The sequence below is a fragment of the Pseudomonas sp. MPB23 genome (assembly GCF_046605395.1).
In the GTDB taxonomy this organism is placed as follows: domain Bacteria; phylum Pseudomonadota; class Gammaproteobacteria; order Pseudomonadales; family Pseudomonadaceae; genus Aquipseudomonas.
This window is the reverse complement of the sequence record NZ_CP176771.1, coordinates 743,599-974,284: the sequence shown is the minus strand read 5'-3', so window position 1 is coordinate 974,284 and position 230,686 is coordinate 743,599. Positions and strand designations below refer to the sequence as shown.

The window sequence follows — 230,686 nt, the reverse complement described above, 5'->3', positions numbered from 1 at the left end:
GGGCGGTGAAGCCTTTGCGACGTTCTTCGGCAGTAATCTCAACGATGGGCGTGGTGCCCATCTGAAAGGTGCGGATCTGCTTGAGGTGCTGTTCGCCATCCGGGTCGCGGGCCATGAACCACTGGGCCAGGCCGCCCTTGGAGTTACCCACGATCAGCGAGATACCGCCCACCAGTTGGGTACTGGCGGTGATTTCGGCGTCGGCGTCTTCCACGAGTTTGTAACGACCGTTGAGGCTCTTGTCGCGCAGGCTGAACACATCGGCCAGGGCACGGCCGTTGATCACATACAGCCACTGCTGGCGCGGGTCGATGAAGATCGCCTTCACCGGCTCGGTCATCTGCGGCAGTTCGATACGCGTCTGCTCGCTGGTGACTTCGCCGGTCATCATGTTTTCTTCACGGCTCAGGGACAGCACGTTCAGGTGCGAACCGGCGGAACCGGCCAGCACCAGGGAAGAGTCGGTGGCGTTGAGGGCGACGTGTTCCAGCGGGCGACCGGCGTCATCCAGCACGATCGGGGTGTCGCCGTAGGGGTATTCGATTGCCGGAGTAATGGTTTTCTTGCCGTCCGGGTAGGACACCTTATAGGTGTGGCGGAACACCAGGGACTGGCCATTGGACAAGCCGAGGATCACCAGCGGGCTGCCTGGCTGGTCTTTACCGATGGACACGACACTGGTACCGGCCGGAAGCGGCAGGTCGACCCGCTTGAGCTCGGCGCCGGTGGCGATATCAAAAAACAGCGCCTGGCCCTTGTCGGAAACCCGCATGGCGACTTGGTTCTGTTCTTCCAGGGAGATCATCAGCGGCTTGCCGGCATCCTGAATCCACGCCGGTGTCAGCGCGTCTTCCTTCGTCAGAGAAGCACCCTGGAACAGTGGTGCAACGACATAACCGAGAAAGAAGAAAATCAGGGTAATGGCACCGAGGACGGCAAGGCCGCCCACCAGCACGTACCAGCGGGTCAGGCGATCCTTGAGCGCGCGGATACGGCGCTTGCGTTGCAGCTCAGGCGTATTGAAGTCAATACGCTTGGGGGGAGAAGTCGTCGTCATGGTGGAATTGGCCAGATCATTCATGCGCACACCCTAGCGATCCTGTATGACAGAAAGATGACAATGCAGTGACGCACAAAATCCGCCGCGAAGCAGTGCTGGCAGCGGACTAAAAATTAGGAATTTCTGTAGGAGTGAGCTTGCTCGCGAAGATCGCTAACGATAACGCGCCACTTCTGAATAAACGCGCGGCTCTATCGTCTTTCGCGAGCAAATTCGCTCCTACAGAAAGGCCGGTTTTACCCAGCCCGGCAACTTAGTTGCCTTCTTTCAGACCCAGGTCAGCCAGGGCCTTGGCGGCCACTTTGGCTGGCAGTGGGATGTAGCCGTCTTTAACCACAACTTCCTGGCCCTGTTTGGACAGAACCAGTTTCACGAACTCAGCTTCCAGCGGGGCCAGTGGCTTGTTCGGGGCTTTGTTGACATAGACGTAGAGGAAGCGCGACAGCGGGTATTTGCCGTTCAGGGCGTTTTCTTCGCTGTCTTCGATGAACTCGGTGCTGCCTTTCTTGGCCAGGGCCACGGTCTTCACGCTGGCGGTCTTGTAACCGATGCCCGAGTAACCGATGCCGTTCAGCGAGGAGCTGATCGACTGCACGACCGAAGCCGAGCCTGGTTGTTCGTTCACGTTAGATTTGTAGTCGCCTTTGCACAGGGCTTCTTCCTTGAAGTAGCCGTAGGTGCCGGATACCGAGTTGCGCCCGAACAGTTGCACCGGCTTGTTGGCCAGGTCGCCGGTCACGCCCAGGTCGCCCCAGGTTTTCACGTCGGCTTTAGCGCCGCACAGACGCGTCGAGGAGAAGATCGCGTCGACCTGTTCCATGGTCAGGTGCTGGATCGGGTTGTCCTTGTGCACAAACACCGCCAGAGCATCCACGGCCACCGGGATAGCGGTTGGTTTATAGCCATACTTCTGCTCAAAGGCCGCCAGTTCGGTGTCCTTCATCTTGCGGCTCATCGGGCCCAGGTTGGAGGTGCCTTCAGTCAGCGCAGGTGGGGCGGTCGCGGAGCCGGCAGCTTGAATCTGGATGTTGACGTTCGGGTATTCCTTCTTATAACCCTCAGCCCACAGGGTCATCAGGTTAGCCAGGGTATCGGAACCGACGCTGGACAAGTTGCCCGACACACCAGTGGTCTTAACATAAGCCGGAATTGCCGGGTCAACACCAGCGGCCACCGCGTGGGCAGTCGCAACGCCAGCAGCGACAAAAGTCATTGCCGCCATCAAACGCTTCAGTTTCATGCCTTACTCCTAGCAGAAAGGGATAGTTGGATCGGGGCCAAGTATCGGGAGGCCGTGTGAACACTCTATGTCTGAAATATGACAATTGGATGAAAGGCCAGCATGGAGAGAGAAGGTGGTCAACGGGCGAATGACTGCAAAAAACACGGGGTAATGCGCTGGTTGTGGCGAGGGCGCTTGCTCCCTCACCACAGGGGGAATAGGGATGGTTTTAGCGACCACGCATCCACAGATACCCACCCACACCCATCCCCATCACACACAGCACGGCAACGTAGTAGGCCGGGCCCATCGGGCTTCCTTTCATCAACAGCGACACCGCCAGCGGCGTCAACCCGCCGAACACGGCGTAGGCGACGTTGTAGGAGAACGACAGGCCGCTGAAGCGCACCACCGGCGGAAACGCTTTGACCATGACGTAAGGCACGACGCCGATGGTGCCGACGAACAAACCGGTCAAGGCGTACAGCTCGAACAGCCACTCAGGGTGGGCGAACAGGCTGTGATAAAGCGCCCAGGACGTCGCCAGCAGCAGCGCGCAACCGATGACCAGGACGCGACCGGCCCCGAAGCGGTCGGCCAGGGCGCCGGAGGCGATGCAACCCAGGGTCAGGGTGACGATGGCCAGGCTGTTGGCTTGCAGGGCAACGGTCGGGCTGAAGTTGTAAACGGTCTGCAGCACGGTCGGGGTCATCAGGATGACCACCACCACGCCGGCCGACAGCAACCAGGTCAACAACATCGACAGCACGATGGCACCACGGTGGTCGCGCAACACGGCGCGCAACGGTACCTCGGCGGCCAGGGCCTTGCGTTGCTGCATCTCGGCGAATACCGGCGTTTCATGCAGCCAGCGGCGCAGGTAGGCCGACAACAGGCCGAACACGCCGCCGAGCAGAAACGGGATACGCCAGGCGTAATCCGAGACCTGCTCCGGGGTATAAAGAGTGTTGATCGCGGTGGCCACCAGCGAACCCAGCAGAATGCCGGCGGTCAGGCCGCTGGTCAGGGTGCCGCAAGCGTAGCCGATATGGCGCGCCGGCACGTGTTCGGAGACGAACACCCAGGCGCCCGGCACCTCACCGCCGATCGCCGCACCCTGGATCACGCGCATCAACAGCAACAGCAGCGGCGCCAACAGGCCGATCTGCGCATAGGTCGGCAGCAGGCCCATGATCAGGGTCGGCACGGCCATCATGAAGATGCTCAGGGTGAACATTTTCTTGCGCCCCAGCAGGTCGCCGAAGTGCGCCATGACGATGCCGCCCAGCGGGCGCGCCAGGTAGCCGGCAGCGAAGATGCCGAAGGTCTGCATCATGCGCAGCCAATCAGGCATGTCGGCGGGGAAGAACAGTTTTCCGACCACAGTGGCGAAAAACACGAAGATGATGAAATCGTAGAATTCCAGCGCCCCGCCCAAGGCAGACAGCGACAGGGTTTTGTAGTCGTTGCGGGTCAGCGGGCGCGAGGGTTGCGCACTGCTTGCGGGCACGGAGGACATGGCAAGGCTTCTCTTATTAGTCAGAACGGCAGACCCGAGAGGCGGTCTGAGCCAGAACGGGTTGGGCAAGATAGCAAATCGCTTGTAAAAGCACATCACAAGCACCGCTGCGGGAAAAAGCCGCAATACAGCGGCTAATTGCCGACCAAATGAACGCCGGGAGGTCGTCGTGACGCATGTGTGTCGATATACTCGGCCCTTGCGAGCGCCAGACCCGCAGTCTTGAGGGGCTACTGTGCCAAAACGTCGTTGGGTGCGATCCAGCCGATTTGGCAGAGTTTCCCTTTAGTACGCCTTACGAGAAACGCATTGAACCTCGCGTGTTGGTGCTGAAACGTTTTTCTACAAGACGGCTATCCACTTGATATACCCATGAAGCGTCACGGGTAAGAGGCACCCTCGGCATGATCGAACTCGAACAAGAAGATCCTATCCCGCAAGGCGATCTCGCCCTGCAAATCACCGCGCTCCCACGTGAAACCAACGGTTTCGGCGACATCTTCGGCGGCTGGCTGGTCTCGCAGATGGACCTGGCCGGCACCGCCATGGCCAGCAAGGTCGCCGGTGGACGCGTAGCCACAGTGGCCATTGATCGCATGGCGTTCCTGGTGCCCGTGGCAGTGGGCGCACAGTTGTCCTTTTATACCCAGGCCCTGGAAATCGGCCGCAGCTCGATCCAGATGATGGTCGAAGTGTGGAGCGACGACCCGCTGTCCAGCGAATGGCGCAAGGTCACCGAGGCGGTGTTCGTGTTCGTCGCCATCGATGGCAGCGGCCGCACGCGCTCGGTGCCGTCCCGCGCGCGTTAAACCTCGCCGGGTTTTCACGGTCAATTGCCCATTGCCTGACATTGAGAGTGCTGTGTATGCCTACGCCCCACGTTGAAAGCGTGAAAATCGACGAGCTGGACTGCTGGCGCATCCGCCACAACGGCGCCGAACTGATGGTGGCCCGCCAGGGCGCGCATCTCTTCAGTTACCAACGCGCAGGCGAGCAGCCGTTGATCTGGCCGAACAAGGCCGCCGTGTTCAAGACAGGCAAAGGCATCCGTACCGGTGTGCCGGTGTGCTGGCCCTGGTTTGGCGTGTTTGACCGCAACCCGCAGAGCGTCAAGGCGATGCGCCAGAGCGACCAGCCGGCGGGCGCCCACGGTTTTGTGCGTACTGCGCTGTGGGAATTGGCCGGGAGCGAACGTCAAGGCGAGACCTTGCGCGTCGACCTGGTGCTGCCGGTGCCGGCAGATGGTTTCCCCGGCTGGCCCCATCAGGTTGACCTGAAGCTGAGCCTGCTGCTCGACGATCAACTGCAGATCCGCCTGACCAGCCACAACCGCGGCACCGACACCGTGACGCTCAGCCAGGCGCTGCACACCTATTTCGCCGTGAGCGATGTGCGCAACGTGCAGGTCGAAGGCCTGGACGCAACGGCCTATATCGACACCGCCGATGGCTGGGCCGAGAAGACCCAGGCCGGCCCGCTGCACTTCAGCGCCGAGACCGACCGCATCTACCTCGACACGCCCGCGCAGTTGAACATCGTCGACAACGACTGGCAGCGCCGCCTCCAGTTGACCGCCGAGGGCTCGCGGTCGACCGTGATCTGGAACCCCTGGACCGAACGCGCCAAAGCCTTCGACGACATGGCCGACGACGGCTGGCAGGGCATGTTGTGCATCGAGACGGCGAATGTGCTGGATGACGTGGTGACCCTGGCGCCGGGCGAAAGCCACACACTGGGCGTGAGCATCGCCAGCACCACGCTGTAAACCCAATCAAAATGTGGGAGGGGGCTTGCTCCCGATAGCGGCCTATCAGCCACAAATGTGCTGACTGACCCTCTGCTATCGGGAGCAAGCCCCCTCCCACATTGTTACGTGTTGGGTTTTAGAGATCGGATTCCTTTACAGCCCGCACCTTCGCCGCATCCAGCGCATACGCCGCATCGGCCAGGTCGTTGTTGACCGTCTCCACCTTCAGCGTGCCCGTGACCCACAGCGGCGTGTAGATATCATCCAGCTTCAGCCCCTTGGGATAGCGCACCAGCACCAGTTGGTTGGGCGGCGGTGGCGGCACGTGGATGCAAGCGCCGGGGTACGGCACCAGGAAGAACAGCGTGCTGCGGCCCTTGGCGTCGGTTTCCAACGGCACCGGATAACCGCCGATACGGATGTTCTTGCCGTTCATCGCGGCCACGGTCTTGGTGGAATACATCACCGCCGGCAAGCCTTTGCTCTGCTTCAGGCCACCTTTGTCGGTGAACGTGCCTTGGGCTTCGGGGGAGTTGTGGTCGATCTCGGGCATGGCTTCGAGGGCTTTCTGATCCGACAGCGGCATCAGGTCGAGCCAGTCGGTTTCCGGCAGTTCGCCAGCATGAGCCAGGCCTGAGCCCAGCAGGAGAAACATCAAGAGGAGACGGCGCATGGAGGAGCTCGACAAGGTAAACAGTGCCGGCATTCTAGCCCTCTGCGCCTGCGCAGCGCAGAGGACTTTGTGGCTCGATTACTTCTTTTTGATCAGGCCGTAGATCACCAACAGCACAATAGCGCCCACCAATGCGCCGATGAAACCCGCGCCCTGGCCAGCCTGGTAGATACCCAACGCCTGACCGCCATAGGTGGCAGCAAGGGAGCCGGCGATACCCAGCACAATGGTCATGATCCAGCCCATGCTGTCGTCGCCGGGCTTGAGGAAACGCGCCAGCAGGCCGACGATCAGGCCGATAAAGATGGTTCCGATGATACCCATTGCATGCCCCTCTGATTGAATGTGAGTCATGACAAAGCCTAGTCAGGCTGCGTCATCCTGCAATCAGAGGGACGGCGGTCACCAATGGTTCCCGCCGCGCCCAAGGATTATTGCTCGGCGATCAACGTTTGGACCTTGAGGATCTGCGCTTGCAGCGTCGCACGGTCCTGGCAACGCAGGTTGGCGTGGCCGACCTTGCGCCCGGTCTTGAACGCCTTGCCGTAGTGGTGCAGGTGGCAGTCGTCGATGGCGATGACCTGTTCAACCGGCGGCACCACGCCGATGAAGTTGAGCATGGCGCTCTCGCCCACCTTGGCCGTGGAGCCCAGCGGCAAGCCCGCCACCGCGCGCAGGTGGTTCTCGAACTGGCTGCACTCGGCGCCTTCGGTGGTCCAGTGCCCGGAGTTGTGCACACGCGGGGCGATTTCGTTGGCCTTGAGGCCACCGTCGACTTCAAAGAACTCGAATGCCATCACACCGACATAATCCAGTTGCTTGAGCACCCGGCTGGAATAGTCTTCGGCCAGTGCCTGCAACGGATGGTCGGTGCTCGCCACGGACAGCTTGAGGATGCCGTTTTCGTGGGTGTTGTGCACCAGCGGGTAGAAGCGGGTTTCGCCATCGCGGGCACGCACGGCGATCAGCGAGACTTCGCCGGTGAACGGCACGAAGCCTTCCAGCAGGCAGGCCACGCTGCCCAGTTCGGCGAAGGTGCCGACCACATCGGCGGGGGTGCGCAGGACTTTCTGGCCCTTGCCGTCGTAACCCAGGGTGCGGGTTTTCAGCACAGCCGGCAGGCCGATGCTGGCGACGGCGGCGTCCAGGTCTGCCTGGGACTGGATATCGGCGAACGCCGGCGTCGGAATCCCCAGATCCTTGAACATGCTCTTCTCGAACCAGCGGTCACGGGCGATGCGCAAGGCTTCGGCGCTCGGGTACACCGGCACGAACTGCGCGAGGAAAGCCACGGTTTCGGCCGGAACGCTTTCGAACTCGAAGGTCACCAGGTCGACTTCGTCGGCCAGTTGGCGCAGGTGGTCCGGGTCGCTGTAGTCAGCACGCAGGTGTTCACCCAATGCGGCCGCACAGGCATCCGGCGCCGGGTCCAGGAAAGCGAAGTTCATCCCCAGCGGCGTTCCCGCCAGGGCCAGCATGCGACCCAGTTGGCCGCCACCGATTACACCGATTTTCATGGTCAACAACCTCAGGCGATGCGTGGGTCTGGATTGTCCAGTACGCTTTCTGTCTGCTCAGCACGGAATTTTTTCAGCACCGCGTGGAACTGCGGATGCTTGGCGCCCAGGATGCTGGCGGACAGCAACGCGGCGTTGATCGCGCCGGCCTTGCCGATCGCCAGGGTGGCCACCGGGATACCGGCCGGCATCTGCACGATGGACAACAGCGAATCCACGCCCGAGAGCATCGACGACTGCACCGGCACACCGAGTACCGGCAGGTGGGTCTTGGCCGCACACATGCCTGGCAGGTGCGCTGCACCGCCGGCACCGGCGATGATCACCTCGATGCCACGGGATTCTGCTTCATCGGCATACTGGAACAGCAAGTCCGGGGTGCGGTGGGCAGAGACCACTTTCACTTCATACGGAATGCCGAGTTTTTCCAGCATATCGGCGGTGTGGCTAAGGGTGGACCAATCGGACTTGGAGCCCATGATCACGCCAACCAATGCACTCATCGTCGTGCCTCTTCTCTCTGGGCGCCCGCGGGCGCGTCAAAAAACAACAAGCCACGCGGGAAATCCGGCGTGGCTTGGTGTACGAATTTAGGCCGGTTGGACCGGCCGAAGGCCGCGCAGTATACCGTAATAACGCAGATAAACAGCCCCTCGGATGACCATCTGTCGAGCGGCGCAAACCAGCGACTTTATTGACTTTCAAGTCAGTCAAAAGCACCGCGAAATTGTGTGGGAGGGGGCTTGCTCCCTCCCACATGCCCCTTCCACAGTTAAGCGGTATCGGGCTCAGGTGTTTTGCGCCGCCCCACCTTCGAGTTTGCGCCACAACAACCGCACATTCGCCTTACGCACCAAGGCACAGCGATACAGACGAATCTCCAGCGGCACATGCCACTGCGGCCCGCCACACACCACCAGTTCGCCCCGCGCCAGTTCCGCGCGCACGCTCAGTTGCGGCACCCAGGCAATGCCGAGGCCTTCGAGGGCCATGCTTTTGAGGCTGTCCGCCATGGCGGTTTCGTAGATGGTGGTAAAGCGCAGGGCGCGCTGGCGCAGCAGCAGATTGACGGAACGCCCGAGAAACGCACCCGCGCTGTAAGCCAGAAGCGGCACACTGCCCTCACCTTCCAGGTCGAACAGCGGCTTGCCGTCGGCGTCGGCGCCGCACACCGGCAGCATTTCCGTGTTGCCCAGGTGCAGCGAAGGGAAGATCTCCGGGTCCATCTGCATCGCCGCGTCCGGGTCGTAGAACGCCAGCATCAGATCGCAACCGCCTTCGCGCAGGGCATGCACGGCATCGCCGACGTTAGTCGCGACCAGCCGGGTGGCGATGTTCAGCCCTTCGTTACGCAGTTGCGCGATCCAGCGTGGGAAAAAGCCCAGCGCCAGCGAGTGCGCCGCCGCCACTTGCATGACTTCGCCCTGCCCACCTTCCAGGTGATGCAAATGGCGCAGCACTTCGCCGAGCTGCTCGACCACGGTACGCGCGGTCACCAGGAACAGTTGGCCCGCCGCCGTCAGTTCCACCGGCGTGCGCGAGCGGTTGACCAGGGTCAGGCCCAGCGCGGCTTCGAGGCTGCGGATACGGCGGCTGAACGCCGGCTGGGTGACAAAACGCCGCTCCGCCGCCTGGGAAAAACTGCGCGTCGCCGCCAGGGCGCTGAAGTCTTCCAGCCATTTGCTCTCAAGGTTCATTACGTCCTCCCACGGATACGCACCGTTTTGGCACACACGCCCGCTATGATAACCGGGTCACGCGCGCATTATGCCGTTTGTGCATAGGCCAGTGCTTAACAGCATTGGCCCAAAAACGCCCACAAGCCTAGCATTCGCAGCGTTCCGGCCAGTTCCGGGTCCATATCGAGATGATTTCCGTCATGTCCTCCGCTGCATCATTCCGCACAGAAAAAGACCTGCTTGGCGTACTCGAAGTACCTGCCCAAGCGTATTACGGCATCCAGACCCTGCGAGCGGTGAATAACTTCCGCCTCTCGGGCGTTCCGATTTCGCATTACCCGAAACTGGTGATCGGCCTGGCCATGGTCAAGCAGGCCGCCGCTGATGCCAACCGCGAACTCGGCCAGCTCAGCGAAGCCAAGCACGCGGCCATCAGCGAAGCCTGTGCCCGCCTGATCCGCGGCGACTTCCACGAAGAGTTCGTGGTGGACATGATTCAAGGCGGCGCCGGCACTTCAACCAACATGAATGCCAACGAAGTCATCGCCAACATCGCGTTGGAGGCCATGGGCCACAACAAGGGCGAGTACCAATACCTGCACCCCAACAACGACGTGAACATGGCGCAGTCGACCAACGACGCCTACCCGACCGCGATCCGCCTGGGTCTGCTGTTGGGCCATGACGCACTGCTGGCCAGCCTCGACAGCCTGATCCAGGCGTTCGCCGCCAAGGGCGTCGAGTTCAACCATGTGTTGAAAATGGGCCGCACCCAGTTGCAAGACGCCGTGCCGATGACCCTCGGCCAGGAATTCCGCGCCTTTGCCACCACCCTCAACGAAGACCTGGCCCGCCTGAAAACGCTGGCGCCGGAGCTGCTCACCGAAGTGAACCTGGGCGGCACCGCCATCGGCACCGGCATCAACGCCGACCCGCGCTACCAGGCCCTGGCCGTGCAACGCCTGGCCACCATCAGCGGCCAGCCGCTGGTACCGGCGGCGGACTTGATCGAAGCCACCTCCGACATGGGCGCCTTCGTGCTGTTCTCCGGCATGCTCAAGCGCACCGCGGTCAAGCTGTCGAAGATCTGCAACGACCTGCGCCTGCTGTCCAGCGGCCCACGCACCGGCATCAACGAGATCAACCTGCCGGCCCGCCAGCCGGGCAGTTCGATCATGCCTGGCAAGGTCAACCCGGTGATCCCGGAAGCCGTCAACCAAGTGGCCTTCCAGGTGATCGGCAACGACCTGGCCCTGACCATGGCAGCCGAAGGCGGCCAACTGCAGTTGAACGTGATGGAGCCGCTGATCGCCTTCAAGATCTTCGACTCGATCCGCCTGCTGCAACGCGCCATGGACATGCTGCGCGAGCACTGCATCGTCGGCATCACCGCCAACGAAGCGCGCTGCCGCGAACTGGTGGAGCACTCCATCGGCCTGGTCACCGCACTGAACCCGTACATCGGCTATGAAAACGCCACCCGCATCGCGCGTATCGCCCTCGAAAGCGGCCGCGGCGTGCTGGAACTGGTGCGCGAAGAAGGCTTGCTCGACGACGCCATGCTCGACGACATCCTGCGCCCCGAAAACATGATTGCCCCACGTTTGGTGCCGCTGAAGGCCTAACCGTTGGTTGCACCGCTCACCAGGTTGAGGGACTAGACACCTCTCACCTTTTGAGGGCCTGAAGACTCGTTCTCCAGGCCCTTTTTTTGCCTGTAGGCGCGAGCTTGCCCGCGAAAACCCCGAGAACGCCGCAGAGATTCAGGATCCCCGCATCATCATTGACGTTCCCGCATGCTGAAACCTTTAATCAGCTCAGGAAGACGGATTACGTTCGCCTAGGTATAGTGCCGCCCCTCTTCGCGCCAGCGGCCGTCGGTAACGAGGCCCGGATACACGCGAAACCGCATGAATAACAACACCCGCAAAAGGATCGGGTCGAGCCGTCGCGCACTGCCTGGTGCCCGGCGACAGCGTCGAACCGTCCTGCGTTTGCCATTAGAAAAATCAGCGAGGAACACTCCATGCTCGAACTCATCAACGGCTTCCTCTCCGGGAAAGTCCTGATCGTGCTCATTGTCGGGCTCGGCGGCTACTTCACGATCCGCTCGCGTTTCGTTCAGTTGCGTCACTTTTTCCACATGTTTTCGGTGTTTCGCGACAGCCTGAAAAACAGCTCCGACCAGCTCAGCTCGTTCCAGGCGCTGATGCTCAGCCTCGCCGGCCGTGTCGGTGCCGGTAACATCGCAGGCGTCGGTATTGCCGTGACCCTCGGCGGCCCGGGCGCCGTGTTCTGGATGTGGGTCACTGCCCTGGTGGGCATGTCGTCGAGCTTTATCGAGTGCTCCCTCGGCCAGTTGTACAAGCGCACCGACACCGAAGGCACCTTCCGTGGCGGCCCGGCCTATTACATTCAGCACGGCCTGCAAAAACGCGGGCTGGCCATGCTCATGGCGTTCCTGCTGCTGGTGACCTTCGGGTTTGCCTTCAACGGCCTGCAAGCCCATGCCGTGACCCACTCGCTGAACAACGCCTTTGGCCTGGACACCACCTACACCGGTCTTGCGCTCGCAGCCTTGCTGGGCCTGGTGTTCATCGGCGGGATCAAGCGCATCGCCTCGATCGCCGACCTGCTGGTGCCGGTCAAGACCTTGATCTACATCGCCGTGACCCTGTACGTGATCGTGCTGCAATTCGACCACGTGCCGGCCATGCTCGCGACCATCGTCAAGAGCGCTTTCGGCCTCGACCAAGCCTTCGGCGGCCTGGTGGGCAGCGCAATCATCATGGGCGTGAAGCGCGGCGTGTTCGCCAACGAAGCCGGTTTGGGCAGTGCGCCTAACGTGGCCGCCGTCGCGTCGGTGGAACATCCGATCGCCCAGGGTGTGGTGCAGGCGTTCAGCGTGTTCCTCGACACCTTCGTGATCTGCACCTGCACCGCCTTGCTGATCCTGCTCTCCGGCTTCTACACCCCGGGCTTCGAAGGCGACGGCATTGCCCTGACCCAGAACTCCCTGGCGGCCGTGGTCGGCGAATGGGGCCGGATGTTCATCTCGGTGGCCCTGGCGTTATTCGTGTTCACCTCGATCATGTACAACTACTACCTCGGCGAGAGCAACCTGCGCTTTTTGGTCGGTCACAACCGCTGGGTGCTGATGGGCTATCGCGCGCTGGTGCTGGTGCTGATTTTCTGGGGTTCCATCGAAGACCTGACCACCGTGTTCGCCTTCGCCGACATCACCATGACCCTGCTGGCATTCGTCAACCTGTTCGCCCTGGCGTTCCTGTTCAAGATCGCCATGCGCATCCTGAACGACTACGACAACCAGCGCGCGGCGGGCATCAAGACCCCGGTGTTCGACTCCAGCCAGTTCCCCGATCTGGACCTGGACCGCAAGGCCTGGCCGGCCAATCCGGTGAAACCGCAAGCCGCTCCATCGGCTGAACTGAACGCTCAAGTGCAACACTGAGCGTAGGCAGATGACACGCCGCCCGGCCTTGGGCATGCTCTGGGCCCGGCGGCGTTTTTCGTTCAGGAGAGTCTTCAATGCAATCAGCTAACCACGTCATGGTGCTCTATACCGGCGGCACCATCGGCATGCAGGCCAGCGCCAACGGCCTGGCCCCGGCATCCGGTTTCGAAGCGCGCATGCGCGAACAGCTTGCCGATGCCCCCGTGCCGGCCTGGCGCTTCCGGGAAATGTCGCCGTTGATCGACAGCGCCAACATGACCCCCGCCTACTGGCAACGCCTGCGCAGCGCGGTGGTCGAGGCGGTGGACGAGGGCTGCGATGCGGTGCTGATCCTGCACGGCACCGACACCCTGGCCTACAGCGCGGCGGCCATGAGCTTTCAACTGCTGGGCCTGCCGGCACCGGTGGTGTTTACCGGTTCGATGCTGCCCGCCGGCGTGCCCGACAGCGATGCCTGGGAAAACGTCAGCGGTGCGCTGGCGGCGCTGGGCCAAGGCCTGGCCGCGGGCGTGCACCTGTTCTTCCACGGCGCGCTGATGGCGCCGACCCGCTGCGCGAAGATCCGCAGTTTCGGTCGCCACCCGTTCGCCGCGCTGCAGCGCAACGGCGGCGTGGCCAAGGCCGAGACGCTGCCCGCCGCCCTGGATTACCGTCAACCCAAAGCCCTGGCCAATGTCGGCGTGTTGCCGCTGGTGCCGGGCATCGCCGCCGGGCAACTGGATGCGCTGATCGACAGCGGCCTCCAGGCGCTGGTGCTCGAATGCTACGGCAGCGGCACCGGGCCCAGCGATAACCCGGCGTTCCTCGCCAGCCTCCAGCGCGCACAGGATCAGGGCGTGGTGGTGGTGGCGATCACCCAATGCCATGAAGGCGGCGTGGAACTGGATGTGTACGAAGCCGGCAGCCGTCTGCGTGGCGTGGGCGTGCTGTCCGGCGGCGGCATGACCCGCGAGGCCGCGTTCGGCAAGCTCAATGCCTTGATCGGCGCCGGGCTGGCCAACGCCGAGATTCGCCGCCTGGTCGAACTGGACCTGTGCGCCGAGCTGAGTTGAGCGTCGATACATAGTCACACCGGTTTCTGAGCGGTTGGTGCTTAGCATGGAAAACCCGAGTCTTTCTCTCGGGTTATTTCCATCCACCGGCCCCCCAGGAACGCCCCATGACCTCTTCAACTTCCACCGCCCAGGACCCGCCCGCGAACAGCGACCCGACCCAGGAACTGATCGCACAGTTCTATGCCGGGCCGTCCTTTCGCGAGGTCGCCAGCGAGTTATTGCGCCAGGCGCTGAACGAGCAATATCCGACCCTGAACATCGACCCGGACAGCACGCTGATGGGCGCGCCTACCTGGTCGCTCGTCGACGACCAGATCGTGGCCGGGCCGCCCGAGTATCACGCACTCAGCGACTTGTTGGCGCGCCAGGCCGTGCTGGCAATACCGACGCAGTGCATCGAGGGCGAGCACTTTCTCACCCGGCAACCGCTCACCGAGCCGCCGCTGCATTTGCCCGTGCGCATGACCGATATCGCGAAAATCCTCAACACCCGCGCCCCGGTGATGCTCAGTGGCTACCAGGCGCACTTGGTGGATTTCTGGAACGACAGCAGCACCAAAGGGCCGCGCTGGCAGGAACTGTCCAACACCCTGCGCAACGGCTGGAATGCCCAGGGCGTCGAGGCCTGGAATGAAACCGACTGCGCCATGGCCCGCCGGCTGTTTCGCCTGCCCGACCGCGACAGCCGACAAGTCGATGACCCCTATGGGAGCAAAGCCTGCATCGTCGAAATCGAACAGACCGACGGCACTCGGAGCAAAGGCTTCACCCCGCTGAAAATCGCGGTGCTGTCAGGTCGCCACGAGGGCCGCACGATCATCCTCTGTTACTCCCTGCTCAAGGGCTACGAGAAGTTCGACTCGCAGGAACAACTGGGCAAATCGCTGCCGGACCATCTAGGGCCACAGACGAACCGCACCACGCTGCAATGGCGCTTGTTCGAGCCCGAAGGCGATTTTTTCGATCATCTGGCCTGTGCATTCATCGGCCAGCAGGTGCGCGCGGTCGGCGCCATGGATCTTTCGCAACTGCGCCAGAGCAGCCCGGACCGCATCAACACGGCCTTGAACTCGACCCCGGGCGCCCATGATGTACCCGCCACCACGGGGCCCGGCCTTGAGTGGTATCGCAGCGCCCTGCCCGACTGGTTGAGCAACGCCGCCACCAGCGACCTGAACAACTATGCCCGCCACCTCAAGGACCTCGCGGCGCTCAACACCGCGAACGCCGGCCAGACGTACCTGGACGATATCCCCAGCATCGAGCAGTACGCCCTTGAGCAGATCAAGGACCAGATCCTCCTGGACCATCCCGATGCCCAACACCTGCCGGTGGAGAACATCCGCGTGCGCGTGCAAAGCGTGGTGGTCTGGGGCGCCTTCACCGTGCCAGGGGCCTACGACACGCGCACCTTCACCCTGGTGGAGCTGGCCCTGCAGAACTTGATCGCCCTGCCCTTGGGTAATAAAACGATCCAGTTGGAAAACGCGGCAACGCTGCCCGACTGGATGACCGTGGACTACGCGGAACGCATCATCCAACAGGTCGATGTCGGCAAGTATTACCCGGAACTGATCAAGACCAAGTTGCTGGATATCCGCCAGGAATCGACCCGCCGCAACACCCTGTACACCCAACAGTTGCGCATCCAACTGCCGCTGATGGCGCTGCAGAGCAAGCTGCGCCAACAGAACGGGATCAATGAGCAGGGCTACCGTTACATCACCGCGCTGATGGCCATCGATGCCCATGAGCACAACGTGAATGGCCAGGCCGTTGTCATGCGTAAGCTGGCCTTTGCGCCCACGCGCCGCCGGGATGGGTCCTACGACGTGGTGACCAACATGTACGTGATCGGCCCTCAGGATATGGCCGCCGGACCGTGCCTGCTCTATCGCCCCATGCTCAACCCGCCGTTGGTGCAATACGCCTCGCCGGCCAACCTGATCTACGCCGTGGCGCAATCGCCCGAATTGCGCGACTCGGTACTGGCGTGGCTGCCCGATGCGGCACGCGAGGACTACGCCAACTACGTGTTTCCAGGAAACCTGCCATCGCCTTGGGCAGTGGCCGACTATTTGGTGGAGCCCGACAAGCTGTGGACCCTGAGCGGCCCGATGACGCTGGCCAACGTCGTGCTCAGCGGCGACCTGCCGGCCACGCTGTTCAAGGCCAATGCCCAGGCATCGGCGACCCTGGCTGATCGCCAGTCGGTGTCCAACGCGGAAAGCCGCTGGGCGACGCTCAAGCAGGCCGGCTGGACACTGCTCAGTGCCGTGCTGCCGTTCCTCAGCCCGACCCTCGGCACCGCCGCCTGGATCTGGCAGATCTTCGATCAACTGCAAGAGTGGGTCGACGCCGAAAACCGGCGGGACAACCGCGCCCAATGGGCGGCGCTGACCGATGTGCTGCTCAACCTCGGCCTGGCGATCACCCTGCATATCGCCACACGCCATCAGCCAGCCGGCAAAGCCCTCGCCGCGCGACCGGAAGCCGAACGGCCGGTCAAACCGATCGTGCTCAAACAGCTCGCCACCCACTCATCCTCCGACCTGCCGCCCGGCACCCTTTCACCGCTGAACATCAGTGGCGCCGTCAACCGCCGCCCCGAACAGCTGATCAGCGTGCTGGACAGTTTCAAGGTGCAAAAACCCACGACCTTGAGCGCCGCCATCACCGAAGAGGGCACCTACCAACACCTGTACCGCTCGGGGCAGCGGTACTACGTCCCAGTCGGCCAGCGCTGGTTCGAAGTGTCGGCGCAAGCCGACGAGCCGGTATTCATCATTGATCCGAACCAGCCGCAACGCAGCGGCCCGGCGCTGCTGCGCAATGCCGCCGGCCAATGGTTCATCGACACGCGCCTGCGCCTGCGCGGCGGTGGCCCCAAGCGCGCACTGCGGCGTGCGAGCCTCAAGGCCGAGGAAAATGCCATGCAGATGCGCGACAAATTGCAGGCGTTCGAAAAAACCAAAAGGACGTTGTCCCTGGAATTGCAACAAGCCCGCGCGGACATGAGCGACGCGCCAGGCACCTCCGCCGAGGCCAAGCGCGAGCTGTATCTGCAAAAGCTCCAGGCCCAGCGCACGGACTACGAAACAGCCCTGCAACATCTCAAGCAACTGAACGTGTTCGATCCCGTCTCCGACTACCAGCCCAGGGCCCTGGCCTATTTGAACGCGCAGCTGGATTTATCCGAAGCGGGTATCAATGAAGCCCTGCGCACCTTCACACCGGCGTTTCGCAAGGTACTGGACCAGATCGAGCGCCAGGCCCAGGCGCCTCGGGAGCGCCATATCGGCGACGCACGACGATTGATCGACACCACCCAGGACATGATCGAGCGCCTGGACTATGTACAGTCGCGCTTCGATCAACTGCGCAAACTGCCGTCCGAGGGCTTGCGCCAGATCCGCGAACGCAGGAAGCGCTTGCCCGCCTACACCAGCGATGAACTCAAGGCCGTGCAGGTGACCTTGTCGCGCAACCTGTGCCTGACCGAAGCCTCCCTGGAGAGCACGCCCGAGGCCTGGGCGGCACTGGACACGATCGTCAACAGCGCCGACATCGCGGTCCAGGCCCTGCGCGATACCTTGCAGGAACGCAACGAAGCGCGCCTGGATGAACGGATCGAAGCGCTGGGCAGCCTGACCGGGCAATTTGCGCTGATCAGCGAGCGCCTGGAAGACCTGCCCCAAGACTTTGCCGACGCCATCATTCCCGAACAGTTGGAAAAACTGCGCAGCAAAATGCGCGACTACGCCAGGGACACGCAGGCACAGCTAGCGCAGTTGCATCTGGACCGGGACGCGCTCAGAAACCGACCCACACCGCCTCACACACCGCCCACGCCGCTGAAAAAATTCATCCACACCCGCTACGACGGTGTGTTGATCGGTGAGCCGCGCCACAGCGGAGTCGGACCTGAAAGCGACCTGGTGGACATCAAGTCCCCCATCACTCAGCAGATCATCGCCACCTATCACAAGAAGGATCAGGACGTGTGGGTACAGCGGATTACCACGCCGCCGGAGCCCCGTCCGCCGACACCGGATATCCAGGTCGCCCTCGATAAGGCCCAGGCCTTTATCGATGGCCTGAAAACCTTCAAGGCCCGCGCCGACGAGCAAGCGCAAAAGCCGACACGCAGCGCCGTCGGCGTCGAATACCTGTATCACCAGCACGCCCTGCTGCTGGAAGAAACCGACCAAGCCCTCGAACACGCCTCGTCACAGCCCCAACTCAGTACTGAACAGCAGCGCCGCGCCGCGATCCTCAGTCGAAAACTCAAGGAGGCGACAGCCGAACTCTATCAAGCGGCCAACCAGCACATGCTGCGCATGATCAAGGACCAGCCACCCACCGTTGCCGGAGTGGAATGGCTGCAGCAGCGCCGTGAGATCACCCTGTATAAAACCACGAGCCGGCGGCGGCTCAAGGGCGCCAAGCCGGACTTCCTGGATGAATACACCATCGTTGATCACATTAACGACGAAGTGCTCTGGTACGCGCACTTTCATTATTCGACGTCCTGGACACCGGCCAAGGCGTTTATTTCGGCGCGGTTGAAAACACCGGAGGAGCGCAACCTGGGTGCGGCGGCCGACTCCCTCAATCGCTTGAATTCACAGCAACGGCTTGATTACTACCGCAGCGAAATCAACCTGGAGCAGGCCCGCCGACTGTTCTTCAACCTCTGACCGGCCTGTGCCCACGGCATGGGAATTGCTCGTTCCAGGCATCATTGGCTGGGATTGGCCCCTATGCTGCACTCGCACCTGACCACCCTCAACGCCGTCTCGCTGGTGCTGGAGGCCTTCAGCACCCAGGGCATCGCCCCTGAGGTGCTGCTGGCCGGCAGCGGCATTGCCGGGGCGGACTTGCACCAACCCGATACACGCATCACCACGCGCCAGGAGATGCAGGTGTGCGCCAACGCCGTGGCCCTGCGCCAGGACATCGGCCTGGACCTGGGCCAGCGCATGCATGTGTCGGCCTACGGCATGCTCGGCTATGCCCTGCTCACCAGTGCCACCTTCGGTGACGCTTTGCGCCTGGCCCTGCGCTACCCGGCGCTGTTGGGAACACTTTTCGAGCTGAGCCTGGAGGAAGACGGCCAGCGGGTCTGGTTCACGGCCGGCGATTATCGCGAAGACCCGGCGCTGGCCGCGTTCAATATCGAGTTGTGCCTGGCCTCGCTCAAGGTCATCTGCGACGACTTGCTCGGGCGCCCGCTGCCCTTGTTGGGCGCGCGCTTCGACTACCCGGCGCCGGCTTACCAGGCGCGCTATGGCGAACGCTTCGCCTGCCCGTTGCACTTCGAGGCCGGTCGCAATGCGTTTGCCTTCGACCGCCAGTGGCTGGATCAACCGCTGCCCCTGGCCGACGCCGTCACCCACCGCGCCATGGCCGAGCGTTGCCGCAAGCAGAACACCGAGTTCACCGGACGCCAGGCATGGCTGGGCCGCGTGCGTCAGCGCCTGGCCACGCAACTGCACGCCGCGCCGGGCCTGGACCGGCTGGCCGAGCAATTGAACTGCTCGTCGCGCACCTTGCGCCGGCACCTGCACGACCTGGGCAGCAGCTATCAGGAACTGCTCGACGAGTTGCGTTTCGAGCAGGCCAAGCAGTGGCTGGCCGACGACGCGATGCCCATCCACTGCATTGCCGAACGCCTGGGCTTCAGCGAAACCGCCAGTTTCCGCCACGCCTTCGTGCGCTGGAGCGGGGTCGCGCCGAGCCAGTTCCGGCCCTGAGCCCCGCCAACGGGTGGGGTGAATACGGACAGTGCATTTGGCCATATCCATCCCCTTTTGGCCGCTCCTGCCGTTCTCTTGCCGCGCCGGCGAGGCAACACTGCAAGGCACCGACCCACGCCTGCGAGAACAACAATATGCTGACGATCTACTCGGACGATCACCATCTGCACCACGGCCGCTGCGAATTGATCGACGGGCAACTGATGCCCTGTTTCGAAATGCCCTCCCGCGCCGACCATGTGCTGCAACGGGTCAAGGACCGCGAACTGGGCCCGGTGCAAGCGCCCGAGGACTTTGGGCTGGCGCCGCTGCAACGCATCCACAGCCGCGACTATCTGGATTTCTTCAAAGGCGCCTGGGAACGCTGGACCCACTTCGGCCAGGACGGCGACCTGCTGCCCTACACCTGGCCCGCGCGCACCTTGCGCCAGGTATTGCCCACCAGCCTGCACGGCCAGTTGGGTTACTACAGCTTCGACGGCGGCGCGCCCATCACCGCCGGCACGTGGCAGGCCGCCTACAGCGCCGCGCAAGTGGCACTGACCGCGCAACAGGCGATCCAGCAAGGCGCCCCGGCGGCGTTCGCCCTGTGCCGACCACCGGGACACCACGCCGCCGGCGACTTGATGGGGGGTTATTGCTACCTCAACAACGCGGCCATCGCCGCCCAGGCGTTTCTCGATCAGGGTCGCCACAAGGTGGCGATCCTCGACGTCGACTATCACCACGGCAACGGCACCCAATCAATTTTCTACGCACGCAACGACGTGCTCTTCGCCTCCATCCACGGCGACCCCGCGGCGGAATTTCCGTTTTTCCTGGGCTATGCCGATGAGCGCGGCGAAGGCGCCGGCGAAGGCTTCAACTTCAATTACCCGCTGCCGGCCGGGTCCGGTTGGGCGCGCTGGAACGCGGCACTGGAAAGCGCCTGCGCCGAGATCGACCGCTACGGCGCCGATGTCGTGGTGGTCTCGCTCGGCGTGGATACGTTCAAGGATGACCCGATCTCGCAGTTCAAGCTCGACAGCCCGGATTACCTGGCGATGGGGCAGCGCATCGCCCAGTTGGGCAAGCCGACGCTGTTCGTGATGGAAGGCGGTTATGCGGTGGAAGAAATCGGCATCAATGCCGTCAACGTTCTCGAAGGTTTTGAAGGGGCTACCCAATGAAGATGCTCAAGTCACTTGTGCTTTGCGCGGCCGTTCTGGGCGGCGCGGCCCATGCCGAAGAAAAAACCCTGCGGGTCTACAACTGGTTCGACTACATCACCCCCAAAGCCCTGGAGGACTTCAAGGCGCAGAACCCCAACATCAAACTGGTGTACGACATTTTCGACACCAACGAGGCCCTGGAAGCCAAGCTGCTGACCGGCAACTCCGGCTATGACGTGGTGGTGCCGTCCAACGTGTTCCTGGCCAAGCAGATCGAGGCCGGCGTGTTCCAGCCCCTGGACCGCAGCCAGTTGCCCAACTGGAACCACCTGGACCCCAAGCTGATGAAGCTGATCGAGGCCAACGACCCCGGTAACAAATTCGCCGTGCCCTACATGTACGGCACCATCCTCATCGGCTTCAACCGCGACAAGGTCAAGGCCGCACTGGGCGACAACGCGCCGGTGGACAGCTGGGACCTGATCTTCAAGGAAGAGAACATCAGCAAGCTCAAGGCCTGCGGCGTGGCCCTGCTCGACTCGCCGTCGGAGATCCTGCCCCTGGCCCTGCAACACCTGGGCCTGGACCCCAACAGCAACAACCCCAAGGACTATGAAAAAGCCGAAGCACTGCTGCTCAAGATCCGCCCCTACATCACCTACTTTCACTCCTCCAAGTACATGGCCGACATCGCCAATGGCGACATCTGCGTGGCGGTGGGCTACTCCGGCAGCTTCTCCCAGGCCGCCAACCGCGCCAAGGAAGCCAAGAATGGCGTGATCGTAGACATGCGCCTGCCCAAAGAGGGCGCACCGATCTGGTTCGATATGCTCGCCATCCCCAAAGGCGCGAAGAACCCGCAGGATGCCTACACCTTCATCAACTACCTGCTGCAACCCCAGGTGATCGCGCCGATCAGCGATTTCGTCGGCTACCCCAACCCGAACAAGGACGCCACCGACCAGGTCGACCCGGCGATCCGCAACAACCCCAACCTGTACCCGACCGAGGCGGCGATGGCCACGCTCTACACCTTGAAACCGCTGGACAGCAAGGCCGAGCGCGCCAGGACCCGGGCCTGGACCAAGATCAAATCGGGCACCTGACCGCCCCGCCACACCGGGCTCAGACTAACTAATTACCCCTCTCGCCAGCCCTCGCCGCTTTACCTTTTGTCCTCTGCAACGGCGCCGCACTCCGGCGCCGTACTCCCCAAGGAAAGGCCCCTGAGCCCTCGCCGCTCACGCCCTCCTTCATCTCTGCAAAGGATGTGCATATGCCCGACAGCCCGCCGGCCGCCCTTAACAATCGGCCCCCCAGCACCTATGAGTTACTGACCCAACTGACCTCCGGCCCCACCAGCCGGGAAGTCGCCGCCGTCACACTGCGAGCGGCGCTTAAAGCGTTGTACCCGACCCTGGACATCGACCCGGACCTGGCCATGGTCGTCACGCCGGATTGGCGCATCGTCGACGATCAGGTGGTACCCGGCCCGGCCTATGCCACATCGCTCACCTCGGTGCTGGCGCGCCAGACACTGACCCCGGAGCCGGTGATCTACCTCGACGGCGAACACTTCCTGACACTGCAACCCAACGCCCAGCCCCCCGTGCATCTGCCGGTAAAAATCGATGCCATTGCGCGCATGATCAACGAGCTGTCCGAACTGATGCTCTTTGCCTTCCAGGAGCAGTACCTGAAGTACTGGAACGCCTCCAACGGCATGGCCGGGCCGCGCTGGAGAGTGTTCGCCCAATCGCTGCGCAAGGTGTGGAATGTGACGACGCAAGAGGGCTGGGACGAACACGATTGCGCCATGGCGCGGTCGTTGTTCCATTTTCCGGAGCTGGCCACACGCTCCGCCCAGGACCGCTACAACACCCACGCCTATCTGATCGACATTGATGCGCTGCAAGGTAGCCAGACCGCTCACGTCGCCCTTATGGACATGGCCGTGCTGATTGGCGAGCACGAGCAGGGCCAGCGAATCCTGGTGTATTCGCTGGTCAACGGCTACGAAAAATTCGATTCGCTCGAACAACTCGGGAAACAACTGCCCGACCGCCTGAAGATGTGGTCCAACGAGGTGAGCCTGCAGTGGCGACTGTACGAACCGCCGGGCAATTTCTTCGACAGCCTGGCCGGCGCGCTGATTGCGCTGCAGTTGGAAGCGATCGGCGCGATCGACAGGGACGAACGCAAAGCGATCAACACTGCCGCCGTCGCCACCCCTCCCATCGCAGTGGCCAGCGTCCTGCCGGTGGTCGAGGATTTGAGCAACCACACGTTATCCAATATCCGTGACATCCACGAGCGGTTGCCCGATTGGCTGGCCCAGGCCTCGGACCTGGATATTTCCACCTACAGTCGCTACGTGATCGATCTTGCCGAACTGCATACCCTCCAGCATGGCTTGTGCTTCAACGACGGCATCGCGCCGATCCGCGAATACGCCCGCGATCAGTTGCAGCGCGAGATTCGCACGCATGCCCAGGGCGCGAGCATTAACGTGGAGAAGCTCGCGGTCCGCATCGAAACCCCGGTGGTCTGGGGAAGCACATTCATCGTGCCCACCGCGCCGGACATCACCCGCCACAACGTGATCGACCTGGCCCTGGAAAACCTCACCGGCCTGCCGACTGGCCAGCCCAGTGTGCTTTATAACGGCGGCGCGGCCCCGTCGTGGCTGTCGTACACCTACCTGAAGGGCGTGATTGAAAAACTCGATATCGGCCAGCACTACCCGGCGCTGATCAAACGCACGTTGCTCGAGGACGCGGTCCAATCCAAGGCCCGACAAACCCTCTACACCACCCATTTGCGTGTGCAACTGCCGCTGTTGGCGCTGCAACTCAAGATTCGCCGGCAATACGGTGTCGATGAACGCGGGGCACGCTATGTCGCTGCCGTGATGCAGGACGAGGTGCCCGGGCGACGCGTCGACGGGCAGGAAATCGTGATTTGCCCCCTGGCATTCCTGCCGACCTTGCGCCCTGGCAATGAGCAGGACGTGGTCGCCAATATGTTCGTGATCGGCCCCAAGGACGCCGCCGCCGGCCCCTGCCTGCTGTACCGTCCCCTGCTGGAGCCGACGCTGCTGCAATACCCGTCACGGCAAAACCTGCTCTATGCCATCAAACACACGCGCCCGCTTCGCGACTCGGTATTGGCCTGGCTGCCGGAGGCGGCGCGCTTCAACTACGCGCAGTATGTGTTCCCGGATAAGTGGCCATCGCCGTGGACGGTCATCCGAGGGCTGGTCGAGCCGCAGGTCATGGTGTACATGAGCGGCCCCATCACCCTGAGCGATCAGGGACTGGGCACCGATCCCCTGGCCGCGTTGTTCAAGGCCAATGCCGAGGCGATGGTCGAACTGGCGAGCAGGCAGTCGGTCGCCAATACGCAAAAACGCTGGGCCACCCTGCGCCAGACGGGCTGGCAAATCTTCAATGCGACTTTGCCGTTCCTGGGCCGCACCGCCGGGATCGCCGCCTGGATCTGGCAGATCATGGATGACTTGCAGGACATCGCACAGCAGGACAGCCCCGAGCCTGACCCCAAAGGCACCTGGACAGCCCAGGTCGACCTGCTGCTCAACCTGGGCATGGCCCTGGTGCTGCACGCGGCCTTGCGCCACGCCCCGGTCGAAAAACCCAGCGAAAAAACCGGGTTGGAAACAGAATCGCCAGCGGTCGAGCCGGCCGAAAATAATCTGCCGTCGCCCAGCGAAACCGTCGTGGCCCGGCAGGCGAATGTACCCGGCACCGAGTTGCCGAGCCAGCACCAGGGCCTGCTGAACGTGCGTGGCGCGATCCCCACTGACCGTCCCAGCCTGGAGGCCACGCTGGACAGCTTCAAAATCGACAGGCCCGCCGGCCTGGAGCCCCAGGTCACAGAGCCCGGTATCTATCTGCACCTCTACCCGCGCGCCCGGAAATGGTATGCCGTGGTCGGTGCGCGCTGGTTCGAGGTCAGCGTGGACGAGGGCGATAGTGTGGTCGTCATCGACCCCAAAGACAGCACGCGGATCGGCCCCGTGCTGCTCAACAACCGAGCGGGCCAATGGTTCGTGGACACGCGCCTGCGCCTGCGCGGCGGTGGCTTCAGAAACCGGCGCAAGGCCGTGCAGACCCGCAACGCGTCGCGCATCGACGAGCTGCGCCGGCAGCTCAACGCGTTCGATGCCGATGAGCGCGGCAAGCAGTCGGAAATCGCCAGCGCACACGCGTCGATAGGCGATGAGGCCGGCCCGTCCACCGAGTCGCGTCGCCAGAGCTTCATCGACAAGGTCGACGCCCGCGTGGTGGACTACGACGTTCCGATCCGCCAGCTCAGGTCGCTCGCCATCATCGACACCGTGCCCAACTACCAAAGCTCCATGATCGACTATCTGCACAAACAGCTGCTGTTGACGCGCTCCGCCATCAACCAACGCTTGCCGCTGTTCAGTGAAACCCTGGAAAGCACTGTCCAAACGCTTGAAGCGGTCGCCGACATCGATGCCAAGGCCCAGGCAGAAACCGCCCAGGCCATGTCGGACATGACGGCCGATATGATCCGGCGCATGGAATACGTGGAGACCCGTTTTCGCGAACTGGAAACACTGGGCATCGAAGGCAACAAGGTCATCCAGACCACCCAGCACGCCATGCCCAGGCTCAAGTTGCGCGACCTGAAAGCGTTTCGAATCACCCTGGCCCGCTACCTGTGCGTCCGCGAAGGCGCCGGCGAAGCGTTCGAGACGGCACGGGCCCTGATCGACACGATTGTCGAAGCCGCCGAGCTGCCCATTCAAAGCTGCACGCAGGCGCTGACCGACAGCGCCATCCGCTCGTTGGAGGACCGAATCGAGGTGCTCAACAGCCTGGTCGATCAATTTGCCATCGTCGACCAGCGCCTGCTGGACCTGCATGCCGAGTACCCCGAGCAGGTGCAACGCGAGCCCCTGGAGGCGCTGCGCCAGCAGATCGACGAATTCAACCAGCAGGTGGTTCGCGAACTGGCCCTGTTGCTCAGGGAAAGCAGAGCCCTGGAGCCCAAGCCCGGCAGCTCGAAGACCGCGTCGCCACCCAAGCGCAAAATCATCAAGACGCGCTTCAACGGCGTGGTGGTCGGTGAGCCGCGCGCCGCCGAAGCCGGGCTGGTGGATGTCAAGGCGCCGCTGACCGGCAAGGTCATCGCGACCTTCCATGAGAAAGAGCCTGGGGTGTGGGTCGAACGCGCCAGCCATCCTTCCCTGCCGCGCCCCTCCCAGGCGGTCGACCTCGACGTGAGCCTCAACGAAGGCGACCAGTTGCTGCAGAACGAACCGGCCGCGACCTTGCGGACCCTGGGCCACTCAAAAAAGGCCGGGCGCATTCCGGTGGAAATCGAGGAGATGTTCCATCAGTACGCCGCACGCATGGAACGCGCGGTCAGCCGCATCGAAGAAGCCTTGACCCAACGCAATCTGACCGAGAGCGATCGCCCTTCTGCGGCGTCGACCAACAAGCAGCTCAACGACGCCGCGCAGCACCTGTATGAACTGGGCACGACGACCCGGATCAGCATGACCAAGCAGCAACCGCCCACCGCGGCACGGGTGGAGTGGCTGTTCGACCAGGGGCTGGTGAGCATTGCCAAGGTCGTCACCCGGCGGCGCTTGAAGGGACCGGGCAAAGACTTTCTGGATGAGTACGAGATACGTGACCATCAAACCCACAACGTGCTGTGGTATGCCCACTTTCACTACCCCTCGGCGCAAGCGGCCGCCGAGGAGTACCTGGCCGGGCACCTGAAAACGCGCGAACAACAGAAGCAAGGGGGAAGCCTGCAACGCACCGGGTTGAACGACCGCGACCAGATCGCGATTTACCGCAGTCAGATCGGCTCGAAACTCGCCAGATCGCTGTTTTTTGACAACTGACCCGGCGGCTCTTCGACGCTCCAGGCCTTGCGCAACCGCGCCAACGCGTCGGCAATCGCGGCTTCAGGCACGGCGGCGAACCCCAGCACCAGGCCGGCGCGTTGATCCGCCGGGGTGGTGGAGTGCGCCAGCCAGTAACTGCTCAAACCGTTGACCTCGACGCCCACGGCGCGGGCCTGCTCCAGCAGTTGCTGCTCGCGCGCCAGGCTGTTCACGCGCACGGTCATGTGCAGCCCCGCCGCGACGCTGGGTAACTCGTCCAGCCCCGGCAGGCCGCGCGGCCAACCGGCCAGCAAGGCATTGCGCCGACTCAACGCCGCCCGGCGCATACGGCGGATATGCCGCTGGAAGTGCCCGGCCGCCATGAACTCGGCCATCACCGCCTGGGTGCTGACTTCCGAATGGCGCATGTCGACGGCGCGGCGCTGGGAGAACGCATCGACCAGCCCCGGCGGCAACACCAGATAGCCCAGGCGCAACGCTGGGAACGCCACCTTGCCGAAGGTGCCGACGTAGAGCACACGCCCATGCCGATCCAGCGCCGCCAGCGGTGCCAGGGGGGCGCCGCTGTAGCGGTATTCGCCGTCGTAGTCGTCTTCGACGATCCAGCCACCCTTGCGCTCGGCCCAGGCCAGCAGTTCCAGACGCCGCGCCAGGCTCATCACCACGCCCAGCGGGTATTGATGGGACGGGGTGACGTACGCCAGGCGGCAATCGCCCAAGCGGTCGAGGGCCTGGCAGTCGATGCCGTCGCTGTCCACCGGCACGCCATGCAGGCGCCCGCCGGCCAGGGCGAACGCATGGCCCGCGGCACGATAGCCGGGGTTTTCCACCGCCACCCCGTCGCCGGGCTCCACCAGCAACTGTGCACAAAGGCTGATGGCCTGCTGTGCGCCACTGGTGATCACAATTTGTTCAGCCGTGCACTGCAAGCCACGGGAACTGCGCAGGTAAGCCGCGATCAGCCCGCGCAGGCGCGCCTCCCCGGCCGGGTCGCCGTAGCACAGTTGTTGCAAGTCCGGTTTACGCCAGAAAGCCCCATTCAGCTTGGCCCACACCTCGAACGGGAACAGATCGAAGGCCGGCACGCCCACCCGAAAGGCCTTCGGCGGCCCCATCGGCGGCTGGGGCAGGTGGTTGTTTTCCAGGCGGTCCAAGGCTGCCCTGTGGATAACTTCCTGCGGCGAATTCACCGGCAAATCCAACCAATTTGTGGATAAGGCTGGGGATAAGCCTGTGTGTAACCCTGTGGATACTTTTGTGGATAGTTTTTTTGTGGTGGGCAATTGGGCGACGTAGGTGCCATCCCCGACGCGGCCTTCGATAAACCCCTCGGCGTACAACTGGTCGTAGGCGCGCACCACGCTGTTGCGGGAAATCGACAGCGCCGCAGCCAGGTCGCGGCTGGCTGGCAAGCGCGTGCCGCTCACCAGCCGTCCGTCCAGCACCCGTTGGCGCAGGGCTTCATAGAGTTGGCGCGTGAGGCCCTGGCGTCGGTCCAGTTCGATACCGGCAGGGTTGAAGGACAGTGGCGGCGAGACAGGCGACATATTGGACCTATGAAATTGGGCATAGATGGCTCTTACAACAGACCATTAGCCTGCCTAGGATGCAGGCATTCGCCAAGGAAAATATCCATGTACACACCCCGCGCCTTTGCCCTCGAAGACTTGCCCGAATTACAGCAGCTCATCCAGCACACGCGCCTGGCACAGCTGGTGACCTTTGGCGAGCAAGGCCTGCAAGCCAGCCACCTACCGCTGCTGCTCAACCCCGATGAAGGCCCCAACGGCACGCTTTACGGGCACCTGGCCAAAGCCAATCGGCAGTGGCAAGAGCTGCAGAACGGCGGCGAAGCCCTGGTGATCTTTGCCGGTGCCGACGCTTACGTCAGCCCGGCGTTTTACCCGGCCAAGGCCGAGCACGGCAAAGTGGTACCCACCTGGAACTACCTGGCAGTGCACGCCTACGGCAGCGCCGAGGTGTTCACCGACCCTGAGCGTCTGCTCAGGCTGGTCAGCGCCCTCACCGACCGCCACGAAGGCAAGCGCGCCGAACCGTGGAAAGTCAGCGACGCCCCGGCCGACTACATTGAAGGCATGCTCAAGGCCATCGTCGGCTTCGCCCTGCCGATCGAACGCCTGATCGGCAAACGCAAACTCAGCCAGAACCGCAGCGCGGCAGACATTGCCGGCGTACGCGAAGGTCTGGCCGCCAGCGCCGATGTCCGCGACCAGACCCTCGCCCGCTTTATTCCTCAAGGAGCTTGCACATGAGCCCGATCGACATCCGCCCGGTGACCGCCGCCGACCACGCCGCCTGGCTGCCGTTGTGGCAGGCGTATTTGACCTTCTACAACACCGAACTGCCGGACGCGGTGAGCCAGAGCACCTGGCAACGCCTGATCGATCCTCAGGAGCCGACCCATTCAGCGCTGGCCTGGCAAGACGGCAAGGCGGTGGGCATGGTCAACTTCATCTACCACCGCTCCAACTGGAGCATCGAGAACTCCTGCTACCTGCAGGACCTGCTGGTGGACCCGGCCCAACGGGGCACCGGCATCGGCCGCAAACTCATCGAATTCGTCTACGCCAGCGCCAAGGCCGACGGTTGCTGCAAGGTGCACTGGCTGACCCACGAAACCAACGCCACCGCGATCCAGCTCTATGAGCGCATCGCCGAACGCCCGGGTTTCATCCAATTTCGCAAAGGCCTTTAAGGAGCACAGCATGTCCACTTCCCTCGCCGACTGGAAAGGCGCCCCGGCGCCCACGGCTGAACGGCTCGACGGGCGCTTTATCCGCCTGGAAAAACTCGATCCGGCGCGCCACGCCGAGCAACTGTGGCAAGCCCTCGAAGGCCCCGGCGCCGACCCCAAATTGTGGGACTACTTGCCTTACGGGCCGTTTGCCGAACGCGCCGCGTTCGATGCCTGGCTGAACAACCACGCAGCCCATACCGACCCGTATTTTTTCAGTGTGATCGACCGCGCCAGCGGCGAGGTGCAAGGCATCCTCAGCCTGATGTCCATCGTTCCGGCCCAGGGCCGCATCGAAATCGGCCACGTCACCTTCGGCGCACCGATGCAGCGCTCGCCGAAAAGCACCGAGGCGGTGTACCTGCTGGCCAAGTACGCGTTCGAGCAGGGCTACCGTCGCCTGGAATGGAAGTGCAACAACGGCAACGCCCGCTCCAAATACGCGGCCGAACGCCTGGGATTCAGTTTTGAAGGGGTGTTCCGCCAGCACATGGTGGTCAAGGGGCAGAACCGCGACACGGCGTGGTACTCGATCATCGACGTGGAATGGCCGACGGTGGAGGCAGGGTTTGAAGCCTGGCTGTCCGAGGCCAATCAGGCCGGTTCCGGGCAGTTGAAGAGCCTGGCGGAGTGTCGCCGCCAGGCGTCTTGAGGCTTAACCGAGCTGCCGGGCCAGCACCGCAATGTGCTCCGGCCCGATCCCGCAGCAACCGCCCAGGTGCGTGGCGCCGCGCGCCTGCCAGTCGGCCGCCCAGTGCAGGTAGCCCGGCGGGTCGAGGTCGTCGCGCAGCGGGTCCAGGCCATCGTTGGCCGTAGCTTCCTTGGGCTGTGGCGGGAAGGCGTTGGCATAGGCGCCGATGTGGATCGCCACCCCCAGCCGCTCGAAGGTCTGGCGGGCGGCGTCGATCGCGGCGCCGATCACTTCCGGCTGGCTGCAGTTGAACAGCAGCACCTGCACGCCCAACTGCGCCGCCGCCTCGGCCGCGTCCGCCACCGGCTCGCCGGAGCGCAGGCGCGGGACGTCGTCGGTGTCTTCGTCTTTCAAGGTAAACGACAGCCAGAACGGCTTGCCGTCCTGTGGCAGGCCGGCATGAATCGCCCGTGCCTCGGCAATCGAACTCTGGGTTTCCGCCAGCCACAGGTCGACATAAGGGGCCAGGCCTTGCACCAGGGGTGTCAGCAGCTCCGACACGCGCTGGGGCTCGAACAGGTCGGGGCGATACGAGCCGAATAACGGCGGCAACGAACCGGCCACCCGCACGGCTTTGCCGCTGGCATCCACCGCACGACGCGCCAATTCACCCGCCAGCGCCGCCAGGGCCTGGCCTTCGGCAGCGAAGCGCGCCTCACCGATATGGAACGGCACCACCGCGTAACTGTTGCTGGTGATCACGTCGGCACCGCTGTCGATATAGGCCGCATGCACCGCCTCCACCGCTTGCGGCGCTTCGCTCAAGGCCAGCGCCGACCACTCCGGCTGCCGGAAGGGCGCACCGCGGCGTTGCAGTTCACGGCCCATGCCGCCGTCCAGGATGACTGTGCTTTTTGCGCCCATATACTTTTTACTCATAAGCTTATGAAAATAACTCACTATGAGAGTCGTTCTTATAACTATTTAATACGTTCCATTCGGTTCATAACAACTTCTTTTTTTATTCGGGTGTCCACTTTGAAACTTAAACCGCTACTGGCCCTGGGCCTGACGATTCTGGCTGCCTCCACCCAAGCCTTCGGTGGCGCGACCCTGGACCGGATTGAGAAGAAGAAAGAACTGGTGGGCGTGCTGATGGAAAGCTACCCGCCGTTCTCGTTTCTCAACGAGCAAAACCAGCTCGACGGCTTCGACGTCGATGTCGCCAAGGCCGTGGCGCAAAAGTTGGGTGTGAAGCTGCGTCTGGAAACCCCGTCCTGGGACGTGATCGCCGCCGGGCGCTGGAGTGGCCGCTACGACATTTGCATCTGCTCCATGACCCCGAGCAAGGCCCGCGCCGAAGTGTTCGATTTCCCGGTGGAGTACTACGCGTCTCCGGCCGTGATCGTGGTCAACGCCAAGGATGATCGCATCCACGGCGCAAAAGACCTGAGCGGCAAGAAGGTCGGCCTGACCAGCGCTTCCAGCTATGAGAGCTACCTGAACAAGAACCTGGTGATCGAAGGCGCTGAAGACACGCAGCTTCAGTACCCGTTCGAGAACGTGCAGATCGCCCCGTACGACACCGATAACGTCGCCTTCCAGGACCTCGGCCTGGGCGCCGGCGTGCGCCTGGACGCCATCCTCACCAACCTGGTCACCGCCCAGCCGCGTCTGAATCAGGACCCGCGCTTCAAGCTCGCCGGCGAGCCGCTCTACGCCGAGCCCAACTCGGTGGCCATCGAAAAAGGCGACGCCGAATGGGACGGCAAAGTGCGTGAAGTGTTTGCCCAACTGAAAAAGGACGGCACATTGAGCGCGCTGTCGCAGAAATGGATCGGCGCCGACATCAGCCAATGACACCGTCCAAACCACCCGTGCTGCAGAGACTGCTGGGCTTTCGCACGCGGCTCTACCTGACCTGGGCGGCATTGTTCGCCCTGTTCGCCAGCTTCTTCCTCAGCTTTGACCTGAAGTTCTCGATCATCCTCGACAAGCTGCCCAACCTGGTCGGCGTGCACCTGGCGCCCAACGGTTTCCTGCAAGGCGCGGCGTTGACGCTGTTTTTGTGCCTGTGTTCGATGGCCGCCTCGTCGGTGCTGGGCTTTATCACCGCCCTGGGGCGCTTGTCGAAAAGCGCCGTGGCCTTTGGCATCGCCAGCTTTTACGCGTCGTTTTTCCGCGGCACGCCGTTGCTGATCCAGATCCTGCTGATCTACCTGGGTTTGCCGCAACTGGGCCTGGTGCCAGGGGCGATCGTCGCCGGGATCATCGCGCTGTCGCTGAACTACGGCGCTTACCTGAGCGAGATTTTCCGCGCCGGCATTCTGGGCGTCCCCCACGGACAACGCGAAGCCGCCCTGGCCCTGGGCATGCGCGACAGTGCGATCTTCTGGCACGTCACCCTGCCCCAGGCGATGCGCACCATCATCCCGCCCGCCACCAACCAGTTCATCTCCATGCTCAAGGACTCGTCCCTGATCTCGGTGATGGGCGTGTGGGAAGTGATGTTCCTGGCGCAGTCCTACGGCCGCTCGAGTTATCGCTACATCGAGATGCTCACCACGGCCGCGATCATCTACTGGGTGCTGTCCCTGGGCCTGGAACTGATCCAGGCACGTATGGAGCGCCATTATGGCAAGGGGTATGTAAAACGGGGGTGAGGGCCCGGAAAATGGCAGCCAACCGCCACTTTAACGTGCACAGGCCACTGAGTTTTTTATCGCAGCAGACTAGAGACTTCTCCCGCGAGCAAGGGATGCTTGCCCTGACATTTATCCCCGCGCAGCCCGGCTAAATTCCCCCACCTCATACATCAAGAGGTGGGTTTACATGCCGCTCCTACAGAAACAACTCGCACTCGCCATCACCCTGTCCCTCGGCGCCGCTGGCGCTCAATACGCCCAGGCGCGAGGCGACATGGAGCCCGACAGCGAATGGCTCGAACAGTTGGCTGTGCCCAGTGAAAATAGGTATTTCGAGCCGGCCACCCCAGCACCTGAGGACTTCTACTTCGCCGACCGCGCGACGAGTCGCAACGGCCTGAGCGTCGCCCGTGTGCTGGACGCTGCGGTGGATGATCTGTTGACCTCGGACGAACTGAGCGATTGGGTAATAGACGAGCTTGAGGATTACGGCCAATACCTGGCCAGCCTGGAGCCAGGCCGCGTGGGTGCGCTGCTTGAACAGTTGGCGGGCAGCCACAACGCCAACCTCGGCACCGCCACCCAAAACAGCCTGAAGCCCTTGACCTCCGGCCTGCTGTCGGCCGTCCGCCAACTGGATAACGCCAGCGACGAGGCCGCCCGCGTGTGGGTGCAGGCCTTGGGCAGTGCCGGCACCCTCGATACGCAACACGGCAGCGCTGGCTTGAAGCAACGCCACCAAGGCCTGTTGCTGGGTGCCGACTGGGCCATCGACCACGCCTGGCGAATCGGCGTGGTGGGCGGCAAGTCGGGCGGCGACCTGAGCGCCAGGCGCTTCAAGGGCGAATTGGACAGCTGGCACGTGGGCGCTTATGCCGCGCGCCTGGACGGCCCGCTGGCGCTGCGCCTGGGTGCGCTTTACAGCCGCCATAGCGGGCAAAACAAACGCACGGTGGATTTCGACTTCCTCGATCAGCGCGAACACCTCACGGGCCAATACAAAGCCCGCAGCCAAAACGCCTTCGCCGAACTGGGCTATCAGGTGAACACCGCCGGCTGGCGCGCCGAGCCCTTTGCCGGGCTGGGCTTTGAGCGTTATCAGCGCGACCGCTTTCAGGAAAAAGGCGGCTACAGCGCACTGAACGTCGGCGCACAGACCCAACAGAACCTCAGCAGCACCTTCGGCCTTCGCTTGGCTCACGACGTGACGCTGGGCAACCAAATGGTCCTCAAACCGCACCTGAGCACGCACTGGAAACACCTGTACGGGAACGTCGACAGCCGCGTGCGCCAGTCCTTCGCCTGGGAAAAACGCGAGGATTTCAACAGTGAGTTCACCATCGGCGGCACGCCCCTGGACCGTAACACCCTGGCGCTGCGCACCGGCCTGGACGTGGCACTGTCAGCCGAGCACAGCGTCGGCCTGGCCTACTCCGCCGAGTTCGGCAGCCAGAGCCGCAACCAGGGCGTGATGGGGCAGTGGGCCATGGCGTTCTGACGCGTCGAACCACCCGAACAGCCGGACCCAAAAGCCTGCAGCGATGCGGGCTTTTTTGTCTGGCCTGACCAGGGGTCACACCAGAGGCCCCCTGCTTAACCCTCATTCTCTTCTGACCAACCGTCGTCGCTTGCGCAAAAAACGTGCAAAGCCGCCTATGGGTCATCACCGCACAAAAGTCAGCCCAGAAACATTTTGGATTGCGGAAGTTTCATACGCACTTTCGAGGCCTTTCCTGCATCAATCTGTTTTTCTCCTTTGCTAGCGTGCTCGCATGTTTAAACACGCTTAAGGCCGACACCGCTCTGGCCTCACATTTTGTTTAGTCTTTCGTCTTAAGGATAAGCCCATGTTTGCGCCTGACCCTCCTGTGCACTTCACGCAGCAGGCCCCTTCTGTTCGCAACGGATTAAAGGGCTTGCGGCTCTTATGTATAAGCGTAATAACCTGGGCAGTTTCGGGCTGTTCACTCCTGCAAACCGAGAGTTTTAACTTCCAGGCCGAGTTGCCGGAAAACTTCACGATAAGTGCCACCACCTATTACGACGCCGCCTCGGGCGAGTCGTGTCCGGGGCATAAAGTGGTCAAAAGCGAACAACCCAAGGGCACACAACTGATTGAACTCAAGTTGCCACTCGCAGAAAGGGTGAAGGGGTGTTCCAGGGTGTTGAAAAGCGTTGTGCTGAATATCAAAGGGCAATGGGGCAAGCGGGAACTGGACATGAGTTTGGAAAGTGGCGCGCTATCCATCCGCGATGAACCCACTGAAACAACTCGCCCTTTTCCCGCGTCGGGGCCGCTGGTCTTTCAGGGCCAGTGCCAGTGGTTGTTTCGCACCTCGGGACCGAACCGGGTTATCAGGAAAATCCTCCAGTGTCGGGCACTCGACGCGAATGGCGTCGTCCAGAAACGCCTGGTGGGTGGATCGATGCTGCGCGAAGGGTTAGCGGGCAGGACCGTGAAGCTGGTGCTTAGTGTCGCGCAGAAGGAGAAGCCTTATTACAGAGGCTGGTGGCTCGAAACGCCCAAGGGCTGGAGACCCTGCACTGGTTTGTGGGGAACGAATAACGAAGAGTACTGCACCGAGCCATACAAGTTCCTTGAGTCTTTCAAAATGCCTGATGGCCGTGACTGCACCGTCTATCCCAACTGCACTGAATAGGGACATAAAACAATAGCTCGTATAAGCGCGCACCAGGAGAAAAATCAATATGAAACACATGCAACACTTTACTCGCCAATGCCTGCGAGCCGTATGTATAAGCGCAATGGCCTGGGCAGTTTCAGGCTGCTCACTGTTGCCAACCGAAAGTTTTAACTTCCAGGCCGAGTTACCGGAAAACTTCACGATAAGTGCCACTACTTATTATGACGCCGCCTCGGGTGAGTCGTGTCCGGGGCATAAAGTGGTCAAAAGCGAACAACCCAAGGGCACACAACTGATTGAACTCAAGTTGCCACTCGCAGAAAGGGTGAAGGGGTGTTCCAGGGTGTTGAAAAGCGTTGTGCTGAATATCGAAGGGCGATGGGGGCAGCGTGAACTGGATATGGATATGGACTCTGCCGGTTTATCAATCCGTGATGAACTTTCTGAAACAACTCAGCCTTTTCCCGCGACGGGACCACTGGTCTTTCAGGGCCAGTGCCAGTGGTTGTTTCGCACGATGGGACCGCATCGGTATATCGTCAAAATCCTCCAGTGCCGGGCGTTCGATGCGAATGGCGTCGTCCAGAAACGCCTGGCGGGTGGATCGATGCTGCGCGATGGGTTAGCGGGCAGGACCGTGAAGTTAGTGCTGGTGGAGGCGAAAGAGGAACGGCCGGCATTTGGTGATAGTTGGGTTAAGTTCCCAGCGGGTTGGAAGCGTTGCATGGGTAAAGGACCCAACGATTTTTATGGGTTTTGCCATGGAAAAACTACGGATTTCGTACCTTTCAAAATGCCTGACGGCCGTGACTGCACCGTCTATCCCAACTGCACTGAATAGGGACATAAAACAATAGCTCGTATAAGCGCGCACCAGGAGAAAAATCAATATGAAACACATGCAACACTTTACTCGCCAATGCCTGCGAGCCGTATGTATAAGCGCAATGGCCTGGGCCGTTTCAGGCTGCTCACTGTTGCCAACCGAAAGTTTTAACTTCCAGGCCGAGTTACCGGAAAACTTCACGATAAGTGCCACCACCTATTACGACGCCGCCTCGGGCGAGTCGTGTCCGGGGCATAAAGTGGTCAAAAGCGAACAACCCAAGGGCACACAACTGATTGAACTCAAGTTGCCACTCACAGCAAGGGTGAAGGGGTGCTCCAGGGTATTGAAAAGCGTTGTGCTGAATATCGAAGGGCAATGGGGCAAGCGGGAACTGGACATGAGTTTGGAAAGTGGCGCGCTATCCATCCGCGATGAACCCACTGAAACAACTCGCCCTTTTCCCGCGTCGGGACCACTGGTCTTTCAGGGCCAGTGCCAGTGGTTGTTTCGCACGATGGGACCGCATCGGTATATCGTCAAAATCCTCCAGTGCCGGGCACTCGACGCGAATGGCGTCGTCCAGAAACGCCTGGCGGGTGGATCGATGCTGCGCGAAGGGTTAGCGGGCAGGACCGTGAAGTTGGTACTGACGGAGGCGAAAGAGGAAGAGCCGTATTTTGGGCGGTCATGGCTGGAAACACCTAAAGGCTGGAAGCCCTGTATCGAAACCAAGGAAACGTTCCGCTGCCAAAATCCGCCAACTTTCACTGATTTCAAAATGCCTGACGGACGTGACTGCACCGTCTACCCCAACTGCACTGAATAAAGGACATTAAAAAATGAGCCGATATAAACCTATGGAAGATGAGGATAGGCCATTCTTTAACGGAAAGATGTTGGCCTGCCCATTAAACGGTCACTTTATTAGTTTTCAGTTGGTGGATGAGTTCGGTGATGGCAAACCTTATGCCGGCCTTGCCTATACCCTTCAAGACAGCGCAGAGCAACGTTATACGGGAAGGTTGAATGCCGATGGGTTTGCCAAAATTGAAAACTGCTATCGGGGACCTGTCGTATTAATGATGGATAGCAAATATCAAGGTGGCGCTGATACTTGGTATGAAAAGATCGTAGATAGAAAATTCTATCCACTCCCCATCACCGAACTCCAAGTTCGCGCCGAACAAACCCGCTTCTTTCACACAGACGGGCTCCCTCGCGAGCACAACCCCGCGCTAAAACCGGGAGATAAGTTCATCCAGGTCGAAGTGCGAGACCTGGTCAAACACAGCGCACATCTACCGCCACCGATTGTTGACCGTAAATACCCGCCCGAGGACATCCTGATAAGAGCGCTCAATGAGCTGAGGTTCAGTCCCGAACCCGTCGTGACGTTCGGTGTCGGGCTGTTATCGAACCGGCACACTGTGCTCCAGGTGCGCCCACTGCGGGCGTTCCGGCCCATGTTCTCGACCGACAACAAGTTCTGTGCCTTGAACCTCTACCAACTGGCGATCATGGCGAACTTGAGTTATTGCGATTTCGGCCAGCACCCCGCCAAAGACCCGGTGGACCGGGTGAGTTTTCCGTTGGACCCCAGCGTCGGTCACTTCTTTGGTGAAGCCCTTTCGAACTTCCGGGAAAGCTGGAAAGTGGACAATTCCCAATCGCCAGTTCACCGCTATTACCCCCTCTACGAAGAAGTGCCTTACTCGAAACGCTTCGAGATCTTGCCGTTCGATCCCACCCTGTATGAGCAAAACAAACCGGGCGAAGAACAGGAACATCCCGCCAAGCTGCACTTTTTCGATGACACCAGCACCCATTGGCTGAGCGCGAAGAGCACACAGGCGTTCATCACCCATCACGATGAGGTCATTCTGATCGCCATCCGTGGCACCCTGGAGTTGGCCGATTGGTGGCGTGACCTGGATGCGGAACAAGTGCCTTTTGAAGAGGGACAAGGCAAAGTTCATCGTGGCTTTTACGAGGCCTACAAGGCGTTGAAAAAATTTGTCCAAGACTATCTTTTTCGATTTTATATCGGGCAAAAAATCATCATCAGCGGCCACAGCCTCGGTGGCGCAATTGCATTGCTGCTGGCGGAAGCATTGCGATGCGATAAAGCTCAGAAATACGACATCCTCCTCTACACCTACGGCTCCCCCCGCGCCGGCGATGCCACCTTCGTCGCCGCTGCCGAACCGCTGGCGCACCACCGCACGGTGAACAACAACGACATGATCCCCAGCGTCCCCGCGCCGTGGATGAATGCACGACGAAACATCTGGATCCCGGGGTTCAAGTCCCTGTTCATTACCAACCCGGTGCTGGGCGCCTTGATCTTCGTCGCCGGCCTGGTGCGCGTCGGCGGCGCGCCTTATCAACACCACGGCAAGCTGCATCACTTCATGCTCGTGCCGTTCAACCCGAAGGAAATGTCATCGATTCTGTGGCAGCCGGGCTGCGACTCCATCGAGCAAGCCGCCTGCACCCGCGCGCTGGCCCAGGATGGCGACCTGCCCTACCGCGAGGGTTGGATCACCCAACTCATGAGCCTGGGCGACCACAGCATCCCGGGCGCCTATATCCCGTTGTCCTGGGTGACCCTGCGACGCTGGCAGCAAACCCAGGAAACCCGCGGGACGCTGGTCACTGACCGTGAATACGCCCTGTTGGAAAAGGCATTGAAGGCCATGCGCGCCAAGGTTCAGGATAAATCCTGGCACATGCACAACAGCCAGCGGGATCTCAACGACCCCGACTACCTGCAGGCGGAGGCGGACTTGTCCCGCGAGTCGGGCAAGCTTGTCGCCTCGCTGCAACGCCTCAGTCTGCTGAACGCAACCAAACTGACCCTGGCCAATGTGTACGGCAGCGCGGCGCAGTCGCCCACTTTTGACGTCGCGTTGGCGCGCTGGAAAGACCAGCGCGAGAACACCCAGCAGGTGCAGATTGCAATGATTCCCGAGCCGAACCGCGTCGAGGAAATGCTTGCGGGTACCCGCATCAAGCCTTATGTGCGGGACCTTGATTCGCTGATCTAGTGGCCGGGGTAAATTCCAGGCAAAAAAAGGGGAGCACCTGCTCCCCCGAGGATTAAACGGTTATGTCGAAGGCGGTATCAGCCTTCGATCTCAATCAGGATTTCGCCAGGATTCACCCGGTCGCCCTTGGCCACGTGAACGGCGGTCACCTTGCCGGCAATCGCAGCCTGCACTTCGGTTTCCATCTTCATCGCTTCGGTGATCAGTACCGCCTGGCCGGCCTTGACCACGTCACCTGGCTTAACCAGCACGTCGACGATATTGCCCGGCATCGCGGTGCTCACATGGCCCGGCTCGGTGGCTTGCTTGCGCTTGCTGCCGCCGCCGCTGACGAACTCGTTGAGCGGTTCGAACACCACTTCTTCAGGCATGCCGTCGATCGACAGGTAGAAGTGACGCTTGCCTTCAGCCTTCACGCCGACACCGGTGATGTCGACACGGTAGCTTTCGCCGTGTACGTCGATGACGAACTCGGTCGGCACGCCTTCGCCACCGACACGGGCCAAGCCGCCGGCTTCCGGGATCGGCAGCAACACTTCCGGCGTCAGGGTGCCGGCTTCGCGTTCTTCGAGGAACTTGCGGCCAATGTCCGGGAACATGGCGTAGGTCAGCACGTCTTCTTCGGACTTGGCCAGCGCGCCGATTTCACCGCGCAGCTTGGTCATTTCCGGCTTGAGCAGATCGGCCGGGCGGACGTCGATCACCTCTTCGCTGCCGATGGCCTGGCGACGCAGCTTCTCGTCCACCTTGCCCGGCGCCTTGCCGTAGCCGCCTTGCAGGTACAGCTTCACTTCGTTGGTGATGGTCTTGTAACGCGTGCCGGCCAGCACGTTGAAGAACGCCTGGGTGCCGACGATCTGCGAGGTCGGCGTCACCAACGGTGGGAAGCCGAGGTCTTCACGCACCCGTGGGATTTCGGCCAGCACTTCGTTCATGCGGTTGAGCGCACCCTGCTCTTTCAACTGGTTGGCCAGGTTGGAAATCATCCCGCCCGGTACCTGGTTGACTTGCACACGGGTGTCGACGGCGGTGAATTCGCTTTCGAACTGGTGATACTTCTTACGCACGGCGTAGAAGTACAGGCCGATTTCCTGCAGCAGTTCCAGGTCAAGACCGGTGTCGAATTCGCTGCCTTTAAGGGCGGCGACCATCGACTCGGTACCTGGATGGCTGGTGCCCCAGGCGAAGCTGGAGATCGCGGTGTCGATGTGGTCGGCACCGTTTTCGATGGCCTTGAGTTGGCACATCGCGGCCAAGCCTGCGGTGTCATGGGAGTGGATGAACACCGGCAGGCTTTGCTCGGCCTTCAACGCCTTGACCAGTTCGCCGGTGGCGTACGGGGTCAGCAGGCCGGCCATGTCCTTGATCGCCACCGAGTCGCAGCCCATGGACTCCATTTGCTTGGCCTGGGCCACAAACGCGTCGATGGTGTGCACCGGGCTGGTGGTGTAGGCGATGGTGCCCTGGGCGTGCTTGCCGGCGGCTTTCACCGCTTCGATGGCCACGCGCAGGTTACGCACGTCGTTCATGGCGTCGAAGATGCGGAACACGTCGATACCGTTGACGGCGGCCTTGGCGACGAAGGCTTTGACCACGTCGTCGCTGTAGTGGCGGTAGCCCAGCAGGTTCTGGCCGCGCAGCAGCATTTGCAGGCGGGTGTTAGGCAACGCGGCGCGCAGTTTGCGCAGGCGCTCCCACGGGTCTTCTTTCAGGAAGCGCACGCAGGCGTCGAAGGTTGCGCCGCCCCAGACTTCCAGGGACCAGTAGCCGACTTTGTCGAGCTTGTCGCAGATCGGCAGCATGTCGTCGGTGCGCATGCGGGTCGCCAGCAACGATTGGTGAGCGTCACGCAGGATGGTGTCGGTGACAAAGATCTTCTTGCTCATTGTTATATTCCTCACAGGCCTGCGTGGGCGGCGATGGCGGCGGCGATGGCCAGGGCCAGCTCTTCGGGTTTGCGCTTGATCGAGTAGTTGGTCAGCTCAGGGTGGCTTTCCACGAAACTGGTGTTGAACTGGCCGCTGCGGAATTCCGGGTTGCGCAGGATTTCCTGGTAGTAGGCGGCGGTGGTCTTCACGCCTTGCAGGCGCATGTCATCCAGGGCACGCAGGCCGCGGTCCATGGCTTCTTCCCAGGTCAACGCCCACACCACCAGTTTCAGGCACATGGAGTCGTAGAACGGCGGGATGGTGTAGCCGGTGTAGATCGCCGTGTCGGTACGCACGCCGGGACCGCCGGGCGCGTAGTAACGGGTGATCTTGCCGAAGCTGGGCAGGAAGTTGTTCTTCGGGTCTTCGGCGTTGATGCGGAACTGCAACGCGAAACCACGGTGCTGGATGTCTTCCTGTTTCACCGACAGCGGCAGGCCCGAAGCGATACGGATCTGCTCGCGGACGATGTCGATCCCGGTGATTTCTTCGGTGATGGTGTGTTCCACCTGCACCCGGGTGTTCATCTCCATGAAGTACACCTCGCCCTCGGCGAGCAGGAACTCCACGGTACCGGCGTTCTCATAACCCACGGCCTTGGCGGCGCGCACCGACAGGTCGCCGATGTAGGCACGCTGTTCAGGGGTCAGCTGGGGGCTCGGGGCGATTTCGATGAGCTTCTGGTTACGACGCTGGATCGAGCAATCGCGCTCGAACAAATGCACCACGTTGCCAAAGCTGTCACCGAGGATCTGCGCTTCGATGTGCTTGGGATTGACGATGCATTTTTCCAGGAACACTTCCGCCGAACCGAAGGCCTTGGTGGCTTCGGAAATCACCCGGGGGAAGGCTTGTTCCAATTCTTCACGGCTGTTGCAACGACGAATGCCGCGACCGCCACCACCGGAGGTGGCCTTGAGCATCACCGGGTAACCGATGCGGTCGCCTTCGGTGAGGGCTTCGGCGATGTCGGCGACGTTGCCTTCGGTGCCGGGGGTGACCGGGACGCCCGCCTTGATCATGCTGCGGCGCGCTTCGGTCTTGTCGCCCATGCGGCGGATCACTTCAGCCGACGGGCCGATGAACTTGATCCCACGTTCGGCGCAGATGTCTGCCAGTTCCGCGTTTTCCGACAGAAAACCGTAGCCGGGGTGCAACGCATCGCAACCGGTTTCCACCGCCAGGTTCACCAGCTTGCGCGGGTTCAGGTAACCGGCCAGGGGCTCGGCACCGATGCTGTGGGCTTCGTCCGCACGTTTGACATGCAATGCATGGCGGTCGGCGTCGGAATAGACCGCGACCGAGCGAATGCCCATCTCGGCGCAAGCGCGCACGATTCGTACGGCAATCTCACCACGGTTGGCGATCAGGATCTTTTTTATCACTTGGAAATTCCCTTGAGCCGATTGCTGCGTTCTTCGACCCGCTAGACCCGGGTCGGCGCGTGACTAAATGTTTCAAGCCAGTCGCGAGGCACACACTAAGCCCGTGAAGGGATTAACAAAAATCAATAATTATTGGGTCGTGCATAAGTAAAGACTTATAGTTGGCCGGACGACCTGGGGCGGGAGGCTTAAAATAATGCGTAAGTCATTGATGCGTATGACGTTGCGTCAATTGCAGATCTTCAATGAAGTGTGTGATTTACGTTCCTACAGCCGTGCGGCCGAAGAAATGTCTCTCACACAACCGGCTGTCAGCCTACAAATTCGGCAGTTGGAAGAGCTGGTCGGCCAGCCGTTATTCGATTACGTCGGCAAAAAACTCTATATGACCGAAGCCGCCGAAGCCTTGCAGCGGGCCAGCCGCGACATCTTCGGGCGTCTGGAAAACCTCGATATGCAGTTGTCGGACATGCAGGGTTCGCTACAGGGCCAGTTGAAGCTGGCGGTGGAGTCCAGCGCCAAATACTTCGTCCCCCACCTGTTCGCCGCCTTCAAGCGCCAGCATCCGGAAGTGCAACTGCACTTGACCGTGGTCAACCGCGCCCAGGTGATTCGCAGGCTGTCGGACAACCGCGACGACCTGGTGATCATGTCCATGGTGCCTCAGGACATGGGCCTGGAATTCCTGCCGTTCCTGAACAACCCGATTGTGGCGGTGGCGCCGGCGGATCACCCGCTGAGTCATCAAGGACCGCTGCACCTCAAGGATCTGGAACCTTACACCCTGCTGCTGCGCGAGCCGGGTTCCGGGACGCGGATAGCGTGCGAGGAGTACTTCAAGGAAAAGCGCGTGCACTTCACCCAAACGGTGGAAGTGGCTTCGGCCGAGGCACAACGCGAGTGCGTATGCGCCGGATTGGGCGTGGCCTTGCTGACGCGCCACGCCGTCAACCTGGAGCTGGCCACCGGCGGGCTCAAGGAGCTGCCGGTGGAAGAACTGCCGCTGTACCGCAGTTGGTGCCTGGTGCAAGCCAAGGCCAAGCGCCTGTCACCGGTGGCCCATGCGTTCCTGGGCTTTATCCGCAGCGAGCGGCTGCAGATCAGCGCGTTGGCTGAGCGCTTCGCTGGGCAGCCGCGGGTGCCTGCCAGTGCAGTTCGGGGTAGTCCGTGATGCTCTGGAGCAGTTGGCGCTGATCACAGCGATCTTCGATTGCGCGACGGAACGCCATGCGGCGCTGGTCTTCCTGCTGACGACGGGTTTTGACGGAGCTGTTGCTGTCTTCGTAGGGCCGGGCCATTTGGAGTCTCCCAATGCGAGTACGGGAGTTCAGAGTGAGCGCGAGGGATGACGGTTTGGCGGCGTGGGGGTTACAGGACGATGAATCTTCTGGATCGGTGAGACATGCAAATGTGTGGGGGTTTGCTCCCGATAGCGGTGGTTCAGTCGACGCACTCAGTGACTGACACACTGTCATCGGGAGCAAGCCCCACACATTTAGTCGTCGAGGGCTTTGACGGATTTGGGCGAGAGACGAAGGCTGCGCAAGCTGCGCTTGACGCTCTTGAGGTGGTTGACCAGGCTCGGTCCGCGCGCCATGGCCACGCCCATCGCCAGCACGTCGATCACCACCAGGTGGGCGATGCGTGAGGTCAGCGGCGTATAGATTTCGGTGTCTTCGTGCACATCGATCGCCAGGTTGACCGTGGACAGTTCCGCCAACGGCGTCTGACTCGGGCACAACGTAATCAGCGTGGCGCCGCTTTCACGCACCAGGTTGGCGGTGATCAGCAGGTCCTTGGAGCGGCCTGACTGGGAAATGCAGATGGCCACGTCGCTCGGCTTCAAGGTCACCGCCGACATCGCCTGCATGTGCGGGTCGCTGTAGGCGGCGGCGGTGAGCAGCAGGCGGAAGAATTTGTGCTGGGCGTCCGCCGCCACCGCACCGGAGGCACCGAAGCCGTAGAACTCGACGCGCTGGGCCTGGGACATGGCGGTCACGGCTTTTTGCAGCGCCACCGGGTCGAGCTTCTCACGCACTTCCATCAGGGTGTGCAGGGTGGTGTCGAAGATCTTCAGGCTGTAGTCGGCGACGGAATCGTCTTCGTGAATCGCAAACTGTCCGAAACTCGCACCGGCGGCCAGGCTTTGCGCCAACCGGAGTTTCAAGTCCTGAAACCCGGAGCAACCAATCGCACGGCAGAAGCGCACGATGGTCGGCTCACTGATACCCACGCTGTGGGCCAGATCAGCCATGGAGCTGTGCATTACAGCCGCAGGATCAAGCAGCACGTGATCGGCAACCTTGAGTTCCGATTTGCGTAACAGGTGACGCGACTGGGCGATATGTTGCAACAGGTTCAAAGGGCAGGACTCTTGTGATTGGCAAGTGCCAGGGATGTAGCAAGCTTGTAGTTATACTACAAGAATTGCCGTTTTGCCCGTCCGATGCATCACTAAATCGCCCTGATCGCCTTTGAATCTAAGGGGGGCCATGTTGTAGCCACAGGGGCTGAGGGCACGTTGCTAAGGAAAATCTGCATTTTCCCGTAACAAATCTGCCAACCCCTCGGCCTCCATCGGCCGGCTGATCAAATAGCCCTGCACCTCGTCGCAGCCCTCCCCTTCGAGGAAATCCAACTGCTGCTGATCTTCCACGCCTTCGGCCACCACTTTGAGCGACAGCCCGTGAGCCATGGCAATGATCGCGCGGGTAATCGCCGCATCTTCGCGGCCCTCGCCGAGGCCGCGGATAAAGCTCTGGTCGATCTTCACGTAGTCCACGGGAATGCGCTTGAGGTAACTGAGCGACGAATAACCCGTGCCGAAGTCGTCGATGGCCAGCTTCACCCCCAGGTCGCGCAGTTGCTGGAAGGTGGCGATGATGTGTTCGACGCTGTCGAGCAACTGGCTTTCGGTCAGTTCCAGCTCCAGGTATTGCGGGTCCAGGCCGGTTTCTTCCAGCACCTGGCGCACCAGGCTGACCAGCTTGCCTTGACGCAGTTGATGCACCGACAGGTTCACCGAGACCCGAATCGGCGCCAGCCCCTGGCGCTGCCACTCACACGCCTGCCAGCAGGCCTGGCGCAGCACGAATTCGCCCAGCGGCACGATCAGGCCGGTTTCTTCGGCCAGGCCGATGAAGTCGCCCGGCGGCACCGAACCCCACTGCGGATGCTCCCAACGGATCAGCGCCTCGGCCGCGTTCAGCTTGCCGGTGGCCAGGCACAGTTTCGGTTGGTAGAACACCGTGAGCTGGCGCTCATCAATGGCCTTGCGCAGATGGTTTTCCAGCTGCAAGCGCTCCAGGGTGCTGGCTTGCAGGCTGTCGGTGTAGAACTGGAAATTATTCCCGCCCAGGTGCTTGGCGTGTTGCATGGCCATGTTCGACTGGCTGACCAGTGCGGAAATTTCCCGCGCATTGTCCGGCAACAGGCTCACGCCTATCGAGGCGCTGACGACCAGTTCATGCCCGTCCACCGTCACCGGTACCCGCAGCTTGGCCAGCAACCGCGTGGCTACCCGCGCCAGGCTCGACAGGTTGCCGTAGGCGTCGAACAGCACCGCAAATTCATCGCCGGACAGCCGCGCAATGGTGTCGGCCTCCGGCAAGGCATTGATCAGGCGACGGGCGATCTTTTGCAGCAACTGGTCAGCGACTTCGTGACCCAGGCTGTCATTGAGCAACTTGAAGCGGTCGAGGTCGATGTGCAGCAACGCCAGGCTGCGCCCGCCCTGGCGTACGCGCTGGTGGGCTTCGCGCAGCCGTTCGCGGAACAGCGAACGGTTGGCCAGGCCGGTCAATTCGTCGTAGTGGGTGAGGTAGCGCATGCGCTCCTCGGATTCACGCCGCGCGGACAAATCGGCGAAAAAACCCACGATATGGCTGACGTTTCCGCGCACATCGCGCACCACGTTCAGTTGTAGCCACTGTGGGTAAAGCTCGCCGTTCTTGCGGGTTTCCACCAGTTCGCCCTGCCAGGTGCCATGGCTGAGCAGCGCCTGGCGGATCACCGGGAAGTGGCGCCGGGCATCGCGGCTGCATGGCAGTTCCACCACATTGCGTCCGAGCATGTCGTCGATATCGAAGCCGGTGACCCGGCTGAAGGCCTGGTTGACAGCGATCAGCGCGTAATCCGGGTCCAGGATCACAATGCCTTCGCTGGCCGCTTCAAATACGGTCGAGGCCAGGCGTTGCTGTTCTTCCAACACTTTGCTCGCGCTGATATCGCGGCGCGTGCCGAGCATGCGCGTTACGCGACCGCTGGGCGTACGTTCCACGGCGCGGCCGCGGTCTTCGATCCACACCCAGTGGCCATCGCCATGGCGCACGCGGTACTCCACTTGATAGTCGTCGCTGCGGCCCTTGAGGTGCTCCACCAGGGCGCGCTTGAGTAACGGCAGGTCATCGGGGTGCAGGCGCGGCTTGAGGTGGCCGAGCATCGCCGTGACGTACTCGGGCTCCAGGCCGAACAGCTCCTTGAGCTGGGTGTGGTGGACTTCGTCGGTCTGCAGGTTCCAGTCCCACAGGCCAAGCTCGCTGGCTTGCAGGGCCATGGCCAGGCGCGCCTCGCTTTTATTCAGGGCCAGGCTGGCGGCGTCCAGCTCCTGGCTGCGCTGCGCCACGCGGTCCTGCAGGCCGATTTGCGCTTCACGCAGTTCCTGCTCGACCTGGCAACGTTGCTCGACTTCGCGCAACAGATCCTGGTTCAACTGCTCGCTGCGCTGTTGCGCCTGCTGTAGATGTTCGATCAACGCCTGGTTCTGGAAGCGGCGCAACAACTCGCGCTGGATCAGGCGGTTGACCTGCCACGCCACCACACTCAGGGACGCCAGCAGGATCAGGCCGAGCACGCCCCATCCCTGTTGTTGCGCGGCGCCGTTCCAGAAGAGAAAGACGATGGCCGGCACCAGGCACGGCAGCGCAAATGACAGGAACGCCGACAGGCTGACCGCGTAGGCGACGCTGGCAGACAACGTCGCCGCGCCGATCAGGCCGAACACCCAGGCCTGCTGCGTAAAGCTGTCCACCGGCACCAGGGCAATGGCGGCGGTGGCCAGGGTCAGGCCGCTGGCCGCCGAGCCGAGCATGAACATGCGCCGCCAGATCGGTTGGGCCTGGCGGCTGGGCATAGCCGAATCAAAGGCCGCCACCTGGATCACGCGCAACGCGACCAGGGTCAGCAGCCAGACCAGCCAGATGCTGTCGAGCAGGTAGTGTTTGGGGTTCCAGATCAACCAGGCGCAGACCAGGCCGTTTACCAGCATCAATAAAGTCGGCAGCAGCGACCCCTGGTAAAGCAGACGCGTGCGTTCGACCGCCATCTCGGTAGCGTACTTATTTCGGATAACCTGCGCGGGCGCCGCCGTGGGGCTAAACAGGTCGGTGCTGAGGGTCATAGGCAGTGTTCTTATAATGGTGAGCCCGAAACGTCGACGGAGCATACACAAGCAAGCGCTCGGGCCAAACTGCTCCCTGTCATAAAAAATCCGCGTCGCGGCGCGCAAACCTTTGGGCCAGACGGCTTGAGCAAGACGCTGCGCGGCCTGTGGCCCATGACCAACCGGTCATCAGCCCTGACAGAAAAATCACCCGCTGCCGATGGCCGCGGATTTTTTCCGTCGACCACCGGGCATTGAGATTTGCCCCACTCCCCCGGGGGCCATAGAATGCGCCGATGCGCGATGACCTCTCCCTTCTGCTGAACTCCCTCAACGATGCCCAACGCCAGGCCGTAGCCGCCCCCGTTGGCCGTCAGTTGGTCCTGGCCGGTGCTGGTTCCGGTAAAACCCGAGTGCTGGTGCACCGTATCGCCTGGTTGATCCAGGTCGAGAACGCGTCCCCGCATTCCATCCTGTCGGTGACCTTCACCAACAAGGCCGCTGCCGAGATGCGTCACCGCATCGAGCAGTTGATGGGCATCAGCCCGGCCGGCATGTGGGTCGGCACCTTCCACGGCCTGGCGCATCGCCTGCTGCGGGCGCACTGGCAGGAAGCGGGCCTTGCCCAGACCTTCCAGATCCTCGACAGCGACGACCAGCAACGCTTGGTCAAGCGCGTGATCCGCGAGCTGGGCCTCGACGAACAGCGCTGGCCGGCGCGCCAGGCGCAATGGTTCATCAACGGCCAGAAAGACGAAGGCCTGCGCCCGCAACATATCCAGGCCAGCGGCGACCTGTTCCTGGCCACCATGCGCAGCATTTATGAAGCCTACGAGGCCGCCTGTGTACGCGCCGGCGTCATCGACTTCTCCGAGCTGCTGCTGCGCGCCCTCGACCTGTGGCGCGACAATCCAGGCTTGCTGGCCCATTACCAGAAACGCTTCCGACACATCCTGGTGGACGAATTCCAGGACACCAACGCCGTGCAGTACGCCTGGTTGCGCCTGCTGGCCAAGGGCGGTGACAGCCTGATGGTGGTGGGCGACGACGACCAGTCGATCTATGGCTGGCGCGGCGCGAAAATCGAGAACATCTACCAGTATTCCGAAGACTTCCCGGACGCGGTCACCATCCGCCTGGAGCAGAACTACCGCTCCACCGCCGGTATCCTCAAGGCCGCCAACGCCTTGATCGCCAATAACACCGGGCGCCTGGGCAAAGAGCTGTGGACCGACGGCGGCGAAGGCGAAGCGATCAACCTGTACGCGGCGTTCAACGAGCACGACGAAGCGCGCTACGTGGTGGAAACCATCGAAAGCGCGTTGAAAACCGGCCTGGCGCGCAGCGATATCGCGATCCTGTACCGTTCCAACGCCCAATCGCGGGTATTGGAAGAGGCCTTGCTGCGCGAGCGCATCCCGTACCGCATTTACGGCGGCCAGCGCTTCTTCGAGCGCGCCGAAATCAAGAACGCCATGGCCTACCTGCGCCTGCTGGAAGGCCGTGGCAACGATGCGGCGCTGGAGCGGGTGATCAATATCCCGGCCCGCGGCATCGGCGAAAAAACCGTTGAAGCGATCCGCGACCATGCGCGCCATGCCGATGTGTCGATGTGGGAAGCCATGCGCTTGCTGATCGCCAATAAAGGCCTGACCGGCCGTGCTGCCGGGGCGCTGGGTGTGTTTGTCGAACTGATCGAGAACCTGGCGGCCAAATGCGCGGACATGCCCCTGCATTTGATGACCCAGACCGTGATCGAGCAATCCGGGCTGATCGCCTATCACGAAGCGGAAAAAGGCGAGAAAGGCCAGGCTCGGGTGGAAAACCTTGAGGAACTGGTCAGCGCCGCCCGTGCGTTCGAGAACACCGAAGAAGACGAAGAACTGACGCCGCTGGCGGCGTTCCTCGGCCACGCCTCGCTGGAAGCCGGCGATACCCAGGCTGACGAGCATGAAGACAGCATCCAGTTGATGACCTTGCACAGCGCCAAGGGCCTGGAGTTTCCGTACGTGTTCCTGGTGGGCATGGAAGAGGGCCTGTTCCCCCACAAGATGAGCCTGGAAGAGCCCGGCCGCCTTGAGGAAGAACGGCGCCTGGCCTACGTGGGCATCACCCGGGCGATGCAGAACCTGGTGATGACCTACGCCGAGACCCGACGCCTGTACGGCAGCGAGACCTACAACAAGGTGTCGCGCTTCGTACGTGAGGTGCCGAAGGGGCTGATCCAGGAAGTGCGCTTGTCCAACAGCGTCAGCCGCCCGTTCGGCGGCGGCCAGCAGCAGAACTCCAGCAGCCTGTTTGCCGGCTCCGAGATTCCGGAAACCCCGTTCAGCCTTGGCCAGCAGGTCAAGCACGCGATCTTCGGCGAAGGGGTGATCCTCAACTTCGAAGGTTCGGGCGCCCAGGCGCGGGTACAGGTGAACTTCGCCGAAGGCAGCAAATGGCTGATGATGGGCTACGCGAAGCTCGAAGCGGTCTGACGCGCTGACCCCTTCCCCTCTGTACAGGGGAGGGGTCAGCATGAAGGTTTCGCGTCCACCCTTGTTTTTGACGCGTGCGGGCCAATATCTGTAACTAGTCCTACAGACCCTTCGGATTCTGTCTTACGCAAAAGCCCGAAACATTATGCCGCTAGCCACTGTCACTCCACCTGTGCAACATGGCGCGCGTGCAATCCACAAATGGGAATTCCCTTTATGAAACGTTTTCTTAGCATCGCCATGGCGTTGTGCATCGGCCTGACGATGAGCCTCGACGCCAACGCCAAGCGCTTCGGTGGCGGCAAAAGCATGGGCTCGGCACCGACTCACCAGACCAGCCAAATGGCCCCATCCGCCGGTGCCGGCGGTGCTGCCGCTACTGCAGGCGCAGCCGGTGCCGCTGGCGCTGCTGCCAAGGCCGGCGGTGCTTCGCGCTGGCTGGGCCCTCTGGCCGGTATCGCAGCCGGTGGCCTGCTCGCTTCCATGTTCATGGGCGGCGGCTTCCAGGGTATGCAGATCTTCGACATCCTGATCATGGCAGTCATCGCTTTCCTGATCTTCCGCTTTATCGCCGCCCGTCGTCGCAAGCAGCAGGAGCACATGGCTCCAGCCGGCGCGCCGATGCAGCGTGAAGTGTTCGAGCAGAAGCCAGTCATGGGTTCGATCTTCGGTGGTTCGGCAGCCCCTGCCGCCGCCCGCCCGGTGATCAACGCACCGGCCTGGTTCAACGAAGAGCGTTTCGTCGAAGCGGCCCGCAGCCACTTCCAGTCCCTGCAGCAACACTGGGACGCCAACGAAATGGACAAGATCGCCGAGTTCGTGACCCCGCAATTGCTGGAGTTCCTCAAGCGCGAACGCGCCGACCTGGGCGACGCGTTCCAGTCGACCTACATCGACGACCTGCGCGTGCAGTTGGAAGGTGTGGATGATCGCGCCGACAAGACCATCGCCACCCTGACCTTCAGCGGTGTGTCGAAGACTTCGCGTTTCGACCAGGGCGAAGTGTTCAGCGAAAGCTGGAACATGGAGCGTGCCCAGGGCGACAACCAGCCATGGCTGGTCGCCGGTATCCGCCAGAACGGCTGATACCCACGCTTGAGCAAGCTGTAATAAAACCCCGGACCTGTCCGGGGTTTTCTATTTCACGGTTGCACTTACAGCAAGCTACTGTATAAAACGCCCCTATAAACCGCGCCATCTAGCAAGAGGATCCCGGCCGTGGAAGAAGTCATCGAACAATTGCGTGAAGCCAACGAACCGGTCCCGGTTCCTCTGGAACTGCCTGACGAAGACCAACTGGTGGAGATCGAAGAACAACTGTTCATCGATATCCCGTATGTCTTCCGCGAATTTCTACTGCACGTTAGCGATGTGGTGTACGGCAGCCTGGAGCCGGTGACCGTTACTGACCCGCAGTCCCACACCTACCTGCCCGATGTGGCGGCCAACGCATGGGATGCCGGCGTCGATCGCAGCATGATCCCGATCTGCCAGGACGGCGACGACTACTACTGCGTCGAAGAAGACGGCACCGTGGTGTTGTGGTCCGGCGAAGAAGAAATCGTCGTCGAAGAAACCTGGGAATCGGTGTGGCACTGGGCGCGGGACGTCTGGCTGGAAAGCTGAGACCTGTGTATGTGGCGAGCAAACTCGCTCGCCACGGCGAATACGCCAGGCCAGCCTGCCGTCAATGCTCCGGCGTATCCTTGTGGTTATCCAGCGTCTCCAGCAACGCGACCTGCATCCGCGTATGCACGCGGATAAACCAGCGCCAAAGCACGGCCGCCACCGCCGCCGCGACTATGGCGATCAGCACGAGCAGCTTGTTGGTCGGCAGAATACTGGCCGACAACGCCGCCAATAGCAGGAAAATCACCAGCAGCGACAGGATCGGAATCACCTCGGCGATCACCCGTCGCACACGCTGGGTATGCCGCCCGGCCATTTCCGGCTTCACGCTCATCTCCGCCAGCAGCATCGACAGCGCCTTGAGCTTGCGGTAAGCCGCAATCAGAAACGGCAGCGACAACAGTAATGCGCCCCCCCAGATCAATGCCTTCTGCCAGCTCGGATCACCGATCCAACCCTCCAGATACCCGCCAATACGCGCCGCAAAATAGCTGCCGGCGAAGAAGATCGCCACCACCAACGCCAGGTTCACCCCCACTTGCAGGATGATCCTGCGGATCATCGACGCCAGCATCGCGCCCTCGCCCTGAGGCTGAATACTGCGCAGCCATTCACCATACATCCCGAATACCCGGCTCATGCGCTTGGGCATCATGGCGGCAATCTTCAACGACAGCGGGTCGGCACCGCGAATCAGGTACGGCGTGAGCAACGTGGTGATCGCCGATACGGCCACCGCCACCGGATAGAGAAAGTCGCTGGTCACCTGCAAGGTCATGCCCAGCGCGGCGATGATGAAGGAAAATTCACCAATCTGTGACAGCCCCATGCCCACCCGCAGTGAGGTGCGGCCATCATTACCCGCGATAAATGCGCCGAGACCGCAGGACAGCATCTTGCCCAGCACCACCGCCACGGTAATCACCGCGATCGGCCAGGCGTATTGCAGCAGGATCTGCGGGTCGATCATCAAACCAATGGCGACAAAGAAGATGGCGCTGAACATGTCGCGAACCGGCTCGATCAGGCGTTCGATCTTAATCAACTGACGGGATTCGGCCATGATCGCGCCGATCAGGAACGCGCCCAGCACCATGCTGTATTCCAGCTTGACCACCAGCAGGCAGAAGCCGAAACACAGGCCCAGCACGGTGATAAGCAACATCTCGTTGCTTTCGAACTTGGCCACATAGGCGAGCAGGCGCGGCACCAGCAGAATGCCGATGACCAGCGCGACGATCATGAACAGCGAGAGCTTGCCGACCGTGGAGAACACCTCGCCGGAGCTGACCGTGCCGCTGACGGCGATGCTCGACAGCAAGGCGATGATGCCGATGCCGAGGATGTCTTCCACGATCAGCACACCGAAAATCAGCTGGGCGAAGCGCTGGTTTTTCATCTTCAGGTCATTGAGTGCCTTAACGATGATGGTGGTGGAGGAAATCGCCAGGATGGCGCCGAGGAACAGCGAGTCCATGGTGTTCCAGTCGAACCAGCGGCCGATCTCGTAGCCGATCCAGATCATCAGGACGATTTCCAGGAAGGCCGCTATAAACGCCGTGGCGCCGACCTTGAACAGTTTGCGCAGGCTGAACTCCAGGCCCAGGCAGAACATCAGGAAGATCACCCCCAGCTCGGCCAGGGTCTTGATGGTGTCTTCGTCGTGGATCAGGCCGAACGGCGGGGTGTGAGGGCCGATAATAAAGCCGGCGACGATATACCCCAGCACCACAGGTTGCTTGAGGCGGTGAAACAGGACGGTGACTACCCCGGCCACCAGCATGATCACGGCCAGATCCTGGATAAAGCTGATGGCGTGCATGGCGAGGGGCTCCTTGAGGGTACTGGGGCTTTTCCCACTTCTGCACGCGCCTTTGTACGGTCGCAAAGTGCGGAAGGAAAAGTCTGCCTTGATCGTAAGAAAATGCCCCGAAACGGGCTTTTGAAGGTTAACACCGCGACTTCTGCCGAAAAGCCGGTGCAATATATGGAAACAGATCGCTGCACGCGTGACGGCAAGCCGCCCGCCGGCGTCCCGTTAGGGATGACGCTGCAAAGATTCCAGCACCCGCAGAGGTGCACCCCAACCAATGCCTACAGACCGTGAGTGTGTTATGGAACCCGGAAATGCCCAGCTGTCGATGACCGTATTGATGACCCCCGACATGGCCAACTTCTCTGGCAATGTCCACGGCGGCACCCTGCTCAAGTACCTCGACGAAGTGGCCTATGCCTGTGCGAGCCGTTATGCCGGCCGCTATGTGGTGACATTGTCGGTGGACCAGGTGATTTTTCGCGAGCCGATCCATGTCGGTGAGCTGGTGACCTTCCTCGCGTCAGTCAACTACACCGGCCATACGTCGATGGAAGTGGGCATCAAGGTGGTCACCGAGAACATCCGCGAGCGTTCGGTACGCCATACCAACAGTTGCTTCTTCACCATGGTGGCCGTGGACGACCAGCGCAAACCGGCGGCTGTCCCACCGCTGCAACCGCACAACAGTGAAGACAAGCGCCGGTTCGTACAGGCCAAGCAACGTCGGCAGATTCGCCAGGAGTTGGAGAAGCGCTACCAGGAAATCAAGGACGACGCGCCATAAGTCTCGAAGTGTAAGCCCGCTCCCACATTGGGTTTTGTGGGGTTACAGGCTGATCGGCGTGGCCTCGAACCGTACGCGAGGATGGGCAATGCGGTCCTGGGCGCGCACCAGTTCCAGTTCATAACTGGCACAGGCCTGGGTTTCCAGCAACACCTCATGCACCGCCGCTGCGGTGAACTCAAAGGCCGCCAGCAGGCTGTCGCCCAACAGCACCCGCGCCAGAAACAGGCCCGAGGTCAGGTCGCCCACGCCCACCGGCTGACGCGGGAACGCCAGCAGCGGGCGACGCAGGTGCCAACTGCCTTCGTTCGTCACCAGCAGCATCTCGAAACCATCCGGCAGCTTGCCTGGGTAATCCAGGTGCTTGACCAGCACCGCTTTCGGCCCACGCACCAGCAACGCCTTGGCCATCGCCAGGCAGTCGAACAGTGATTGCGGCTTGCGCCCGGCGAAGCTGTCCAGTTCCAGTTGGTTGGGGCACAGGAAATCGGCCATGGCCGCGGCTTCATCCAGCAGGAAATCGCTGACCTCCTGGGGCACGATGCAGCCTTTTTCCGGGTGGCCCATGACCGGGTCACACAGGTACAGCGCCTTGGGGTTGATGGCCTTGATGCGCGCCACACCGGTGAGGATCGCCCGGCCCTGATCCGCACTGCCGAGGTAGCCGGACAGGATGGCGTCGCAGTTGCCCAATTCACCGATCGCGGCAATGCCTTCGATCAAGGCCGGAATCTGCTGCGGCGCCAATACTTCACCGGCCCAATGGCCATACTGGGTATGGTTGGAGAATTGCACCGTGTTCAACGGCCAGACGTTCACCCCGACTCGCTGCATGGGGAACACGGCGGCGCTGTTTCCGGCGTGGCCAAAGACCACATGAGACTGGATCGCAAGCAGATGAGGTGTGCGTTTCATGCAGGAGATTTCCGTAAAGCCGTTGAAATTCTGGCCGCGCAGTATGCGACCAAACGCATCCTGTACGACAGACCGGCGACACAGTTAAGCTGCTCTCACTTTGTTGGAGTTTTTCGCATGCTGACCCTGGGAAATATCTTCGTGTTGATGCTGCTGGCGACCGGCGCCGCCTGGGTGTGGCACAACCACGGCCTGCGCGAACGTGCGCTGGAGCGGGTCAAGCAACATTGCGCCAAGCTCGATATCGAACTGCTCGACGGTGCGGTCGCACTCAAGCGCATCGGCTTTGTGAAGGATGCCAGCGGTCGGCGGCGCCTGGCGCGGGTCTACAATTTCGAATTCACCGTCACCGGAGACGCCCGTCATCCGGGAACCATCACCCAATTCGGCGCCCATAGCGCGCAGATCGAACTGGCGCCCTACCCGTTCGAGATCAAGACGCCGCTGCCCAGCGCCGAAGTGATCGAGCTCAGCCAATGGCGCCAGGACCACGCCACCAAGAATCGTCACTGACGGCAGGCCGCCAGCGCACGCTGCAAGGTGGCCACGTCCTGGGGCGTGCTGAAGATCAGCTCCATACGTGAATCGCGCCGCCATTCGCTGGGTTGCCAGGTGATAGCGCTGTTATCCACCGCATTGCACGAAACCCAGCCTCCGACGCTGTGGATAACCAGCTTGGCGCGGCGCCACTCAAGGCTTTGCAGCCACTGAGACAGGCGCCCGGGATCGAACTGCTGGCTTGGGTGCCAGCGCCAACCAATACTCCAGCCTCCCTCCTGGGCCTGGCTCAAGCAGATCGGTTGCATGGGGTCGCTCCAGATCGCCGGCATTTGCGCCAGGCCTTTGGGCGCATCGAAGTTATCCACAGCCGCTCCAGCCTGCGCGCCCAAGCCGGGCAACCGTTGCAGAGGCAGGTGCGCCTGATGCGTCCAGAACAACGGGCAATCGGGTAACTGCCGCTCGATCGCCTGGCGCTGCAAGGCGTCCAGCGTTTCATCCTTGTTCAAGACCAACAACCCGGCGCTGCTCAGCGCCTCCTGCTGCGCAGGCGGCAAGGCTTTGCCCGCCGCCAGGGCCTGGGCATCCAACACCAGCACGCAGGGCTGAACCGCCAGCACGTTCTGCCACGGCGCTTCCCGCAGTTGCTTGAGCAATTGCGCCGGATGGCCCAGGCCCGAGGGCTCGATAAACAGACGATCAGGCCTGGCTTTACGCAGCAAGCGCCCGAGTCCTACCTGGAACGGCGCCCCATTCACACAGCACAAACAGCCTCCGGCGACTTCACCCAGGGCAATGCCGTCGTCATCCAGGGTCAACAGTGCGGCATCCAGGCCGATCTGCCCGAACTCGTTGATCAATACAGCCCAACGCTCGTTGGCCGGGCGTTGGGCGAGCAGGTGCTTGATCAGGCTGGTCTTGCCGGCGCCCAAGGGCCCGGCAATCACGTGGGTGGGAATATTCTGCAGCATGAGAGGCATCATTCGGACCGTGTAGAGAGCTTGATCCTACCCGGTTATGCCAGCCAATCCAGCGTCAGGATCAAGCGTCGTTCATCGGCCTTCAGGGCCGGCGAGCGGTGGATCAGGCCGTAGCCTTCGTTGCCGTGCCATTTGGTACCTTTGAGCAGGGCAACTTCGCCGCAATGAATCTGCTCGATGCGTTCGGTAGGTTCGGCCTCCGGCTGGCTCAATGTGCGACGGTCCATCACGCCTTCGCGCAACCATTGGCTGCCGATACCGGCATAGGTGGTGATCAACCGCACCGGCACATGATCCACGTGAAAACGCGGGCACATGGCCTTGTCCAACAGCCGCAGGCGCACGCCGATGCGCTTGGCGCCAAGCAGGCAGGCAAAGGCGCTGACCAGCCACGACACATCGGCGATAAAGCCTTCGTAGCCTTCAAGATCGCGACAACCGGGCGCCAATTCCTGCAAGTTCGGCGCGTCGTCTTCGCTGTTCAGCTCGATCACCAGGGATTCGGCCAACGGCTCATTGAGCGCCACCAGCAAGGCGCCGAATTCGGCGATGTGCAACGGTAACTGGCGCTGCCACAGCGCCAGGTTGACGCCGTCTTCGAGGATGTCGGACAGCGCCAGCGGGGTGTCGCCGCGGGTCTGGCGGACCACGGCGCGCAGCGGAATGGCCGGTGCCAGCATCAGGCGGCCGCCTCTTCATACCAAGGACCAAACGGGTCAGCCAACAGGCTCCAGCCTTCGACGCCGAGGGCCATTTCCTCGTCGGTGAGCAGGCACGCGTCCAACTCGGCCCGCATTTGCGCGAAGTCGATGTTTTGCCCGATAAACACCAATTCCTGGCGGCAATCGCCGGTGCTCATTTGCCAGTTGCCCATGATCGCGGCGACGCTTTCTTCGTCCTGGGGCCACTGGTTTTTCGGCACAAAACGCCACCAGCGCCCGGCAAACCCATGGCGCATCAGCCCACCCGCCTGTGACCAACTGCCCGCATCCCGGTGCTTGCTCGCCAGCCAGAAAAAGCCCTTGGAACGCAGCAGTTTGCCGTTGACCCACGGGCGGTCGATAAAGTCGAAGAAGCGCTGCGGATGAAACGGACGGCGGGCCCGATAGGCGGTGGACGCGATGCCGTACTCTTCGGTTTCCGGCACGTGCTCACCGCGCAATTCCTGCAACCAGCCCGGGGCCTGGGCGGCGCGTTCAAAGTCGAAGCGGCCGGTATTGAGGATCTTGTCCAGCGGCACTTCGCCCATGACCATTGGAATGATTTGCGCCTGGGCATTCAGGCGTTCAAGGATCGCCATCAGTTCTGCACGTTCGTGGCTGCTGATCAGGTCGATCTTGCTGATCAGGATCACATCGGCGAATTCGATCTGCTCGATCAGCAAGTCCGTGATGGAGCGCTCATCCTCTTCGCCGAGGGTTTCGCCGCGTGAAGCGAGGCTTTCCGCCGCCTGGTAGTCGAGCAGGAAGTTCACGCCGTCGACCACGGTGACCATGGTGTCCAGGCGGGCGATATCGGCCAGGCTTTGCTCGTTTTCGTCACGGAAGGTGAAGGTTTCGGCCACGGGCAACGGTTCGGAAATGCCGGTGGATTCGATCAGCAGGTAATCGAACCGACCTTCCTTGGCGAGTTTTCCGACTTCTTCGAGCAAGTCTTCACGCAAGGTGCAGCAGATGCAGCCGTTGCTCATCTCTACCAGTTTTTCTTCGGCGCGATTGAGGGTGACGTCGCGCTGGACCTCGCTGCCGTCGATGTTGATTTCGCTCATGTCATTGACGATGACCGCGACGCGCAGGTTGTCGCGGTTGCGCAGCACATAGTTGAGCAGCGTGCTTTTACCGGCGCCGAGAAAGCCGGACAACACGGTAACGGGAAGGCGATTGGGCATCAGGTCATTCTCATCAGGCTGCCCGGTCAAGCCAGGCTTTGTTTAATGTTATAGTATAACAATACAAATAAGCCAATCCCCCCTTGCTCGTCACGACGAAGGGCGCAATGCTTAAGCCCTTCCCGACTCCGAGAAACCCTATGAAATACCTGGTGTGCGCCCTGTTATTGGTAGCCGCAGGCCCGGCCTGCGCCCAGGTTCCGAGTCTGCTGGCCAACTGCACGCGCAGCGCCAACCTGCTCGCCTGTGTGGACCCACTGGGCAATGCCTACAGCGTGGCGACGGTCGGCACCACCACGTACCTGCGCGGTTTCGAGGCGATCGGCAGACGCTATTGGGCGCAGACCAACAGCCGCTACGGGCAATTGACGTTCTTCACCGGGCTGGCGTCGGACGGTGAAGCGTGGGTCGGCTACACCCGGCGTGTGGGCTGGACCACGATCAACCGGTTCTCCAGCTCCGGTGGCGCCAGCGCCAAGTTCACCTGCAACCGGATGACCGGCTGCTAGGCCTGGCCGTTCTTCTGTTCCTGGACCCAGGCCATGTAGCTGTTCATCGGCGGATTCTTCTGGAAGTATTTTTTCAGGCCCTCGAACAAGCCATCCGCCACCGCTTGCTGATACCGCGCGGTGACCAGCCGCGCACTGTCCCGTGCATTGGAGATAAACCCGGTTTCCACCAGGATCGACGGCACATCCGGTGATTTGAGCACCGCGAACCCGGCCTGTTCGACGCGCTTCTGATGCAGCGAGGTGATGCCTTCCAGGCTGCCCAGGATCGAGCTGCCCAGTTGCAGGCTGGAGGCGATGGTGGCGTTCATCGACATATCGAGGATCACTCCCGCCAGCATCGGGTCCTTGTCCTTGAGGTTCAGCAGGCTGGTGGCGCCCAGCAGGTCGGCGCCGTTTTCCCGTTGCGCCATGAAACGCGCCGTGGCGGAAGTCGCGCCGCCTTCGGACAAGGCATACACCGAAGCCCCCGACGCAGTGATGCGTGGCGCCGCATCCGCATGCACCGAGATAAACATGTCGGCGTTGTGCTTGTGGGCGATCTCCACGCGCTTGCGCAGCGGCACAAAGAAGTCCTCGTTGCGCACCAGCTTCACATCGAAACCTTTTTCGCGCTTCAAGCGTTTGGCCAGCAGTTGGGCAATGGACAGCACCACATCTTTTTCGCGCTGGCCCTTGGAACCGATGGCACCGGGGTCCTTGCCGCCGTGGCCGGGGTCGACCACCACGATGATGTCGCGCTTGGGGTGCGCCTTATCCATCGGCGCCTTGGGCTCAGCCGCTATCGGGCGAGGTACATGAGTGGCGCTGGTGAGATCGAGCACCAGGCGGTGCCCTTGCCCGTCCTGGGGCGGCAACAGGAAGCTGTTGAGCTGCATCGGCGCGGCCAGGTCCAGCACGATGCGCGTATCGCCCTTGCCGAAATGCCCGGAGCGAATCGAGCTGATTCCGCTGCCCTTCAACATCAATTGCGAGAAATCACCACTGAGCCCGGCGCCACTGAGGTCAATGATCACGCGTTCGGGGGCACTGAGGGAAAAGGTCTTGTATTGCACCGGGCCGCTGAGGTCGAACACCAGCCGCAGCTTGTCGTCCGAGCGCCACAGGCGTGCGTTGCGAATCTGCGTGGCCGACGCGGCAAAGGGCAAAGTGAATAGAGGGCTGACCAGGAGCAGGTTCAGGAGCTGACGTCTGTGCATGACAAATACCGCAGATAGAGGAGCGTCCTTACTCGACATGACTGAAAAAAGGCGGGAGAAGAAAAATCATCGTCGACTCAATGGTTATAATATAACATGTCTTTTTATTTCCAACGATGGACCTGCCCATGAATGCGCTGACTCTGCCGGATATCGCCGCGCAGGCTTCACGCCAAGCCTTGCCACTCGACTGGGTGGGTATGTGCGGCATCGCCCTGCCGATCCTCCTCGACGGCCAGCGCCTGAGCGCCACCGCCGATGCCGGCGTCAGCCTGGACGACGGCACCGCCCGTGGCATTCACATGTCACGCCTGTACCTGGCGCTGGAGATGCTCGACCAACAGCCGCTCACGCCTGCACTTCTGCGCAATGTACTGCAGCGTTTTCTCGACAGTCATGAAGATTTATCTAAGAACGCCTACCTGCGCATCCACACCGATCTGCTGCTGAAACGCCCCGCGCTGGTCAGCCCGTTGGCTGGCTGGAAAGCCTATCCGGTCAGTATCGAAGCGCGTTTGGAAAAGCAGATGTTCCACGTGGAACTAAAAATTGACGTGGCGTACTCCTCAACCTGCCCGTGCTCCGCTGCCCTCGCCAGGCAGTTGATTCAGCAGCAATTTCTCCAGGACTTCGGCAACACACCCTTGCGGCATGAAGACGTGCTGGCCTGGCTCGGCAGCGCCAATGGCATCGTCGCCACGCCTCACAGCCAGCGCAGCAGCGCGCAATTGCACGTGCATTTGCAAGGCGACCAACTGGCCCTGGTCGAGCTGATCAACGACGCCGAGGCCGCCCTCGGTACCGCCGTGCAAACTGCGGTGAAACGTGCGGACGAACAAGCCTTCGCCCTGGCCAACGGGCAGAACCTGATGTTCTGCGAAGACGCCGCCCGCCGCCTGAACCTCGCCTTGAAACGCTCGGATGCCGTCAAAGCCTTCCACCTCAAAGTGATCCACGCCGAAAGCCTGCACGCGCACGATGCCGTGGCTGAAAGCCGCTGGACGAGACACTCCGCATGATTACCTGCACCGCGTTGCGCTGGGGCGCCCCCGGCCAACCACTGACCCCAGCGATGGATTTGACCCTGATAAAAGCCAGCCTCACCGGCGTCATCGGCGCCAACGGCAGCGGCAAAAGCAGCCTGCTCAAAGTCATCGCCGGCCTGCAGAAACCGTTGTCGGGCAAGGTGACGGTGGACGTTCCGCGCCGTGGCGGCGTGTCGTTCCTGCCTCAGCAGCAGCACCTCGACCGGCAGTTCCCCATCAGCTTGCAAGAACTGGTCGCCGCCGGTTTCTGGGGCACCCGACTCACGCCGCAACAACGCAGCGAACGCCTGCACGCCGTCCTGGAAGACTGGTGCCTCAGCGGCCTGGAACAGCGCCCGTTGATGGCCTTGTCCGGCGGCGAACTGCAACGCGCCTTGCTCGCCCGCATGAGCCTGGCCGAAGCGCCGGTGTTGCTGCTCGATGAACCCCACGCCGCCCTCGACGAAGATGGCCAGGCCTTATGCTGGAAGCATATCCACGCCTGGCATGACGCGGGCCGCACGGTGGTCGTGGTCTGTCATGACTTGGCCTCGGTGCGCCAGCACACCCAGCAAGTGGTGCAGATCAAAACCACGGGCTGCCTGTTCGGGCCGAGCAAAGAACTGATCCGCCCGCAACCGCACATGCAGGTGGCCTGATGCACTTCACCGCCCACCTGTGGATGCCGTTTCTCGATTTCGTGTTCATGCGCCGCGCACTGATCGGCGGTCTGGTGCTCGCCTGCAGCACCGCGCCGCTGGGGGTGTTTCTGATCCTGCGGCGCATGAGCCTGATCGGTGACGCCGTCGCCCACGGCATCCTGCCCGGCGCCGCGCTGGGCTTCTGGTTCGCCGGGTTGAGCCTGCCCGCGCTGACCATCGGCGGCCTCGGTGCAGGCCTGAGCATGGCCGGGTTGTCGGCATGGATCACGCGCCGCACCGGCCTGCGCGAAGACGCCAGCCTCGCCGCCATCTACCCCATCTCCCTCGCCGCCGGCGTGCTGATCCTGGGCCTGGCCGGCAAGCGCCTGGATTTGCTGCACTTGCTGTTCGGCTCGGCCCTGGCCGTCGACGAAACCACCCTGACCGGCATGCTCTGGGTCTCCGGCTTCAGCCTGATCGCCATGGGGTTTATCTACAAACCCTTGCTGCTGGACACCCTCGACCCGCTCTTCCTGCAAACCGTCAGCCGCCTCGGCCCATTGGCCCACGGCCTGTTCCTGACCCTGGTGGTGCTGAACCTGGTGATCGGTTTCCAGGCCATCGGCGCGTTGATGGTGGTGGGCTTGATGATGCTGCCGGCCATCGCGTCACGGTTCTGGAGCCGGCGCCTGCCGGTGTTGATCGCAATATCGGCGGTGCTGGGATGCCTGTCGGTGTGGTTCGGTTTGTTGCTGTCGTTCTACTACTCACTGCCCAGCGGCCCGGCGATTGTGCTGGTGGCTGGCGGTGGGTACCTGCTGTCCGTGGTCTTCGGTCCGGTGCACGGCTTGCTGCGCCGCCCGCCTTCGCTGTCATCCCAATGAGGTGTTTCCCGATGCGCGCTCTATTCGTGCTGTTCAGTTTCGTCATGGCGTTATCGACGGCCCAGGCCGCCGACAAACTCCAGGTGGTCACCAGCTTCAGCATTCTCGATGACATCACCCACCAGATCGGTGGCGATCACATCCAGATCAGCAACATGGTCGGCCCCGACGCCGACGCCCATACCTATGAGCCCACCCCGGACGACGCCAAGGCGCTGCTCAAGGCCAAACTGATCATCAAGAACGGCCTTGGCTTCGAGCCGTGGCTGGACCGCCTGGTGACCAGCACCGAAACCAAGGCCACCGTGGTCACCGCCAGCAAAGGCGTGATTTCCCACACCATGGACGAGGACGGCGAAACCATCCCCGACCCGCACGCCTGGCATAACCTGGCCAACGCCGAAATCTACGTGAACAACATCACCAAGGCGCTGGTGGCCGCCGACCCGGCCAACAAGACCGATTACCTGCGCAACAGCCAGGCATACCTGAAAGAGATCTACCGCCTGCTGGCCGAAGCCAAAGCCAAGTTCGGCGCGCTGCCGCCGGGCAACCGTCGCATCGTCACCTCCCATGACGCCTTCGGTTATCTGGGCCAGGCATACGGTATCGAGTTCCTTGCGCCACAAGGCTTGTCCACCGAGCGTGAACCGTCCGCCGCCGAAGTCGCCGCACTGATCACCCAGATCCGCAAGGACAAGGTCAAGGCCGTGTTCATGGAAAACATCAAAGACTCGCGCCTGCTCAAGCAGATCGCTGACGAAAGCGGCGCGCAGATCGGCGGCACGCTGTACTCCGACGCCCTCGCCGCAGAAGGCCCGGCCAGCACCTTCACCGGGCTGTTCGAATACAACCTCAACACCTTGTGCGCGGCGTTGGGCAAGCCATGATCCGCAAGAACCCTTCCGGTGATCTGCCGGTCATCGCCGAATCGGCCTACGTCGACAAGACCGCAATCATCTGCGGCAAGGTCATCATCGGCGAGAACGTGTTCGTCGGCCCCTACGCCGTGATCCGCGCCGACGAAGTCGACGCCAACGGCGATATGGACCCGATCACCATCGGCGCCAATTCCAATATCCAGGACGGGGTGGTCATCCACTCCAAGTCCGGTGCGGCGGTGACCATTGGTGAGTACACCTCCATCGCCCACCGCTCCATCGTCCACGGCCCCTGCTCCGTGGGCGACCGCGTGTTCATCGGCTTCAACAGCGTGCTGTTCAACTGCGCCGTGGGCGATGGCTGCGTGGTGCGCCACAACTCGGTGGTCGATGGCCGCGACTTGCCCGACGCGTTCTACGTGCCCTCCACTACCCGCATCGGCCCCAATACCGACCTGGCGCAATTCCCTCCGGTGAGCGTGAGCGCTTCGGAGTTTTCCGAAGACGTGGCGCGCACCAACGTCGATCTGGTGCGCGGCTACAAAGCCCTGCAAAACGAGTTCTGAACCATGAGCCGCCTGCTGATCCGCAACGCCCGCCTGGTGAACGAAGGCCAAGCATTCGACGCTGATCTGCTGGTCGCCAATGGACGCATCGAAAAGATCGCCAGCAGCCTTGAAGGCTACAACGAAACGGTGGAAATCGACGCTGAAGGCCAGTGGCTGCTGCCCGGCATGATCGACGATCAAGTGCACTTCCGAGAGCCCGGCGCGCCGGACAAAGGCAGTTTCTACAGTGAGTCCAGGGCGGCGGTCGCTGGCGGCATCACCAGTTTCATGGACATGCCCAACACGTCGCCAGCAACGTTGAACCTGGACGCGCTGGCCGATAAAAAGCGCCGCGCGGCCCTGCACTCGGTGGCCAACTACGGATTTCACTTTGGGGTGAGCAACGAAAACCTCGGCACCGTCGCGGCCTTAGATCCGTGCGAAGTGGCCGGGGTCAAAGTGTTCATGGGCGCGTCCACCGGCAATATGCTGGTGGACGACCCTCGGATTCTCGAGCGGCTGTTCGCCGAGGTGCCGACCGTCCTGCTGGCCCACTGCGAACACACACCCAGTATCCAGGCCAACGAACAACGCCTGCGCGAACGCTTCGGCGACAAGATCCCGGCCGTCGCCCACCCGCTGATCCGCGACGCCGAGGCGTGTTATCGCTCATCCTCTTTTGCCGTGGAATTGGCCCGGCGCCACGGTACGCGCCTGCATGTGCTGCACCTGACCAGCGCCCGCGAACTGGCGCTGTTCGAGGACAAACCCCTGGCGCACAAGCGCATCACCGCTGAAGTCTGCGTGCATCACCTGCTGTTCGATGACCGCGACTATCACCACCTGGGCCATCAGATCAAATGCAACCCGGCGATCAAGACCCGCGCCGACCGCGACGCCCTGCGCCTGGCCTTGCTGAGTGATCGCCTGGATGTGATTGGCACCGACCATGCGCCGCATACCTGGGCGCAAAAACAGTTGGGGTATCGAGAAGCGCCGTCGGGTTTGCCCCTGGTGCAACATGCGTTGCCGGCGTTGTTGGAGTTGGTCGCGGACGGGCTGCTGCCCTTGACGACACTGGTGGCGAAGACCAGCCATCGCGTCGCCGACCTGTTCGCCATCCCGGACCGCGGTTACCTGCGCGAAGGCTATTGGGCCGACCTGGTGCTGATCAAACCCGAGCCCGAGGGCAAGCCGGTCAGCAGCCAGCCGATTCTCGCCCGCTGCGGCTGGACGCCGTTTGCCGAGCGCCGCTTTCGTCACAGCGTCAGCACCACGTTAGTGTCCGGCCACCTGGCCTGGCACAACGGCCAGGTGGTCGACGGCTGCCAGGGCTTGCCGTTGCAGTTCCTGCGTTAAGCGCGCGGTTTGACCGTACCGCAATTGTTGCCCAGCCATTGCGCGTGGCTGTCCAGGCTGCCCTTCTGCTGAATGCCGGTGGCATTGAAGGTGCCGTTGACGGTGGTGGTGAATTCCTTCTGGCCCTTGAAGGTAGCAACGCCGGTGCCCTGGGCTTTCGGGCAACTAAAACGGAATTTCCACTGGTTGCCGCTCTTGTCGGTCACTTCCTGCTTGCAGCCCGATTGCGGGTCGGTCAGGGGGATCGAGTCAGAGGCAACCTGGGCGGGGGTCAGGCACACCTGCACGCCTTTGCCGGCCATGGTAACGCCCTGTTTTTCCAGCATGGCGCGCTGTTCGGGGGTCATCTGTTGCTTGAGCTGACCGAGGATCAGCGACAGGTCGGGCAGGTCCTGGTTATCGACTTTCATATTGCTGGTGGTCAATTCCCACAAGCCCGGCGCCAGCATCTGCGCCTGCGCCGCCACGGGCAGCGACAAACCAACAACCATGGCCAAACCTAGCAGACGAGCATTCATCGGGTAACTCCTGAACAATTGTGGGCGTTAGACGCCGCAAAAGTGCCAGTGTTGCATGGCAAATAAAATAGCGACATTCCTGACCGAACATGGTCTGTTAGGCACTGGATTGCCTGGAGTGACATCGTCCATGGATTTTTTTGGCCCGCACCTGCTCGCCTACTTCATCGCCACACTGCATTTTCTCGGCACGCTTGCCGCGATCCATGCAGTGCTGACGGTCAGGACCGCCCAAGGCTCGATTGCCTGGGCCTTGTCGCTGATGTTCATCCCCTACCTGACGCTGATTCCCTACCTGATCTTCGGCCGCAGCACCTTCAACGCGTACATCCAGGCACGGCGCCAGGCCAACCAGGAAATGCACACCGCGATCAACGAATTGAACTGGCGCCCGTGGGTCGAGGAAGCACTGGCCGCGCGCAACTCCAGCGCCTACGCCTCTCTACGGGCGATGCCCAAGCTGGGCCGCATGCCGTGCCTGGCAAACAATGAAGTGCGTTTGCTGATCAACGGTGACGCCACCTTCAGTGCGATCTTCGACGCGATCCGCCACGCCAAAACCGCCGTGCTGTTGCAGTTCTTCATCATTCATGACGATGAACTCGGTCGCCAGTTGCAGGCCTTGCTGAAGGAAAAGGTCGCTCAAGGCGTAGCCGTCTACGTGCTCTACGACGGCATCGGCAGCCATGCCCTGCCTTCTCGCTATGGGCAATCGCTGCGCGACGCCGGGGTGCAGGTCAAGGCATTCGCCACCCGCAGCGGCTGGCTCAATCGCTTCCAGGTCAACTTCCGCAACCACCGCAAGATCGTGGTGGTGGACGGTGTCACCGGGTTTGTCGGCGGGCATAACGTGGGCGATGAATACCTGGGCAAAAAACCGCCGCTGGCGCCCTGGCGCGACACCCATGTGCAGGTCACCGGTCCGGTGGTGGCGTGCCTGCAGGAATCGTTTGCCGAGGACTGGTTCTGGGCCGCACGCGCGTTGCCGCCGTTGATCCTGCCGGACGCGTATCCCGAAGACGGCGTGCTCTGCCAGTTGCTCGCCAGCGGCCCGGCCGATCCGTACGAAACCTGCTCGCTGTTTTTCGTCGAGGCCATTCACGCGGCGACCGAACGCGTGTGGATCACCAGCCCGTATTTCATCCCCGACGAAGCCGTGTTTGCCGCGCTGCGCCTGGCAGTGCTGCGCGGAGTGGACGTACGCCTGCTGCTGCCGTCGCGGCCCGACCACCGCATCGTGTATGCCGCCTCCAGCCTGTACGCGATCGAAGCGGTACGCGCCGGCGTACGGGTGTTCCGCTATAAGCCGGGCTTTCTGCATCAGAAGGTGGTGCTGGTGGACAACGAAATCAGCGCCATCGGCAGTGCGAATATGGACAACCGTTCGTTCCGGCTGAATTTTGAAGTGATGTTGCTGACCGTCGACGAAGCCTTCGCCGGGCAAGTGGAACACATGCTGCTGGACGACTTCGCCCTGGCCCATGAAGTCAGCCAGGAAGAAAGCCGCGACACTCGGCGCCTGCAACAACTGGGCATGCGGGTCGCGCGGCTTATCTCACCGATTCTCTGAGACACGACGCGGGAAAAAAATGTGGGAGGGGCAAGCCCCTCCCACATTCAGCCATTGCGTATTTCAGCGGTAGATATCTTCCCGCGTCCACGGCAGTTCATGGCTGCCATCGGCGTGGGGTTTCACCGCGAGAATCTGATGCAGGTTGATCCAGCCTCGGGCAAACGCATAGGCGCAACCGGCCAGGTACAGCCGCCAGATGCGCAGCGCCTGTTCCGGCACCATTTTCGCCGCCGCTTCCAGGTTGTCTTCCAGGCGCTCGCTCCAGTGGTCCAGGGTGCGCGCGTAGTGCAAGCGCAGGCTTTCGACATCGACCACTTCCAGCCCGACTTCGCTGATCTCGGCGGTCATCATCGCCAGGTGCGGCAGTTCGCCGTTGGGGAAGACATAGCGCTCGATAAAGTCCCCGGCGCCACGGCCCACGGGGCGACCGTCAGTGTGTTTGGCGGTAATACCATGGTTCATCACCAGGCCGCCTTCACGCACCGCGCCAAACAGGGTCTTGCAATACTGCGCCAGGTTCGCGTGGCCGACGTGCTCGAACATGCCCACGCTCACGGCTTTGTCGAAGCGGCCATCTTGTGGCAGGTCGCGGTAATCCAGGAGTTGCAGGTCCACCTGATCCTCCAGGCCCTCGGCTTTCACCCGCTCACGCGCCAGGGCCAACTGCTCCTTGCTCAAGGTGATGCCGAACACTTTGACCCCGAACTCCCGCGCCGCATAACGCGCCAGCCCGCCCCAACCGCAGCCGACGTCGAGCAAGTATTCCCCCGGCTGCAAGCGCAACTTGCGGCACAGATGGCGGAATTTGTCTTGCTGAGCCTGGTCGATGGACTCGCTGCCGGTTTCGAAATAACCGCAGGAATACGCCATGTCCTGGTCCAGCCAGAGCTGGTAGAACTCGTTGGACAGGTCGTAATGGTAGGAAATCGCCGCTGCGTCAGTGGCCTTGTCGTGGATCGAGCGCACCGGACGACTCCCCTCGTCGTCATCGATCAGGGCGTGACTCAATTCGTCACACACCCGGATCACTTCGGTGATGGAACCTTCCAGCTCCAATTTGCCCTCGACGAAGGCCTCGCCCAATAAATCGAGCGTGGGATGGGAAAGCCTGGAGACGACCGTGGGGTCCTTCACCACGATGGTCACACTGGGCTCGGGGCCCAAGTTGAATTCATGGCCATCCCAGAGTCGAAGACGCAGCGGTAACTGAAGTTTCTGTAAGGCCGGTGGAAGTTGCGCAAGCATGAGTAGTCCCCCCTTTGTTTCAGACTGTTTCAGACGTCTGGAATGAGGGTAGACCATCCGACGACAAAGTAGGAGGCTATCGAATTAATCGCGCGCTTCTATGGGCCTCGACGCTCGAGCAGCCCATCCTGGACCCACTGCTTCAGCCACGTAACGGCTTGCAGTGGCGCACCCTCTGCATAAGTGACTGCCAACTCGGCACACAATTCTGAAAAATTCCAGCCGGTGGTCACCATGCCTGCCAGGGCACAGGCTTGCGCAGGATCGAGGCTGCGGTACTGGCACACGTTCTGATGACGCCAGACCAGGCAAATCTGTGCCAATTCAAGGGCCTGGCTGGGGGGAAACTCCGACTCGTCCTTGCTCGCCCGCCAAAGCGCCACGGTATTGAAGCGGCAAAGCATCTGCTGCACCGAGCGCGCCAGGGTCACCTGCAAACCCGGCCAGTCTTCGGGCGGTAGCTGGGCCATGTCGTCCAGGGTCAGCGGTTGCCCCTGCGGCGCATCGAACGCCAGGGTAAAAGCCCACTCCAGGCGCGCCAATTCGGCCAGCGGCGCGCTCTGCTCGTCCACCAGGTGCTCGAGAATAAACGCCGGGAAGCGCTCCCCCAGCCAGCGCAAGCTGAAGTGAGCGGACGGATAACGGCGCACATAGGCCTCGGTCAGCGCCGCGAATTCTTCATCGCCCAGCCAATAGCGGATGGCGCCGAAGTCATGCCGCAACACCTCCTGCAGCCGCGAAAGGTAGGCGTTGTGATAAATCGCCAGACCCGTGTCCACATCCAGCGTCGGCCCGCCGAGCAAGGTGGTGGCAAAGAGGCTATTGGCCGTCGACGTTTCAGATAGCAGGTGCTGTTCAAAAGCCAGTTGCCAATCGATCAGGCGCATAGCGACCTCCTGGCCAGGGCCATGGCCCCCAGTTCACGGGCCTTGCTCAACTCGGCGAGCAGTTCTTCGAACGGCGGGAAATGGTCATCGCGCTCCAGCAGCGTGGAGATCGGCCCGAAGTGCTCCAGGGTCTGTTGATACAACGCCCACACCGGATCGCACACCGGATGATCGTGGGTATCGACCACGTAGTCGCCGTAGTCCATGTGCCCGGCCAGGTGCAGTTGACGAATGCGTTCGGGCGGCAAGTTGCGGATAAAGGTCCAGGCGTCAAACCCATGGTTGCGCGAGCTGACATAGACGTTATTGACGTCCAGCAGCAATTGGCAGCCCGACAATTGGGCCAGGGCGTTAAGGAATTCCCATTCGGTAAATTCATCGGCCTTGGCGCGCACATAGCTGGAGACGTTTTCCAGCACCAGCGGGCGCTGCAACACGTCTTGCACCTGACGCACGCGGGCGGCCACGTGGTAGAGGCTTTCTTCGGTATAAGGCAGGGGCAGCAGGTCATGCAACTGGTGCGCGTTGCCGCGGCTCCAGCACAGGTGATCGGAAATCCACGCCGGCTGGATACGCTCGGCCAGGGATTTGATTTGCTTGAGGTAATCGGTGTCGAGCGCATGGGGCCCGCCGATGGACAGGGACACCCCGTGCATCACCAGCGGATAGCGCTCGGCGATGGCGTCCAGGAAGTACAGGGCCTTGCCGCCCTGCACCAGATAATTCTCGGAAATCACCTCGAACCAATCCACAGGTGGCGATTGTTCAAGGATCTGCTGGTAGTACTCACTGCGTAAACCCAGGCCGTAGCCGAGGTGTGGAAGGGAGACGGACATAAGACACTCCTGGGCAACGTGTCCGCAGCGGTTGGAGGCAGCCGCTGCGGGTGCACGCGGTTGCCGGTTACTCGCCGACTTTACCGCCAGCCGCGTCGCAGGCGGCCTTGGTCATGGCCTTGAAACCGTGGCCCTTGCAGACCGCTTGACCTTTGCAGTCGTTTTCAGCGGTCTTGCAGTCGTTCATGCCTTTGCAGGAAGTCACGCCGTAGCAATGAACGGGAGCGTCCGCGGCCTGGACCTGGGTCGCGACACCGGCAAACATGGACGCGGCAGCGATAGCCAGGGCAGCACCGGAAACGACATTTTTGATGTTCATTGTGTAATCCTCATCGATCAGTAGGGGTGTCGGACCGAACGGGTTGTTCGGTCTCGACACCCCACTAGAGTGAGGTCCCCCATCGGCGTTACAGGCGCCGCAAAAAATTTCCGCAAATCATTCCTCAAGCTTCGACAGCGGCTCGTGAAACCGTAGCAACCGCCCGGCATTGCCCAACACCAGCAAGGTGCTGAGGTTATGCAGCACCGCAGCAATCATCGCCCCGGCGGCGCCCAGCCAGCCGAACGCGGCAAACACCACGATCGCCAGCGTCCAGCCCAGGCCGATGATCACATTGACCTGCAAGGTGTGCCGGCACTGGCGACTCAAGCGCACGCAAGTGCCCAGCCGGCGCAGGTCGCTGCCGATCAACACCACATCCGCCGAGGCCAGTGCGATGTCCGCCCCGCCCGCGCCCATGGCCACGCCGACCACCCCGGCCTTGAGCGCCAGGGAATCGTTGATGCCATCGCCCACCACCATCGGCCGGAAGCCGCTGCCGATCTCACCCAGCACGCGGTTGAGCTTGTCTTCCGGCAGGGCCTGGGCTTCGACGTCGCTGATGCCCACGTCCAGCGCCAGGCTGTCGGCCACGCTTTGACGGTCGCCGGTCAGCAACAGTTGCCGGCCCAGGCCCAGGTCGCGCAGCTCTTGCAGGGCCTGGCGGGCTTCCGGTTTGACGCTGTCGGCCAGCAACAGCCAGGCGAGGAACTGTCCGTTCAGCGCCAACCCGGCAATCGGGCCGTCGTGGTTCGGCACGCTCGTCGTGACAATGCCCAATTGCTCGAACAACTCCGGTCGCCCCAGCGCCGCTTCGCCCTGGTCGGTCTGCGCCAGCACGCCCAGCCCCTGGCGTTCGCGGATATCGGTCAAACCCAGCAATTGCTCCTGGGTCGCCAAGCCCGCTAACGCGCGGCTGACCGGATGGCTGCTGGCCGACCCCAGGCTGGCGGCGAGATTGAGCAGCGCCTGGCGATCCGTCGACGCGGTCTGGATGGACTGCAAGCGCAGGGTGCCAAAGGTCAGGGTGCCGGTCTTGTCGACCACCAGCGAGGTCAGGTCCGCCAACTCTTCGAGGAACGCCGAGCTGCGGATCAGAATCCCATGGCGCGCCGCCACGGCAATCCCGGCAATCGCCGTGGCCGGCGCCGACAGCACCAAGGCACATGGGCACGCCGCCACCAGCACGGCCAGCATCGCCTGGGCATCGTTGGTGACAAACCAGGTGACCGCCGCCAGCAACAGCACCAACACCATATAGCTGCCGGCATAACGCTCCAGCAGCCGCGTGATCGGCGGCTTGGAGCGCTCGGCGTTCTGCATCAGCGCGATAACTTTGCCCAGGGTCGATTCCTCGCCGGTGCGGGTCACTTGCAGGCGCAGCAGGCCATCGAGGTTGATCGCCCCGCCAAACACCTGCACGCCGACACTGGCTTCCAGCGGCACCGACTCGCCGGTGATCGGCGCCGTGTCGAGGCTCGCCTGGCCCGACAGCACCACGCCATCGGCGGGCACGCGGTCGCCGGCGCGCACTTCGACGATATCGCCAGTGTGCAACGTGCCGTTGTCGACTTCGACGATGCTCCCGTCAGCCTGCACCCGGCGCGCCTGGCTGCGGGTCAGTTTGCCCAGGGCATGGATCGCTTCCTGGGAGCCGATCACGCTGCGCTCCTCCAGCACATGGCCGAAGATCATGATGATCGGCAGCAACGCGGCGGTCAGCAGATCGCCAGTGGCCCAGGCGCCGAGCATCGCCAGGGCGATCAGTTGGTCGGTGATGCCGTGCAGGCTGGGGAAGCGCAGGCTGTACCAGGCCGAACGCATCACCGGCACCGCCACCAGCAACGAGGCGACCCCCAGCAGCAACTGGCTCACGCCTGTCTGGTCCGGCGCCAGCCAGCGCCACACCAGGCCCAGCACCAACAAGCCGAGGGCGAGCATGGCCAGGGTCAATTGCCGGGCGGCGCTGCGCTGCTCGGCGGAGGTCAGCATGGGCGCGCTCATTGTTCGGCTCCCTGGATGATCAAGCGGGAGTCGTCTTTAGGATCGACTGTGGTCACCGAGCCGGCCTGGCCGAGAATCTTCGGCAAGCGCTCGCGGTACAGGCGCAGCAGCAAGCCGGGGTCTTTGACTTGGGCCAGACTGGCGACGGCGGCGGTTTGCGCCTGGGCATTGGCCAGGCGTTCGCTGGCCTGGGCATGGGCGACTTGCACCAGGCGGTCGGCCTCCTGGTTGGCGGTCTGGGTGAGTTTTTCCGCGTCGGTGCGGGCGTTGGCCACGGCTTTGTCGGCTTGCTGGCTGGCGGTGAGCACCGCGTTGAACGCATTCACCGCCGGGCCCGGCAAGCTCGATTGCACATCGACGCGGGTGACTTCGATGCCCAATCCCAAGCCGCTGGCGGTCAACTGCGCCAGGCGCTTGTTGATGCCTTGCACCAGATCGCCGCGCAGCCGTTCACGCCGTTCGGCGGCGCCGTTGTCGCTGCCGATCAGTTCGGGGCGCGCCACCAGGATCGTGTCCAGATCCCGCGCCGCCGTCAGCGCCACCGCGCTGCGCGTCACCAGGCGATCCAGCGCCGGCAGCACGTGCTCGCCCTGCAACACAAAGGCATAGGGCTCGGTGACCTTGTAGAACACTCGCACATCCAACTGCACCACGCCGGCGTCGCCGGTCAGCAGGTAGCCGGAACCGGCCAGGGCATCGCTCAACGGCGTGGCGAGACTGGCCACGCGGTCGGCCTGGCTCGCCGCCTCGGAACGCAGCAGGTTGTCCACCCGGCGCTCGATCACGCGGTCGGCCGCCGGCAACAACACCACCTGCTCGAATGGCCGCGGCCACGCCAGCAACAGCCCGGCGTTCTGGATACGGTCCAGGGCGCCGAAGTGCAGCACCACGGCGCGGTTCTGCGGGTCGATCTGGCACACGTTGGAAAACGCCCAGGCCAACGCCGCCAATACGGTCACCGCGTACAGCGCCATGAAGGTCAGGCGCCCGGCCTGAATCCAGGGGCTGTCCGGGCTGTCACGCTCGGTCATGGCTGGACATCCTTCGGTCCGTCCACCAGCGCGCGGAACGGCGCGGCATCGGTGCGCAGGATGATCTTGGTGCCGGGAGTGACCACGGTGCCCAGGGTATCGAGGGAGCGCAGCAGGTTATACAGCTGGGGATTGCCCGCGTAGGCGCGACCATAGATCTGCGCCGCTTCGACCCGCGATTGCGCTTCGATGTCGGCGGCTTTCACCGTGGCATCGGCCTGCACGATCCGCGCATCGCGTTCAGCGGCGGAGCGAATCTGCGCAGCTTCACGCTTGCCCACGGCGGTGCGTTCGGTGGCGATGGTTTCGCGCTCGGCGCGCATGCGGTCGACGGTGGCGGTCAGAGTGACCGACGGCAAGGTCAGCCGCTCGATGCCCACCTGCGCCACGCGCACGCCATAGGTGGTAAGCAATTGTTGGTCGATCTGCTGACGCAACTGCGCCTCGAAATCGGCGATGCGCACTTGGCTGGCATCGGTATTGATCAGGCTGGACAGGTCGAAGCTGGCCGCCGTGGTTTCCAGCGCCGAGCCGACGAAGGTGCGAATCTGCCGCGCCGCTTCATCCGGCTGGTTCTGCACCGCGCGCATGAAGCGCTGCACATTGTCAGCATCGCCCTGCACCTGCCACGCCACATAGGCCTGGACGATGATGCGCAGGCCATCGCGGGTGCCCACATCCTGCAAACCGCTGGAGGTGGTACGCAGGCGCAGGTCCACCGGGATCGCCGCCTCGAACGGTGCCGGCCAGCGCCAGCCCAGGCCCGGTTCCAGCAGCACCCGCGACGGGTTGCCGAAACGGGTAATCACCGTGGCTTCGCCGGACCGCACTTGCACCAGGCTCGCCGCCGCTACCGCGAACAGCACCAGCAACACGGCCCAGGCCATGCGACGCCAAGGGAAGGGCCCCGCAGCCTGTTCATCGCCGTGATGATGGTGGTGGTGATGGCCATGATGATGATCGTGAGAATGAGCGCTCAACAGACAGACTCCTTATTGAACGGCTTTACGCGGCACCGAAGGATCGGCCGGCAAGGTAAAAGAACGCAGATCGATCGTCGGCGCGCCATCGGCGCCCAGGCGATGATCCAGAATCAACAGCTTGGCGTGGGCCAGGCCCTGGGTCAGTTGGCCGAGGTACTGCTCCAGCACGAAGGCTTTGCCCGCACTGGCGTAGGCCTTTTGTTCGGCGGCAAAGCGCAGCTCCGCCGCCTGGGCGCCGGCATTCACTTCGCGGGCGCTGGCCACGGCCTGGTCGCGGGCGGTGCTGGCTTGCAGCAAGGCCTGGTTGGTGTGTTCGCTGGCGGCGCCGCGCTCGCGGGAGATCAGGGCCTGGGCGCCGATCTGGGCGGCCTGCACGCCGTGGTAGGCATTCGCGGCGCCGGCCGGTGGGTGGATGGCTTCCACCACCGTGGCGAGGATTTCCACACCGCTGTCGAGCTTTTGCAGGTCTGCCTGCACGGCGCGGCCGATCTCGTCGGCCAGGCCGATGCGTTGCTCGCCGAGCAGTTCGTCGAGGGTGCGCGAGGCAAAGTCGTGCACGAGGATGCGGCTGGCGGTGCTGCGGATCAGGGTCGGCACATCCGCACTGTTATAGGTGGCGGCCAGCGCGGCCTGGTCGGTGAGGCCGATGCGGTAGACGAAACGCACATCCATGTTGACGATCTGGAAGCTCTGCTTGTCGCCGCTGCTGCTGGCGATCACCTGGGATTTATCGTTCACGTGGCTGGCGTCCCACAAGCGATTGGCGATCAGCGGCGCCGGGCCTTCGGCGGCGGCCAGCTCGGGCGCGACAGCTTCGCCGACGCTGGTGGCGAGCTCATGCACCACGCCGTTCTCCACGCTGATCACGCGGCCCAGGGGCCAAGGCAATCCGGCATGCAAGCCAGGGCCGAACACATCGACCGGTTTGCCGAAGCGCTCATAAATCCCACGACCCTGCAGGGGCACTTCATGCACACCAGTCAGCGCCCAGCCCACCGCGAGCACCACCAGCAGCACCGGCAAAAACGCCCGGCGCATGTAGGTAAAGGCCCAGATCTGACGCAGGTCGATGCCAAAGCGGTTGTGCAATTCATGCTGCAACGCCAGCAAGGGTTGCGGCGGCCAGCGCAGCAACCCGGCGATAAAGCTCTGGGCCATCAGGCGCGGTTCGAGACGTGGCTGGCGCGGGCTGAACAGCGACAGCACGCCACGCAATAGAAACTCCAGTGCCACCAACGCCGGCAACAGCCCGGTCAGCACCGCCAGGCGTAGCGGCCAGACCGACTCGGCACCCGCAAACAGCAGGCAGATCGCGCTGACCACCAGGCAACTGATCGCCACCCGGCTCAGTTGCGCCAGTTGCGTGGCTTCCGGCCATTGCGCTGGGGTTTCCTGGGCCAAGCGGCGTTCAAACACCAGCAAGCCAAACGCCAACGCCAAGGCCAGCGCCGCGCCGACGCTGGCGGACTGACCGACAGGCGCAGCGGGCAAAGCCAGGTTCCAGAACTCAAGGATGCTGACCAGCGCCAGCAGCGACCAACCGCCGAGCCATAGCACCGGCGCGCCGAGGTGGGCAAGCAGGCCGCCGCCGAAACGGTTGATCAGGCCTCGGTGCCAGGTGGCCGATTCAGCGGGCAACTCGATCAATTCGGTGGACGGCTCTTCCAGCGCCTGGGCACGCCAATCGGCCACCCACCACGCCGACTGCAACCCCGCCACCAGCAGCAACAACGCCGACGCGCAGTTGATCAGCACCACCGGCCAGATCGACAACGGCGCAAACAGCGCGACAAACAACGCCAGCACCCAACCGCCAATGGCCAGAACGCTCAGGCTGATCCCGGCTTGACGCAATCGACGGGCATGAAACAGCCCTTGCTGAAAACGCGGCAGGCCTTCCACCGAGGCGCCCTCCGCTTCTAGATCCAGTTGCATCCACTTACGCCCGCTTGTACACAATTCGTTACGATATAACACGTCCCGTGAAATTTTTGTTCGTTGAATACCGTATTTACCGACAACACCGCCCCTCTGTGGGAGGGGCTTGCTCCCGATAGCGGTCGATGCGCCATCACTGGTGCCGCCCACCAATAATCGGCACACTCCAAAGCAGTTTTTCGCGGGTTCACGGACAAGGAAGCGTCACGCCCATGATTTCGATCTATCAGCTCAAACCGCGGTTTCAAAACCTGCTGCGTCCCCTCGTGCAGCGCCTCTACGACAACGGCACCACCGCCAACCAGATCACCGTGCTGGCCGGCGTCGTGTCCCTGCTGGTCGGCCTGTTGATCGCCGGCTTCGCCGAACACCTCTGGCTGTTTGCGCTGATCCCGCTGTGGATGATCCTGCGCATGGCCCTCAACGCCATCGACGGCATGCTCGCCCGGGAATTCGGCCAGCAGTCGCGCCTGGGCGCCTACCTCAATGAACTGTGCGACGTGATCGCCGACAGCGCGCTGATCCTGCCCTTCGCCCTGATCCCCGGCGTGAGCCTGGCGCCGGTGCTGCTGGTGGCGCTGCTGGCGGTGTTCAGCGAATACGCCGGCGTGCTCGGGCCGATGGTCGGTGCGTCGCGGCGCTACGACGGGCCGATGGGCAAGAGTGATCGCGCGTTCGTCCTCGGCGTGCTGGCCACCGGCGTGGCGCTGGGTTGGCTCGGTGCCGGTTGGGTCGACACGGTGATGTGGCTGGTCGCCGCCCTGCTCGCCTACACCCTGTTCAATCGGGTGCGCCAGGGCCTCAAAGAAGCACAAGACGTTTCCCCTTCTGCATAAGGATTTTGCGATGCGCGAACAGCAAGCACAGACCTTCAGTACCCATGATGGCGTCGAGCTTTTCTACCGGCACTGGCCGGCCACGGCGCCGACGGACAGCGAGCCGCGTCAGGCGATCCTGCTGTTCCATCGCGGCCACGAGCATTCGGGGCGTATCGCCCACCTGGTCGACGAACTCAACCTGCCTGGGTTCGACTTCTTCGCCTGGGACGCCCGTGGCCACGGCCAATCCCCCGGCGAGCGCGGTGACAGCCCCAGCTTCGCCACCAGCGCCCGCGATGTGCAGACCTTCTGCGACCACATCGGCGCGACCTATGGCATAGAAGAAGAACAGGTCGCCGTGATCGCCCAAAGCGTCGGCGCGGTGATCGCGGCCACCTGGGTGCACGATTACGCCCCGAAGATCCGCGCCCTGGTGCTCGCCTCCCCGGCCTTCAAGGTCAAGCTGTACGTCCCGTTCGCGCGGCCCGGCCTGGCGCTGATGCGCCGGTTTCGCGGCAACTTTTTCGTCAACAGTTACGTCAAGGCCAAGTTCCTCAGCCACGATCCGGCACGTGTGGCCTCCTATGACAGTGACCCGCTGATCACCAAAGCGATTTCGGTGAATGTGCTGCTCGGTCTGTACGAAGCCGCCGACCGGGTGGTCGCCGATGCCCAGGCGATCCAGGTGCCGACCCAACTGCTGATCTCCGGCTCCGACTTCGTGGTGCACCGCCAACCCCAGCAGCAGTTTTTCGACCGCCTCGGCAGCCTGAAAAAAGAGCTGCATATCCTCCAAGGCTTCTTCCACGACACCCTCGGCGAACGCGACCGCGCGCTGGCCGTGAACAGCGCCAGGCGCTTTATCCTGCAGAATTTCGCCCACCCGCTGGACCGCGCCCCGCTGCTGGATGCCGACAAGCTGGGCTTCACCTGCGTCGAGTCCGAAGCCCTCGCCGCGCAGCTGCCGCGTAACTCCCTGCGCGACCTGTACTGGCGGATGACCCGCGCCAGCATGGGCCTGGGCAAAACGCTGTCGGACGGCGTCAAGCTGGGCTTCGACACCGGTTTCGACTCCGGCAGCACCCTGGACTACGTGTACCGCAACACGCCCACCGGCAAAGGCGCGCTGGGACGGATGATTGACGCCAACTACCTCAACTCCATCGGCTGGCGCGGCATTCGCCAGCGCAAGCTGCACGTCGAAGAGCTGCTGCGCCTGGCCATGGCCAAACTGCGCGCCGATGATCGCGAAGTGCGTATCGTCGATATCGCCGCCGGCCACGGCCGCTACATTCTCGAAGCCTTGCAGGGCGTGTCGCCGCTGCCGGAATCGATCCTGCTGCGCGACTACAGCGACATCAACGTGCGCGACGGTGGCGCGCTGATCCGCGAGAAGGGCCTGGGGGACATCGCGCAGTTCGTCAAAGGCGATGCGTTCGATCGCGCCGATCTGGCCGCGCTGGAGCCCAAGCCGACCTTGGCCGTGGTGTCGGGGCTGTATGAGTTGTTTGCCGATAACGCCATGGTCGGCGCTTCATTAGCGGGCCTGGCCGAAGCGGTGGAGCCGGGCGGTTACCTGGTCTATACCGGCCAACCGTGGCACCCGCAGTTGGAACTGATCGCCCGCGCATTGACCAGCCATCGCCAGGGCCAGGCCTGGGTGATGCGCCGGCGCAGCCAGGCGGAAATGGATCAACTGGTGCACGCCGCCGGTTTCCGCAAGATCACCCAACGTGTGGACAAGTGGGGCATCTTTAGCGTGTCCCTGGCGCAGAAGATCTGAACATGCGCGAGCCCGGTTTATTGAAACCTGCGGTCCTGTGGCTGCTGCTGTTGGCGCCGCTGTTTTTCAGCACCTACGGCTTTGCCACCTGGGTCACAAACCAGCGCAGCGACGTGGGCACGCTGGTGTTCGACTGGGAAACCCACATGCCGTTCCTGGCCTGGACCATCGTGCCCTACTGGTCTATCGACCTGCTTTACGGCTTCTCCCTGTTGCTGCCCAACAGCCGCCATGAACTGAAACAACACGCCCTGCGCCTGCTGACGGCCCAGGTCATCGCCGTCAGTTGCTTCCTGATCTGGCCGCTGCGCTTCACCTTCGAGCGGCCGGCGCTGGATGGTGTGTTCGGCTGGCTGTTCGACGTACTGGCCGGCTTCGACAAACCGTTCAACCAGGCGCCGTCGCTGCATATCGCGCTGCTGGTGATCCTGTGGATCATCTACCAACGCCACACCCAGGATGCCTGGCGCTGGCTGGTGCATGGCTGGTTCGGGTTGATCGGACTTTCGGTGCTGACCACTTATCAACACCACTTTATCGACTTACCCACAGGCGCCCTGGCGGGTTGGCTGTGCGTGTGGCTATGGCCGCTGGAACACCCGAGCCCGCTGTTCAATGCGCGGCTGACCCGTGATTCCACGCGCTGGCGCCTGGGGTTGCGCTACGGCCTGGGCGCGCTGGGGCTGTGCATCCTCGCGCTGACTTACGGCGGGTGGTGGCTATGGCTGCTGTGGCCGGCGCTGTCCCTGGGGCTGATCATGACGAATTACCTCGCCCTCGGCGCGCGAGGTTTCCAGAAGCGTACCGACGGTCGACTGAGCCCCGCCGCGCGCTGGCTGTATACGCCGTATCTGGCAGCGGCCTGGCTCAATTCACGGCTGTGGACGCGCACGCATCCACAGCCCGACCTGATTGTGGATAACGTCTCGCTCGGTCGGCTTCCTACCGCGCATGAGCAAGGTTCATTCAAGGCCATCGTCGATCTGTGCGCGGAATTGCCGATTAATCCACAGGGCCGTGCCTATCAATGCATCCCCGTCCTCGACCTGATCGCGCCGACATCCGCCGAATGCCTGCAAGCCGCGCAAGCCATCGAACGCTTGCGCGCCAGCGGCCCGGTGCTGGTGTGCTGCGCCCTTGGCTATTCGCGCAGCGCCACCGCTGTGGCGGCTTGGCTACTGCACAGCGGGCGCGCCACTACGGTGGATCAGGCACTGGCTATTATTCGTACAGCGCGGACCCAGGTGGTCCTGCATCCCGCTCATCGCCATGCGTTGGAGGCCTTGCCCCATGCCCGCTGATATGGAACTCCAGGTCGTCGCCAGCCTGCTGCGCCGAGGGCGTTCGCTGGATCAGTTATCCACAGGACTGACCGTGGCCGGTGTGTTGTTCGGCCTGGCGCAATTGTTGATGGTGAGTATTTCCACGGTCTGCCTGCTGCTCAGCCTGTGGATGATTATCCTCGGCCTGCTGCAGAAGTATTGGGCGCTGCGCGTGGCCTTCGACGCCGACCTGTTCGCCCTGCTCGCCCGCGACACCGAGCGCACCGCGGACCTCGACCAGGCCCTGCAAACCCTTGGCCTGCAATCGGCACAGCGTGCCGGCCGGCCCTGGACCGAACGCCGTCGCGGCGCGCTCAAACTGCTGCACAAGCAAGCCTGGCTGCTGGGCGCGCAAGCGCTGCTGACCCTGGCCACGATCCTCGCCAGCCCTTGGTTGCCTTTCGCCGGATAAGGAATTCCCATGTTCGAACCCGTGGTCTCCACCCTGATTACCTCCCTGGCGCGTACCGTCACCGGTGCCCGCAGCCTGTGGCTGGGCTGCGCGCCGGAACCGGTGCAACGCATCTACTTTGCCAACCACAGCAGCCACGGCGACTTTGTGCTGCTATGGGCCTCCTTGCCGCGGAACCTACGCACATTCACGCGCCCGGTGGCAGGCAGCGACTACTGGAATAAAAGTGCGCTGCGCCGCTACATCATCAACCGCGTGTTCAATGGCGTGTTGATCGACCGCGAGCGCAAGGACCCTGTGGATAACCCCTTGCAGCCGATGCTCGCCGCCCTGGAAGGCGGGACTCGCTGATCATCTTTCCCGAAGGCACACGCAATCTGGAAGACGGCCTGCTGCCGTTCAAAAGCGGCTTGTATCACCTGGCAAAAAGTTACCCACAGGCGCAATTGATCCCGGTGTGGATCGCCAACCTCAACCGGGTCATGCCCAAGGGCCGCGTGCTGCCGCTGCCTTTGTTGTGCACCACCAGCTTCGGCGCGCCGCTGCACTTGGAAGCAGACGAAGACAAAGCCGCATTCCTTGCCCGCAGCCGCGACGCGCTGCTCGCCCTCGCCCCGGAGCATGTCTGACATGGATAGCCAAACCCTGATGTTGTTCGGCGGGATCGGCGCGATCCTGGTGCTGGCCTCGCTGATCGGCCTGATCCTAAAGCTGCGCACCCGTGGCACGCCAAATGCGGTGATCGACAACCTCAATGCACGCATCAACGCCTGGTGGGTGATGGTGGTAGTCATAGGCATCGCCTTCTGGCTCGGCACCGGTGCGGTGATCCTGCTGTTCTATGCGGTGTCGTTCTACGCCCTGCGCGAATTCCTCACCCTCACCCCCACCCGGCGCAGCGACTACCCGGCCCTGGTGGCCGCGTTCTATGTGGCGCTGCCGCTGCAATACCTGCTGATCTATGCCGACTGGTACGGGCTGTTCTCGATCTTTATCCCGGTATACGTGTTCCTGCTGCTGCCGATCCTCGCCTCCCTCGGCGGCGACAGCACACACTTCCTCGAGCGCGCGTCCAAGGTGCAATGGGGCCTGATGATCGCGGTGTTCTGCGTGTCCTTCGTCCCCGCCCTGCTGACCCTCGACATCCCCGGCTACGAAGGCCGCAACCTGCTGCTGATTGCCTACCTGGTGATCGTGGTGCAACTGTCGGACGTGCTGCAGTACGTGTGCGGCAAACTGTTTGGCAAACACAAGATCGCGCCCAACCTGTCGCCGTCAAAAACGGTGGAAGGCTTTGTCGGCGGCATCCTGCTCTCCTCGCTGATCGGCGCGGCGCTGTGGTGGACCACGCCGTTCAACCCGTGGCAGTCGTTTCTGATTGCGCTGCTGATCAACCTGCTGGGGTTCGCCGGCGGCATTGTGATGTCGGCGATCAAGCGCGACCGGGGCGTGAAGGATTGGGGGCATATGATCGAAGGCCACGGCGGGATGCTGGATCGGTTGGACTCGGTGTGCTTTGCGGCGCCGATTTTCTTTCATCTGGTGCGGTACTGGTGGACCTGAATCCCGTCGATCCCAGGCCGACAAAAATCAACAGGCAGGAGCGAGCCTGCTCGCGAAAAACGTTAACGATAACGCGGTTAATCTGACGCCCCATGGCGATCCGAGGTTTTTCGCGAGCAAGCTCGCGCCTACACGCAACACGCCCGATGGCGCAGCGTATCCACGTCATCTTTTGTCGCAAAGACGTGTGTAAGATACGCCGCACTTAGCCAGGGATGCCTACCATGCTCGACACGTTAAAAACGATCTTTCGCCGTTTATTCGGCGCGTTAATGACTGTGGTAGGTGCCGTTTTCGGCCAATGGCATCCGCCGTTCTGGCTGCGCGCCATCGGCCATGGTCTGGCGAACCTGGGCAACAAAGCCCGTGCTTATCCACGCCAGGCGGGTGCCGGCGCAGTGGGCCTGGTGCTGCTGGCCGCCGCCGGTTTCTATGGCTGGCATTGGTACACCAACCTGCCGCAGCCCCACACTGTGGGCTATTCGCTGCACAAACCGAACCTGACCGTCTACACCCAGCAGCCCGCGGTTGTGGATAACTTGCAGGTGCGTTTTGCCGAGTCCGTCGCTCCCCTGGCGGCGATAGGCAAGCCGGTCACCGAGGGCATTACACTCAAGCCCTCTGTGGCCGGTGCCTGGCGCTGGTCCGATGACCGCACACTGGTGTTCACACCGGAAAAAGACTGGCCCATCGACGCCCCTTACACCCTCGATCTGGCGAAGAAAACCCTGCTCGCCGACGGCATCTTGCTCAGCCAGTACAGCAGCCAGTTCTCCACCCAGCCGTTCCGCGCCAGCCTTGCGCAGAACGAGTTGTACCAGGACCCGTCCAACCCGACGCTGAAACAGTTGGTGGCGACCTTCCGTTTTTCCCACCCGGTCGACGAAGAAAGCCTGCGCAAGCGGGTTTCCATCACCCTCGGCAAAGGCCTCGCCTACCGCGACGCCCAATTACCCAACCGTCCGGACATCAGCTTTGACGACACCCGGCTCAATGCCTATGTACGCTCCGCCGCCCTGGCCACTCCGTTGGAAAGCACCCCCGTCAGCGCCAAGCTCGACGAAGGCATCAAGGCCCGCGACGGCGGCAATGCCAGCAACGCGCCATTGGTGGCCGAAGTCACCGTGCCCGGCCGCTACCGCCTGACGTTTACCGCAGCCGAGGTGAGTTTTGTCGACAACGAACGCGGCGAACCCGAACCGGTGCTGATGTTCAGCAGCTCCAGCGCGGTAGCCGATGACACCATCGCCGGTAAGGTCCAGGCCTGGCTGCTGCCGGAAAAAGCCGAGGACGACACACGCCCCTACAACAGCAACGACATCGACGACGCCCTGCTCGCCCGTAGCACCAAGGTCAACCTGACCCACGTGCCCAGCGTCGAACCGCTGAATACCCTGCACGCCTTCAAGTTCAAGGCCCCAGCCGGTCGCGCGCTGTATGTACGCGTGCCCGCCAACCTGGAAGCCATTGGCGGCTACCTGGCGAAAAATCCCACCGCGTCGCTGATCAGCATGCCGGCCTATCCGCGCACATTGCAGTTCCTGTCCGACGGCGCCCTGCTCAGCCTTAACGGCGAAAAACGCCTGGGCTTCATGGCCCGTGGCGTGCCCGGCGCCCACGTGGAAATCGCGCGCCTGCTGCCCAACCAATTGCAACATTTGGTCGACCAGAGCAGCGGCAGCTTCGCCCGGCCCAACTTCGGCAACGAATATTTCGATCGCATGGTCGAGCGCCAGTCGCTGGATATTCCGCTGTCATCCTCGGACCCTGCGAAGACCGTCTACGACACTGTAGACCTGAGCCACTACCTCACCGCCAACGGCGGTCGTCGCGGCATTTTCGTACTCAAGCTCAGCCCTCAGGATGACCCGGCCGAACGCACTTTCGACTACTCGCGCAGCAGTACCAGCGACCTGCGCTTTATCGTGGTCACCGATCTGGGCATCATCGCCAAACGCTCCAGCGACGGCAGCCATGACGTGTATGTGCAGTCCATCGGCAACGGTTCGCCGGTGTCCGACGCTCAGGTCGACATCATCGGTCGCAATGGCTTGCCGGTCGCCAGCGGCCACACCGACGCCGAAGGCCACGTGCATTTCGCCAAGCTGGATGAATTGCGCCGTGAGAAAACGCCACTGATGTATGTAGTCAGTCGCGGCAACGACCAATCGTTCCTGCCTATTGCCCGTCAGTCCCAGCAACTGGATTTATCGCGCTTCGACGTAGGCGGTTTGCAAGAAGACGGTGCGATTGATCGCCTCAGCGCCTACCTGTTCACCGACCGTGGCCTGTACCGGCCCGGCGAGACCGCGCACCTGGGCATGATCGTGCGCAGCGGCAACTGGAAAGGCGCCCTGCAAGGCCTGCCGGTGGAGCTGCAAATCACCGATCCGCGTGGCCTCGAGGTGATTCGCCAGCCGCTGAAGCTGTCCGCCAGCGGTTTTGAAACCTTTGATTTCCCCAGCAGCGAAGTCGCCCCCGCCGGGGACTACACCGCAACCCTGCAGTTGATTGGCCAGAAGCAAACCCGCACCGACCTGGGCAGCGTCAGCTTCAAGGTCCGCGACTTCGAGCCGGACCGTATGAAAGTCAGCCTGAGCCTGCATGACACGCCGGTGCCGGGCTGGATTGCACCGGACCAGGTGGTGGCCAAAGTTACCGCCATGCACCTGTTCGGCGCGCCGGCGGCAGGTCGCCGTGTCAGCGCAAAAATGTCCCTGAGCCCGACGCTGGCGGCGTTCGACCGTTATCCGGATTACCGCTTCCGTCTCAACGACGCCCTGGAAGACGCCAGCAGCGAAGACCTGGCCGAAACCACGGTCGACGACAACGGCCAGGCCGTGCTCGACCTCAACCTGCAACGCTTCGCCAACAGCACCTATCGCCTGCAGGTGATGGCTCAGGTGTTCGAAGCCGAAGGGGGTCGCAATGTGGCCGCGCAAAGTGCCTTGCTGGTGTCGTCCGCACCCTATCTGGTGGGTGTGAAAAGTCAGGACTCGCTGTCGTACGTCGCCAAGGATGCGCCGCGCCAGGTGCAATGGTTGGCCGTCGCACCAGACCTCACGCCGCTGGCGGTGGATGGCCTGACCAGTGAAGTGGTCGAGCACCGTTACGTGTCGGTGCTGGTGAAACAATCCAACGGCACCTACAAGTACGAATCGCGCATCAAGAACATCAGCCAACCGGCCTCGCCTTTGGTGATGACCAAGGACGGCGCCAGGCAGACCTTGAACACCGGTACGCCGGGCGATTTCACCCTGCAACTCAAGGACGCCAACGGCAACCTGCTCAACCAGATCGACTACAGCGTGGCCGGGCGTGGCAACACCGCGCGCTCCCTGGAGCGCAACGCCGAGCTGCAACTGCGCCTGGATAAACACAGTTACGCCACGGGGGATGAGATCGCCATCAGCATTCGCGCGCCCTACACCGGCGCCGGCCTGATCACCATCGAACGCGACAAGGTCTACACCCAGCAGTGGTTCAAGGCCGACAGCACCAACAGCGTGCAGCATATCCGCGTGCCTGCGGGGCTTGAGGGCAATGCCTACGTCAATGTGCAGTTCGTGCGGGACATCGATTCGTCCGAGGTCTATATGAGCCCACTGTCCTACGGCGTGGTGCCGTTCAGCATCAACCTGGATGCGCGGCGCATGGCGCTGAAGGTCGAAGGCCCGGCGAAGATCGAGCCGGGGCAGACCCTGGACATCAAGGTCAACGCCGACCGACCGGGCCGCGCGGTGGTGTATGCGGTGGACGAAGGCATCCTGCAGGTGGCGCGCTACCAGACGCCGGACCCGTTGGGCTTCTTCTTCCAGAAGCGCGCGCTGGAAGTCGGTACCAGTCAGATCCTTGACCTGATCCTGCCGGAATTCAGCCGCCTGCTCAGTGGGGCGGCGCCCGGTGGCGATACCGAAGGCGCCCTGGCCAACCATCTCAACCCATTCAAACGCAAACATCAGCCGCCGGTGGCCTGGTGGTCCGGGCTGGTGGACCTGCCCGCCGGTGAAACCGTGCTGCACTACCAAGTGCCGGACAGCTTCAACGGCAAGCTGCGCTTATTCGCGGTGGCCGTGGACAGCGACAGCGTCGGCGTCAGCGAAGCCAGCAGCGACGTGCGCGGGCCCATCGTCATCACGCCGAACGTGCCGGCCTTTGTGGCGCCGGGCGATGTGTTCAACATCAGCGCCGGGGTGTTCAGTAACCTCGACGCCGCGGCGGAGGTGAAGTTTGAAGTGCAGACCAGCGACGGCCTGGTGGTGCAGGGCGATAAGGCCAGCACCTTGTCGCTGCAGCCGCGCAAGGAGGGCACCGCCGAGTTCAAGATCAAGGTCGGCGAAACCCTCGGCTCGGCGGACCTGCGTTTTGTCGCGGTATTGCCGGATGGCAAACGCATTCAGGTCGCCGAAACCACCTCGATCAGGCCCTTGAGCGCGCATCGCGTGGCCTTGAGCCTGGGCCGTTTCGACAGCGCCAGCAAAGAGCTCAAGCCCACCCGTGAACTGTTCAGCCAACTGCGCGACGTGCAACTGGGCGTGGCCGCCTCGCCGCTGGTATGGGCCAACGGCCTCAAGCATTACCTGGACGACTACGGTTATGCCTGCACCGAGCAGTTGGTGTCCAAAGCCATGCCCGCGTTGATCTGGGGCGGCAATGCAGCCGACGCCGAACAGGCCTTCAACAGTGCCGTGCGCATGCTGCGCCAGCGCCAGAACCCGGCCGGCGGCTTTGGTTTGTGGGCGGCCAACCCGGACGTGGCGCCGTACGCCAGCCTGTACGCCACCGACTTCCTGATCGAAGCCAGGGAGCGCGGGCTGCCGGTGCCGGAAGACCTGCTGGTGCGCGCCAATGCCTATCTGACAGACCTGGCCAACGGCCCGAGCGAAGGCCTGTCGGAATTGCGCAACCGCGCCTACGCCAGTTACCTGCTGAGCCGTCAGGGCATTCTCGTCAGCGGCGCGTTGAGTGATATCCGCGAACGTTACGAAAACTACTTCAAGGACAGTTGGCAGAACGACCTGGGCGCCGCCTACCTGGCTGCCAGCTACAAACTGCTCAAGCAGGATCGCCAGGCCGATACGCTGTTGCGCAAGGTTCCATGGCGCGCCCTTGTGGATAAGTGGGACAGCGACGGCCTGTATTACGACCCGCTGGTGCACGATGCCGAGCACTTGCACCTGCTGGCACGCCACTTCCCCGAGCTGCTCGACGATGTGCCCACCGCCCTGCTGGATAAACTCGGCAAGCGTCTCAACAAGCAGCGCTACAACTCGCTGTCGGCGGCCCTGTTGCTGCGTGCCCTGGATAACTACGGCCAACGTGCGCAAAGCGACATGACCCTCAAGGCCACCGCCTGGCTGGGCGACAAGCAGCAACAACTGCTGGAGATGGCCGGCCAGCCACCGCGCGCCGCCGTACCGGGCGCCACGCAAAAGCTGGTGCTGGAAAAATCCGACGGCCCGGCTGCGTTCTTCATGCTCAGCGAAGCCGGTTTCGACAAGGGCGCCCAGCTCAAGCCGATCAACAAAGGCCTGGAAATCATCCACGAATACCTCGACCTCAAAGGCGAGCCGGTGAGTAAAGTCGCGGTGGGTGATGAGTTCCTGGTGCGCCTGCGCCTGCGCGCGACTGACCGCGACCAGGTCCAGCAGGTGGCGGTGGTCGACCTGCTGCCGGGGGGCGTCGAGCCTGTGTATAACTTGCCGCCGGAGCCGGAAGCCGCTAGCAGTGATGAAAGCGAAGAGTCCGAGTACGTGGAAGAAGACAGCCAGGAAGCGGATGCCTGGCAAGCGCCCATCGGCGAAACCGAGCTGAGCAACTGGCAGCCGGACTACGTGGACGTGCGGGATGATCGGGTGGTGTTGTACGGCACCGCGCTGCGTGACGTAGGCACCTTCGTCTACCGCGTACGTGCCACCAACGCCGGGACCTTCAATACGCCACCGGCCTACGCCGAAGGCATGTACGAAACCACCCTGCAAGGGCGCGGCAGCGTAGGCCAGCTTGAAATTACCCAGCCTTAAACACCTGACACCGCTGCTGGCAGCGGGGCTGGTGCTGGCGGGGCTGCGGCTGTGGCCCCATGCGCCGCTGGAACAGGCCGTAACCTCGTCACGGGTGGTGCTGGCCGATGACGGCTCGCTGCTGCGCATGACCCTGGCGGATGACGGGCAATATCGCCTCTGGCTACCGCTGGAGCGCATTTCTCCTTCTCTGGTCGAGGCGCTGCTGCTCAAGGAAGACCGCCATTTCTACTGGCACCCGGGGATCAATCCCCCGGCGTTGCTGCGCGCGGCGCTGGCCACTTACAGCGGCGGCCAGCGCCAGGGCGGTTCGACCTTGAGCATGCAACTGGCGCGACGCTTGTGGGATCTGAACACGCGCCAAGTCCCGGGCAAATTGCAGCAAATGGCCTTGGCGTTGTGGCTGGAAGCACGCTACAGCAAACACGACATCCTTGAGGCCTACCTGAACCTGGCGCCCATGGGCGGCAATATCGAAGGCGCCGAGGCCGCCAGCCGCATCTACTTTGGCAAGTCAGCGGCGCAGTTGTCGTTGTCTGAAGCCTTGGCGCTGGCAGTGATCCCGCAACAGCCAGGACGACGTGCGCGCTTCGGGCCCTCACTGCAAAACGCGCGGCTGCGCTTGATGAATGACTGGCGGGAAACTTATCCACAGGACCCGCGCAACGACAGCCTGCTCGACCTGCCCCTGGAAGCCCGCAACCGCCAGCAGATCCCGTTTCTGGCGCCGCACCTGAGCGAACAACTGCTGGCGTCCCAGACCGGCAATGAGTTGAACAGCACCCTCAACCTACCGTTGCAGCAATTGCTCGAACGCCTGATCACCGGTTTTATCGCCGAACGGCGCAGCAACGGTGTGGAAAACGCCACCGCCATCCTGATCGACAGCCGCGACCAGAGCGTGAAGGCCCTGGTGGGTTCGGCGGATTACTTATCCACAGGCATCCATGGCCAGGTCAATGGGGTGCTGGCGCGACGCTCGCCGGGGTCGACCCTCAAGCCGTTTCTGTACGGGCTGGCGCTGGATCAAGGCGTGATCCACCCCATGAGCATCCTCAAGGATCTACCCAGTAACTTCGGCTACTTCCAGCCGGAGAATTTCGACGGCAGTTTTGTCGGGCCGCTGACGGCGCGGGATGCATTGATCCGCAGTCGCAATATCCCCGCGGTGTGGCTGGCCAGCCAGGTCAAGTCGCCGTCACTGTACGGTTTGCTGCAACGCGCCGGCATCAAAGGCCTGCGCGACGAGAGCCATTACGGCCTGGCCCTGGCACTCGGCGGCGGCGAGATGACCCCGGAAGAATTGGCGCGCCTGTATGTGATGCTGGCCGGCGATGGACACCTGCGGCCATTGCGCTACTTGCAGGAGCAACCCCACTCCATCGGCCCGCAACTGCTCACCCCCCAAGCCGCGTTTATGGTGCGCGACATGCTGCGGCGCAACCCGCGTCCGGATGGTTTACCCGCACGCCACTGGCGCATCGCCTGGAAAACCGGCACCTCCTGGGGCTTCCACGACGCGTGGAGCGCCGGCCTGGTCGGCCCGTACGTGCTGGTGGTGTGGGTGGGTAACTTCGACGGGCGCCCGAACCCGGCCTTCATCGGCGCCAAGACCGCCGCGCCACTGTTCTTCCGCATCGCCGACGCCCTGCCGCTGGCCTTGCCCAACGTGGTGATCAACGCCGACAAGCCACCCGCCGGATTGGTGCGCATCGACATCTGCGCCGCCTCGGGCGAACTGCCCAACCGCTGGTGCCCGCAAACCCGCAAGACCTGGTACATCCCCGGCGTGTCCCCGATTCGCGTGTCCAACCTGCACCGCCCGGTGCTGATCGACACCCGCACCGGCAAGGCCGCGTGCCCGCCGTTCGAGGCGCAATACATGCGAGAGGAAATCTTCGAGTTCTGGCCCAGCGACGTGCAACGCCTGTACCGCGCTGCCGGCCTGCCCCGACGCACACCGCCCACGGTGATGAAAAACTGCCAGCCCAACCGCACCAGCGACCCGAGCGAAGCACCGCAAATCCGCTCGCCGCTGACCCAAGTGAGCTACCAACTGCGCCTGTCCCAACCCCAGGAAAGCATCCCGCTGAACGCCAATGCGGCCAGCGACGCGACGACACTGTACTGGTTCGCCGACCAGACCCTGATCGGCCAAGGCCCGCCGCACGCTACGTTGAACTGGCGGCCGGGTAAATCGGGGGAGTATCGGTTGCGGGTCAGTGACGATCAGGGGCGGAATGCGAGCCGGGGGTTGAGGGTGGAGTTTGTGCCGTGATCGGGGCATCCCTGTCGTCGAGACCGACTTTGCCCACAGTAATGGGAAAATATCTAAAGCACCAACTCGCGCAGACCGGGCTCCGAAAACATGAAAAAAAGCACTAAAATCAATACCCACACCGAGAATATGGCATAGATTACCCCCCGAGTAACGGGTGTTCTACGGCAAACTCAATCTTGTCAATTCTGAAGGTATCATGTCAGTCTTCGGAGACGGTTGGTGCAAGGGGCCAGCTACCTCAGACAGCGATTATCATCTGCCGATGCAGGCGATCGCCCCGTTGTTTCGACTGATCACAGTGTAGAATGCTGGTTTTTTCAGTGTGCAGTATATTAAATTAAATATATGTGCTGCCGTACTCCCAAGACAATATGTAGAAGAGAACCTTGTGCAGATAATTATTCCAATGTCCGGTTTTGGCGAGCGCTTCCGAAGAGCGGGTTACGAGGTCCCAAAGCCACTTATAGAGATAGGCGGAAAACCGATTATTGCATATGTCATTGACATGTTCCCCGGTGAGACCGACTTTATATTTATCTGCAATCAGGATCATTTGGACAACCCTGACTACCGAATGGGCTTTCTCCTGCAGCAATACTGCCCTACCGGCCAGGTTATTGGTATCGCACCCCATAAGCTCGGCCCGATCCATGCAGTGCGCCAAGTAGAGCATCTGATCAATCCTGATCGCCCAGTGATCGTGAATTATTGCGATTTCACATGTTATTGGGATTGGGATAACTTCAAAAAATTCGTGAAAACAACCAAGTGCATCGGTGCGATACCCGCTTACAAAGGGTTTCACCCGCATACCTTGGGAAGCACAAATTATGCGTATATGCGTGAAAGCCAAGGGTGGCTGCAGGATATTCAAGAAAAACAACCCTACACCGACAATCGCATGGAAGAGTTTGCATCCAGCGGTACTTATTACTTCGACTCGGGTAAAACCATGAGCGAAGCCTTCCGCAAGACAATGGAACAGCAACTAAATGTGGGAGGCGAATATTATGTCAGTCTAGCTTACAAGCCTCTGTTGAATGAGAAACAGCCAGTCGCGGTATACTCCCTTCAACACTTCATGCAATGGGGAACGCCGGATGATGTTAGGGAATACAACGGATGGTCATCGGCTTTTGAAACAATGGGCAGCCGGCGAGAAGAAAGAGCGACTTCGCCGGCCGGTACACTGATTATACCGATGGCGGGCATGGGCCAACGCTTCGCGAAAGAAGGATACACATTAACCAAACCGCTGATTTGCGTGTCGGGAAAGCCGATGGTCACCCAAGCAACTGAGGATTTGCCCAAAGCTCAGCATCATGCATTCGTTCTTCGTAAAGACATGCCTGGCTACGCAGAGATTGCAAACGAACTGGAACACAGATTCCCACATACCGTGATTGAGACAATTCAGGAAGTGACGGAAGGTCAGGCCTGTACAGCGTTAATTGGACTTGAAGCACTGCAACGTGTAGTTGGTGCCGTTCAAGGTCCCATAACTTTTGGCGCTTGCGATAACGGTTCACTTTACAGTGATCAATCATTTCAAGCGTTGGTCGATACCCCGGAAGTAGATGTCATTGTCTGGGGTGTGAGAGGTCACGCAAATGCCATACGCCATCCGCAAATGTTCGGTTGGATAGATGCTGAAAATGGTCGAATTCGTCGAATATCAGTGAAAAACCCTCTAGAATCTCCAGCACTTGACCCGATTGTCGTAGGAACGTTTACGTTCCGCCGCGCCGAAGACTTTCATCGAGTAGTCTCTCGACTTATTCAACGCAATGGTCGTATCAATGGCGAATTCTATATCGACTCAACGATTAATGATGCTATCGAATTGGGCCTACGTTGCGAATTATTTGAAATTGATACTTTCCTTTCCTGGGGCACCCCAAACGACCTACGTACTTTTGAATACTGGCAGTCTTGTTTCCATAAATGGTCGGGGCACCCGTATCGACTGGAAAAAGACAGTCGAATCCCCAAAAAATCTATTGCGGAACTAGAAACACGTTATCAAGCAACTACGCCCGTATTACCGAGTCCTTTTACATGATCAAACGTGAATTTGGCGTTTTTTTGATCGTCGGTTCAATGACCGTGATGTTTGACTTTGCGACCTATCGAAGCTTGGTATGGACAGGCTCGGTCGGTATTGATTTCTCCAAGGCGATCGGTTTTTTGATCGGTACGTTGTTTGCCTATTTTGCAAACAAAATTTGGACGTTCGGCCGTCAGACATACGCACCTGGCAGTCTTGTGCGATTTATGCTGCTCTATACGATCACATTATGCATAAATGTGCTGGTGAACGCAGGGTGCCTAATGCTTTTCAGCACATTGTCTATTGCGATTCAAACCGCGTTTCTGATTGCGACAGCAATATCAGCCGCTCTCAACTTCCTGGGAATGAAATTTTTAGTTTTTAAGACCAGTTCCCGTCCGGAGAAGTCATGAAATTCTCTCTTATAATCCCCTGCTATAACGAATCGGCCAATTTGCCGCTGTTGCTTGAGCATTGCAAACGCTTGGTGGCGCGTCCAGATATCGAAGTCATTCTGGTGGACAATGGCTCCTCTGACGACAGTTCGCGGGTTCTGAAGGAGCTGCTACCTGCTTATCCGGGATGCAGAAGCATTCGTGTTGAAGTCAATCAGGGTTATGGCTTTGGTATACTTGCAGGCTTACGTGCAGCCGAAGGCGAGATTCTCGGCTGGACTCACGCAGACCTTCAGACCGATCCAATGGATGTATTACGCGGCCTCGCGCTTTTTGAGCACTACGGGCCTGACATATTCGTGAAAGGCAGACGCTATGGCAGGCCAATCGCAGATACCGTATTCACAATAAGTATGAGTGTCTTTGAAACTCTGCTGCTCGGCAAAAAGATGTGGGATATCAACGCTCAGCCCACCCTTTTCTCCAAGGTGTTTTTCCAGCGCTGGCACGGTGCGCCACTCGATTTTTCCCTTGATCTGTATGCGTACTATCAAGCACACATTCACAATCTGAAAGTTCACCGATTTGCCGTGCGTTTTGGTGAGCGCGCCCACGGCGTTTCACATTGGAACGTAAATTGGGCGGCGAAACGAAAATTCATACGAAGAACCATCGATTTCAGTTTGCAACTTAAGAAGAGTTTAAGGAAATGAAGCTCATATCACACAGGCGTAACACGCGTCGGGAACTCAACGCCACGAATGGAAAATATGGGGTTGAAGTCGACATTCGAAGCTATGCAGACGAGCTGATCATTCACCATGACCCCTGTGTGGCAGGTGAGTCATTTAACGAATGGATTGCTGACTATCAGCACGGCACATTGATTCTGAACGTCAAGGAAGAAGGCCTTGAGGCACGATTGATAGATTTGATGAAAACAAGAGGAATTGAGGACTACTTCTTTCTCGATCAGTCATTTCCCTTTCTGATCAAATGGTCCAACGTCGGAGAACGTCGTTGCGCTGTGCGCGTGTCCGAGTTTGAGTCGATTGACACCGCATTGACACTCGCTGGAAAAGTCGATTGGGTATGGGTGGATTGCTTTACGCACTTTCCGCTTAGTCACGATGCCGCCAAGCGTCTGCAAGATGCGGGCTTCAAGCTATGCTTGGTTTCCCCCGAACTACAGGGTCGCAATGCAGAAACAGAAATTCCAAAACTCGCCGAACTGTTGGTAGATCGAGATATTGTGGCCGAAGCAGTGTGTACTAAACGGCCAGATCTCTGGGAAACGTTGGCCGCGGACGTATGAACATAAAGTTCTTCTGCCGCCCAACTTTTCTGATGGGGCTAGCACTTCGCTTACTTCTTGTGCTGTCGGTAACCCCCGCACCAGTCACCGAATGGTACCTACCATTCCTAGATGGCAGCACCAATAATCTAACGTTAGATCCCTGGGGCACTTGGCTAGAGCAAGGTGGCTCAATTACTGCTTTCCCCTACGGCTATATAATGTGGGCCGCATTTCTGCCCTTTATACTGACATGCAAGGTACTCTCACTTCCTCTCACACTCGGTTACGGTTTAACGTTGATAAGCGCAGATTTTCTGATCCTGATGGTGCTCAGAAAACTACTTCCTCGCCAGGATCGGTTATTAGTAGCCGTCTATTGGTTGTCGCCGATTGTAATCGTCGGCAGCTATTGGCTTGGGTACAACGATCTGATCCCGGTAGTTTTTCTTGCTTATTCACTTTATTGCGTGAAAAATGCAAAGTTAATGCTCGCCGGCGTTGCGTTCATCGCCGCAATCTCAGCCAAATTGAGCATGGTTCTCGCGTTACCATTTATTCTCATCTATCTGCTGCACAACCGCCCATTACGTCAATACCTACCTCAGCTACTGGCTGGCCTCACGCTCGGCACCACTATCGCCATATTGCCTTTTCTGATGTCCGATGCTGGCGTCAAAATGCTCTACAGCAATCCTGAAATAGGGAAAATTTACGCACTTTCAGTCACCATCAGTAAGACCACGAACCTATATATAGTACCTCTGGCTTACTTACTAATGATATATGCTGCCTGGCGGGTCAAACGTCCAAACTTTGAGTTGTTTCACGCCATGCTTGGCTTGGTGTTCTTACTCGTAGTACTAATGACGCCGGCGTCTCCTGGATGGTTTATTTGGGCCATTCCCTCCCTTGTTGCCTATCAAGCCTCTAGTAATAGAATAGCAGTCACTATCACGGGCACGTTCTCAGCTCTCTATGTAGTTAGCGCATTACTTATCACGCCTGATGCAAAATTACTTGTCGAACAGATATCCTGGATATCACAAGCAGGCAAGAATTGGTTGTTCAGTGTAAAACTTTCATCATTGATTCACACGGCGATGGTTGCAGCCGGTATTGTCCTTGCCATTCGGATATGGCGAGAATCCGTAAGTCGTAATGATTACTTCCGCCTCAGTCGAAAACCATTTGTTATCGGCGTTGCAGGAGACTCAGGGGCAGGCAAGGATACCTATTCGGATGCAATAAAGGGATTATTTGGCGACCATTCGGTCACTACTCTTTCCGGTGATGACTACCACCTGTGGGATCGCCAAAAACCCATGTGGCAAGTGATGACCCATCTCAACCCAATGGCCAACGATCTAGAAGGTTTTGCTCAGGACTTGGTTTCATTGACTGACTCAAAAGCTATTCACTCTCGGCATTACGACCATAAGACTGGACGTATGAGTCGTCCCTTCATGATTAAAAGTAATGACTTCATCATTGCAAGCGGTTTACATGCACTCTATCTGCCGATTCTTCGTGAATGCTATAATCTAAGTGTTTACCTAGATATTGACGAAAATTTAAGACGTCACTTTAAAATGCTACGAGATGTCCGTCAGCGCGGACACAGTGAAGAAAAAGTACTGTCTTCTTTTACTCGCAGAGAGCCAGACTCAGCTCGCTTCATAAGGCCCCAGTCAGTACATGCCGATCTGGTACTGTCATTACAACCCATACATCCGCGCATGCTGGAGGGTGTCGCCGGGACCAACCCTTTGCATTTTAAAATTGTTGCTCGCTCGCGCAACGGACTAAACGAGCTTTCTCTAACTCGTGTTCTTGTAGGCGTCTGTGGACTGCACGTCGACATGTCGACAACAAACGACACATCTGAAATCGAATTGACTATCGAAGGTGAAACGTCGGCTCAGGATATAGAATTGGCAGCAAGGATGATTTGCCCAAGGGTATTTGAATTTCTCGATCTCAACCCTGAATGGCAAGGTGGTGTACTAGGACTAATGCAGCTGATTACTCTATCTCATATAAACCAAGCACTTACAAAACGGTTCATATAGTGAAAATCTATTCATCTGAACGATTCATTCGACTACCTGATGCCATACTGTTTGACACAGACAATACTCTGTACCCTTACGATCCGGCTCATCATGCTGCCCAATTGGCTGTCAAAGAAAAGGTCGTCACTACATTTTCAATAAAGCCTGAAGTATTTGACATCGCTTTCAAGGAGGCTCGTGTACAAGTAAAGAATAGACTCAAGAATACTGCTTCCTCCCACAGTCGGCTTTTATACCTGCAGCGGATGCTTGAAATAATGGGATTGGGTTCTCAAGTTCTTCTCGCTCTAGACTTTGAACAAACTTACTGGCGAACTTTTCTCAGCAACGCAATTCTATTCGATGAAGTAAAAGATCTTCTGGATGACCTGAGACTGCTAGGTATACCGACAGCCATAGTCACTGACCTCACCGCACAAATCCAATTCCGAAAAGTTGTCTATTTCGGCCTGGATCATTACTTCGACTATATCGTAACGAGTGAAGAGGCTGGGTTTGACAAACCGCACGCAGCGCCATTTGAAATTGCATTAGAAAAAATGCGACCAAAAGGTGATTGTATTTGGATGATCGGTGACAACCCTGTCAATGACATCCGTGGTGGTCGAGAACAGATAAATGCAGTGACCTTGCAAAAGATCCACACTGGTACGCCCGTCGGTACGGGCGAAAATGCACCAGATGCTGCCTTTACAGATTTCCGCGAGTTACGCCGCTTGATTTCCAGACTTGGAGAGAAAAATGAGCCAACAACAATCCGTACGTCAGTTTTGCACAGAAATAGGTAAAGATCCGCTACTTGTACAAGGTGCGGGCGGAAACGTATCGTGGAAGGAGGATGATACCCTGTGGGTTAAAGCTTCTGGGACATGGTTGGCCGACGCAAATGATGAAAATATCTTTGTGCCTGTCAACCTTGAACATTTAAAAGATGCACTAAAAAAACAAGAATACACAGTAATACCTAAAACAATCGAAGATACATCGCTCAAGCCCTCGATCGAAACGCTACTGCACGCCTTGATACCTCATCGCATTGTAGTCCATCTACACGCAATCGAAGTACTTGCACACCTGGTCCGTAAAAACTTTGACCTTATTCATTATCCTAATTTTAATAAGACACTCAATGCACGTACCGTTGAGTATTGCAAACCAGGCGCTGAACTTGCGGAAGCTATTGCCAATCAACTGAATGGCACAGACAATACGCAAGTGATTTTTCTGAAAAATCATGGTGTTATTATTGGAGGAGAAAATATTAATGAAGTCAGCGGTATTCTTGAGTACTTGTCTGATTTTTTCTACAGCCCGGAGATTGCACTCTCGCTGAGGACCTTTGAGGCTAAAAACACGTTAATCAATGGAGTTGATTTTTATCCTGTCAATGAAAAAAAATTGCATGAACTCGTACTCAATCCGAAACTAATAAAACATCTTACTCTCAACTGGGTACTTTACCCCGACCACGTTGTTTTTTTGGGACCCTACCCGTTCATATACGACAGTATTGAACATGCACAATACGAACTTGCCAAAAGCGAAAATTTGCCTGACATCCTCTTCATAAAAAATAGTGGAGTGTTTTCAAAAAAAACGCTGAGCAAAGCGAAAACTGCACAGCTAGTATGTTATTACAACGTTATTACTCGACAAATCAATGATGGTGCGCTCGCACCATTAACGAACAAACAGATAACAGAACTTATTGACTGGGACGCTGAAAAACACAGAATGCGTTTCGCTAAATAATTAATATTTTGAGCAGGCTTATGTCTTTTTTATTAGTACACGTTCCCAACAGCTTCCAAAACTGGCTATTTGGCAATACCCCTAAGACAAAAGAAACTAGAGATAATCGTTACCCCTCTATTTATTTTATTTCATGCATAATATTCTATTCAGTATATTTGCTTTTGAGGCAGCCAGGCTGGACTTTCGGGGGAGGGATGTGGGCAGAGATGGCCACAAACTACTATGTCAATTCTAATGCCCCATCAATATTAACAAATTTATTTTCAACAGATTCTGGATATATTCCATTGCCGCAGCGAATCATCGCTTACTTGGGCAGCATATTAAAAATCCCTGATTTTTTTATATCATATTATTACACGTGGAGCGGAATATTAATTACCTCGTGCATGGTTGGTGCATTTTGCCTAGCCCCTTTTCGTGAACTTGTACGAAGTGATTGCTTGAGATTCATATGTTCGATAGTTATTCTACTAGTTTCCGATTTTGAAACAAGAACATTTATCAACTTCACTTATTATGCGGCGTTCTTTATAGCAGTAACAACCGCACTGGCTATGGTTCAGAAAGATAAAGATTGTCCATGGTGGGCTTGGGCAATCCCCCTACTTATTATTTCAAAACCCGCAGTATTGTCCGCACTCCCAGCAATGTTACTCGCGGCACTTTTTAGCAAATCCCGATTCAAACTAATAACCCTATTTGCTGGATTGTTGTGTGCCGTTCAACTTGCAAACATCTACTTTAATTTCTCGGCAGGTCCCTTCAATCCTGTCAACAACTTCAGCACCCTAGAAAAAATTGTCTCTGCAGGAAAATATTTTATTGGATTTCTTGGTGCATTTTCGCTCGGCAGATATATTCCAATTGGTACTTCAAAGTTCTTGTGGCTCGGCGCCTTTATATTTTTTAGTTGCCTGGTAATCCTCAGTAAAAAAAGAACTAAAGCAGGTGCTCTACTTATTACCGGATTAAGCATGCTTTTTTCAAATGTACTACTGAATACATTTGCACTTAGCGATACGTGGAACTCAAATATGGTGATACTTGCAGGCGTTCCTGTGTATCGGCACATCATTGTTGGATACTTTGGTGTTGTTCTGGTTGTAGTCGGATTAATTGAAATATACACACAACACAGAAAACCATCTAAAAACATACTATCTCAGGCTCCAGCTCCGTTGATATTTTTCATATGGTTTTTGTTGTCTGGCTGGATAATTTTCTCATGGAAAATTGGTAAGCCGCCTGTCTCCCCGGTACTCTATAACTCTCAATGGCAAGAACAAGCCTCATTGATAAAATCAACTGACGCCATATGTATTCCAATAGACCCTTTTGGTTGGGTTTATAGTAAAAATTGCTGGCCACTTAATCCTGAAATGAATTGGAGTAAACCGATCGAATTTCGTTCTCCGTCGCAACATGGAAAAGATTTCGTCATTGCGCTTGAGCCTCCCATAACCAGTAAATACAAAAATTTTATTTCAATCGCCATCTTAGTTAGGTCACAGGTATCTGAAGTAAATGTAAAAGGCGAATTAGTACTGATAATGAAGGACGGCAACATTAAATCGCTAGGCGGCGGTCGTCAACTGAATAGCTCGGGAGGGCTAATTATGTTTACAAATAAAGATACAGTTCCTCTGGAAGATATTCAAAATTTCATCTTGAAATTCGATACCCCAGTTGATATCGGCTACGTTTCCAACGTACCTGGAGATAACCCAGCTGTTATTTGGATGGGAAACTGAATGTATCAATTGGAATAGAAACGCGGCGGGGGCATGGATGTTCGGGTGGAGGTAGGAATGGCAGTCACCTGCCCCCCCGCACAGATCCGTACGTGCAGAATTACCGCATACGGCTCCTGCCTTGGGTTTTGACGCCGAAGTGGGTTATGGGATACGGATGCATAGTTAGGAGGGTGTAGACAAAATAAAGTAAACTTCTTGCCTCCTTTCTATGCAGCATTGAGCCATGCCTAAAACTGGACGCCCACCGGTAATCGCTGCGCACCATTATCCTCTGCTGGCCAGGCTCGCTCATACGCAACCTTATTCCAGTCAAGCCGAACTGGCGCAAGCATTCCATGCAGAAACGGGCATCCCGACACCTTTGCAAAAGCGCTGAGACTGGCCGGGATCGTTCGAGTAAAGGAACGTGCCAAAGGTAGCTTCCAGCCTCCCGAGCCTCGTAAGTCTTATGGCTATACCGAGACACACCGGCATCAGTTGCCGGAGCAACGCTACCCCAGTTGCCTGACTGATGCAGAATGGACATTGGTCGCTGATTTACTTGAAGTCTCGGGAGGTCGCGGCGCACTCTTTTGGAAGCCTGCTTGTCGGCGCCGATGCCGAGATGACCCAGTTGCCGGGATTTCACTGCCCCATTCTGACTCCTCGTGAATCATTGTCTGTGCTGGATTTTTGCAGGTTTGGAGATGGGGCAGTCTTGCGTCGGCAACTGGGTCAATCCAGGGGCAGCGCCAACACCTTAACCATTTAGTTTCAATAATTGAGGCGCTACCAGCATAGTCACGTGGAGAATACCCTATCAACGCCGCGTCATTAAAAATCGCCAGTTGTGGGTAGCTCGTATGGTTATGAAGAAGTTGGCTGAAACCGTAGGTATCGGCTCTGCCCAGCGCGTCAGCAATCTTCAGCACAGCCTAACCTCGCAGATATGAGCGGGGTAATTTTCTAAAAATTTGAGCAGAGGGGTGTTGCGAATTTAAGTAAATATTCCTTTCCAAATAGGAACGGAGCGATTCGTGGCTTTGAATGGATAGAAGCAACGGCTTTCGCCTTAAGATGCTAAGCATCGATAGCGTATGAAAAGTCACACTTAGAGCCTAATAAGGCTCCAAGCGAGACAGTTTTTAATACTCAGAGACAGTTTTTAATCTTTACGATCACACCGGGCTCCAGGCGCCAGACGTATTACTCCACCGTCACCGACTTCGCCAAATTCCGTGGCTGGTCAACGTCAGTGCCCTTGAGCACGGCGACGTAGTAGGACAGCAACTGCAGCGGGATGGTGTAGAGGATCGGCGACAGGGTGTCGTGGATGTGTGGCATGTTGATGACGTAAGTACCTTCACCATTGACCATGCCAGCTTTTTCGTCGGCGAAGACGATCAGTTGGCCACCACGGGCGCGCACTTCTTGCAGGTTGGATTTGAGCTTCTCCAACAGTTCATTGTTCGGCGCAACGGTAACCACCGGCATGTCGTCATCCACCAGGGCCAATGGGCCGTGTTTCAGTTCTCCGGCCGGGTAGGCTTCAGCGTGGATGTACGAGATTTCCTTAAGTTTCAGCGAACCTTCCATCGCCACCGGGTATTGCGCGCCACGGCCGAGGAACAGGGTGTGGTTTTTGTCGGCGAACAACTCGGCGACTTTTTCCACGGTGCTGTCCATGGCCAGGGCTTCGCCCAGGCGGGTCGGCAGGCGGCGCAGTTCTTCTACCAGGGTGGCTTCGACGCCGGGAGCCAGGGTGCCGCGAACCTGGCCCAGGGACAGGGTCAGCAGCAGCAGGCCGACCAGTTGGGTGGTGAAGGCTTTGGTGGATGCCACGCCGATTTCGCGACCGGCCTGGGTCAGCAGGGTCAGGTCCGATTCACGCACCAGGGAGCTGATGCTGACGTTGCAGATCGCCAGGCTGGCGAGGAAGCCCAGTTCCTTGGCGTTGCGCAGGGCGGCCAGGGTGTCGGCGGTTTCGCCGGACTGGGAGATGGTCACGAACAGGCTATCGGGCTGCACTACCACCTTGCGGTAGCGGAATTCGCTGGCGACTTCGACCTGGCAAGGGATTCCGGCCAGTTCTTCCAGCCAGTAACGGGCAACCATCCCGGCGTGGTAGCTGGTGCCGCAGGCCACGATCTGCACATTGCGCACTTTGGCGAACAGCTCGGCGGCTTGCGGGCCGAAGGCGTTGACCAGTACTTGCTTGTCGCCAAGGCGACCTTCCAGGGTGCGTTGCACCACGGCCGGTTGCTCATGGATTTCCTTGAGCATGAAGTGGCGGAACGCGCCTTTGTCGGCCGCTTCGGCGCCATCGCGGTATTGCACGGCTTCGCGCTCGACGGAGTTACCGTTTACGTCCCAGATCGCCACGCACCGTGCGCATGTCCAGATCGCCACGCTTTCACGGCGGATGTCGGCAATGTCGCCTTCTTCCAGGTACATGAAGCGGTCAGTGACCTGACGCAGCGCCAGTTGGTCGGAAGCGAGGAAGTTTTCTCCCAGGCCCAGGCCGATCACCAACGGGCTACCACTGCGCGCGGCAACCACACGGTCGGGTTGGCTGGCGCAGATCACGGCCAGGCCGTAGGCGCCGTGCAGTTCCTTGACCGTGGCCTTGAGGGCGGTGGTCAGGTCGCTGTAATCCTTGAGTTTGTGGTTGAGCAGGTGGGCGATAACTTCGGTATCGGTGTCCGAGGTGAACACGTAACCCAGGCTCTTGAGTTGCTCGCGCAGCACTTCGTGGTTTTCGATGATGCCGTTGTGCACCACGGCCACGTCGCCGGAGAAGTGTGGGTGGGCGTTGCGTTCGCAGGGCGCACCGTGGGTGGCCCAACGGGTGTGCGCAATGCCCAGGCGGCCAACCAGCGGCTCGCCGGCCAATGCCTGGTCCAACTCGCTGACCTTACCTGGACGACGCACGCGCTCAAGCTTGCCGGCATTGGTGAAGACCGCCACACCGGCGCTGTCATACCCGCGGTATTCCAGGCGTTTCAGGCCTTCGATCAGGATGGGGGTTACGTTGCGTTCAGCGACTGCGCCAACAATGCCACACATGGTGTTTCTCCTAGATGATTGCCGCGCATATCAGCGTAATGCCGCGGGCTTGGATCTGGTCGCGGGCCTCAAGCGGCAGGCGATCATCGGTGATGAGGGTATGGACGCTGCTCCAGGGCAGTTCCAGGTTGGGAATCTTGCGGCCGATCTTGTCGGATTCGACCATCACCACCACTTCACGGGCGACCTCGGCCATCACCCGGCTGAGGCCGAGCAATTCGTTGAAGGTGGTGGTACCGCGCTGCAGGTCGATGCCGTCGGCGCCGATGAACAGTTGATCAAAGTCGTAGGAACGCAGCACCTGCTCGGCGACCTGGCCCTGGAACGAGTCCGAATGCGGGTCCCAGGTGCCGCCAGTCATCAACAGCACCGGCTCGTGTTCCAACTCACTCAAGGCGCTGGCCACATGCAGGGAATTGGTCATCACCACCAGGCCGGGCTGATGGCCCAGTTCAGGGATCATGGCCGCGGTGGTACTGCCGCTGTCGATAATGATGCGGGCGTGCTCACGCAAACGCTTCACGGCCGCACACGCAATGGCGCGTTTGTAGACCGAAATGGGTTGGGTGACGTCGCCTACGAGTTCCTGCGGCATGGTGATAGCGCCACCGTAGCGGCGCAGTAACAGGCCATTGCTTTCGAGGGCGGCCAGGTCCTTGCGGATCGTGACCTCCGAGGTTTCGAAACGCTTGGCCAATTCGTCCACACTCACTTCGCCCTGCTCATTGAGCAAGGTCAGGATGTTGTGGCGACGTTGAGGAGTATTTCGTTTCGACATGGCGGTTATAAGTTTCGTTTCGAAAGATAACGAAGGCAATAGAAACCTATAGTCGAAAGTTCGTCAAGCAGCTTTTTTCAAACAACGCACACCGAATGCGAAAGGGGGCTTGCTCCCGATGACGGAATTTCAGTCGATGCATACGTTGACTGATCTACCGTCATTGGGAGCAAGCCCCCTCACATTGGAGTTTTGCTGTCAGTGAGACTGTGGATAACTCAGTCCTTCTTGATTTTCACCGGGCGTTTCCAACCGTCAATGTTGCGCTGGCGGGCACGGGCAACGCCGAGCTGCAAGTTATCCACATCCTGATTGATGGTGGAACCCGCCGCCGTGGTGGCGCCGTCGCCAACCGTTACCGGGGCGACCAACGAATTGTTGGAGCCGATAAACACGTCTTCGCCCAATACGGTCTGGTGCTTGTTGGCACCATCGTAGTTGCAGGTGATGGTGCCAGCACCGATGTTGGTCCGCGCGCCGATCACGGCATCGCCCAAGTACGTCAGGTGACCGGCCTTCGCGCCTTCACCCAGATGGGCGTTTTTCAATTCAACAAAGTTACCCACATGGGCCTTGGCTTCCAGCACGCTGCCAGGACGCAAGCGTGCAAATGGACCGGCATCGCTGCCCTCGCCCATTACCGCACCTTCCAGATGGCTGTTCGCCTTGATCACTACACCTTTGCGCAGGGTGCTGTCCTTGATCACGCAGTTCGGGCCAATCACCACATCGTCTTCAATGATCACGCGGCCTTCGAGGATCACGTTGATGTCGATCAGCACATCGCGACCGACCGTCATTTCACCGCGTACATCGAAACGCGCCGGGTCACGCAACGTCACGCCCTGGGCCATCAGGCGTCGACCTTCACGCAATTGGTAGTGGCGCTCCAGTTCGGCCAGTTGCTTACGGTCATTGGCGCCCTGCACTTCCATCGGGTCGTGGGGCTGCTCGGTAGCGACCAGCAGGCCATCGCTGACGGCCATCTCGATCACATCGGTGAGGTAGTACTCGCCTTGCGCATTGTTGTTGGACAGGCGGCTCATCCAATCCGCAAGCTTACTGGCCGGGACGGCGAGAATACCGGTGTTGCCCTCGGTAATGGCGCGCTGGGCATCGCTGGCATCCTTATGTTCAACGATAGCCGCGACCTTGCCATCAGCAGTGCGCACGATGCGTCCGTAACCGGTTGGGTCGTCCAGCTCCACGGTGAGCAGGCCCATCTGGCCAGGCACAACATGCTTGAGCAGGCGTTGCAGGGTCTCCACTTCAATCAGCGGTACGTCGCCGTAGAGGATCAGCACGGTGTCGGCCGTGATGAATGGCACGGCTTGTGCGGTGGCATGGCCGGTGCCCAGTTGCTTGTCTTGTAAAACGAAATTCAAGTCATCCGCTGCCAGGCGCTCACGCACCACATCGGCGCCATGACCAATCACCACATGGATACGTTGCGGATCCAATTGCCGGGCGCTGTGGATAACATGGCCAAGCATGGAATTGCCGGCAACCGGGTGCAGGACCTTGGGCAGGGCCGAACGCATGCGGGTGCCCTGGCCTGCGGCAAGAATAACGATTTCAAGAGACATGAATGGCTACCAATCCTGGGCGGTCCGGATTCAGACCAGAGAAGTGTTTTGCAAAAAAAGAAAAAGGGTAGCCGAAGCTACCCTTTTTAATCAATCGCGCATGAGGCGTGACGGCTTAGCCGCCAAACTTCTTGCGGATCTGCTGGACGGTACGCAGCTGAGCTGCGGCCTCGGCCAGACGAGCAGCAGCAGATCCGTAGTCGAAATCTGCGCCTTTTTCGTTCAAGGCCTTCTCAGCAGCCTTGACGGCGGCCTGAGCGGAGGCTTCATCCAGGTCTGCAGCACGTTGCACGGTGTCGGCAAGTACCTTGACCATGTTCGGCTGAACCTCAAGGAAACCACCGGAAATGTAAAACACCTCCCGTTCCCCGCCTTGCTTGCTCAGAGTGATCGGACCTGGCTTCAAGCTGGTGATCAATGGAGCGTGGCCCATGGCAATACCCAAGTCACCGAGTTCGCCGTGTGCAATCACCATTTCTACCAGACCGGAGAAGATTTCCCCTTCCGCGCTGACGATATCGCAATGGACTGTCATAGCCATCTGATTGCCTCAACCTGATGAGCGCCCGTTGCCGGGCGTCGGGATTACAGTTTCTTGGCTTTCTCGATCGCTTCTTCGATGCCGCCGACCATGTAGAACGCTTGTTCTGGCAGGTGGTCGTAGTCACCGTTGAGGATGCCTTTGAAGCCAGCAATGGTGTCTTTCAGGGAAACGTATTTACCCGAGGCACCGGTGAAGACTTCAGCCACGAAGAACGGCTGCGACAAGAAGCGCTGGATCTTACGAGCGCGAGATACCAACTGCTTGTCGGTTTCCGACAGCTCGTCCATACCCAGGATCGCAATGATGTCCTTCAGTTCTTTGTAACGCTGCAGCACGTACTGAACGCCGCGAGCGGTGTCGTAGTGCTCCTGGCCGATCACGTTCGGGTCCAGTTGGCGCGAAGTCGAGTCGAGTGGATCGACCGCTGGGTAGATACCCAGGGAGGCGATGTCACGGGACAGTACGACGGTGGCGTCCAAGTGGGCGAAGGTGGTCGCTGGCGACGGGTCGGTCAAGTCATCCGCAGGTACGTATACCGCTTGGATCGAGGTGATCGAACCTTCCTTGGTCGAAGTGATACGTTCTTGCAGAACGCCCATCTCTTCAGCCAGGGTCGGCTGGTAACCTACTGCCGAAGGCATACGGCCCAGCAGTGCGGATACTTCAGTACCGGCCAGTGTGTAACGATAGATGTTGTCAACGAACAGCAGAACGTCGTTACCTTCGTCACGGAACTTCTCGGCCATGGTCAGGCCGGTCAGTGCTACGCGCAGACGGTTTCCCGGCGGCTCGTTCATCTGACCGTAAACCAGTGCCACTTTGTCCAGAACGTTGGAGTCCTTCATCTCGTGGTAGAAGTCGTTACCCTCACGAGTACGCTCACCCACACCGGCGAACACGGAATAACCGCTGTGCTCGATGGCGATGTTACGGATCAGTTCCATCATGTTTACGGTCTTGCCGACACCGGCACCACCGAACAGACCGACTTTACCGCCCTTGGCGAACGGGCAAACCAGGTCGATAACCTTGATGCCGGTTTCCAGCAGATCGTTGCCGCCAGCTTGCTCGGCGAACGAAGGTGCTGGGCGGTGAATGCCCCAGCGCTCTTCGGTGTCGATCGGGCCAGCTTCGTCAATCGGGTTACCCAGAACGTCCATGATCCGGCCCAGGGTCGCTTTACCGACCGGTACGGAGATGGCTGCGCCAGTGTCCAGAACACCCAGACCGCGCTTCAAGCCCTCGGTGGAACCCATTGCAATGGTACGAACCACGCCGTCGCCCAGCTGCTGCTGAACTTCCAGAGTGGTGCCTGCATCGCTTTGTACTTTCAAAGCGTTGTAGATGCTCGGTACGCTGTCGCGTGGAAATTCCACGTCGATAACGGCGCCGATGATTTGAACGATACGTCCGCTACTCATAGCTGGATCCTCTGAATATTTGAACCGTTAAACCGCGGCAGCGCCGCCGACGATTTCCGAGATCTCTTGGGTGATCGCAGCCTGACGCGCCTTGTTGTAGATCAGCTGCAAATCGCTGATCAGATCACCGGCGTTATCGGTAGCGTTTTTCATCGCGATCATCCGCGCCGCTTGTTCAGCTGCGTTGTTCTCGACCACCGCCTGGTAAACCTGCGACTCCACGTAGCGCACCATCAAGCCGTCAAGCAGCTCTTTGGCGTCTGGTTCGTAGAGGTAGTCCCAGTGGTGCTTGAGTTCCTGATCCGGGGTCGCCACCAGTGGAATCAATTGCTCCACGGTTGGCTGCTGGGTCATGGTGTTGATGAACTTGTTGGATACCACGGACAGGCGGTCAATCCGGCCTTCCAGGTACGCATCCAGCATCACCTTCACGCTGCCGATCAAATCATTGATCGACGGTTCTTCACCCAGGTGGCTGATAGCTGCAACGACGTTACCGCCGAAGTTACGGAAAAAGGCCGCACCCTTGCTACCAACGACACACAGATCGATCTCGACGCCGTTTTCGCGGTTTACCGCCATGTCCTTGACCAGGGCCTTGAACAGGTTGGTATTCAAACCACCGCACAAACCACGGTCACTGCTCACTACCACATAACCCACGCGCTTAACTTCGCGGTCGATCATGAACGGGTGGCGGTATTCCGGGTTGGCGTTGGCCAAATGCCCAATTACCTGGCGGATACGCTCCGCATAAGGACGGCTAGCAGCCATGCGCATTTGTGCCTTGCGCATTTTGCTGACCGCCACTTTTTCCATGGCGCTGGTAATTTTTTGCGTGCTTTTGATGCTCGCAATCTTACTGCGAATCTCTTTTGCGCCTGCCATGTAACACCTATCAGGTTAGCAAGCGGGAGCCTTGCGGCTCCCGCTGCGGCTTACCAGGTTTGGGTGGCCTTGAACTTCTCGATACCGGCTTTCATGCCAGCGTCGATATCGTCATTGAAGTCACCCTTCACGTTGATCTTCGCCATCAATTCGGCGTGATCGCGGTTGAAGTAAGCAATCAGCGCTTGTTCAAAGCTGCCGACCTTGGTGATTTCAACGTCGGTCAGGAACCCACGCTCAGCGGCATACAGCGACAACGCCATGTCAGCGATCGACATTGGGGCGTATTGCTTCTGCTTCATCAGCTCGGTAACGCGCTGACCATGCTCAAGTTGCTTACGGGTCGCTTCGTCCAGGTCAGAAGCGAACTGGGCGAATGCCGCCAGTTCACGGTACTGAGCCAGAGCGGTACGGATACCACCGGAGAGCTTCTTGATGATCTTGGTCTGAGCGGCACCACCCACACGGGATACCGAAACACCGGCGTTCACTGCAGGGCGGATGCCCGAGTTGAACATGGCCGATTCCAGGAAGATCTGACCGTCGGTGATGGAAATCACGTTGGTCGGAACGAACGCGGAAACGTCGCCAGCCTGGGTTTCGATGATCGGCAGTGCGGTCAGGGAACCGGTTTTGCCGGTCACTGCGCCGTTGGTGAACTTCTCTACGTATTCTTCGGAAACGCGGGATGCGCGCTCCAGCAGACGGGAGTGGAGATAGAACACGTCGCCTGGGTAAGCTTCACGGCCTGGTGGACGGCGCAGCAGCAGGGAAATCTGGCGATAAGCCACTGCTTGCTTGGACAGATCGTCATAAACGATCAGCGCGTCTTCACCGCGGTCACGGAAGAATTCACCCATGGTGCAACCGGAGTAGGGTGCCAGGAACTGCAGCGCAGGAGATTCCGAAGCACTGGCAGCCACGATGATCGTGTTGGCCAGGGCGCCGTTTTCTTCCAGCTTGCGAACCACGTTGGCGATGGTCGATTGTTTCTGACCGATCGCTACGTAGACGCAGTAAATGCCGCTGTTCTTCTGGTTGATGATCGCATCGATCGCCAGAGCGGTTTTACCGATCTGACGGTCACCGATGATCAGCTCACGCTGGCCACGGCCGACCGGGATCATGGCATCGACAGCCTTGTAACCAGTCTGTACAGGCTGGTCTACCGACTTACGCCAGATCACGCCTGGAGCAACTTTCTCGACCGCATCGGTCTCGGTGTTGTTCAGCGGACCTTTGCCGTCAACTGGGTTACCCAGTGCGTCGACTACGCGACCCAGCAGTTCCTTACCAACCGGAACTTCCAGGATGCGGCCTGTGCACTTGGCGCTCATGCCTTCAGCCAGACTGGTGTACGCGCCCAATACAACGGCACCTACGGAGTCTTGCTCCAGGTTGAGGGCCATACCGTAGACGCCGCCCGGAAACTCGATCATCTCGCCGTACATGACGTCGGCCAGACCGTGAATCCGCACGATACCGTCAGATACGCTGACGACAGTGCCTTCGTTACGGGCTTGGGAGGTCACATCGAGCTTGTCGATGCGGCCCTTGATAATTTCACTTATTTCGGAAGGATTGAGTTGCTGCATTGCTCTGCTGCCCCTTCAAACTCAAGATTTCAATGCTTCGGCCAGGCTCGCGAGTTTGCCGCGAACCGAGCCATCGATAACCAGGTCGCCGGCGCGAATGACAATGCCCCCAATGAGGGATTTGTCTTCCGCAACTTGCAGGCGCACTTCCCGGTCGAGTCGTGCACTGAGAACCTTGGCGAGTTTGTCTTGCTGTTCTTGGTTCAATGCAAAAGCACTGGTCACTTCTACGTCTACCGATTTCTCTTGCTCGGCCTTGTACAGGTCGAACAGAGCGGCAATCTCCGGCAGAAGCGGGAGACGGTCGTTTTCGGCAATGACGTGAATGAAGTTCTGCACTTTCACATCAAACTTGTCGCCGCACACTTCAATAAAAGTGGCGGCCTTGTCTGCGCTCGTCAGGCGCGGGGCCTTGAGCACGCGCTGCATGGTGTCGTTTTGCGACACTGCTGCGGCCAGGCCGAGCATGGCTGACCAAGAGGCCAGCTGCTGGTGGGCCTGGGCGTGCTCGAAGGCTGCCTTAGCGTAAGGTCGGGCCAACGTGGTCAGTTCTGCCATGATCGCCCTCGCTTAAATTTCAGCAGCCAGTTTATTAACCAGCTCCGCGTGCGCGTTTTGATCGATTGTGGCACCGAGGATCTTCTCAGCACCGCCGACCGCCAGAGCACCCAGTTGGGCACGCAGCGCGTCTTTGACGCCGTTCAGTTCCTGTTCGATCTCGGCATGAGCCGAAGCCTTCACACGGTCAGCTTCGACGCGGGCTTTTTCAACAGCCTCTTCGACGATCTGGTTACCGCGCTTCTTGGCTTGCTCAATGATCTCAGCTGCCTGTGCTTTAGCTTCGCGCAGTTGATGACCCACTTTCTCGTGGGCCAACTCCAGGTCGCGAGCTGCACGGCTGGCAGCGTCCAAACCGTCCGCGATCTTCTTCTGACGTTCGTGCAAAGCCGCGATGACCGGAGGCCACACGAACTTCATGCAAAACACTACAAAAATGAAGAACGCAACGGATTGGCCAATCAGGGTTGCATTAATGTTCACGCCAACACCTCGCTCATTCGTTGTCCATCACCCCAATCACTCGAAAAGTCGAGTGATTAGCCAGCGAGTTGACCAACGAAGGGGTTCGCGAAGGTGAAGAACAGTGCGATACCAACGCCGATCATGGTCACGGCGTCGAGCAGACCGGCGACGATGAACATTTTAACCTGCAGCATTGGGACCATTTCTGGTTGACGCGCTGCGCCTTCCAGGAATTTGCCGCCCAGCAGGCCGAAACCAATGGCAGTACCCAGAGCGCCCAGGCCGATCAACAGTGCAACAGCGATAGCGGTTAGACCAACTACAGTTTCCATCTTTCCTCCCGACTTTTACGTCGTATGGTTTAGGTTTTTTAGATTTTAAAGCGGTAAAACAAATCGTTTCATAGCCCTTTCAGGCCACCTTCCCGTTTCACCGGGAAGGACATCAGACTAGTCGAGACTGGCCTTAATGGTTCTCTTCGTGCGCCATCGACAGGTAGACGATGGTCAGCATCATGAAGATAAACGCCTGCAGGGTGATGATCAGGATGTGGAACACAGCCCACGCCCACTGCAGAACAACGCCCAGGCCGCTAAGCCAGAGCAGACCGCTGCCGAACATCACAGCGATCAGAATGAACACCAGCTCGCCGGCATACATGTTGCCGAACAGTCGCAGGGCCAGGGAAATCGGCTTGGCGACCAGGGTCACGAATTCCAGCAGGAAGTTCACCGGAATCAGCAGGGCTTGAACGATGATGTTCTTGCTGCCAAACGGGTGCAGGGTCAGTTCGCCGATGAAGCCGCCGATACCCTTGACCTTGATGCTGTAGAAAATGATCAACGCAAACACCGACAGGGCCATGCCCAGGGTGGCGTTAGGATCCGTGGTAGACACCGCACGGAACGGAATGTGGTGATCGCCGGAGATCAGGATGGCCAGTTGAGGAATCCAGTCGACCGGTACCAGGTCGACGGCGTTCATCAGGAACACCCAGACGAAGATGGTCAGTGCCAACGGTGCAATCACCGGGCTACGGCCATGGAAGCTGTCTTTCACGCTGCCATCGACGAATTCGACCATTACTTCAACGAAGTTCTGCAGGGCGCCTGGTTGACCGGAAGTCGCTTTCTTTGCCGCCATGCGGAAAATCAGAACGAAGATCAGACCCAATGCGACCGACCAACCCAGAGTATCCAGGTGGAAAGCCCAGAAGCCCATTTCTTTGGCCTCTGCTGCGGTGTGGGCGAAGCCCCAGCCGCCGTTGGGAAGCTGACCGAAGGTCAGGTTCTGCAAGTGGTGCTGGATATAGCCCGAAGCGGTTGTTTCTGCCATGGTTGCCTCAAACGCCCTAAGGTTTCGAAAGTCTTGTTTTCATTAGCAGGGGAGCGAACCAGCTGACCAGTTGGGTCAACACGAAGACGCCGAATACAGCCAGCGGCGCCAATGGCTTCACACCTGCAAAGGTCAGTGCAAACAGCACTGCCGTCAAAATCAGTTTCCCTGCCTCGCCGGCATAAAAAGACCGGACGATAGCCTGGGCTGCTCGGGCGCCGGAAAACCGAAAAGCCCTGTGAGCAAAATACATATTGGGCAGCAAGGCTATCAGGCCTCCGCAGAGTCCTGAATACCCGGCTACAACTCCATGCCAATACCAGAGCGCCAATGCGGCGATCAGCAAAATGACAAATTGAGCCAATAGAACCGGGAAAACGGCCAAGCGATGGAACGACGACGTGTTTGGCGTGCGGGTTTCCACCACTCTTGCTCCTCAATGGTCGGCTGCCGGAAATCAATAACTTGGCATAATTTGTGCCGACAAAATGCGCGCAGAGTATAGGGGCGGTTCTGCCCCTATTCAACTGCCAGGTAGTGATTTCCGATCACACGCTACATAAGCAAATGTTTCAGCGAATGTGGGCAAGGACACCCTGAAGCTCATCGAGCGAGTTATAGCCGATGACCAGTTGGCCTTTACCCTTCTTGCCATGCCGAATTTGCACCGCAGAGCCCAGGCGCTCGGCCAGGCGCTGTTCGAGACGCGCTATATCCGGATCAGTTTTGACCGCTTCGACCGGTGCAGGTTTGCCACTGAGCCACTGTCGAACCAGGGCCTCGGTCTGACGAACGGTGAGGCCTCGTGCGACAACGTGTCGCGCCCCTTCAACCTGTTGATTTTCCGGTAAACCGAGCAAAGCACGCGCATGACCCATTTCCAGGTCGCCGTGGGAAAGCATCGTCTTGATGACTTCCGGCAGTGCAATCAGGCGCAGCAGATTGGACACGGTCACGCGGGATTTACCCACGGCATCGGCCACTTGCTGCTGGGTCAGCTGGAATTCCTGCTGCAAACGCTGCAAAGCGATCGCTTCTTCGATCGGATTGAGGTCTTCGCGCTGGATGTTCTCGATCAACGCCATGGCGATGGCGGTTTCATCCGGCACATCGCGCACCATCGCCGGGATGGTGTCCTTGCCGGCCTGCTGGCTCGCGCGCCAGCGGCGTTCACCCGCGATGATTTCAAAACGTCCACCGCCGATCGGGCGCACCACGATCGGCTGCATTACGCCCTGGGCCTTGATCGAGTTGGCCAGTTCTTCCAGCGCCTGGGGATCCATGTCCCGGCGTGGCTGGTATTTGCCGCGTTGGATCAGGTCCAGGGGCAGGTGCTGCAGCTCACGCTCGTCGGCCTGCACCGCTTGTTCTTCAAGCGATGTGACGGTCGGACCACTCAACAGTGCATCCAGTCCACGTCCGAGACCTCGTTTCTTGACGGCCATGGGGATTCCTTAAGTTGGCTGGGCTGCAGCGGTGCGTGAGTTGCGGCGTTGACGACGAACCATCTCGCCGGCCAGCGCCAGGTAGGCGATGGCGCCACGCGAAGTTTTGTCGTACGCCAGCGCCGGCATGCCATAGCTTGGCGCTTCGGCCAAACGAATGTTGCGTGGGATCACGGTGTCGTACAGTTGATCGCCAAAGTGCTCCTTGAGCTGCGCCGAGACATCGTTCATCAGGCTCAGGCGCGGATCGAACATGGTCCGCAGCAAGCCTTCGATCTGCAGGTTCGGGTTGAGCAGTTCAGCGATGCGCTTGATGTTATCCACAAGATCGCTCAGCCCTTCCAGCGCGTAGTACTCGCACTGCATGGGAATGATCACCCCGTCGGCAGCCACCAACGCGTTGAGCGTCAGCATCGACAGCGACGGCGGGCAGTCGATCAAAATGTAATCGTAATTCTCGCGGATCGGCGCCAAGGCACTGCGCAGACGGCTTTCTTTCATCTGCATTTCCAGCAGCACCACTTCCGCCGCAGTCAAGTCGCGGTTGGCCGGCAGCAGTTGATAACCGCCGTGCTCGGAATAATGCATGGCCTGGGCCAGGTCGCACTCGCCAATCAGCAAGTCGTAGACCGAGTTTTCCAGACCGTGCTTATCCACACCGCTACCCATGGTGGCGTTGCCCTGTGGATCGAGATCGATCAACAGCACCCGGCGCTTGGTCGCGACCAGGGATGCTGCGAGGTTGATACAGGTGGTGGTTTTACCCACGCCACCTTTCTGGTTCGCTATCGCGAATACCTTAGCCATTCTTGCTTGTGTTCCCAATCATGCCGTGCGGCGCAGTATCAGCAGATGGCGTTGGCCTTGGCAACCGGGTACGGCCAAGGCGTGTTCGCTATCGAGGTGGAAGTCTGCCGGCAATGCTAACAGCTCGTCGCTTGGATGAACGCCCTTCATTGCCAGCCAACGGGTGTCACGGTCGCCCAGGTGGCGGGTCCAGTTGCTGAAGTTCTCCATACTGCTAAACGCCCGGGAAACAATTCCGTTGAATGGCTGTTCAGGGGAGAAGTCTTCTACCCGGCTGTGGATAACTTGCAGGTTGTCCAGCTTCAGTTCGAGTTTGACCTGGGTCAGGAAGCGGGTTTTCTTGCCGTTGCTGTCCAGGCAGGTCACTTGTGACTCGGGAAACAGGATCGCCAGGGGAATGCCAGGCATTCCACCGCCACTGCCTACATCCAGCCAGCGACCGTTTTCGACAAACGGCATTACGCTCAAGCTGTCGAGCAAGTGACGCGAGACCATTTCGTCGGGATTGCGCACCGCGGTGAGGTTGTAAGCCTTGTTCCATTTGATCAACAGGGCCAGATAACCCAGCAGCAATGCGTGCTGGGTTTCGGTCAAGTCCACGCCCAACTGGCGCGCACCTGTGGATAACTCTTCGGCGTGTTGCGAGGTGACCAACGAACTCAAGCGCTTTGCTCCAACTGACGGCCCGCGCCGCGTTTTTTCAAATGAATCATCAACAGCGAAATGGCTGCCGGGGTGACACCAGGGATACGCGAAGCCTGGCCCAAGGTTTCCGGACGAGTTATCCCCAGCTTGCTTTGGATTTCTTTCGACAGCCCGGAAATCCCGGTGTAATCGATATCCACAGGCAGCTTGGTGTTTTCACTGGCGCGCAAGCGGGCGATCTCGTCCTGCTGACGGTCAATGTAACCAGCATATTTGGTCTTAATTTCGATCTGTTCGGCGACCTGTGGATCTTCTGCCCCCTGCCCCGTCACTTCGACCAAGCCAGCGTAGTCGATTTCCGGCCGGGACAGCAGGTTCAGCAGGTTGTACTCGTGGGTCAGCGGCGTGCCGAACTTTTCGGCGATCGCATCGCCCTGCTCGGTGCCCGGGCGAACCCAGGTGCTTTTCAGACGTTGCTCTTCCAGGTCGATGCTTTCGCGTTTCTTGCAGAAAGCCGCCCAACGTGCGTCATCCACCAAGCCCAACTCGCGGCCTTTTTCGGTCAGGCGCAGGTCGGCGTTGTCTTCACGCAGAATCAGACGGTATTCCGCCCGCGACGTGAACATTCGGTACGGTTCCTGGGTGCCGAGGGTAATCAGGTCGTCGACCAATACGCCGATATACGCTTCGTCGCGACGTGGACACCAGCTGTCTTTGCCCTGGGCGCGCAACGCGGCGTTGGTCCCGGCCAGCAAACCTTGGGCGCCGGCTTCTTCGTAGCCGGTGGTGCCGTTGATTTGCCCGGCGAAGAACAGACCGCCGATCACTTTGGTTTCCAGGCTGTATTTCAAATCACGCGGATCGAAGTAGTCGTACTCGATGGCATAGCCGGGACGCACGATGTGCGCGTTTTCCATGCCACGAATCGATTGCACGATCTGGATTTGCACATCGAATGGCAAGGAAGTGGAAATCCCGTTCGGGTACAGCTCGTGTGTGGTCAAGCCTTCAGGCTCGATGAAGACCTGGTGGCTTTCCTTGTCGGCAAAGCGATGGATCTTGTCTTCGATCGATGGGCAATAACGCGGCCCGATACCTTCGATCACCCCGGAATACATCGGCGAACGGTCGAGGTTCGCGGCAATGATTTCGTGGGTACGTGCATTGGTGTGGGTAATCCAGCAGCTCACCTGTTTCGGGTGCTGCTCTTTGGAGCCCATGAACGACATCACGGGAATCGGCGTATCACCGGCCTGCTCGGTCATCACCGAGAAATCCACGGAACGCCCGTCAATACGCGGTGGAGTCCCGGTTTTCAGGCGACCGACCCGCAGCGGCAGTTCACGCAGACGTTGTGCCAGGGCAATCGATGGCGGATCACCCGCTCGGCCACCGGAATAGTTCTGCATGCCAATGTGGATAAGTCCACCGAGGAATGTACCGGTGGTCAACACCACGGATTCTGCGAAGAAACGCAGGCCCATCTGGGTGACTACACCGCGCACTTGATCCTGTTCGACGATCAGGTCGTCCGCCGCCTGTTGAAATATCCACAGGTTCGGCTGGTTTTCCAGGGTTTCACGCACCGCCGCCTTGTACAGGATGCGATCAGCTTGTGCCCGAGTGGCACGCACGGCCGGGCCTTTGCGGCTGTTGAGCACGCGAAATTGAATACCACCCTTGTCGGTGGCCATGGCCATCGCGCCGCCGAGGGCGTCGATTTCCTTGACCAGATGGCTTTTGCCGATCCCACCAATGGCGGGGTTGCAACTCATGGCACCGAGGGTTTCCACGTTATGCGTCAGCAACAGGGTTTTGACGCCCATGCGTGCTGACGCCAGTGCTGCCTCGGTACCGGCATGACCGCCGCCGATGACGATCACTTCAAAACGGGAAGGGAAATCCACCACGCACCTCGTGCCTGCTTAAGTAGGTAATTAGGAATTGATTGGTTGAGCTGGTTTTAGAGCTATGGCGGCAAGTATAGGGACTTAGCCCTCCCTAAAGAACCCTTTGCACAAAATTTAACCAGCTGTGGATGAATCACAGACAATAGAAATTAAAAGAGAGAAGTTTATTAAATCTTTGTTTTTATGTTTATTTCTACTGAGGTACATTTCTGTGGATAGATTGCTACAGGCCTTTATTTACGTTGTGTACAGCGATTCAAAAGTCTGTGGTCATGTGCCAAGGAGGCCCTTGGATAAGTGCTTTAAGCCTGTGGATTAAACAGGTGGTTATCCACAGAGGGGTTTTTGCTCAGGTTTCAAGCCCTGTTATCAACTGAGCACAGGGGCGGTTATTCACAGGGCTTAATCCACAGATTTGTGCGAATCAGCGTGATTTCCATCCACGGCAAGGCCACCTGAATCCATTGATTCGGGATAGAGCGCTTTGAAAAGAGAACTATTGTGGGAAATCTGCGGGGCAGTTAATAATAGCGATTATCATTAACTCAGTTTGTCGTGCCTATGTCCCCTCCTTCCCACACGGCTGTCGTGCAGCGCATCTATGAGCAACATCACTCGTGGTTGCACGGGTGGCTCAAGGGCAAGTTGCATAACGCCTGCGATGCCGCCGATGTGGCACACGATACGTTTGTGCGGATTCTGGGGGGGCGCCATGCCGCGCAAATCCTCGAACCGCGGGACTATCTTGCAACCATTGCGCGGGGCCTGGTGATTGATCGTTATCGACGGCATGCCATCGAGCAGGCATATCAGCAGACGTTGGCGGCACGTCCTGAAGCCGTGGCCATCAGCGAGGAAGATAAAGCAATCATCGTCGAAACCCTGGTGGCTGTGGATAAAGCCCTATGCAGCCTGGGCGAGCGCGCGCGGCGGATCTTCCTGCTGTCACAGATCGAAGGGCTGACTTATCAACAGATCGCCGATCAGTTACAGGTGTCGCTGACCACCGTGAAGAAACACATGATCCGGGCCCTGACCGAATGTTCACTGATCATGGCGGGCCTTTGATGGCCGCGCCTGATCGCAAGACCTTTGAAGCCGCCGCCAACTGGTACGTGCAGCGCCAGTCTCAACCGCCCACCGCCGCCGAACAGCAGGCTTGGCAACAATGGCTCAAGGGCGATCCTTCCCATGAGGCCGCCTGGCATCAGTTGGAACAGTTGCAGCGTAGTCTCGGCGGCCTGCCCCAGGACTTCACGCGTCGCGCGTTGTCGGCCACGCAACAGCGGCGCCAAGTGCTCAAGTGGATGCTGGTACTCGGCGGCGCCGGGTATCTGGGCTGGAATGTTCAACAGCACACGGCCCTGGGCAACCTATGGGCGGATTACCGCACCCGTGTGGGTGAGCGACGCTGCATCGAACTGGTCGATGGCACTCGGGTTGATCTCAATACCCAAACGGCCATTGATGTGCTGTTCGACGGTCGCCAACGCCTGATCCGACTGCGCGAAGGCGAGGTACTTATCCACACCGGCAAGTCGGGCGGACAAACGCCGTTCTATGTACAAACCCATCAAGGTCGGATCCAGGCGCTGGGCACCCGCTTCAGTGTGCGTCAGCTCCCGGAAGCCACGCGGGTCGGGGTTCTGGAGGACCGAGTCGAGGTGGTGCCAGCCGACCAGCCCGAACACGGCCGATTGCTCAATGCCGGTCAAAGCGTTGATTTCGATCGGCAACGCGTGGGTGCTGAGCACGCATATCGGCGAGCCCAGGCCGCTTGGGTCGATGGCCAGGTGATTGTGCTGGATGCGATGCTCGGGGATGTGATCGAGGATCTGGCGCGTTATCGGCCGGGCGTCCTGCAGTGCGATGCGGCGTGCGCGCGCCTTCGCGTTTCGGGAACTTTCCGTCTGGACTCTACCGATGCGGTGCTGGCCAACCTGCAAGCGAGCCTGCCGATCCAGGTGAAGTACTTCACCCGTTACTGGGTATCGGTAACACACCGCGGTTGAGTGCAAAAATAATCCACAAGGGGGTTATCTTTTTTTTACCTGGCCCGGCCCTACAGGTAATCACGACGCTACCTTCAGGGCTTATCCACCTATGCGCCTTCCCGCCAAGCTTCGCCAGCGACTCTCCCACCACGGCATGACCTGCGGTTTACTGCTGACCACCGCGACCACCACGGCCAGTGTTTTTCTGTCGACCGCCGTCATGGCTGCCAACAGTGTGCAGCACTATGCAATTGCCTCCGGCCCGCTGGACAGCGCCTTGAGCCAGTTTGCCGCCAAGGCTAATGTGATCCTGTCCTTCTCGCCCCAACAGACGGCGCGGTTGAACACGCCAGGGCTGGAGGGCAATTACTCGGTCGACCAAGGCTTTGCACTGTTACTGCAAAGTTCGGGATTGCAGGCGATCGTCCAGGCCCCCGGCAGTTATGTGCTGCAAGCGACGCCCATTGGGCAACTGACACTTGCTCCGATCACTGTGAGTAGTTTTCAACAGGGTGGTTTCAATCAAGAGCTCGCTGGGGATGTGGGCTACAAGGCGCAAAATAGCCGCATCGGCACCAAGACGAGCACCCCGCTGTCGGAAACCCCACGTTCGGTCTCGGTGGTCACCGGCCAGCGCATTAAAGATCAGAAGTCCCAGACACTGACAGAAGTGTTGGGCTATGTGCCAGGCATCTTCGCGCCGCCATTTGCCGCCGGCGATGGGCTGGCAGGTGATCTGTTTTTCATCCGCGGTTTTAACGCCACCGATTATGGCTACGGCCTGCTGCGTGATGGACTACGTGTACAAGGCAACCGGTATGACACCACCAGCGAACCCTATGGACTGGAACGGGTCGAGGTTTTCCGTGGGCCTTCTTCCCTGCTCTACGGCGAAAACGCCCCCGGTGGGCTGGTCAACCTGGTGAGCAAACACCCGACTGCGACGCCTCAGGGCGAGGTGCAGTTAAGCTACGGTTCCAATAACCGGCGCCAACTGGGTGTGGATATCTCGGGGCCGCTGGATGACAGCGGCAATATCCTCGGACGCGTGGTGATGCTCGGCCGAAAATCCGAGACCCAGACTGACCATGTTCCGGATGATCGCCTCTATATCGCGCCTTCTCTGACCCTGAACTTCGATGACTACAACAGCCTGACGCTGCTGGCCAACTACCAGAAAGACCACACCAACCTGGAGCTTGGCCTACCGGCCGCGGGCACCTTGCTGAAAAATCCAAATGGGAAGCTCTCCAAGCACACAATGCTCGGCGATCCGGACTGGAACACCTTCGAACGCGAAGCCTGGAGCACTGGCTACGAATTTAGTCACAGCTTTAACGACGATTGGCAGTTCCGCCAGAATTCGCGCTACATGCAGTCGCGCATCAACCGTCACGAAACCTGGCCCAGCACCCTGAACAATGGTGGCTTCGGCACCCAACTGAACATGACCGCCTATGATCGCTACAACAAGTCGATGGTCTATTCCCTGGATAACCAACTGGAGGGCAAATTCCAGGTAGGCGGGCTGGAAAACACCGTGCTGTTCGGTGCCAGCTACGACCGCACCTCCTTCAATCAGGATTGGGATGCGGGCTTCGCCGGTACGATCAATGTGTATAACCCTGTGTATGCACGCGATCCGCTTACGCCGATCGCCGTGCAAAACACCTTGCTCGAACAACAGATGAAGGGGGTTTATGCACAGCTCCAGAGCAGATATGAGCACTGGTTGTTCCTGCTGGGCGGTCGTCAGGACTGGGTCGACAGCGATTTTCGCGACAAGGTAAACCAGGCCAGCAACACCGGATCCGATGACCGCAAGTTCACCTACCAGGGCGGGGTGATGTACCAGTTCGACAACGGTCTGACGCCGTATGTCAGCTATTCCACGGCGTTTGTGCCGGTCCAGCAGATATCCAACGCCGGTTCACCGTTGAAGCCAATCACCAGCAGCCAATACGAAGTGGGCGTGAAGTACGAGCCGATCGGCTGGGATACGGCGATGACGCTGTCGGTGTATGACTTGCGCAAGGAGGACGACACTTACCTCGACGCGACCACCAACAGCTATCGCCAAGTCGGTGAAAGTCGTGCCAAGGGTGTTGAGGTCGAGATCAACAGCAACCTAACGCCCAATCTGAATGTGACTGCTGCCTACACCTACACCGACGCACGGATTACCAAGGATTCCGCCACGTCGCTGGTTAAAGGCCACCAAATGACCGGCGTTCCGCGTAACCAGGCGTCACTCTGGGGCAAGTACCGCTTCCTTGATGGCCAACTCAAGGGTTTGTTTGTGGGCGGTGGTGTGCGCTATTTCGACAGCACCTTTTCCTACACCCAACCCACGCTTTACGGGAAGTTGGATGCCGGAAGCGTCACGCTGGTGGATGCCGCCGTCGGTTATCAGTTCGACAAGCACTGGTCGGTTGATCTGAATGCCAAGAACCTGTTCGACAAGGAATACGTAGCCGGCTGCAACGATGCGGGCCGCTGCTACTGGGGCGACAGCCGTACCTTGCTGGGTACGGTGTCCTACAACTGGTAACAGGTTGTGAATAACTCGGTTATTTACCGATACAGAAGCTGGAAAAGATCCGTCCCAGCAGGTCATCCGAGCTGAATGCCCCGGTGATTTCCCCCAACAGTTGCTGCGCCTGGCGTAAATCCTCGGCCAGCAGCTCACCAGCCCCCGCCAGGGTTAGCTGTGCCCGACCATGCTCCAACGCCGCGCTGGCATGACGCAGCGCCTCCAGGTGCCTGCGACGGGCGCTGAAGCTGCTTTCCGACGTCTGCTCATAACCCATGCACGCTTTGAGGTGCTCGCGCAGCAACTCCAGGCCATCCCCGGCCGACTTGGCACTCAGGCTGATGGTGACGTGGCCATCCTCGCTGGTCTCCATGGCAATGGCTTCGCCGGTGAGGTCGGCTTTGTTACGGATCAAGGTGACCTTGGCCGGGTCAGGCCGTTGTTCGAGGAATTCCGGCCACAGGGCGAACGGGTCCACCGCCTCGGGCGCTGTGGCGTCTACCACGAGCAGCACACGGTCGGCTTCGCCGATTGCCTTGAGGGCGCGTTCCACGCCGATTTTTTCCACCTGGTCATCGGTGTCACGCAAACCGGCGGTATCGACGACATGCAGAGGCATGCCGTCGATGTGGATATGTTCGCGCAAGATATCCCGGGTGGTGCCAGCAATCTCGGTGACGATCGCCGCTTCACGTCCCGCCAGGGCATTGAGCAGGCTGGATTTGCCGGCGTTGGGGCGACCGGCAATCACTACAGTCATACCGTCGCGCAACAAAGCGCCCTGCCCCGCTTCGCGCAGCACTGTGGATAACTCTTCTCGAACCTTATCCAGCATCGCCAACACATGACCATCGGCAAGAAAGTCGATTTCCTCTTCCGGAAAATCAATCGCCGCCTCCACATAAATGCGCAGGCTGATCAGTTGCTCGGTCAAGTTATGCACACGCAGGGAAAAAGCCCCCTGCAGAGAGCGCAGTGCATTACGCGCAGCCTGTGCAGAACTGGCTTCGATCAGGTCGGCAATGGCCTCGGCCTGGGCCAGATCGAGCTTGTCATTCAGAAAGGCCCGCTCACTGAACTCTCCCGGGCGTGCCAGCCGGCAGCCCAGTTGCAGGCAGCGCTGCAGCAACATATCCAGCACCACCGGGCCACCATGGCCCTGCAGCTCCAGTACGTCTTCACCCGTGAATGAGTTCGGTCCAGGGAAATAAATCGCCAGGCCCTCATCCAACACACTTTTGTCGGCATCCAGGAACGGCCCGTAATGGGCATAGCGTGGCTTCAGCTCACGACCACTGATAGCTTCGGCTGCCTTGCCGGCGAGCGGTCCGGAGATACGAACGATACCCACACCGCCGCGACCTTGAGCGGTAGCGACAGCAGCGATGGTTTCACGAGGAGCGCTCATCAGCAGGTTCCAGAACAAAAGTGACGGAAAGCAAAACGCCCCACTAGGGGGCGTCTTGAGTGGTTATCCACAGAGTAAGTTACGCCTCGGCTTTTTTGGTAGCCGCTTCGATCTTACGTGTGATGTACCACTGTTGAGAGATCGACAACACGTTGTTGACCACCCAGTACAGCACCAGACCAGCCGGGAACCACAGGAAGAAGAAGGTGAAGATGATTGGCATCATTTTCATTACCTTCGCCTGCATCGGATCCGGCGGAGTCGGGTTCAGACGCTGCTGGATGAACATGGTCGCGCCCATGATGATCGGCAGGATAAAGAACGGGTCTTTGATCGACAGGTCAGTTATCCACAGCATGAACGGAGCCTGACGCATTTCCACGCTTTCCAGGAGTACCCAGTACAGCGACAGGAATACCGGCATCTGTACCAGAATCGGCAAGCAACCACCCAACGGGTTGATCTTCTCTTTCTTGTACAGCTCCATCATGGCCTGCGACATTTTCTGCCGGTCATCACCATGTTGTTCTTTCAGCGCGGCCAGTTTAGGGGCCACGGCACGCATGCGCGCCATCGACTTGTAGCTGGCGGCCGACAGGGGGAAGAAGATCCCCTTGATCAGCATCGTCAAGAAGATGATCGAGAAGCCCCAGTTGCCGACGATGCTGTGGATATGTTGCAGCAGCCAAAAGATCGGCTGGGCAATGAACCACAGGATGCCGTAATCCACAGTCAGTTCCAGACCTGGGGATAACTCTTTCAGCACGGCCTGGCTTTTCGGGCCGGCGTACAGAGTGGCGCTGGTTTCAGCCTTGGCACCTGGTGCAACGGTCAACGCCGGGCCAGTAAAGCCGATGATGTAGTTGCCCTGGCTGTCCTTGCGGGTTTGCACCAGGTTGGCATCGGCTTTGTTCGGGATCCATGCGGTCACGAAGTAGTGTTGCAGCCAGGCTACCCAACCACCCTGCACGGTTTCTTTCAGCGCGGCCTTGTCGATATCTTTCATCGACACTTTTTTGTACGGTTCGCTACTTGTCCACAGGGCGGCGCCCAGGTAAGTCGCGGTGCCGGTGGCAGTGCTGGAAGAAGGATCGGAGCTGCCATCACGCTTGAGCTGGGCAAACAGGTTGCCACTCCATGGCTTGTTGCTTTCGTTGTCGATCAGGTAAGTGACCTTCAAGTCGTACAAACCGCGGGTAAAGCTGAAGCGTTTGATGTAGTTGACGCCGTCGAGGCTGAATTTCAGGTCGACGTTCAACTGGTTCTGGCCATCAGCCAGTTGATAAGTCTTCTGTTCGGTCGAATAAACCGGACGACCGGTAGCACGAGCATCCGGACCATTGGCGCCAGTCAGGCCGCTTTGCGCCAGATAAGTACGCTCACCACCGTTATCGAACAGTTGGAACGGAACATCTGGATGGTCTTGGCGACGTGGATACAGCGGCAGTTTCAACTGCGCGATATCACCACCTTGTGGGTCGATAGCCAGGTCGAGCACATCCGTTTTCACATGGATGAGGTCTTTATTGGTGACCACTGGCGTTTCTAAAGGGGCGCTTGTCTCGCCATTCGCGCTGGGAACATCGGCACTCGCGGACGCATTGTTACCCAACGGGGTGTCCGGAATAGCCGGCGCAGCCTGATTGGTAGCAACATTCTGAGTCGGCAGGGCAGCCTGGCCGTAGTCCTGGTTCCACTTAAGAACCATGACATAGGACACGATTGCCAGGGCGACGATCAGGATCGTGCGTTTAATATCCATGATTACTCGGCCATCGAAGAAGAACGGGAGGTAGGGATAGGTGGAACCGGGTCATAACCACCGGGATTCCACGGATGACAGCGACCTAAACGACGAAAGGTCAGCCAGCCACCGCGCAGAAGACCATGATTTTCTATGGCCTCTAACGCGTAGCAGGAACAACTGGGGTAGAAACGACAGTGGTTGGCCATCAGAGGACTAATGGCATAGCGATAAAACTGGATCGGAACGAGCGCCAGTTTACGCATCAAGGCTGTCTACCCCTACAGTTTCGGTGCTGACTGCTGGTGCTGGTTTGTTGGTACGCGCCAGACGTTTCCAGAGCTTGCCGAAATGCTGAATCAATTCGGGGTTTTCTACGTCCCCCAAGCCTTTGCGCGCGACGATAACAATATCCCAACCAACCAGAGTGTCCTGGTGGAGGCGAAACGATTCGCGCATCAGACGCTTGAGGCGATTGCGCTCAACGGAGAGCTTTACGCTCTTCTTGCCGATCACTAACCCGAGACGGGGGTGATCCAGATCGTTGTTACGCGCAAGGAGCAGGAGATTTTTCCCCGGAACCTTGCCGGTGGGGGAGTCAAAGACTGCCTTGAAGTGCCGGGGGGTTAGCAAACGCTTTTCCCGACTGAAGTCCTGACTCACCACCAGTACCGGATTATCAAACTGCCAGACGCGCACGACCTTTGGCGCGGCGACGCGACAGGACAGCACGGCCGTTCTTGGTAGCCATGCGAGCACGGAAGCCGTGGGTACGGGCGCGTTTGATGGTGCTTGGTTGGAAAGTACGTTTCATGGCGTTGTTACCTGGTTCGTCCACAACGGGCCGGAATGGCCCCCGTTTTAAGAGACCGGCGATTCTAGAGAAAGCAAGCCTCTAGGTCAATTTCCAACCAGCTTTTCCTTGAATTAGATCTTTGATAGGCAATCGGCCCTTTTCTGTCCGCTAGGCTTTCCTGAGCAATGCCATAGATATAAAAATAAAGAAGGAAGTTATTTAAAGCTTTTCTGTAAAGCTTATAAAAGCTAGGCAGGCCTCCATCTGTGGATAACTGCCTTTAGCCCTTATTCCACCTGGTGTACAGAGAATGACAACACGGGGGAGAAACGGTGCTCTGCCTGTGCTGCGCTGTCGGATAAGCTGTGGGTGGAATGGGTTGTTATCCACAGGCCAGTTACCCACAGACTTTCGACCCCACTTGTGCAATGAGCTCAGGGGCGCTTATCCACAGACCTTATACACAGACCATTGGTCGCCTTTATTCGCGTTAACACGTTGATTTTGGCCGGCCTGTGCGCAACCTACATGTGGATAAGTGGACGGCTGGCCGCTACAATGGCGGCTGTTTTTGCCTCACCGGCTTTCAACTTAGGGGATATCCGTGTCAGTGGAACTTTGGCAGCAGTGCGTGGAGCTTTTGCGCGATGAGCTGCCTGCCCAGCAATTCAACACCTGGATCCGTCCGCTACAGGTCGAAGCCGAAGGCGACGAGTTGCGCGTCTACGCACCCAACCGTTTTGTTCTCGACTGGGTCAACGAGAAGTACCTGAGCCGCGTTCTCGAATTGCTCGATGAACATGGCAACGGCCTCGCGCCCGTGCTCTCCTTATTAATAGGCAGCAAACGCAGCTCCGCACCTCGCGCTGCGCCGAATGCGCCATTGGCGGCTGCCGCATCGCAAGCCCAGGTGGCGCCAGCTCCGGTTAACAACACGCCGGCTCCTGCACCGACGCCTTCGAAATCGTCAGCCCAGAAAAACGCGTCGGCCAATGAAGAGCCTTCCCGCGACAGTTTCGACCCAATGGCGGGTGCCAGCTCCCAGCAGGCTCCTGTACGTGCCGAGCAGCGCACCGTACAGGTCGAAGGCGCGCTCAAGCACACCAGCTACCTGAACCGCACCTTTACCTTTGAGAACTTCGTTGAAGGTAAATCCAACCAGTTGGCCCGCGCCGCTGCCTGGCAGGTCGCTGACAACCCCAAGCACGGTTACAACCCACTCTTCCTTTATGGTGGCGTCGGCTTGGGTAAGACCCACTTGATGCATGCTGTGGGTAACCATCTATTAAAGAAGAACCCGAATGCCAAGGTTGTGTACCTGCATTCGGAGCGCTTCGTGGCTGACATGGTCAAGGCCCTGCAGCTCAACGCGATCAACGAATTCAAGCGGTTCTATCGCTCCGTGGATGCCTTGCTGATCGATGACATTCAGTTCTTCGCTCGCAAGGAACGTTCCCAGGAAGAGTTTTTCCATACCTTCAACGCCCTGCTCGAAGGCGGCCAACAGGTCATCTTGACCAGCGACCGCTACCCGAAGGAAATCGAGGGGCTGGAGGAACGCTTGAAATCGCGCTTCGGCTGGGGCCTGACCGTGGCGGTCGAGCCACCCGAGCTGGAGACTCGCGTGGCGATCCTGATGAAGAAGGCCGACCAGGCGAAAGTCGACCTGCCCCACGATGCCGCGTTCTTCATCGCCCAACGCATTCGCTCCAACGTGCGCGAGCTGGAAGGCGCACTCAAGCGGGTCATCGCGCACTCGCACTTCATGGGCCGCGACATCACCATCGAGCTTATTCGCGAATCCCTGAAAGACTTGCTGGCACTGCAGGACAAACTGGTGAGTGTGGATAACATCCAACGCACCGTGGCCGAGTACTACAAGATCAAGATTTCCGATCTGCTGTCCAAGCGCCGTTCGCGTTCGGTAGCACGTCCGCGTCAGGTAGCCATGGCACTCTCCAAGGAGTTGACCAACCACAGCCTGCCGGAAATCGGCGATGTCTTTGGTGGTCGCGACCACACCACGGTCCTGCACGCATGCCGCAAGATCAACGAACTTAAGGAATCCGACGCGGATATTCGCGAGGACTACAAGAACCTGCTGCGTACACTGACTACTTGATGACACCAGCGCAGCTTATTAAGGCAAGGGACTAGACCATGCACTTCACCATTCAACGCGAAGCCCTGTTGAAACCCCTGCAACTGGTCGCAGGCGTCGTCGAGCGCCGACAGACCTTGCCGGTACTCTCCAACGTATTGCTGGTTGTCGAAGGCCAGCAATTGTCCCTGACCGGTACCGACCTGGAAGTCGAGCTGGTGGGGCGTGTGCAGTTGGAAGAGCCCGCCGAACCTGGCGAGATCACCGTTCCGGCGCGCAAGCTGATGGACATCTGCAAAAGCCTGCCGAACGATGCGCTGATCGACATCAAAGTCGATGAGCAGAAGTTGGTGGTCAAGGCCGGTCGTAGCCGCTTCACCCTGTCCACGCTGCCAGCCAACGATTTCCCGACGGTTGAAGAAGGTCCTGGTTCGCTGACCTGTAGCCTGGAGCAAAGCAAACTGCGCCGTTTGATCGAGCGCACCAGCTTCGCCATGGCTCAGCAGGACGTGCGTTATTACCTCAACGGGATGCTGCTGGAGGTGTCGGAGGGCATTATCCGCGCCGTGGCCACCGACGGTCATCGCCTGGCTATGTGTTCGATGAAGGCCGATATCGGTCAGCCCGACCGTCACCAGGTGATCGTGCCGCGCAAAGGTATCCTTGAACTCGCGCGTCTGCTCACCGAGCCGGACGGTAACGTCAGCATCGTCCTGGGCCAGCATCACATCCGCGCCACCACCGGCGAGTTCACCTTCACCTCCAAGCTGGTTGACGGCAAATTCCCCGATTACGAGCGCGTACTGCCTAAAGGCGGCGACAAGCTGGTGATTGGCGATCGTCAGGCCCTGCGTGAAGCATTCAGCCGTACGGCGATTCTGTCCAACGAGAAATACCGCGGTATTCGTCTGCAACTGGCTAACGGTCAGCTGAAAATCCAGGCGAACAACCCGGAGCAAGAAGAAGCGGAAGAAGAAGTAGGCGTCGAATACAACGGCGGTTCGCTGGAGATTGGTTTCAACGTGAGCTACTTGCTGGACGTACTGGGTGTGATGACCACCGAACAGGTTCGCCTGATTCTGTCGGACTCCAACAGCAGTGCTCTGGTACAGGAATCCGACAACGACGATTCGGCTTACGTTGTCATGCCGATGCGTCTGTAATCATGCTCAGCAGAAGCTAGATGTCCCTCAGTCGCGTCTCGGTCACCGCGGTGCGCAATCTGCACCCGGTGACCTTCTCCCCCTCCCCCCGCATCAATATCCTCCACGGCGCCAACGGCAGTGGCAAAACCAGCGTGTTGGAAGCCATTCATCTGTTGGGACTCGCCCGATCGTTTCGCAGTGCCCGCCTGTTACCGGTCATTCAGTATGAACAACTGGCCTGTACGGTGTTTGGTCAGGTCGAACTGGCTGAAGGTGGCCACAGCAGCCTGGGGATCTCCCGTGATCGCGGCGGAGAGTTTCAAATTCGCATTGATGGGCAAAATGCTCGCAGTGCCGCGCAGTTGGCGGAAATCCTGCCACTGCAGTTGATCAACCCCGATAGCTTCCGTTTGCTGGAAGGCGCACCGAAAATCCGCCGGCAGTTCCTCGATTGGGGAGTGTTCCACGTGGAACCGCGCTTCATGGCCACTTGGCAGCGCCTGCAGAAGGCCCTGCGGCAGCGGAACTCATGGCTGCGGCATGGTACACTTGACGCCGCTTCGCAAGCGGCCTGGGACCGGGAACTGTGCCTGGCCAGCGACGAAATAGATGAATACCGCCGCGCCTATATCAAAGCCTTGAAACCAGTCTTTGAGCAGACCTTGAGTGAGTTGTTGGACCTCGAGGGGCTGACGCTGAGTTACTACCGTGGATGGGATAAAGAGCGTGAGCTGAGTACAGTGCTCGCCACGTCCCTGCAGCGGGATCAGCAAATCGGTCATACCCAGGCCGGCCCCCAGCGCGCTGATTTGCGTCTTAGATTAGGCGCCCATAACGCCGCGGATATCTTGTCCCGCGGCCAGCAAAAGTTGGTGGTATGTGCATTGCGTATCGCTCAAGGGCATTTGGTCAGCCAAGCCCGACGCGGTCAGTGTATTTATCTGGTGGATGACTTGCCGTCCGAACTCGACGAGCAGCACCGTCGCGCGTTATGCCGCTTGTTGGAAGACTTACGCTGCCAAGTGTTTATCACCTGTGTAGACCATGAATTATTGAGGGAAGGCTGGCAGACGGAAACGCCAGTCGCTTTGTTCCACGTGGAACAAGGCCGTATCACCCAGACCCACGACCATCGGGAGTGAAGGCATGAGCGAAGAAAACACGTACGACTCGACCAGCATTAAAGTGCTGAAAGGTTTGGATGCCGTACGCAAACGTCCCGGTATGTACATTGGCGACACTGATGACGGTAGCGGTCTGCACCACATGGTGTTCGAGGTGGTCGACAACTCCATCGACGAAGCTCTGGCCGGTCACTGCGACGACATCAGCATTATCATCCACCCGGATGAGTCGATCACCGTGCGCGACAACGGTCGCGGTATTCCGGTAGACGTACACAAGGAAGAAGGCGTTTCGGCGGCAGAGGTCATCATGACCGTGCTCCACGCCGGCGGTAAATTCGATGACAACTCCTATAAAGTCTCCGGCGGTTTGCACGGTGTAGGTGTGTCGGTGGTTAACGCTCTGTCTGAAGAGCTGATCCTCACCGTTCGCCGTAGCGGTAAGATCTGGGAACAGACCTACGTCCATGGTGTGCCACAAGAACCAATGAAAATTGTTGGCGACAGTGGATCTACCGGTACGCAGATTCACTTCAAGCCATCGGCCGACACCTTCAAGAATATCCACTTCAGCTGGGACATCCTGGCCAAGCGGATTCGTGAACTGTCCTTCCTCAACTCCGGCGTTGGCATCGTCCTCAAGGATGAGCGCAGCGGCAAGGAAGAGCTGTTCAAATACGAAGGCGGCCTGCGTGCATTCGTTGAATACCTGAACACCAACAAGACGCCGGTCAACCAGGTGTTCCACTTCAATGTCCAGCGTGAAGATGGCATCGGCGTGGAAATCGCGCTGCAGTGGAACGACAGCTTCAACGAGAACCTGTTGTGCTTCACCAACAACATTCCTCAGCGCGACGGCGGTACTCACCTGGTGGGCTTCCGTTCCGCTTTGACGCGTAACCTGAACAACTACATCGAAGCCGAAGGCTTGGCGAAGAAGCACAAAGTCGCCACCACCGGTGACGATGCCCGTGAAGGCCTGACTGCGATTATTTCGGTAAAAGTGCCGGATCCCAAGTTCAGCTCCCAGACCAAAGACAAGCTGGTGTCTTCCGAAGTGAAGACCGCCGTGGAACAAGAGATGGGCAAGTACTTCTCTGACTTCCTGCTGGAAAACCCGAACGAAGCCAAGCTGGTGGTCGGCAAGATGATCGACGCCGCGCGTGCCCGTGAAGCGGCGCGTAAAGCCCGTGAGATGACCCGCCGTAAAGGCGCGCTGGACATCGCCGGCCTGCCGGGCAAGTTGGCCGACTGCCAGGAGAAGGACCCTGCCCTCTCCGAACTGTACCTGGTGGAAGGTGACTCTGCTGGCGGTTCCGCCAAGCAGGGGCGTAACCGTCGTACCCAGGCCATCCTGCCGTTGAAGGGTAAGATCCTCAACGTTGAGAAGGCTCGCTTTGACAAGATGATTTCCTCTCAGGAGGTCGGCACCTTAATCACTGCGTTGGGCTGCGGTATCGGCCGCGACGAGTACAACATCGAAAAGCTGCGCTATCACAACATCATCATCATGACCGATGCTGACGTTGACGGTTCGCACATCCGTACCCTGCTGCTGACCTTCTTCTTCCGTCAGTTGCCGGAGCTGATCGAGCGCGGCTACATCTACATCGCCCAGCCGCCGTTGTACAAAGTCAAAAAGGGCAAGCAAGAGCAATACATCAAAGACGACGACGCCATGGAAGAGTACATGACGCAGTCGGCCCTGGAAGATGCCAGCCTGCACTTGAACGACGAAGCGCCGGGCATTTCCGGTGAGGCGTTGGAGCGCCTGGTCAACGACTTCCGCATGGTCATGAAGACCCTCAAGCGTTTGTCGCGCCTGTACCCTCAGGAACTGACCGAGCACTTTATCTACCTGCCAGCCGTCAGCCTGGAACAGTTGGGCGATCACGCAGCGATGCAGGATTGGCTGGCCCAGTACGAAGTGCGTCTGCGCACCGTCGAGAAATCCGGGCTGGTCTACAAAGCCAGCCTGCGTGAAGACCGTGAACGTAATGTCTGGCTGCCGGAGGTCGAACTGATCTCCCACGGTCTGTCGAACTACGTCACCTTCAACCGTGATTTTTTCGGCAGCAATGACTACAAAACGGTCGTCACCCTCGGCGCGCAACTCAGCACATTGCTGGACGACGGCGCGTATATCCAACGTGGCGAACGCAAGAAACAGGTCAAGGAGTTCAAGGAAGCACTCGAGTGGCTAATGGCGGAAAGCACCAAGCGCCACACCATCCAGCGATACAAAGGACTGGGCGAAATGAACCCGGATCAATTGTGGGAAACCACCATGGACCCGGCTCAGCGTCGCATGCTGCGCGTGACCATCGAAGACGCCATTGGCGCGGACCAGATCTTCAACACCCTCATGGGTGATGCGGTCGAGCCTCGCCGTGACTTCATCGAGACCAATGCGTTGGCAGTGTCCAACCTGGACTTCTGATCAGGCAACCGATGTAACAAAAAGGCCAACGCTTAGCGTTGGCCTTTTTTATGGTTCTTCACGGATTACCGGGAAAGACGCTCTTGATTTTCATGAAAAAGAATTCGCTATCCCGGTAACCGTACGCCATCCGTTTGATGACCTTTATTCGATTATTTATTCCTTCCAACTGACCGGTGTGCATCGGCCAGCGAACCCGGCTGACGATGCCCCGCCAGTAACTCTTTAGCCGTTTGGCGAACTGGATCAGTGCCGGTATTTCGCTTTCATGCGCATGGCGCAGCCATTGCTTCCAGGCCGATCGCCAACCCCAAGCCAGACGCCGCGTCATACGGGCATAGCGATCCAGCCAACTGACGGCCTCCATGCGTTTACCGCAGTCGCGGCAACCAACGCGTCGGAGCAAAACGCTCAGGCGCACCGCACGACCGAGAATGGGCAAATCACGAATGACTCGCTCGCAATACTCATGCGTGGTTGAACAGGGTTTTTGGCACCCGCCACAGGAAGGGAATCGGGTGGCGTGGGGTGTCAGATCGATCTGGAGGGCGTCACCATCAGGCTTGATCGTGACGACAGAAAAGCCCTCCCAAAAAGGAAGGAAAGTATTAATATCGCGCATAAGAACGCCGGTTTGTTAGATGTGTTTGCTCGCACGAACATCATCAATCAAATCGGCGTTCTTGTTTCTGTGTTTCCCGGGATTCCGTGAAGAACTTTTTTATTGGGCGTGACTGCGAATTTCCAAAATGCTCCACGTGGAACATAAGGGTCAGCTGTCCGTTGTGGACGCAACGCTTTCCAACCGATACCCGTAGCCGTAGATCGTCAGCAGTTGCCAACCCCGATCCGCCGTCAGCCCGAGCTTGTTGCGCAGTCGGTAGATATGGGTGTCCAGCGGTCGAGACGAGACCATTTCTTCGTGGGACCAAAAACGCTCGTAGAGGTACTCACGGGAAAGCGGCCGCGCCAGGTTGGCGAACAGGCAACTGGCCAGGCGGTATTCGCGCTCGGTCAGGTTGATCGGTTTGCCTGCGCGGGTCACGGTCAGTTCCGCGTCATCGAAGGTCAGGTCGTTAAAGCTTTGTACTTCCTGAGTCGTGGACTTCTGTAGGCCATGGCGGCGCAATACTGCGGTGACTCGGGCTTTGAGTTCGTTGGGGCGAAAGGGCTTACTGACGTAGTCGTCGGCGCCGCAGTTGAGGGCCATGACGATATCGGACTCAGCATCGCGGCTGGTCAACATGATCACGGCAGGAGGGGATTCCAAGTGTTCGCGCGTCCAGCGCAGCAATGCAAGACCGGTAATATCCGGCAATTGCCAGTCGAGTATCAGCAGGTCAAAGGTTTCCCGGCGCAGCTGACGCAGCAGGTCTTCACCGCGCTCGAAGCAATGCAGAGACCAGAGCTGTTCCGCGGTACTGGGGATCTGTCGCAGTGTCTGTTCCACCCGCCGCAACTCGGCAGGTTCGTCATCCAGTATTGCGACACGCATGTCGAGGTTCCTTTCTATTCACGATTTGACAGCCGACGGCCTGTGAACCCTGGGCACTTACTGCGCAGTTGCCGGCCGTTGAATCTGAAGAATTGTGGTCAGATTCAACGACCCCTTGGATCTCTCGGTACGCTGATATCAAAGGGCTGTTAACCCATTGAAAGATCTCGATACCTATCGGGCAAGATACCGGCTCCCGTCGCTAAGTAAAAGGATCAACTGACACATTGATGTCTGATCCCCGGCAGGGCGCTTGCGATAAAGCCTTTATGAACATCAAGCAGGAAAACTCCTCCAGTACGCCGAAAAATGAGCTTCACTGGGCTAAGCGCCTCGTTATATCCCGTGCGTTTGTCGGCCTACGACGCGAATTGCCTGGAGAGAGAAACCGGGTCTATGACATTTTCTATTACCCACCGGCCAACCGGATGCCTTGACCAATGATGCTCTGGGGTAAACCCGAGAAACGCCAACCCACCCATGCCCAGCGCCTGTTCCACGGCTTGGTGCGTGAATGGTTATGGATTGGTTTGCTGCTGTTGCCGAGCACGGCTTACCTGTCGCTGAGCCCCGGCCTCGCCTTGAATAATCCGCTGTATGACAGCCTTCGCCGGCTCACCCCGCTACCGGTAGATCCGAGAATTCTGTTGGTCACCATCGACGACCCCAGCCTCAAGAAGCTTGGCCAGTGGCCTTGGCCCCGTATCGTGCATGCCGACTTGATCGACCGTCTGAGTGCCGCGCAACCGGCGGCGATCTTATTCGATGTGATCTTCAGTGAGCCCGGCGACCCGGCCAATGACAAACGTCTGGCCGACGCAGTGTGTGACGCGGGGAATATATTGCTGCCCTTGGCGCGTGAAGGCACCGACAGCTATAGCCAACCCGGCACACAAACGTTGCCGTTGCTCAAATGCGCCAAGGGCGTGGGGCATATCAACATCGAAGCGGACAGCGATGGTGTCGTCCGCAGCCTGTATCTGCGCGAAGGTCCACCCAATGCCACCGCGCCACAACTGGCATGGCTGGCGTACGAGATGAGCAGCCTGCCGTCGCCGATGCCGGGAGAACCGTTGGCATCGGCTACTCAGGACTGGCATCGGGAGCATAGGATCCGTATTCCTTTCATCGCGCCTCATACCCATTTTTCCAGCGTGTCCTACGCCAGCGTATTAGATGGTGAAGTGCCCGCCGAGCTGCTGCGTGATCGCCTGATCCTGGTCGGGTCGACGGCATCGGGAATGGGCGACCGTTTCGTCACACCGCTTGCCTCGACGGTGGGCACCACGGCAGGCGTGGAGATCCAGGCTAATGTGCTCAATGGCTTGCTGCAGGGGCGCAGCATCGTTGACCTTCCCGGGTGGTTGGCGGCAGTCATGGCGACGTTGCTGGTGGCATTGTTGCTGGGCCTGCTGCTCTACCGTCCACGTTATGCACTGTGGATGACACTGGGCTGCATGACCACCGCCTTGCTTGTGTCCTGGGTTCTGTTGCGCTTGGGCCATTGGTGGTCGCCGGCGGCGTGCCTGATTGGCTTGCTACTGAGCTACCTGATCTGGAACTGGCGCCGGCTCAGCGTGATCCTCTCCTATTTCGGCTGGGAATTGGCGCGACTGGATAACGAACCCAAGGTACTGCCCGAGCGCCGTCGCGCGCCTGCCAGCAAGGGCGATGTATTACAGGCGCGTATTTTTGCCCTGGAGCAGGCCGTCAGCCGTACACGCGATACCCGCCGTTTTATGGCCGATGGCCTGGAGTGCCTGCCGGTAGCGACGCTGATTACCGATCCTCGGGGCAACATCTTGCTGGCCAACCGCATTGCCCGCGACGTATTCGGCAATGACTTGGTAACCGAAAACCTGCTGGAGCAATTGGCTGACCTGGGTTATCCACCGCTGCACAACGGTGTACGCCCTGCCCTTTCAGACCTGGAACTCGTCGAATTTCGCGACATCCATCAACGCAGTCTGCGCATGGAACTGGCGCCGTTGTTGCCGGCTGAAGGCGACATCACCCTCGGCTGGCTGCTGAGCCTGACGGACCTGAGCAAGGAGCGCGACGCCCAGCAACACCGTGAGACCATGTTGCGCTTCCTGTCCCATGACCTGCGCGCACCCCACTCGGCGATCCTCGCGCTGCTGGATGTGCATCACAGTGAATCGCCGGTATTCGCCCAGGTCGAGCAGCAGGTGCGGCGTGCCTTGAGCCTCACCGAGTCGTTTGTGCAACTGGCGAAGGCCGAAGCAGATGGCTACCAGTTCCAGCCGACGCTGTTCGCCATGTTGGTGATGGATGCCTTTGACCAGGTGTCGGTGATTGCCCAGCTCAAAGGTATTCATCTGGTCCATGACTTGGAGGAAGCCGACGAGGGCATGGTCTTGGCCGATCAGTCATTGCTTACGCGTGCGTTGTTCAACGTGTTGGAGAACGCCATCAAGTATTCCCCGACCGGCACCACAGTACGGTTGAGCCACAGCAGCGCGCAAGGCTGGTTGGAATGCTGTATCAGCGACCAGGGGCCGGGGATTGCCGCTGAAGATTTACCGGAGTTGTTCAGCCAATACCGACGCTTCGATTCCGCTCAGGGCAGTGAAGGTTTGGGTTTGGGGCTGACCATGGTCAAGGCGGTGGTGGGACGTCATGGGGGGCGGATCAGCTGCGCAAGCGTTGTCGGCAAAGGCACCACGTTCAGCCTGCAATTGCCTCTGCTGGACGACTGAATGTCGTGCTTTTGTGCTGTGCATAAAAACCGGTCCATGAGACCGGTTTTTTAATGCGGGAAAAACTTATGCACTTTTTCCGGGAATTTATGAGTTTGTAAAATATGTAGGTAAATCAGCTTGTTATGAATGAATAAAGTCAATTTGCCAACAAAGCGTACACAGGTTATCCACAGATTCTCAGATCACCGGCGTCTCGACTGGTACCGGTTCCGGCGGCAACGAACCCATGGCGCGTTGCTGCGCTTCATTCCAGGCTGCGGCACGGTCATTCAACGCAGCAATGGCGCGTGGCCCCTCGCCTTCGGCGTACATCGGCTCGCCAATGATCACGGTGATCGTGCCTTCGCGTTTGGCCCAACCGGTCTTCGGCCAGAACTTGCCAGCGTTATGCGCGATCGGCAACACCGGCAGGTGAGCGTTGACCGCCAATGCTGTGCCGCCGCGCGAGAACTTGCCTACGGTGCCGTAGGGCACACGGGTACCTTCGGGGAAGATCAGTACCCATACGCCATCCTTGAGCAATTCGTCGCCTTTCTTGGCCACGTGCTTGAGCGCGGCCTTTGGGTTGTCACGGTCGATGGCGATAGGACGCAACATCGCCATGGCCCAACCGAAGAACGGCACGTACAACAACTCACGTTTGAGCACCTGGCTCAGGGGCGAGAAGTACGCAGAAAGAAAGAACGTCTCCCAGGTGCTCTGGTGGTTCGACAGAATCACGCAAGGCTGATCCGGCACGTTCTCGGCACCCTTGACCTCGAAACGGATGTTGAGTAATACCTTGCTCAGCCACAACGCGCAGCGACACCAATAGACGTTGATGAAACGATAGCGCGCCTTGAATGGCAGGAAAGGCGCGATAAAAAAGCTCAGGGTGCACCAGAGAAAGGAACTGGTGCCCAACAGCAGGTAAAAGAAGAAGGTTCTGATGGCCTGCAAAATCGACATGGCGGCATTTACCGTTGCGGGACAACGCCCGCCTGTTAAAAGCGCTCTCCCGAACAGTCCTTGGTCAGGAAGTCGAGGGCGGCTAGTGGTGGATAAGTTCTGCGGCAACCGCCGCCAGATCGTCAAAAATCAAGGTGCCTACCGGCAGGTTTTTCGCCTGGGTCTTGTCGCCTTTTCCGGTCTTAACCAAAACGGGCTGAGAGTCGACGGCTTTGGCCGCCTCCAGGTCACCGAGGCTGTCCCCGACAAACCATATCCCAGCCAGCGGCACCTTGTAATGTTCTGCAATAGTTTTCAACATGCCGGGCTTGGGTTTGCGGCAATCGCAGCCCTCGTCCGGCCCGTGGGGGCAATACACCACCAACCCCACTTCACCGCCCTGCTCCGCCACCAACGTGCGCAAGCGCGCATGCATGGCGTCCAGAGTGGCGATGTCGTAGTAGCCGCGGGCGATGCCGGACTGGTTGGTGGCGACGGCCACCGTCCAGCCGGCTTTGCTCAACTGCGCGATGGCCTCGATCGCGCCGGGCAGTGGAATCCATTCCTCCACCGACTTGATATACGCGTCGGAGTCGTAATTGATCACCCCGTCCCGATCGAGAATCAGCAGTTTCAACATGTTCAGCCCAGCACGGAGATGTCAGCGATGTTGATGAACAGGCCACGCAGACGCGCCAGCATGGCGTAGCGGTTTTTCCGCACGCCAGCGTCTTCGGCATTGATCATCACCGCTTCGAAGAACGCATCCACCGGCTCACGCAAGGTGGCCAGGCGCGCCAGTGCTTCGGCGTAGTTGCGCTCGGCGATCAGCGGTTTCACTGCGTTTTCTGCCTTGGCGATGGCCGAGTTCAGCGAGAACTCCTTGGCATCGGCGAACAGGCCAGGGTCGACGTCGGCGTTGCCCAGGCCTTCGGCCTTGCTCAGCAGGTTCGACACACGCTTGTTCACGGCGGCCAGGGCGTCGGCTTCCGGCAATTTGCGGAAGGCCTGCACGGCTTGTACGCGCTGGTCGAAGTCCAGTGGCGAACCCGGTTGCAGGGCACGCACCGACAAGTACACCGAAACGTCCACGTCTTCGTCTTCGTAACGCGCACGCAGGCGGTCGAACACGAACTCCAGCACTTGCTCGGCCAGGCCGGCTTGCTTGACCTTGGCACCGAACTGGCCGACGGCGAACACCACGGCCTGGGTCAGGTCGAGGTCGAGCTTCTTGTCGATCAGGATACGCAGCACGCCCAGGGCCGCACGGCGCAGGGCATAGGGGTCTTTGCTGCCGGTGGGCAGCATGCCGATGCCGAAGATCCCGACGAGGGTGTCCAGCTTGTCGGCGATGGCCACGGCCGCACCGGTCAGGGTGGTCGGCAGCTCTGCACCGGCGCCGCGCGGCATGTACTGCTCGTTCAGCGCGAGGGCGACATCGTCCGGCTCGCCGTCGTTGAGGGCGTAGTAGTAACCGGCAACGCCTTGCATTTCCGGGAACTCGCCGACCATCTCGGTGGCCAGGTCGCACTTGGACAGCAAGCCTGCGCGCGCAGCCCAGGCCGCGTCACCGCCAATGCGCGGGGCAATGTAGGCAGCCAGCTTGGAAACGCGAACGGCCTTGTCGTAGACGCTGCCGAGTTTTTCCTGGAACACCACGTTTTGCAGGCGCAGGTTGAACTCTTCCAGCTTCTGCTTCTTGTCTTGCTTGAAGAAGAACTCGGCGTCGGTCAGGCGCGGGCGCACGACTTTCTCGTTACCGGCGATGATCTGCTGCGGGTCCTTGCTCTCGATGTTGGCCACGGTGATGAAGCGCGGCAGCAACTTGCCGTCCACGTCCAGCAGGCAGAAGTACTTCTGGTTGTCCTGCATGGTGGTGATCAGCGCTTCTTGCGGCACATCGAGGAAGCGTTCTTCGAACGAGCACACCAGCGGCACCGGCCATTCAACCAGGGCGGTCACTTCGTCGAGCAGGCTTGGCGGCACGATGGCGGTGCCTTCCTGCAGGCGGGCCAGCTCTTCGGTGCGCTTGCTGATCAGCTCGCGACGCTCATTGGCATCCGCCAGCACATAGGCGGCGCGCAGGTCGTTGAGGTAGTTGGCCGGCGAAGTGATGCGCACGCTTTGCGGGTGGTGGAAGCGGTGACCACGGGAGTCACGGCCCGCCTTCTGGGCAAGGATGGTGCAATCGATAACCTGGTCACCGAGCAGCATCACCAGCCACTGGGTCGGACGCACGAACTCTTCCTTGCGTGCACCCCAGCGCATGCGCTTGGGGATCGGCAGGTCGTTCAGCGAATCTTCGACGATGGTCGGCAACAGGCTGGCGGTCGGCTTGCCCTTGATGACCTGGCTGAAACGCAGTTTCGGGCCGCTCTGGTCGATCTCGCTCAAGTCGACGCCGCATTTTTTGGCAAAGCCCAGTGCTGCTTGGGTCGGGTTGCCTTCGGCGTCGAACGCCGCCTGACGTGGCGGGCCGTCGAGGTTGATGCTGCGATCCGGTTGCTGGGTTTCCAGTGCGGTCAGCAACACGGCCAGGCGGCGCGGCGCAGCGTAGACTTTTTTCGCTTCAAACTTCAGGCCGGCGCTTTGCAGGCCTTTTTCGATACCGGCCAGGAATGCATCGGCCAGGGTGTTCAGTGCCTTGGGTGGCAGCTCTTCGGTGCCCAGTTCAACCAGAAAATCTTGAGCACTCATTGTGCAGCCTCCAGCTTAGCCAACACTTCATCACGCAGGTCCGGGGTTGCCATCGGGAAGCCCAGCTTGGCGCGCGCCAGCAGGTAGGCTTGGGCGACGGAACGCGCCAGGGTGCGAACACGCAGAATATATTGCTGGCGCGCAGTCACCGAGATGGCCCGGCGAGCGTCCAGCAGGTTGAAGGTATGGGACGCCTTCAACACCATTTCATAGCTTGGCAGCGGCAGCGGCTGGTCGAGTTCGATCAGGCGCTTGGCTTCGCTTTCATAGAAGTCGAACAGTTCGAACAGCTTCTCGACGTTGGCGTGTTCGAAGTTGTAGGTCGACTGCTCCACTTCGTTCTGGTGGAACACATCGCCGTAGGTGACTTTGCCGAACGGACCGTCAGCCCAGACCAGGTCGTAGACCGAGTCCACGCCTTGCAGGTACATGGCCAGGCGCTCGAGACCGTAGGTGATCTCGCCGGTCACCGGGTAGCACTCGATGCCGCCCGCTTGCTGGAAGTAGGTGAACTGTGTGACTTCCATGCCGTTGAGCCAGACTTCCCAGCCCAGGCCCCAGGCGCCCAGGGTCGGCGATTCCCAGTTGTCTTCGACGAAACGGATGTCGTGGACCAGCGGGTCGAGGCCGACATGTTTCAGCGAGCCGAGGTACAGCTCCTGGAAGTTGTCGGGGTTCGGCTTCAGGACCACCTGGAACTGATAGTAGTGCTGCAGACGGTTCGGGTTTTCGCCGTAGCGGCCGTCAGTCGGGCGACGACTGGGCTGCACATAAGCGGCGTTCCAGGTTTCCGGGCCGATGGCCCGCAGGAATGTTGCGGTGTGGAAAGTGCCGGCGCCTACTTCCATATCGTAGGGCTGAAGTACCACACAACCTTGCTCGGCCCAGTATTGCTGGAGGGCGAGGATCAAGTCTTGGAAGGTACGCACGGCTGGCGTAGGCTGGCTCACGAAATTCACCTGTTACTTGGGCTGCGATTTAAAGAGCGGGAGTATACCCGATTCGGCCGCGCCACCATCCCCTGGAGCCTTATGCCACGCTGCTTTTGGTGTTCTGAAGATCCGCTGTACATGGCTTATCACGATCAGGAGTGGGGAACGCCGCTGCGCGATGCGCAGGGTTTGTTCGAGTTACTTTTGCTCGAAGGGTTCCAGGCGGGCCTGTCCTGGATCACCGTTTTACGCAAACGCGAGCATTATCGAAAGGTCTTGTTCGGGTTTGATGCACCGCGCCTGGCCCAACTGACCGATGCCGAGATCGAAGCGTTGATGCTCGACCCCGGCATCGTGCGCAATCGCCTGAAGCTCAACGCCACCCGGCGCAATGCCGCGGCCTGGCTGGCGCTGGAGGACCCGGTGGGATTGCTCTGGTCGTTTGTCGGCGGCGTACCCAAGGTCAATCATTTCAAGGACCGCAGCGAAGTCCCGGCGATTACTCCGGAGGCCGAAGCCATGAGCCGTGCCCTGAAAAAAGCCGGCTTCACCTTCGTCGGACCGACCATTTGCTACGCGTTCATGCAGGCCTCGGGCATGGTCATGGACCACACCCAGGATTGCGACCGTTACGCGCAGTTGGCCAACGGCGGTTAGAATGCGCGCTTTGCGCACTACACACGATCAGGAGTGACCTGTGGAAAAGTTTAAAGGCGCCTTGCTGGTAGGCGCTCTTCGGTTGTTTGCCCTGCTGCCTTGGCGCGCCGTGCAAGCCGTAGGTTCGGCGATTGGCTGGATCATGTGGAAAACCCCCAACCGCTCCCGCGACACGGTGCGGATCAACCTGTCCAAATGCTTCCCGGACATGGACCCGGTCGAGCGCGAGCGCCTGGTGGGCCGCAGCCTGATGGACATCGGCAAGTCCCTGACCGAAAGCGCCTGCGCCTGGATCTGGCCGGCCCAGCGCTCCATCGACCTGGTGCGCGAAGTCGAGGGCCTGGAAGTCCTCCACGAAGCCCTGGCCTCGGGCAAAGGCGTGGTCGGTATCACCAGCCACCTGGGTAACTGGGAGGTGTTGAACCACTTCTATTGCAGCCAGTGCAAACCGATCATTTTCTACCGCCCGCCCAAGCTCAAGGCGGTGGATGACCTGCTGCGCAAGCAACGCGTACAACTGGGTAACCGCGTGGCGGCGTCGACCAAGGAAGGCATCCTCAGTGTGATCAAGGAAGTGCGCAAGGGTGGCCAGGTGGGTATTCCGGCCGACCCGGAACCGGCGGAATCGGCGGGGATCTTCGTGCCGTTCTTCGCCACCCAGGCGCTGACCAGCAAGTTCGTGCCGAACATGCTCGCGGGCCACAAGGCGGTCGGCGTGTTCCTGCATGCCCTGCGGCTGCCGGACGGCTCAGGCTACAAAGTGATCCTGGAAGCGGCGCCGGAAGACATGTACAGCACCGACACCGCCACCTCCTGCGCGGCGATGAGCAAGGTGGTGGAGCGTTATGTCGGCGCCTACCCGAGCCAGTACATGTGGAGCATGAAGCGCTTCAAGAAACGTCCGCCGGGCGAGGCGCGCTGGTACTGACCCATCGCTGACCCAAGGCCAATACAAAACCAAATGTGGGAGGGGGCTTGCTCCCGATAGCGGTGGCTCAGTCATATATGCATCGACTGACACTCTGCTATCGGGAGCAAGCCCCCTCCCACATTTTTTGCTTTACTCAAGCCTGGCGATCGAGTTTTTTCAGGAACACCGTCATTTCTTTCTCCGCCTGCTTGTCGCCATGGGCCTGGGCCGCTTCGATGCCTTTCTCCCAAGCCTGCCGCGCAGCGAGGTGATCGCCCAATCCGACGTGCGCCTTGCCCAGCAGCTTCCACGCCGCCGAATACTTCGGATCAAACTCGACGCACTTGTGCAGATGCTCGACGGCCTTGGCGTTGTCCTTCAGGTCCAGATAACCCTTGCCCAGCCCAAAGCGCAGCAGGGCGTTATCCACACCCTTGGCCAGCATTTTCTCCAGGGATTCGAGCATGTCGGTGTACTCCGTTTGATCAGAAAAAACTCAGCCCCACGTGGAACAGTTTCTCCACATCGCGGATATGTTTTTTATCCACCAGAAACAGGATCACATGGTCACCCGTGGCGATCACCGTGTCGTCGCGGGCAATGATTACTTCTTCGTCGCGAATGATCGCACCAATGGTGGTGCCCGGCGGCAAACCGATGTCGCGGATGGCTTTGCCGATGACCTTGCTCGATTTTGAGTCGCCATGGGCAATCGCCTCGATGGCTTCTGCAGCGCCCCGGCGCAGTGAGTGCACGCTGACGATATCGCCACGGCGTACGTGGGCGAGCAAGGTGCCGATGGTGGCCAGTTGCGGGCTGATGGCGATGTCGATATCGCCGCCCTGGATCAGGTCGACATACGCCGGGTTGTTGATGATGGTCATCACCTTCTTTGCCCCCAGCCGCTTGGCCAGCAGCGACGACATGATGTTGGCCTCGTCATCGTTGGTCAGGGCCAGGAAGATGTCGGCGTCGGCGATGTTTTCTTCCATCAGCAGGTCGCGGTCCGACGCGCTGCCCTGCAGGACCACGGTGCTGTCGAGGGTGTCGGACAAATGCCGGCAGCGCGCCGGACTCATCTCGATGATCTTCACCTGGTAGCGGCTTTCGATGGCCTCGGCCAAGCGTTCGCCGATCTGCCCGCCACCGGCGATGACGATGCGCTTGTAGGTCTCGTCGAGACGGCGCATTTCGCTCATCACGGCACGAATATTCGCCTTGGCGGCGATGAAGAAGACTTCGTCGTCGGCCTCGATCACCGTGTCGCCCTGGGGCAGGATCGGCCGGTCACGGCGGAAAATCGCGGCCACGCGGGTTTCCACATTCGGCATGTGTTCGCGCAGTTGGCGCAGTTGCTGGCCGACCAACGGCCCGCCGTAATAGGCCTTCACGGCGACCAGTTGCGCCTTGCCGCCGGCGAAGTCGATCACCTGCAAGGCGCCGGGAATTTCGATCAGGCGCTTGATGTAGTGGGTGACCACCTGTTCCGGGCTGATCAGCACGTCCACCGGGATTGCGTCGTTGTCGAACAGCCCGGCACGGGTCAGGTACGCGGCTTCACGCACGCGGGCGATCTTGGTCGGCGTGTGGAACAGGGTGTGGGCGACCTGGCAGGCGACCATATTGGTCTCGTCGCTGTTGGTGACGGCCACCAGCATATCGGCATCGTCGGCACCCGCCTGACGCAGCACCGTAGGAAACGACGCACGGCCTTGCACGGTACGAATGTCCAGGCGATCGCCCAGGTTGCGCAGGCGCTCGGCATCGGTGTCGACTACGGTGATGTCGTTGGCTTCGCTGGCCAAATGCTCGGCCAGCGTGCCACCGACCTGCCCTGCCCCAAGGATGATGATTTTCATCCGGTCACTCCCTTTGAACCGTTCAGCCGCGTGCGGCGGCGATCTTGATCAGTTTGGCGTAGTAGAAGCCATCGTGTCCGCCGTCTTGCGCTAGCAATTGACGACCGTGAGGCTGCTTGATGCCGGCCGCCGTGGCGAGGTCCAGCTCCCGTGCGCCGCTGGTGCGGGCGAGGAAGGCTTGGATGACCTCGGTATTTTCGGTCGGCAAGGTGGAGCAAGTGGCGTAGAGCAGGATGCCGCCGACTTCCAGGGTTGGCCATAACGCGTCGAGCAACTCGCCTTGCAGCACGGCCAGCGCGGCGATGTCGTCGGGTTGGCGGGTCAGCTTGATGTCCGGGTGACGGCGGATCACGCCGGTGGCCGAGCACGGGGCGTCGAGCAGGATGCGCTGGAACGGCTTGCCGTCCCACCAGGTGGCGGTGTCGCGGCCGTCGGCGGCGATCAGCTCGGCGCTGAGGCCCAGGCGCGCGAGGTTTTCCCGCACGCGCACCAGGCGCTTGGCTTCCAGGTCGACGGCCACCACGCCGGCGAGGTTTTTCTGCACCTCAAGGATGTGACAGGTCTTGCCGCCGGGGGCGCAGCAGGCATCCAGCACCCGTTGGCCCGGTGCCAGGTCGAGCAGGTCGGCGGCCAGTTGCGCGGCTTCGTCCTGCACGCTGATCCAGCCTTCGGCAAAGCCCGGCAGGCTGCGCACGTCGGCGGCGGCCTCGAGCACGATGCCATCAATGCTGTACACACACGGCGTGGCGGCGATGCCCGCATTGGTCAGCAATTGCAGATAAGCATCACGGCTGTGATGGCGACGGTTGACCCGCAGGATCATCGGCGGATGCGCATTGTTGGCCGCGCAAATCGCTTCCCATTGTTCCGGCCAGAAGGCCTTCAGGGACTTTTGCAGCCAGCGCGGGTGAGCGGTGCGTACCACCGGGTCGTGTTCCAGCTCCGCCAGTAGCGCTTCGCTTTCGCGCTGGGCGCGGCGCAGGACGGCGTTGAGCAGGGCCTTGGCCCAGGGCTTTTTCAGCTTTTCGGCACAGCCGACGGTTTCACCGATGGCGGCGTGGGCCGGTACGCGGGTGTAGAGCAGTTGATAGAGGCCCACCAGCAGCAGCGCTTCCACATCGGCGTCGGCCGCCTTGAACGGCTTTTGCAGCAGCTTGGCCGCCAGCGCCGACAGACGTGGCTGCCAGCGCGCGGTGCCGAAGGCGAGGTCCTGGGTGAAGCCGCGATCGCGGTCTTCGACCTTGTCCAACTGGATCGGCAGCGAACTGTTCAGTGAGGCTTTGCCGTTGAGCACGGCGGCCAGGGCCTTGGCGGCGGCCAGACGTGGGTTCATTGGGCGGCCATCCCGAGTATCGTGCCCAGGGCAAATTTCTCACGGCGGCTGTTGAACAAATCGCTGAAATTAAGTGCTTTGCCGCCGGGCAATTGCAGACGCGTCAGGCACAGCGCCTGTTCGCCGCAGGCGACCAGCAGGCCTTCCTTGCTGGCGCCGATGATTTCACCGGGGGCGCCTTTGCCTTCGGCCAACGTAGCGGCCAGGACCTTCAAGGCTTCGCCGTTGAGGGTGCTGTGACAGATCGGCCACGGGTTGAATGCACGTACCAGGCGTTCCAGCTCCACGGCCGGGCGGCTCCAGTCGATACGCGCCTCGTCCTTGTTCAGTTTGTGGGCGTAAGTGGCCAGGCTGTCGTCCTGGGTTTCGCCTTCCAGGGTGCCGGCGGCGAGGCCGGCGATGGCCTGGATCACAGCCGGTGGGCCCATCTCGGCCAGGCGGTCGTGCAGGCTGCCGCCGGTGTCTTCGGCAGTGATCGGGGTGGTAACTTTGAGCAGCATCGGGCCGGTGTCCAGGCCCGCTTCCATACGCATTACGGTCACGCCGCTTTCGCTGTCGCCGGCTTCCACGGCGCGTTGGATTGGCGCTGCACCACGCCAGCGTGGCAGCAGCGAAGCATGGCTGTTGATGCAACCCAGGCGCGGAATGTCCAGCACCACTTGGGGCAGGATCAAACCGTAGGCCACCACCACCAACAGGTCCGGTTTCAGCGCGGTCAGTTCGGCCTGGGCGTCGGCGTTACGCAGGGTCGGCGGTTGCAGCACGGGGATGTTGTGCTCCAGTGCCAACTGCTTGACCGGGCTCGGCATCAGTTTTTGCCCGCGACCGGCCGGGCGATCCGGTTGGGTGTACACCGCGACGACGTCATAAGGGCTGGCGAGCAGCGCCTTGAGGTGTTCGGCGGCGAATTCGGGGGTGCCGGCAAAAACAATGCGCAGTGGCTCGGTCATGGGCGTTCTCGGTTAAAAGCAGTCACAAAAGAAAAAGGCTTGCCGCAGCAAGCCTTTGGAAGAAGGGCATCAAGCTTGCTGGCGGTGCTTTTTTTCCAGCTTCTTCTTGATCCGGTCGCGTTTGAGCGTGGACAGGTAATCGACAAACAGCTTGCCGTTGAGGTGGTCGCATTCATGCTGGATGCACACCGCCAGCAGGCCTTCGGCGATCAGCTCGTAGGGCTTGCCGTCGCGGTCCAGGGCGTTGATCTTCACGCGCAGCGGGCGCTCGACGTTCTCGTAGAACTCCGGCACCGACAGGCAACCTTCCTGGTATTCGCCCGTCTCTTCGGTCAGCGGTTCGAACTCGGGGTTGATGAACACCCGCGGTTCGCTGCGATCTTCCGACAGGTCCATGACCACGACGCGCTGATGCACGTTGACCTGGGTGGCGGCGAGGCCGATGCCCGGGGCTTCATACATTGTTTCAAACATGTCATCGACCAACTGACGAACCTTGTCGTCCACTACGGCCACCGGTTTGGCGATCGTGCGCAGGCGCGAGTCGGGGAATTCGAGGATGTTCAAAATAGCCATAAGCGTAATTGCTGCACATGTGAGGTAGAGGCAAATCGGCGTTGGGATGGACCCACACGGCCGGTGTGAAAGGTTCGAAAGCCGCGAAGGCTTCGCATTTCACGCGAACGCACATAATAAAGGAGATTCACCCCATGAGGAAATCGCTACTCGTCTTGCTGCTGTGGGCCCCCGTTGCCATGGCCCTGCTGCCCCCGCCCGGTCAGCGCCTGGATCAACCGACGCAACAGGCCATCCAACGCTTTTTGTTACATAACCGCATTCTGGATGCGGCCCTGGACCTGGACAGCGCGCCTTACATCGTCTCTGCAGAGTCGGGCCGGGTATTGGGCGCCCATGGCGAGCGTGTACACGCCCGGGGTGTGCTGGACGCGAGCCAGCCAGACTATGGGATCTTCCGCCGTGGCAAGGTCTACACCGACCCTGATACCCAGGAAATGTTGGGCATCAATGCCGACGACATCGGCACCGCGCGCTTTGTGATGGCCGGTGACCTCACGACCCTGGCCGTGCAACGGGTGACCCAGGAAGTGCGCCCTGGCGACCGCCTGCTGCGCAGCCCCGCGCCGGTTGAACTGGCGAGCCTGCAAACACCTGATCCCGCGCCCTTTATCCAGGGACACATCATCGATATCCCCAAGGGCGTCACGCAGATCGGTGTGCTGGACGCGGTGACGTTGAACAAGGGCCGGCGCGACGGGCTGGTCGAAGGCCAGCGGCTGACGGTGATCAAAGTCGGCGCCAGCGTTCGGGACCCCCTCACTGGCGACCTGACCCAACTTCCCGATGAACCCGCCGGCACCCTGCTGGTGTTTCGCACCTATGAAAAGCTCAGCTATGCGCTGGTCCTCAGTGCCTCGCGATCACTGGCGGTGATGGACCGTTTCGAGACGGCCGATCAAGCGCAATAAATAGCCGGCTAAATAAGTTACCAACAGAGTTATCCACAGCTTGTTCAGATCAAGGATGATCAGATGTCTCCGACAAACAACCCCGAAATTTCCCCGTCAGAACTGGAGGCCAGGCTACGCCTGCACAGGCTGCCGGAAGTGGGTCCGAAGCGTTTTCGCCTGTTGATAGAAGCCTTCGGCTCGGCCTCAAGGGCCCTGAGCGCGCCCGCCAGTGCGTGGCGCTCACTCGGTTTGCCAGCCATCAGTGCCGAGGCCCGGCGCAGCCCTGAAGTGCGCGACGGTGCCAGCGTCGCATTGGCCTGGCTGGAGCAGCCGGCCCAGCATTTGCGGATGTGGGACCAGCCGGATTACCCCGCACTGCTCGCCCAGATCGACGATGCGCCGCCGCTGTTGTTCGTCGCCGGCGACCCTGCGCTGCTGGAAAAACCGCAACTGGCGGTGGTCGGCAGCCGCCGCGCTTCACGCCCAGGCATGGACACCGCCGCGGCCTTTTCCCGTAGCCTGGCGAGTGCCGGTTTTGTCATCACCAGCGGCCTGGCGTTGGGCATCGACGGCGCAGCCCATCAAGCGGCATTGGAGGTGGGCGGACACACAATCGGCGTGCTCGGCACCGGTCTGCAGAATGTTTATCCACAGCGCCATAAAAAGCTCGCCGCCGCGATGATTGCCCAGGGCAGCGCGGTGGTTTCCGAGTTTGCGCTGGATGCCGCGCCCCAGGCCGGCAATTTTCCCCGGCGCAACCGGATCATCAGCGGCCTGTCCCTGGGCGTGCTGGTGGTGGAAGCCAGCATTGCCAGTGGGTCATTGATCACGGCGAAACTGGCGGCCGAACAGGGGCGCGAAGTCTACGCGATTCCGGGCTCCATCCATCACCCCGGCGCCAAGGGCTGCCACCAGTTGATCCGCGACGGCGCGATGCTGGTGGAGACCATCGAACACATCCTGGAGGGGTTGCGCGGCTGGCAGGCGTTGTCATGTCCTGCGCCGATGCCGGTGGTCCATCCACTAGTGGCGCTGCTGCACGCGGCGCCGCACAGCAGCGAAGCCTTGGCGATGGTCAGCGGGCGGCCCTTGTCCCAGGTGTTGGCGACCCTGACGGAGCTGGAGCTTGAAGGCCAGGTGATCTGCGAAAACGGGCGCTGGCTCGCGCGCTGCTAGGTTTTGTAACGAACATCGGTAAACTGCGCAGAGCTTTAGTCTGGAGAGTGAGCAATGGTCAACAGGTGGCGTGTGCTGGAAGCCGCACGGGAAATTCGCGCAGGCGCGGTGATTGCCTATCCAACCGAAGCGGTGTGGGGCTTGGGCTGCGACCCGTGGAATGAAGCAGCGGTGGACCGTTTGCTCGCCATCAAGAACCGTTCGGTGGACAAGGGCCTGATCCTGGTGGCGGACAACATCCGCCAGTTCGATTTTCTCTTCGAGGATTTCCCCCAAGACTGGATCGACCGCATGGCCAGCACCTGGCCAGGGCCGAACACCTGGCTGGTGCCCCATCAGGATCTGCTGCCGGAATGGGTGACCGGTGTGCACGACACCGTCGCGTTGCGAGTCACCGATCATCCGCTGGTGCGGGATTTGTGCTCGTTGGTCGGGCCGCTGATTTCCACCTCCGCCAACCCGCAGGGCCGCCCGGCGGCGCGTACGCGGATTCGCGTGGAGCAATATTTCCGTGGCCAGGTGGACCTGGTCTTGGGGGGCGCCTTGGGCGGGCGCAAGAACCCCAGCCTGATTCGCGATCTGGCGACGGGCAAGGTGGTGCGGCCTTCCTGATGGAAGGCCGTAGGGCTTAAGGCAAGAGGATGGTCGACCCGGTGGTGCGCCGCGCCGACAACTCCGCCTGTGCCTTGGCAGCGTCCGCCAGCGAGTAGCGCTGGTTGATATCAATGCGCACCTTGCCGCTCTTGATCATCGAGAACAGATCATCGGCCATCGCCTGAAGATTCTTGGGGTCGCTGGTGTAGGTCGCCAGAGTGGGGCGCGTCACGTACAGCGAGCCCTTGGCCGCCAGGATCCCCAAGTTCACGCCGTCTACCGCGCCCGACGCGTTACCGAAACTCACCACCAGCCCGCGTGGCGCCGCGCTGTCCAGTGATGTCAGCCACGTGTCCTTGCCGACACCGTCGTACACCACTGGGACTTTCTTGCCGTCGGTCAATTCCAGCACGCGTTGTGCGACGTTTTCCTTGCTGTAATCGATGGTTTCCCAGGCGCCGAGGGATTTGGCCCGAGCGGCTTTTTCCGGCGAGCTCACGGTACCGATCAATTTAACCCCCAGTGCCTTGGCCCATTGGCACGCCAGGGAGCCCACGCCACCGGCAGCGGCGTGGAACAGGATGGTCTCGCCACCCTTCAACTCGTAAGTCTGGCGCAGCAGGTACTGCACGGTCAGGCCCTTGAGCATGGCACCGGCGGCCTGTTCGAAGCTGATTTCATCCGGCAGGTGCACCAGGTTCGCGGCGGGCAGCACGTGCAGCTCGCTGTAGGAGCCGAGCGGGCCAGTGCCGTAGGCCACGCGATCGCCGACCTTGAATTGGGTGACTTCGCTGCCCACCGCGTCGACCACGCCGGCACCTTCGGTGCCCAGGCTCGATGGCAGGGCTGGCGGCGCATACAAACCGCTGCGGAAATAGGTCTCGATGAAGTTCAGGCCAATGGCCTGGTTATGCACTCGAACCTGCTGCGGGCCAGGTTCTGCCGGCGTGTAGTCCACGTACTCAAGCACCTCGGGGCCACCATGGGCGCTGAATTGGATACGTTTGGCCATCTTCACTGCTCCTGAGTTCGAATTTGCGTAGCGCCCTATCGGACTCCTAAGCTTGATCTTCGTCAACTGTGGCGCACCTGAGTGCGGTGGTATCCTGTGCGCCCATTTGCCGCCGACGCCCAATGGCCTCGCGTAGCTTTGCCCGATTCAAGGTGATGCCATGACTACCCGCACCGAGGCTGTAAAGGCCTATCTGCTTGACCTGCAAGACCGCATTTGCAGCGCCCTGGAAGCCTTCGAGGCGGACACACGCTTTATCGAAGACGCCTGGACCCGGCCAGCCGGTGGTGGCGGTCGCACCCGTGTGATCGAAAACGGTTCGGTGATCGAAAAAGGCGGCGTCAACTTTTCCCACGTATTCGGCAACGGCCTGCCACCGTCCGCCAGCGCGCATCGGCCCGAGCTGGCCGGTCGTGGCTTCGAAGCCCTGGGCGTGTCACTGGTGATTCACCCACACAACCCCCATGTGCCGACTTCCCACGCAAACGTACGGTTTTTCATCGCCGAAAAAGACGGTGAAGAGCCGGTGTGGTGGTTCGGTGGCGGTTTTGACCTCACGCCCTATTACGGCAACGAAGAAGACTGCATCCACTGGCATCGCGTCGCCGAGCAGGCCTGTGCGCCCTTTGGCCCGGACGTTTACGCACGCTACAAGGCCTGGTGCGATACCTATTTCCACATCAAGCATCGCAACGAACCACGTGGCATCGGTGGCCTGTTTTTCGATGACTTGAACGAGTGGGACTTCGACACCTGCTTCGCGTTTATCCGCGCCATCGGCGATGCCTACATCGACGCCTACCTGCCGATCGTGCAGCGCCGCAAGGCCACCGCCTACACGGAGCAGCAGCGCGAATTCCAGGAATTCCGCCGGGGCCGCTACGTTGAATTCAACCTGGTCTACGACCGGGGCACCCTGTTTGGCCTGCAGTCGGGCGGGCGAACCGAGTCGATCCTGATGTCGCTGCCACCGCAGGTGCGCTGGAGCTACGACTGGAAAGCCGAGGCCGGCAGCGAAGAAGCGCGCCTCACCGATTACTTCCTGCAAGACCGCGACTGGCTGGGCGTGGCCGCACCCAAGGCGGCTGTCTGATGGACCGTTATGTCGTATTCGGCAACCCGGTCGGTCACAGCAAGTCGCCGTTGATTCACCAGATGTTCGCCGAGCAGACTGGCGAGCAACTGGACTACAGCGCTCAGCTCGCGCCACTGGAGGATTTCATCGGGTTTGCCCGTGAGTTCTTTCAGCAAGGCCGTGGCGCCAACGTCACGGTGCCGTTCAAGGAAGACGCCTACCGCCTGGCCGATAGCCTCACCGCCCGCGCCGAGCGCGCCGGGGCGGTAAATACCCTGAGCAAACTGGCCGATGGCAGCCTGCTGGGCGATAACACCGACGGCGCCGGCCTGGTGCGTGACCTCACGGTAAACGCCGGGCTGGACCTGCAAGGTCAACGCATCCTGTTGCTCGGCGCCGGTGGCGCGGTGCGCGGAGCGTTGGAGCCGTTGCTGGCCGAGCGGCCGGCGTCGCTGATCATCGCCAACCGCACGGTGGAAAAGGCCGAGATGCTTGCCGAGTTGTTCGACGATCTGGGCCCGGTGTCCGCCAGCGGTTTCGACTGGCTGTGTGAGCCGGTGGACGTGATCATCAATGCCACGTCCGCCAGCCTGTCAGACGATGTACCGCCGATTGCCGGCAGCCTGATCGAACCGGGCAAGACGTTTTGCTACGACATGATGTACGCCAAGGAACCGACCGCCTTCTGCCGCTGGGCCACTGAGCACGGCGCAGCCGTGGCAATGGATGGCCTGGGCATGCTGGTCGAGCAGGCGGCCGAAGCGTTTTTCCTGTGGCGCGGCGTGCGCCCGGATTCGGCGCCAGTGTTGGCGGAACTGCGTCGACAGCTGGCGCAGTAGTCAGTCTTCGAAATGGATCGGGCAGTGCTCTGCCCCTTCCAGCTTCTTCAATTCCTCAACCACCTGCGGCCTGGCCCGGCGCAAGGTCAGGCTACGTCCCAAGCCCTTCAAACGACGGGCCTCCTGGTGCAGCATTTCCACCCCGGAATAGTCGATAAAGTTGATCTGCTGGGCCTCGATCACTACCCGCTCGCCCTGCAAGCTGTGCAGGCGTACTTGCAGGTAATAGCTGGCGCCGAAAAAAATCGACCCACCGACGCGCAACACATCCTCTTCCCCCTCCCGCCATTGCTGAACCCGTGGCTGCGACGTGCGCTTGAGGTAGAAAAACAACGACACCAGCACACCCGCATAAATCGCGGTCTGCAACTCCAGCAACAAGGTGGCGACGCAGGTCAGGCTCATCACCACGAACTCGGCGCGGCTGACCCGGAACAAGGCGCGAATGCCGCGATGATCCACCAGACCCCAGCAAATCAGGAGGATGCTCGCCGCCATGCTCGGGATCGGAATATGCGCGATCAACACCGCGCCAAACAGTGCGAACAGCGCCACCCATAACGCAGAAAACACCCCGGCCAACGGCGAACAGGCCCCGGCTTCGTAGCTGAGACCGGAGCGGGTGAAGGAACCGGCCGACAGGTACCCGGAGAAAAATCCGCCGACGATATTGGATAAACCCTGGGCCCGAACTTCCTGGTTGGCGTCGAGCAATTGTTGCGAGCGCATCGACAGCGAGCGGGCGATCGACAGGCTGGTCACCAGCCCCAGCATGCCCACCGCCACGGCGCTCGGCAGCAGGCGCAGGATCATGTCCAAGTCCATCGGCAACGGGCTGAACGGCGGCAGCTTGCCGATAAACGCACTGACCCGCGCTACATGGCCAAACATCGCCGGCCACAGCCATACGACCAGGCTGCCCACAGCCAGGGTGATCAGCAGCGCCGGCCAACGCGGCGCCAGGTATTTGAGCAACGCGCCCACCAGCAAGGTGCCCAAGCCCAGGGCCAGGGATGCGTGGTCCCACTCGCCGCCATGCTCGATCAACGCCAGCAGGCTGTTGATCGCCGTGGCCTGGCTCGGTAAATCCAGCCCCGCCAGGTTGGGCAACTGCCCCAGCGCAATCACCACGGCCGCGCCGAGGGTGAAACCCAGCACCACCGAATGGGACACGAAATTCACCAGCGCGCCGAAGCGCAGCATGCCCAGCAGCCACTGGAACACCCCGGCGAGGAAGGTGAGCAACAGGATCAAGGTGATGTAGTCCTGGGATCCTGGCACGGCCAACGGACTGACGCTGGCGTAGAGCACGATGGAAATCGCCGCCGTGGGCCCGCAGATCAGGTGCCAGGACGAACCCCAGAGGCAGGCGATCAGTACCGGGATAATCGCAGCGTATAAGCCGTATTCCGGTGGGAGACCGGCGATGAGGGCGTAGGCAATCGACTGCGGCAAGGCCAGCACCGCGCCGCTGAGGCCGACCATCGCGTCCCGCCCGACACTGGCGCGGGTCTGGCGCGGCAGCCAGGCGAGGAAGGGGAAGAGGGTGTGGCGATTGGGCCTTTGCATCGCAAACTCGGGTAGAAAGGTTTGGCTCAGGGTATCAGTACGCACCGGCTTTTGTGGGAGGGAGCAAGCCCCCTCCCACATTGGTACAGTGCCCGGCGTTAGAGCTGGGCTTTTACGGCCGCCAACGCATCCTGCCCGTCCACGGTTTTCACGCCGTCGAGCCACTTATCCAATACCGCCGGGTTCGCCTTGATCCACGCCTTTGCCGCCTCGGCGTTGCTGACTTTTTTATTGGCCGCCTCGGCCATGATGCTGTTCTCCATCGCCTGGGTGAAACTCAGGTTGGTCAGCAATTTTCCGACGTTCGGGCAGGCTTGTGCATAACCCTTGCGCGTCAACGTATACACGCTGCCGGTGTCGCCGAAGTACTTCTCGCCGCCCTTGAGGTAATGCATTTTCAGTTGCACGTTCATCGGGTGCGGGGTCCAGCCGAGGAAGGTGACGAAACGTTGCCTTTTCACCGCCCGCGACACTTCGGCGAGCATCGCCTGTTCGCTGGACTCGATCAGCTTCCACTGGCCGAGGTCGAAGTCGTTCTTCTTGATGATCTCCTGCAACGAAATATTGCCCGGCGCGCCGGAGCCGATGCCGTAGATCTTCTTGTCGAACTTGTCGGCGAATGTATTCAGGTCCTTAAAGTCACGTACGCCGGCCTCCCACACGTAATCCGGAACGGCAAGGGTGAATTCGGTGCCGTCGAGGTTCTTCGTCAATTGCACCACCTCGCCATTGGCCACGAACTTGTCGTAGAAGCCCTGCTGCGCCGGCATCCAGTTACCCAGGAACACGTCCACCTGACCGTCCTTGAGCCCGCCAAACGTGATCGGCACTGCCAGGGTGTCGACCTTGACCTTGTAGCCCATGCCATTCAACAGAAAACCGGTGATGGCATTGGTGGCGGCAATGTCGCTCCAGCCCGGATCGGCCATCTTCACCGTCCCACAACTGGCGTCCGCGTACACCTGGGCGCTGCTCAGCGCCAGCATTCCCAGCACCACAGTCAACTTTTGCATGGCCTTCCCTCTGATTTATTGGTCTTGGCAGGGTTGTGGATAACGTGCCTTGCGCTCCAGATCGTCGAGGTCGATATGGTTGCGCATGTATTGCTGACTGGCGTCCACCAGTGGCTGGTGATCCCAGCTCTTCAGCTTGCCCTGGGTCAGCGCCTCGAACACCAGGCGGCGACGGCGTTGGCTGGCGAGCACCTGCTGGTGGATCGCCGGGATGTCCCATTTGGTCCGCGCTTCAACCAGGAAGGCGTCGAACAGCGCCCGATGCGGCGGCGACTGGCTGAGTTCTTCCTGTTCCCATGGGTCGTTGCGCACATCGAACAGCAGGCATGGGTCGTCTTCGCTGTAGATGAATTTGTAGGCGCCTCGGCGAATCATCATCAGCGGGCTGAGGGTGCCTTCGGCCATGTACTCGCCGAACACTTCGTCGTGGCCGCCCTGCCCTAGCAAGTGCGGGACCAGTGAGCGGCCGTCCAGGGGCAGGCGTGGGTCCAGCTCGCCGCCGGCCAGTTCCACCAGGGTCGGCAGCAGGTCGGCGGTGGAGACCGCCTGGGTCACGCGGCCCGGCGCAAATTGCCCCGGCGCGCAGACCAGCAGCGGCACACGGGCGGCCATTTCGAACCAGTGCATTTTGTACCAGAGGCCACGCTCGCCGAGCATGTCGCCGTGGTCGCCGGAGAAGATGATCAAGGTGTCGTCGGCCAGGCCGGTGTCTTGCAGGGTTTGCAGGAGTTTGCCGACGTTGCTGTCGATATAACTGCAGGCGCCGAAGTAGGCGCGGCGCGCATCGCGGATCTTATCCACCGGCAGCGGCTTGTCCCACAGGTCATAGACCTTGAGCAGACGCTGGGAGTGCGGGTCGAGATCCTCCTGCTTCGGCGTCGTAGGCAAGGGGATATCGCTGTCGTCGTACAGATCCCAGAACGGCTTGGGAATGGTGTATGGGTCGTGGGGATGGGTCATTGACACGGTGAGGCAGAACGGTTGGTCGCCGTCTTCGCGAATATGGTCGAACAGGTACTGCTGGGCCTTGAACACCACCTCTTCGTCGAAATCCAGCTGGTTGGTGCGCACACACGGCCCGGCTTGCAGCACCGAGGACATGTTGTGGTACCAGGTGGGGCGCACATCCGGTTCGTCCCAGTTCACTGCCCAGCCATAGTCAGCGGGGTAGATGTCACTGGTCAGGCGCTCTTCGTAACCGTGCAACTGGTCGGGCCCGCAGAAGTGCATCTTGCCCGACAGCGCGGTGCGATAGCCGAGGCGACGCAGGTAGTGGGCATAGGTCGGTACATCGGCGGGGAAATCCGCCGCGTTGTCGTAGGCGCCGATCTTGCTCGGTAACTGGCCGCTGACCAGGGTGAAGCGCGAGGGCGCACACAGTGGGCTGTTGCAGTAGGCGGCGTCGAACACCACGCCCTGGGCGGCGAGCCGGCTCAGGTTCGGTAGCTTGATCGGGGAAGGTCCGTAGAACGGAAGCATCGGCGCGGCCATTTGATCGGCCATGATGAAAAGAATGTTCTTGCGCTTCATGGGTCTTCGGCATTCCATAGGCGGTGTTTATGCGAATGAGCATGCGGCCCATGGAAAATGGGGTAAAGCCCATGAGAAGCAATGTCTAGGATAAGCACAGCTTATGTATAAAGCCCTCGGTGACCTGTCCCTCGACCTGCTGCGCGCCTTTGAAGCCGCCGCCCGCCACCGCAGTTTTACCGCTGCCGCCGGGGAGCTGGGTACCACCCAGCCCGCCATCAGCCAGCAGATCAAGCGCCTCGAAGAGCAATTGGCGATCCGCCTGTTCGACCGCATCTACCGCGGCATCGAACTGACCGACGCCGGCGACGTGCTGTTCGAGCACGTGCAAGGCGGTTTGCAGACCATCAACCAGGGCCTGAGCGCGATCACCCAGCAGGACCAGCACGAAGTGCTGCAAGTGGCCACCGACTTCGCCTTTGCCGCCTATTGGCTGATGCCGCGCCTGCATCGCTTCCACGCCGCCAACCCCCAGGTGGACGTGAGCCTGGTGACCAGCGAGCGTAACCACGCGACCCTGCGTAGCGATATCGACGTGGCGGTGTTGTTTGGCGACGGCCGTTTCAAACAGGGCGACAGCCTGTGGCTGTTCAACGAGGAAGGTTTCCGGTGTGCAGCCCGCAGTGGCTCAAGGACCGGGCCGCGCCCCTGACCCTGGCCAATTTGCACGACGTGCCCCTGCTGCATCTGCGCCAGGAAAACAACAGCCACTGGTTCGACTGGGCGGGCGTGTTTCGTGAGTTGGGCATCAGCGCCGCACCCACCCCCGGCCAACTGCGCTTCGATAACTACACCCTGCTGATCCAGGCCGCGATTGCCGGCCAGGGCGTGGCGATCGGCTGGCGACATCTGGTGGATAACCTGCTGGAACAGAATTGGCTGTGCCGGCCGATCAGCAACACGGTGGTCTCACGCTTCGGCTACTACGTGGTGCAGCCCCAGCGCAAACGCCGGGGGCAGTTGGTCGAACGGTTCGTCGACTGGCTGGTGGCGGAACAGGCCAGCAGCGCGCAAACCCTGACCGGGCTGGCCCTGCCCTCGATTGCGGTCTAGGATTTGTCGCACAGCGGTTCCGGATCTCGTCATGCAACATATCAAGGGCTATCACGCCCACATCTACTTCGATGCCCACACCCTCGAGCAGGCGCGCACCTTGTGCGAAGACGCGGCCAAGCTGTTCCCGCTGCGCATGGGCCGCGTGCATGAGCGGCCCGTGGGCCCGCACCCGGACTGGAGTTGCCAGCTAGCGTTCGATCCCGAATACATCGGTGCGGTACTGCCGTGGCTGGCGCTGCATCGCAATGGGTTGGTGGTGTTTCTGCACCCCGACACCGGTGATGACCTGAAGGATCACACGGAGTACGCGATCTGGATGGGCGCGATGCGCGAGCTGGATCTGTCGGTTTTTTAACCCACTGTTCCCCTCCCCTGTCGGAGCGAGCTTGCTCGCGAAGATCGCCAACGAAAACGCGGGCCTTCTGAAGGAACGCGTCGTCAGGGCGGATTTCGCGGGCAAGCTCGCTCCTACGGAGGGTGCGTTTGTATTTTCCCTATATATGGGACTGTTATTTATATATTGAGATTTGCGGGACCTTGGGTTTATATTCGCCGCCTCCGCTCAGAACACTTCAGGTGAAGCGATGCAGGCGCAATTGATCGCGCTCGATTGGGGAACCAGCTCCCTTCGTACTTACAAGCTCGGCCCCGCAGGCCGGGTGCTGGAACAGCGCTCGCTGGCCACGGGCATCATGCATTTGCCCGGCGAACCCCGGGACATCGCCGGCGTTCGCTGCAGCGACGGCTTCGAGTTGGCGTTCGACGCGGCGTGCGGCGATTGGCTCGACGCGCAACCGGGCTTGCCGGTGATCGCCTGTGGCATGGTCGGCAGCGCCCAGGGCTGGAGCGAAGCGACCTACCGCAATACCCCGGTCGACGTCGCCAGCCTCGGCCAAGCGCTGCACACGGTGCGCAGCCTGCGGGGTGTCGACGTGCACATCGTGCCCGGTGTGATCGAGCAGGTCGGCTTGCCCAATGTGATGCGCGGCGAAGAAACCCAGGTGCTGGGCGTGCTGCAAAACCTGTCGGCCAGCGGCGAATTATTGATCGGTCTGCCCGGCAGCCATTCCAAATGGGTCGAGGTGGTCGACGGCTGCATCACCCATTTCGACACCTTCATGACCGGCGAGCTGTTCGCGGTGCTGAGCAAGCACAGCCTCCTCGGTCGCACGCAACAGAGCGCCGAGCAGTTCCAGGCCGACGCCTTTGACCGTGGCGTGCACGTGGCGCTGTCTGCGGATGGCCAGCGCGGCGTGCTGTCGACGCTGTTCAGCGCGCGCACCCTGGGGCTGACCGGCGAACTCGCTCCCGACCAGCAGCCCGACTACCTCTCTGGCCTGCTGATCGGTCATGAACTCGCCGGCTTGCCCGGCGCCGCCAAACACAAGCCGATTATCCTGGTCGGCGCCGCGCCGCTCTGTGCCCGTTACCAACGCGCCCTCAGCCTCTGCGGCTTCGCCCACGTCAGCCTGGCGCAAGAGGCTACCGAACGCGGTCTCTGGCAGTTGGCCCTGGCTGCCGGGCTCCTACCACCTGCAACGGAGGCCTGACATGCTCAAGCAAGCACTCGCACAAAACGGTTTGATCGCGATTCTGCGTGGCGTACGACCGGACGAAGCCCAGGCGATCGGCCAGGTGCTGTACCAGGCCGGTTTTCGCGTGATCGAAGTCCCGCTCAATTCGCCGGACCCCTACACCAGCATCCGCACCCTGCGCGACAGCCTGCCCGCCGATTGCCTGATCGGTGCGGGCACGGTGCTGACGCCGGCGCAGGTCGAGCAGGTCAAAGCCGCCGGCGGCCAGGTGGTCGTTATGCCCCACAGTGATGCCAAGGTCTTGCGCGCCGCGAAAGCCGCCGGCCTGTACTTGTCGCCGGGTGTGGCGACGCCGACCGAAGCCTTCGCCGCACTGGATGAAGGCGCCGACGTATTGAAGCTGTTCCCCGCCGAGCAAATGGGCCCGGCGGTGATCAAAGCGTGGCTGGCGGTAGTGCCGGCAGGCACGTTGTTGCTGCCGGTGGGCGGCATTACCCCGGACAACATGCAGGTGTTTATCGACGCTGGCGCCAAAGGGTTCGGGTTGGGTTCCGGGTTGTTCAAACCGGGTATGACCGTGGATCAGGTGGCGAGCCGTGCCCTGGCCTATGTCGCCGCCTGGAAAGCCCTGAGCTGATATCAAGCCTCGCGCCGTTGGCGCCGCATCTATAAGAGAGATAACAGATGAAAATCACCAAACTCACGACCTTTATCGTTCCGCCACGCTGGTGCTTCCTCAAGATCGAGACCGACCAGGGTGTCACCGGCTGGGGCGAACCCGTGGTCGAAGGCCGCGCCCACACCGTGGCGGCTGCTGTCGAAGAACTGTCCGACTACCTGATCGGCAAAGACCCGCGCAATATCGAAGACATCTGGACCGTGCTCTACCGCGGCGGCTTCTATCGCGGCGGCGCCGTGCACATGAGCGCCCTGGCGGGCATCGACCAGGCGCTGTGGGACATCAAGGGCAAGGCCCTGGGTGTGTCGGTCAGCGACCTGCTGGGCGGCCAGGTGCGTGACAAGATCCGCGTGTATTCGTGGATCGGCGGCGACCGCCCCGCCGACACCGCCCGCGCCGCCAAAGAGGCCGTGGCCCGTGGCTTCACTGCGGTGAAAATGAACGGCACCGAAGAATTGCAGTTCGTCGACAGCTTTGAAAAAGTCGACCTGGCCCTGGCCAACGTCGCCGCCGTGCGCGATGCGGTCGGCCCCAACGTCGGCATCGGCGTCGACTTCCATGGCCGCGTGCACAAGCCCATGGCCAAGGTGCTGATGAAAGAGCTGGACCCGTACAAGCTGATGTTTATCGAAGAGCCGGTGCTCAGCGAAAACTACGAAGCGCTGAAGGAACTCGCACCGCTGACCAGCACCCCGATTGCCCTGGGCGAGCGCCTGTTCTCGCGCTGGGACTTCAAGCGCGTGCTCAGCGAAGGCTACGTTGACATCATCCAGCCGGACGCTTCCCACGCCGGCGGCATCACCGAAACCCGCAAGATCGCCAACATGGCCGAAGCCTACGACGTAGCGCTGGCGCTGCACTGCCCACTGGGCCCGATCGCCCTGGCCGCCTGCCTGCAGCTGGACGCGGTCTGCTACAACGCGTTTATCCAGGAGCAAAGCCTGGGCATCCACTACAACGAGAGCAACGACTTGCTCGACTACGTGCGCGATCCGGGCGTGTTCGACTATGACCAGGGCTTCGTGAAGATCCCCAACGGGCCGGGCCTGGGCATCGAGATCAACGAGGAATACGTGATCGAACGCGCGGCCATCGGCCACCGCTGGCGCAACCCGATCTGGCGCCATGCCGACGGCAGTTTCGCCGAGTGGTGATGCTTGCCTGAAAGAATGCGGCAAAAAATGTGGGAGGGGGCTTGCCCCCGATAGCGGCGAACCCGCCGCCGAAGATGTCGACTGACACTCACCTATCGGGGGCAAGCCCCCTCCCACATTTGAGCCGGTTTTTTCAGTAAGTCCGTCCTCAATAAACATAAAAAGAGACAACCCCATGCACCCTGAATCCCCCACCGGGCAGGCTTCTTTAGTCACGCCTAGCAGAAAGCGCTACTTCATCATGGTGCTGCTGTTTATCACCGTGGTGATCAACTACCTCGACCGCAGCAACCTGTCGATCGCGGCCCCGGCCCTGACCAGTGACCTGGGCATCGACCCCGTGCATGTCGGGCTGATTTTTTCGGCGTTCGGCTGGACCTACGCCGCGATGCAAATCCCCGGCGGCTGGCTGGTGGACCGGGTACCGCCGCGTATCCTCTACGCTGCCGCCCTGATGCTGTGGTCCATCGCCACCGTGATGCTCGGCTTTGCGGCCAGCTTCATCGCGCTGTTTGTCCTGCGCATGGCGGTGGGCGCCCTGGAAGCCCCGGCCTATCCGATCAATAGCCGCGTGGTCACCACGTGGTTCCCCGAGCGTGAGCGCGCTACCGCGATTGGCTTCTATACCTCCGGGCAGTTCGTCGGGCTGGCGTTTCTCACGCCAGTGCTGGCCTGGTTGCAGCACCACTACGGCTGGCACATGGTGTTTGTCACCACCGGTGGCGTCGGTATTCTCTGGGCGCTGATCTGGTACGCGGTGTACCGCGAGCCAAAGGACTTCAAGGGTGCCAATGCGGCTGAAATCGAACTGATCCGTGCCGGTGGCGGGCTGGTGGACATGCAGGCACAAAGCGCCAAGACGCCGTTCAGTTGGGTCGACCTGGGCATCGTGCTGAGCAAGCGCAAACTCTGGGGCATCTACCTGGGCCAGTTCTGCCTGAACTCCACGCTGTGGTTCTTCCTGACGTGGTTTCCGACCTATCTGGTGAAATATCGTGGGATGGACTTCATCAAATCCGGCCTGCTCGCGTCCCTGCCCTTCCTCGCGGCGTTTGTCGGCGTGCTGTGCTCCGGGATTTTTTCCGACTGGCTGATTCGCCGTGGTGCGTCGGTAGGCTTTGCGCGCAAGTTGCCGATCATTGGCGGGCTGTTGATTTCCACCGCGATCATTGGCGCCAACTACGTGGATTCGACGGCGTGGGTGATTGCGTTCCTGGCGGTGGCGTTCTTCGGCAACGGCCTGGCGTCGATCACCTGGTCGCTGGTGTCGACCTTGGCACCCGCTCGCTTGCTTGGCTTGACGGGTGGCGTATTCAACTTCATCGGCAACCTGGCGGCGATTGCCACGCCGATCGTGATTGGCTTCCTGGCCAGCGGCGATTCGTTCGCGCCGGCGATCACCTATATCGCCGTGCTGGCGTTGCTCGGGGCGCTTTCCTACATCTTGTTGGTGGGCAAGGTCGAACGGATCGAGTTGTAAAAGAACGGGCGACCTTGGGGTCGCCCGTTTTTTTGCGGCTTACGGCACTGACATTTCGTTACGGAATATATTCAGCGGGTCCCAGCGCTGCTTGGTACGCCGCAGGCGGCTTTCGATGATCAGATTGGGAAAGAAAACCGTGTACCACTGAGGGTTCTTGGCATTCGCCTGGTCGGCATCGGCATCGCGCCAATAACACTGCGGTTGCCACTTGAGCGCAGGTTGAAGCCTTTTTGCAAGGTGGCGTGGCGGCGGTCCGATTCGGTGATGAGATCAAATGCCATGATGTACTCCAAGGAGCCAAGAATGACTTCTGATGCAGCTAACTTAACGACCGGGAGCGCAAGAAATACGGGGGCTTGCTGAGGTGGTTAGACGGCAATAGGCATGAAGTGCGTTAAGGGGGAACGAATGGTTCGCCCCTTAAGCCTAGCGGAAGAGATCGAGGAACCGCGGCGTCAGTTCAACACGCCTTCCAGAATCTCATAGACGATACCCGTGCCCACTGCGATCAGCACCACGTCCGGGCCCGAACGGCGCCATTCGTAACCCTGGTAGTACGGCAGGCGTGCCAGGGCGCGGCTGTCGAGGCGTTCGCCGTAGTAGCCGTGGGGCAGCGGCCGGCCACGGACCAGGCGCACATTCGGCGGCGGTGGCGCGCCACGGGAGAATTGGCCGTGGTTGTCGTGGATGATCTGGCGTACCGGGCCGAAGTCCTTGGGCGGGCCGCCACGACGGTTGTCCTGCGGGCCGCGATGGTCGTCGCCACGTTGCTCGTGCTGGCCCTGCGGGCCGCCACGGTCGTCACCGCGCTGGTCAGGCGGCGCGGCTTGCACCAGGGTGCTGGCACCAAGCATCAGCACGCCAAGGCCTGCGATCAGGGATTTGGGCATTTTCATCGGGTAGTCCTCAGGGCACACAAACAAAAAAGGGATCTCGAACGAGGTTCGAAATCCCTTGGTCTTGTCAGTTTAGGTACTGATTGTTCAGGATGATTCCTCTGTATCAGGAACTTTACCTACAGCTTACGAGCCACTTACTTACGGGCGCTGCGGACACCTTCCGACAGTTCTGCGCACAAGCCCAACACCCCATCAATGGCTTGTTGATCACTTTTCGCAGTAGCGATGTGATCGATCAGCGCCGAACCCACCACCACACCATCGGCCAAGCGCGCGATGGCGGCGGCTTGCTCCGGCGTGCGGATACCGAAACCGATGCTGATCGGCAGGTCGGTATGCCGACGCAGACGGGTCACGGCCTCTTCGACGTGTTCCAGGGTCGCGGCACCGGCACCGGTCACACCGGCCACCGACACGTAGTACACAAAACCGGAGCTGCCGTTGAGCACGGTCGGCAGGCGCACATCGTCGGTGGTCGGCGTGGTCAGGCGGATAAAGTCGAGGCCTGCGGCCTGGGCCGGGTCGCACAGCTCGCCGTTGTGCTCGGGCGGCAGGTCGACCACGATCAGGCCGTCGACCCCGGCGGCCTTGGCGTCGGCAATAAACGCCGGCACGCCGTATTTGTGGATCGGGTTGAAGTAACCCATCAGCACCAGCGGCGTGTCGCTGTTGTCCTTGCGGAACTCGCGCACCATCTGCAGGGTTTTGGCCAGGTTTTGCTTGGCCTCCAGCGCGCGGATGTTGGCCAGTTGGATGGCCGGGCCATCGGCCATCGGATCGGTGAACGGCATGCCGAGCTCGATCACATCGGCGCCAGCGGCAGGCAGACCTTTGAGGATCGCCAGCGAGGTGTCATAGCCCGGGTCGCCGGCGGTGACGAAGGTCACCAGGGCGGCGCGGTTCTGTTCTTTGAGTTGCGCAAAGCGGGTTTGCAGGCGGCTCATTTAGTGTTTCTCCTGCTGGGACTGTTCCATGTGGTGCATCACGGTCTGCATGTCTTTGTCGCCACGGCCGGACAGGTTGACCACCATCAGGTGATCCTTGGGCAGCGTCGGTGCGCGTTTGAACACTTCGGCCAGGGCATGGGCGCTTTCCAGTGCAGGAATAATCCCTTCCAGGCGGCAGCATTTGTGGAAGGCGTCCAGGGCTTCGTGGTCGGTCACCGAGGTGTACTCGACGCGGCCGATGTCGTGTAACCAGGCGTGTTCAGGGCCGATGCCGGGGTAGTCGAGGCCGGCAGAAATCGAGTGGGCGTCGATGATCTGGCCGTCGTCGTCCTGCAGCAGGAAGGTGCGGTTGCCGTGCAGCACGCCCGGTACGCCGCCGTTGAGGCTGGCGGCATGCTTGCCGGTTTCGATGCCGTGGCCGGCCGCTTCGACGCCGATGATCTCGACGCTGGTGTCATCCAGGAACGGGTGGAACAGGCCCATGGCATTCGAGCCACCGCCGATGCATGCCACCAGGCTGTCCGGCAGGCGGCCTTCCTGGGCTTGCAGTTGGGTGCGGGTTTCCTTGCCGATCACGGACTGGAAGTCGCGCACCATCGCAGGATAAGGGTGCGGGCCGGCCACGGTGCCGATCAGGTAGAAGGTGTCGTCGACGTTGGTCACCCAGTCGCGCAGGGCTTCGTTCATCGCGTCTTTCAGGGTGCCGGTGCCGGCGACCACGGGGATGACTTCAGCGCCCAGCAGTTTCATGCGGAACACGTTGGCCTGTTGGCGCTCGATGTCGGTGGTGCCCATGTAGATCACGCATTGCAGGCCAAAGCGCGCGGCCACGGTGGCAGTGGCCACGCCGTGCATGCCGGCGCCGGTCTCGGCGATGATGCGTTTTTTGCCCATGCGCCGCGCCAGCAGGATCTGGCCAATGCAGTTGTTGATCTTGTGCGCGCCGGTGTGGTTCAGCTCTTCGCGCTTGAGGTAGATCTTGGCGCCGCCGCAGAACTCGGTCAGGCGCTCGGCGAAGTACAGCGGGCTTGGGCGGCCGACGTAGTCGCGCTGGAAGTAGGCCAATTCTTCGTTGAATGCCGGATCAATCTTGGCGGCTTCGTATTCACGCGCCAGCTCGAGGATCAACGGCATCAGGGTTTCGGCGACGTAGCGGCCGCCGAACGCGCCAAACAGGCCGTTGGCATCAGGGCCGTTGCGCAGATCGGTCTGGGACTGAGTCATGGGACGCTCCAGGAAAGAAGGTGTGTAGGAAACAATGAGGGCCACTCTACCCCTGACGCGGTACGCTGAAAACCGATAAGATCGCCGCAACCTGTCAGGAAAACTCACAGATGAGCCGAGACCTTCCCCCCCTCAACGCCTTGCGTGCCTTTGAAGCCACGGCGCGGCTCAACAGCGTCAGCCAGGCGGCTGAGCAGTTGCACGTGACCCACGGCGCGGTCAGCCGACAGCTAAAGGTGCTCGAAGAGCACCTCGGTGTCAGTTTGTTCGTCAAGGATGGGCGTGGCCTTAAACTCACAGATGCCGGTATCCGGCTGCGGGACGCGAGCGCCGAGGCGTTCGAGCGTTTAAGGGATGTGTGTGCCGAACTCACCCAAAGCAGCGCCGATGCCCCGTTCGTCCTGGGGTGCTCCGGCAGTTTGCTGGCGCGCTGGTTGATCCCGCGCCTGGGCCGTCTGAACGCTGACCTGCCGGACCTGCGTTTGCACCTGTCGGCAGGCGATGGCGATCTCGACCCGCGGCGTCCGGGGCTGGATGCCTTGCTGGTCTTCGCCGAGCCGCCCTGGCCGGCGGATATGCAAGTCTACGAGCTGGCCAGCGAGCGTATCGGCCCGGTGATGAGCCCGCGTTTTGCCGGTTACGAGCGCTTGCGCCAAGCGCCAGCCTCGGCCCTGTGCGGTGAACCGTTGCTGCACACCACCTCGCGTCCGCAAGCCTGGCCGATTTGGGCGCAGCAGCACGGGATCGAGCCTGGTGCGTTGAAACACGGGCAGGGGTTCGAGCATTTGTATTATTTGCTGGAGGCGGCGGTGGCCGGCCTGGGCGTGGCGATCGCGCCGCAACCGCTGGTGGCGGAGGACTTGCGCGCCGGTCGTCTGGTGGCGCCGTGGGGTTTCAGTGAAACCCCGGCGCACCTGGCGTTGTGGCTGCCCAAGCGCGCCGCAGACGGGCGCGCCCGGCAACTGGCGCAGTGGCTCAAGGCGGAGCTGTTGCACCAGCCCGAATAGCCGGTAAATCAGTTACCGCGTTTGCACAGCAGGTAAGCCGCGAGCAAACCCAGTGCGCCAACGGCGACGCCGGCTGTAGTCCATGGGTGCTCTTGCGCGTAGTCCCGTGTTGCAACACCGGTTTCGCGGATTTTGACTTTGCTTTCTTCGTAGGCATCGCTGATCAGGTGGCGGGAGTGCTTGAGGGCATTCTCGGCATTGCTTTTCAGGGCCTTCAGCGTTTTGAGCGACTCATCGGATGCATCGTCCTTGAGGCTTTCAAGGGACTTGAGCAGGCTCGAGATCTCGGCTTCCATGCTTTCCAGCGACGCTTTACGTAAAGAAGTGTTGGCCATGTGGACTCTCCTGAAATGATTGAGTGGCGTGTGTAGATACCGACTGCGGCCGTCTCAGAAAGTGCAGTAATTCTGAACTTTTGAGTAGGAATAGTCGCCACATGCAGTATGAACTTTGACTGCTAGGCTTTATTGACGACCCTCAGGAGAAACCCTTATGTCTGATCATCACACCTACAAAAAAGTCGAATTGGTGGGTTCGTCCACCAATAGCATCGAAGAGGCGATCAACAACGCCTTGGCTGAAGCCAGTAAGAGCATCAAGCATCTGGAGTGGTTCGAGGTGACCGAAACCCGTGGTCACATCAAGGATGGCAAGGCTGCACACTTCCAGGTCACCCTCAAGGTGGGGTTCCGCATTGCCAGTAGTTGATCGCGCCGGTTGAACTTGCCGACTGGCCGATTGCCATAACCTGCGCTACAACCAATGGGGTGCCGATGCGAGCTGCGTTGGCACGCTCTTTCGATCAGCGCAAGGAAAGTGACGGATGAAGAAGTTCCTGTTAGCGGTAGGTTTGTTGAGCATGGCGGGCACGGCCCTGGCGGCTGGCAAGCCTTGTGAAGAGCTCAAAAGCGAAATTGCAGCAAAAATCGACGCTAAAGGCGCTTCGGGTTATTCGCTGGAAGTGGTGGATAAAGGCGCCTCGACGGACGCCAAAGTGGTAGGCACCTGCGACGGCGGCACCAAGGAAATCGTCTACAAACGCGGTTGATCCCATGTTTCAGGCAAAAAAACCGACGCGGGTGCGTCGGTTTTTTTTCGCCTGGCGTTTAGCCCCTCATCAACTGTGCCAGCAGCTCGTAGGAATGAATCCGGTCGGCATGTTCGTACAGGTCACAGGTAAAGATCAGCTCATCGGCGCCGGTCTGTTCGATCAGCACCTCCAGTTTGGCGCGGATTTTCGCAGGGCTGCCGACCATGGCCAGGCCAAGGAAGCTGCCGACCGCGTCTTTTTCGTGGGGCAGCCACAGGCCGTCCATGGTGTTCACCGGTGGGCGTTGCACCAGGCTTTGCCCACGCATCAACGCGAGAATGCGTTGGTACACCGAGGTGGCCAGGTAGTCGGCCTGCTCGTCGGTATCGGCGGCTACCAGGGGAATGCCGAGCATCACGTAGGGCTTGTCGAGTACGGCCGAAGGCTTGAAGTGGTTGCGGTACACGCGAATCGCTTCATGCATCAGGCGCGGTGCGAAATGGGAGGCGAAGGCGTAGGGCAAACCGCGTTCACCGGCCAGTTGCGCACTGAACAGGCTGGAACCGAGTAGCCACACCGGTACGTGGGTGCCACTGCCCGGCACGGCGATCACGCGCTGGTCCGGCGTGCGTGGGCCCAGGTAGGCCATCAGTTCGGCCACGTCTTCGGGGAAGTCGTCGGCGCTGCCGGAACGTTCGCGGCGCAGGGCGCGGGCGGTCATCTGGTCGGAACCGGGCGCGCGGCCCAGGCCCAGGTCGATCCGGCCGGGATAGAGGCTTTCCAGGGTGCCGAACTGTTCGGCGATCACCAACGGCGCGTGGTTGGGCAGCATCACACCGCCGGAGCCGACGCGAATCGTCGAGGTGCCGCCGGCCAGGTAGCCCAGCAAGACCGAGGTGGCCGAGCTGGCGATGCCGTCCATATTGTGGTGCTCGGCCACCCAGAAACGGTGGTAGCCGAACTGTTCCACGTGCTGGGCCAGGTCCAGGGAATTGCGCAGCGACTGCGCCACGCTGCCGTTGGCCCGCACGGGCACCAGGTCGAGGGTCGAGAACTTTACGTCGGACAGCGATTTCATAAGCCTGCTTCTCCAATGGGGGCGCAGGCTTTTTAGACGAACCAAAACCTGCCGCTTCATGTGCATGGTCTATGCAATGAGGGCATATACCCGAGATTCAATAGATCGTGAGAAATTTCCTACTTTATTGCTAGGTTTCTCTTACAAGTGAACTTTGCTAAAGCTTCTATCCTCAGAACCGTTACTGACGCAAACCATCGTTTGAGGAGACTGCTATGAGTATCGTTAAAAAAGCATCCGCGCATTGGGAAGGTGATCTGAAGACTGGCCTGGGTTCCATCTCCACGGAAACCGGCGTGCTGCGCGAAGCGCCTTACGGCTTCAAGGCCCGTTTCGAGGGCGGCAAGGGCACCAACCCTGAAGAGTTGATCGGTGCGGCCCACGCTGGCTGTTTCTCCATGGCGTTTTCCATGATTCTCGGCGACGCCGGGCTCAAGGCTGACAGCATCGACACCCAGGCCGAAGTGACTCTGGATCAGGTCGACGGTGGCTTTGCGATCACCGCCGTGCACTTGGTTCTCAAGGCCAAGATCCCCGGTGCGAGCCAGGCGCAGTTCGATGAGCTGAGCAAGAAGGCCAAGGAAGGGTGCCCGGTGTCCAAGGTGCTGAATGCCACCATCACGTTGGATGCCACGCTCGTTAACTAACTGCCCTTCACCTCTATGGTAGGCGCGAGCTTGCTCGCGAAGAACCCAAGGACACCGCGTTACATCAGGAAATACGCGTTATCGTTGACGTTTTTCGCGAGCAAGCTCGCTCCTACAAGGGCAGGTATGCTCGAATAGCCGATGCATCCTTAGACGCACACCCGTGCGCATGCATTCAGGGAGCTTCACACATGAAACGTTTTGCCTTGGCGATCATCTGCGCTGTGTTGGCCACATCGGCTGTGGCCGCGCCCAAAGACTGCGAAGCGCTCAGGAAAGAGATCGAGGTCAAAATCCAGGCTAACGCGGTACCGTCCTACACGTTGGAGATCGTCAGCAAGGAAGAAGCTGACAAGCACGACGCCGCCATGGTCGTCGGCACCTGTGAAAACGGCACCAAAGCTGTCATCTATCAGAAAAACAACGACTGATCAGAGGCAGTTCACGCTGCGTTCTTCGGCCAGCAATTGGCGGGCGGCGTCATACAAACGGATATTCGGCGTATAGCCCAATGAGCGTCCTTCCAGGCGATAGCGTTGGCCGGCCTGGAAATGGTCGTACTGCAACGTGATGAAGCAGGTACGGTCGCTCGTTTGCCCAAACCCGCTGAAGCTGCCGCCGGTCGGCACTTCGAAATCAAAGCGCACCATCAACTCGTGACTGCCCGGTGGCATCTGGAAGAAGCGTCCGTCCGGTAGATTCTTGCCGTCCAGGCGTTGGGCCATCACCAGCTTGGCCCCCGGCGTCGGCGTGGCGAAATCGATCCAGGCCTGCTGCGGATCGACCGGCGGGAGGGGGGTGGAAGCACAGGCGCTCAGAAACAGCACGGTGATGGTAAGCAAGAGCTGACGCATGGCAGGCACTCAACACAACGAGAGGTTTGAGTATAAACACGTCACGCCGTGGAAAAACGTCGCGCAGGCAGGATAGTCTGGCGAGCCAATTACCCAGGAGCAGTCGCGGCATGGTCAGGCGTTTTCTTGCAGTGTGGGTGGTTGTGCTGCTCAGCGGTTGTTCGAGCATCGGTTATTACAGCCAATTGGCCGGCGGTCAGTGGCAATTGTTGCGGGCCCGGGAGCCAGTGGCCGAGGTCATCGCCGACCCGGCGCGCCCGCAGCCGCTGCGTGACCACCTGGTGCAAGCGCAGAAAGCCCGGACATTCGCCAGTGAGCACCTGCACCTGCCCGACAACCTGAGTTACCGTCTGTACGCTGATATCGGCCGGCCCTATGTGGTCTGGAACGTCTTCGCCACGCAGGAATTTTCCCTGTCGCCTGAAAACCATTGCTTTCCCATCGCTGGCTGTGTGGCCTACCGGGGCTACTACAGCCAGGCTGCGGCGCGGGGTGAAGCGGCACTGTTGCGGCAACGGGGCATGGACGTCTCGATCGGTGGCGTCGAGGCCTATTCCACCCTGGGCTGGTTCAACGATCCGATCATGAACTCGATGATGAACTGGGGCGATGAGCGTCTGGCGACATTGATCTTTCATGAGCTGGCGCACCAGCGTTTCTACGTGAAGGATGACACGGCGTTCAACGAGTCGTTTGCCACCTTCGTCGAGCAGGAAGGCACCCGCCAATGGCGCGCGGCTCGGGGCTTGGCACCCCTGAGCGACTCGACGCTGCGCCAGCGCGACCAATTTACCCGCCTGATCCTCGATACCCGCAAACGGCTGGAAACCCTCTACGCCCAGCCGTTGCCGGCCGAGGCGATGCGCCAGGCCAAAGCCGCGCAGTTCGAGGGTTTGCGCGAGGATTACCGGCAGTTGCGCGATAGCCAATGGGCCGGCGACAAACGTTATGACGCCTGGATCAACCAGCCGATGAACAACGCGCGGTTGTTGCCGTTCGGGCTGTATGACCAATGGGTGCCAGCGTTTGCGGCGTTGTTCCGGCAGGAGGGTGAGGATTGGGTGAGGTTCTATGCGGCCGTGGAGCGCATGGGGCAGTTGCCTGTGGGGCCGCGCAAAGCGGCGTTGAGGCAGTTGGTGCAGCGTCCTTAAGGCCGCTGCAAAAACGCCTGATGCATCTCCTCCAACGTCGCAAAATGCCAGGTCGGCGCCTCGGCGTTCAACTCCTCGAAACTGCCAAACCCGTAGCCCACCGCGGCTGAATCCACGCCATTGCTGCGCGCGCCGATCAGGTCATGCTTGCGGTCGCCGATCATCAAGGTGGTGGCCGGGTCCAGGCGTTCTTCGCTGATCAAATGCGCAATCAGCTCGACCTTATTGGTGCGCGTGCCATCCAGTTCGCTGCCGTAGATCACCTTGAAATGCCGGGCAAAATCGAAATGCCGAGCGATCTCCCGGGCAAACACCCAGGGCTTGGACGTCGCGACATATAGCTGGCGACCCTGGCTGCTCAAGTCTTCCAGCAGCGGCATCACGCCGTCGAACACGCGGTTTTCGTACAGGCCGGTGACCTTGAAGCGTTCGCGGTAGAAATTCACCGCCTCCCAGGCCTTGGCCTCGTCGAACCCATAGAACTGCATGAATGCCTGCAACAGCGGCGGGCCGATGAAGTGTTCGAGCCGGGTGATGTCCGGCTCGTCGATACCGAGTTTGCCCAGGGCGTACTGGATCGAACGGGTAATGCCCTCGCGTGGGTCGGTGAGGGTGCCATCGAGGTCGAACAGGATCGTTTGGTATTTCTGAGTCATTGGTCGAATCCTTCCGCCAAGTGCAGGTCTTTGAGCTTCACGTAGTTCGCGGCGCTGTAGGTGAAAAACGCGCGTTCCTTGTCAGTCAGTTCGCGGATCTGTTTAACCGGACTGCCCACATACAAAAAGCCGCTTTCGAGTTTCTTGCCCGGCGGCACCAGGCTACCGGCGCCGATGATCACGTCATCTTCCACCACGGCGCCGTCCATCACGATGCTGCCCATGCCGATCAGGATGCGATTGCCCACGGTGCAGCCATGCAGCATGACCTTGTGGGCGATGGTCACGTCATCGCCGATCAGCAGCGGGAACCCGTCCGGGTTGAAGGGCCCTGCGTGGGTGATGTGCAGCACGCAGCCGTCCTGCACGCTGGTGCGCGCACCGATGCGGATGCGGTGCATGTCGCCGCGAATCACGGTCAGCGGCCAGACCGAGCTGTCGGCGCCGATTTCGACATCGCCGATCACCACCGCCGAAATATCGACAAAAGCCCCGGCGGCCAGGGTCGGCGTGTGGTTCTGATAGGTGCGAAGGGTCACGATAGCCTCTCTCTCTTCTGCTGATAGCTGCGGTGGACGTTGATTGTAATTAAGATGGCCCCATCTTTGTTCTTACATGTTTCTTCAGCCAAGGTGCCCACCGTGAGCGCGAACAACCCGCTTCTGCAGTCCTACGACCTGCCGCCGTTCTCGGCGATCCGTGCCGAGCACGTTCAGCCGGCCATCGAACAGATCCTCGCCGACAACCGTGTCGCCATCGAAGGCATCCTGCAAAGCCAGGGGAAAAATCCGACGTGGGCCGGTCTGGTCCTCGCCATGGATGAACTGAATGATCGCCTCGGCGCCGCCTGGAGCCCGGTCAGCCACCTCAATGCCGTGTGCAACAGCGCCGAACTGCGCGAAGCCTACGAGGCATGCCTGCCGGCGTTGAGCGCCTATTCCACCGAGATGGGCCAGAACCGCGAACTGTTCCAGGCCTTCGAAGCCCTGGCCAACAGCCCGGAAGCCGCCGGTTTCGACGTGGCGCAGAAAACCATCCTGGAACACTCACTGCGCGATTTCCGCCTGTCGGGTATCGACCTGCCGCCCGAACAGCAAAAACGCTACGCCGAAGTGCAAAGCAAACTCTCCGAGCTGGGCAGCAAGTTCTCCAACCAATTGCTGGACGCGACCCAGGCCTGGACCAAACACGTCACCGATGAAGCCACCCTCGCCGGCCTGACCGACTCGGCCAAGGCGCAAATGGCTGCCGCTGCCCAGGCCAAAGGCCTCGACGGTTGGTTGATCACCCTGGAATTTCCCAGCTACTACGCGGTGATGACCTACGCCCAGGACCGCGCCCTGCGCGAAGAAATCTATGCCGCCTACTGCACCCGTGCGTCGGACCAAGGCCCGAATGCCGGTCAGAACGATAACGGCCCGGTCATGGAACAGATCCTCGATCTGCGTCAGGAACTCGCCCAACTGCTGGGCTATGCGTCCTTCTCGGAATTGAGCCTGGCCACGAAAATGGCCGACTCCAGCGACCAGGTACTGAGTTTCCTGCGTGACCTGGCCAAGCGCAGCAAGCCGTTCGCCGCCCAGGACCTGCAACAGCTCAAGGCCTACGCCGCCGAACAAGGCTGCGCCGACCTGCAAAGCTGGGACAGCGGTTTCTACGGTGAAAAACTGCGTGAGCAGCGCTACAGCGTGTCCCAGGAAGCCCTGCGCGCCTACTTCCCGATCGACAAGGTGCTTGGCGGCCTGTTCGCCATCGTGCAGCGTCTTTACGGCATCGAGATCGCCGAGCAGAAAGGCTTCGACACCTGGCACCCGGACGGGCGCCTGTTTGAAATCAAGGAAAACGGCCAGCACGTCGGGCGCTTCTTCTTCGACCTGTACGCCCGCGCCAACAAGCGTGGCGGCGCCTGGATGGACGGCGCGCGCGACCGTCGCCGCACCCTCGACGGCGTGCTGCAAAGCCCGGTGGCCAACCTGGTGTGCAACTTCACTCCGGCCGACAGCGGCAAGCCTGCCCTGCTGACCCACGACGAAGTCACCACCCTGTTCCACGAATTCGGCCACGGCCTGCACCACCTGCTGACCCGCGTCGAGCATGCCGGCGTGTCCGGCATCAACGGCGTGGCCTGGGATGCGGTGGAGTTGCCGAGCCAGTTCATGGAGAACTGGTGCTGGGAGCCGGAAGGCCTGGCGCTGATCTCCGGCCACTATGAAACCGGCGAACCGCTGCCCCAGGACCTGCTGGAAAAAATGCTCGCGGCGAAGAACTTCCAGTCCGGCCTGATGATGGTGCGCCAGCTGGAATTCTCGTTGTTCGACTTTGAACTGCATGCCACCCATGGCGATGGCCGTAGCGTCGCGCAGGTGCTCGAAAGCGTGCGCGACGAGGTGTCGGTGATGCGTCCGCCAGCGTATAACCGTTTTCCCAACAGCTTCGCGCACATCTTCGCCGGCGGTTATGCCGCGGGTTACTACAGCTACAAATGGGCCGAAGTGCTGTCGGCCGATGCCTTCTCCAAGTTCGAAGAAGACGGCGTGCTCAATGCCGACACCGGCCGCGCCTTCCGTGAGGCGATCCTGGCCCGTGGCGGTTCCCAGGCGCCGATGGTGTTGTTTGTCGATTTCCGCGGGCGTGCGCCGTCGATTGACGCACTCCTGCGCCACAGCGGCCTGAGTGAGGACGCAGCAGCATGAGTGACATACCCGTGATCAGCAAAAAGCAATTTATCGCCGGGGCCGTGTGCCCGGCGTGCAGCGAGCCGGACAAACTGAAGATGTGGACCGAGGACAACGTGCCCCACCGTGAATGCGTCGCCTGCGGTTATACCGACACGCTCAATGACCAGGGTTTATCGGTGCCCAAGGAATTGGGCACGCGGGTCAATACCTCGGCGCTCAAAGTGCCGGACCCGAAGGTGCTGTCGGTGCAGTTCTTTCCTAACCCCAAGCTGAAAAAAACCTGACAAAAACATCCCCGGTAGGAGCGAGCTTGCTCGCTCCTACCGTTAGGGTTTTACGTCGAGGCGGCCTGCTGTACTCATCCAATCCTTCATCGAGCACAGTGCAAACGCGCTGGTGCTGCAGTCGCCATTCGCCAGGGCGGTGCGCAACTTGTCGATATCGGCCCTCATCATGTAGAGGATGCCGTCCTTGAAGCCGTTGCTGGTACCGAAGCCCCCCAAGGTCATTTCGTTCAGCGCCTCTTCTTTGCTCCATCCCTGAACCACCACGCGGTACATCGCGGCCATCAAGCCCGTGCGGTCCGAGCCGTGCTTGCAGTGCATCAGCACCGGGCCACTGGCCTCGGCTTCCTTGATCACCCTCAATGCCGCCAGTACGTCGGAATCGTCCACGTGATTGGTGCGATAAACCAACTGAACCTGACGGATGCCAGGCGTTTTGAGCCAGCGGGTATCGGACTCCGGCAGAAAATTGATGACCGTGCCGATCTTGAGGTTTTCCAGCAGCGTCGTGGCATGGCTATCCGGCAACGCGCTGCGATAGAGCGTGGGGGTCATCTGATACAAGTTGTATCGGTTGCCCACGGGTTGCGCCCATTCCGGTGAGCGGATGGAGGCGAGGTCATCGGCCTGGGTAAAAGCCGAAGTGCACAGGGCCATAAGGGCCAGGCCGAGGGCTGTAAACCAATGATGCTTGAGCATGGGCGAAATGACCGGTGGGTGTATGGGTTGATGGCGCCCAGCGTCGCGCAGGCCAGGTCAATGAGGCGTGAGGTGCTCGTCAAAGAGTCGTGAATCCTTGATCTATTCGTTGCCAAGCGGCGGATAAGCCCGTGCACCTGACCGCCCAACGGCACTGGTCAGAAACTGGGTGTACCGATACTGTATATAAAAACAGTATCGAGGCGCTTTCATGTCTACTCCGCTGCCGCCCCGTGGTCGGGGCACGGCCACCAACCTGCACAACCGCTTTGCGCCCACGGCCAGCGTGGTCGAGGACGACGGCTGGTACCAGGAAGTGCCGCCGACCCAGGGCACCGAAGTGCGCATCGAGACGGCCAAGACCATCATCACCCGCAACAACTCGCCGGATCTGCCATTCGATCGCTCGATCAATCCGTATCGTGGCTGCGAGCATGTTATCGTCGAAACAAAAATGTATGGCCAGACTGTCTAGTGATGCTTGATATTGCTGGCTAAAGACCCAATCCAATTGGAGGTCAGATGCCACGCAAACCCTTCTCCAAGTCTGCCCTTGAGTCGAGTGAACGACCGCTCCTCCAGCGCAAGCTGCCAGAAAACACCCCCCAAGCAATCCAAAAAAGAAGCACTGCAAGGGGACAAGTGGATGTTTCAGCTCAAGGGTTGCTTGTCCGAAACAAGACCACTGGCACCAAGGACTTCGTCCGTGACTTCACCGATTTTGTCAATGAGTATCCGCACCATAAATTAATTGTTCAGCAGTTACTCATAGGTGCGCAGCTCCATGCCGCAAAAAGATTGATCACGTATCAATCCCATCAAGACATCTATTACTCAATCCAAGAGTTTGTGCTGTTTCTAAATAGCGCTGAGCCGATCAATAAATCAGTCAAAGGTGTTGCTGATGTCGATGGGCAGGTATGCATGAATTTTAGGTCATTTTTAATTCGTTCGTATCCAGGCCGCACCGTAAATAGAAAAAGATACGGTGCATTAAAAAATATATTCATCTCGTTGAAAAATAAATATAAAGGGCAGGGCTGGGTCGGCAAAGAGTTTCAATGGCCACTTGGACCGGCGATGAACGAGCAAGTAACAGAAGGATATAGCAGGGAGATTCATAATAAGCTTGTAGAGGGATGCCTGGTTGATATTAAGTTTATTATGAAGTGGATGGAGAGTTACAAAGGTCTAGTGAAAGACGGGCAACCAATGCTGGAATACGATCTTTCATTAGAAAACTTGATGTTTGATCTAGTTATGAATGAGCAGGCCAAAAGATCCAATGGGTCGATCAAGGCGACACATGTTAAGGGGTTTGAGTGGGTCATACGCATCACTGGAGATGTTAAATATTACATACGGGAAAATGGAATAAGTATAGAGAAGTTTCTGGGCATTTACCGAGCCCGCGCCCATGAACTGGCGGCTAAAGGTCGCCCTGTAGTTGGTACTGAGGTCAGTGAACGGGGGATGGTGTATGGCTGTGATCGAGAAGAATCTGGGCGAATTGCAACTGCAAATGTAGGAAGACTTTATCCTGATTGGCCTATGCAAGTGAGCTTCGAGGAAGCTGGACATCTCTTTTCCTCTGAGTGGAGTAAAAACACCGCTCACGGAACAAACAAAAAATATTCTACGCTGGAAAAAAGATTACGGTCGGCCTTGATGTATATGAGGGTCGGGCCAGAGCACCTACCCTATGAAGTAGGTCAAATGGCATACTTCAGCAGAGTAGCTTTCACAATGGGAACTATATTCCCATTCTTTCTCTTCGTGATGTTGCAGACGGGCTGGAACTTTGAGGTTGTGGTATCGATAAGCGATAACCTAGACGACCACATTGAGGAGGACCTTCTGGATGATGACTATGTGATTATTTATGGGTACAAGGGACGGTCCGACAAAAGCCAAATGCATAGATCAAACAAGCGAGATAAGTTTGGCGCGTATCAGGTCTTGCGCTTTGTTGCCGCTGAAGTAACCAAGCATTTGTCGTCGCCTCATTATTTAAAGGGTAAATTATTCCAGTGTGTCATTTCGAAGAATCTTTGGAATAAGTTTGGTCGCTTATGCGCGCCCGTAACCACTACGAATTTTGGGCACGCTTCAACGGAGTTTCTACTTCGCCACGGCATAAAATTGGATACGGATACCAAGTCCCCCAGAATTGAAACGAAACGTCTTCGAACTACCTATGAAACTCGACGGAGAGAACAGGGTTTAGATATTGACGAGGTTTCGGCAATGATGGGGCATTCGAATCTCGATACCACAGTAAATCATTATGATAGTGACTGGGGGGCGGCAGAAATATTAAATGGTCGTCTAAGGAAGATTCAGAGAAAACATGAAGAAGATTTTAGAAGTTACTCAGCAAATCTTCTTACAGATGTGTCTTTGGTTGAGCTGCGTGAAGCCACTCTACGTTGCGGTAGCAAAGAAGAACTAAGGTCAGTTGTTGCACCATTAGTCGGTAGGCTGAATTCTTCTGAAGATGCGGTAATACAGTTGCTTTCTCCGGAAGGTCAGACATTCATTGCAAGTTGTCTAAACTCAAGGCGACCAGATTGGCCAGGCGCTGAAAGTTTTCTTAGGACGGATACGCCGTGCAACTACTTCAATCGTTGTCCGTTATGCTCACAGTGTGTGATCTTCAAAGAAGCATTACCTTTTATTGCAAGAAGAATTTCCGACCTTGACGGTCTGAGGGAGCGGTTAAATCCCTTAGAATGGGAGAAAAGCTATCGGGCTGAGTATTTAGGGTGGAAGGGGGTTATAGAGGGCTGGGGGGACCCGATTGAGATTGCGGAGGCAATAGATCAATCGAAACATCACTGCTATGCACTGCCATTGACAATGATAGGGCTCTCATGACAACTCCAACACGTGACCAATTAAAAGCAGTTTTAGAAGAAATAAGAAGTGGACTGGGTTATTACGAGGAAGAGTCAGAGCCTATCTCTGCTGAAGAAGATGATGAGGCTCTGAGTGGCGACTCTTCACTTGGGCTCATTTTCGATAATGTAAATATACTCAATCTTTCAAAAATAGATAAGAGCGAGTGGAGTTATATTAGGGTAAGTCCTAGAAGCTCTTTCGGCGATCCGGTTTGGGATTTTGGGGATTACCCCTCACCCTATGGATACCCCATACGAATCAATTTTGATTATGATAATATGTATGGTGTGAATGTTTGTGGCGTAGGGCACGAACATTGGGTGAATATTGCTAGGGCGCTGCTATTTTACCGTGTACCGCATTTCGGAATTCATGGTCGTGTTAATGCTTATACATCTCTAGAGACAGATAAAACTAAAGTATTAAGACTTGTCGGGTTGTTTCATGCCGAGGGTCTATATTTAGGTTCTGATAATTCACCAGATTATAGGACGGTGAATGATTTGGCCAAGTCGAGTGTGGAGCACTATATAGAGTCGCTTCCCACCTCTGGAATTAAGTGGGAGTTCTGTTACTTAATGTCCTTCTGGCAGGGCATGTCATCGATGGGTATGCTTCCGCCAGAGTACTCACTATACGATTCATACGTAACTAAAGATCTTGTCGCCAAATATAGAAGAGAATACGACGAGTCCTCTCGACCTTTCGAACCAATTCCGCTCGATGACTATGCAGAAATATTTAAATACTGCGTGGGATTTGTTGAAAACTATAGCGCTGATGTCCTATGGTTGTATAAAAACTTTGCACCAACGATAGTAGGCGCTTTTGAGACTCCCGAAAAGCTTGCCGCGATTAATTTTGGTGTTTCAACGGCGTCCGTTGAGGGGGTTGAAAGATTTAGGGATTATAAGCCAAAGTTGCTAGATAACGGTATGCCCTGGTGGGGAATAGTAATCAAAGAAAGAACGCATGAGAATGATGAGGGGCAGTATTTAAATCAAGCAGCTGTAATTAGCGTCGTTGTAGCTCTGATAGATGCGTGTATCGTACTTCTTCTTTGTCTGACTGGCATGCGTCGATCAGAGGTCATTGGACTTAAGGTGGATTGTCTTTCATTTAAGGCTGATGGATATTGGCTTACTTATACTGTTTTCAAAACTTCGATTTCTTCACAGGGCGATATTAAAACAATACCTATTCCGAAAATTGCTGCGGACGCAATTGAAGTCGTAGTAGAAATGGGACGTGATGCTCGTGCTTATGGTAAGCACGACTATCTGTTTGCCAAGATACCAAAGTTCAGTTTTGGAAACATTCCGCAGACCACTGGGATTGAGCGATCTTGCAATCGAGTGGCAGGCAACCTAGGTATTCAATATAGAGTACACCCACATCGTTTTCGGAAGTCTCTAGCCCTTTATATAATTCATCAAGACTCGCGTAATCTAGAAATTATTAAACGCCTTTTTTCTCACCGTAGCTTAAAAATGACGCTAAAGTACATCCTTTCTTTACCTGGCGTGAACGATGAAGTCAAAGCTACCTTGATTGAGGAAAATACGGAGATTCTTGTCGAAGTTTTGCAAGGAGTCATTTCTGGTCAAATTGGGGGCATTGGCGGGAAAAGGTTGGCCAAGACTGCTAATTCTTCTCCAATACTCAGGGCTAAATTGCAAAACGCGGGGAAAGAAAGCTTAAGTCAGTATGTCGCATCTTTGCTTGATGAAGGTGTGAAGCTTTTGCATAGAACGAATCTTGCAATCTGTTTGCGAACGCCAGGACTTACCAGCGAGTCACCTTGTGATGCTAAGAATGATAGCCCTGGGTCGAGGCTTCATCCAAATTTGTTTGCGTGTGACCCATATAATTGTAGATATGCTGCATTTGTCGAGGCTAATGTTCCATCATTAAAGAATGAGATAATTTTCCACGATAATATGATTAAGCATAGGTACTGTGGAGCGACTCAGAAGGAGTATTCGCAGAAACGAATCGCTGAAGCTTTTAAGAGGCTTCACGAGGTTGTAGGGGATGAGGCACATAATTTCCTTAAGCAGGTAGCGAATGGCTAAGCAAGAACTGCTCAACCGGGTATATGGGACTATTTCAGCGCTCCACAGAGGCGGCCGAAAAAAAATATCCGTGATGGAGGTTGCTAAATTATCTGGTGTCGCTCGGGCAACAATCAATCAAAAGCATGATCCTGACTGGGTGAAGGTCAGGGAAGTCATAAAAAGAACAGTTCATTCGGGGGGGGATGTAGAGGATTCAAGTGTGGTTTTCGAACAACCACTCAAAAACTCTCAAGAAATACATCATCGACTGAAAGAGTTGGAGGAGCAGTTATCCCTACTAAGGGAGAGAGCTAACACCACATATAATCAGTTGATCGAGAGGGTGCAATATTACTTTGCGTTGGCTAGTGAAAAGCCAGCTAAGCAAGTTGAGAAGGCTAAGGTCCTTCAAGAGCTAACTCATCAGAAGAATCAGAACGCAATTTTGCGTGCAGATCTCAAGGCGGCTCTTGCTGAATCATTAACTCCTGCGGTATCAGGAATTATTACTTCAAAAATTATTTTGGAAGTGCCTAATGCAGTATCAGAATCTGAGGCCATTCTGAATTTTTTGGAGAAACTGGACTCGTTATCTAATCAAAATCGATCTTCACTTGTTACCACAGTCTACATAATGTTCGGTCTTCCAATGTGCGGCAAGTCATCTTGGATTGAAAACCACAAGCCATCTACTCCAGGTGTATCCTTATATGTTAGTGGAGCAAGTGATACAGTTTCAATTCGGAGTTTGTTAATTTCTAGAATTAGGAAGGAATTTAACGTGCCTGTGCACTGTGTTCGATTTAGTATAGGCCTTGATGTCTGTATCTCTAGGGCCGAAAAACAGTTCAATGGTGCGGCTCTTGAATTGAATATTTTATCCATTAAAGGTGCGGCTGCGCGGCTCGAAGAAATACAATTCAGCGAAAATTTCGACTCAATCATTTTGGCATGAAATCAGTGAATGGTCTGAAGCGTTTCCAATCGTTTGTTGAAGAGCGACGTCGCTTGGGAGACTGGGCGGAATACGGTTCAGCAGATATGACTAGGCTTTCAAGAGTAAAGCTTGTTGAAGCATGTGGGATTAAGCGGAGCTTAATTTATCAAAATTCACAGGTAGTAGCTCTGCTTCGTGACCTAGAATCCGAATTAAGAGCACATGGTGTTCTATATGCGCGCAGTGCGGATAATAATTGTGTTCCCCAGAATGGTTCAACTCATGACGAGGAATTTGAGCTACGGTTAGTTGATTTATCTGCTTCGCTTTGTCAGTTTAATCAGTATTTAAGTGATGTTTCTAAGTCACTTCTGATGTACCCCTTATCGAGGCCAAAATAATTGTGTGTATCCTTCATTTTGGAAACGGTTTGGCCAGCCACTCTGGCTATATGCGAGCGCGCGTAGGAATTTATTTTGATGATAATCACAACGTCCTTGAAGCACCGACCATGTGGGCGATGGCTGTCTCGAAGATACGTTCAAGGAGTGATGAAACGACAAGAAACTATGCGAATATCCTGAGAAGGTTTTTGCAGTGGTTGGACGATAGCCCAATCGAAGGGGGTGAAGTTGTATTTGGTGCGCAGAACTGGCAGTTGGTGGATGAGGATGTTTTTGATGCCTTCCTTGTTCACATAGCATCTCCAACGGATGCGCTTCCTGATGGTCCGTCTCACAAAACCATGTATCACATTGCGGCAAGGGTCTGGAGCTTCTATCAGTGGGCCGAAAGGCAGGGCTATAAACACTATTTGGATATCAGTAGGACTGATATCCGATACATGCTGAAAGACCAGAAACTCCTGGCCCATATCAACCCAGGGGTTAAAGTTACTACCTTGGGATTTAATCTGCCCAGTGGTAGACCAGCAATGCATCAACGAGAAATGCAGAAATTTGTAAGGCAAACTGATTATGAAATAGCTCTCGGTGTGATGAATGATCCTGTTTATCAAATTATCGCAGCGATCATACGAATTACCGGGCTTAGACCGATTGATCTTTTTCAATTGCCCTACCGAGGGAAAAATGAAAATTATGGATTCATTCCTTATGATGAGGGTGAGTACCCAGAAGGGTTAGATAATGGAGCTATCTATTATTATTTTAGGTCCAAGGGAAAATGGCGTTCCATAGACTTTCCAGGGAAGCTGTGGAGAGTTATTTGCGAGTATTATTTACCCTTAAGGCGGCAACGAGCGAAGCTATATGAGGCTAAGCATGGCATTCCACCAAGGAATAGCGACTTGTTTCTTTCCGCTCGTGGTGATGTTGTTACTCATGGAATGCTTGGTTATAACTTTAGCAAGGTGGTTTCTGCAGCGAAGAACTCCGAGAGCGCTACTGATTTTAAAGCCATACGATTCAATGCACGAATGCTCAGGCACACCTGTGCGACATATTTTGTTTATGAGGCGTTGAAAGCCCAGAATAGACTTGGAAGGAGTTTTGTTTACGATGCAGCGCTCGACGAAGATCTCAGGAAAATGCTGGGCCACACTAATGTTAGAACTACACTTGAATACTATGTTCATCTAGTCAACCGATATGTGCACGACAATCTTCTGACTGATCTTCATCGCTCACGCGTTGATGCTGGTTTGTCCGCTATTTTAGACCGACATAATTACTCTGAGATTGTGGTATAGAACAGGCACTAGAGATGCTGCCTTCTTGGTGAGCAGCTCTGGACACGTCGATATGGTCCGCCTTCAGTCTCTTGGGGCGGCATTGGCCTGAACCCGCAGTCCAAGCTTGCCGCAATTTCCCCAATAATTTTCCTACCTGATTCCTGCGTTGGGAGGGTGTTCCGTGTGTTCTTTTTAGCGCAAGGCAGCTCGCGCGGTGAAATTATGTATTTTCACATAATTGCGCATAATTTAGAAATCTTGGCAGCAACGGCTTGATTCACCGCCCGGTTAGCAACTTTTCCATAGGTATTTGTTGGATAGGCGGAAATATTTGCGTGACAGGTGGAAGCTGGAACTATCTTCCGTCCTGGCCAAGTGACAGTATGCTCAATGTCTTGAGCACCTGGTTACTATGCCGAGGTGTCCTTATCTTCAGTAACTGGGCGGCCGCATGGAGGCACCATGACCACAGACCAGATCCCTGCTTCCTCTCTCACCGATAGCCCACCCTTGATCCCAGCGGGGCCTTCCCCCAAAGCAGCTGCAGCTATCGACACCCCACCGATCCGGCTCGCCTGCCTTGAGGTCTGTAATTTTCGACGCCTGGCCAAGACCCGACTTGAGCTCGACGAGGTCACTACCATTTTGGTAGGTGCCAACAACAGCGGCAAAACTTCCCTTCTTACAGTCCTCCGCAACTTCTTGAGCGAGTCACCCGGATTCCGCGCGTTCGACATTAGCCTTTCGCAGTGGGCGAAGCTGCGCGAGGTATGCCACCGCTGGGAGGCACTTGATGAGGATCCCACGACGGACTCCAAGGATGCCGAATCATGGGAGGCCGAGTATCAGGAACTCCAGGCGTGCATGCCCTTCATTGATCTTTGGTTCGACGCTAAGGAGGGGGCGTACAGCCATGTTGCGCCGTTCATCACCTCGCTGAAGTGGTCGGGTGGCGCAGTTGGTGTACGGGTACGGCTCGAACCTGTTGCAGACGCGAACGAACTTCGCAATCTGGCTTGGCGCTACCGTGAGGCGCGCGCCCCGGTCCGAGAGCTTCCGAAGGATGGCCATGCCTGGCCGATAGATCTGCTTGACTACTGGCTTAGACATTCTGCGGATCTGCGACGCATAGCCGCTTACCGTCTCGACCCCGTGAAGGGCCCCTTGGCCGATAAATCGCGCCGTGACTTGCAGGAGCTGCCACTTGGATCACAACCGATCGAGTTGCAGCATCTGCGCAAGCTCATTCGTGTGGATTTTGTACCGGCTCAACGAGGACTCGGTGCCGAAGAAGACGAAATGCGGTCAGAGTCCGCAAGTTCTCGGCCCGGATTGTTCTCAAGCCAACTCATGAAGTTCGCTCGGCAACACTTGAACGTAGCCCCATCCGGTCACGGACATCGAGAAGACTTGGTCAAGGCCGTTGCTAATGCACAAGCAGACCTCGACAAATCTATCTACAAGGCGTTAAAGCCAGCGATGGAGGACGTGGAGATTCTGGGTTACCCAGGCCTGCATGACCCTCACCAGTTCCATTTTCGTACAAGAATCCAGACCGCAGACCTTCTTGCTCACAGCACGGCCGTACAGTACCTCCTGGACAAAACTGCTGTTGATGAGTCCTTGCCTGAACACTCTATTGGCCTCGGCTATCAGAATCTGCAGTCGCTGAGCTTCATGCTCGTGTCATTCCGCGCCGCACGCCTCAATCCGCCGCAGGGCAGTCCGGCGGCAGTTCACCTCGTGATGGTTGAAGAACCTGAGGCCCATTTGCACGTTCAGGTTCAACGAAATTTTTCGAAGAACGCCCACGAGCTCATTCGTCCAAAGGAGCAGGTGCATAGCTACCTCCGCAGTCAGCTGCTGATCAGCACGCACTCGAGCCATCTGGCTCATGGAGACAACTTCACGCGTCTGCGGTACGTGAGGCGGGTGGCCAGCACGGTGCTTGGCGCAAAACCCAGCACGCAGGTCGTTAACCTGGGCGATGCGTTCGGCGAAGACGCTCCAACCAGGACGTTCGCCGAACGCTACTTTCAGGTGCAACACACCGACCTGCTTTTCGCTGACGCCGCCATCTTCGTGGAAGGAACAGCAGAGAGAATGCTGGTGCCACTTTTCATCGAGCGGGATTTCCCCAAACTTGCCAAGAAGTATGTTTCTTTCCTCGACATCGGCGGTAGCCACGCTCACCGCCTTAAACCCCTGGTGGAGCGATTGGGGATTCCGACGATCGTTATCACTGACTTGGATCCGGTTCTGCCAACCCGAACCGATAAGGGGCGCCTAGTCCGGGCAGCGGTGCACATCGCCGGCCAAGAAAAATTGGAGTGTGGGAATGACACATTGACCTCATGGCATCCGATGCTGGCGGAGTTTCAAGCTTTTGGTAAGCCGACGCCTGCCCAGCTGGTGTGGACATCCGACACAGGCGTTCAAGTCCGCTTCGCGTGGCAGCTTCCGGTTGCGGCTGCCAGCGAGCAGTGGCCCAGCTCGTTTGAGGACTCTCTAGTTCTCTCCAACATCGATTGGTTCAAAGCGTTGGAAGAGGAGGTTGACCCAATCACCGCTGCCAAAGTAAAGCACCGCGGCACCTTGGCAAAGGTGATAGGTCTTGTGCTCGACTACCCAGACCACGCCGAGCTGCTCAAGGAACTCCATGCGATGCTCCGCGGGAGCTTCAGTAAAGGAGATTTCGCGGCAACCCTGTTCGAACGGCTAAATGCTGGCCAAGACCTGAAATGCCCCGCATACATCACAGACGCGCTCACCTGGCTGAGCGGGCAACTCAACGTCACTGCGGGAGAGACCCCTTGAGTACCGCTCTGCCATCGTTTGGAAACGATCGCGACGCTCATGTCGTCGAAGATATCTGCGGCTACATCACGACAACCCCGCCTCGGAGTTTCTTTCTCTTCGCTGGCGCAGGGTCCGGAAAGACTCGCACGCTAATTGAGGTTTTGCGTCGAGTTACTGGAGTGATAAAGCATGAAGCGGGGGCTCACTATGCCGAACGACTTAGGTCTCGTGGACAGTCGGTGCGTGTTATCACCTACACCAAAAACGCGACCGCCGTCGTCAACGGTCGTCTCGGCGAAAATTACCTGACCGAAGTATCGACCATCCATTCCTTTTGCTGGGAACTCATCCAGGGCTTTGATGATGACATCCGGGAAGCCTTGCTTGCGTTCAATGCCGAAGATCTTGTGGCTGCCAAGGCCCATGCGATGGGTAAGAAAAGGGGCGAGTCCGACACCGACCGGCGGAAGTATGCGGAGATCGAGGCAGAGGCGGAGGAATTACGAAAGACTGATGAATTTAGGTATAGCCCGGACAGAAACACATTCGGTCCGGGGGCGCTATCGCACACCAACGTCCTGGACGTGACCGCATGGCTAATTGTTAAACGCCCAACGCTGCAGCGCATCCTAGAAGACCGTCACCCCCTCATCCTTATTGATGAATCCCAGGACACGATGAAGGGAGTACTTGATGCACTATTTGAACTCTCCAAAAACCGTCCGGATCGCATCACATTGGGGCTCCTCGGGGATCATCGGCAGCGAATCTACCCTGACGGTCACCACGACTTACCGTCACACGTGCCGGAAGATTGGGCGCGCCCTGCATTGCAGATGAATCATCGTAGCCAAAAGCGCATTGTTGAACTCATTAACAAGATTTGGGACTCGGACATCGAGGGCCGTACTCAGCCCAAGACTGGTGTCCCCCAGCACCCTAGGACAGAGAAAAACGGTGGAACCGTTCGAATCTTTGTCGGCGATGCTAAGACCGATTCCGCCGAAAAGATCCGGAGGGAAACGGAATGCGCGTTGGCCATGTCGGCCGAAACTGCCTTATCCGCCTGGCAAGAGCGTGGGAGTGGCTACAAAACCCTCGCCCTTGAACACAAACTTGCCGCCAAACGAGGCAATTTTTACGAGGCATACCGCGCGATGGAGCTGCTGGACAAGGATGCCGCAGTGCCTAAGAGCAATGGCGAGCGGACGGGGCCCACTATGGTGAGGCCGCTCCTCGGCCCAATGGTTGAACTTGCAGAATGTCTGCAGCCTGATGGTTCAGTGAACGAGTTCGCCGTCATGGATGTGTTGCGTAGGCACGGCGCACTTGCAAAGGTCCCGGAATCTCGCGCCGAGCGTCAGGCCGCGCTGGACAAAGCTCACGCTGCAGTTATGAGGTTCGCATCCGCCGCCACCAAGCCCGGAATAACCGTGCGAGAAGTCTTGGAACCGATCATCGAAGCCAGCCTCTTCGAAGTGGATAGTCGCCTAGTTGAGGCCTACGGTGATTCGTCGCCTCCTCCTCCAGAGCCAAAGACAAGGAGCAAGGAAGCGAAGGAGGACCGACGTAAGCGTGGCTGGCACGCCCTCTTCGGCACGCCCTGGCAAGAAATTGCTCGTTATCACGCCTATCTTGGGGGTGAAACCGAACTCGCGACGCATCAAGTCGTTAAAGGCTCTGAGTTCAAGCATGTCATGGTCATCATGGATGATGAGGAAGCTGGCGGCACGTGGTTCTCCTACGACAAGCTCTTCGGCGCTGAGGAATTGAGCCCGACTGATCTTGAGAACGTTGAAGGGGGAAAAGAGACCACTATTGATCGGACCCTAAGGCTACTTTATGTCACCTGCAGTCGAGCCGAGGAAAGCCTCGCTCTGGTTCTTTGGGCGAAGAACCCCGCTACAGCGCTCGACGCAATCAAACAGTCCGAATGGTTTACCGAGAACGAGCTTACCGCTTTGTAGTAGCTACTGCAGGCGCGTTGCGATGACCACGCGATTTTACAATTGTCGGTTTCCCTGCACTGGCGTTGGGTCTCCCTCAGCCGCTTGCCTTGTTATGCGACTAGATGATCTGTCTCGAAGAAACAAGCTTCAACCTCAGCGAGGTGCGACGGTAACTGCCGAATCAATCGCTGCCAGCCAAAGTGGCAACAGGCTTCGAGAACGGTATGGGAGTGCATACGGTCAGGACAAATCGGGAAGGTGCCGCCGGCTGACTTGCCTCTGTAGATAGGTCTGGACGCATCAGCGCTTTAAACGCCAACGGCTTTGGGTTCGAAGTGATTTCGCCTGCCCCTCTTCAGTTACACTCGGCGCTTTGCACGCCTTTCAAGGAGCAGTTGCGTGAACACGGAAAACCATTCCCAGACGGCCGCTTTCCTCTGGTCGATTGCCGACCTGCTGCGCGGTGATTTCAAGCAGTCCCAGTACGGTCGCATCATCCTGCCGTTCACCCTGCTGCGGCGGATGGAGTGTGTGCTGGAGCCGACCAAGGAAGCGGTGATCCGTGAGTCCTATGCGCAGGAAGGCCGGCCTGATCTGGTGCGTGAGCGTCTGTTGCTACGCGCCGCCGGCCAGCAGTTCTTCAATGCCTCCAAGCTGACCCTCGGTACCCTGTCCGACACCCAGACCGCCGCCGACTTGATGAGCTACGTGCAGTCCTTCAGCAAGGACGCCCGCGAGATCTTCGAGCACTTCCACTTTGAAGACTTCGTGCAGCAGCTCTCTGCGGCCAACCTGCTGTACCAGGTGGTGCAGCGCTTTGCCGCGACTGACCTGAGCCCGGAGCGCATCAGCAACTTCGGCATGGGCATCATCTTCGAAGAGCTGATCCGCAAGTTCGCGGAAAGCTCCAACGAAACCGCCGGGGAGCACTTCACCCCGCGCGATATCGTGCACCTGACCACCTCCCTGGTGATCACCGGGCAGGACGACAAGCTCAAGCCCAACAGCATCGTCACCATCTACGACCCGACTGCCGGCACCGGCGGCTTCCTCTCCGAGGGCGACGAGTACATCCAGTCCATCAGCCAGCAAGTCACCGTGTCGCTGCACGGCCAGGAGCTCAACCCCGAGTCCTATGCCATCTGCAAGGCGGACATGCTGATCAAGGGTCAGGACGTCACCAGCATCAAGCTGGGCAACACCCTGTCTGACGACCAGCTGGCCGACAGCCGCTTCGACTTCATGCTCAGCAACCCGCCGTTTGGCGTGGAGTGGAAGAAAGTCCAGAAGCAGATCACCGACGAGCACAGCGAAAAGGGCTTCAACGGCCGCTTCGGCCCGGGCCTGCCGCGCGTGTCCGATGGCTCGCTGCTGTTCCTTCTGCACCTGGTCAGCAAGATGCGTGACCCGCGTGAAGGCGGCTCGCGCATCGGCATCATCCTCAACGGCTCGCCACTGTTTACCGGCGGCGCCGGTTCGGGCGAGTCGGAGATTCGCCGCTACCTGCTGCAGAACGATCTGGTCGAAGCCATCATCGCCCTGCCCACCGACATGTTCTACAACACCGGCATCGCCACCTATGTGTGGGTGCTGAGCAACCACAAGGCCGCTGTGCGCCAGGGCAAGGTGCAGTTGATTGATGGCAGCCAGCACTTTGCCAAGATGCGCAAGTCCCTCGGCAGCAAGCGCCAGTACCTCACCGAGGAGCAGATCGACGAGCTGGTGCGCCTGTATGGCCGCTTCGAGCAAACCGCGCAGAGCAAGATCTTCCCCGTCGAAGCCTTTGGCTACCGGCGCATCACTGTCGAGCGCCCGCTGCGCCTGAACTTCCAGACCAGCGCCGAGCGCATCGAAAAAGTGCAGGAAGAAAAAGCCATCGAGAAGATGGACGCCCCGGCACGCCAGCGCCTGATCGAAGCCCTGCAGGCGATGGACGAAAGCCAGCTGCACCGCAACCGCGAGCAGTTCAGCAAGCTGCTGAAAAAGGCGCTCAGCGCTCACGATGTATCGCCCAGCACGCCCGAACTGAAGGCCATCCTCAACGGCTTAAGCGAGCGCGACCCCGAGGCGGATATCTGCCTGGTCAGAGGCCAGCCGGAAGCCGATGCCGGCCTGCGCGACAACGAAAACGTGCCGCTGGGCGAGTCGGTGTACGACTACTTCGAGCGCGAAGTAAAACCCCATGTGCCGGATGCCTGGATCGACGAGAGCAAGCGTGATGAACAGGACGGCGAAGTCGGCGTGGTCGGTTTTGAGATTCCCTTCAACCGCCACTTCTATGTGTTCCAGCCACCGCGTCCGCTGGCAGAGATCGACCGCGACCTGAAAGCCTGCACCGACCGCATCAAGCAGATGATCGAGGGGCTGTCGGCATGACGTTTCCGAGTTATCCGGTTTACAAGGATTCCGGGGTGGAGTGGCAAGGGGCTGTGCCTGCTGAATGGCCACGATCCGCATTAAAGTTTCTTGCCGATTATCAAAATGGCTATCCATTCAAGCCTGAGGACTGGGGTGAAGAAGGGCTACCGATTATCCGCATCTCTCAGCTAACAGGTGATACAGCACCAAATTATTACTCCGGCGAGCTTGATTTTCGTGTCAAGGTTGGCGATGGAGATTTGCTTTTTTCATGGTCTGCAACAATCGACTCGTTCATTTGGACGGGTGGCGCCGCCTGGTTGAATCAACACATATTTAAAGTCTCGCCTACAGTCGAAGCTGATCAAAAATTTCTTTTCTATTTGATAAAGCTTGTTGCTCCAAAATTGGCAGACTTTGATGCTCATGGCAGCACCATGAGGCATATAAAAAAGGAGAGCCTTTCTGAGCGTCTCCATGTTCCGACTTTGGTAGAACAAACCCAAATCGCCCGTTTCCTCGACCACGAAACCGCCCGCATCGACGCGCTGATCGAAGAGCAGCAGCGCCTGATCGAACTGCTCAAGGAAAAGCGCCAGGCCGTGATCTCCCACGCCGTCACCAAAGGCCTCGACCCGACGGCGCCGATGAAAGACTCCGGCGTGGAGTGGCTGGGTGAGGTGCCGGCGCATTGGGTTGTTAGGCGCATCAAACACTTGACCGAAGTGATTTCTAAGGGAACTACTCCAACAACCATTGGTGAAGACTTTCAGGACGAAGGTGTTAGGGATGGTCTGAAGTAGCCATGTATTTCCCCGGCATACCACCTAGCGCAACTTTTAAACTCGCCAAATGATCAAAAAACAATCAATTCGACGAGTATTTCTTACGTTTTCGCCACCCGGACCCCACTCCGGTGGCCATTTCCCGCATTACAGGCGCACCTCTCCTGCATTCGTCAGTAAATGTCGGCGCGCCATCCACAGGTTCGACAGAGCGAACAGTGTCACCAGTTGCGCCGTGTTTTTGGCCAAGCCGCGAAAGCGCACCTTGGTGTAACCGAACTGGCGCTTGATTACCCGGAACGGATGCTCGACCTTGGCGCGCACCTGAGCCTTGGCCTTTTCAATCTTGCGCTTGGCTTTGTACAGCACGCTGCGCTTATCGAGTTTTTTGTAGGTGCTGCGGCGTGCCGCCACCTGCCAGATAACTTCACGTCCTTCATGCTCGGGCCGCTTTTCGACACCGGTGTAGCCTGCATCGGCGCAGACCACGTTTTCGTCGCCATGCAGCAATTTGTCCACCTGGGTGACATCCGCCACATTGGCCGCCGTGCCCACTACGCTGTGCACCAGACCCGATTCGTCATCGGCGCCGATGTGGGCCTTCATGCCAAAATAATACTGGTTTCCCTTCTTGGTCTGGTGCATTTCCGGGTCGCGCTTGCCGTCCTTGTTCTTGGTCGAACTGGGCGCATTGATCAGCGTTGCATCGACGATGGTGCCCTGGCGCAGCGACAGGCCGCGGTCGCCCAGATAGCCATTGATGACAGCGAGGATGCCGGCCGCCAGCTCGTGTTTCTCCAGCAAGCGGCGGAAGTTGAGAATGGTGGTTTCGTCGGGGATGCGCTCCAGGTTCAGCCCGGCAAACTGGCGCAGGATCGTGGTTTCGTACAGCGCTTCCTCCATCGCTGGATCGCTGTAGCCGAACCAGTTCTGCAGCAGATGCACACGCAGCATCGCCATCAACGGGTAGGCCGGACGGCCACCTTCACCCTTCGGATAATGTGGCTCGATCAAAGCAATCAAGCCCTTCCACGGCACCACCCGATCCATCTCGATCAGGAACAACTCCTTGCGGGTTTGCTTGCGCTTGCCAGCGTACTCGGCGTCGGCGAAGGTCATCTGCTTCATCGGGAAACTCGGTGGGTGGGGTCGCGGTATTTTGCCAAATCAGAAAGTCTTTTTCAGAGTTTCCCTAGGCTGACAAGCCAAGCGCTGGATCGCAACCATCCATCACCTTATCCAGCTAGATCTGCCTCCTCCAATAAGTGCCGCACAAATCCCGGCGGGTGCAGATTTCCGGGAGGTTTGCGCCAGATCAGTTGGAGACGCTTTTCAAGCCCCGGGATGGGAAGAGCTACCAGCGCGCCACTGCGAACTTCGTCTTGTACTGCGGAAGCCATCACCAACGACACGCCGAGTCCCGCCCTCACTGCTTGTTTGACTGCCTCGGTGCTGCCTAGCTGCATACCGCTGCGAGGCACGCCCAGTTCGCCAAAGTATTCGGTCAGAAGCCGTCCGGTACCGCTACCCGGTTCACCTCCCAGCATCGGCAGGTCCACCAGACGATCACGTTCTATGCACCCTGCTTCAGCCAGCGCATGGTCGGGGCTGACGATAAGCACCAGCGGCTCGACCCGCCAGAGGCGGTGTTCGAAGTCGGGGTGAGGTAGCCACCATTCCATGATCGCGGCGTCGAGCTGGCCCGCCAGTAGCTGGTCGGCCACATCCGGGTTGGCGGCGATGCGCAGATCCACCTCGCCCCTCTCATTTGCGGTCGTCAGATAGTTGCGCACGAATGGCTGGAGAAGGTAGGTGCCGATGTTGGAGCTGGCCCCGACGCGCTCACGATTGCCATGCAGGGCTTCTAGCGCCCGGGCGTGCATGTCGAGCAAGGCGGTCGCATGCGGCATGAAGGCCAGCGCCCGTGTGGTAGGCTGGCAGCCGCTACGACTGCGCTGCACCAGCGTTACGCCGACCTGCTCTTCAAGCTTCTGCAAGTGCTGCGACACCGTCGGCTGGGCCAGCCCCAACGCCCTCGCCGCGCTCTGAAAACTGCCTGTTTGAACGATCGCTACCAGGCTCTTCAGCCAGACCGGATTCAACATGCGGCAGGCTCGGCCTTGGGCAGACGGTTCGCAGCGTTGATTGGGCGCGCACCTGCCAATACCTGGATGATGTTCTGCGCTGCACAACGTTCAATCTCCAGGCGCACCGCGCGCACTGCCGACCCTATGTGCGGAGTGAACAGCGTATTCGGATGCGCGAGCAGCGCAGGATCGATCAGCCGCGGCCGGTCCGCGCGAGCCCAGTCTTCCATTTCGAATACATCCGCCGCATACCCGCCGAGCTGGCCTCGCTCAAGCGCCGCGAGCACGGCGGCTTCATCCACTACCGAACCACGACAGGGGTTTACAAGCAGAGCGCCCGGCCGTACGAGGGCAAGCAGCTCGGCGTTGACCAGATGCTGGGTATCGGCATTCAAGGGAAGCGCCAGCAGGATGAAGTCCGAGCTGGCGAAGAGTTCGCTGCACGCCACCTGGCGCAGGCCGAGCCGTTGCTCGGTTTGTGTATCCAGAGCCTTCGCCTCGTGGTACTGCAGGGTCGCGCCCCATCCCTGCAAGCGATCAGCCATGGCCAGTCCGATGGCGCCCATGCCAAGGATGCCGACCGTAGCGTTATCCAGCCCCGTGCCGTAGAACTGTGGTTGCCAGCCCTGGAACTCGCCAGAGCGGACGAACGCATCTGCTGCCCGCAGATGCCGCCCCAGCCCCACCGCCAGTCCGATCGCCAGCTCGGCAGTCGGGACCGTCAACAGATCAGGCACGAAGGTCAGCCAGACCCCGCGGGCAGTACAGGCGTCCACATCGAAATTGTCGAAGCCCTTGAGCGCGCAGCCGACTACACGCAGCTCAGGGCAGGCTTGAAGAAAGTCTGCATCGACCCGATCGGGCATGAACGCCATCATCGCCTGAGCATCGCGGCAGCGGCGCAGAATTTCCTCGCGCGTCAGCGTGCTGTCGGTCTGGTTGGTCATCAGCTCGCAATGTGGCGCCAGCAGTTGCAGGATCTCATCGTGTACTCGGTGAGTTATAACGAGTTTCGGCAGCATGGTTTGTCCTATTTGAAACGTTTGCGCAGCACGCCACTGAAGGCGTCTACTAGCGTGACCATGGCCAGGATGACCAGCAGGATTGCTGCAACCTCCTGGTACTGCATGATGCGCAGCGAGCCCATGAGTTCGAAGCCGATACCGCCGGCGCCAACCATGCCCATCACGGTGGAGGCGCGAAAGTTGTATTCCCAGCGGTAGATCGCCACGTCGGCGAACTGCGGCGTCACCTGTGGCAAAACCGCGTGCAGCAGCACTTGCATCGGCGTAGCCCCCGCCGCCCGAGCGGCTTCCACCGGCGCTTCGTCGACGTGCTCGATGGCCTCGGCGAAGAACTTGCCGACCATGCCGACCGAATGCAGACCCAGGGCAAGCACGCCCGGCAAGGCGCCGAACCCTACGGCTGCAACGAAGATGATGCCCATGATCAGCTCCGGCACCGACCGCAGGGCATTGAGCAGCACCCGGGCAACACCGAACACAAGGGGGTGCGGCGCCGTATTGCGCGCTGCAACGAAGGCCACCACCAGCGAGAACACCACTGCGATGGCCGTACCGGCGATGCTCATCGCCAAGGTGTCGATCAAGGGGCGAATCCAGCTTCGATAGCCCGAAAAGTCTGGCGGCATGGCCTCGCCTGCCAGGGTCGCGATGGAGGGCAGCCCGTTCAGCAGCGTGGTGGCATCGAGCAGCCCCACGTACCAGCAGGCCAACAGCACCACTCCGAATACAATCGCCACCTGCCCCAGCTGGCGCCACCAACCGAGGCCGAAGCCTCGAAGGATGTGCTCGCGTTGCTCTGCAGGCAGCGCCTGCACGTCGTAATGAGTAGACATATCGGTGCTCACATCGTGGCGAAGTCGAGGCCGAGCAGCGATCCCATGTTGCGGATCACATCGTAGTCGGCGTCGGTGATTGGCGCGAAGGCCTCGGCCTTGAAGTTGCGCAGCACTTCGGGATCGTCGATACCGACGAATACATCCCGCACCTTGGTTTTCAGCTCGGGGCTCAGGTTCGAGCGCATCGCCCAGGGGTACTGGGGGTATTCGCCGCTGTAACCAAGTACTTTCACCTTGCTCGGATCGATTAGGCCACGTTCGGCTACGTGATTGAAAATTACCTCCGACAGCCCACCCGCATCGGCGTTGCCGTTCGCCACGTTGACGGCAACGGCGTCATGCGTGCCCACAAAATGTTGTTCGTAGTCCTGCCCACCCGTCAAATCGGCCGTCTCAAGAAGCACGGTTTTGGGAATCAAATGGCTGGACGTCGATGCCCGGTCACCATAGGCCATCTTCTTGCCCTTAAGGTCGGCATACTCATTCACGCCTGACGCCACATTGGCGATAATCACCGAGCGATAGGTCGGCTTGCCGTCGATGACCATGGCAGCGAAGGGCTCGATGTCGCTTTTGCTTTTGGCCATGACGTAGGACAGCGGACCGAAATACGCCAGGTCGATACGGCCAAAGCGCATCGCCTCAATCATCGAGGAATAGTCGGTGGTTACGATCAGCTGCACCTTCTTGTCCAGATGCTCTTCCAGATAATCCTTCAGCGGCTGGTTACGCTTGATCAGCTCGGAGGCGTTTTCGTCCGGCAGCAGGGCAACCTTTAGCACATCCGGATCGGCATCGGCCGCTAGGGCGGACAAACTTGAAACAGCGGACAGCAAGCAAGTCAATAAGAGCGCGGATAAGCGTTTCATCGGGACATCTCCAGTGAAGGTTCGAGCATGACAGGTGGTTCAGCCGGAGCATTCGCTGGCTGAGTCGTAGAGCGGCCTGCATAGATGCGCTCAAGCTGCGCATCGGTGAGTTCCGAGGGCGCGGCATCGAAAACGATCTGAGAATCGGCCAGCCCGACGACGCGATCGGCGAAGCGGCGGGCATATTCGAGTTGATGCAGCGAAACGATGGCGGTGATGCCGTCTTCCTTGCAGATGTCGCGCAGCAATCCGAGAACACGGACCGAAGTGGCCGGGTCGAGACTGGCTACCGGCTCATCGGCCAGAATGATCGCCGGCTGTTGCGCTAGCGCACGCGCGATGCCTACCCGCTGCTGCTGGCCACCGGACAGTTTGTCCACCCGGCTTAGCGCCTTGTCTGCCAGACCGACCCGAGCGAGGCAACTGAGCGCAATCTCCTGATCGGCACGCGGCAGAGGAAACAGCGAGCGGAGCGTGTTGTGAAAGGCCAGCCGACCGGTAAGCACATTAGCCAGTGCGCTTTGACGTTCGATTAGCTGGTGGTGCTGAAAGATCATGGCGGTACGCCGACGATGCTGACGCAAGGCCGAGCCGCTGCCGAGTTCACCGAGTTCGCTGGTGACACTGCCGCCAGTGGGCGTGACGAGTCGATTGAGACTACGGAGCAAGGTCGACTTGCCTGCGCCCGAGAGACCAAGCAGCACGGTGAACTCACCACGCCGAAATGCAATCGAGGTATCGCGTAGGGCTGTCACGCCGCCTGGATAGACGACGCTCAACCGGTCGACCCGCAGCACGGCGTCCTGTATCGGATGGGGCGTCATTTGATCACCTTTCGCAATATTGCTGGCCGCACAATTGCGGTTCGCGATGCAAAGGGTAGAAATTCCTTGTTAACGCACTGCTTCTAAAGGATGACATTTCGATGAATACTTCGAATCTGCCGTAGCGGGGCGGCAAGCGAAGCCGTGGAAGAACGGGCGCAACGTAGCGTCTTTCTTCACGCGGGATACAGGAGGCTTTGATTGATACTGCTGCGGATTCGCTACAGTAACGTTGGGCCAGAACGTAATGCCATCCAAGCAAGAGAGCGCACACTAGCGGACTATAGGAGACATTCTATTCTTGCCCGTCGATTGACCTAGGCCGTTATGTGGCTGGTCGAAACCTTCAGGTGCCGCCCAACTAGACGTCTGTTGTCGCGCCCAGCTTAATGCTAGGGAAACTCTGAAGAAGACTTCCAGATTTTGGCAAAATACCCGGATTCCACCCACCGAGTTTCCCGATGAAGCAGATGACCTTCGCCGACGCCGAGTACGCCGGTAAGCGCAAACAAACCCGCAAAGAGTTGTTCCTGATCGAGATGGATCGGGTGGTGCCGTGGAAGGGTTTGATTGCCTTGATCGAGCCGCATTATCCCAAGGGTGAAGGCGGTCGTCCGGCCTATCCGCTGATGGCGATGCTGCGCGTGCACCTGATGCAAAACTGGTTCGGTTACAGCGATCCAGCGATGGAAGAGGCGCTGTACGAGACCACCATCCTGCGCCAGTTCGCGGGGCTGAGCTTGGAGCGTATCCCCGATGAAACCACCATCCTCAACTTCCGTCGTTTGCTGGAGAAGCACGAACTAGCCGCCGGCATCTTGGCTGTCATCAATGGCTATCTGGGCGACCGAGGGCTGTCGCTGCGCCAAGGCACGATCGTCGATGCCACGCTGATCAATGCGCCGAGTTCGACCAAGAACAAGGACGGTAAGCGCGACCCGGAAATGCATCAGACCAAGAAGGGTAACCAGTACTGTGTGTCACGAACACAGGTCAGATGACCTGTGCTGCTGTGCCGAAGATGGAAGTAGGCCTTCCGAAGTCGGCTTGCAGGAGCGGACTTCAAACCACCCGGTGCTGCTGCATCCAAAAGGTGTGGTGGTGAGCGACCGAGGAAAAGTCATCCCTGAGGATGGCAGGTGAGTATGGAGAAGATGAGCGAAAGCAAACCGTCCGATGACGCATCGTTATGCCCAAGGTGCTGCCGAAACTGAGGTGGAGTACTGGCTTCAGGACAAGTCGGGGCGTTACCTGCTTACGGACCCGATGGCAGCCGGTGTATAGGCGGCATGATCTTCATACAGGCTTTGGTACGGAACGTGAGAACCTTGTTCCAGATGCGAAGGAAAATGACAAATGGCCAACACCATGAGGAAGAATACCGATGCTGGAACGAGGGGCGGAGCCTCCCGTAGTAGCGATGAAGCCTCTGTAATGGAGGTGGAGCGAAGGGGCGGCGTTATCCGGCCGACGAGCGTTGCCAACCTCCGGGGATGAGTGGCGTGAGCTCGGCGAAACCTTATGACATAGCGAAACGCACGGTATGGGACGCCTACCAGCAGGTCAGGGCCAACCGCGGTGCTGCCGGCATCGACGATGAAACCATCGCCGATTTCGAGCGGGATCTGTCTAAGAATCTCTACAAGCTGTGGAATCGGATGTCGTCGGGGTCGTACTTCCCGCCTCCGGTCAAGCAAGTAGAAATTCCCAAGGCATCGGGAGGCACGCGCAAGCTGGGAGTGCCCACGGTTGGTGATCGTGTCGCGCAAACCGTGGTCAAGCTTCTCATCGAGCCGGAGCTGGACTCGATCTTCCACTCGGACTCCTATGGGTACCGGCCGGGACGATCAGCGAAGCAGGCGGTGGCGATCACGCGTGAGCGCTGCTGGCGATACGACTGGGTGGTGGAGTTTGATATCAAGGCAGCCTTCGATCAGATCAATCATGGGTTGCTGATGAAGGCGGTGCGCCTGCACATCAAGGAGGACTGGATACTTCTGTACATCGAGCGGTGGCTGGTTGCGCCGTTCGAAACGGATCACGGTATGCGCGTCCGACGCGAACGCGGCACCCCGCAAGGTGGAGTGATCAGTCCCCTCCTGATGAATCTGTTCATGCACTATGCCTTCGACACCTGGATGCAACGTACCAGCCCCAACTGCCCGTTTGCCCGCTACGCCGATGATGCGGTGGTGCACTGCCGCAGTCGAAAGCAAGCGGAGTACGTGATGCGCTCCATTGCTTCACGGCTGGCTGCCTGTGGCTTGACGATGCACCCCGAGAAATCGAAGGTCGTGTACTGCAAGGACAGTAACCGTCGCGCAGGTTATCCGCATGTGAGCTTTACCTTCCTCGGCTTCACCTTTAGGCCGAGGAAGGCGCTCAGCAAACAAGACCAGCTCTTCACGAGCTTCCTTCCGGGAGCGAGTGCGGATGCCTTAAAGCGGATGCGGCAAGCGGTACGCAGGTGGCGACTCAATCGCCAAACCCACGTGACGCTGGTCGACGTGGCTCGGCTCTACAATCCAGTGATACAGGGGTGGTCGCAATACTATGGCTCGTTCTATCGGACAGCCATGCTTGGCATCTTCCAGCACATTGACCGCGCGCTTGAACGCTGGGCCCGACGAAAATACAAGGCTCTTCATAGGCGCAAGCGGCGCATTAGCCAATGGCTGGACAAGATGCGGACTGTGGTACCCCGGCTGTTTCATCACTGGCGAGTGACCGGGCAGCAAGGTTGGATAACGGGAGCCGTATGACGCGAGAGTGTCACGTACGGTTCTGCGAGCGGCTGCGGGGGCAGTTCCCGCGGCCGACTCACCACTTCGGCATGAAGGCGCACATCGGTGTCGATGATGAGTCGGGCTTGGTGCACAGCGTGGTGGGCACGGCGGCCAACGTGGCCGATGTCACCCAGGTCGATAAGCTGCTGCACGGCGATGAGAACATGGTCGGTGCCGACGCGGGTTACACCGGCGTCGAGAAACGCCCTGAACATGAAGGCCGGGGGTCATCTGGCAGATCGCCGCCCGCCGTAGTACTTACAAGAAGCTTGATAAGCGCAGTGCTTTGTACAAAGCCAAGCGCAAGATTGAGAAGGCCAAGGCTCAGGTACGAGCCAAGGTCGAGCATCCGTTCCGGGTGATCAAGCGCCAGTTCGGTTATGTGAAGGTGCGCTTCCGTGGTCTGGCGAAGAACACGGCGCAACTGATGACGCTGTTCGCGCTGTCGAACCTGTGGATGGCGCGCCGACATTTACTGGCGAATGCAGGAGAGGTGCGCCTGTAATGTGGAAAATGGCTGCCGCGAGGTGCTCGCGGCGGCTAAAAACACAGAAATAAGCGGGTGATCTGAGCGTTTTTGATCGATTTGCCGCTTTTAAAATCGGCAGGGGCTGAAGTCAGCCAGAAATACACAACTACTTCAGACCATCCCTAGGTTCGTCGGATCCTGCCGATGCTATTTACGGGAGCCCAGTGTACGAGCGATTTTGCGAGGAGATTGATAACCTGCTATCGGGCGAAGCGGCAGACACCAATGCCTACGACTATTCGTGTGAAGATTTTGAGGTGACATCTTCGTCGTATGATGAAACCAAAGGCCTACTGGTACTGGAGGTTTCGTTTACTTACTCGGGTGAGCAGGATCAAGATCGTCCATACGCTGGTTGTGAATTTTATCTGGACGTTGAAGTTACGTTGGTGCGGCGCCCTGGTGAGTGGCTATTCGAAGAGGGCTGGGTAGCAGTAACCAAGATTGAGACAGATCAGGATCGCGACCGAGAGGCTGAGCTTGCTGACATGTACGCAGATTACTTGAAGGATAAAAAGCGAACTGATGGCATGTAAGTAAGAGCGCTGCGTGCGCAAAATGGCCGATAGTGGACTCTGGTGATAGCCGCTGTCGGCCAGGAGCAGACATCTGCGAGCTGCAACTCGGACAGTCAGTACCCGCGAATTACCGCGATCATTGAGCCGTGGCTGGGCAGACCGTGACTGGTCGGAAGCTAGGGGCTCGGGTACGCTGGCGACTCCATGAGTTGTAGTGTTAATTCGAATTTATTCTATTTAGCAATTACGAGAGATCAAAAAAATGCAGGGAGGCGATGAAAAAAGCACTCCAGATGTGCTAGATGTTACTCAACTGATACGCATCGAAGCGGTACACAGAGGATTCTTATATCAGCACCTGTATACCGTTGGTTGCTTGCTATTAGCGCAGGCGGCCGCCGTCGATGTGGTGATGGTTGAGCTTGATGAGGATATTGAGCTTGTTACCGATCAGGGACGAATCTATGTGCAGGTTAAGACCCGTTCAAAACCAATCATTCCCAGCGATATTTCAAGCGCCCTAGAGCGTTTTGAAAACCTGCGAAATGAGCATGCTGAGGGGATGCGCAAAGGCGAGGCTGCCTTTGTTATCGTCGCGAACCAAGCACCGAGCGTTCAGTTCCAGCAGACTATCAACGATAAAAAACTCCCCCCTGATGTTCTTTTCGTTTGGCCCCAATCTACTTCTGAACGCCACCCGGCACTTCCGCCCGCCTGGGAGTCGCTAACTGATGCAGCGGCATGGTGTATCGCCCAAGCGGAGAAGCTGAATTTTTCATTGTTGTCCCCGGATTCCCTGATATGGAAGCTAGCCGGACTGGCGCAGCTTGCAGCCACGGGTAGTGCCCCGAACAAACAGCATGCGTTTCACGCCAAAGACCTACCTGCGCTATTTGAGCAACTCATCGTTCAACTACAGGATTTCCCCGCACCTCCAGCGTTTTACAGGCCACAAAAACTGGAGCCATCTCTCGCATCCGACGAGCGTGTACGTATCATTTGCGGATTATCCGGTGCAGGCAAGACAGCGTGGGCAGCGCAGGCAGCTCTACACTGCTCTCAGCTGTGTGCCTACTATGACACCGGCGACCTTCCGGGCCCTGCTCTGGCGAGCACACTGGTTCGTGAGTTGGCAGCGAAATTTGCAACGCCGGATCGGGATGGTCTGCGAAAAATCCTGCTGCCGGGCGCCAGTGGTTACGAGGCACTCAGAACATTCGACACATTTCTGGATCAGCAAGGAGCCACCCTGCTGCTGATTTTAGATAATGCGCATCGTGTTCCTGTAGAAAATCTGCGCGATACACTGAATGCAACCAAATGCATTCGTTTCGTCCTGCTGTGCCAGCCCCATGACAACGTCCGCGAGCTGGAAGCTGTTACTGGACTGCAGCGTGAGGCACTTTTGGGGTGGGATATTGATACGGTGGCCGCAGCAGTAGACGATCTCGGTGGCTATGCCACCGCTCAAGGCTACGAGCAACTGCGGACTTATACCGGTGGACTGCCGCTGTATGTTCAGAGCGCTGCAAAAATAGCGGTCACAGAATACGGAGGCAATGTCGATGTGCTGTGCGCTGAACTTCAGCAGCAGGAAAACAGTGTCGAGACTGCGCAGGAAGTCATCCTTACCCGTATTTATCAGGGGTTTGATAAGTTAACTCAGGATTCGCTGGCATTGTTCAGCCTGACTGATGTGGGGTTGAGTCGCGAAGAAGTTTGTGAGCTTCTGGTCAAGTCACTAAATGTATCCACAGGTGGCGCTGCCTCAATTCTTAAGAAAATGCGGGCCACCGGCACCGTTGAGATTTTTGGGAACCAGATGCTGAAGGTACATGACGCCGTCAGAGCACTGGGGCTGCAGCACTTGGAGCTTATGGATCCGGCGGTGGCAAATAACGCACTTATGGCATTGAAAGAGCTGCTGGTCGTGAGCCTTCACAAAACTCGCGACACATCAAGATTCGCGTTGTTGACCCAGGTTTATATCAAACTCAACGATGTCATGACACTCATCGCACTTTCAGGCGAGGAGCTATTTTATGAGATGGGTATTAACGTCGACATACTGGCAAGTCTAGAACGAGCAACGAATTCAGATACACTGGAACCTGTTCATAAATTCTGGGCGTTGGATGGACTAGTTTTCTCTGAGCTTCGAGAAGGCCGTCCTGATAAAATCGTCCAGCGACTTGAGGCCATGGAAGCTCTTCTTATTGAGTATAAGTTTGATTTTCGTGAACAAATTGCATATGCAATGAAACGGATATTATTCTCAGCAGAAAATGGTAACGCATACGAGGTTAAGCGGCTTGTAGAGCAGGCCATCACGAAGTTGCCCGATGCTGAGCATGAACGCATATTTGACTATAACCATGCCATAGCTCTATGGAAGTTAAAGAGATATAAGGAGGCAGAAGCGCTGTGCTGGAAGGTCACTGATGGATATTACGACCTGTTCGGTATTCGTCCGGCAGATGTGATGGGTAAAAATGCGGATGTGCTATGGAAAATTATAAAACGCCCAGAAAATGTTCATGAACATCTCAAACATCTCGCCGACGCACTAGAGTTGTACGCAATAATCCTTCAAGCGCGTGGAAAACCAACGCCATTCATCCGTATTCATTCGATGAAGTTCTACAACATGGCCGGTGCGCCAGAGTCTATGGTGCGGGTCGGCCAGGATTTGGCGGATGAATTTGTCGCCAGGAAAGACTATGAAGGCGCCAGAGAAGTCATGGAGCAGCACGTTTTGCCGATTGTAAATACGGCTGGACTGGTGAACAGGCTGGTTCAGGTACGAAGCCAATATGCGGTGATACTGGCACTATGCGGGCGGCACGATGACGCAGATGCTGAAATGACACGTTTGGGTCCTTATTTTGACGGGTTGACTGGCGAGCAACGTCAGGAAGTTGAAAATCAATCAAATTACATTGCCCAACTCGCCTATGAGGCGTTGAAACCTACTATCGGGCAGATGTTCGGTGCGGTAGGAAGAAATGATCGATGCCCCTGTGGCTCTGGCCTGAAATATAAAAAATGTCATGGGGCTTGACGGCCTAAGACTGAACAGGGCGCGAGCCTCTTCAACATCGCAGAAATGTCTGCTCTTGGCCGAAAACTGACCACTCCAAACGGTCAATGAGCCGGTTCGGCCGTACGCTTGTATGGTGGGTTATTAGCAGGGAAGCAGTCTTGGAACTCCTTGTAGATGCCTGCCATCATCCCTGTCTCCGGCGGTACACCACTAAGGATCAAAAGCAGATTGCCTGCGATTCCGAGCAGACCATTCGAGTGCTGGATCTCTGCTAAAACCAGCTCTGGCGGAAACCCCCTTCCGTGACGATTAACTGCATGGATGCCTCCATGCACGTAGGAACTCAAAGGTCTCCAAGAGTAATGCTTAAACTCCTTTAGGTGTGCTACCGGAGCGTGCGGAGCTTTCACCTCAATCTCTTCCAACATTTGGCTGAGCATAGGGATTTTGCTTGCCTGCTTTGCCGTCTCATGTGTGAGCTCAGCAAGCATTAAATCCGCCTGACCATCCTTGGCTACATAAAGCACCCACAGTGCGCGAACTAGTGATTCGTACTGTACTCGCAGCAATGCTGCAGCAGAGGTGTACAGCCCTGCTGCCACCAGATGCTTCAGGCCCCGGGCGTGCTCAAATCCTAGACTAGCTAGAGCTTGGGTTGCCTGCAGGCGACTGGAGGCATTGACCAAGGGCAGGGCGAAAAAGCCGACAAGCCTGTCCTCAAGCATGGCCGACCGTGCCAGTAATTCATCGAAGTGCATACAGATGCCCAAGTCAGAGCAGAGTCATGTAGCCAAGGATTCTATCGACACCGGGCAATGACCGCATCTGGCCGATTCCGGCCTGCTACTACCTGGAACTCCCAGCCAAAAGTGGCATCGTGTGTCTCAAAAGCTGGGACGATTCACTACCTGCAGCCATAAACCTATGACGTAGTGGCAGGTTCGGCTCTGGTCGAGGCTTGTTAAGGAGCCGACATCTGCTGTTAGCTGGGCAGCCAATGCCGATGAGCCCGTTGGCCCTAGGTCACGCCGCGGATGCGATTCATTTCTGTTAGACCCGGTATTTCTACCTCTCCCTGGTGATACCCTCACACATCGGTGTCTAGGGGTTGACTTAATGGATAAGGACAGGCTGTATCTACTGCTATGCGCGGCCCAGCCATGCCTATTGGGACCTGTCGCCGGGGCTGGATTTTGAAACCAGGTTGATCGCCAAGACCAACGCCGCCACGGTGCTGGAGCAGCAGTTGTCGAAGCCGGGCTATGTGTGTGCACCGATCAACCTGGGCTCCAATACCGACCCGTATCAGCCCATCGAGCGCGAGTACAGGATCACCCGGCAAACCCTGGAAGTACTGCTGCGCTACCGGCACCCGGTGACCATCATCACCAAAGGGGCGTTGATCCTGCGTGATCTGGACCTGCTGACCGAACTGGCCCGCCGACGCCTGGTGGCGGTGATGATCAGCCTCACCAGCCTGGACGACGAGCTCAAGCGCATCCTGGAACCGCGCACGGCGGCGCCCAAGGCGCGGTTGCGGGCGATTCGGGTGATGCGTGAGGCCGGGATTCCGGTGGGCGTGTTGTGTTCGCCGATGATTCCGATGATCAACGACAGCGAACTGGAGAGCCTGCTCACCGAAGCCCACGCCGCCGGCGCGCAGAGTGCGGCGTACATGATGTTGCGTCTGCCGCTGGAGGTGGCGCCGCTGTTCGAGGAGTGGTTGGCGGCGCATTACCCGCAGCGCGCGGCCCATGTGATGAGCCTGGTGCGCCAGGTGCGCGGTGGTGAGGTGTACGACAGCCGGTTCGGTGTGCGCATGCGTGGCGAGGGGCCGTTCGCCGACTTGCTGGCCCAGCGTTTCAGCAAGGCGATCAAACGCCTGGGGCTCGATCGACGGGAAGGGTTCAACCTGGATTGCACGGCGTTCTGCCCACCGGGCAGGCAGATGGCATTGTTGTAGACTGACAGGGATGAATGCACCGTTCCTGTAGGAATAGTCGCGTTTTGATATCACTGAAACCCGCGATCTAGAGCGGTTTGTTCAGTTTGAGTTAAGTTTCGACGGTTACCTTGTTCAGCGAGTGACTGATGAGTCGGCAGCCTGGTTTGTGGCATTTAAAACTAATCCATTGGCCTGACGTCGAACTGACCTGAAAACTCCCCTGCATTAATCAAGAGGATGAATCATGAGTGACAAGGATAAACAGCCGTTGGCTGCGTCGGCTTCTGCCGCTCAAGTGGCGGAGTCCGCCGATGCAGCGCTGAAGCATATCGTTGACGGTTTTTTGCATTTTCATCACGACGTCTTCCCGCAGCAGGAAGAACTCTTCAAGAAACTCGCCACAGCCCAGAACCCACGGGCGATGTTCATTACCTGCGCCGACTCGCGCATCGTGCCCGAACTGATTACCCAGAGCTCCCCCGGCGATCTGTTCGTGACCCGTAACGTCGGCAACGTGGTACCGCCCTATGGCCAGATGAACGGCGGCGTTTCCACGGCCATCGAATACGCGGTCCTGGCCCTGGGCGTGCAGCACATCATTGTGTGCGGGCACTCCGACTGCGGCGCGATGCGCGCGGTGCTCAACCCCGAGAGCCTGGAGAAGATGCCCACGGTCAAGGCCTGGCTGCGGCATGCCGAAGTCGCCAAGACCATGGTCCACGACAACTGCGACTGCGCCAATGAAGGCGAGAGCATGAAGGTGCTGACCGAAGAAACGTCATCGCCCAGTTGCAGCATTTGCGCACCCATCCTTCCGTGGCCTCGCGCATGGCCAATGGTCATTTGTTTATCCATGGCTGGATCTACGACATCGAGACCAGCGAAATCCGCGCCTACGATGCGGATCAATCGGCGTTCCGACCGTTGACCGGTACCGGGCCGATTCCTTGCGCGACGCCTAAAGCGCGCTTCTAAACACACTTCCCTGCCGGGTAAAGCGGTGGCTGCCATGGATGCAGCCAGGCTTTGCCGCGCCCGGCGAATGCCTTGGGAGAGTCATCATGCGTGCTGCTCAATTAAAAGCTGTTCTGCCACGGGAGCTGTTGGCCTCCGTGGTGGTGTTTCTGGTCGCCCTGCCTTTGTGCATGGGGATCGCGATCGCGTCCGGCATGCCGCCGGCCAAAGGCCTGATCACCGGCATTATCGGTGGCCTGGTGGTGGGCTGGATGGCGGGCTCGCCGTTGCAGGTCAGTGGCCCGGCGGCGGGTTTGGCGGTGTTGGTGTTCGAGCTGGTGCGCCAGCACGGCATGCTGATGCTTGGGCCGATCCTGTTGCTGGCGGGTTTCCTGCAACTGATGGCCGGGCGTCTGCGCCTGGGCTGTTGGTTCCGCGTCACGGCGCCGGCGGTGGTGTACGGCATGCTGGCGGGGATTGGCGTACTGATTGTGTTGTCGCAGATCCATGTGATGCTCGACGGCGCGCCCAAACCCTCCGGGCTGGATAACCTGGCGGGCTTCCCGGCCGCGTTGGCCGGGGCGATTCCGACCCTGGGCGGCGGCCTGGGATGGCAGGCCGGGTTGCTCGGTGTGTCGACCATGCTGGTGATGTACCTGTGGGATAAATTCCGCCCGCAACCGCTGCGGTTTGTGCCGGGCGCCTTGCTGGGAGTGGGACTGGCAACGGTGACCAGCCTGGTGCTGACGCTGCAGGTCAAGCGCGTGGAGGTGCCGGAAAACCTTGCCGATGCCATTGATTGGCTGCGCCCCAGCGATCTGCTCAACCTGGCTGATCCGCAACTGTTGATCGCTGCCTTTGCCGTGGCGTTTATCGCCAGCGCCGAAACCCTGCTCTCGGCGGCGGCGGTCGACCGCATGCACAGCGGACAGCGCTCCGACTTCGACAAGGAATTGTCCGCCCAGGGTGTAGGCAACATGCTCTGCGGTTTGGTCGGTGCGCTGCCGATGACCGGTGTGATCGTACGCAGCTCGGCCAACGTGCAGGCCGGCGCGACCACGCGCTTGTCGGCGATGTTCCATGGCGTATGGCTGTTGGGGTTCGTGCTGTTGCTGTCGAGCGTGCTGCAAAGCATACCGGTGGCGAGCCTGGCGGGCGTGCTGGTATACACCGGGATCAAGTTGGTCGACATCAAGGCGTTCAAAGCGTTGGGACGCTACGGTCGGATGCCGATGTTTACCTATGCGGCCACCGCGTTGGCGATCGTTTTGACCGACCTGCTGACGGGTGTGCTGGTGGGGTTTGGCCTGACGCTGGTGAACCTGGCGTTCAAGGCTTCACGGCTGAAAGTCAGCCTGATCGATCTGCCTCAAGACGGTGAAATGGAGTTGCGCCTGACCGGTGCGGCGACCTTTTTGAAAGTGCCGGCGCTGACCCAGGTACTGTCGACGGTGCCTGCGGGAACCACGGTGCATGTGCCATTGAGTAACCTGAGCTATATCGACCATTCGTGTCTGGAGTTGCTGGAGGAATGGGGGCGGGCCAATGCGGCCAAGGGCTCGAAGCTGATGATCGAGGCGCGTGGATTGAAGCGCCGGTTGGAAGGTCGGGTGCGCACGACGACGGGGCTGGGCTCAGCCGCCGCCTGACCATCGCTGACCCGCTGTAGGAGCGAGCTTGCTCGCGAAGAACCCTAGGACGCCGCGGAGATTCAGAATCCCCGCGTCATCGTTGACGTTTTTCGCGAGCAAGCTCGCTCCAGGGAGGGGTTAGGCCGGCTGATCCAGTGCCAATTCAACGCCCAGCTGTCGCGACAGGCACGGCCAGCGCTTCCACGCCGCTTCCGTGTGGGGGCTTTTCAGCTGTTCGCGGTAGGCCTCGACCGACTCCAGCGCAAAGCTGTCTTCGTTGAGCATTTCATCCACCGCGTGATGCACCGCTTCATCCAACTGGTTGGCGAATGCTTCGCCGATCAGTTGATGGGCAATCAGGTTGGCCACCGTGGTGTCCGCTGGAATCAACGGCTGGCCAAAGTGTTTGATATACAAATCGTTCACTTCCTCCACCAGACGATGGGCCAGGTAGGCCTCGTCCAGCAGGCTGTCGAGCCCTTCATGGCCGGCAAGGATCGCGGGCGGCTGCAGGAAGAAATGCTCGGCGATCTTCAGCACGGGCTTGATCTGGCTTTCGATACCGGCTTCGCGGGCCACATCGTTTGCAGCGTCCAGCAAGTCCGGAACCTGGGCAATGTAGGCGCTGACAAAGCGCGTCATCACGCCTTTGGCGTCCACATCGGGCAGGGAGATTGCCGGGTGAAGGTGCGGTAACTGGACTTCCAGCTTGCGGGTAAGCTGGCCGGTACTGGTTTCGTGTTGATGGGCACGGGAAATCTGCTCGCGCAATGCGGCGGTGTTCATGAAAGCTCCAGTGAAGCAGGCGTAGGAAAAGGGAAAGGACAAGGTAGTTCGTTTATACAAGCGCCTAAGACGCATTTGTCATAATTATTTCATGGTTATACGCCGCTGTTATATCGAATTGCCATCGTTCGTCGGATAAACGATTCCGCTCCCGGTTTTATGGGTCCCGTCCGTCTGTTTCAGCTCATTTGCCCCTGCACATTGCGGGGTGGCAGGTGCTGTCTATACTCGGTTTTGTACGCGATTCGCTGATGACGCCAGACTGCATAAGCAGGTGAGGCTAAGCGGTTGTAAGCAGTATGGAAGCCGCTCCCTTCGACGCAGGTGCAAACCGGCGGGATAACAAGAACGATAAGGGGAACCCGCAATGACGCGACATCCACATGTTTGGATGGGCCTCCTGTTGTGGTCAGTATTCGGTCAGGCGCATGCCGCCTGGACAACGAATATGGCGCCAGGGGCGACAGAAGTCAGTCACGCTGTGTTTGACCTGCACATGACCATTTTCTGGATCTGTGTGGTGATCGGCATCGTCGTGTTTGGCGCCATGTTCTGGTCGATGATCGTTCACCGCCGCTCCACGGGCCAGGTGGCGGCCAAGTTCCACGAAAGCACCACCGTGGAAATTCTCTGGACCGTGGTGCCCTTGCTGATCCTGATCGCGATGGCCGTTCCGGCGACCAGGACACTGATCAACATCTACGACAGCACGGAATCGGATATCGATATCCAGGTCACCGGCTACCAGTGGAAGTGGCATTACAAATACCTGGGTCAGGACGTTGAGTTCTTCAGCAACCTGGCCACGCCCGCCGATCAGATCCATAACCAGGCCACCAAAGGCGAACATTACCTGCTGGAAGTCGACCAGCCGCTGGTGCTGCCGGTGGGGGCCAAGGTGCGTTTCCTGGTGACCGCCGCCGACGTGATCCACTCCTGGTGGGTGCCGGCCTTTGCGGTCAAGCGCGACGCCATCCCCGGTTTTGTCAACGAGGCCTGGACCCGGGTCGAGAAGCCCGGCATCTACCGTGGCCAGTGCGCCGAACTGTGCGGCAAGGACCACGGCTTCATGCCCATCGTGGTCGAGGTCAAATCCAAGGCGGACTACGACACCTGGCTCGGCGAGCGTAAGCAAGAGGCCGCCAAGCTCAAGGAATTGACCTCGAAGGAATGGACGCTGGAGGAACTGGTGGCCCGTGGCGACAAGGTCTATCACACCACCTGCGTGGCCTGTCACCAGGCCGAAGGCCAGGGCCTGCCACCGATGTTCCCGGCGCTGAAGGGCTCGAAGATCGCCACCGGGCCCAAGGAAGGCCACCTGAGCATCGTCTACCACGGCAAGCCCGGCACCGCGATGGCGGCGTTCGGCAAACAACTCTCGGAAGTGGATATCGCCGCCGTGGTGACCTACGAGCGCAACGCCTGGGGCAACAACAAAGGCGACATGGTCACGCCAAAAGATGTGTTGGCCATCAAGCAGGCGGAAAGCAAATGACGCATTTCATTGGCTGTGCCCCGAACCGCCCCGCCCACTCGCTTGCAGGAGAACGGCCATGAGCGCTGTAATCGACGACCATGGCCACGCAGGTGACCATGCCCACGGCCCCGCCAAGGGTTTGATGCGCTGGGTGCTGACCACCAACCACAAAGACATCGGCACGATGTACCTGTGGTTCGCCTTCGCCATGTTCCTGCTCGGCGGCTCGTTTGCCATGGTGATCCGTGCCGAGCTGTTCCAGCCCGGCCTGCAGATCGTCGAGCCGGCGTTTTTCAATCAGATGACCACCATGCACGGCCTGATCATGGTGTTCGGCGCGGTGATGCCGGCATTCGTCGGCCTGGCCAACTGGATGATCCCGCTGATGATCGGCGCGCCGGACATGGCCCTGCCGCGCATGAACAACTTCAGCTTCTGGCTGTTGCCGGCGGCGTTCCTGCTGCTGGTCTCGACCCTGTTCACCCCCGGCGGCGGGCCGAATTTCGGCTGGACCTTCTACGCCCCGCTCTCCACCACCTACGCGCCGGAAAGCGTGACCTTCTTCATCTTTGCCATCCACCTGATGGGCATCAGTTCGATCATGGGCGCGATCAACGTGGTCGCCACCATCCTCAACCTGCGCGCCCCCGGCATGACCCTGATGAAAATGCCGCTGTTCGTCTGGACCTGGCTGATCACCGCGTTCCTGCTGATCGCGGTGATGCCGGTGCTGGCCGGTTGCGTGACCATGATGCTGATGGATATCCACTTCGGCACCAGCTTCTTCAGTGCGGCCGGCGGTGGTGACCCGGTGCTGTTCCAGCATGTGTTCTGGTTCTTCGGCCATCCCGAGGTGTACATCATGATCCTGCCGGCGTTCGGTGCCGTCAGCTCGATCATCCCGACCTTCTCGCGCAAGCCGTTGTTCGGCTACACCTCCATGGTCTATGCCACGGCGAGCATCGCGTTCCTGTCGTTCATCGTGTGGGCGCACCACATGTTCGTGGTCGGCATTCCGCTGGTGGGCGAGCTGTTCTTCATGTACGCCACGCTGCTGATCGCGGTGCCCACCGGGGTCAAGGTGTTCAACTGGGTCAGCACCATGTGGCAGGGCTCGCTGACCTTCGAGACGCCGATGCTGTTCGCGGTGGCCTTCGTGATTCTGTTCACCATCGGCGGCTTTTCCGGGCTGATGCTGGCGATTGCCCCGGCGGACTTCCAGTACCACGACACCTATTTCGTGGTGGCGCACTTCCATTACGTACTGGTGCCCGGCGCGATCTTCGGCATCTTCGCCTCGGCCTACTACTGGCTACCGAAATGGACCGGCCACATGTACGACGAAACCCTGGGCAAGCTGCATTTCTGGCTGTCCTTCGTGGGCATGAACCTGGCGTTCTTCCCCATGCACTTCGTCGGCCTGGCCGGCATGCCGCGCCGGGTGCCGGACTACAACCTGCAGTTCGCCGACTTCAACATGGTCTCGTCCATCGGCGCGTTCATGTTTGGTGCCACGCAGATTTTCTTCCTGTTCATCGTCATCAAGTGCATCCGCGGCGGCAAACCGGCGCCGGCCAAGCCGTGGGATGGCGCCGAAGGCCTGGAGTGGAGCGTCCCCTCGCCCGCGCCGTACCACACCTTCACCACGCCGCCGGAGGTCAAATGAACCGGTTTCCACAAATCCCCTCCCACACTGTCGGGTGATCGCCATGGCTGACTCCGTGCCGCTCAAGCGTCTGGTCACGCGCCTGCTGATCCTGGTGCTGGCGATGTTCGCCTTCGGCTTTGCCCTGGTGCCGATCTACGACGTGATGTGCAAGGCGTTCGGCATCAACGGCAAGACGGCCGGGCAGTATGAGGGCGAGCAGATCGTCGACCCGTCGCGGCAGGTGCGGGTGCAGTTCCTGTCCACCAATGCCATCGACATGGTCTGGGAGTTTCATTCCAAGGCCGATGAGCTCGTGGTCAACCCGGGGGCAGTCAACGAGATGCTCTTCGTGGCCTACAACCCCAGCGACAAGCCGATGACCGCTCAGGCGATCCCGAGCATTTCCCCGGCCGAAGCGGCGATGTACTTCCACAAGACCGAGTGCTTTTGCTTCACCCAGCAAGTGCTGCAGCCGGGCGAGCGCATTGAGATGCCAGTGCGCTTCATCGTCGACCGCGACATGCCCAAGGATGTGAAGCATCTGACCCTGGCGTACACGCTGTTCGATATCACAGCGCGCCAACCGCCCGTGGCTGTCCACAGCGGCGGCTAGCTACTGTTTGCGAGCTCAATCAGGAGAGCGAATACATGTCGACTCATGATACGTACTACGTACCAGCGCAAAGCAAATGGCCAATAATTGCCACGTTCGGGCTGTTGATCACTGTGTACGGCCTGGCCGTGTGGTTCAACGATCTGAAGGCTGCGCGCCCGGAATCCCACGGACCGTGGATCTTTTTCGTCGGCGGGCTGCTATTGGCCTACATGTTGTTCGGCTGGTTCGGCGCGGTGATCAAGGAAAGCCGCGCCGGGTTGTACAGCGCGCAGATGGATCGCTCGTTTCGCTGGGGCATGACCTGGTTCATCTTTTCCGAGGTGATGTTCTTTATCGCGTTCTTCGGGGCGCTGTTTTATGTGCGGCACATGTCCGGTCCCTGGCTGGGGGGCGAAGGCCATAAGGGCATCGCGCACATGCTGTGGCCGAACTTCGAGTTCGCCTGGCCGCTGCTCAACAACCCCGATCCCAAGCTGTTTCCCGCGCCCGAAGGCACCATCAGCCCGTGGGGGCTGCCGTTGGTCAACACCATCCTGCTGGTGAGCTCCAGCGTGACCATCACCATCGCCCACCATGCCCTGCGCAAAGGCCATCGCGGTGCGCTGAAGCTGTGGCTGGCGCTCACCGTGCTGCTGGGCCTGGCGTTTCTCGGGTTCCAGGCCGAGGAATACATCCACGCCTATAAAGAGCTGGGCCTGACGCTCGGCTCGGGTGTGTATGGCGCGACGTTCTTCATGCTCACCGGCTTCCACGGCGCCCACGTGACCATCGGCACCATCATTCTGTTTGTGATGCTGATGCGCATCCTGCGCGGGCATTTCAATGCCGAGCATCAGTTCGGCTTCGAGGCGGCCAGTTGGTATTGGCACTTTGTGGATGTGGTGTGGATCGGGCTGTTTTTCTTTGTGTATGTGCTGTGAGGCGGCCTACCACGGCGCATGAGACACCAACTGGCCGCTGAAAAAGCCCCAGGCGATCAACGCCACGGTGATCACCGCCAGCACGACGCGCACGGTCAAGGCGGTGACGAGGCGATTGGAGTGGCCCTCGTCCTTGACCAGAAAGAACAGGCCACTGAACAGGCTCGCGACGGTCGCGATCAGCATCAGGGCGATGGCTGCTTTGAGCATGGTTGGGCTCCGGGCTTGATGGGCATTGAGGGGATGGGCGGGCAATGAGAACAAGTATAGCCAGCGCCATGAAACGCTTTCGCCCCGGCCTTGCGCCGACGCTGGTGGTGCTGGTGTTGCTGCCGTTGATGGTGGGCCTGGGGGGCTGGCAAGTGTCCCGCGGGCATGAAAAACAACGGCTGGTGGACAGCTATGCCGAGCGACGCGCGGCCGAGCCGATCAGCAGCGCGCAGCTTAATGAACTGACCGATCCGGCCTTCCGCCGAGTGCATTTGCGCGGGCAGTTGGATGCTGAACACAGCGTGCTGCTGGACAACCGCATGCGCGACGGCAAGGCCGGTGTGGAGCTGCTGCAACCCTTCCACGACCAGGCCAGCGGCCTGTGGCTGTTGCTCAATCGCGGCTGGCTGCCCTGGCCGGACCGGCGCACGCCGCCGGTGTTCAGCACCCCCGAACACGCGGTGAACCTCGACGCCTGGGTGTACGTCGCGCCTGGCGAAACCTTCCAGTTGCATGCGGACCCGGCGAGCACCCAATGGCCGCGCCTGTTGACCGCGTTGCACCCGGCGATGTTGTGGTCAGAGCTCGGTCGCAGCGGGTTTGCCTACGAACTGCGCGCCGAAGCCGGGCCCGGTACGTACGAAACCACCTGGCCGATCGTGGCCATGGGCCCGGAAAAACACCTGGCCTACGCCGTGCAATGGTTCGCCATGGCGCTGGCGTTGCTGGCGCTTTACCTCTACCTCGGCTGGCACAACAAAAAGGAGAAGCCCCATGGGAGCGGCCATGAATCCACTCAACATGTCTGAGGTGCCCGACCGGCGCAAAGGCCGTTGGCAGTTGATCCTGATCCTGATGATGGTGATTGGCCCGATGGCGCTGGCCACCTTCATGTACAAGCTGCAGTTCTGGGTGCCGGACAGTCGCAGCTACCACGGCGAGTTGATCGGCAATGGCCAGACCCGTGCCGACATCGGCGTGCAGGCCGACGAACAGCGCTGGCAACTGCTGGTCACCGCGCCCACGGCCTGCGCTGCGGATTGCCAGCAACTGGTGTACCTGGCGCGGCAACTGCAGATCGGCCTCGGGCGCGACGCTTCCCGCGCCAGCCATGCCTTGGCCAGCGCGCAGTCGCTCAGCGCCGACTACGACGCCAAGCTCAAGGTCGAGTACCCGCAATTGCAACGCTACCCGCTGGACCTGTCGACCTTCACCAAGGCCGCCGCTGCACCGGGCGAGGCGCAACTGTGGATCGTCGATCCCCATGGCAACCTGGTGCTGCGCTACGACGCCAGGGTCAACGGCAAGGACTTGCTCAACGACCTGCGCCTCCTGCTGAAACTGTCGAACATCGGATAAGGGCATCGTCATGGCCAAACCTGGATTTCGCCTCGCGTTGTTTGCCACCTTGCTGGCACTGATTGTGGTGCTGCTCGGCGCCTATACCCGCCTGACCCACGCCGGCCTCGGTTGCCCGGATTGGCCCGGTTGCTACGGGTTCATCAGCGTGCCGCAAAGCGAAGCGCAACTGGCCCATGCCGAGCTGCATTTCCCCGACACGCCGGTGGAAGCCGACAAGGGCTGGGCCGAGATGACCCATCGCTATTTCGCCGGCACCCTGGGCCTGCTGATTGTGCTGTTGGCGGCGCGCTCCTGGCGCCATCGGCGTGATCCCGGCCAGCCGCTGAAGTTGCCGCTGTTCCTGTTGGCGGTGGTGTTCGCCCAGGCGGCGTTTGGGATGTGGACGGTGACGTTGAAGCTCTGGCCGCAGGTGGTGACCGGTCATCTGTTGGGCGGCTTTGCCACCTTGAGCCTGCTGTTTCTGCTGAGCCTGCGCCTGTCCGGTGTGTTGCCCGCCTTGATCGTGCCCAGGCGCCTGCAATATTGGGCTACCGCCGGGCTGGTGCTGGTGATCGGCCAGATCGCGCTGGGCGGCTGGGTCAGTTCCAACTACGCGGCGGTGGCCTGCGTCGACCTGCCCACCTGCCATGGCCAGTGGTGGCCGGCGGCGGACTTTGCCAACGGCTTTCACCTGACCCAGCACATCGGCCCCAATTACCTCGGCGGCCAGCTCGACAGCGAGGCGCGCACGGCCATTCACCTGACCCATCGCATCGGCGCTGTGCTGGTGAGCTTGGTGCTGCTGGTGCTGGCCTGGCAGTTGCGCGCGGTGGGCATGACGCGGCTCGCGGGCCTGCTGCTGGTCGCCCTGGGTGTGCAAATCAGCCTGGGTGTGAGCAATGTGGCTTTCGGTCTGCCGTTGCCGGTGGCCGTCGCTCATAACGCCGGCGGCGCAGCGCTGTTGCTGACGCTGGTGCTGGTTAATTACCACGCCCGTACCAGCCTGGTCCGGGTGCGCAATCAGTTGCCGTTCGGTTGGCGCTTCAGCCCGCGCAAGCCAGCGTCGGGCCTCGTAACCCTTAAAGGAGAAATGCCATGGCGACCTTGATCGGCGCGCGTCACGGCCAGGCGATCTGGCGTGACTACCTGGAGCTGACCAAGCCGAAAGTGGTGGTGCTGATGCTCATCACCTCTCTGGTGGGCATGTTCCTCGCCACCCGCGCCGGGGTGCCGTGGGCGGTGTTGGTGTTCGGCAACCTGGGGATTGCCCTGTGCGCCGGCGGCGCGGCGGTGGTCAATCATGTGGTGGATCGGCGCATCGATGCGCTGATGGCGCGCACCCACAAGCGTCCGCTGGCGCAAGGGCGGGTGTCGCCGAGCGCAGCGCTGGCTTTTGCTTTGTTTCTGGCTGTTGCGGGGCTGGCGCTGTTGCTGGCGTTTACCAATCCCCTGGCCGCCTGGCTGACGCTGGCGTCGCTGCTCGGTTATGCGGTGATCTACACCGGCTTTCTCAAGCGTGCGACGCCGCAGAATATCGTCATCGGCGGCTTGGCCGGGGCTGCGCCGCCATTGCTGGGCTGGGTCGCCGTCACCGGCCATGTCAGCGCCGAACCCTTGCTGCTGGTGTTGATCATCTTCGCCTGGACCCCGCCGCACTTCTGGGCCCTGGCCATTCATCGCAAGGAGGAATACGCCAAGGCGGACATTCCGATGCTGCCGGTCACCCATGGCGAGCACTACACCAAGGTGCATATCCTGCTCTACACCTTCGCCCTGCTGGCGGTGAGCCTGATGCCCTATGTCATCCACATGAGCGGCCCGCTGTACCTGGCCTGCGCGCTGCTATTGGGCGCACGCTTTCTGCAATGGGCCTGGGTGTTGTACCGTGGCGCTCAGCCGCACGCGGCGATCAGCACCTTCAAGTACTCTATCTGGTACCTGTTTTTGCTGTTTATCGCCCTGCTCGTAGACCACTACTTACTGTTGAACCTATGACTCGAACTCAAAAAACTGTCTTTATCCTGGTCGCCATCGTCGCGTTGATCATGGGCCTGACCGTCAACAAAGTGCTTTCGGGCAAAGGCCAGGGCGACCCCACCGCGCTCATCGATGCCGGCATCATCCTGCTGCCGCAAAGCCGCCAGTTGCCGCCGGTGAGCATGACCAACCAGGACGGCCAGCCGGTGCTGGTCAATGAGTTGAAAGGCAAGTGGAGCCTGCTGTTCTTCGGCTACACCTTCTGCCCGGACATCTGCCCCACCACCCTCGCCCAACTGCGCCAGATCAAGAGCGAGCTGCCCAAAGAGGCTGTGGATAAGTTGCAGGTGATCCTGGTCAGCGTCGACCCGAACCGCGACACCCCGACCCAGCTCAAGCAATACCTGGGCTACTTCGATCCGCAGTTCCAGGGCCTCACCGGTGCAAATGTGGACGATGTGCAAAAGGTCTCGAACGCCGTGAGCATCCCGTTCATCCCGGCAGACACCAGCAAGCCCAACTACACCGTCGACCACAGCGGCAACCTCGCGCTGATCGGCCCGGACGGGACGCAACGTGGGTTTATCCGTGCGCCGTTGAACAATCAGAAGCTGATCGCGCAGTTGCCGGGGTTGTTGCAACGTAAATAGCAGGCAACACAAAAAAATGTGGGAGGGAGCAAGCCCCCTCCCACATTTTTTGATCGCTGGTGTGCTGGAGATCGAGTCGGATCAGAACGCCGGCAGGATCGCGCCTTTGTACTTCTCTTCGATGAACTTCTTCACCTCAGGCGTGTGCAGGGCGGCAACCAGCTTCTTCACCGCATCCGAATCCTTGTTGTCTTCGCGGGTTACCAGGATGTTCACGTAAGGCGAGTCGCTGCCTTCGATGACCAGGGCGTCCTTGGACGGGTCCAGCTTGGCCTCCAGCGCGTAGTTGGTGTTGATCAGCGCCAGGTCGACCTGGGTCAGCACGCGCGGCAGGGTGGCGGCTTCCAGTTCGCGGAACTTGAGTTTTTTCGGGTTGGCGGTGATGTCCTTGATGGTCGACAGGATGTTGGTCGGGTCCTTCAGGGTGATCAGGTTGTACTTGGCCAGCAGCAACAGTGCACGGCCGCCGTTAGTGGCGTCGTTCGGGATCACCACGTTGGCGCCGCTGGGCAGGTCTTCCAGCTTCTTGAACTTGCTGGAGTAGGCGCCCAGGGGCTCCAGGTGCACCGTGCCGACGCTCACCAGGTGAGTGCCCTTGGCTTTGTTGAACTCATCCAGGTACGGCTGGTGCTGGAAGAAGTTGGCGTCCAGGCGCTTTTCAGCCACTTGTACGTTGGGCTGTACGTAGTCGGTGAAGACTTTGACCTGCAGGTCCACGCCTTCTTTGGCCAGCGCAGGCTTCACGAATTCGAGGATTTCGGCGTGGGGCACCGGCGACGCGGCGACCGTGAGGGTTTCGGCGTGGGCGGAAAACGCCGCGACGGCAGCGAAGGCAACCAGTAGTTTTTTCATCCAGTAAGCTCCTTGTTCGGGCATCTGCCGGCTTATGGCCGGCAATGGCCGTTATTTTCGAGAAAAGTGCACCACCAGCTTGTCGCCGACGGTTTGCAGAATTTGCACCAGCACCAACAGCATCACCACGGTGACCACCATCACGTCGGTCTGGAAGCGCTGGTAACCGAACCGGATCGCCAGGTCACCCAGGCCGCCCGCACCGACCACGCCGGCCATGGCCGTGTAGGACACCAGCGTAATCGCCGTCACCGTAATTGCCGCGAAAATGCCGGGACGGGCTTCGGGCAGCAAGGCGTTGGTGATGATCTGGCGCGTCGTGGCGCCCATGGACTGGGTGGCTTCGATGATGCCGCGGTCCACTTCGCGCAGGGCGGTTTCCACCAGGCGTGCAAAGAACGGCGTCGCGCCCACCACCAGCGGCGGAATCGCCCCCGCCACACCCAGTGACGTGCCGGTGATCAGTACGGTGAACGGGATCATCACGATCAGCAGGATGATGAACGGCAGCGAACGCAGGATGTTCACCGCCAGCGACAGCAGCGCGTACAAACCCTTCTGCTCGAACAACTGACGCGGGCTGCACAGGAACAGCAACACGCCCAGGGGCAAGCCCAGCAGCACGGTGAAGAACAGCGAGCCGAACAGCATGGTCATGGTGTCGCCGGTGGCCAGCCAGATTTCGGACCAGTCGATATTGGCGAAGAAACTCATCAGGACTTCCATCAGCGCAGCACCTCCATGTGGACGTCGGCGGCGGTGAAGCGCGCAAATGCGGCGTCCATGTCGCCGCCGGTGATGGCGAGGGTCAGTTGCCCGTAGGGAATGTCTTTGATGCGGTCGATACGCCCGGCCAGGATGCTGTAGTCCACACCCGTTTCACGGGCGACGGTGCCCAGCAGCGGCGCGTAGGTCGCTTCGCCCTGGAACGTCAGGCGCACTATGCGACCGGGGACATGGGCGAAATTATCGTGCTGTTCGCCTTCGTCGACCTGCTCGGCTTCCTGGACGAAACGCTTGGTGGTCGGGTGCTGGGGGTGCAGGAACACATCCGCCACCGAGCCTTGCTCGACGATCACGCCGGCGTCCATCACCGCGACCTGGTCGCACACGCGGCGGATCACGTCCATTTCATGGGTGATGAGCACGATGGTCAGCTTCAATTCGCGGTTGATCTCGGCCAGCAGTTGCAGGACCGACGCGGTGGTCTGTGGGTCAAGGGCGCTGGTGGCTTCGTCGCACAGCAGGATCTTGGGCTTGGTGGCCAGGGCGCGGGCGATACCGACGCGCTGCTTTTGGCCGCCGGACAACTGCGCCGGGTACTTCTTGGCATGGTCCGACAGGCCGACGCGGGCCAGCAGTTCAGCCACGCGCCGGTCGATGTCCTTGCGCGACAGTTCGCCCGCGAGTGTCAGCGGCAGCGCCACGTTATCGGCGACTGTCTTGGAGGCCAGCAGGTTGAAGTGCTGGAAGATCATCCCGACCTGCTGACGGAAACGGCGCAGGCCATTGGCGTCCAATGCGGTGACTTCTTCACCGTCGACATTGATCTGACCGCCGCTGGGTTGTTCCAGGCGATTAATCAGGCGCAGCAGGGTACTTTTTCCCGCACCGGAGTGACCAATCAGGCCGAACACCTGACCGTTCTCGACGCGCAGGCTGGTGGGGTGTAGCGCGGGGATTTCCTTACCGGCGACGCGGTAGGTTTTATGGACGTTATGAAACTCGATCACGTAGCGAACCTTGTGGGGCGCATTGAAAAGGGATCAGCGGTTAGCCGGGCGCGCATTTTAGCCTGTCCGTTTAGCGTTTCTTAGCATTTATTTCGCATTCATCCAGCGATTTGGCAATAACGCGATCAAAGGTCATAAAAAAAGGAACGGTGCAAAACCACGTCAGTCACTACTTAGGCAACGCGATTTCCCGGGTGCCGTGCCTGGGGTTTTGCTCAAACGAGCCGGGGACCGCTCTGGCCACTTTGGATAAGGAGTTTTGACTGATGAGTACCAAGAAGCCAACCACCCCGCCGAAGAGTGAACTTGCGGGCACCGATACCGTCGACCGCGGCAACACCAACGCCAAGCTGCAGGCCCTGGAGGCATTCCGTTCCGACGCTACCAGGCAGGCCCTGCGGACCAATCAAGGCGTGAAGATTTCCGACAACCAGAACACCCTGAAAGTCGGCGCCCGTGGCCCTTCGCTGCTGGAAGACTTCATCATGCGTGAAAAAATCACGCACTTTGACCATGAGCGTATCCCGGAGCGCATCGTGCATGCCCGTGGCACCGGCGCCCATGGTTATTTCCAGACCTATGAAAACCATTCAGCGCTGAGCAAAGCCGCTTTCCTACGTAACCCCGAGCATAAAACCCCGGTGTTCGTGCGCTTCTCCACCGTACAGGGCCCGCGCGGTTCGGGCGATACGGTGCGCGACGTGCGCGGTTTTGCGGTGAAGTTCTTCACCGACGAAGGCAACTTCGACCTGGTGGGCAACAACATGCCGGTGTTTTTCATTCAGGACGCGATCAAATTTCCCGACTTCGTCCACGCGGTGAAACCCGAGCCCCATAACGAAATTCCGACCGGCGGCTCGGCGCACGATACGTTCTGGGATTTTGTCTCGCTGCAGCCGGAGTCTGCCCATATGGTGCTGTGGGCAATGTCCGACCGTGCCATTCCAAAAAGCCTGCGGGCCATGCAGGGGTTTGGCATTCACACTTTCCGCTTGATCAATACCGAAGGTCAGTCGAGCTTCGTCAAATTCCACTGGCATCCCAAAGTCGGCACCTGCTCCCTGGTGTGGGACGAAGCGCAAAAGCTGGCCGGTAAAGATACCGATTACCACCGTCGTGACCTGTGGGAAGCGATCGAGGGCGGCGACTACCCGGAGTGGGAGTTGGGGGTGCAGATCGTTGCGGAAGAAGACGAGCACAAGTTCGACTTCGACCTGCTCGACCCGACCAAGATCATCCCCGAAGAGCTGGTGCCGATTACGCCGCTGGGCAAGATGGTGCTTAACCGTAACCCGGACAACTTCTTCGCCGAAGTCGAACAGGTCGCCTTTTGCCCTGGCCACATCGTGCCGGGTATCGACTTCAGCAACGATCCGCTGCTGCAGGGCCGTCTGTTTTCCTACACGGATACTCAGATCAGCCGACTGGGTGGGCCGAACTTTCATGAGCTGCCGATCAATCGGCCCGTAGTGCCTTTCCATAATGGCCAGCGTGATGCCCAGCATCGCACCGTGATCGATAAGGGCCGGGCTGCGTATGAGCCGAATTCGATTGATGGCGGCTGGCCGAAAGAAACGCCGCCTGCGGCCCGGGACGGTGGTTTTGAAACCTATTACGAGCGCGTCGATGCCAACAAGGTGCGCGAACGCAGTGAGTCGTTTGGCGACCACTTCTCCCAGGCCACGCTGTTTTTCAACAGCATGAGCCACCACGAGAAGGAGCACATCATCGCGGCCTACAGCTTCGAGTTGGGCAAGGTGGAGCGCGAGTTTATCCGCGTCCGTCAGGTCAACGAAATTCTGGCCAATATCGACCTGGAACTGGCCAAGCGCGTTGCGCAGAACCTGGGCTTGCCGGCGCCGACCCAAGGCACAGTGCCGGTGCGCAAGGCGTCGTTGAAAACGTCGCCGGCGTTGAGCCAGGTGAACCTGCTGTCCGGCGATATCAAAACGCGCAAAGTGGCGATTCTTGCAGCCAATGGCGTAGATGGCGCGGCGATTGCGGCCTTGAAGAAGGCGCTGGAAGCCGAGGGCGCGCATGCCAAGCTGTTGGGGCCGACCTCGGCGCCGGTGACGACCGCCGATGGCAAGCACTTGAAGGTGGATGCCTCGATGGAAGGCATGCCGTCCATTGCCTTTGATGCGGTGTTTGTCCCTGGCGGGAGAGAATCGGTGAAAGCCTTGAGCGGTGATGGGGTTGCGTTGCACTTCCTGCTGGAAGCCTACAAGCACTTGAAGGCAATCACAGTTGCCAGTGATGCCAAGCCATTGCTCGATCTGCTCAAGCTTGAAGTGGATACGGGGCTGATCGTGGGCGCGGATGCCAAAGCGTTCAAGGCGTTCTTTGCCGCGATTGCACAGCACCGGGTCTGGGATCGGGAGCCGAAGGCCAAGGCGATTCCGGCTTAAGGCATTGGTTGTTGTTCAGATCGCTATCGGGAGTAAGTCCCCTCCCACACTTGGAATGCATTTCAAATGTGGGAGGGGGCTTGCTCCCGATGGTTTTATTCCGCCTTGCGCGGAATCAGCACGATCTGCGCCGGAATATTCTTCAGAATCTGCCGGTGGATCTTCAGGTCATAGTCCGAATCGATGCGCTTCACCCGTTTGGTCAGCAGCGTGGCCAGCCATGGGTAATCCTGGGTGCGCGGCGCCTGGATGCTCACATCGCACTGGTAATTCACCACGTCGGTGGCGATGGCATCCAGTTGATGACGCAGTTCGTCAATATCGGTGAGGTTCAGTGCGACGGTGGTGCTTTGTGCGGCGGGGTCGATGACCTTGGCGGCGGGCTTGGCTTCGGCGGCTTTAAGGGCTTCCTCGGCTCTGTCCAGCTCGGCTTTGCGGGCGTGGGTAATGGCGCTGTTGACGCCGCCGGTCAGCGCCGGGGCCTTGGGCATCAGCGCGCGGGCACGGCTCAGGGCGGTGGCAGCGGCGTTGACATCACCTTTTTGCAGCACGATCTGGCTGCGCTGTAGGTAGGCTTCGGCCAATTGGCGCTGATAAGCCTCCAGGGCCGGGTCGTTGGGCGATTGGGCCTGCAAGGCGGCCAACTGGTCTTCGGCGGTGGCCAGCTCACTGCTGGCGAGGTTTTGCTCTAGCTGCGCGATGGCCGCAGCACGAGCGTCCGGGGCTTCGGGGGCAGCGGGCGGTGTATTTTGACAGGCGCCCAGCAGCAGGGAAAATGCGGCAAGGAGCAGATAACGGGAGGTGAACAGCTTCATTCCTGCGACTCTCTATTTGCGCAAAAAGCGAGCAAGTCTACACCCCTCGACGGGGCAGGACAAAACTCAGCAGAAACAGGGCGGCGGCCGTCACCACAATCGACGGCCCGGCTGGCGTGTCCTTGAACCAGGACAACGCCAGGCCCCCACACACGGCGAGCATTCCCAGCAGGCTGGCACCGATCGCCATCTGCTCCGGCGAGCGGGCGTGACGTTGGGCGGCGGCGGCTGGAATGATCAGCAGCGATGTGATCAACAATACGCCGACAATCTTCATCGCGACAGCGATCACCACCGCGATCAACAACATCAGGGCCATGCGCAGCGCGGGCACGGGCAAGCCTTCCACCGTGGCCAGCTCTTCGTGCACGGTGATGGCCAGCAATGGGCGCCACAGCGTTATCAACAGCACCAGCACGGCGGCGCTACCGCCGAGAATCCACGAAAGATCCATCGGGCTGATCGCCAGCAGGTCGCCGAACAGGTAGGCCATCAGGTCGATGCGCACTTCATGCATGAAGCTCAGCACCACCAGGCCCAGGGACAAGGTGCTGGGCGCCAGGATGCCGAGCAGGGTGTCGGAAGCCAGCGGCTGGCGCTGTTGCAGGGTCACCAGCAGCACCGCCAGCAGCAGGCAGCCCACGGTCACGGCGATGGTCGGGCTCACATCCAGCAAGAAGCCCAGGGCCACGCCCAGCAGCGCGGCGTGGGACAAGGTGTCGCCAAAATACGCCATGCGCCGCCAGACCACGAACGAGCCCAGCGGGCCCGCCACCAACGCCAGAGCCAAGCCTGCCAGCAGGGCGTAGAGCAGAAAATCAGCCATGCTTGCAGCTATCTCCATGAACGTGAGTGTGGGGTGCAGCGGGATCGTCGACCACGGCGCCATGCAGGTCATGGGCGTGGTCATGACGGTGGTGGTAAATCGCCAGGCTCTGGGCATTCTTGCCGAACAGCTCGACGAAGGCCGGGTCGCCGCTGACCTGTTCCGGGTGGCCGGAGCAGCACACGTGGTGGTTCAGGCACACCACTTGGTCGGTGGTGCTCATCACCAGGTGCAAATCGTGGGAGACCATCAGCACGCCGCAGCCAAGGCGGTCGCGCAGGCGGGTGATCAGGCTGTACAGTTCGGCCTGGCCGGCGACGTCGACGCCTTGCACGGGTTCATCGAGCACCAGCAATTGCGGTTCGCGCAGCAGGGCGCGGGCCAGCAGGACGCGCTGCATTTCGCCGCCGGAGATGCTTTGCACCGGGCTGTCGATCACTTGTTGGGCGCCGACTTCCTGAAGCGCTGCCTGGGCGCGAGTGCGGTCCACGCCGGGCACCAGGCGCAGAAAGCGCAGCACGGACAGTGGCAGGGTCGGATCGACATGCAGCTTCTGCGGCATATAGCCCACGCGCAGCTTGGGCTTGCGCCACACGCTGCCGGTGTCGGGCTTGAGCAGACCGAGCACGGCGCGCACCAAGGTAGTCTTGCCGGCGCCGTTGGGGCCGATCAGGGTGACGATCTGCCCCGGCTCCACGCTCAGTGCGATGTTATCCAGCACCTTTTGCCCGGCGAATGTGACCCCTACCTGTTCCAGGCGGATTAACGCGTTGCTCATCAAGCCCCCTGGCAGCCCGAGCAGAGACCGACCACTTCGACTGTTTGCCCTTCGACTTGGAAGCCAACCTCTGCGGCGCTCTTGATAATGGCGTCGCTGATGCTTTTTTGTTCAAGTTCGATGGCGGCGTGGCATTCGCGGCAGATCAGGAACTGGCCCTGATGCGCATGTTCCGGGTGGTTGCAGCCGACAAAGGCATTAAGCGAAGCGATGCGGTGCACCAGGCCGTTTTCCAGCAGGAAATCCAGCGCGCGGTACACCGTGGGCGGCGCCGCCCGGCGCCCGTCCTGCTCGCTGAGCACACCGAGAATGTCGTACGCGCCCAGCGGCTTGTGGCTCTGCCACACCAGTTCCAGCACGCGGCGGCGCAAGGCAGTCAGGCGCAAGCCCTTCTGCGCGCACAGGATGTCGGCCTCCGACAGCGCGGTATGCACGCAGTGAGAATGGTCATGGGGACGGCTGGCAAGCGGTGTTATAGGCATGAGCGGCGACAGATATTTGATAGAGACGTTATTATGTTACCCGTTCCTACGCCATTGAGTGGTCATCGTGTCCCGACTTTTTCCCGTTTTTGTCGCATTTGTCGCCAGTTTGCTCGTCACCGGCGCCGCTCAGGCCGAGGTCAAGGTGCTGGCCAGCATCAAGCCGTTGCAGTTGATTGCGGCGGCGGTGCAGGACGGTGTGGCGGTCCCGGAGGTGTTGTTGCCGCCGGGTGCATCGCCGCATAACTATGCGTTGCGCCCATCCGACGTACGGCGCGTGCAGTCGGTGGACCTGCTGTATTGGATCGGGCCAGACATGGAAGGCTTCCTGCCTCGCGTGCTCAAAGGTCGTACGGCGACAACGGTGGCGGTGCAGGACCTTCCGGGCATGAAACTCCGCCGTTTCGCCGAAGATAGCCATTCCCACGCCGACGATGCCGACGAACACGACCACGATCACCGCCCCGGCAGCCTGGATGCGCACTTGTGGCTGTCGACCGTAAACGCCCGCGTGATCGCCGCGCGCATGGCATCTGACCTCAGCGCTGCCGACCCGAGCCATGCGGCGCGTTACCAGAGCAACCTGAAGGCCTTCGATGAGCGCCTGGACGCCCTGGATGCGCGCTTGAAAGCCCGTCTGGCGCCGATCAGTGACAAACCGTACTTCGTGTTCCACGAAGCCTTCGATTATTTCGAAGACGCTTATGGCCTCAAGCATACCGGTGTGTTCAGCGTTGCCGCCGAAGTGCAACCGGGTGCCCAGCATGTGGCGGCGATGCGTACGCGTCTGCAGGAAGTGGGCAAGACGTGTGTGTTCAGCGAACCGCCGCTGCGTCCGCGTCTGGCCGAGACGTTGGTCGCCGGGCTGCCGGTGAAACTGGCTGAGCTGGATGCGCTGGGCGGCTACACCCCGGCCACGGCCCAGGGGTACGAACAGGTTCTGGAGAAGTTGGGCAATGACTTGGCCGGTTGCCTGGAATCCCTCTGATCGCCAATGCATAACCCTTGCGGGAGCGAGCGAGCCCGCTCCCACATTTTTTGACCGAGCAGGTCTTTTAGAGGGCGAACGGCAGGTGGACGGCGACCTGCTGCCGCTGCGCCAGCCGATGTTCGAACTCGGCCGGGTCATGGATCAACACATCCTGCCCGGCGAACGATTCCGCTGCGATCAGCCGTGACAGCCAGAACCGCACGCACGCTACCCGCAACATCGTCGGCCACAACTCGGCCTCCTTGGCCGTGAACGGCCGCAGGCCCGCGTAGGCGCCCAGCAGTGCACGGGCGCGTGGCCCGTCGATCAAGCCATCGGCGTCCGAGCACCAGTCATTCAGCGCAATCGCCACGTCGTACAGCATCGGCCCCGAGCAGGCGTTATAGAAGTCGATCAGGCCGGTCAGGTGGGTGCCTTCGAACATCGCGTTGTCGCGGAACAGGTCGGCGTGAACGTTGGCGCGTGGCAGGGCGAGGATGTCAGCCTTGTGGGCTTCGATTTCCGTCAGTGCAGCCTGCAGCAGGCGTTGCTGCGTGTCGTTCAAGTGCGAAATCAGCTGCGCACCTTCGCTGAGCATCCAATCGAGCCCGCGGTCGGTCTTGCGCTCCAGCACCTTTTCGCCTTGAGTCGCCAGGTGCAGATGGCCAAGCAGGTCACCGACCTGAGCACAATGCTGCGCGTTGGCGTCCTTGATGTGCTTGCCGGCCAGGCGCGGCTGCAACAGCGCTGGCTTGCCCGCCAGCGTACGCAGGGCTACGCCATCGGTGGTGCGCAAGGCATAAGGCACCGGCAGGTCGGCGTCGTGGAGCACGTCGAGCAGTTCGATGAAGAATGGCATTTCCGCGACCGGGCCGCGCTCAACCAGGGTCAGGACGAACTCGCCCTGCTCCAGGCTGATAAAGAAATTGGTGTTTTCGCTACCGGCAGCAATCCCCTGGAAGTCAAGCAGGCGGCCGAGGCCATAAGGGGCGAGAAAAGTTTCCAGCTCGGGCCGAGCCAGGGGGGTGAACACAGACATGGTTAAAACTGCCAGTACGGGCGCCGCAGTGCGCGGCGCCAATTGAAGTTAAGAAATCATTTCCATTCGAAGATCTTCCATGACGGGATCAGCATATCCGGCTGGTCAGAGCGGATGAAGTTCGCATCGGTTCCGTCCGCGCGCACCAGGAAATACGGTCGAAAGCCTTTCTTCGTAATTTTGATTGCGTACAGGAAACCATTTTGGCGGTACTCCTGAATGGTTCTGTCACCTTCCGTGCGAATGGTAACTTCCGGATCACCCGACGGGGCGCTGTCCGCCGCGATGGCAGCCATCGGAGCGAGTGCGATCAGGCCGGTCAACAGCAGGCGATTGAGTGTACGCATGATAACCTTGTCCCTCTGTTTTCAATGGTCCGGCTATTCTAGCGCCAGACCCGCCGAAAAGGTTGATCCTGCTCATGAGCCAAGCACCCCTCGTCCTGGTGGACGGTTCTTCTTATCTGTACCGCGCCTTCCACGCGCTGCCACCGCTGACCACCTCCAAAGGCCTGCCGACCGGTGCGGTCAAGGGCGTGTTGAACATGCTCAAAAGCCTGCGCAAACAGTATCCGGACAGCCCGTTCGCGGTGGTGTTCGACGCCAAGGGTGGGACTTTTCGCGATGAAATGTACGCCGAATATAAAGCCCACCGTCCGAGCATGCCCGATGACATGCGTCTGCAAATCGAGCCGCTGCATCAGAGCGTGATCGCTTTGGGCTTCCCGTTGCTGTGTGTCGAAGGCGTGGAGGCCGATGACGTGATCGGCACCCTCGCCCGCAGCAGCGCGGCCGCCAACCGGCCGGTGGTGATTTCTACCGGCGATAAGGACATGGCGCAGTTGGTCGACGGGCACATTACCTTGGTCAACACCATGACCGGTAGCTCGATGGACATCGAGGGCGTAAAGGAGAAATTTGGCGTCGCTCCGGAGCAAATCATCGATTACCTGGCGTTGATGGGCGATTCGTCCGACAACATCCCCGGCGTTCCGGGCATTGGTCCCAAGACGGCTTCCGGCTTGCTGGTGGGCGTGAATGGCGGCCTGAAAGAGCTTTATGAGCAATTGGATATTGTGCCGACCTTGCCTATCCGGGGCGCCAAGACGTTGCCGGCCAAGCTGCAAGAGCATCGGGAAATGGCGTTCCTGTCATATCAGTTGGCGACCATCAAGGTCGATGTACCGCTGGACGTGGGCTTGGACGACCTGCACCTGATCGAGCCGGACCGCGAAAAACTCCTGGAGCTGTATGCCCTCCTGGAGTTCAAGAGCTGGTACGAAGAGATTCAACGCGATACCAGGCGCGTGGAGCTCAAGGCGTCGACCGACGCGGCGCCGGTCGTCGAAGAGGTCACTGAGGCAGTGGTCGTTGCGCCCGCAGAGGCGACGTACACCACCATCCTCGACCAGGCGACCTTCGACACCTGGCTGAAGAAGCTCAACGACGCGACATTGTTCGCATTCGACACCGAAACCACCGGTATCGACGCCCAACAGGCGCAATTGGTGGGGGTGTCGTTCGCCGTCCAGCCCCATGAAGCGGCCTACATCCCACTGACCCATTCCTACATGGGCGTACCGGAGCAACTGGATCG

At 59.7% G+C, this 230,686-nt stretch carries 194 protein-coding genes and 13 pseudogenes (2 of these 207 running past the window's edge); 111 read left to right on the top strand and 96 right to left on the bottom strand.

Features of this window, described 5'->3' with window-relative positions; all coding sequences use genetic code 11:
• The 3 genes from ACLH0J_RS04345 to ACLH0J_RS04335 all read right to left on the bottom strand — a co-directional run.
• Window positions 1-829, bottom strand: the beginning of a protein-coding gene (locus ACLH0J_RS04345) for an ABC transporter permease subunit (RefSeq protein ID WP_411392774.1). It extends 1,205 nt beyond the left edge of the window; the window shows 829 of its 2,034 coding nt (coding positions 1-829); its start codon is at window positions 827-829; its stop codon lies beyond the left edge, outside the window.
• 484 nt (window positions 830-1,313) lie between these two features.
• A complete protein-coding gene (locus ACLH0J_RS04340) occupies window positions 1,314-2,300 on the bottom strand; it encodes a phosphate ABC transporter substrate-binding protein PstS (RefSeq protein ID WP_411391009.1) in 987 nt (328 codons plus the stop codon).
• Window positions 2,301-2,511: 211 nt separating this feature from the next.
• The gene (locus tag ACLH0J_RS04335; protein WP_411391008.1) at window positions 2,512-3,801 is read right to left on the bottom strand and encodes an MFS transporter; all 1,290 of its coding nucleotides are present in this window, start codon (window positions 3,799-3,801) and stop codon (window positions 2,512-2,514) included.
• Between the two features lie 404 nt (window positions 3,802-4,205).
• Between ACLH0J_RS04335 and ACLH0J_RS04330 the strand changes: the two genes are divergently transcribed.
• Complete coding sequence (locus tag ACLH0J_RS04330; RefSeq protein WP_010566936.1) at window positions 4,206-4,610, top strand: acyl-CoA thioesterase; 405 nt, start codon at window positions 4,206-4,208, stop codon at window positions 4,608-4,610.
• A gap of 56 nt (window positions 4,611-4,666) precedes the next feature.
• Window positions 4,667-5,566, top strand: a complete 900-nt coding sequence (locus ACLH0J_RS04325; protein ID WP_411391007.1) for a D-hexose-6-phosphate mutarotase — start codon at window positions 4,667-4,669, stop codon at window positions 5,564-5,566.
• Window positions 5,567-5,684: 118 nt separating this feature from the next.
• Here ACLH0J_RS04325 and ACLH0J_RS04320 read toward each other — a convergent pair whose 3' ends face one another.
• The 5 genes from ACLH0J_RS04320 to ACLH0J_RS04300 form a co-directional block, all read right to left on the bottom strand.
• Window positions 5,685-6,221, bottom strand: coding sequence for a DUF3299 domain-containing protein (locus tag ACLH0J_RS04320; RefSeq protein ID WP_411391006.1), 537 nt, complete (start codon window positions 6,219-6,221; stop codon window positions 5,685-5,687).
• Window positions 6,222-6,299: 78 nt separating this feature from the next.
• Complete coding sequence (locus ACLH0J_RS04315) at window positions 6,300-6,545, bottom strand: GlsB/YeaQ/YmgE family stress response membrane protein (RefSeq protein WP_411391005.1); 246 nt, start codon at window positions 6,543-6,545, stop codon at window positions 6,300-6,302.
• 107 nt (window positions 6,546-6,652) lie between these two features.
• Entirely contained in the window at window positions 6,653-7,738 is a 1,086-nt protein-coding gene (locus ACLH0J_RS04310; RefSeq protein ID WP_411391004.1) for a 5-(carboxyamino)imidazole ribonucleotide synthase, read from the bottom strand.
• Window positions 7,739-7,749: 11 nt separating this feature from the next.
• Window positions 7,750-8,241 (bottom strand): 5-(carboxyamino)imidazole ribonucleotide mutase, encoded by a 492-nt coding sequence (purE, locus tag ACLH0J_RS04305; protein WP_321145336.1) that lies wholly within the window; start codon window positions 8,239-8,241, stop codon window positions 7,750-7,752.
• A gap of 285 nt (window positions 8,242-8,526) precedes the next feature.
• Window positions 8,527-9,435: a LysR substrate-binding domain-containing protein gene (locus ACLH0J_RS04300; protein WP_411391003.1), complete on the bottom strand. Its 909-nt coding sequence runs from the start codon at window positions 9,433-9,435 to the stop codon at window positions 8,527-8,529.
• Between the two features lie 182 nt (window positions 9,436-9,617).
• Between ACLH0J_RS04300 and aspA the strand changes: the two genes are divergently transcribed.
• The 8 genes from aspA (at window position 9,618) to ACLH0J_RS04260 (ending at window position 26,762) form a co-directional block, all read left to right on the top strand.
• The gene (gene aspA / locus ACLH0J_RS04295) at window positions 9,618-11,042 is read left to right on the top strand and encodes an aspartate ammonia-lyase (protein WP_411391002.1); all 1,425 of its coding nucleotides are present in this window, start codon (window positions 9,618-9,620) and stop codon (window positions 11,040-11,042) included.
• 401 nt (window positions 11,043-11,443) lie between these two features.
• Window positions 11,444-12,889, top strand: a complete 1,446-nt coding sequence (locus ACLH0J_RS04290; protein ID WP_411391001.1) for an alanine/glycine:cation symporter family protein — start codon at window positions 11,444-11,446, stop codon at window positions 12,887-12,889.
• Window positions 12,890-12,966: 77 nt separating this feature from the next.
• Window positions 12,967-13,944, top strand: a complete 978-nt coding sequence (locus ACLH0J_RS04285) for an asparaginase (RefSeq protein ID WP_411391000.1) — start codon at window positions 12,967-12,969, stop codon at window positions 13,942-13,944.
• Between the two features lie 107 nt (window positions 13,945-14,051).
• On the top strand, window positions 14,052-18,647 hold the full coding sequence (locus ACLH0J_RS04280) for a hypothetical protein (protein WP_411390999.1): 4,596 nt from the start codon (window positions 14,052-14,054) through the stop codon (window positions 18,645-18,647).
• A gap of 63 nt (window positions 18,648-18,710) precedes the next feature.
• On the top strand, window positions 18,711-19,703 hold the full coding sequence (locus tag ACLH0J_RS04275; protein ID WP_411390998.1) for an AraC family transcriptional regulator: 993 nt from the start codon (window positions 18,711-18,713) through the stop codon (window positions 19,701-19,703).
• Window positions 19,704-19,840: 137 nt separating this feature from the next.
• Entirely contained in the window at window positions 19,841-20,875 is a 1,035-nt protein-coding gene (locus ACLH0J_RS04270; RefSeq protein WP_411390997.1) for a histone deacetylase family protein, read from the top strand.
• The gene (locus ACLH0J_RS04265) at window positions 20,872-21,963 is read left to right on the top strand and encodes a polyamine ABC transporter substrate-binding protein (RefSeq protein WP_411390996.1); all 1,092 of its coding nucleotides are present in this window, start codon (window positions 20,872-20,874) and stop codon (window positions 21,961-21,963) included. Before ACLH0J_RS04270 ends, ACLH0J_RS04265 begins: the two co-directional genes overlap by 4 nt.
• Before the next feature lie 170 nt (window positions 21,964-22,133).
• The gene (locus ACLH0J_RS04260; RefSeq protein WP_411390995.1) at window positions 22,134-26,762 is read left to right on the top strand and encodes a dermonecrotic toxin domain-containing protein; all 4,629 of its coding nucleotides are present in this window, start codon (window positions 22,134-22,136) and stop codon (window positions 26,760-26,762) included.
• Here the strand turns inward: ACLH0J_RS04260 and ACLH0J_RS04255 are convergent.
• Window positions 26,717-28,312, bottom strand: coding sequence for a PLP-dependent aminotransferase family protein (locus ACLH0J_RS04255; protein WP_411390994.1), 1,596 nt, complete (start codon window positions 28,310-28,312; stop codon window positions 26,717-26,719). The two genes, ACLH0J_RS04260 and ACLH0J_RS04255, sit on opposite strands and share 46 nt — an antisense overlap.
• An 87-nt stretch (window positions 28,313-28,399) precedes the next feature.
• Here ACLH0J_RS04255 and ACLH0J_RS04250 point away from each other — a divergent pair, with 87 nt between their 5' ends.
• From ACLH0J_RS04250 to ACLH0J_RS04240, 3 genes are read left to right on the top strand one after another with little or no spacing between them, the layout of a single operon-like run.
• On the top strand, window positions 28,400-29,038 hold the full coding sequence (locus tag ACLH0J_RS04250; RefSeq protein WP_411390993.1) for an FMN-binding negative transcriptional regulator: 639 nt from the start codon (window positions 28,400-28,402) through the stop codon (window positions 29,036-29,038).
• Entirely contained in the window at window positions 29,035-29,481 is a 447-nt protein-coding gene (locus ACLH0J_RS04245) for an N-acetyltransferase family protein (protein ID WP_411390992.1), read from the top strand. The genes ACLH0J_RS04250 and ACLH0J_RS04245 overlap by 4 nt, the downstream gene beginning before the upstream one ends.
• A 10-nt stretch (window positions 29,482-29,491) precedes the next feature.
• Window positions 29,492-30,172, top strand: a complete 681-nt coding sequence (locus ACLH0J_RS04240; RefSeq protein WP_411390991.1) for a GNAT family N-acetyltransferase — start codon at window positions 29,492-29,494, stop codon at window positions 30,170-30,172.
• Between the two features lie 3 nt (window positions 30,173-30,175).
• Here ACLH0J_RS04240 and ACLH0J_RS04235 read toward each other — a convergent pair whose 3' ends face one another.
• Window positions 30,176-31,075, bottom strand: coding sequence for a homocysteine S-methyltransferase family protein (locus tag ACLH0J_RS04235; protein ID WP_411390990.1), 900 nt, complete (start codon window positions 31,073-31,075; stop codon window positions 30,176-30,178).
• Between the two features lie 114 nt (window positions 31,076-31,189).
• On the opposite strand from ACLH0J_RS04235, the gene ACLH0J_RS04230 reads away from it, so the two are divergent.
• The 7 genes from ACLH0J_RS04230 (at window position 31,190) to ACLH0J_RS04200 (ending at window position 39,317) form a co-directional block, all read left to right on the top strand.
• Window positions 31,190-32,011 carry an ABC transporter substrate-binding protein gene (locus tag ACLH0J_RS04230; protein ID WP_411390989.1) on the top strand — a complete coding sequence of 274 codons (822 nt, stop codon included), beginning with the start codon at window positions 31,190-31,192 and terminating at the stop codon, window positions 32,009-32,011.
• Window positions 32,008-32,814 (top strand): amino acid ABC transporter permease, encoded by an 807-nt coding sequence (locus ACLH0J_RS04225; protein ID WP_010566917.1) that lies wholly within the window; start codon window positions 32,008-32,010, stop codon window positions 32,812-32,814. Before ACLH0J_RS04230 ends, ACLH0J_RS04225 begins: the two co-directional genes overlap by 4 nt.
• 169 nt (window positions 32,815-32,983) lie before the next feature.
• The gene (locus ACLH0J_RS04220; RefSeq protein ID WP_411390988.1) at window positions 32,984-34,294 is read left to right on the top strand and encodes an autotransporter domain-containing protein; all 1,311 of its coding nucleotides are present in this window, start codon (window positions 32,984-32,986) and stop codon (window positions 34,292-34,294) included.
• Between the two features lie 349 nt (window positions 34,295-34,643).
• The gene (locus ACLH0J_RS04215) at window positions 34,644-35,456 is read left to right on the top strand and encodes a hypothetical protein (RefSeq protein WP_411390987.1); all 813 of its coding nucleotides are present in this window, start codon (window positions 34,644-34,646) and stop codon (window positions 35,454-35,456) included.
• A 49-nt stretch (window positions 35,457-35,505) separates the two neighbouring features.
• Window positions 35,506-36,282 (top strand): hypothetical protein, encoded by a 777-nt coding sequence (locus ACLH0J_RS04210; protein WP_411390986.1) that lies wholly within the window; start codon window positions 35,506-35,508, stop codon window positions 36,280-36,282.
• Window positions 36,283-36,331: 49 nt separating this feature from the next.
• Window positions 36,332-37,096: a hypothetical protein gene (locus ACLH0J_RS04205; protein WP_411390985.1), complete on the top strand. Its 765-nt coding sequence runs from the start codon at window positions 36,332-36,334 to the stop codon at window positions 37,094-37,096.
• Between the two features lie 13 nt (window positions 37,097-37,109).
• Window positions 37,110-39,317: a lipase family protein gene (locus ACLH0J_RS04200; RefSeq protein WP_411390984.1), complete on the top strand. Its 2,208-nt coding sequence runs from the start codon at window positions 37,110-37,112 to the stop codon at window positions 39,315-39,317.
• A 77-nt stretch (window positions 39,318-39,394) separates the two neighbouring features.
• Here ACLH0J_RS04200 and oadA read toward each other — a convergent pair whose 3' ends face one another.
• Together oadA and ACLH0J_RS04190 are read right to left on the bottom strand one after the other, a co-directional pair.
• Window positions 39,395-41,203, bottom strand: a complete 1,809-nt coding sequence (oadA, locus tag ACLH0J_RS04195) for a sodium-extruding oxaloacetate decarboxylase subunit alpha (RefSeq protein WP_411390983.1) — start codon at window positions 41,201-41,203, stop codon at window positions 39,395-39,397.
• Between the two features lie 11 nt (window positions 41,204-41,214).
• Window positions 41,215-42,630 (bottom strand): acetyl-CoA carboxylase biotin carboxylase subunit, encoded by a 1,416-nt coding sequence (locus ACLH0J_RS04190; RefSeq protein ID WP_003213442.1) that lies wholly within the window; start codon window positions 42,628-42,630, stop codon window positions 41,215-41,217.
• Window positions 42,631-42,826: 196 nt separating this feature from the next.
• Between ACLH0J_RS04190 and ACLH0J_RS04185 the strand changes: the two genes are divergently transcribed.
• A complete protein-coding gene (locus ACLH0J_RS04185; RefSeq protein ID WP_411390982.1) occupies window positions 42,827-43,801 on the top strand; it encodes a LysR family transcriptional regulator in 975 nt (324 codons plus the stop codon).
• Here ACLH0J_RS04185 and ACLH0J_RS04180 read toward each other — a convergent pair.
• From ACLH0J_RS04180 to ACLH0J_RS04170, 3 genes are all read right to left on the bottom strand, one after another.
• Window positions 43,731-43,928: a PA3496 family putative envelope integrity protein gene (locus ACLH0J_RS04180; protein WP_078834858.1), complete on the bottom strand. Its 198-nt coding sequence runs from the start codon at window positions 43,926-43,928 to the stop codon at window positions 43,731-43,733. The two genes, ACLH0J_RS04185 and ACLH0J_RS04180, sit on opposite strands and share 71 nt — an antisense overlap.
• 197 nt (window positions 43,929-44,125) lie before the next feature.
• A complete protein-coding gene (gene hexR, locus ACLH0J_RS04175; RefSeq protein WP_010565908.1) occupies window positions 44,126-44,992 on the bottom strand; it encodes a transcriptional regulator HexR in 867 nt (288 codons plus the stop codon).
• A gap of 162 nt (window positions 44,993-45,154) precedes the next feature.
• Window positions 45,155-48,028, bottom strand: a complete 2,874-nt coding sequence (locus ACLH0J_RS04170) for an EAL domain-containing protein (RefSeq protein ID WP_411390981.1) — start codon at window positions 48,026-48,028, stop codon at window positions 45,155-45,157.
• A 278-nt stretch (window positions 48,029-48,306) separates the two neighbouring features.
• Between ACLH0J_RS04170 and uvrD the strand changes: the two genes are divergently transcribed.
• The 3 genes from uvrD (at window position 48,307) to ACLH0J_RS04155 (ending at window position 52,116) form a co-directional block, all read left to right on the top strand.
• The gene (uvrD, locus tag ACLH0J_RS04165) at window positions 48,307-50,490 is read left to right on the top strand and encodes a DNA helicase II (RefSeq protein ID WP_411390980.1); all 2,184 of its coding nucleotides are present in this window, start codon (window positions 48,307-48,309) and stop codon (window positions 50,488-50,490) included.
• A 216-nt stretch (window positions 50,491-50,706) separates the two neighbouring features.
• Window positions 50,707-51,576: a Tim44 domain-containing protein gene (locus ACLH0J_RS04160; protein ID WP_411390979.1), complete on the top strand. Its 870-nt coding sequence runs from the start codon at window positions 50,707-50,709 to the stop codon at window positions 51,574-51,576.
• 132 nt (window positions 51,577-51,708) lie between these two features.
• Window positions 51,709-52,116, top strand: a complete 408-nt coding sequence (locus tag ACLH0J_RS04155) for an SMI1/KNR4 family protein (RefSeq protein WP_411390978.1) — start codon at window positions 51,709-51,711, stop codon at window positions 52,114-52,116.
• 61 nt (window positions 52,117-52,177) lie between these two features.
• On the opposite strand, the gene ACLH0J_RS04150 is transcribed toward ACLH0J_RS04155, so the two are convergent.
• On the bottom strand, window positions 52,178-53,941 hold the full coding sequence (locus tag ACLH0J_RS04150; protein WP_411390977.1) for a cation:proton antiporter: 1,764 nt from the start codon (window positions 53,939-53,941) through the stop codon (window positions 52,178-52,180).
• Window positions 53,942-54,233: 292 nt separating this feature from the next.
• Here ACLH0J_RS04150 and ACLH0J_RS04145 point away from each other — a divergent pair, with 292 nt between their 5' ends.
• Window positions 54,234-54,719 carry an acyl-CoA thioesterase gene (locus ACLH0J_RS04145; RefSeq protein ID WP_010565902.1) on the top strand — a complete coding sequence of 162 codons (486 nt, stop codon included), beginning with the start codon at window positions 54,234-54,236 and terminating at the stop codon, window positions 54,717-54,719.
• Window positions 54,720-54,761: 42 nt separating this feature from the next.
• Here the strand turns inward: ACLH0J_RS04145 and pdxY are convergent, their stop codons facing one another.
• Window positions 54,762-55,634 (bottom strand): pyridoxal kinase PdxY, encoded by an 873-nt coding sequence (gene pdxY, locus ACLH0J_RS04140; protein ID WP_411390976.1) that lies wholly within the window; start codon window positions 55,632-55,634, stop codon window positions 54,762-54,764.
• A 117-nt stretch (window positions 55,635-55,751) separates the two neighbouring features.
• On the opposite strand from pdxY, the gene ACLH0J_RS04135 reads away from it, so the two are divergent.
• Window positions 55,752-56,147 (top strand): DUF3301 domain-containing protein, encoded by a 396-nt coding sequence (locus ACLH0J_RS04135; protein WP_411390975.1) that lies wholly within the window; start codon window positions 55,752-55,754, stop codon window positions 56,145-56,147.
• On the opposite strand, the gene ACLH0J_RS04130 is transcribed toward ACLH0J_RS04135, so the two are convergent.
• Genes ACLH0J_RS04130 through zigA form a run of 3 tightly spaced genes read right to left on the bottom strand, consistent with a single transcriptional unit; the run spans window position 56,141 to window position 59,000 of the window.
• Window positions 56,141-57,103, bottom strand: a complete 963-nt coding sequence (locus ACLH0J_RS04130; protein WP_411390974.1) for a CobW family GTP-binding protein — start codon at window positions 57,101-57,103, stop codon at window positions 56,141-56,143. The two genes, ACLH0J_RS04135 and ACLH0J_RS04130, sit on opposite strands and share 7 nt — an antisense overlap.
• A gap of 44 nt (window positions 57,104-57,147) precedes the next feature.
• A complete protein-coding gene (locus tag ACLH0J_RS04125) occupies window positions 57,148-57,792 on the bottom strand; it encodes a DUF1826 domain-containing protein (protein ID WP_411390973.1) in 645 nt (214 codons plus the stop codon).
• Window positions 57,792-59,000, bottom strand: a complete 1,209-nt coding sequence (zigA, locus tag ACLH0J_RS04120) for a zinc metallochaperone GTPase ZigA (RefSeq protein WP_411390972.1) — start codon at window positions 58,998-59,000, stop codon at window positions 57,792-57,794. The genes ACLH0J_RS04125 and zigA overlap by 1 nt, the downstream gene beginning before the upstream one ends.
• Window positions 59,001-59,140: 140 nt before the next feature.
• Here zigA and ACLH0J_RS04115 point away from each other — a divergent pair, with 140 nt between their 5' ends.
• Window positions 59,141-59,509 carry a glutamine synthetase gene (locus ACLH0J_RS04115; protein WP_411390971.1) on the top strand — a complete coding sequence of 123 codons (369 nt, stop codon included), beginning with the start codon at window positions 59,141-59,143 and terminating at the stop codon, window positions 59,507-59,509.
• On the opposite strand, the gene ACLH0J_RS04110 is transcribed toward ACLH0J_RS04115, so the two are convergent.
• The gene (locus ACLH0J_RS04110) at window positions 59,506-60,708 is read right to left on the bottom strand and encodes an N-acetylmuramoyl-L-alanine amidase (protein WP_411390970.1); all 1,203 of its coding nucleotides are present in this window, start codon (window positions 60,706-60,708) and stop codon (window positions 59,506-59,508) included. The genes ACLH0J_RS04115 and ACLH0J_RS04110 overlap by 4 nt on opposite strands.
• A 128-nt stretch (window positions 60,709-60,836) precedes the next feature.
• On the opposite strand from ACLH0J_RS04110, the gene folE2 reads away from it, so the two are divergent.
• From folE2 to ACLH0J_RS04080, 6 genes are read left to right on the top strand one after another with little or no spacing between them, the layout of a single operon-like run.
• The gene (folE2, locus tag ACLH0J_RS04105; RefSeq protein WP_411390969.1) at window positions 60,837-61,727 is read left to right on the top strand and encodes a GTP cyclohydrolase FolE2; all 891 of its coding nucleotides are present in this window, start codon (window positions 60,837-60,839) and stop codon (window positions 61,725-61,727) included.
• Entirely contained in the window at window positions 61,724-62,392 is a 669-nt protein-coding gene (locus tag ACLH0J_RS04100) for a metal ABC transporter ATP-binding protein (protein WP_411390968.1), read from the top strand. Before folE2 ends, ACLH0J_RS04100 begins: the two co-directional genes overlap by 4 nt.
• The gene (locus ACLH0J_RS04095; RefSeq protein WP_411390967.1) at window positions 62,392-63,258 is read left to right on the top strand and encodes a metal ABC transporter permease; all 867 of its coding nucleotides are present in this window, start codon (window positions 62,392-62,394) and stop codon (window positions 63,256-63,258) included. Before ACLH0J_RS04100 ends, ACLH0J_RS04095 begins: the two co-directional genes overlap by 1 nt.
• 11 nt (window positions 63,259-63,269) lie before the next feature.
• Entirely contained in the window at window positions 63,270-64,148 is an 879-nt protein-coding gene (locus ACLH0J_RS04090) for a metal ABC transporter substrate-binding protein (RefSeq protein ID WP_411390966.1), read from the top strand.
• A complete protein-coding gene (locus ACLH0J_RS04085) occupies window positions 64,145-64,705 on the top strand; it encodes a DapH/DapD/GlmU-related protein (RefSeq protein WP_411390965.1) in 561 nt (186 codons plus the stop codon). Before ACLH0J_RS04090 ends, ACLH0J_RS04085 begins: the two co-directional genes overlap by 4 nt.
• Window positions 64,706-64,708: 3 nt before the next feature.
• Complete coding sequence (locus tag ACLH0J_RS04080; RefSeq protein ID WP_411390964.1) at window positions 64,709-66,046, top strand: dihydroorotase; 1,338 nt, start codon at window positions 64,709-64,711, stop codon at window positions 66,044-66,046.
• Here the strand turns inward: ACLH0J_RS04080 and ACLH0J_RS04075 are convergent.
• Complete coding sequence (locus ACLH0J_RS04075; protein WP_411390963.1) at window positions 66,043-66,564, bottom strand: DUF3617 domain-containing protein; 522 nt, start codon at window positions 66,562-66,564, stop codon at window positions 66,043-66,045. The genes ACLH0J_RS04080 and ACLH0J_RS04075 overlap by 4 nt on opposite strands.
• 130 nt (window positions 66,565-66,694) lie before the next feature.
• Between ACLH0J_RS04075 and cls the strand changes: the two genes are divergently transcribed.
• Window positions 66,695-68,134 (top strand): cardiolipin synthase, encoded by a 1,440-nt coding sequence (cls, locus tag ACLH0J_RS04070; protein WP_411390962.1) that lies wholly within the window; start codon window positions 66,695-66,697, stop codon window positions 68,132-68,134.
• Window positions 68,135-68,197: 63 nt separating this feature from the next.
• Here cls and cfaB read toward each other — a convergent pair whose 3' ends face one another.
• The 8 genes from cfaB to hflK (ACLH0J_RS04030) all read right to left on the bottom strand — a co-directional run bounded on the left by cfaB (window position 68,198) and on the right by hflK (ACLH0J_RS04030) (window position 77,377).
• The gene (gene cfaB, locus ACLH0J_RS04065) at window positions 68,198-69,382 is read right to left on the bottom strand and encodes a C17 cyclopropane fatty acid synthase CfaB (RefSeq protein WP_411390961.1); all 1,185 of its coding nucleotides are present in this window, start codon (window positions 69,380-69,382) and stop codon (window positions 68,198-68,200) included.
• A gap of 98 nt (window positions 69,383-69,480) precedes the next feature.
• Window positions 69,481-70,269, bottom strand: a complete 789-nt coding sequence (locus ACLH0J_RS04060; protein WP_411390960.1) for a putative DNA-binding domain-containing protein — start codon at window positions 70,267-70,269, stop codon at window positions 69,481-69,483.
• Entirely contained in the window at window positions 70,260-71,105 is an 846-nt protein-coding gene (locus tag ACLH0J_RS04055; RefSeq protein ID WP_411390959.1) for a DUF692 domain-containing protein, read from the bottom strand. Before ACLH0J_RS04055 ends, ACLH0J_RS04060 begins: the two co-directional genes overlap by 10 nt.
• 67 nt (window positions 71,106-71,172) lie before the next feature.
• Entirely contained in the window at window positions 71,173-71,424 is a 252-nt protein-coding gene (locus tag ACLH0J_RS04050) for a hypothetical protein (RefSeq protein ID WP_411390958.1), read from the bottom strand.
• A gap of 117 nt (window positions 71,425-71,541) precedes the next feature.
• Entirely contained in the window at window positions 71,542-73,428 is a 1,887-nt protein-coding gene (locus ACLH0J_RS04045) for a cation-translocating P-type ATPase (protein WP_411390957.1), read from the bottom strand.
• Complete coding sequence (hflK, locus tag ACLH0J_RS04040; protein WP_411390956.1) at window positions 73,425-74,459, bottom strand: protease modulator HflK; 1,035 nt, start codon at window positions 74,457-74,459, stop codon at window positions 73,425-73,427. Before hflK (ACLH0J_RS04040) ends, ACLH0J_RS04045 begins: the two co-directional genes overlap by 4 nt.
• A complete protein-coding gene (hflC, locus tag ACLH0J_RS04035; protein WP_411392773.1) occupies window positions 74,456-75,442 on the bottom strand; it encodes a protease modulator HflC in 987 nt (328 codons plus the stop codon). The genes hflK (ACLH0J_RS04040) and hflC overlap by 4 nt, the downstream gene beginning before the upstream one ends.
• Before the next feature lie 9 nt (window positions 75,443-75,451).
• Window positions 75,452-77,377 (bottom strand): protease modulator HflK, encoded by a 1,926-nt coding sequence (gene hflK / locus ACLH0J_RS04030; protein ID WP_411390955.1) that lies wholly within the window; start codon window positions 77,375-77,377, stop codon window positions 75,452-75,454.
• Window positions 77,378-77,592: 215 nt separating this feature from the next.
• Between hflK (ACLH0J_RS04030) and ACLH0J_RS04025 the strand changes: the two genes are divergently transcribed.
• From ACLH0J_RS04025 to ACLH0J_RS03945, 17 genes and pseudogenes are all read left to right on the top strand, one after another.
• Complete coding sequence (locus ACLH0J_RS04025; RefSeq protein ID WP_411390954.1) at window positions 77,593-78,216, top strand: CDP-alcohol phosphatidyltransferase family protein; 624 nt, start codon at window positions 77,593-77,595, stop codon at window positions 78,214-78,216.
• 10 nt (window positions 78,217-78,226) lie between these two features.
• Window positions 78,227-79,981, top strand: coding sequence for a bifunctional alpha/beta hydrolase/class I SAM-dependent methyltransferase (locus ACLH0J_RS04020; RefSeq protein ID WP_411390953.1), 1,755 nt, complete (start codon window positions 78,227-78,229; stop codon window positions 79,979-79,981).
• Window positions 79,982-79,983: 2 nt separating this feature from the next.
• Window positions 79,984-81,282: a phosphatase PAP2/dual specificity phosphatase family protein gene (locus tag ACLH0J_RS04015; RefSeq protein WP_411390952.1), complete on the top strand. Its 1,299-nt coding sequence runs from the start codon at window positions 79,984-79,986 to the stop codon at window positions 81,280-81,282.
• Complete coding sequence (locus ACLH0J_RS04010; RefSeq protein ID WP_411390951.1) at window positions 81,272-81,715, top strand: hypothetical protein; 444 nt, start codon at window positions 81,272-81,274, stop codon at window positions 81,713-81,715. Before ACLH0J_RS04015 ends, ACLH0J_RS04010 begins: the two co-directional genes overlap by 11 nt.
• Window positions 81,716-81,724: 9 nt before the next feature.
• Window positions 81,725-82,344, top strand: a pseudogene (locus ACLH0J_RS04005) (lysophospholipid acyltransferase family protein).
• A 1-nt stretch (window position 82,345) separates the two neighbouring features.
• The gene (locus ACLH0J_RS04000; RefSeq protein ID WP_411390950.1) at window positions 82,346-83,278 is read left to right on the top strand and encodes a phosphatidate cytidylyltransferase; all 933 of its coding nucleotides are present in this window, start codon (window positions 82,346-82,348) and stop codon (window positions 83,276-83,278) included.
• A gap of 224 nt (window positions 83,279-83,502) precedes the next feature.
• Entirely contained in the window at window positions 83,503-89,301 is a 5,799-nt protein-coding gene (locus ACLH0J_RS03995) for an alpha-2-macroglobulin (RefSeq protein ID WP_411390949.1), read from the top strand.
• Window positions 89,282-91,579, top strand: a complete 2,298-nt coding sequence (pbpC, locus tag ACLH0J_RS03990) for a penicillin-binding protein 1C (RefSeq protein WP_411390948.1) — start codon at window positions 89,282-89,284, stop codon at window positions 91,577-91,579. The genes ACLH0J_RS03995 and pbpC overlap by 20 nt, the downstream gene beginning before the upstream one ends.
• 391 nt (window positions 91,580-91,970) lie before the next feature.
• A complete protein-coding gene (locus tag ACLH0J_RS03985) occupies window positions 91,971-93,644 on the top strand; it encodes a sugar phosphate nucleotidyltransferase (protein WP_411390947.1) in 1,674 nt (557 codons plus the stop codon).
• Window positions 93,641-94,045 carry a GtrA family protein gene (locus ACLH0J_RS03980; RefSeq protein WP_411390946.1) on the top strand — a complete coding sequence of 135 codons (405 nt, stop codon included), beginning with the start codon at window positions 93,641-93,643 and terminating at the stop codon, window positions 94,043-94,045. The genes ACLH0J_RS03985 and ACLH0J_RS03980 overlap by 4 nt, the downstream gene beginning before the upstream one ends.
• Window positions 94,042-94,740, top strand: coding sequence for a glycosyltransferase family 2 protein (locus ACLH0J_RS03975; protein WP_411390945.1), 699 nt, complete (start codon window positions 94,042-94,044; stop codon window positions 94,738-94,740). The genes ACLH0J_RS03980 and ACLH0J_RS03975 overlap by 4 nt, the downstream gene beginning before the upstream one ends.
• Window positions 94,737-95,342 (top strand): phosphatidylinositol-specific phospholipase C/glycerophosphodiester phosphodiesterase family protein, encoded by a 606-nt coding sequence (locus ACLH0J_RS03970; RefSeq protein WP_411390944.1) that lies wholly within the window; start codon window positions 94,737-94,739, stop codon window positions 95,340-95,342. The genes ACLH0J_RS03975 and ACLH0J_RS03970 overlap by 4 nt, the downstream gene beginning before the upstream one ends.
• Entirely contained in the window at window positions 95,339-97,393 is a 2,055-nt protein-coding gene (locus tag ACLH0J_RS03965; RefSeq protein ID WP_411390943.1) for a hypothetical protein, read from the top strand. Before ACLH0J_RS03970 ends, ACLH0J_RS03965 begins: the two co-directional genes overlap by 4 nt.
• Window positions 97,393-98,184: an HAD family hydrolase gene (locus ACLH0J_RS03960; RefSeq protein ID WP_411390942.1), complete on the top strand. Its 792-nt coding sequence runs from the start codon at window positions 97,393-97,395 to the stop codon at window positions 98,182-98,184. The genes ACLH0J_RS03965 and ACLH0J_RS03960 overlap by 1 nt, the downstream gene beginning before the upstream one ends.
• Window positions 98,138-99,148, top strand: a complete 1,011-nt coding sequence (locus ACLH0J_RS03955; protein ID WP_411390941.1) for a class II aldolase/adducin family protein — start codon at window positions 98,138-98,140, stop codon at window positions 99,146-99,148. Before ACLH0J_RS03960 ends, ACLH0J_RS03955 begins: the two co-directional genes overlap by 47 nt.
• Window positions 99,149-99,168: 20 nt before the next feature.
• Entirely contained in the window at window positions 99,169-100,905 is a 1,737-nt protein-coding gene (locus ACLH0J_RS03950) for a hypothetical protein (protein WP_411390940.1), read from the top strand.
• 226 nt (window positions 100,906-101,131) lie between these two features.
• Window positions 101,132-101,472, top strand: a pseudogene (locus ACLH0J_RS03945) (transposase); the annotation flags it as partial.
• 621 nt (window positions 101,473-102,093) lie between these two features.
• On the opposite strand, the gene glmS reads toward ACLH0J_RS03945, so the two are convergent.
• The 16 genes from glmS to mnmG form a co-directional block, all read right to left on the bottom strand.
• Window positions 102,094-103,953 carry a glutamine--fructose-6-phosphate transaminase (isomerizing) gene (gene glmS / locus ACLH0J_RS03940; RefSeq protein WP_411390939.1) on the bottom strand — a complete coding sequence of 620 codons (1,860 nt, stop codon included), beginning with the start codon at window positions 103,951-103,953 and terminating at the stop codon, window positions 102,094-102,096.
• Between the two features lie 10 nt (window positions 103,954-103,963).
• The gene (locus tag ACLH0J_RS03935) at window positions 103,964-104,731 is read right to left on the bottom strand and encodes a DeoR/GlpR family DNA-binding transcription regulator (RefSeq protein ID WP_411390938.1); all 768 of its coding nucleotides are present in this window, start codon (window positions 104,729-104,731) and stop codon (window positions 103,964-103,966) included.
• A 218-nt stretch (window positions 104,732-104,949) separates the two neighbouring features.
• Window positions 104,950-106,317: a bifunctional UDP-N-acetylglucosamine diphosphorylase/glucosamine-1-phosphate N-acetyltransferase GlmU gene (glmU, locus tag ACLH0J_RS03930; RefSeq protein ID WP_411390937.1), complete on the bottom strand. Its 1,368-nt coding sequence runs from the start codon at window positions 106,315-106,317 to the stop codon at window positions 104,950-104,952.
• 115 nt (window positions 106,318-106,432) lie between these two features.
• Window positions 106,433-106,858 (bottom strand): F0F1 ATP synthase subunit epsilon, encoded by a 426-nt coding sequence (locus ACLH0J_RS03925; protein WP_411390936.1) that lies wholly within the window; start codon window positions 106,856-106,858, stop codon window positions 106,433-106,435.
• A gap of 44 nt (window positions 106,859-106,902) precedes the next feature.
• On the bottom strand, window positions 106,903-108,282 hold the full coding sequence (gene atpD, locus ACLH0J_RS03920) for a F0F1 ATP synthase subunit beta (protein ID WP_010565871.1): 1,380 nt from the start codon (window positions 108,280-108,282) through the stop codon (window positions 106,903-106,905).
• A 27-nt stretch (window positions 108,283-108,309) separates the two neighbouring features.
• Window positions 108,310-109,170: a F0F1 ATP synthase subunit gamma gene (gene atpG, locus ACLH0J_RS03915; protein ID WP_010565870.1), complete on the bottom strand. Its 861-nt coding sequence runs from the start codon at window positions 109,168-109,170 to the stop codon at window positions 108,310-108,312.
• 50 nt (window positions 109,171-109,220) lie between these two features.
• Window positions 109,221-110,765: a F0F1 ATP synthase subunit alpha gene (gene atpA, locus ACLH0J_RS03910; protein ID WP_411390935.1), complete on the bottom strand. Its 1,545-nt coding sequence runs from the start codon at window positions 110,763-110,765 to the stop codon at window positions 109,221-109,223.
• Window positions 110,766-110,786: 21 nt separating this feature from the next.
• Window positions 110,787-111,323 carry a F0F1 ATP synthase subunit delta gene (locus ACLH0J_RS03905; protein ID WP_411390934.1) on the bottom strand — a complete coding sequence of 179 codons (537 nt, stop codon included), beginning with the start codon at window positions 111,321-111,323 and terminating at the stop codon, window positions 110,787-110,789.
• 12 nt (window positions 111,324-111,335) lie between these two features.
• Window positions 111,336-111,806 carry a F0F1 ATP synthase subunit B gene (locus ACLH0J_RS03900; protein ID WP_411390933.1) on the bottom strand — a complete coding sequence of 157 codons (471 nt, stop codon included), beginning with the start codon at window positions 111,804-111,806 and terminating at the stop codon, window positions 111,336-111,338.
• 56 nt (window positions 111,807-111,862) lie between these two features.
• Window positions 111,863-112,120: a F0F1 ATP synthase subunit C gene (atpE, locus tag ACLH0J_RS03895; protein ID WP_002555987.1), complete on the bottom strand. Its 258-nt coding sequence runs from the start codon at window positions 112,118-112,120 to the stop codon at window positions 111,863-111,865.
• Window positions 112,121-112,253: 133 nt separating this feature from the next.
• Entirely contained in the window at window positions 112,254-113,123 is an 870-nt protein-coding gene (gene atpB, locus ACLH0J_RS03890; RefSeq protein ID WP_411390932.1) for a F0F1 ATP synthase subunit A, read from the bottom strand.
• A gap of 16 nt (window positions 113,124-113,139) precedes the next feature.
• Window positions 113,140-113,547 carry a F0F1 ATP synthase subunit I gene (locus tag ACLH0J_RS03885; RefSeq protein WP_411390931.1) on the bottom strand — a complete coding sequence of 136 codons (408 nt, stop codon included), beginning with the start codon at window positions 113,545-113,547 and terminating at the stop codon, window positions 113,140-113,142.
• Window positions 113,548-113,695: 148 nt separating this feature from the next.
• Window positions 113,696-114,568 carry a ParB/RepB/Spo0J family partition protein gene (locus tag ACLH0J_RS03880; protein WP_411390930.1) on the bottom strand — a complete coding sequence of 291 codons (873 nt, stop codon included), beginning with the start codon at window positions 114,566-114,568 and terminating at the stop codon, window positions 113,696-113,698.
• Between the two features lie 9 nt (window positions 114,569-114,577).
• Window positions 114,578-115,375: a ParA family protein gene (locus ACLH0J_RS03875; RefSeq protein WP_090401326.1), complete on the bottom strand. Its 798-nt coding sequence runs from the start codon at window positions 115,373-115,375 to the stop codon at window positions 114,578-114,580.
• An 18-nt stretch (window positions 115,376-115,393) separates the two neighbouring features.
• The gene (gene rsmG, locus ACLH0J_RS03870; RefSeq protein WP_411390929.1) at window positions 115,394-116,038 is read right to left on the bottom strand and encodes a 16S rRNA (guanine(527)-N(7))-methyltransferase RsmG; all 645 of its coding nucleotides are present in this window, start codon (window positions 116,036-116,038) and stop codon (window positions 115,394-115,396) included.
• On the bottom strand, window positions 116,035-117,927 hold the full coding sequence (gene mnmG / locus ACLH0J_RS03865; RefSeq protein WP_411390928.1) for a tRNA uridine-5-carboxymethylaminomethyl(34) synthesis enzyme MnmG: 1,893 nt from the start codon (window positions 117,925-117,927) through the stop codon (window positions 116,035-116,037). Before mnmG ends, rsmG begins: the two co-directional genes overlap by 4 nt.
• 564 nt (window positions 117,928-118,491) lie before the next feature.
• Here mnmG and ACLH0J_RS03860 point away from each other — a divergent pair.
• The 3 genes from ACLH0J_RS03860 (at window position 118,492) to ACLH0J_RS03850 (ending at window position 122,475) form a co-directional block, all read left to right on the top strand.
• On the top strand, window positions 118,492-118,998 hold the full coding sequence (locus ACLH0J_RS03860; protein ID WP_411390927.1) for a sigma-70 family RNA polymerase sigma factor: 507 nt from the start codon (window positions 118,492-118,494) through the stop codon (window positions 118,996-118,998).
• Window positions 118,998-119,942 (top strand): FecR domain-containing protein, encoded by a 945-nt coding sequence (locus ACLH0J_RS03855; protein ID WP_411390926.1) that lies wholly within the window; start codon window positions 118,998-119,000, stop codon window positions 119,940-119,942. The genes ACLH0J_RS03860 and ACLH0J_RS03855 overlap by 1 nt, the downstream gene beginning before the upstream one ends.
• A gap of 136 nt (window positions 119,943-120,078) precedes the next feature.
• A complete protein-coding gene (locus ACLH0J_RS03850) occupies window positions 120,079-122,475 on the top strand; it encodes a TonB-dependent siderophore receptor (protein WP_411392772.1) in 2,397 nt (798 codons plus the stop codon).
• A 19-nt stretch (window positions 122,476-122,494) separates the two neighbouring features.
• On the opposite strand, the gene mnmE is transcribed toward ACLH0J_RS03850, so the two are convergent.
• From mnmE to rpmH, 5 genes are all read right to left on the bottom strand, one after another.
• Window positions 122,495-123,865 carry a tRNA uridine-5-carboxymethylaminomethyl(34) synthesis GTPase MnmE gene (gene mnmE / locus ACLH0J_RS03845; RefSeq protein ID WP_411390925.1) on the bottom strand — a complete coding sequence of 457 codons (1,371 nt, stop codon included), beginning with the start codon at window positions 123,863-123,865 and terminating at the stop codon, window positions 122,495-122,497.
• 79 nt (window positions 123,866-123,944) lie between these two features.
• Window positions 123,945-125,627 (bottom strand): membrane protein insertase YidC, encoded by a 1,683-nt coding sequence (gene yidC, locus ACLH0J_RS03840; RefSeq protein ID WP_411390924.1) that lies wholly within the window; start codon window positions 125,625-125,627, stop codon window positions 123,945-123,947.
• A 2-nt stretch (window positions 125,628-125,629) separates the two neighbouring features.
• Entirely contained in the window at window positions 125,630-125,875 is a 246-nt protein-coding gene (gene yidD, locus ACLH0J_RS03835) for a membrane protein insertion efficiency factor YidD (RefSeq protein WP_003213574.1), read from the bottom strand.
• Window positions 125,868-126,272, bottom strand: coding sequence for a ribonuclease P protein component (rnpA, locus tag ACLH0J_RS03830; protein WP_010565857.1), 405 nt, complete (start codon window positions 126,270-126,272; stop codon window positions 125,868-125,870). The genes yidD and rnpA overlap by 8 nt, the downstream gene beginning before the upstream one ends.
• A 16-nt stretch (window positions 126,273-126,288) precedes the next feature.
• Window positions 126,289-126,423 carry a 50S ribosomal protein L34 gene (gene rpmH / locus ACLH0J_RS03825; protein ID WP_003213577.1) on the bottom strand — a complete coding sequence of 45 codons (135 nt, stop codon included), beginning with the start codon at window positions 126,421-126,423 and terminating at the stop codon, window positions 126,289-126,291.
• Window positions 126,424-127,009: 586 nt separating this feature from the next.
• Between rpmH and dnaA the strand changes: the two genes are divergently transcribed.
• Genes dnaA through gyrB form a run of 4 tightly spaced genes read left to right on the top strand, consistent with a single transcriptional unit; the run spans window position 127,010 to window position 133,215 of the window.
• Window positions 127,010-128,527: a chromosomal replication initiator protein DnaA gene (gene dnaA / locus ACLH0J_RS03820; RefSeq protein WP_411390923.1), complete on the top strand. Its 1,518-nt coding sequence runs from the start codon at window positions 127,010-127,012 to the stop codon at window positions 128,525-128,527.
• A gap of 38 nt (window positions 128,528-128,565) precedes the next feature.
• Window positions 128,566-129,669, top strand: a complete 1,104-nt coding sequence (gene dnaN / locus ACLH0J_RS03815; protein WP_411390922.1) for a DNA polymerase III subunit beta — start codon at window positions 128,566-128,568, stop codon at window positions 129,667-129,669.
• A gap of 20 nt (window positions 129,670-129,689) precedes the next feature.
• Entirely contained in the window at window positions 129,690-130,793 is a 1,104-nt protein-coding gene (gene recF / locus ACLH0J_RS03810; protein WP_411390921.1) for a DNA replication/repair protein RecF, read from the top strand.
• Window positions 130,794-130,797: 4 nt separating this feature from the next.
• Entirely contained in the window at window positions 130,798-133,215 is a 2,418-nt protein-coding gene (gene gyrB / locus ACLH0J_RS03805) for a DNA topoisomerase (ATP-hydrolyzing) subunit B (protein ID WP_411390920.1), read from the top strand.
• Window positions 133,216-133,273: 58 nt separating this feature from the next.
• Here gyrB and ACLH0J_RS03800 read toward each other — a convergent pair.
• The 3 genes and pseudogenes from ACLH0J_RS03800 to ACLH0J_RS03790 all read right to left on the bottom strand — a co-directional run.
• Window positions 133,274-133,519, bottom strand: a pseudogene (locus ACLH0J_RS03800) (transposase); the annotation flags it as partial.
• 132 nt (window positions 133,520-133,651) lie between these two features.
• Window positions 133,652-133,837 (bottom strand): annotated as a pseudogene (locus ACLH0J_RS03795) (ISL3 family transposase); the annotation flags it as partial.
• 150 nt (window positions 133,838-133,987) lie between these two features.
• Window positions 133,988-134,710 (bottom strand): response regulator transcription factor, encoded by a 723-nt coding sequence (locus ACLH0J_RS03790; protein ID WP_411390919.1) that lies wholly within the window; start codon window positions 134,708-134,710, stop codon window positions 133,988-133,990.
• A 245-nt stretch (window positions 134,711-134,955) separates the two neighbouring features.
• Between ACLH0J_RS03790 and ACLH0J_RS03785 the strand changes: the two are divergent.
• A pseudogene (locus tag ACLH0J_RS03785) lies at window positions 134,956-135,147 on the top strand (hypothetical protein); the annotation flags it as partial.
• 3 nt (window positions 135,148-135,150) lie between these two features.
• Complete coding sequence (locus ACLH0J_RS03780) at window positions 135,151-137,430, top strand: CHASE2 domain-containing protein (protein ID WP_411390918.1); 2,280 nt, start codon at window positions 135,151-135,153, stop codon at window positions 137,428-137,430.
• A 180-nt stretch (window positions 137,431-137,610) separates the two neighbouring features.
• Here the strand turns inward: ACLH0J_RS03780 and ACLH0J_RS03775 are convergent, their stop codons facing one another.
• The 4 genes from ACLH0J_RS03775 to glyQ form a co-directional block, all read right to left on the bottom strand.
• The gene (locus tag ACLH0J_RS03775) at window positions 137,611-138,381 is read right to left on the bottom strand and encodes a lysophospholipid acyltransferase family protein (RefSeq protein WP_411390917.1); all 771 of its coding nucleotides are present in this window, start codon (window positions 138,379-138,381) and stop codon (window positions 137,611-137,613) included.
• Between the two features lie 82 nt (window positions 138,382-138,463).
• On the bottom strand, window positions 138,464-139,000 hold the full coding sequence (gene gmhB / locus ACLH0J_RS03770; RefSeq protein ID WP_010565848.1) for a D-glycero-beta-D-manno-heptose 1,7-bisphosphate 7-phosphatase: 537 nt from the start codon (window positions 138,998-139,000) through the stop codon (window positions 138,464-138,466).
• Window positions 139,001-139,002: 2 nt separating this feature from the next.
• On the bottom strand, window positions 139,003-141,057 hold the full coding sequence (gene glyS / locus ACLH0J_RS03765; RefSeq protein WP_411390916.1) for a glycine--tRNA ligase subunit beta: 2,055 nt from the start codon (window positions 141,055-141,057) through the stop codon (window positions 139,003-139,005).
• On the bottom strand, window positions 141,054-142,007 hold the full coding sequence (gene glyQ, locus ACLH0J_RS03760; protein ID WP_003213601.1) for a glycine--tRNA ligase subunit alpha: 954 nt from the start codon (window positions 142,005-142,007) through the stop codon (window positions 141,054-141,056). The genes glyS and glyQ overlap by 4 nt, the downstream gene beginning before the upstream one ends.
• Before the next feature lie 81 nt (window positions 142,008-142,088).
• On the opposite strand from glyQ, the gene ACLH0J_RS03755 reads away from it, so the two are divergent.
• On the top strand, window positions 142,089-142,646 hold the full coding sequence (locus tag ACLH0J_RS03755) for a DNA-3-methyladenine glycosylase I (protein WP_411390915.1): 558 nt from the start codon (window positions 142,089-142,091) through the stop codon (window positions 142,644-142,646).
• 40 nt (window positions 142,647-142,686) lie between these two features.
• Window positions 142,687-143,574, top strand: a complete 888-nt coding sequence (locus ACLH0J_RS03750) for a lysophospholipid acyltransferase (RefSeq protein WP_010565845.1) — start codon at window positions 142,687-142,689, stop codon at window positions 143,572-143,574.
• Between the two features lie 136 nt (window positions 143,575-143,710).
• On the opposite strand, the gene ACLH0J_RS03745 is transcribed toward ACLH0J_RS03750, so the two are convergent.
• The 5 genes from ACLH0J_RS03745 to def all read right to left on the bottom strand — a co-directional run bounded on the left by ACLH0J_RS03745 (window position 143,711) and on the right by def (window position 148,274).
• Window positions 143,711-144,022, bottom strand: a complete 312-nt coding sequence (locus ACLH0J_RS03745; protein WP_411390914.1) for a hypothetical protein — start codon at window positions 144,020-144,022, stop codon at window positions 143,711-143,713.
• Window positions 144,023-144,041: 19 nt separating this feature from the next.
• On the bottom strand, window positions 144,042-145,415 hold the full coding sequence (gene trkA / locus ACLH0J_RS03740; protein WP_411390913.1) for a Trk system potassium transporter TrkA: 1,374 nt from the start codon (window positions 145,413-145,415) through the stop codon (window positions 144,042-144,044).
• A gap of 22 nt (window positions 145,416-145,437) precedes the next feature.
• On the bottom strand, window positions 145,438-146,748 hold the full coding sequence (rsmB, locus tag ACLH0J_RS03735) for a 16S rRNA (cytosine(967)-C(5))-methyltransferase RsmB (RefSeq protein ID WP_411390912.1): 1,311 nt from the start codon (window positions 146,746-146,748) through the stop codon (window positions 145,438-145,440).
• Window positions 146,745-147,698: a methionyl-tRNA formyltransferase gene (gene fmt, locus ACLH0J_RS03730; protein ID WP_411390911.1), complete on the bottom strand. Its 954-nt coding sequence runs from the start codon at window positions 147,696-147,698 to the stop codon at window positions 146,745-146,747. The genes rsmB and fmt overlap by 4 nt, the downstream gene beginning before the upstream one ends.
• 69 nt (window positions 147,699-147,767) lie before the next feature.
• Window positions 147,768-148,274, bottom strand: a complete 507-nt coding sequence (gene def, locus ACLH0J_RS03725; RefSeq protein ID WP_411390910.1) for a peptide deformylase — start codon at window positions 148,272-148,274, stop codon at window positions 147,768-147,770.
• 134 nt (window positions 148,275-148,408) lie between these two features.
• Between def and ACLH0J_RS03720 the strand changes: the two genes are divergently transcribed.
• From ACLH0J_RS03720 to ACLH0J_RS03710, 3 genes are all read left to right on the top strand, one after another.
• Entirely contained in the window at window positions 148,409-149,185 is a 777-nt protein-coding gene (locus tag ACLH0J_RS03720; protein ID WP_411390909.1) for a peptidoglycan-binding protein, read from the top strand.
• A gap of 63 nt (window positions 149,186-149,248) precedes the next feature.
• Window positions 149,249-150,343 carry a DNA-processing protein DprA gene (gene dprA / locus ACLH0J_RS03715; RefSeq protein WP_411390908.1) on the top strand — a complete coding sequence of 365 codons (1,095 nt, stop codon included), beginning with the start codon at window positions 149,249-149,251 and terminating at the stop codon, window positions 150,341-150,343.
• A gap of 54 nt (window positions 150,344-150,397) precedes the next feature.
• Window positions 150,398-150,955 carry an L-threonylcarbamoyladenylate synthase gene (locus ACLH0J_RS03710; protein WP_010565837.1) on the top strand — a complete coding sequence of 186 codons (558 nt, stop codon included), beginning with the start codon at window positions 150,398-150,400 and terminating at the stop codon, window positions 150,953-150,955.
• A 16-nt stretch (window positions 150,956-150,971) separates the two neighbouring features.
• Here ACLH0J_RS03710 and ACLH0J_RS03705 read toward each other — a convergent pair whose 3' ends face one another.
• On the bottom strand, window positions 150,972-151,949 hold the full coding sequence (locus ACLH0J_RS03705; RefSeq protein ID WP_411390907.1) for a quinone oxidoreductase family protein: 978 nt from the start codon (window positions 151,947-151,949) through the stop codon (window positions 150,972-150,974).
• Between the two features lie 160 nt (window positions 151,950-152,109).
• Between ACLH0J_RS03705 and hemF the strand changes: the two genes are divergently transcribed.
• Together hemF and aroE are read left to right on the top strand one after the other, a co-directional pair.
• Window positions 152,110-153,042 (top strand): oxygen-dependent coproporphyrinogen oxidase, encoded by a 933-nt coding sequence (gene hemF, locus ACLH0J_RS03700; RefSeq protein WP_411390906.1) that lies wholly within the window; start codon window positions 152,110-152,112, stop codon window positions 153,040-153,042.
• Complete coding sequence (gene aroE / locus ACLH0J_RS03695) at window positions 153,042-153,863, top strand: shikimate dehydrogenase (RefSeq protein ID WP_411390905.1); 822 nt, start codon at window positions 153,042-153,044, stop codon at window positions 153,861-153,863. Before hemF ends, aroE begins: the two co-directional genes overlap by 1 nt.
• Here the strand turns inward: aroE and ACLH0J_RS03690 are convergent, their stop codons facing one another.
• The 3 genes from ACLH0J_RS03690 to betC form a co-directional block, all read right to left on the bottom strand.
• Window positions 153,864-155,432: a SulP family inorganic anion transporter gene (locus ACLH0J_RS03690; RefSeq protein ID WP_411390904.1), complete on the bottom strand. Its 1,569-nt coding sequence runs from the start codon at window positions 155,430-155,432 to the stop codon at window positions 153,864-153,866.
• A 98-nt stretch (window positions 155,433-155,530) separates the two neighbouring features.
• Entirely contained in the window at window positions 155,531-156,445 is a 915-nt protein-coding gene (gene choX, locus ACLH0J_RS03685) for a choline ABC transporter substrate-binding protein (protein WP_411390903.1), read from the bottom strand.
• 15 nt (window positions 156,446-156,460) lie between these two features.
• Window positions 156,461-157,975, bottom strand: a complete 1,515-nt coding sequence (gene betC, locus ACLH0J_RS03680; RefSeq protein ID WP_411390902.1) for a choline-sulfatase — start codon at window positions 157,973-157,975, stop codon at window positions 156,461-156,463.
• A gap of 103 nt (window positions 157,976-158,078) precedes the next feature.
• On the opposite strand from betC, the pseudogene ACLH0J_RS03675 reads away from it, so the two are divergent.
• The 7 genes and pseudogenes from ACLH0J_RS03675 to ACLH0J_RS03645 all read left to right on the top strand — a co-directional run.
• Window positions 158,079-158,222, top strand: a pseudogene (locus ACLH0J_RS03675) (LysR family transcriptional regulator); the annotation flags it as partial.
• 189 nt (window positions 158,223-158,411) lie between these two features.
• Window positions 158,412-159,028 (top strand): annotated as a pseudogene (locus ACLH0J_RS03670) (LysR substrate-binding domain-containing protein).
• Window positions 159,029-159,059: 31 nt separating this feature from the next.
• On the top strand, window positions 159,060-159,386 hold the full coding sequence (locus ACLH0J_RS03665; protein WP_411390901.1) for a DOPA 4,5-dioxygenase family protein: 327 nt from the start codon (window positions 159,060-159,062) through the stop codon (window positions 159,384-159,386).
• A gap of 229 nt (window positions 159,387-159,615) precedes the next feature.
• Entirely contained in the window at window positions 159,616-160,581 is a 966-nt protein-coding gene (locus ACLH0J_RS03660; RefSeq protein WP_411390900.1) for a 2-dehydro-3-deoxygalactonokinase, read from the top strand.
• A 1-nt stretch (window position 160,582) separates the two neighbouring features.
• Window positions 160,583-161,203 (top strand): 2-dehydro-3-deoxy-6-phosphogalactonate aldolase, encoded by a 621-nt coding sequence (locus tag ACLH0J_RS03655; protein WP_411390899.1) that lies wholly within the window; start codon window positions 160,583-160,585, stop codon window positions 161,201-161,203.
• A 47-nt stretch (window positions 161,204-161,250) separates the two neighbouring features.
• Window positions 161,251-162,399 (top strand): galactonate dehydratase, encoded by a 1,149-nt coding sequence (gene dgoD / locus ACLH0J_RS03650; RefSeq protein WP_010565827.1) that lies wholly within the window; start codon window positions 161,251-161,253, stop codon window positions 162,397-162,399.
• A 175-nt stretch (window positions 162,400-162,574) separates the two neighbouring features.
• Window positions 162,575-163,879, top strand: coding sequence for an MFS transporter (locus tag ACLH0J_RS03645; protein ID WP_411390898.1), 1,305 nt, complete (start codon window positions 162,575-162,577; stop codon window positions 163,877-163,879).
• 39 nt (window positions 163,880-163,918) lie between these two features.
• Here ACLH0J_RS03645 and ACLH0J_RS03640 read toward each other — a convergent pair whose 3' ends face one another.
• From ACLH0J_RS03640 to trpB, 5 genes are all read right to left on the bottom strand, one after another.
• Window positions 163,919-163,984, bottom strand: a complete 66-nt coding sequence (locus ACLH0J_RS03640) for a BBE domain-containing protein (RefSeq protein WP_411392771.1) — start codon at window positions 163,982-163,984, stop codon at window positions 163,919-163,921.
• A gap of 14 nt (window positions 163,985-163,998) precedes the next feature.
• Window positions 163,999-164,163: a hypothetical protein gene (locus tag ACLH0J_RS03635; RefSeq protein ID WP_411390897.1), complete on the bottom strand. Its 165-nt coding sequence runs from the start codon at window positions 164,161-164,163 to the stop codon at window positions 163,999-164,001.
• Window positions 164,164-164,337: 174 nt separating this feature from the next.
• A complete protein-coding gene (locus ACLH0J_RS03630; protein ID WP_411390896.1) occupies window positions 164,338-164,778 on the bottom strand; it encodes an anti-virulence regulator CigR family protein in 441 nt (146 codons plus the stop codon).
• Window positions 164,779-164,915: 137 nt separating this feature from the next.
• Window positions 164,916-165,725 carry a tryptophan synthase subunit alpha gene (trpA, locus tag ACLH0J_RS03625; RefSeq protein WP_411390895.1) on the bottom strand — a complete coding sequence of 270 codons (810 nt, stop codon included), beginning with the start codon at window positions 165,723-165,725 and terminating at the stop codon, window positions 164,916-164,918.
• Complete coding sequence (gene trpB / locus ACLH0J_RS03620) at window positions 165,726-166,952, bottom strand: tryptophan synthase subunit beta (protein ID WP_411390894.1); 1,227 nt, start codon at window positions 166,950-166,952, stop codon at window positions 165,726-165,728.
• A 110-nt stretch (window positions 166,953-167,062) separates the two neighbouring features.
• Between trpB and ACLH0J_RS03615 the strand changes: the two genes are divergently transcribed.
• The gene (locus tag ACLH0J_RS03615) at window positions 167,063-167,959 is read left to right on the top strand and encodes a LysR family transcriptional regulator (RefSeq protein ID WP_411390893.1); all 897 of its coding nucleotides are present in this window, start codon (window positions 167,063-167,065) and stop codon (window positions 167,957-167,959) included.
• An 8-nt stretch (window positions 167,960-167,967) separates the two neighbouring features.
• Here the strand turns inward: ACLH0J_RS03615 and ACLH0J_RS03610 are convergent, their stop codons facing one another.
• A complete protein-coding gene (locus ACLH0J_RS03610) occupies window positions 167,968-168,294 on the bottom strand; it encodes a YqjD family protein (RefSeq protein WP_010565821.1) in 327 nt (108 codons plus the stop codon).
• 157 nt (window positions 168,295-168,451) lie between these two features.
• On the opposite strand from ACLH0J_RS03610, the gene ACLH0J_RS03605 reads away from it, so the two are divergent.
• Complete coding sequence (locus ACLH0J_RS03605) at window positions 168,452-168,667, top strand: dodecin (protein WP_411390892.1); 216 nt, start codon at window positions 168,452-168,454, stop codon at window positions 168,665-168,667.
• A gap of 115 nt (window positions 168,668-168,782) precedes the next feature.
• Window positions 168,783-169,007, top strand: a complete 225-nt coding sequence (locus tag ACLH0J_RS03600; RefSeq protein WP_411390891.1) for a DUF1161 domain-containing protein — start codon at window positions 168,783-168,785, stop codon at window positions 169,005-169,007.
• A 58-nt stretch (window positions 169,008-169,065) separates the two neighbouring features.
• Here the strand turns inward: ACLH0J_RS03600 and ACLH0J_RS03595 are convergent, their stop codons facing one another.
• On the bottom strand, window positions 169,066-170,067 hold the full coding sequence (locus ACLH0J_RS03595; RefSeq protein ID WP_411390890.1) for an LLM class flavin-dependent oxidoreductase: 1,002 nt from the start codon (window positions 170,065-170,067) through the stop codon (window positions 169,066-169,068).
• Between the two features lie 215 nt (window positions 170,068-170,282).
• Between ACLH0J_RS03595 and ACLH0J_RS03590 the strand changes: the two genes are divergently transcribed.
• Complete coding sequence (locus ACLH0J_RS03590) at window positions 170,283-170,714, top strand: OsmC family protein (RefSeq protein WP_124434752.1); 432 nt, start codon at window positions 170,283-170,285, stop codon at window positions 170,712-170,714.
• A gap of 191 nt (window positions 170,715-170,905) precedes the next feature.
• Complete coding sequence (locus tag ACLH0J_RS03585) at window positions 170,906-171,145, top strand: DUF1161 domain-containing protein (RefSeq protein WP_411390889.1); 240 nt, start codon at window positions 170,906-170,908, stop codon at window positions 171,143-171,145.
• Here ACLH0J_RS03585 and ACLH0J_RS03580 read toward each other — a convergent pair whose 3' ends face one another.
• Complete coding sequence (locus ACLH0J_RS03580; protein WP_411390888.1) at window positions 171,146-171,568, bottom strand: hypothetical protein; 423 nt, start codon at window positions 171,566-171,568, stop codon at window positions 171,146-171,148.
• A gap of 110 nt (window positions 171,569-171,678) precedes the next feature.
• On the opposite strand from ACLH0J_RS03580, the gene ACLH0J_RS03575 reads away from it, so the two are divergent.
• Entirely contained in the window at window positions 171,679-172,719 is a 1,041-nt protein-coding gene (locus tag ACLH0J_RS03575) for an aminopeptidase (RefSeq protein WP_411390887.1), read from the top strand.
• On the opposite strand, the gene ACLH0J_RS03570 is transcribed toward ACLH0J_RS03575, so the two are convergent.
• A complete protein-coding gene (locus ACLH0J_RS03570) occupies window positions 172,716-173,375 on the bottom strand; it encodes an HAD family hydrolase (RefSeq protein WP_411390886.1) in 660 nt (219 codons plus the stop codon). The two genes, ACLH0J_RS03575 and ACLH0J_RS03570, sit on opposite strands and share 4 nt — an antisense overlap.
• Window positions 173,372-173,914, bottom strand: coding sequence for a gamma carbonic anhydrase family protein (locus ACLH0J_RS03565; RefSeq protein ID WP_411390885.1), 543 nt, complete (start codon window positions 173,912-173,914; stop codon window positions 173,372-173,374). Before ACLH0J_RS03565 ends, ACLH0J_RS03570 begins: the two co-directional genes overlap by 4 nt.
• A gap of 102 nt (window positions 173,915-174,016) precedes the next feature.
• On the opposite strand from ACLH0J_RS03565, the gene prlC reads away from it, so the two are divergent.
• Together prlC and ACLH0J_RS03555 are read left to right on the top strand one after the other, a co-directional pair.
• The gene (gene prlC, locus ACLH0J_RS03560; RefSeq protein ID WP_411390884.1) at window positions 174,017-176,068 is read left to right on the top strand and encodes an oligopeptidase A; all 2,052 of its coding nucleotides are present in this window, start codon (window positions 174,017-174,019) and stop codon (window positions 176,066-176,068) included.
• Complete coding sequence (locus tag ACLH0J_RS03555; RefSeq protein WP_411390883.1) at window positions 176,065-176,337, top strand: YheV family putative zinc ribbon protein; 273 nt, start codon at window positions 176,065-176,067, stop codon at window positions 176,335-176,337. The genes prlC and ACLH0J_RS03555 overlap by 4 nt, the downstream gene beginning before the upstream one ends.
• A 42-nt stretch (window positions 176,338-176,379) precedes the next feature.
• On the opposite strand, the gene ACLH0J_RS03550 is transcribed toward ACLH0J_RS03555, so the two are convergent.
• Window positions 176,380-177,036 carry a tyrosine-protein phosphatase gene (locus ACLH0J_RS03550; RefSeq protein WP_411390882.1) on the bottom strand — a complete coding sequence of 219 codons (657 nt, stop codon included), beginning with the start codon at window positions 177,034-177,036 and terminating at the stop codon, window positions 176,380-176,382.
• Window positions 177,037-177,247: 211 nt separating this feature from the next.
• On the opposite strand from ACLH0J_RS03550, the pseudogene ACLH0J_RS03545 reads away from it, so the two are divergent.
• From ACLH0J_RS03545 to ACLH0J_RS03505, 9 genes and pseudogenes are all read left to right on the top strand, one after another.
• Window positions 177,248-177,472: pseudogene (locus tag ACLH0J_RS03545) on the top strand (radical SAM protein); the annotation flags it as partial.
• A gap of 86 nt (window positions 177,473-177,558) precedes the next feature.
• On the top strand, window positions 177,559-179,913 hold the full coding sequence (locus ACLH0J_RS03540; RefSeq protein ID WP_058410473.1) for a site-specific integrase: 2,355 nt from the start codon (window positions 177,559-177,561) through the stop codon (window positions 179,911-179,913).
• Window positions 179,910-182,012 (top strand): tyrosine-type recombinase/integrase, encoded by a 2,103-nt coding sequence (locus tag ACLH0J_RS03535; protein ID WP_033988177.1) that lies wholly within the window; start codon window positions 179,910-179,912, stop codon window positions 182,010-182,012. The genes ACLH0J_RS03540 and ACLH0J_RS03535 overlap by 4 nt, the downstream gene beginning before the upstream one ends.
• The gene (locus tag ACLH0J_RS03530; protein ID WP_058410472.1) at window positions 182,005-182,949 is read left to right on the top strand and encodes a hypothetical protein; all 945 of its coding nucleotides are present in this window, start codon (window positions 182,005-182,007) and stop codon (window positions 182,947-182,949) included. The genes ACLH0J_RS03535 and ACLH0J_RS03530 overlap by 8 nt, the downstream gene beginning before the upstream one ends.
• Window positions 182,950-183,361: 412 nt before the next feature.
• Window positions 183,362-184,642, top strand: a complete 1,281-nt coding sequence (locus tag ACLH0J_RS03525; protein ID WP_169882235.1) for a tyrosine-type recombinase/integrase — start codon at window positions 183,362-183,364, stop codon at window positions 184,640-184,642.
• A 444-nt stretch (window positions 184,643-185,086) separates the two neighbouring features.
• Complete coding sequence (locus tag ACLH0J_RS03520; protein WP_033988180.1) at window positions 185,087-187,441, top strand: AAA family ATPase; 2,355 nt, start codon at window positions 185,087-185,089, stop codon at window positions 187,439-187,441.
• Window positions 187,438-189,390, top strand: coding sequence for a UvrD-helicase domain-containing protein (locus tag ACLH0J_RS03515; protein ID WP_033988183.1), 1,953 nt, complete (start codon window positions 187,438-187,440; stop codon window positions 189,388-189,390). Before ACLH0J_RS03520 ends, ACLH0J_RS03515 begins: the two co-directional genes overlap by 4 nt.
• 381 nt (window positions 189,391-189,771) lie before the next feature.
• A complete protein-coding gene (locus ACLH0J_RS03510) occupies window positions 189,772-191,748 on the top strand; it encodes a class I SAM-dependent DNA methyltransferase (RefSeq protein ID WP_033988186.1) in 1,977 nt (658 codons plus the stop codon).
• Window positions 191,745-192,441, top strand: a pseudogene (locus ACLH0J_RS03505) (restriction endonuclease subunit S); the annotation flags it as partial. The gene ACLH0J_RS03510 and the pseudogene ACLH0J_RS03505, both read left to right, overlap by 4 nt.
• 221 nt (window positions 192,442-192,662) lie before the next feature.
• On the opposite strand, the gene ACLH0J_RS03500 reads toward ACLH0J_RS03505, so the two are convergent.
• The 6 genes from ACLH0J_RS03500 to phnC form a co-directional block, all read right to left on the bottom strand.
• A complete protein-coding gene (locus tag ACLH0J_RS03500) occupies window positions 192,663-193,643 on the bottom strand; it encodes an IS5-like element IS1384 family transposase (protein WP_010466230.1) in 981 nt (326 codons plus the stop codon).
• A gap of 107 nt (window positions 193,644-193,750) precedes the next feature.
• Window positions 193,751-194,620 (bottom strand): LysR family transcriptional regulator, encoded by an 870-nt coding sequence (locus ACLH0J_RS03495; RefSeq protein WP_010466239.1) that lies wholly within the window; start codon window positions 194,618-194,620, stop codon window positions 193,751-193,753.
• Window positions 194,614-195,624, bottom strand: coding sequence for a phosphonate dehydrogenase PtxD (gene ptxD, locus ACLH0J_RS03490; RefSeq protein WP_003118429.1), 1,011 nt, complete (start codon window positions 195,622-195,624; stop codon window positions 194,614-194,616). Before ptxD ends, ACLH0J_RS03495 begins: the two co-directional genes overlap by 7 nt.
• An 8-nt stretch (window positions 195,625-195,632) precedes the next feature.
• Window positions 195,633-196,460 (bottom strand): phosphonate ABC transporter, permease protein PhnE, encoded by an 828-nt coding sequence (gene phnE / locus ACLH0J_RS03485; RefSeq protein WP_010466252.1) that lies wholly within the window; start codon window positions 196,458-196,460, stop codon window positions 195,633-195,635.
• 8 nt (window positions 196,461-196,468) lie between these two features.
• Window positions 196,469-197,332 carry a phosphate/phosphite/phosphonate ABC transporter substrate-binding protein gene (gene phnD, locus ACLH0J_RS03480; RefSeq protein WP_010466255.1) on the bottom strand — a complete coding sequence of 288 codons (864 nt, stop codon included), beginning with the start codon at window positions 197,330-197,332 and terminating at the stop codon, window positions 196,469-196,471.
• On the bottom strand, window positions 197,329-198,156 hold the full coding sequence (gene phnC, locus ACLH0J_RS03475; RefSeq protein ID WP_003118432.1) for a phosphonate ABC transporter ATP-binding protein: 828 nt from the start codon (window positions 198,154-198,156) through the stop codon (window positions 197,329-197,331). The genes phnD and phnC overlap by 4 nt, the downstream gene beginning before the upstream one ends.
• A gap of 461 nt (window positions 198,157-198,617) precedes the next feature.
• Between phnC and ACLH0J_RS03470 the strand changes: the two are divergent.
• From ACLH0J_RS03470 to ACLH0J_RS03450, 5 genes and pseudogenes are all read left to right on the top strand, one after another.
• A pseudogene (locus ACLH0J_RS03470) lies at window positions 198,618-199,130 on the top strand (IS5-like element ISPre1 family transposase); the annotation flags it as partial.
• A 519-nt stretch (window positions 199,131-199,649) separates the two neighbouring features.
• Window positions 199,650-200,918 (top strand): group II intron reverse transcriptase/maturase, encoded by a 1,269-nt coding sequence (gene ltrA, locus ACLH0J_RS03465; protein ID WP_010466266.1) that lies wholly within the window; start codon window positions 199,650-199,652, stop codon window positions 200,916-200,918.
• Between the two features lie 59 nt (window positions 200,919-200,977).
• A pseudogene (locus tag ACLH0J_RS03460) lies at window positions 200,978-201,447 on the top strand (IS5 family transposase); the annotation flags it as partial.
• 188 nt (window positions 201,448-201,635) lie between these two features.
• Window positions 201,636-202,007, top strand: coding sequence for a hypothetical protein (locus ACLH0J_RS03455; protein ID WP_051488632.1), 372 nt, complete (start codon window positions 201,636-201,638; stop codon window positions 202,005-202,007).
• Window positions 202,008-202,251: 244 nt separating this feature from the next.
• Window positions 202,252-205,050: an SEC-C metal-binding domain-containing protein gene (locus ACLH0J_RS03450; RefSeq protein WP_033987773.1), complete on the top strand. Its 2,799-nt coding sequence runs from the start codon at window positions 202,252-202,254 to the stop codon at window positions 205,048-205,050.
• Window positions 205,051-205,133: 83 nt separating this feature from the next.
• Here ACLH0J_RS03450 and ACLH0J_RS03445 read toward each other — a convergent pair whose 3' ends face one another.
• Entirely contained in the window at window positions 205,134-205,790 is a 657-nt protein-coding gene (locus ACLH0J_RS03445) for a DUF6988 family protein (protein ID WP_058410394.1), read from the bottom strand.
• Between the two features lie 371 nt (window positions 205,791-206,161).
• Here ACLH0J_RS03445 and ACLH0J_RS03440 point away from each other — a divergent pair.
• From ACLH0J_RS03440 to ACLH0J_RS03430, 3 genes and pseudogenes are all read left to right on the top strand, one after another.
• A pseudogene (locus ACLH0J_RS03440) lies at window positions 206,162-206,995 on the top strand (PA0069 family radical SAM protein); the annotation flags it as partial.
• 226 nt (window positions 206,996-207,221) lie between these two features.
• A pseudogene (locus ACLH0J_RS03435) lies at window positions 207,222-207,952 on the top strand (carbonic anhydrase).
• A gap of 86 nt (window positions 207,953-208,038) precedes the next feature.
• Window positions 208,039-209,580: a SulP family inorganic anion transporter gene (locus ACLH0J_RS03430; protein ID WP_411390881.1), complete on the top strand. Its 1,542-nt coding sequence runs from the start codon at window positions 208,039-208,041 to the stop codon at window positions 209,578-209,580.
• A gap of 120 nt (window positions 209,581-209,700) precedes the next feature.
• Here ACLH0J_RS03430 and ACLH0J_RS03425 read toward each other — a convergent pair whose 3' ends face one another.
• Window positions 209,701-210,348, bottom strand: coding sequence for a hypothetical protein (locus ACLH0J_RS03425; RefSeq protein ID WP_411390880.1), 648 nt, complete (start codon window positions 210,346-210,348; stop codon window positions 209,701-209,703).
• Window positions 210,349-210,715: 367 nt separating this feature from the next.
• Here ACLH0J_RS03425 and coxB point away from each other — a divergent pair, with 367 nt between their 5' ends.
• The 4 genes from coxB to ACLH0J_RS03405 are packed head-to-tail and all read left to right on the top strand — an operon-like array spanning window position 210,716 to window position 215,009.
• The gene (gene coxB / locus ACLH0J_RS03420; RefSeq protein ID WP_411390879.1) at window positions 210,716-211,843 is read left to right on the top strand and encodes a cytochrome c oxidase subunit II; all 1,128 of its coding nucleotides are present in this window, start codon (window positions 210,716-210,718) and stop codon (window positions 211,841-211,843) included.
• A gap of 58 nt (window positions 211,844-211,901) precedes the next feature.
• Window positions 211,902-213,491 (top strand): cytochrome c oxidase subunit I, encoded by a 1,590-nt coding sequence (gene ctaD / locus ACLH0J_RS03415; protein ID WP_411390878.1) that lies wholly within the window; start codon window positions 211,902-211,904, stop codon window positions 213,489-213,491.
• 43 nt (window positions 213,492-213,534) lie between these two features.
• A complete protein-coding gene (locus ACLH0J_RS03410) occupies window positions 213,535-214,086 on the top strand; it encodes a cytochrome c oxidase assembly protein (protein WP_411390877.1) in 552 nt (183 codons plus the stop codon).
• Between the two features lie 35 nt (window positions 214,087-214,121).
• A complete protein-coding gene (locus ACLH0J_RS03405) occupies window positions 214,122-215,009 on the top strand; it encodes a cytochrome c oxidase subunit 3 (RefSeq protein WP_411390876.1) in 888 nt (295 codons plus the stop codon).
• A gap of 6 nt (window positions 215,010-215,015) precedes the next feature.
• Here the strand turns inward: ACLH0J_RS03405 and ACLH0J_RS03400 are convergent, their stop codons facing one another.
• Complete coding sequence (locus ACLH0J_RS03400) at window positions 215,016-215,219, bottom strand: twin transmembrane helix small protein (RefSeq protein ID WP_017849009.1); 204 nt, start codon at window positions 215,217-215,219, stop codon at window positions 215,016-215,018.
• 44 nt (window positions 215,220-215,263) lie between these two features.
• On the opposite strand from ACLH0J_RS03400, the gene ACLH0J_RS03395 reads away from it, so the two are divergent.
• The 5 genes from ACLH0J_RS03395 to ACLH0J_RS03375 are packed head-to-tail and all read left to right on the top strand — an operon-like array spanning window position 215,264 to window position 219,187.
• Entirely contained in the window at window positions 215,264-216,028 is a 765-nt protein-coding gene (locus ACLH0J_RS03395; RefSeq protein ID WP_411390875.1) for an SURF1 family protein, read from the top strand.
• Complete coding sequence (locus ACLH0J_RS03390; protein ID WP_411390874.1) at window positions 215,994-216,578, top strand: hypothetical protein; 585 nt, start codon at window positions 215,994-215,996, stop codon at window positions 216,576-216,578. Before ACLH0J_RS03395 ends, ACLH0J_RS03390 begins: the two co-directional genes overlap by 35 nt.
• 10 nt (window positions 216,579-216,588) lie before the next feature.
• Window positions 216,589-217,668 carry a COX15/CtaA family protein gene (locus ACLH0J_RS03385; RefSeq protein WP_411390873.1) on the top strand — a complete coding sequence of 360 codons (1,080 nt, stop codon included), beginning with the start codon at window positions 216,589-216,591 and terminating at the stop codon, window positions 217,666-217,668.
• Complete coding sequence (cyoE, locus tag ACLH0J_RS03380; RefSeq protein WP_411390872.1) at window positions 217,656-218,555, top strand: heme o synthase; 900 nt, start codon at window positions 217,656-217,658, stop codon at window positions 218,553-218,555. Before ACLH0J_RS03385 ends, cyoE begins: the two co-directional genes overlap by 13 nt.
• The gene (locus ACLH0J_RS03375; protein ID WP_411390871.1) at window positions 218,552-219,187 is read left to right on the top strand and encodes an SCO family protein; all 636 of its coding nucleotides are present in this window, start codon (window positions 218,552-218,554) and stop codon (window positions 219,185-219,187) included. Before cyoE ends, ACLH0J_RS03375 begins: the two co-directional genes overlap by 4 nt.
• An 81-nt stretch (window positions 219,188-219,268) precedes the next feature.
• On the opposite strand, the gene ACLH0J_RS03370 is transcribed toward ACLH0J_RS03375, so the two are convergent.
• From ACLH0J_RS03370 to ACLH0J_RS03360, 3 genes are read right to left on the bottom strand one after another with little or no spacing between them, the layout of a single operon-like run.
• Entirely contained in the window at window positions 219,269-220,039 is a 771-nt protein-coding gene (locus tag ACLH0J_RS03370; protein ID WP_411390870.1) for a MetQ/NlpA family ABC transporter substrate-binding protein, read from the bottom strand.
• 51 nt (window positions 220,040-220,090) lie between these two features.
• Window positions 220,091-220,765: a methionine ABC transporter permease gene (locus ACLH0J_RS03365; RefSeq protein WP_411390869.1), complete on the bottom strand. Its 675-nt coding sequence runs from the start codon at window positions 220,763-220,765 to the stop codon at window positions 220,091-220,093.
• On the bottom strand, window positions 220,765-221,772 hold the full coding sequence (locus ACLH0J_RS03360) for a methionine ABC transporter ATP-binding protein (protein WP_411390868.1): 1,008 nt from the start codon (window positions 221,770-221,772) through the stop codon (window positions 220,765-220,767). Before ACLH0J_RS03360 ends, ACLH0J_RS03365 begins: the two co-directional genes overlap by 1 nt.
• Window positions 221,773-222,038: 266 nt before the next feature.
• On the opposite strand from ACLH0J_RS03360, the gene katE reads away from it, so the two are divergent.
• On the top strand, window positions 222,039-224,180 hold the full coding sequence (gene katE / locus ACLH0J_RS03355; RefSeq protein ID WP_411390867.1) for a catalase HPII: 2,142 nt from the start codon (window positions 222,039-222,041) through the stop codon (window positions 224,178-224,180).
• Window positions 224,181-224,275: 95 nt separating this feature from the next.
• Here the strand turns inward: katE and ACLH0J_RS03350 are convergent, their stop codons facing one another.
• From ACLH0J_RS03350 to zur, 4 genes are read right to left on the bottom strand one after another with little or no spacing between them, the layout of a single operon-like run.
• Window positions 224,276-224,995, bottom strand: coding sequence for a PA5502 family lipoprotein (locus ACLH0J_RS03350; RefSeq protein WP_411390866.1), 720 nt, complete (start codon window positions 224,993-224,995; stop codon window positions 224,276-224,278).
• 37 nt (window positions 224,996-225,032) lie between these two features.
• Window positions 225,033-225,821: a zinc ABC transporter permease subunit ZnuB gene (gene znuB / locus ACLH0J_RS03345; RefSeq protein WP_411390865.1), complete on the bottom strand. Its 789-nt coding sequence runs from the start codon at window positions 225,819-225,821 to the stop codon at window positions 225,033-225,035.
• The gene (gene znuC / locus ACLH0J_RS03340; protein WP_411390864.1) at window positions 225,814-226,599 is read right to left on the bottom strand and encodes a zinc ABC transporter ATP-binding protein ZnuC; all 786 of its coding nucleotides are present in this window, start codon (window positions 226,597-226,599) and stop codon (window positions 225,814-225,816) included. The genes znuB and znuC overlap by 8 nt, the downstream gene beginning before the upstream one ends.
• Window positions 226,599-227,081, bottom strand: coding sequence for a zinc uptake transcriptional repressor Zur (gene zur, locus ACLH0J_RS03335; RefSeq protein WP_411390863.1), 483 nt, complete (start codon window positions 227,079-227,081; stop codon window positions 226,599-226,601). Before zur ends, znuC begins: the two co-directional genes overlap by 1 nt.
• 58 nt (window positions 227,082-227,139) lie before the next feature.
• On the opposite strand from zur, the gene znuA reads away from it, so the two are divergent.
• Window positions 227,140-228,069, top strand: coding sequence for a zinc ABC transporter substrate-binding protein ZnuA (znuA, locus tag ACLH0J_RS03330; RefSeq protein ID WP_411390862.1), 930 nt, complete (start codon window positions 227,140-227,142; stop codon window positions 228,067-228,069).
• Window positions 228,070-228,136: 67 nt separating this feature from the next.
• Here znuA and ACLH0J_RS03325 read toward each other — a convergent pair whose 3' ends face one another.
• Both ACLH0J_RS03325 and ACLH0J_RS03320 read right to left on the bottom strand, forming a co-directional pair.
• Window positions 228,137-229,090 carry a homoserine kinase gene (locus ACLH0J_RS03325; protein ID WP_411390861.1) on the bottom strand — a complete coding sequence of 318 codons (954 nt, stop codon included), beginning with the start codon at window positions 229,088-229,090 and terminating at the stop codon, window positions 228,137-228,139.
• Window positions 229,091-229,146: 56 nt separating this feature from the next.
• Complete coding sequence (locus ACLH0J_RS03320) at window positions 229,147-229,437, bottom strand: DUF2782 domain-containing protein (protein ID WP_411390860.1); 291 nt, start codon at window positions 229,435-229,437, stop codon at window positions 229,147-229,149.
• Window positions 229,438-229,511: 74 nt separating this feature from the next.
• Between ACLH0J_RS03320 and polA the strand changes: the two genes are divergently transcribed.
• Window positions 229,512-230,686, top strand: the 5' end (the start) of a protein-coding gene (gene polA / locus ACLH0J_RS03315; protein WP_411390859.1) for a DNA polymerase I. Its footprint extends 1,621 nt past the window's final position; only the first 1,175 of its 2,796 coding nucleotides appear in the window; its start codon is at window positions 229,512-229,514; the stop codon falls past the right edge of the window.

What these genes read in the sequence shown, in the direction of transcription:
- ACLH0J_RS04340 (WP_411391009.1), bottom strand. Translation starts at nt 2,300, where the DNA reads ATGAAACTGAAGCGTTTGATGGCGGCAATGACTTTTGTCGCTGCTGGC.
- ACLH0J_RS04335 (WP_411391008.1), bottom strand. Translation starts at nt 3,801, where the DNA reads ATGTCCTCCGTGCCCGCAAGCAGTGCGCAACCCTCGCGCCCGCTGACC.
- ACLH0J_RS04330 (WP_010566936.1), top strand. Translation starts at nt 4,206, where the DNA reads ATGATCGAACTCGAACAAGAAGATCCTATCCCGCAAGGCGATCTCGCC.
- ACLH0J_RS04325 (WP_411391007.1), top strand. Translation starts at nt 4,667, where the DNA reads ATGCCTACGCCCCACGTTGAAAGCGTGAAAATCGACGAGCTGGACTGC.
- ACLH0J_RS04320 (WP_411391006.1), bottom strand. Translation starts at nt 6,221, where the DNA reads ATGCGCCGTCTCCTCTTGATGTTTCTCCTGCTGGGCTCAGGCCTGGCT.
- ACLH0J_RS04315 (WP_411391005.1), bottom strand. Translation starts at nt 6,545, where the DNA reads ATGGGTATCATCGGAACCATCTTTATCGGCCTGATCGTCGGCCTGCTG.
- ACLH0J_RS04310 (WP_411391004.1), bottom strand. Translation starts at nt 7,738, where the DNA reads ATGAAAATCGGTGTAATCGGTGGCGGCCAACTGGGTCGCATGCTGGCC.
- purE (WP_321145336.1), bottom strand. Translation starts at nt 8,241, where the DNA reads ATGAGTGCATTGGTTGGCGTGATCATGGGCTCCAAGTCCGATTGGTCC.
- ACLH0J_RS04300 (WP_411391003.1), bottom strand. Translation starts at nt 9,435, where the DNA reads ATGAACCTTGAGAGCAAATGGCTGGAAGACTTCAGCGCCCTGGCGGCG.
- aspA (WP_411391002.1), top strand. Translation starts at nt 9,618, where the DNA reads ATGTCCTCCGCTGCATCATTCCGCACAGAAAAAGACCTGCTTGGCGTA.
- ACLH0J_RS04290 (WP_411391001.1), top strand. Translation starts at nt 11,444, where the DNA reads ATGCTCGAACTCATCAACGGCTTCCTCTCCGGGAAAGTCCTGATCGTG.
- ACLH0J_RS04285 (WP_411391000.1), top strand. Translation starts at nt 12,967, where the DNA reads ATGCAATCAGCTAACCACGTCATGGTGCTCTATACCGGCGGCACCATC.
- ACLH0J_RS04280 (WP_411390999.1), top strand. Translation starts at nt 14,052, where the DNA reads ATGACCTCTTCAACTTCCACCGCCCAGGACCCGCCCGCGAACAGCGAC.
- ACLH0J_RS04275 (WP_411390998.1), top strand. Translation starts at nt 18,711, where the DNA reads ATGCTGCACTCGCACCTGACCACCCTCAACGCCGTCTCGCTGGTGCTG.
- ACLH0J_RS04270 (WP_411390997.1), top strand. Translation starts at nt 19,841, where the DNA reads ATGCTGACGATCTACTCGGACGATCACCATCTGCACCACGGCCGCTGC.
- ACLH0J_RS04265 (WP_411390996.1), top strand. Translation starts at nt 20,872, where the DNA reads ATGAAGATGCTCAAGTCACTTGTGCTTTGCGCGGCCGTTCTGGGCGGC.
- ACLH0J_RS04260 (WP_411390995.1), top strand. Translation starts at nt 22,134, where the DNA reads ATGCCCGACAGCCCGCCGGCCGCCCTTAACAATCGGCCCCCCAGCACC.
- ACLH0J_RS04255 (WP_411390994.1), bottom strand. Translation starts at nt 28,312, where the DNA reads ATGTCGCCTGTCTCGCCGCCACTGTCCTTCAACCCTGCCGGTATCGAA.
- ACLH0J_RS04250 (WP_411390993.1), top strand. Translation starts at nt 28,400, where the DNA reads ATGTACACACCCCGCGCCTTTGCCCTCGAAGACTTGCCCGAATTACAG.
- ACLH0J_RS04245 (WP_411390992.1), top strand. Translation starts at nt 29,035, where the DNA reads ATGAGCCCGATCGACATCCGCCCGGTGACCGCCGCCGACCACGCCGCC.
- ACLH0J_RS04240 (WP_411390991.1), top strand. Translation starts at nt 29,492, where the DNA reads ATGTCCACTTCCCTCGCCGACTGGAAAGGCGCCCCGGCGCCCACGGCT.
- ACLH0J_RS04235 (WP_411390990.1), bottom strand. Translation starts at nt 31,075, where the DNA reads ATGGGCGCAAAAAGCACAGTCATCCTGGACGGCGGCATGGGCCGTGAA.
- ACLH0J_RS04225 (WP_010566917.1), top strand. Translation starts at nt 32,008, where the DNA reads ATGACACCGTCCAAACCACCCGTGCTGCAGAGACTGCTGGGCTTTCGC.
- ACLH0J_RS04220 (WP_411390988.1), top strand. Translation starts at nt 32,984, where the DNA reads ATGCCGCTCCTACAGAAACAACTCGCACTCGCCATCACCCTGTCCCTC.
- ACLH0J_RS04215 (WP_411390987.1), top strand. Translation starts at nt 34,644, where the DNA reads ATGTTTGCGCCTGACCCTCCTGTGCACTTCACGCAGCAGGCCCCTTCT.
- ACLH0J_RS04210 (WP_411390986.1), top strand. Translation starts at nt 35,506, where the DNA reads ATGAAACACATGCAACACTTTACTCGCCAATGCCTGCGAGCCGTATGT.
- ACLH0J_RS04205 (WP_411390985.1), top strand. Translation starts at nt 36,332, where the DNA reads ATGAAACACATGCAACACTTTACTCGCCAATGCCTGCGAGCCGTATGT.
- ACLH0J_RS04200 (WP_411390984.1), top strand. Translation starts at nt 37,110, where the DNA reads ATGAGCCGATATAAACCTATGGAAGATGAGGATAGGCCATTCTTTAAC.
- oadA (WP_411390983.1), bottom strand. Translation starts at nt 41,203, where the DNA reads ATGAGCAAGAAGATCTTTGTCACCGACACCATCCTGCGTGACGCTCAC.
- ACLH0J_RS04185 (WP_411390982.1), top strand. Translation starts at nt 42,827, where the DNA reads ATGCGTAAGTCATTGATGCGTATGACGTTGCGTCAATTGCAGATCTTC.
- ACLH0J_RS04180 (WP_078834858.1), bottom strand. Translation starts at nt 43,928, where the DNA reads ATGGCCCGGCCCTACGAAGACAGCAACAGCTCCGTCAAAACCCGTCGT.
- ACLH0J_RS04170 (WP_411390981.1), bottom strand. Translation starts at nt 48,028, where the DNA reads ATGACCCTCAGCACCGACCTGTTTAGCCCCACGGCGGCGCCCGCGCAG.
- uvrD (WP_411390980.1), top strand. Translation starts at nt 48,307, where the DNA reads ATGCGCGATGACCTCTCCCTTCTGCTGAACTCCCTCAACGATGCCCAA.
- ACLH0J_RS04160 (WP_411390979.1), top strand. Translation starts at nt 50,707, where the DNA reads ATGAAACGTTTTCTTAGCATCGCCATGGCGTTGTGCATCGGCCTGACG.
- ACLH0J_RS04150 (WP_411390977.1), bottom strand. Translation starts at nt 53,941, where the DNA reads ATGCACGCCATCAGCTTTATCCAGGATCTGGCCGTGATCATGCTGGTG.
- ACLH0J_RS04145 (WP_010565902.1), top strand. Translation starts at nt 54,234, where the DNA reads ATGGAACCCGGAAATGCCCAGCTGTCGATGACCGTATTGATGACCCCC.
- pdxY (WP_411390976.1), bottom strand. Translation starts at nt 55,634, where the DNA reads ATGAAACGCACACCTCATCTGCTTGCGATCCAGTCTCATGTGGTCTTT.
- ACLH0J_RS04135 (WP_411390975.1), top strand. Translation starts at nt 55,752, where the DNA reads ATGCTGACCCTGGGAAATATCTTCGTGTTGATGCTGCTGGCGACCGGC.
- ACLH0J_RS04130 (WP_411390974.1), bottom strand. Translation starts at nt 57,103, where the DNA reads ATGCTGCAGAATATTCCCACCCACGTGATTGCCGGGCCCTTGGGCGCC.
- ACLH0J_RS04125 (WP_411390973.1), bottom strand. Translation starts at nt 57,792, where the DNA reads ATGCTGGCACCGGCCATTCCGCTGCGCGCCGTGGTCCGCCAGACCCGC.
- zigA (WP_411390972.1), bottom strand. Translation starts at nt 59,000, where the DNA reads ATGCCCAATCGCCTTCCCGTTACCGTGTTGTCCGGCTTTCTCGGCGCC.
- ACLH0J_RS04115 (WP_411390971.1), top strand. Translation starts at nt 59,141, where the DNA reads ATGAAATACCTGGTGTGCGCCCTGTTATTGGTAGCCGCAGGCCCGGCC.
- ACLH0J_RS04110 (WP_411390970.1), bottom strand. Translation starts at nt 60,708, where the DNA reads ATGCACAGACGTCAGCTCCTGAACCTGCTCCTGGTCAGCCCTCTATTC.
- folE2 (WP_411390969.1), top strand. Translation starts at nt 60,837, where the DNA reads ATGAATGCGCTGACTCTGCCGGATATCGCCGCGCAGGCTTCACGCCAA.
- ACLH0J_RS04100 (WP_411390968.1), top strand. Translation starts at nt 61,724, where the DNA reads ATGATTACCTGCACCGCGTTGCGCTGGGGCGCCCCCGGCCAACCACTG.
- ACLH0J_RS04095 (WP_411390967.1), top strand. Translation starts at nt 62,392, where the DNA reads ATGCACTTCACCGCCCACCTGTGGATGCCGTTTCTCGATTTCGTGTTC.
- ACLH0J_RS04090 (WP_411390966.1), top strand. Translation starts at nt 63,270, where the DNA reads ATGCGCGCTCTATTCGTGCTGTTCAGTTTCGTCATGGCGTTATCGACG.
- ACLH0J_RS04085 (WP_411390965.1), top strand. Translation starts at nt 64,145, where the DNA reads ATGATCCGCAAGAACCCTTCCGGTGATCTGCCGGTCATCGCCGAATCG.
- ACLH0J_RS04080 (WP_411390964.1), top strand. Translation starts at nt 64,709, where the DNA reads ATGAGCCGCCTGCTGATCCGCAACGCCCGCCTGGTGAACGAAGGCCAA.
- ACLH0J_RS04075 (WP_411390963.1), bottom strand. Translation starts at nt 66,564, where the DNA reads ATGAATGCTCGTCTGCTAGGTTTGGCCATGGTTGTTGGTTTGTCGCTG.
- cls (WP_411390962.1), top strand. Translation starts at nt 66,695, where the DNA reads ATGGATTTTTTTGGCCCGCACCTGCTCGCCTACTTCATCGCCACACTG.
- cfaB (WP_411390961.1), bottom strand. Translation starts at nt 69,382, where the DNA reads ATGCTTGCGCAACTTCCACCGGCCTTACAGAAACTTCAGTTACCGCTG.
- ACLH0J_RS04060 (WP_411390960.1), bottom strand. Translation starts at nt 70,269, where the DNA reads ATGCGCCTGATCGATTGGCAACTGGCTTTTGAACAGCACCTGCTATCT.
- ACLH0J_RS04055 (WP_411390959.1), bottom strand. Translation starts at nt 71,105, where the DNA reads ATGTCCGTCTCCCTTCCACACCTCGGCTACGGCCTGGGTTTACGCAGT.
- ACLH0J_RS04050 (WP_411390958.1), bottom strand. Translation starts at nt 71,424, where the DNA reads ATGAACATCAAAAATGTCGTTTCCGGTGCTGCCCTGGCTATCGCTGCC.
- ACLH0J_RS04045 (WP_411390957.1), bottom strand. Translation starts at nt 73,428, where the DNA reads ATGAGCGCGCCCATGCTGACCTCCGCCGAGCAGCGCAGCGCCGCCCGG.
- hflK (WP_411390956.1), bottom strand. Translation starts at nt 74,459, where the DNA reads ATGACCGAGCGTGACAGCCCGGACAGCCCCTGGATTCAGGCCGGGCGC.
- hflK (WP_411390955.1), bottom strand. Translation starts at nt 77,377, where the DNA reads ATGCAACTGGATCTAGAAGCGGAGGGCGCCTCGGTGGAAGGCCTGCCG.
- ACLH0J_RS04025 (WP_411390954.1), top strand. Translation starts at nt 77,593, where the DNA reads ATGATTTCGATCTATCAGCTCAAACCGCGGTTTCAAAACCTGCTGCGT.
- ACLH0J_RS04020 (WP_411390953.1), top strand. Translation starts at nt 78,227, where the DNA reads ATGCGCGAACAGCAAGCACAGACCTTCAGTACCCATGATGGCGTCGAG.
- ACLH0J_RS04015 (WP_411390952.1), top strand. Translation starts at nt 79,984, where the DNA reads ATGCGCGAGCCCGGTTTATTGAAACCTGCGGTCCTGTGGCTGCTGCTG.
- ACLH0J_RS04010 (WP_411390951.1), top strand. Translation starts at nt 81,272, where the DNA reads ATGCCCGCTGATATGGAACTCCAGGTCGTCGCCAGCCTGCTGCGCCGA.
- ACLH0J_RS04000 (WP_411390950.1), top strand. Translation starts at nt 82,346, where the DNA reads ATGGATAGCCAAACCCTGATGTTGTTCGGCGGGATCGGCGCGATCCTG.
- ACLH0J_RS03995 (WP_411390949.1), top strand. Translation starts at nt 83,503, where the DNA reads ATGCTCGACACGTTAAAAACGATCTTTCGCCGTTTATTCGGCGCGTTA.
- ACLH0J_RS03980 (WP_411390946.1), top strand. Translation starts at nt 93,641, where the DNA reads ATGATCAAACGTGAATTTGGCGTTTTTTTGATCGTCGGTTCAATGACC.
- ACLH0J_RS03975 (WP_411390945.1), top strand. Translation starts at nt 94,042, where the DNA reads ATGAAATTCTCTCTTATAATCCCCTGCTATAACGAATCGGCCAATTTG.
- ACLH0J_RS03970 (WP_411390944.1), top strand. Translation starts at nt 94,737, where the DNA reads ATGAAGCTCATATCACACAGGCGTAACACGCGTCGGGAACTCAACGCC.
- ACLH0J_RS03965 (WP_411390943.1), top strand. Translation starts at nt 95,339, where the DNA reads ATGAACATAAAGTTCTTCTGCCGCCCAACTTTTCTGATGGGGCTAGCA.
- ACLH0J_RS03955 (WP_411390941.1), top strand. Translation starts at nt 98,138, where the DNA reads ATGAGCCAACAACAATCCGTACGTCAGTTTTGCACAGAAATAGGTAAA.
- ACLH0J_RS03950 (WP_411390940.1), top strand. Translation starts at nt 99,169, where the DNA reads ATGTCTTTTTTATTAGTACACGTTCCCAACAGCTTCCAAAACTGGCTA.
- glmS (WP_411390939.1), bottom strand. Translation starts at nt 103,953, where the DNA reads ATGTGTGGCATTGTTGGCGCAGTCGCTGAACGCAACGTAACCCCCATC.
- ACLH0J_RS03935 (WP_411390938.1), bottom strand. Translation starts at nt 104,731, where the DNA reads ATGTCGAAACGAAATACTCCTCAACGTCGCCACAACATCCTGACCTTG.
- glmU (WP_411390937.1), bottom strand. Translation starts at nt 106,317, where the DNA reads ATGTCTCTTGAAATCGTTATTCTTGCCGCAGGCCAGGGCACCCGCATG.
- ACLH0J_RS03925 (WP_411390936.1), bottom strand. Translation starts at nt 106,858, where the DNA reads ATGGCTATGACAGTCCATTGCGATATCGTCAGCGCGGAAGGGGAAATC.
- atpD (WP_010565871.1), bottom strand. Translation starts at nt 108,282, where the DNA reads ATGAGTAGCGGACGTATCGTTCAAATCATCGGCGCCGTTATCGACGTG.
- atpG (WP_010565870.1), bottom strand. Translation starts at nt 109,170, where the DNA reads ATGGCAGGCGCAAAAGAGATTCGCAGTAAGATTGCGAGCATCAAAAGC.
- atpA (WP_411390935.1), bottom strand. Translation starts at nt 110,765, where the DNA reads ATGCAGCAACTCAATCCTTCCGAAATAAGTGAAATTATCAAGGGCCGC.
- ACLH0J_RS03905 (WP_411390934.1), bottom strand. Translation starts at nt 111,323, where the DNA reads ATGGCAGAACTGACCACGTTGGCCCGACCTTACGCTAAGGCAGCCTTC.
- atpE (WP_002555987.1), bottom strand. Translation starts at nt 112,120, where the DNA reads ATGGAAACTGTAGTTGGTCTAACCGCTATCGCTGTTGCACTGTTGATC.
- atpB (WP_411390932.1), bottom strand. Translation starts at nt 113,123, where the DNA reads ATGGCAGAAACAACCGCTTCGGGCTATATCCAGCACCACTTGCAGAAC.
- ACLH0J_RS03880 (WP_411390930.1), bottom strand. Translation starts at nt 114,568, where the DNA reads ATGGCCGTCAAGAAACGAGGTCTCGGACGTGGACTGGATGCACTGTTG.
- ACLH0J_RS03875 (WP_090401326.1), bottom strand. Translation starts at nt 115,375, where the DNA reads ATGGCTAAGGTATTCGCGATAGCGAACCAGAAAGGTGGCGTGGGTAAA.
- ACLH0J_RS03860 (WP_411390927.1), top strand. Translation starts at nt 118,492, where the DNA reads ATGTCCCCTCCTTCCCACACGGCTGTCGTGCAGCGCATCTATGAGCAA.
- ACLH0J_RS03855 (WP_411390926.1), top strand. Translation starts at nt 118,998, where the DNA reads ATGGCCGCGCCTGATCGCAAGACCTTTGAAGCCGCCGCCAACTGGTAC.
- ACLH0J_RS03850 (WP_411392772.1), top strand. Translation starts at nt 120,079, where the DNA reads ATGACCTGCGGTTTACTGCTGACCACCGCGACCACCACGGCCAGTGTT.
- mnmE (WP_411390925.1), bottom strand. Translation starts at nt 123,865, where the DNA reads ATGAGCGCTCCTCGTGAAACCATCGCTGCTGTCGCTACCGCTCAAGGT.
- yidC (WP_411390924.1), bottom strand. Translation starts at nt 125,627, where the DNA reads ATGGATATTAAACGCACGATCCTGATCGTCGCCCTGGCAATCGTGTCC.
- yidD (WP_003213574.1), bottom strand. Translation starts at nt 125,875, where the DNA reads ATGCGTAAACTGGCGCTCGTTCCGATCCAGTTTTATCGCTATGCCATT.
- rpmH (WP_003213577.1), bottom strand. Translation starts at nt 126,423, where the DNA reads ATGAAACGTACTTTCCAACCAAGCACCATCAAACGCGCCCGTACCCAC.
- dnaN (WP_411390922.1), top strand. Translation starts at nt 128,566, where the DNA reads ATGCACTTCACCATTCAACGCGAAGCCCTGTTGAAACCCCTGCAACTG.
- recF (WP_411390921.1), top strand. Translation starts at nt 129,690, where the DNA reads ATGTCCCTCAGTCGCGTCTCGGTCACCGCGGTGCGCAATCTGCACCCG.
- gyrB (WP_411390920.1), top strand. Translation starts at nt 130,798, where the DNA reads ATGAGCGAAGAAAACACGTACGACTCGACCAGCATTAAAGTGCTGAAA.
- ACLH0J_RS03790 (WP_411390919.1), bottom strand. Translation starts at nt 134,710, where the DNA reads ATGCGTGTCGCAATACTGGATGACGAACCTGCCGAGTTGCGGCGGGTG.
- ACLH0J_RS03780 (WP_411390918.1), top strand. Translation starts at nt 135,151, where the DNA reads ATGATGCTCTGGGGTAAACCCGAGAAACGCCAACCCACCCATGCCCAG.
- ACLH0J_RS03775 (WP_411390917.1), bottom strand. Translation starts at nt 138,381, where the DNA reads ATGTCGATTTTGCAGGCCATCAGAACCTTCTTCTTTTACCTGCTGTTG.
- gmhB (WP_010565848.1), bottom strand. Translation starts at nt 139,000, where the DNA reads ATGTTGAAACTGCTGATTCTCGATCGGGACGGGGTGATCAATTACGAC.
- glyS (WP_411390916.1), bottom strand. Translation starts at nt 141,057, where the DNA reads ATGAGTGCTCAAGATTTTCTGGTTGAACTGGGCACCGAAGAGCTGCCA.
- ACLH0J_RS03755 (WP_411390915.1), top strand. Translation starts at nt 142,089, where the DNA reads ATGCCACGCTGCTTTTGGTGTTCTGAAGATCCGCTGTACATGGCTTAT.
- ACLH0J_RS03745 (WP_411390914.1), bottom strand. Translation starts at nt 144,022, where the DNA reads ATGCTCGAATCCCTGGAGAAAATGCTGGCCAAGGGTGTGGATAACGCC.
- trkA (WP_411390913.1), bottom strand. Translation starts at nt 145,415, where the DNA reads ATGAAAATCATCATCCTTGGGGCAGGGCAGGTCGGTGGCACGCTGGCC.
- rsmB (WP_411390912.1), bottom strand. Translation starts at nt 146,748, where the DNA reads ATGAACCCACGTCTGGCCGCCGCCAAGGCCCTGGCCGCCGTGCTCAAC.
- fmt (WP_411390911.1), bottom strand. Translation starts at nt 147,698, where the DNA reads ATGACCGAGCCACTGCGCATTGTTTTTGCCGGCACCCCCGAATTCGCC.
- def (WP_411390910.1), bottom strand. Translation starts at nt 148,274, where the DNA reads ATGGCTATTTTGAACATCCTCGAATTCCCCGACTCGCGCCTGCGCACG.
- ACLH0J_RS03720 (WP_411390909.1), top strand. Translation starts at nt 148,409, where the DNA reads ATGAGGAAATCGCTACTCGTCTTGCTGCTGTGGGCCCCCGTTGCCATG.
- dprA (WP_411390908.1), top strand. Translation starts at nt 149,249, where the DNA reads ATGTCTCCGACAAACAACCCCGAAATTTCCCCGTCAGAACTGGAGGCC.
- ACLH0J_RS03710 (WP_010565837.1), top strand. Translation starts at nt 150,398, where the DNA reads ATGGTCAACAGGTGGCGTGTGCTGGAAGCCGCACGGGAAATTCGCGCA.
- ACLH0J_RS03705 (WP_411390907.1), bottom strand. Translation starts at nt 151,949, where the DNA reads ATGGCCAAACGTATCCAATTCAGCGCCCATGGTGGCCCCGAGGTGCTT.
- hemF (WP_411390906.1), top strand. Translation starts at nt 152,110, where the DNA reads ATGACTACCCGCACCGAGGCTGTAAAGGCCTATCTGCTTGACCTGCAA.
- aroE (WP_411390905.1), top strand. Translation starts at nt 153,042, where the DNA reads ATGGACCGTTATGTCGTATTCGGCAACCCGGTCGGTCACAGCAAGTCG.
- ACLH0J_RS03690 (WP_411390904.1), bottom strand. Translation starts at nt 155,432, where the DNA reads ATGCAAAGGCCCAATCGCCACACCCTCTTCCCCTTCCTCGCCTGGCTG.
- choX (WP_411390903.1), bottom strand. Translation starts at nt 156,445, where the DNA reads ATGCAAAAGTTGACTGTGGTGCTGGGAATGCTGGCGCTGAGCAGCGCC.
- betC (WP_411390902.1), bottom strand. Translation starts at nt 157,975, where the DNA reads ATGAAGCGCAAGAACATTCTTTTCATCATGGCCGATCAAATGGCCGCG.
- ACLH0J_RS03665 (WP_411390901.1), top strand. Translation starts at nt 159,060, where the DNA reads ATGCAACATATCAAGGGCTATCACGCCCACATCTACTTCGATGCCCAC.
- ACLH0J_RS03660 (WP_411390900.1), top strand. Translation starts at nt 159,616, where the DNA reads ATGCAGGCGCAATTGATCGCGCTCGATTGGGGAACCAGCTCCCTTCGT.
- ACLH0J_RS03655 (WP_411390899.1), top strand. Translation starts at nt 160,583, where the DNA reads ATGCTCAAGCAAGCACTCGCACAAAACGGTTTGATCGCGATTCTGCGT.
- dgoD (WP_010565827.1), top strand. Translation starts at nt 161,251, where the DNA reads ATGAAAATCACCAAACTCACGACCTTTATCGTTCCGCCACGCTGGTGC.
- ACLH0J_RS03645 (WP_411390898.1), top strand. Translation starts at nt 162,575, where the DNA reads ATGCACCCTGAATCCCCCACCGGGCAGGCTTCTTTAGTCACGCCTAGC.
- ACLH0J_RS03635 (WP_411390897.1), bottom strand. Translation starts at nt 164,163, where the DNA reads ATGGCATTTGATCTCATCACCGAATCGGACCGCCGCCACGCCACCTTG.
- ACLH0J_RS03630 (WP_411390896.1), bottom strand. Translation starts at nt 164,778, where the DNA reads ATGAAAATGCCCAAATCCCTGATCGCAGGCCTTGGCGTGCTGATGCTT.
- trpA (WP_411390895.1), bottom strand. Translation starts at nt 165,725, where the DNA reads ATGAGCCGCCTGCAAACCCGCTTTGCGCAACTCAAAGAACAGAACCGC.
- trpB (WP_411390894.1), bottom strand. Translation starts at nt 166,952, where the DNA reads ATGACTCAGTCCCAGACCGATCTGCGCAACGGCCCTGATGCCAACGGC.
- ACLH0J_RS03615 (WP_411390893.1), top strand. Translation starts at nt 167,063, where the DNA reads ATGAGCCGAGACCTTCCCCCCCTCAACGCCTTGCGTGCCTTTGAAGCC.
- ACLH0J_RS03610 (WP_010565821.1), bottom strand. Translation starts at nt 168,294, where the DNA reads ATGGCCAACACTTCTTTACGTAAAGCGTCGCTGGAAAGCATGGAAGCC.
- ACLH0J_RS03605 (WP_411390892.1), top strand. Translation starts at nt 168,452, where the DNA reads ATGTCTGATCATCACACCTACAAAAAAGTCGAATTGGTGGGTTCGTCC.
- ACLH0J_RS03600 (WP_411390891.1), top strand. Translation starts at nt 168,783, where the DNA reads ATGAAGAAGTTCCTGTTAGCGGTAGGTTTGTTGAGCATGGCGGGCACG.
- ACLH0J_RS03595 (WP_411390890.1), bottom strand. Translation starts at nt 170,067, where the DNA reads ATGAAATCGCTGTCCGACGTAAAGTTCTCGACCCTCGACCTGGTGCCC.
- ACLH0J_RS03590 (WP_124434752.1), top strand. Translation starts at nt 170,283, where the DNA reads ATGAGTATCGTTAAAAAAGCATCCGCGCATTGGGAAGGTGATCTGAAG.
- ACLH0J_RS03585 (WP_411390889.1), top strand. Translation starts at nt 170,906, where the DNA reads ATGAAACGTTTTGCCTTGGCGATCATCTGCGCTGTGTTGGCCACATCG.
- ACLH0J_RS03580 (WP_411390888.1), bottom strand. Translation starts at nt 171,568, where the DNA reads ATGCGTCAGCTCTTGCTTACCATCACCGTGCTGTTTCTGAGCGCCTGT.
- ACLH0J_RS03575 (WP_411390887.1), top strand. Translation starts at nt 171,679, where the DNA reads ATGGTCAGGCGTTTTCTTGCAGTGTGGGTGGTTGTGCTGCTCAGCGGT.
- ACLH0J_RS03570 (WP_411390886.1), bottom strand. Translation starts at nt 173,375, where the DNA reads ATGACTCAGAAATACCAAACGATCCTGTTCGACCTCGATGGCACCCTC.
- ACLH0J_RS03555 (WP_411390883.1), top strand. Translation starts at nt 176,065, where the DNA reads ATGAGTGACATACCCGTGATCAGCAAAAAGCAATTTATCGCCGGGGCC.
- ACLH0J_RS03550 (WP_411390882.1), bottom strand. Translation starts at nt 177,036, where the DNA reads ATGCTCAAGCATCATTGGTTTACAGCCCTCGGCCTGGCCCTTATGGCC.
- ACLH0J_RS03540 (WP_058410473.1), top strand. Translation starts at nt 177,559, where the DNA reads ATGCCACGCAAACCCTTCTCCAAGTCTGCCCTTGAGTCGAGTGAACGA.
- ACLH0J_RS03535 (WP_033988177.1), top strand. Translation starts at nt 179,910, where the DNA reads ATGACAACTCCAACACGTGACCAATTAAAAGCAGTTTTAGAAGAAATA.
- ACLH0J_RS03530 (WP_058410472.1), top strand. Translation starts at nt 182,005, where the DNA reads ATGGCTAAGCAAGAACTGCTCAACCGGGTATATGGGACTATTTCAGCG.
- ACLH0J_RS03520 (WP_033988180.1), top strand. Translation starts at nt 185,087, where the DNA reads ATGACCACAGACCAGATCCCTGCTTCCTCTCTCACCGATAGCCCACCC.
- ACLH0J_RS03500 (WP_010466230.1), bottom strand. Translation starts at nt 193,643, where the DNA reads ATGAAGCAGATGACCTTCGCCGACGCCGAGTACGCTGGCAAGCGCAAG.
- ACLH0J_RS03495 (WP_010466239.1), bottom strand. Translation starts at nt 194,620, where the DNA reads ATGTTGAATCCGGTCTGGCTGAAGAGCCTGGTAGCGATCGTTCAAACA.
- ptxD (WP_003118429.1), bottom strand. Translation starts at nt 195,624, where the DNA reads ATGCTGCCGAAACTCGTTATAACTCACCGAGTACACGATGAGATCCTG.
- phnE (WP_010466252.1), bottom strand. Translation starts at nt 196,460, where the DNA reads ATGTCTACTCATTACGACGTGCAGGCGCTGCCTGCAGAGCAACGCGAG.
- phnD (WP_010466255.1), bottom strand. Translation starts at nt 197,332, where the DNA reads ATGAAACGCTTATCCGCGCTCTTATTGACTTGCTTGCTGTCCGCTGTT.
- phnC (WP_003118432.1), bottom strand. Translation starts at nt 198,156, where the DNA reads ATGACGCCCCATCCGATACAGGACGCCGTGCTGCGGGTCGACCGGTTG.
- ltrA (WP_010466266.1), top strand. Translation starts at nt 199,650, where the DNA reads ATGAGTGGCGTGAGCTCGGCGAAACCTTATGACATAGCGAAACGCACG.
- ACLH0J_RS03450 (WP_033987773.1), top strand. Translation starts at nt 202,252, where the DNA reads ATGCAGGGAGGCGATGAAAAAAGCACTCCAGATGTGCTAGATGTTACT.
- ACLH0J_RS03445 (WP_058410394.1), bottom strand. Translation starts at nt 205,790, where the DNA reads ATGCACTTCGATGAATTACTGGCACGGTCGGCCATGCTTGAGGACAGG.
- ACLH0J_RS03430 (WP_411390881.1), top strand. Translation starts at nt 208,039, where the DNA reads ATGCGTGCTGCTCAATTAAAAGCTGTTCTGCCACGGGAGCTGTTGGCC.
- ACLH0J_RS03425 (WP_411390880.1), bottom strand. Translation starts at nt 210,348, where the DNA reads ATGAACACCGCCGCATTGCGCGAGCAGATTTCCCGTGCCCATCAACAC.
- coxB (WP_411390879.1), top strand. Translation starts at nt 210,716, where the DNA reads ATGACGCGACATCCACATGTTTGGATGGGCCTCCTGTTGTGGTCAGTA.
- ctaD (WP_411390878.1), top strand. Translation starts at nt 211,902, where the DNA reads ATGAGCGCTGTAATCGACGACCATGGCCACGCAGGTGACCATGCCCAC.
- ACLH0J_RS03410 (WP_411390877.1), top strand. Translation starts at nt 213,535, where the DNA reads ATGGCTGACTCCGTGCCGCTCAAGCGTCTGGTCACGCGCCTGCTGATC.
- ACLH0J_RS03405 (WP_411390876.1), top strand. Translation starts at nt 214,122, where the DNA reads ATGTCGACTCATGATACGTACTACGTACCAGCGCAAAGCAAATGGCCA.
- ACLH0J_RS03400 (WP_017849009.1), bottom strand. Translation starts at nt 215,219, where the DNA reads ATGCTCAAAGCAGCCATCGCCCTGATGCTGATCGCGACCGTCGCGAGC.
- ACLH0J_RS03395 (WP_411390875.1), top strand. Translation starts at nt 215,264, where the DNA reads ATGAGAACAAGTATAGCCAGCGCCATGAAACGCTTTCGCCCCGGCCTT.
- ACLH0J_RS03390 (WP_411390874.1), top strand. Translation starts at nt 215,994, where the DNA reads ATGGGAGCGGCCATGAATCCACTCAACATGTCTGAGGTGCCCGACCGG.
- ACLH0J_RS03385 (WP_411390873.1), top strand. Translation starts at nt 216,589, where the DNA reads ATGGCCAAACCTGGATTTCGCCTCGCGTTGTTTGCCACCTTGCTGGCA.
- cyoE (WP_411390872.1), top strand. Translation starts at nt 217,656, where the DNA reads ATGGCGACCTTGATCGGCGCGCGTCACGGCCAGGCGATCTGGCGTGAC.
- ACLH0J_RS03375 (WP_411390871.1), top strand. Translation starts at nt 218,552, where the DNA reads ATGACTCGAACTCAAAAAACTGTCTTTATCCTGGTCGCCATCGTCGCG.
- ACLH0J_RS03370 (WP_411390870.1), bottom strand. Translation starts at nt 220,039, where the DNA reads ATGAAAAAACTACTGGTTGCCTTCGCTGCCGTCGCGGCGTTTTCCGCC.
- ACLH0J_RS03365 (WP_411390869.1), bottom strand. Translation starts at nt 220,765, where the DNA reads ATGGAAGTCCTGATGAGTTTCTTCGCCAATATCGACTGGTCCGAAATC.
- katE (WP_411390867.1), top strand. Translation starts at nt 222,039, where the DNA reads ATGAGTACCAAGAAGCCAACCACCCCGCCGAAGAGTGAACTTGCGGGC.
- ACLH0J_RS03350 (WP_411390866.1), bottom strand. Translation starts at nt 224,995, where the DNA reads ATGAAGCTGTTCACCTCCCGTTATCTGCTCCTTGCCGCATTTTCCCTG.
- znuB (WP_411390865.1), bottom strand. Translation starts at nt 225,821, where the DNA reads ATGGCTGATTTTCTGCTCTACGCCCTGCTGGCAGGCTTGGCTCTGGCG.
- znuC (WP_411390864.1), bottom strand. Translation starts at nt 226,599, where the DNA reads ATGAGCAACGCGTTAATCCGCCTGGAACAGGTAGGGGTCACATTCGCC.
- zur (WP_411390863.1), bottom strand. Translation starts at nt 227,081, where the DNA reads ATGCCTATAACACCGCTTGCCAGCCGTCCCCATGACCATTCTCACTGC.
- ACLH0J_RS03325 (WP_411390861.1), bottom strand. Translation starts at nt 229,090, where the DNA reads ATGTCTGTGTTCACCCCCCTGGCTCGGCCCGAGCTGGAAACTTTTCTC.
- ACLH0J_RS03320 (WP_411390860.1), bottom strand. Translation starts at nt 229,437, where the DNA reads ATGCGTACACTCAATCGCCTGCTGTTGACCGGCCTGATCGCACTCGCT.